Here is a 225,376-nt window from a genome sequence, read left to right on the forward strand (position 1 = left end):
TGGCGGAGGCCGTCGAGGCGGAGCTGCAGTTCGCGCGCGACCTGTGCGGGGACGGTCTGCCGGGCATGAACACCGAGTCGATGCGGCAGTACCTGGAGTGTGTCGCCGACCAGCGCCTGACGCGCCTCGGCTTCGCCCCGGTGTACGGCTCGGAGAACCCCTTCTCCTTCATGGAGCTGCAGGGGGTTCAGGAGCTGACCAACTTCTTCGAGCGGCGTCCGTCCGCGTATCAGGTGGCGGTGGAGGGCACGGTCGACCTGGACGAGGACTTCTGACAGGACATCTTCAAGAATCGGTGGATCCGGGCACGTGGGTGGTACGTCAAAGAGGGAAGGAGGCCATCCATGCGCCCGATCCGCAAGACGACCCTCGCCCTCGCGACCCTGACGCTGCTCCTCGCGGGCTGCGGCACCGAAGCCGGGAACGGGAAGGGGGGAGGTGGCGACAGAGTGTCGCCGTCCTCCCCCACGCCCACCGCGACCGGGTGCACGACCCGGGCGGAACTCGGCGCCACCGACAGCGGGGACACCGTGTGCCTCGCGGTGGGCGACACGATCCGCATCTCGCTGGACGGGACGAAGAGCCGCCCCTGGAAGCCGGTCGCCGTCGACGGCAGTGGCCTGGAGGCCACCAACAGCGGCATCGTCCTGCTGCCCGGTGACGCGAGTTCCGCGTACAAGGCGGTCTCGGCGGGACAGGTGCGACTGAGTTCACAGCGGCCCCTGTGCGCCACCGAGACCGGCCGGGTCTCGTGCAAGGGAATTCAGGAGTGGCGGGTCACCGTGGAGGTGAAGTAATGCCTCTGCGCGGCCCGGATCTGACGGTCGACCCGCTTGTCGTGCAGGACCCCGATCACCGACGGGAGCACCAGCAGGACGAGGATTCCGAGAACGGTCAGCATTCCGATCAGTCCTTGTGTCTGTGCTGAAGTCATGTCACTACTGTCGCGCCTCAGACTCCTTACCAACAGTGGCAGGACTGCCGTGAACCCTCGATTTACTGCCACTTCCGAGGCACACTGGCAGCATGCTGAAGAACGTGGCCGCAGTCGTCCTGGACGGTGTGAATCCCTTCGAGCTCGGAGTCGTCTGCGAGGTCTTCGGCACCGACCGCAGCGACGACGGACTGCCCGTGTACGACTTCGCGGTCGCCTCGGCCGAGGGCCCGACACTGACCTCACGGGCGGGCTTCGCCGTACACGTCGAACACGGCCTGGAGCGACTGGAGTCGGCCGACCTGATCGCCGTGCCGGCCTGCGCCCGCTACGAGACGCGGGACTTCCCGCCCGAGCTGCTGGAGTCCCTGCGGAACGCGGTCGACCGCGGGGCACGGGTGCTCAGCGTGTGCTCCGGCGTCTTCCTGCTCGCCGCGGCCGGCCTGCTCGACGGCCGGCGCTGCGCCGTGCACTGGCACCACGCGGAGGAGCTCGCGCTCGCGTATCCGCGGTTGACGGTCGAGCCGGACGTGCTGTACGTCGACGAGGACCCGGTGATCACCTCCGCGGGCACCGCCGCCGGTATCGACGCCTGTCTGCACATCGTGCGCAAGGAGCAGGGCCCCGAGGTCGCCAACAAGATCGCCCGGCGCATGGTCGTACCGCCGCACCGGGACGGCGGGCAGGCGCAGTACATCGAGCGGCCGCTGCCCCGGTCCAAGTGCGACACCGTCGGCGAGGTGCTCGTGTGGATGGAGCGGCACCTCGACGAGGAGGTCACCGTCGAGCAGCTCGCCGAGCGCGCGCACATGTCCCCGCGCACGTTCGCCCGCCGCTTCCAGCAGGAGACGGGTACGACCCCCTACCGCTGGATCCTGCGCCAGCGGGTGCTACTGGCCCAGCGGCTGCTGGAGGCGACGGACGAGACGGTGGACGCGATCGCCGGCCGGGCGGGGTTCGGCACCGCGGCCGCGCTGCGTCACCAGTTCCTGCGCGCGGTGGGCACCACCCCGAACGCCTACCGGCGCACCTTCCAGGGCCCGGAGGCGGCCGCCTGACCTACGTCCTCGGCATGGGTTTCAGCAACAGCCCGGCCGGCTTCAGCGTGATGCCCACCCGTGGCGTGTCGTCGGATCCGGGCACCTGCTCAAAGCGGTACTTCCGGGCCAGCGCCGCAGTGATCAGCGTCAGCTGGGCCATCGAGAAGTGGTCGCTCGGGCACTTCCGGTTACCCGTGCTGAAGGGACTCATGGCGTGTTTCGGCACGGCCTTGGCCCGCTCGGGACTCCAGCGCAGAGGATCGAACTGCCGGCTGTCGTCGTACGACTTCGGATCGCGCTGGATCGCATACGGGCTGTACACGATGTCGGCCCCGGCCGGAATGCGACAGCCACCGAGTTCCGTGTCCCGCACCGCCCGCCGCGTCAATATCCATACGGCGGGCCGTAAACGCATGACCTCGATCACCAGATAGTTCGTGTACGTGAGCGCCCGGACGTCCTCGAATGCCACGGGACGTCCGCCGGTGACCGATTCGACTTCCGCGCACACCTTGTCCGCGTGTTCCGGGTGAGCGGCAAGAGCCTGGAGCAACCACATGACCGTGGCCGCGACGGTTTCGCTGCCGGGGGTGAGTATCGCGACGACCTGGTCGTGGACCTCCTGTTCCCCGATGGGCTCGCCATTCTCGTCCTTCGCCTCCAGCAATGCCGTCAGCAAATCGTCCGGCTTTTGACCTGATGCCCTGCGCTCGGCGACGATCTCGTCGACGAGGAGATGCAAATCGGCCAGTGCTCGATTGAATTTTCGGTTGGCCGGCAGGGGCAGCCGGTACAGCGGCCCGGCGGGTATCACCATCCGCCGGTACATGCCCCGGAAGACGGTGGCGAGCGCGACGCACAGCCGTTCGGCGCGCTCGTCCATGAAGTCCCCGCGCAGCAGACAGCGGGCCGCGACGCGCACGGCGACCCGGAAGGCCTCGGAGGTGCAGTCGACGGTCTCACCGGGTCGCCAGCGCTCGGCGAGCGCATGCGCCTCCTCCTCCATGATCGGCCCGTACGCCGGGATGGCGTCGAGCCGGAAGGCGGGCTGGATGACGCGCCGCTGCCGCCGGTGCTGGGGGCCGTTCGCGGTGGCCACGCCTTCCTTGCCGACCAGTCCCTCCAGGGACTCCCACAGCGGTCCGGCGATGATGAAGTCGGGGTTGAGCGCCACGGCTCCGGTCAGTTCGGGGGTGGTGGGCGCGTACACCGTCTTGGGGCCGAGCCTGAGGCGTACGACATCGCCGTGCCGCCGGAGCCCGGACATGAAGCTCAGCGGATCGCGGACCATCCGCCAGCCGTGGCCGAGGACGGGGACGCGCCCGCCCGCGAACGGCGGCTCACGCAACTCGGGAGCCACCGTGGCTTCGGGTTTCACGGATTCGACGGTCATTTCTCACCTGCCGCTTCGTTGTTGACGTACGGGGGCGTGGACCGGTCGTCCCAGCTGTCGACCCTGTAACGGCCGGACTCGTGGTGGAACCAGTAGACGGTGCTGAACCAGTTGCGCATATTGCGGACGCAGGCCCGGACGGCGGCGCTCAGTTCCTTTCCCCGCGTGGTGCCGTCGTCGAGCCCGTCGGCGAAACGGAGGGCGTCGGCCTCGGCGACGAGGAATGCGTCCACGCATTTCTCGAGGAGCCGCCGCATTTCCCGGATCGCCTCTTCGAGAGTCAGCCCCTCGTGTGTGATGAGACTGATACCGAGATTGTGGACCTCGTCTCCCGCAATTTCCTTGGGCAGCGAACAGAGGTCGTTGTACCAGGCGGCGAATTCCTGGCTCAGCAGCGCCGCCCGCCGGTACGCCGGGGTTTTCCTTATCCCGTCCGGGAGTTCACGTCCCGCGCACGGCTCCAGCAGATCCGTCCAGATCCGGTGCGCGAAGGTGAGGCGGCGCAGTGCCAGGTATTCACCGACCGGGGGAATGATTCCCCTGGTGCGATTGCGGAATTCCCGGTCGTAGGCCTCGATCACCTCGTGGAAGTGCCCGGCGAACCTGGTGTTCCACGTCCGCGGCAGGAACGAGTACAGCCGCACCATGCTGTCGGCGAAGGCGGCGACCAGCGGATCCTCGTGGTGCAGATGATCCCGGGGGGAGTCGAGCGCCGCGTGCAACCGGAACCTCAGCCGCCGCCACGCGCGCGGACGGCGGTGGACGATGTCGCGGTCGTGCCGGTCGTCCCAGGCGAAGAACCACGCGCTGAAGTCCGCTATCGCCTGGAGGACCGCGTCGGGGGCACCGAGGTAGTACCCCGCCATGAGGTCCGTGTAGCACAGTCCGTCGGCATATTCCGCCACCTTGTCCGCCGGCATGAGCCGTTTTTCCAGAAGCCAGGTACGGGTGTTCTCCTGGAGCCTGGGCCAATACGGATGCAGTTGCCGGGGAAACGCTGCCTCGATCACCGGGAGAGAGAGCGACGGTGGAACCGCGATCGCCGTCGGCGTCGATGTGGTGCTGTGTGGGAAAGCAGGCACGGACAAACCCCTTCCAGCCGCCAGTTGACGCATGCCCCTGCCGCTGAACCGGGCGTGCGCCGTTGCGTATCCCCGCACTTCCCATTCAGCACCACAACTGACCATTCTGGGAACGCATTTGCTTCATTCACTACCCCGCGATGCCGGAATTCTCCCCATGTGCGACTCGGATCGGATCACCATGTGAGCACATCCGATCGAGCGTGCGACGCACATGCGAACGGCGCCTGTTCGGGGAGTGCTTCCTGAACAGGCGCCGTGCGGGCGGGAGTTGTGGGACGTCAGTCGTTCGCGACCACGGGGTAGCGGGGCTCGTTCTCGGCCATCTGCCGCAGCGCGTCCTTGCGTTCACGCTTGGAGAGCCGGTCGATGTAGAGGTACCCGTACAGATGGTCGGTCTCGTGCTGCAGACACCGGGCGAAGTAGCCGGTGCCACGGACCTTGACCGGGTTGCCCTTCTCGTCCTGCCCGGTGACCTCGGCGTAGTCGGGGCGGGCGAGCGGCGCGTACGCGGTGGGCACCGACAGACAGCCCTCGTTGCTGTCGTCGAGGCGGCGCGTGTCCGCGGGCAGGTCCACGAGCTTCGGGTTGCAGACGACACCCACGTGCCGCCGGCCCTCGTCGTCCTGGCAGTCGTACACGAAGACCTTCAGGTCGACGCCGATCTGGTTGGCGGCGAGGCCGACGCCCTCGGCGGTGCGCTGGCTGGCGAACATGTCCGCGACGAGCTGGTCGAGCTCCTCACCGAACTCGGTGACGTCCTTGCACTCCTTGTGCAGCACGGGGTTCCCGACGACGGTGATGGGCCGCGAGGTGCCGCGCTCACGCCAGGCGCTCTCCCGCTCCTCGGTGTCCTCGATGTCGATGACGAACCCCTCGTCGTCGACGGGGAGCACGCCCGCGTGCTGCTGATCGGTGTCCTGCTGGGCCATGACCTACGGATCGCCTTCCTGCACAAACAAAGAACAAAGAGGGTGTGACGCTGATACAGGGTACGGCGAACGGTCAGCAGACCTCCTCGAGATCCCGCCAGTCCCTGGAATCCGGACTGTCCGCGACCCAACCGTCCAACAGTCCCCGGACCAGCGAGGCCGGCGCAGCCACCCCGCACTCCCGCTCCGGCACCCACAGCTGACCGTCCGTGCGGTGCCCCAGCGGCCCGGGGTGTCCCGGTTCGCTGTGGTCATGGGGGTCCAGGTGCTCCCCGTCGCCCTCGTCCGACGGCATCCGCGACTCGGAGCACATCCGGCACAGCAACCGCACGGACGACGACCAGTCCTCGGCCGCGAACCCGGCGTCCGCCGCGAGCTGCTCCAGCGCGTCCCGATCCGCCTCGGTGGCCGCCTCCAGGAGCACCACCCAGGTGGGGACGGGTGAGGGAGCCCACAGCTCGATCTCGTCGAAGACGGGATAGGCATGGCCGGACGCCGTGGTCCGCTCGCCGTGCGGCACCCCGTCGTGCAGCACGACCTCGCCCCACCGCCGCCCGGAGGACGGCAGCGGAATGGACAGCACCTCGATCCGGGCCGGGTCGAGCCGCCGCCCCCAGACCACCTCGGCCTCCCCCTCGGGCGACAGCCGTACGGCCGCGCTGCCGAGGTCCATGCCGAGCGGCTCACCGGCCGCGGTCGCCCCACCGGGCACCCGCAGCCCGTACGCCTGCCAGGCCCGCCGCGCCAGCGACCAATCCTGGAGCGCGGTCGCGGCGATGCCGACGTTCCACCAGTCGGGCGCCCCGGTCTCCCGGTCGAGCAGCGCCACGGCCCTGAGGCCCGCGGCCCGCGCCTGCTCCCAGTCGTGCCGGAACTTGTGGAGCAGGGCGAGGTTGAACCAGGACTCCGACAGCCACGGCTCCAGGTCCGCGGCACGTGTCAGCAGCGCGCCCGCGTCCTCGTACCGGCCGTCGCCGATCAGCGTGAACGCGCGGTCCGTGGCCTGCCGCCAGGAGGCGGAGGGCCGGTGCCGTCCCTTGCCGAAGATCCTCACGATTCCCGCCTGCCAGTTCCGTCGAGTGGGCTGGCTGTGCCCCCGGACACCCTCTCTCTCGCATCCAACCACGTGTGCTTGGAAGGGCGCTCATTACCCATGGGTTACCCCGTCACGGGGGAGGTCAGACAGTCTCTCGACAGCACCCTGGCCAGCGCCTCCACGACCTCCGGAGCGTAGTCCCCCGCGGTGCCCAGGCGCAGCTCCTCGAGCGCGGTCAGTGGCCCGCCGGGTCCGGCGTCCCGCGCCATCTCCTCGTACGCGTTCACGGCTCGCACGATCCGCGCGGCCAGCGGCTGCTCACGGCAGGGGTCGGCCTGCCGCTCCACGACCACGGCGACGGCCGCGTCCACCCCCGTCTGCCGTACGACGGCCCCGCCGAGGAGCGCGATACGGCGCTGTTCGGCGAGGGGCAGGCCCGCGGTGGCGCCCGCGGGCACCGGGTCGACGAGGCTCAACTGGCCGATGTCGTGCATGAGGGCCGCGTACTCCAGGACGGTGAGCTCGGGCCGGGACAGTCCCAGGTCGCGGCCGACCTCCCGGCTGAGCGCGGCGACCCTGCGGGCGTGCCCCGCGGGCGTGTACCCGGCTATCTCGGTGGCGCGGGCGAGGGAGGCGATGGTCTGCCGATAGGTGGAACGGACGGCGGCGTAGCGGCGGACGGAGAGCTGGGTGAGCAGCAACGGCACCGAGAAGACGGGCAGCGCCCACAGTCCCGCGACGGCGACCGCGAGCGCCATCACGGCCCCGGTGGCCACGACGGCGGATCCGATGCCGAGCAGGGCCCGCAGCTCGTCCCTGAGCAGCGGGCCGAAGGGCCAGCGGGTGCGGGAGTGCGCCAGGGCGGCCGCGAGCACGGCGTCGCACAGCGCGGTGAGCGAGAGCAGGGCGAGCAGGAGCAGGGCGTACGCGGGACCGCTCCACTGCGCGAAGGTCCCCTGGTTGTAGAGGGGTTGGAAGCACACGGCGGCGAATCCGACGGTCAGGACGCGGCGGGCGAGCTGGTCGGCGGTGGGGCCCTGTCCGCGTCCGACGTGCGGCACGCTGCCGACGAGGGAGGCGGCGAGGACGACGGTGACGACCTGGGCGGCGCCGTGCTGCGTGGGCGTACCGGCGTTCTCGCCGAGCAGGGCGTAGGACAGCGCCCCTGCGGCACCGAGGGGCGCGGCCTCCCTGACATGGGGACCGCTGCGCCGGTTGAGCTCACCGACCGCGATCAGCACCCCGAACGTGAGGGCGGTACCGCGCTCCTCGAGACCGGTCCAGAGGACGAAGGCGAGCGAGCCGGTGGCGAGGAGAGCGGCGGAGGTGTGGACCAGGGTGAGGAGGGGCGGCACCCGGCAGGCCGCCTCGGGCGCGCTCCGGGCTCTCACCGGCGTACCCCCGGCCGCCCTGTGGCCGCCGGACGAGGACGCGGCACGCCGGGCTCGTCGGCCGTGACCGCCGGATGCCAGCCGTGCCGGGACAGGGCGCGGACGAGGGCCGTCACCATCTGTGGGTCGAACTGGCTGCCCGCGCACCGCTCCAGCTCCTCCAGCGCGGCGCAGACGGGCCGGGCCCGCCGGTAGGACCGGGTGGACGTCATCGCGTCGAAGGCGTCGGCCACGGCCACCACCCGCGCGGACTCCGGGATCTGCCCCCCTGTCAGTCCGTACGGGTACCCGCTCCCGTCCAGCCGCTCATGGTGGTGCAGTACGGCGGACCGGGCCTCCCCGAGGAAGGAGATGCCCCGGACCATCTCGTGCCCGTACTCGGGATGCAGCTCGATGATCCGGCGCTCCTCAGGGGTCAGCGGCCCGTCCTTCCTGAGCAGCCGCGTCGGCACCCCGAGCTTCCCGACGTCGTGCAGGATCCCGGCGAACCGCAGCACCTCGATGCGGGCGTCGTCCATGCCGAGCTCCCGCGCGATCATCATCGACGCCTGCCCGACCCGCTCGCTGTGCCCGCGCGTGTACTCGTCCTTGATGTCGACCGCCTGCACCAGGGCCCGGATGGTGGCCTGGTGGGCGGCGCGCTCCCGGTGGTACTGCGCGAACACCCACCACGACACACACATCGGCAGCAGCACGAGCAACGCGGCGACGGGACCGTAGGGACTGCGCCACAGGACGGCCATCATGAGCCCGGCCAGCCCGTGTACGGCGACGGGGGCGAGGGAGCGGAGAAACAGGCCGCGCCAGGCCCGCCGTGCGGGAATCCTCCCCCACTGCCCGAAAGGCGTGGGCGGTGCCCCCACGGCGAGCGCCAGGATTCCCCCGTCCAGCAGGCTCAGCACCAGGCAGAAGACGAGCACCGCGGCCCCGGCCGGGACCAGCACGTACGGGAAGTCGGAGGCCACGACCGCCTCCCGGCCGCCCGTCGCCCCGTGCACCCGTGCGGCCGCCCACACGCCCACCGTGAGCTGCGCGGCCCTCCAGAGGCGGCGCAGCCCACGCGGGCGCTGCTCGACCGGGGACAGCAGCGCCCCCGGCAGGGCCACGAGGGCGGCGGCCGGGGGCGGCAGCAGAAAGGCGCCGGCGAGCAGCACGGGATAGAAGGTGCCGGCGAACCGCCGGCGGGCGGCGGACTGCTCCCATCCGGCAGAGAGCGCGGCGAGCAGCGCGACCTCCCACCAGGAGGTGCGTACGGACGCCAGTGGCAACAGACAGAGCACTGCGGCTACGGCGACACAGGCGACGTACGCACGCGCGCGTGCCGGCACCGCCTCCATCTCGCCCCTCCAGCCCCAAGTCCGCACAGTCGCGAGGAGCCTAGGACGGCGGGGGGGGCGGTGTGGGCTGATCACCTGCCGATTAGCACGTTCGAGTGAACAGTGACCGGACGGCTCAGGACTCCTGCGATGTCCCCGGCGAGGCCGTCACGTCGTGCTCGGGCACGGCCTGTCCGGAGCGGATCAGGTCGAGCCGCCCCAGCACCTTGGAGCGCAGGTCGGTCGGCACGTCGTCATGGCCGCAGCACCGCTTGACGAGCTTCTTCACGGCCTCTTCGAGACCGTACTTCTCCAGGCACGGAGAGCACTCGTTGAAGTGCTGCTTGAACTTGACGCGATCGACGTCCGGCATCTCACTGTCGAGGAACTCGTAGAGATGATCGAGTACCTCACTGCAGTCCGTCTCGTGCGGCTCTCCGCAGCTCATGAGCCCGAGCCTTTCGCTTCGTTCGACTCTCCGGCACCGGCCGGGACGAGCCCGCGCTCACGGGCGTAGTCCTCGAGCATGCCGCGCAGTTGACGGCGGCCCCGGTGCAGTCGGGACATCACCGTTCCGATGGGTGTCCCCATGATGTCCGCGATCTCCTTGTACGCAAAGCCCTCTACGTCAGCGAGGTAGACGGCGATGCGGAACTCCTCGGGGATCGCCTGGAGCGCTTCCTTCACGTCCGAGTCGGGCAGGTGGTCGAGCGCCTGCGACTCGGCGGAGCGCAGACCGGTCGACATGTGCGACTCGGCGCGGGCGAGCTGCCAGTCCTCGATCTCCTCGGCCGCGGAGCGCTGGGGTTCGCGCTGCTTCTTGCGGTACGAGTTGATGAACGTGTTGGTGAGGATCCGGTACAGCCACGCCTTGAGGTTGGTGCCCTCACGGAACTGGTGGAAGGACGCGTACGCCTTGGCGTACGTCTCCTGCACCAGGTCTTCGGCGTCGGCCGGGTTGCGTGTCATACGCAGAGCGGCCGAGTACATCTGGTCGAGGAATTCGAGCGCGTCCCGCTCGAAGCGCGCAGTGCGCTCCGCAGTCGACTCCGTGCTCGCGCCCTGGCCCTCGGGCTGCTCCGCCTGGCCGTTGTCGGTCCCTGCGTCGATCCCAGTGACCGGACCCACCTCCTCAAGATTCCGGGCAGCACCGAAACCGGTGCCACCGGAATTGGAGGATAGACGACTATCCGTCCCGGCCGCCCCTCGAATAGGGGTGGTCTTGGCCGCATGCAGCACCGTCCAGTCCAGGTCAGCGCGACTGGTGCGCCTCGGGCAGAAGGTCGAACCCATGCGGCGGACATCCTCTCCTACGACGGTCTGCGCTGCTCTTCAGCGCTTCTGTCCGCCTCAACAGAGGTCCGCGGCTCAGCATTCCCGGGCTTTCACCCCAGTGACCCGAGCCACTTCACGACCGCGTCCGTGATGACTGTCACGGCCTCCTCCTGAGTGATCCGCGCCCGCTTCGGCACGACGAAGCCATGATCACCGAAGGGCACCTCGGCCAGTTCGAAGGATCCGTTCGGGAACTCCTCCGGCTTCCCGAACGGGTCGTTGCCGCCCTGGACGACCAGGGTGGGCACCCCGGATCCGAGCAGTTCCCCGGCGCGGGACTTCTCCGGCCTGCCGGGCGGGTGCAACGGGAAACTCAGGGCGAGGACGGCGGCGGGGCCCAGCTCCACGGCCGTACGGCAGGCGACCCGGGCCCCGGCACTGCGCCCGCCGGAGATCACCGGCAGGCCGGGCGTCACGAGCGAGGGCCAGACGCCCCGCCATCCCATGTCCAGCGTCTTCGGCGCGGGCGCGACCTTCTTGCCGGCCACCCGCCAGGGCTGCTCGACCAGAGCGACGCTCACGCCGTGGCCGGGGAGCATTCGGGCGAGCGCCTGGAGGTCCCGTGCCTCGATGCCGCCGCCGGCGCCATGGCTCACGGCCAGCACGAGCCGCGCCTGCCGCGCCGGGTGCCAGGTGATGCGGGCGTCCCCGGCCTCGGTGCTGATGATCTCGGTCTTCACACCAGAAGGCTAGAAGAGCGTGCCCTCTTCCGGCCCCTCCAGCTCCTTGAGCAGCTCCGGCCCGTTGTTGCGGACGTTGCTGACGGCCGTGCTCACCGGATAGGCCCGCATCAGCCCCTCGGGCGGCGGCGCGAGCAGGTTGCGCAGGTCGTCGAGGTCGGTGCGGGACGGGTCGAGCCAGGTGTCCCAGCGGTCCGGGGTCAGCATCAGCGGCATCCGGGGGTGGATGTCGACGAGGGAGCGCGGGCCGTCGGCCGGGGAGACGGCCAGGGGGCCCGTCTCCGCCTCGGTGGTGATCACGGAGCAGGTCGTCCACCAGGCCTGCGGATGGTCGTCGGGCAGGGTCTTGTCCCGCCAGAACTCGTACAGCCCGGCCATCGCGAACACCGAACGGTCGGCGGGCAGCACGAAGTAGGGCTGCTTGCGCGGCCGCTTCTTCTTCCCCTCGACCTCCAGCTCCCGCTCGCCGGACCCGGTCACCCACTCGTAGTAGCCGTCGGCCGGGATGATGCAGCGGCGGGTGGCGAAGGCCCTCTTGTACGACGGCTTCTCGTGCACGGTCTCCGCGCGCGCGTTGATCATCCGGGCAGCGCCCTCGGGGGTCTTCGACCAGCTCGGGACCAGCCCCCACTTCAACTTCCGCAGCTGCCGAACCGGTCGCGGGTCCTCGACGTCCTTGAGAGGGCGGTCGAGGACGGCGTAAACCTCCTTGGTCGGGGCCACGTTGAAGTCGGGCTCCAGAGTCTCCTCGGGCTCCCACTTCTCGATCTCAAAGATTCCTGCGAGATCCTCGGGCCCACGACTCGCTGCATACCGTCCGCACATACGTGCCACACTGCCAGACTCCGTACGAGGAGAGGGAGCCACCGGGAAACATGGACAGCACCGCATCGACCGCGCTGCCCGACCTCTGGGACCGCCTCGTCGGCCTGCAGCCCGACCCCGACCTGTGGGTGGTGCTGGCCACCATGGTGGCGGCGCTCGCCATAGTTGTCCCGCACACGCTGTGGCGGCTCTCACGCAACGCCATCACCATCGCCCACGAGGGCGGCCACGGCCTGGTGGCCCTGCTCACGGGACGTCAGCTCACCGGCATACGGCTGCACTCCGACACCAGCGGACTGACGGTCAGCCGGGGCAAGCCGCACGGGATCGGCATGATCCTCACGGCGGCGGCCGGTTACACCGCTCCCCCGCTGCTCGGCCTCGGCGGCGCCGCCCTGCTGGCCGCCGGCCGGATCACCCTGCTGCTGTGGGCGGCGACGGCCCTGCTGGTGGTGATGCTGGTGATGATCCGCAACGCGTACGGGGCGCTGACGGTGGTGCTCACGGGCGGCACCTTCGTGGTGGTGTCCTGGCTCGCCGGGCCCCAGGTGCAGGCGGCGTTCGCGTACGCGGTGGTGTGGTTCCTGCTGCTCGGCGGGGTGCGTCCGGCCTTCGAGCTCCAGGCGAAGCGGGCGCGGGGCGGCGCCGGCGACTCGGACGCGGACCAGCTCTCCCGCCTCACGAACGTCCCGGCGGGCCTGTGGCTGTTCCTGTTCCACGCGGTGTCGCTGTGCTCGCTGATCGGCGGGGGGCGCTGGCTGCTGGAGGTGTGACCAGCCGACTCAGGGATGCGGGGCTGTGAGACAAGGGGCTCCGCCGCGGGGCGCGACCAGCCACGACGGCGCTGCACCCGAAAGACGACCGCCACTAAAGTGGACCCCATGGCCTCGAACCCCGCAGACACCGCCCTCTGGCCCGCCCCCCACGCAAGCGGAGCCGTCGACGCAACGGTCCACGTACCGGGGTCCAAGTCGGTCACCAACCGAGCCCTGGTCCTCTCGGCCCTCGCCTCGGAGCCCGGCTGGCTTCGCCGCCCCCTCCGCTCCCGGGACACCCTCCTCATGGCCGCGGCCCTGCGCGACATGGGCGTCGGCATCGAAGAGGGCGTGGGCCCCGACGGCACCGGTGAGACCTGGCGCGTGCTGCCGGCAGGCCTCCGCGGCCCCGCCACGATCGATGTCGGCAACGCCGGCACGGTGATGCGCTTCCTGCCACCGGTCGCCGCGCTCGCCGACGGCCCGATCCGCTTCGACGGCGACCCGAGGTCGTACGAACGCCCCCTGAACGGTGTGATCGACGCCCTGCGCGTCCTGGGCGCCCGGATCGACGACGACGGCCGCGGCGCGCTGCCGCTCACGGTCCACGGCGGGGGCGCCCTGGACGGCGGCCCGGTCGAGATCGACGCGTCCTCGTCGTCCCAGTTCGTGTCGGCGCTCCTGCTGTCCGGTCCGCGCTTCAACCAGGGCGTCGAGGTCCGCCACGTCGGGTCCGCGCTGCCGTCGATGCCGCACATCCGGATGACCGTGGACATGCTGCGCGCGGTGGGTGCCCAGGTGGACACCCCGGAGTCGGGCGGCGAGCCGAACGTCTGGCGGGTCACGCCGGGTGCCCTGCTGGGCCGGGACCTCACCGTCGAGCCCGACCTCTCCAACGCCCAGCCGTTCCTGGCGGCGGCGCTGGTGACCGGCGGCAAGGTCGTCGTCCCCGACTGGCCGCACCGCACCACCCAGCCCGGCGACCGGCTGCGCGAGATCTTCACCGAGATGGGTGGTTCCTGCGAACTCACCGAGTACGGCCTGGTGTTCACCGGTTCGGGTGCGATCCACGGCATCGATGTCGACCTCGGCGAGGTCGGCGAGCTGACTCCCGGCATCGCGGCCGTGGCGGCCCTCGCGGACTCCCCCTCGAGCCTGCGCGGCGTGGCCCATCTGCGCCTGCACGAGACGGACCGGCTGGCCGCGCTCACCAAGGAGATCAACGAACTCGGCGGTGACGTCACCGAGACGGCCGACGGTCTGCACATCCGCCCGCGCCGGCTGCACGGCGGGATCTTCCACACCTACGAGGACCACCGCATGGCCACGGCCGGCGCGATCATCGGCCTCGCGGTCGAGGGCGTACAGATCGAGAACGTCGCGACGACGGCCAAGACCCTGCCGGACTTCCCCGCCATGTGGAGCGGGATGCTCGGGAGCGAGAAGGCGTAGGGGACTCACGCCATGCGCCGCTACGGCAAGCACACCGACGAGGACGACATCCGCAGCCGCCCGAACCGCAAGGGCAACCGTCCGCGTACGAACATCCGCCCCAAACACGAGGAAGCGGTCGAGGGCATGGTCCTCACCGTCGACCGGGGCCGTCTGACCTGTCTCGTCGACGACAGGGTCGTCATGGCGATGAAGGCCCGCGAACTGGGCCGCAAGGCCGCCGTCGTCGGAGACCGGGTGGACATCGTCGGCGACCTCTCCGGCGAGAAGGACACCCTGGCCCGCATCGTCCGCATCTCGCCGCGCACCTCGGTCCTGCGCCGCACGGCGGACGACGACGATCCGTACGAGCGCGTGGTCGTCGCCAACGCCGACCAACTCGCCATCGTCACGGCCCTCGCCGATCCGGAACCCCGCCCCCGTCTGATCGACCGCTGCCTGGTGGCTGCCTTCGACGGCGGCCTGACCCCCCTCCTGGTCCTGACGAAGTCGGACCTGGCCCAGCCCGACAAGCTGCTGGAGCTGTACGGCCACCTGGACATCCCGTACGTCGTCACCAGCCGCGAGGAGTTGGAGGGCGGCGGTGCGGCGGACGTGGTGCGCGAGCACCTCGACGGCAAGATCACGGCCTTCGTCGGTCACTCGGGCGTGGGCAAGACGACACTGGTCAACACGCTGGTCCCGGTGGAGCAGCGCCGGGTGACGGGTCATGTGAACGCGGTGACCGGCCGCGGCCGCCACACCACGACCTCGGCGCTGGCGCTTCCCCTGGCGGGCGACGCCGGCTGGGTGATCGACACCCCGGGCGTACGGTCGTTCGGCCTCCACCACGTGGACCCCTCACGCGTGATCCTCGCGTTTCCCGACCTGGTGCCGGGAACCGAGGGCTGTCCGCGCGCGTGCAGTCATGATGAGCCGGACTGCGCGCTGGACGCGTGGGTGGCCGAGGGGCACGCCGATCCGGCCCGGCTGTACTCCCTGCGGCGGCTGCTCTCTACGCGGGAGCGGACCGAAGGGGACTGACCTCAGCATTGTTTGGCTGTAAGCGAGTTCGGTAAGTGCATAATCGCACCGAGCCGGACATACGGGAGGACAGCACATGGCGTGGCTGCTGGTGGTGGTGGCCGGGTTGCTCGAGACCGGTTTCGCCGTGTGCCTGAAGCTCTCCCACGGTTTCACCCGACTGTGGCCGACGGTCGCGTTCTGCATCTTCGCCCTCGGCAGTTTCGGCCTGCTGACCCTGTCCCTGAAGAAGCTGGACGTCGGCCCCGCGTACGCGGTGTGGACCGGCATCGGCGCGGCGGGCACCGCGATCTACGGAATGATCTTCTTCGACGACCTCGTCTCGACACTGAAGATCGTCTCGATCAGCCTGGTCATCATCGGCGTGATCGGACTCCAACTCTCGGGGTCCTCGCACTAGGGCCGTTCACACCGGCTGCCGGTGCAGGGCGCTGCGCACCAGGTCCCCCACCCCGCCCTCACCCGGCGGGGCCGCCACGCAGGACATGGCGAGCCGGACGGCCAGTTCGCAGGAGCGGGCGAGCTCGGGGACGTCCGACTTGTGCACACCGGGTCCGGAGAGGACGGACACGGCACGGTCGCGCACCAGTGCCACGAAGTCGCCGGGCGACGGCAGCGCTCCGTCGGCCCGGCGCTGCGCCGGTACCGCGGAGGAGGACGGCACCGCGGAGAGTGTCGGCGAGGGCAGCCGCTCACTCCAGCAGCCGGTGAGCATGGCCCGTACCAGCGCGTTCTCGCGGGCGGAGGCGGTGGTCCACTCGGCGGTCGCGGTCAGCCGCTCCCGGGCGTCGCCGTGCGCGGTGAGCGCCCGGTCGACGCCGACGAGATACCCGTCGGCCTCTCGTCTGACCAGCCCGCGGGCCAGCCCTTCCTTGCTCCCGAACTCGTTGTACAACGTCTGCCGGGACACTCCGGCCGTCGCCGCGACGTCCACCATCCTCACGGCGGACCACGGCCGACGCGCCAACGCCGTATAAGCGGCGTCCAGCAGCGATTCCCGCGCAGCAGGCATCATCGCCTCCCAGGGAGCAAGCAGCTCTGCGCCCAGATTTGACGCGCACGGGAGCACTGTCAAGGGTTCGCGAGGACATGAAGGGGCGCGCGCGGCGGCGCCCCACAAGCGGGGGCGAGCAAAACGAGGCCCTGTCTGCACAAACCCCCGCACCGTCCACACACCGGGCCCGCTGGCCCCGTACCGACACCGACCGATACCGTTCGCCACATGCCCGAGTACCTCGACGACCTCAGTCTCGCCCACGTCCTCGCGGACGCGGCCGACGCGACCACCATGGCCCGCTTCAAGGCACTGGATCTCAAGGTCGAGACAAAGCCGGACATGACTCCGGTCAGCGAGGCGGACAAGGCGGCGGAAGAACTCATCCGCGGCCACCTCAAGCGCGCCCGTCCCCGCGACGCCATCCTCGGCGAGGAGTTCGGCATCGAGGGCACCGGACCCCGCCGCTGGGTCATCGACCCCATCGACGGCACCAAGAACTACGTACGGGGCGTTCCCGTCTGGGCCACGCTGATCTCCCTGATGGAGGCGGCGGAGGGCGGCTACCAGCCCGTCGTCGGCGTGGTCTCCGCCCCCGCCCTCGGCCGCCGCTGGTGGGCCGCCAAGGGCCACGGCGCCTACACCGGCCGCAGCCTCTCCGCCGCCTCCCGCCTGCGCGTCTCCCAGGTCGGCAAGCTCTCGGACGCCTCGTTCGCGTACTCGTCCCTCACCGGCTGGGAGGACCAGGGGCGCCTCGGCGGCTTCCTGGACCTGACCCGTGAGGTGTGGCGCACGCGCGCGTACGGCGACTTCTGGCCGTACATGATGGTCGCCGAGGGCTCGATCGACCTCTGCGCGGAGCCGGAGCTCTCCCTCTGGGACATGGCCGCGAACGCGATCGTCGTCACGGAGGCCGGCGGCACCTTCACCGGCCTCGACGGCCGCCCCGGCCCGCACAGCGGCAATGCGGCCGCTTCCAACGGCCTGCTCCACGACGAGTTCCTGGGTTACCTCAACGAGCGCTACTAGAGACCCGCTGCCAGAGACCCGCAATCGGGGACGGAGGGCGCTTCCGGGGAGCACATCTGAGCACGCGCGCCCTCAATCGGCGACGCGCGCCCTCTTGTTGACCCTCGCTTTACCTGCGACTCTGAGAGGACCCTCATTTGTGAACTTGTGAACCGGTGAACTAACACCGGCTCCCAGGAGGTGACTGCGAACCCATGCTCGTCCGCGACGCCATGAGCACGGTGGTCCTCACCATCGGCCCCGCCCACACTCTCCGCCAGGCCGCCGCCCTGATGTCCGCCCGCCGGGTGGGCGCGGCCGTGGTCCTCGATCCCGATGGCACCGGAATCGGCATACTGACCGAGCGCGACATCCTCAACTCCGTGGGCCTCGGCCAGAGCCCGGACGCGGAGCACGCCCACGCCCACACCACCACCGACGTCGTCTTCGCCGCCCCGACCTGGACCCTGGAGGAGGCGGCGCACGCGATGACCCACGGCGGCTTTCGGCACCTCATCGTCCTGGACCGCGGCGAGCCCGCGGGCATCGTCTCGGTCCGCGACATCATCCGCTGCTGGGCACCCGTCCGACAGCGTGTACCGGCCCGCTCCTGATCTGGACTCGATCCAAGTCCAGTAAGCATCCAAACTCACACCCATTCGGATTCTGGTCCCCTGCTGTTAAGCTGGGACGCATGAGCGACCTTCTGGAACGACTGCGCGGCCGCGGCTGGCGGATGACCGCGCAGCGGCGCGTCGTGGCCGAGGTCCTCGACGGCGAACACGTCCACCTGACGGCCGACGAGGTCCACGCGCGCGCCGTGGCCAAGCTGCCCGAGATCTCCCGGGCGACCGTCTACAACACGCTGGGCGAGCTGGTCAGCCTCGGCGAGGTGCTCGAGGTCGCCACCGACAAGCGCGCCAAGAGGTACGACCCGAACGCCCACCGACCGCACCACCACCTGGTCTGCGCCCAGTGCGGCGCCATCCGGGACGTCCACCCCACGGGCGACCCGCTGACCGAGCTTCCCGACTCGGAGCGCTTCGGCTTCACCGTCTCGGGCGTCGAGGTGACGTACCGGGGCGTCTGCCCGAACTGCGCGGCGGCGTAACAGCCTTCACCGAAGCACGAAGCCCCGGCATCCCTCGCGGACGCCGGGGCTGCTTCGTGCTGCCCACGGGGTTCCTGAATCTGACGGACCGTCATATCGTCGTGCGGCCACCCCCTCTCCGTACCGAACTCCGCAAGGAGCAACCGTGGGAGATCCGCACCCCGAACCCACCGCGGGAGAACCGCCGCCGCAGCCCACCCCGGGCCGTCCGCACCCCAAACTCCACGCCACCGCCCTGACCCGCACCTTCGGCCGCCCGCCCCGCCCCGTCGAAGCCCTCGGCCCGCTCGACCTCACCGTCGACCCCGGCGAGTTCGTCTGTCTGGTCGGCCCCTCGGGCTGCGGCAAGTCGACGCTGCTGCGCATCGCCGCGGGCCTGCTCCGCCCGAGCACGGGCACCCTGGAGATCCGCACGACCGCACCGCGCCCGGCCGCCATGATCTTCCAGGACTACGGCATCTACGACTGGAAGTCCGTCCGCGCCAACGTCCGCTTCGGCCTGGACATCCAGCGCGTCCCACGCCGCGAGGCGAACACCCGTGCCGACGAATGGCTGGCCCGCATGGGCCTGTCGGACTTCGCCGACGCCTACCCGGCGACTCTCTCGGGAGGCATGCGCCAGCGTGTCGCGATCGCGCGCGCCCTCGCCGTGGAGCCCGAACTGCTCCTGATGGACGAGCCGTTCGCGGCCCTGGACGCCCAGCTCCGCATGATCCTCCAGGACGAGTTGCTGGAGATCACGCAAACCCTGCGCACCACCACCCTCTTCATCACCCACAGCCTGGAGGAGGCGATCGTCCTCGGCGACCGCGTCCTGGTGATGTCCGCCCGCCCGGGCCGGCTGATCGCCGAACGCCGCCCGCCCTTCCCCCGCCCGCGCACCGGCGACATCCGCTCCGCGCCCGAATTCACGTCCCTGAAGAGCGAGTTGTGGGACCTGCTGCGCAAGGAGGCGATACCGGCATGACGACCGTGGCTCCCGACAAGGTCTCCGTACTCGTACGCCGCCCGGGCCCGGAAGAGCTGCACCCGGTACGCACCCACCGCCGCAGACGAGCCCTGGAACTGACCCTGGCGACAGCGGTCCCCCTGCTCCTGGTCCTCCTGTGGCAGCTGGCCGCCACCCAGGCCTGGCTGGACGACCGCGTCTACCCCGCTCCCTCCACGATCCTCGCCGACGGCTGGGACCGCGCGGCGGCCGGCGACCTGTGGCCGGACGTGTGGGCGACCACGAAACGCGTCCTGGCGGGCTACGCGATCGGCACGGCCACAGGCTACGCGCTGGGCCTTCTGATGGGCTCGCTGTCCCTGGTGAGGGCGGCCCTGGAACCCCTGCTGGACGCCCTGTACGTCGTCCCGAAACTGGCCCTGCTGCCCGTCTTCCTGAACATGTTCGGCCTGGGCGAGGGCCCCCAGATCGCCCTGGTGGCGGCGACGGTCTTCTTCTTCGTCTGGATCCAGACGATGTCGGCGGTGATCTCGATCCCCTCCGGCCACCGCGACGCGGGCCAGGTCTTCGGCGCCTCCCCGTGGCAGATGTTCCGCCACGTCCTGCTCCCCGCCTCCCTCCCGTCCGTCCTGGTGGGCGCCCGGATCGCGGCGGGCGTGGCGGTCCTGGTGATCGTCGCCTCGGAACAGATCGCCGCGACGAACGGCCTGGGCCACTTGATCTTCGACTCGCGTGCCCTGTTCCAGAACGACGTGATGTTCGTCGGCATCGTCTGCGTGGCCGCCCTGGGAGTCCTCTTCTCCGAACTGGTCCGCATCGCGGGCCGCCTGCTCACCCCATGGGCACCCAGGGACCGCGGAAGGGGCCAGTCGTGAAAACACGGTTCTACGGCGCACTACTGACCGCGGCCCTCCTGCTGACGTCGCCGGCCTGCACGGCGTCACATGACGCGACGAGCTCGGAATCGAAGGCGGGCGGGGGTGGGACGCGCACCGTCCGCCCGGTGGCGGGCTGCGGCGCGCACTCCTGGACGGACCCCGCCGACCTCTCCCCTACCCGCACCCCGGCCCGCTGCGAGCCCGGCACTCCCGCCCCCGCCCCTCTCCCCGAGCCCCGCAAGCTCACGATCGCGACGGGCACACTGAGCGCGGAGTATGTGGCACCACTCCAAGTGGCATTGGACAAGGGCGAGTTCAAGAAGGAGGGCCTGGAGGTCACCCTGAAGGTGCTGCCGACACCCGACTCGCTGCCCCTCCTCGCCAAGGGCGACATCGACGCGCTGTGGGCGGCCCCGGAGGCGGCGGTCATGAACGGCGTCCGGGGCGGTTTCGACATCCGCTGGGTCGCCGCGAACTTCTCGCCCGACCCGAAGTCGAAGAGCGGCCTGTGGGTACGTCTGAAGGACGGCGAGACCGGCGACCGGATGAAGATGGCCGGCCGCAGGATGGGCACGATGATCGGCAAGGGCTCGGTGATCGCGTACCCGATGGAGAAGGCCCTCGACAGGCACGGCGGCGGCCTCGACGAGATCCAGTACCAGCAGCTCGGTTCGGCCGACGTCCTCACGGCCCTGCAGAACGGCGGCGTCGACTCGGCCTGGCTCCTGGACCCGGTCTGGCGCAGGGTCGACGGTGAGCCCGGCTACGCCTTCCTCGGCGGCCAGCCGCCCGGCGAGCCCCTGGGCGGCATGCTCTACGGCCCCGGCCTGCTGAACGACGACGTGGACGCCGGGGTCGCCCTGCTGCGGGCGTACATCCGCACGGTGAACACCTACTTCGCGGGCGACTACAAGTCGGATGCGACCTTCGTCACGTACCTGGCGAAACTCCTGAAGACCGACGAGGCGATCCTCAGGTCCACCCCGTCCCTGCGCATGGACTGGGAGATCAGGTCCGGCACGACGGACAGGCTGCAGGCGGCGTACACGTCACAGGGCGTGGCGGAGGGCGAGCCGCTGCCGGAATCCAAGACGGTGAACAGAACCCTGTACGAGGAGGCGGTGGGCCACCGCCCCTGAGAAACACCGAGGGCCGAAACCCTTTCGGATTCCGGCCCTCGGCCTTCAGTAGCGGGGACAGGATTTGAACCTGCGACCTCTGGGTTATGAGCCCAGCGAGCTACCGAGCTGCTCCACCCCGCGGCGATGAATGCAACGTTACGTGAAGGAGGAGGCCAGAGGCAAATCGCTTCCAGCGCTCCCCCGCGCATCGCTACGCCGACAGCTCCTCACGCAACGCGTCCCGCAGCCGAGCCGCCCGCTCGGCCACCTCGGCCGGCCCCAAAGCCACCGCCCGGTCGGCCCACCGCTGCCCCTCGGCCAGCTCCCCCCGACGCGCGTAGACGAGGGCCAACCGCAACGCCGCCCGCCCGTGCCCCGCGTCGGCCGCCCGGGTCCACCACACGGCGGCCTCCGGGTCGCTCCCCTCCCTGGCGAGCAGCAGCCCCAGATTGAAGGCTCCGTTCCGGGACCCCGCCTCCGCGGCCTCCCGGTACCACCGGGCCGCCTCCACGACATCACCCCGGGCGGCGGCGAGCATGCCCACCCGCACCTGAGCGCGCCGGTGCCCCTGGGAGGCCGCCCGCTCGTACCACTCCTCGCACTCGCTCTTCCCCGCGTGCACCGGCTCACCGAGCGAGTGCGCGGGCACCGGCGGCCGCCGGGCGTCCAGCACGGTCGCCAGCCGGTACGCGGCCTCCGCGCTGCCGCCCCCCGCCGCACACCGCAGGTGCCGCTCGGCCTCGGCCTCGTCCCCGTCCCGCAGCCGGGCGATGCCCACCTGCAGCGCGGCCTCGGTGTGTCCGGCGGCAGCCGCCCGCTCGTACCACCGCAGAGCTACGGCCTCCTCGCCCCGCCCGGCGAACAGGATCCCGAGGTTGAACGCGGCATCCACGCTCCCGGCCTCCGCGGCCTTGGAGAACCAGGGCTCCGCCCCGGCCGTGTCCCCGCCCTGGAGCAGCAGAATGGCGAGCGCGTTGGCCGCCTCCCGGTGCCCCGCGTACGCGGCCCGCCGGTACCACTGCTCGGCCTGCGCGGTCCGCCCCTGCTCGGCGCAGAGCAGCCCCAGGTTGTACGCGCCGTTGTCGTCACCGGCGTCCATCGCCGCCCGGTACCAGCGCTCGGCGGTCTGCGACTCGCCGCGCTCGGCGTGCAGGGCGCCCAGCGCGTTGGCCGCGTTGCCGTCCCCGTCCTGGGCGGCGCGCAGCCACCACACGGCGGCGCTCTCGGTGTCACCGGCGTCCCGCAGCAGAAAACCGAGGGCGCAGGCGGCCCGCGCCTCCCCGTCCTTGGCGGACGTCAGATACCAGCGCCCGGCCTCCTTGAGCGCACCGCGCCGCTCCAGGATCGCCCCGAGGTGCAGCGCCGCCCGGCGGTGCCCCCGCGCGGCGGCCTGCCGGTACCACTGCTCGGCCTCGGCCCCGGCACCGTGGTCGTCCCCGACGTCCCCGTCGGGACCCAGCCGGCGGTCGAGCGCGCGGGCCAGCCGGTAGGCAGCCTCCCGGTGCCCCCGCTCGGCGGCGATCCGCATCCACTGCTCGGCGCCCGTGTCCGCGCGATGCTCCAGCAGGTCGGCGAGCGCGTAGGCGCCCAGCGCGTGCCCCTGCTCGGCGGACTGGCGCAGCCAGTACTCGGCGGCGGGCTCGTCGCCCCGCTCACGGTGGTGGCGTCCCAGCGCGTGCGCGGCCGCGGCGGATCCGGCGACGGCGGCGATCCGCCACCAGCCGGCGGCGTCCTCGGCGTAACCGCGCTGGTGCAGCAGGACGCCCAGGTTGTTGGCGGCGGCCCGGTCACCCGCGGCGGTGGCGGCACGCAGATGGGGCTCGGCTCCGTCGAGGTCACCGCGGCGCAGCAGGAGGGCGCCGAGGACGCTCATCGCCTCGACGTCACCGGTCTGCGCGGCAAGGCGCTGACGTGCCTCCTCGGCAGCCTCCCCGGTCTCGTCCCGGTCCATGGGCTGCGACAAGTCGCCCGTCGACTCCGAAAAATCGGCAGGCTGCACAAAACGCCCTGTCTCCAACAGAGTTGCCTTGTCCCCCATAACGTCCATCGTCGCACCACCATCAACCTGGGTACACCTGGTATACCGCAGCCATTGAGGTCACTTCAGCGTTTTGTCGACATGCCCACAGAGAGACAAGTCAAACACGGCTCCCCCAACTCCCCGAGGCGGCACGACCGTCCCCTCGGTCGGCACATGCGTTCGCACACCACGAAGGCCCGGATCCTCAAGAGGATCCGGGCCTTCGCTTTCAGTAGCGGGGACAGGATTTGAACCTGCGACCTCTGGGTTATGAGCCCAGCGAGCTACCGAGCTGCTCCACCCCGCGCCGTTGTGTTGCAACCGTATCACGGCGCGGGGTGGGCATTTGACCAGCGGTTGCTCAGCCGCTCGGACTGCTGCTCGGACTACTACTCGGACTGCTGCTGGGACTGCTCCTGGGGCTCGGGCTGCTGCTGGGCTTCGCGCTACTGCCGCCGCTCTTGTCCGCCGCGGCCTGCGCGTCCTCGGCCCGCTTGAGCGCGTCCTCCAGATCCTTCTGGGCCCGGCCGTACGCCTCCCAGTCGCCCTTCTTCAGGGCCTCCTGGCCGGCGTCGAAGGCCTTCTGGGCGTCGCCCAGCGCCTGTTGGATCGTCGGGTTGCTGGAGGTCGGCGGCGGCTTGGTGGTCCCGCCGTCGTCGTCCGGTGGCTGGGTCGTCGAACCGGCCGCTCCGAAGACCTTGTTCAGGGCTTCGTCGAGGGTGTCCTCGAAGGCGGTGTTGCCGCCGTAGGTCACCAACACCTTCCGCAGCAGCGGGTACTTCAGTCCACCACCGCGTACGTAGACCGGCTCCACATAGAGCAGTCCTCCGTCGAGCGGCACCGTCAGGAGATTGCCGTACTCCACATTGGAGTCGCCTCTGTTGAGGAGGCTGATGGTCTCGGCGATGTCCTGTTCGGAGTTGAACTGGCTCTGCACCTGTTTGGGCCCGTTGACCGTGGTGTTGGTCGGCAGTTTCAGGATTCTGATCTTGCCGTAGTCCCTGGTGCCCGCCTCGGCGTCGACCGACATGAACGCACTGAGGTTGTCCCGGCCGTTGGGCGTGAACGTCGTCGTGAGCGAGAACGCCTGTGCCGACTGGTCGGGCATCTTCATGCTCAGGTAGTACGGCGGCACCGCGTCGCCCGACTTGTTGGTCGGGTCGTCCGGCACCTGCCACACCTCGCTGCCGCTGAGGAAGGTGTCCGCGTCCTCGACGTGATAGCGCGCCAGCAGCTCACGCTGCACCTTGAACAGGTCCTGCGGGTACCGCAGATGAGCCATCAGGTCGGTGGAGATGTCCTTCCTCGGCTCCACCGTGCCCGGGAACGCCTTCATCCAGGTCTTGAGGACCGGGTCCTTGGTGTCCCACTGGTAGAGCTTGACCTCGCCGGTGTACGCGTCGACGGTCGCCTTCACCGAGTTGCGGATGTAGTTGACCTGGTTCTGCTGGGCCACCACCGCGCGCTGGTTGTTCGTCGCGGTCAGCGAGTCGGCCGTGGTGTCACCGAGGGTCGTGCGGGAGGAGTACGGGTAGCCGTTCGTCGTCGTGTACGCGTCGACGATCCACTGGATCTTGCCGTTGACCACCGCCGGATAGGCGTCGCCGTCGATGGTCAGCCAGGGGGCGACCGCCTCGACGCGCTGCTTGGGCGTGCGGTTGTACAGGATCCGCGAGCCCTCGCCGATCGCTCCGGAATAGAGGATCTGCGGCTCGCTGAACGCCACCGCGTACGCGGCCCGGTTGACCGGGTTGGAGAGGTTGACCCCGCTCTTGGCCTTGTAGCTGTAGGTCTTCTCACCGTCGTCGTCGGAGTAGTCGATCTCCTTCTGGGGACCGCCGACGATCGAGTACTCGGTGGTCTTCTCGCCGTAGTAGACGCGCTGCTGGTACGTCCCGAGGTCGCCCTTGGACGGCAGGTTGGACTCGGTGAAGACCGGGCGGCCCTCGGCGTCGGCCTCGGTGCCCTTCGCGGCGACCACGCCGTAACCGTGGGTGTAGCGGAAGTGGTCGTTGATCCAGTTGTTCTTCGGGATACCGGCGAGGTTCAGCTCGCGCAGACCGATGACCGTGTCCTGGTCTCCGGCGTTCTTGCCGTCCTTGCTGTAGCGATCGACGTCCAGGTTGGTCGGGAACGCGTAGTAGTTCCGCATCTGCTGGAGCTGCTGGAACGTCGGTGAGACCACGTTCGGGTCCACGACCCGGATGCTCGCCGTGGCGTCGACGTCGTCGCGCAACTTGGTCTTGTCGGTGGTGGTCGACTTGCCTTCGTACTCGGTGACCTGGGTGTCATCGATGCCGTACGCATCACGCGTCGCCTTGAGGTTCTTCGTGACGTACGGCGCTTCCTTGGCCTGCTCGTTCGGCTGGACCTGGAACTTCTGGACGATCGCGGGGTAGAGCCCGCCGATCAGGATCGCCGAGAGCACCATCAGACCGAAGCCGATCACGGGCAGCTGCCAGGTGCGCCGCCACAGGGTGGCGAAGAACAGCAGGGCGCAGATGACGGCGATGCAGAACAGGATCGTCTTGGCCGGCAGATAGGCGTTCGCGTCGACGTACCTGAGGCCCGTCCAGCTGTCGGTCGCCTTGAAGTCGCTGGACTTGACCGCGAGGCCGTACCGGTCGAGCCAGTAGGCGACCGCCTTCAGGGCGACGAAGACACCGAGCAGCACCGACAGGTGCCCGGTCGCGGCGGCCGTGGCCCGCGCGCCCGGGGAGGTGATCCTGAGACCGCCGTACAGGTAGTGAGTGAGCGCGGCGGCGATCACCGAGAGGATCGCCGCGGCGAAGCCGAAGCCGAGCAGGAACCGGTACCAGGGCAGGTCGAAGGTGTAGAAGGAGATGTCGAGGTGGAACTGCGGGTCCTTCTGGCCGAAGGAGACGCCGTTGACCCACATCAGCCAGGTCCGCCACTGACTGGAGGCGGAGGCGCCGGCGATCAGGCCCACCAGGGAGACGATCCCCAGCAGCAGCCACCTCTTGTAGGGCGCGATGCCCATCCGGTAGCGATCGAGGTTCTGCTGTTCCATGGACATGGCGCTCAGCGGCGGGCGCAGCCGGTGGGCCAGCCAGATGTTGAAGCCGACCGCGAGGGCCATCAGCACACCGAAGACGAAGAACAGCCCGATTTTGGTCCACAGCGTGGTGGTGAACACGGACGAGTAGTTCACCGAGCGGTACCAGAGCCAGTCCGTCCAGAAGCCCGCGAACATGGTGAACGCCATGCCGAGAACGGCAAGGACGCCCAGCGTCATGAGCAGGGTCCGGGCGCGCCGGGACGGGCGGCCCACTCTCATCCGCGGCCCCGTCGGGCCTCCGCCGCGGTCCGGCATCTGGAAAGCCAAGGTGCGCACCTCGAAGTTCGCTGTCGATCCGTCAGGCCCCCGTGTTCGCGAGCCCCTCCTGGGCCCCCGTGATCGCGGGCCCACACCTATGCAACTTACTCACCGTTTACTCGGTTCCCGATTCCGGTGACGAACGAGGCAGGATTGTGACCATGTCCAACACTCCCATGGCAGCGAGCCCGCTCACCCGGGCCGTACTCGAGATCGACGAGTACACCTCCGGCCTCGGCTGGGACCAGCCCGCTCGTCTCTTCGCCCTCGTAGACACCGCACAGCTGCGCGCTCAGGAACCCGCTCTCGCGAGCCAGCTCGGTCTGGAGGACGCGCAGGAGTCCTCGGGTCTGACCCCCATCGAGCAGGACGAGATTCCCGCGGGCAAGCCGCTCGACGAGTTCCTCGGCACCATCGCCTGGCCCGACGCGGTCGTCGGCTGCGCGCTCACCGTGGAGCGCCTGATGCTGCCGCCCTCCGCCGAGGCGTCCGTCCCGCAGGGGCTGAGCGAGGACCGGTTGGCGAAGTGGGTAGCCGAGCACCCGGCGCGCCAGGAGGTCCGTATGACGGTCGCGGTCCTGCGCGACGGCACCCGCGACTCGGCCCTGCGCCTGCGCGAGAAGGACTCCCCGACGGAGGTCCTCACGGGCCGCGACCTGGTTCCCGGCCTGGCGGAGGCCCTGTCGGCGACGTTCGCGGACTGAGGTCTTCCGGGTCGTCCAGGTCTTCCAGGTCTTCCGGTACGACGACGGGGGCGCCCTCGGTGTGAGGGGCGCCCCCGTCGTCGTGCACGCGCGTGCCGGTCAGCTCTTGGTCGTGCACTTCGGCAGGTCGGACGTCCTGCCCCCGCGGATGTCCTTGAGCGCGCCGAGGGCGTCGTCGATGGTCTTCACCTTGACCAGGGTGAGCCCGCCGGGGGTGTCCTTGGCGGCGGCCGCGCAGTTGTCGGCGGGCGTCAGGAAGTACTGGGCGCCCTTGTCGCGCGCGCCCACCGTCTTCATCTCGATGCCGCCGATCGGGCCGACCTTGCCGTCGTCGTCGATCGTCCCGGTGCCCGCGACGAACTTGCCGCCGGTCAGGCTGCCCGGGGTGAGCTTGTCGTAGATGCCGAGCGCGAACATCAGACCGGCGCTCGGGCCGCCGACGTCGGCGAGCTTGATGTCGACGGTGAACGGGAAGGTGTGGTCGGTCCCGGCGGCGATCCCGACGATGGCGCGCTTCTCGCCCTGGTCGTCGGACGCCCTGGTCGTGATCGTGATCTTCTCGGTCTTCGTCGCCGTCCGGTGCGCCTTCTCCGCGGCGGCCTGCTCCTTCGCGGGCACGATCGTGAACACGACGTCCTCGCCGGGCTTGTGCTTGGTCACCAGCTTGGCGACGTCGTCCGGCGCCTTCACCGTCGTACCGTCGACGGCCTTGATCACGTCACCGGCGTGCAGTCTGCCCTCGGCCGGGGCGTCCTTCACGACGGTGGAGACGATCACCCAGGCCTGCACCGGGACGTCCAGCTCCTTCAGGGCGGCGACCTTGGCGCTCTCCTGCGACTGGCTGAACTCCTCGGCGTTCTCCTGGGTGGACTGCTCCTCGGTCTTGCCGTCCGGATAGAGGGTGTCGTGGGGGACGACCTTGTTGTCGTGCGCGAGCCAGCCGTACACGGCCTCGACGAGGTTCATCTTGTAGTCGGCGCTGGTGACCCGGACGGTGGTCATGTTCAGGTGACCACTCGTCGGATACGTCTTGCGCCCGGAGATCTGCAGCACCGGCTCGCCGCCGTGGTCCCCGAGGGTGTTCACCGTGGGGCCCGGTGACATCTCGGCATAGGGCACTTTGATGAAGACTCCCGCGCACAGGAGCGCGATCAGCATCAGGGTGGAGGCGAGCATCGTCGCGGTGCGGCGTGGCATGGCACGACAGTACGGGACGCTCCTGTCGGACCATCGTCAGGGCGCCGTCGTCACCCGGTCGTCAGGTGCCGGAGTGCGACTTCTCCATCGCGGCGCGGAAACGGGCGTAACCGTCGAGCTCGGGGCCGTCACTGCGCATCCGCCGGGTCCGGTTGGCCCAACTGCCCCACAACCCGGCAGCGACCGCGGCCACGAACGGAATCAACAACCAGATGAGCGCCCCCATGCCGACCTCCCGACCCCGCGCTGAGCGACCGCGAAAAACTGACTGATCAGCAGATTAACCATCCGCACTGACAACGCTCACGTCAGGGGGGCGGTTACGCAACCGGAGGGGTGAAGGAAGGGTTCAGCAGGCGCCGACCCATTCCTCCGAACCGTCAGAGAAGGTCTGGTGCTTCCAGATCGGCACTTCGTGCTTGAGATCGTCGATCAGCTTCCGGCAGGCCTCGAAGGCCTCTCCCCTGTGAGGGCAGGAAACGGCGACCACGACGGCGAGATCCCCGACCCCGAGATCCCCGACCCGATGCACCGCGGCCAGGGCCCGCACCGGAAACTCGGCGACGACCTTTTCAGCGACGCGCCGCATCTCGGCCTCGGCACTCGGGTGACACGAATACCCGAGCTTGTCGACGTCGGCTCCCCCGTCGTGGTTCCTGACGGTCCCGACGAACAGGGCGGTCCCCCCGGCGGAGTCGTCCCCGACGGCCCGGAAGACCTCGTCGAGGGAGAGCGGGGCCTCACGGATCGCGATCAGCTTGATGGGGTCCTGCGCGGCCTGCTCGCCGGGATGGTCGTAAGTCGGTGCCATACCTCCATCGTGCCGCACGCCGGAGACAGCGGGGAACAGCGTGATCGTCCGGCACGCGTGCGTGGAGCTTTGGAGCGACCTACAGGCAATTCAAGCGGGGCCCAGGGGGCGCAGCCCCCTGAGGACGGGACGGGCAGGTGCGGCGGGGGCGAGGAGAACCCGGCGCCGACCCCCGCAGCCTCAGATCCGCCGCCGCGCCTTCCGGGCCCGCCGCACCACGGCCGCCGCACCCAGCAGCGCCACCGTCGCCCCCGCGGCCCCCGCAGCCGTCGCGTCCTTCCGCCCCAGCCGCCGCCCGGCGACCGTGTGCCGCCCGGCGACCTCCTCCAGCAGCTCCGCGAGCACCTCCTCGTTGGTCCACTGCGGCCGCCACCCGGCGTCATGCAGGCGGCTCCCGCTCACCACCCAGGGGTACATCGTGTACGCGAGATCCCCCGCGGGGGACGGCGTCAGCCCGATCCGGTGCAGCCGCGCCGCCGCCCCCAGGGCGACCGCCGACGGCAACTCCATCCGGCGGATCCCGCTGAGCTCCTCGATCTCCTCCTGCTCCAGCCACCCGTCGCACCCGACGGCCAGCTCGCCGTCGACCTTCTCCAGGACGGCGTACTCCAGAGCGCTGCACAGATCCTCGACATGGCAGAACTGCCAGGCGGGCCGGGACCCGGCCACGACCAGCAGCCGCGGGGACTCGAAGTACCGGGTCAGAGCGGTGTCGGTGCCTCCGCCCACCAGCACGGCAGGCCGCACGACGGTGACATTGAGCCCGGGATGCGCCCGAGGAGCCCGACGCGCGAGCCGCTCGATCTCCAGCAGATCCCCGACGCCGGTCGCCTCCGCGGTGGCCCGCAGCTCGGCGTCCTCCGAAAGGGGTAGCTCGTTGTCCGGAAGCGCCCCGTAGACCATGGCGGAGGTGCACAGCACGACCCGGTGGATGCCGGCGGCCGCCGCGGCGGTCAGCACGGTCTGCGTCCCCCGGACGTTGTACGCCGTCCGCGCGGCCGGGTCCGTCTCCAGATCGAGGTCGAGCGCCAGATGGACCACGACGTCGGCCCCGCGCAGTTTCTCCGCGATGGCCGGATCCCGCACATCCAGGATGTGCCACTGCGCCGCGGCGCACTCACCACGCCGCTCGTCCAGCGCGATGACCTGCTTGATCTCCTCCGAGGCGGCCAGCCGCTCGGCGAGCAGCGCCCCGATGCCGGACGCGGCGCCGGTGACCGCGACGACTGGCCGGCGCGCGGCGGGGTTGGTTGACTGGTTTCGCGCTGCGCGAACCTGCGGATCAGGGGAACTCACCGGGCGTCTCCAGCGGTTGTCTTCAGTAGGAACGCGAGTGACGCGTACGTACCAGGTGGCATCCATCCTGCCGCAGGCGGAGAGCCGGCGGAGCACCGAGGCCCGAACGGCCGTCGGTGTCTACGCTGGGTGGTGTTATCGGGCAGCCGCGCCGCCGGAGGCAACCGGTGGCCTTACCAGCCGAGGAATCCCGTGAGTGACACCCCATTCGGATTCGGCCTTCCGCCGGAGGAGCCGGACGACGGCGACGAGGGCAAGAAGAAGGACCAGGAGAGCGGTGGTGGTCAGGGACCGGCCAACCCGTTCGGTTTCGGCGGTCTGCCCGGAGCCGGAGGCTTTGGCGGCCCCGGTGCGGACAATCCGCTCGCAGCCATGTTCGGTTCTCTGAACCCCACCGACCTGGGCGCCGCCTTCCAGCAGCTGGGCCAGATGCTCTCGTACGAGGGCGGTCCCGTGAACTGGGACATGGCCAAGCAGATCGCCCGCCAGACGGTGTCCCAGGGCACCGCGGACGGCACCAAGGACGCGAGCATCGGCCCCGCCGAGCGCACCGCGGTCCAGGAGGCCGTACGCCTGGCGGACCTGTGGCTCGACGACGCGACCTCGCTGCCGTCCGGCGCGGGCTCCGCCGTGGCGTGGTCCCGCGCGGAGTGGGTCGAGGCGACCCTGCCCGCGTGGAAGGAGCTCGTCGACCCGGTCGCCGAGCGCGTGGGCACCGCCATGGGTGATGTCCTGCCGGAGGAGATGCAGGCCATGGCGGGCCCGCTGATCGGCATGATGCGCTCGATGGGCGGGGCCATGTTCGGCACCCAGATCGGGCAGGCCGTCGGCGTGCTCGCGGGCGAGGTCGTCGGCTCCACCGACATCGGCCTGCCGCTCGGCCCGGCCGGCAAGGCCGCGCTGCTGCCGGCGAACATCGAGGCCTTCGGCAAGGACCTCGGCGTGCCCAAGGACGAGGTGCGGCTGTATCTCGCCCTGCGCGAGGCCGCCCACCAGCGCCTCTTCGCGCACGTGCCGTGGCTGCGCTCGCACCTGTACGGCGCGGTCGACGGCTATGCGCGCGGGATCAAGGTCGACACCGCCAAGCTGGAGGACGTGGTCGGCCAGTTCGACCCGCAGAACCCCGAGCAGCTCCAGGACGCCCTTCAGCAGGGGATGTTCCAGCCGGAGGACACTCCGGAGCAGAAGGCGGCCCTGGCCCGTCTGGAGACCGCGCTGGCCCTTGTGGAGGGCTGGGTGGACGCGGTGGTCCACGCGGCCGCGAAGCCGCGTCTGTCGTCCGCCGACGCGCTGCGCGAGACCCTGCGCCGCCGCCGCGCCTCGGGCGGTCCGGCCGAGCAGACGTTCGCCACGCTGATCGGGCTGGAGCTGCGTCCGCGCCGCCTGCGGGACGCCTCCCGTCTGTGGGCCTCGCTCACCGACGCGCGCGGGGTCGACGGCCGTGACGGCCTGTGGTCCCACCCGGACATGCTGCCGACCGCGTCCGACCTGGACGACCCGGACGGCTTCGTGCACCGCGAGCAGCTGGACTTCTCCGAGCTGGACAAGATGCTCGGCGAGGCCGCGGAGAAGCCCGACCTCAAGAAGGACCTCAAGAAGAAGGACGACTCCGAGGACGACACCGAGTGAGCCTTCATGACGACGCCGTCCTGGTCCTCAAGGGATACGAGGACCAGGCGGATCTTCGCCAGGCCTACCTCGACCATCTGGCGGCTCACCCGGACGGCATGTGGAAGGCCTGCGAGAAGGGCCACATCACGGCGAGTGCCCTGGTCGTCGACCCGGAGCGCGGCCGGGCTCTGCTGACCCTCCACAAGAAGCTGGGCATGTGGCTGCAGATGGGCGGCCACTGCGAACCGGCCGACACCTCCCTGGAGGCGGCGGCCCTGCGCGAGGCGACGGAGGAGTCCGGCATCGCCGGCCTGACCCTGCTGCCGGGCGGCCCGGTGCGCCTGGACCGCCATCCGATTCCGCCGCCGTGCCACTGCCACTTCGACGTCCAGTACGCGGCGCTCGCCCCGTCCGGGGCCGTGGAGACGGTCAGCGACGAATCCCTCGACGTGCGGTGGTTCGCCTACGACGAGGTGGCGGCCGTGGCGGACGATTCGGTCGTACGACTGCTGGAAGCGACCCGCGCGAGGCTGTGAGCACATGGGTAAGGGGCGCCCGGCAATGGCGGGCGCCCCTTACGCATGGCTAGCTGTTGCTGCCTCCGAGGGAGTTGCCGCGCATGCCGAACTGGCCGAGCATCCCGCCGTTGCGCATGCCCTGCGGCGGCAGCAGTTCGCTGGGCTGGACCAGGACGTGGCCCGTGCCGCCGAAGTGCATCTCCCAGCCCTCGCCGGTGGTACCCCTGCGGCGCCACACTCCGGAGGTGGAGGTGGGCGCCTGGAGCTGGGTGCGCAGGGACGTGGACCAGGCGATGACGGCGTCGGAGTCGACGCAGACGTTCTTGTCCGGTCCCACCTCCAGCACCAGCGGCTCGCCGGAGGTCATGAGGACGACCTGCCCGGAGCCGGACAGCTCCAGGTTGTAGGCGCCCGCGGCGGCCACCTCGACGGCGCTGTCCACCGCGACGATGCCGACACCGAGGGAGCCGTCGAAGGCCAGGACGTAGGAGCTGTCGACCGTGATGCCCCTGCCGACCTCCATGATGTGCAGGTGCTGGGCGAGGTTGGCCAGATAGACGATGCCGTTGCCCTTGCAGCGCATGAGTTCGAGGCGCTCGCCGGTCATCCGCTCGACGTTGCGCCAACTGCGGTTGCGGTACTGGCTGTCGAACTCGACCTGGCCCTCGAAGGCCACCATGGCGCCCTGCCGGGCGAGAACGGCGCTGCTGCCCTGGGTGACGTCGGTCTTCAGGAGCTGCGGGTTCTGCAGGGTGTAGCGCCCGGTCGACTCGACCGGGACATGTGCGAAGAGTGTGCTGTGCATGATGTGCCTGGTGCTCCCCTCAGCCCCGGATCTTGAATCGGTCGCCGGTGTCCTCGCTCGGCTGGACGACGACGAAGCCCTGCCCCTTGAAGCCGATCTGGAAGGCCTCGCCGCTGCCGCGGCCGATGAGGGCGCTTGCCTTGATGGTGCGGCGGGCCTTCATCTCCAGGCCGGTCGTCCAGGCGACGAGGGCGTCCGGGTCGACGTACGTCTCGCGTTCGGCGCAGTCCAGGGCCATCGGGATGCCCCGGCTGACCAGGGCGACCCAGCCCGTGCCCCTGATGACGAGGTTGGTCAGGCCCGAGCCGGACAGCTTGGCGAGTCCCTTGACCGGCTCGATGGCCAGTTCCAGCGAGGCGTCGCAGGCCAGCAGCGTGGCCCCGTTGACCGACAGGGCCTCGCCGTTGAGGTGCAGGACGAGGATGTCGCCACCGTAGTCCGCTAGGTACAGGTCGCCGTCGCCGCGGGCCAGCATCAGCTTGCCGCCCTCGCCGCTGACCATCTCCTCCGCCGAGCGGCGCAGGCTCGCGGGCGCCCCGTCGAACTGCACATAACCGTCGTACGCGATCATCGAGCCGGCCTTGGCGATGAGGTCCTGCCCGGTGACCATGGTGACCTTGAGCGTCTTGGAGCTGTGCACACTCATACGGACGCCGGTCGGGGCGGCGCGGTGCGCACTCAGAGTCTGGGTGTCCATGGCCTCACACCTCGAAGGGCTGTACGACGACGAAGTTGCCGGGGGCGCCGCGGAACTGGAGGTTCACGGCCTCGGTGGTCTGCCGGGCGTACCCGGAGCGGCGCAGCCTGAGCGAGGTCGTGGTGACCGCCTGCGCACCGGCGGACCAGGCGATGACGGCGTTGCCGTCGACGTAGGTGGCCGCGCCGACGGGGAGGACGACGGGCACGCCGCGTGTCTTGACGACGACCGCTCCCGTGCCGGAGAAGAGCATGCTGAAGAAGCCCCCGCCGGGCAGTCCCGCGCCCTCGATGCGGCGGACCTCGGTCTCCAGGGTCTCGTCGAAGGCGAGCACGCCCTGGGCGCTGGTGTAGATCTGCTCGCCCTGGAGACGGATGACGAAGACACGGCTGGCCTCGTCGGCGAGGAACACCTCGCCGTTGCCCGTACAGCGCATCAGGGACATGCCCTGGCCGGTGAGCGCCCCGGTGAGCTTGCCGAGCAGGCCGGAGCCCTTGTGGGCGAAGTCGATGTCGCCCTGGTAGGCGACCATGCTGCCCTGCTTGGCGAGGATGGGGGCGTCCTTGGTGAGGGTGGCCCGCACCAGGTTCGTGTTCTGCTCGGTCCAGCGGTCGCCGACGGGGGCTTCCGCGTACTTCGTCATGACCACCCGGACGTTGGCCTCGGGCGGCACCGGGGCGAGCTGGGTGCCGCCGCCGAAGGGCTGTGCCTGGCCGGGGAAGGCCCCGGGGGCACCGGGAGGCGCGAACTGGCCGGCGACGGCGCCCGGAGGCGTGAACTGGCCCGCGGGTGCGCCGGGGGGCGCGAACTGGCCCGCCGGAGGTGCGCCGGGTGGCGTGAAGGTCTGACCCGGAGGAGTGAAGGTCTGCGGGCTCGTCGGCGCGGCGGGCGCGGGCGGGGTGGTCCCGGCGATCGGCGCAGCGGCGGGCGCGGGTGCCGCCTGAGCGGGGGCCGGCGGCGCGCCGAACGAAGGCGCCGGCGCGGCGGCCTGCGGGGGCGGAGCGAAGGCCGGCGCCTGGGGCTGGGCCGGGACGGCGGGCTGCTGGGGCGCGGCCTCGGGCTCCTCCTCGGCGACCTCGCCGCCGAAGTTCCTCAACAGCGCGTCGAGGCCGCCGTCGAAGCCCTGGCCGACCGCGGCGAACCGCCAGACGTCCTTCAGATACAGGTCGCCCAGCATCACGGCACGCTCGGTGGAGAACTCGCTGCCGTCGAAGGAGTACCGGGCCACTTCCTCGCCACCGGCGACGATGCGAAGGTAGCCGGGGGCGATCTGGGACATCTGGCCGACGCCGTCGATCGTCGCCGTGAACGACAGTTTCTGGATCTGCGACGGAATCTGATCGAGCGTGACCCGGAACGATTCCGTGTCGCCCGACTGCGCGCCCAGGAGCTGGATGGAGTCCTCGGGAGACTTCGGCTGATTGAAGAAGATGAAGTACCGGTCGTCCGACAGCCGTTCGTCGGCGTCGAGGCCGAAGCAGCTGATGTCGAAGGTCAGTCCGGGGCCGGAGATCTGCACGCCTACGTACAGATCCGTACCCGCGGTCAGGTCACTGATCTTGGCCTTGTGGCCGCGTTGGAATTCCCTGGCCATGCGTAACGACCGTCCCCCATCCCGAATACGAGTGCGTCGCGACAGGCTAACGGCAAACTCGGACACCGGTGCAGGTCGGTACAGATCCGGTACAAAAACCCGTTCGAGTCGTCGGTCACTCTCCGTCGGTGACCGGAAGATGCGGCAACCGGTCCGCGGCGACCACGCCTTCGAGATAGCCCTTGGCCCGCTCGGTACGCGGATAAGCCTCCAGCAACCGCCAGAAACGGGGCCCGTGTCCCGGCACGAGCAGATGCGCGAGCTCATGGAGCAGGACGTAGTCGACGACGTACTCCGGCATGCCCTGGAGCCGGTGCGAGAGCCGAATGCTGCCCTCGGACGGGGTGCACGAGCCCCAGCGGGTGTTCTGGTTGGTGACCCAGCGGACCGAGGCGGGCCGTGCCCGGCCGTCGAAGTACTGGGCCGAAAGGCGCTGGGCGCGCTCGGAGAGCTCCGTGTCGCCGAGGACCCGTTTGCTCTCCTGGGCGGCCAGCTTGTCGAGCATGACGCTCACCCAGCGCTGCTCCTCGGCCTCGGACATCCGGGCAGGGATGAGCACGACGGTGCGATCGCCCTCGCGGTACGCGGAGACCGTCCGGCGGCGACGGCTGCTCCTGCGCACCTCGATCGCGCTCGCCCCCGAGCCGCTCGGCGGCTGGCTCGTCGTACTGCGCTGTGGCTTTCCGGCGCTGTGCAGTGGGTCGGCGGGCACGCCCTGACGTTACCCGCTGCACACGGGTGAAGTCCCGACTCCGGGACGGTTCGGTTCCGATCGCCCGCCATGCGTCTGATTTGTACGACGAATGGCCCTCACCTGTGGACAACTTTCGGCACGTGCCGGCCGGGTCCGGGCATGCTGGCACCGCCGCCTGAGCCGCGACCGGCCGTCGTCCGGGCTCCGGCGACGGACGGGGATGTTCCACGAGGTCTACGGGGGCTGTCATGCAAGCAGTGGTTCCGCTCGAGCAAACAATGGTTCCGCAGATGAAACCCGCGCTCCGGCGCGGCTGGCGCGATCTCAACACCGTGCAGTTCGGGATGACCCCGGCGCACGCGATGACGCTGGGCCCGATGGACACGGCGACGGGCAGCTTCCTCGACCTGATCAACGGCACGCGCGGTCTCGCGCTGCTGCGGGAGGAGGGACGCCGTATGGATCTGCCCGAGGGCCAGGTCGACACGCTGGTGGGACGGCTCGCACGCGCCGGACTCGTCGACGACGCGAGGGGCGGCGGGCCGGACGCGGACGCGCTGCGGGGGAAGAAGGAGGTCCTCGACCGGCTGGCACCCGACCTGGCGTCCCTCTCGCTGACCACCTCGGAGCCGGGTGATGCGATGAGGGTCCTGGCCGCACGCCGTTCACTGCGCGTGCAGGTCAGGGGCTCCGGCCGGGTGGGTGTGGTGCTGGCCGCGCTGCTCTCGGGCGCCGGCGTCGGGGAGGTCGACGTGCGGGACGGCGGACGGGTCGAGCCCTGGGACGTCGCCCCCGGTGGGCTGTCCGCCGACTCCGTCGGCGACCGCAGGGACACGGCGGCACGCCGGGCGGTGTCCGCGGCGGCTCCGGGGCGCCCGCCCCGCGGGGGCTCCCGGGCCTCGGTCGGGGCGGACGACCCCGGTTTCTCCCTGGTGATCCTGGCCCCGCGGGACGACGTCGACGTGCACGCGCCCGCCCCGGCCACCGGCGAGCCCCTCGTCCGGTCCGGCACACCTCATCTGTACGCCGGTGTGGTCGAGGCGACAGGAGTGGTCGGCCCTCTCGTCCTGCCGGGCGAGACGGGATGCGCGGGCTGTCTGCACGAGACGCGGACCGACCGCGACCAGGCCTGGCCCCGGCTGGTCGCCCAGTGGCGTTCGGGCAGCAGGCGGCTTTCGGCGCGGCCGTGTGACCTGGCACTGGCCAGTACAGTCGCCGGACTTGCGGCCGCGCACGCGCTCGCTTTCCTGGACGGCCGCCTCCCGTCGAGCGCGGGCGCCCGCTGGGAGGTCTCGCTGCCCGGTCTGAGCTGGCACGCACGGCCGGTCTGGCCGCATCCCGCATGTCCGTGCGGGGCCGCGGAGAAAGGTAAGGGAGAACACACCTCCAAGGAGGAGGCTGCGCACGAGACAATGACGGAGCATGGGTCGTCGGAGGAGTTGTGCCGCAAGGCAACCGCGCCACGGCCTGCTGGGACCTGGAGGGCGCATGTCTGATCTTCCCCGGAAGGCGGTCACCCGGACCGCCAAGCTCGCCGCGCTCCCGCTCGGCTTCGCCGGGCGGGCCACCTGGGGACTCGGCAAGCGGATCGTGGGCGAGTCCGCGGAGATCGTCGGCCGCGAGCTGCAACAGCGCACCGCCGACCAGTTGTTCAAGGTGCTCGGGGAGCTCAAGGGCGGTGCCATGAAGTTCGGCCAGGCCCTGTCCGTCTTCGAGTCGGCGCTCCCCGAGGAGGTCGCCGGCCCCTATCGCGCGGCCCTGACGAAGCTGCAGGAGGCGGCGCCCCCGATGCCGACGCGCACCGTGCACACCGTGCTCGAGGAGCGGCTGGGCGAGGACTGGCGGGAGCTGTTCGCCGAGTTCGACGACAAGCCCTCGGCGGCGGCGTCCATCGGCCAGGTGCACCGGGCCGTGTGGCACGACGGGCGGGAGGTGGCGGTCAAGGTCCAGTACCCGGGAGCCGGCGAGGCCCTGCTGTCCGACCTGAACCAACTGGGCCGCTTCGCCCGTCTGCTGGGGCCCCTCGTCCCCGGGATCGACATCAAGCCGCTCATCGCCGAGCTGCGCGACCGGGTCTCGGAGGAACTCGACTACGGCCTGGAGGCACAGGCCCAGCAGGTCCATGCGGAGGAGTTCGCGGACGATCCGGACGTCGTGGTCCCGGCCGTGGTCCACCAAAGCGACCAGGTCCTGATCACGGAGTGGATCGACGGTGTGCCCCTGTCGGAGGTGATCTCCGACGGCACCCAGGAGCAGCGCGACCGCGCCGGACAACTCCTGGCCCGCTTCCTCTTCTCCGGCCCCGCGCGCACCGGCCTGCTGCACGCCGACCCCCACCCGGGCAACTTCCGGCTCCTGCCCGGCGGTCCTGGCGACCAGGAGGACTGGCGCCTGGGCGTCCTGGACTTCGGCACGGTGGACCGGCTTCCCGGCGGTCTGCCGGACACCATCGGCACCTCCCTGCGCATGACGCTGGACGGCGAGGCGGAAGCGGTTTACGAACTCCTGCGCGTGGAGGGCTTCGTCAAGGAGTCGATAGAGCTGGACCCCGACGCGGTGCTCGACTACCTCCTGCCGATCATCGAACCGGCCGAGGTCGACGCGTTCACCTTCAGCCGCGGCTGGATGCGCAGCCAGGCCGCCCGGATCGCCGACCCCCGCTCCCCCGCCCACCAACTGGGCAAACAGCTCAACCTCCCTCCGGCATACCTCCTGATACACCGGGTCACCCTGAGCACCATCGGCGTCCTGTGCCAGCTGGGCGCGACCGTCCGTCTGCGTGAGGAACTGGAGGAGTGGCTGCCGGGGTTCGTGCCGGAGGAGGAGCTGGACGAGGAGGGTTCCGCGGCGGAGGCGTGAACGGGTCTTCGTCACCACGCACAACGCACCGCGGGGGCCGGTCCGTTCGGACGGACCGGCCCCCGCGGGGGAGAGCTTCCGCCTCCCGGTGAGCTCGGTTCCGCTCGGCTCGGGAGGCCACCGCTTCAGGTGTGGGTCGGATTACTGCATGACGGCGATGGCGAGCGCACGGCGAGCACGCAGGGAGGCGCGCTCGGCCCGGCGCTGCATCCGGCGGGCGGTCGCCAGGCGGATCGCCCGGCGTTCCTGCTCGGCCTCATGCAGCCGGTCGTGCATATGCGCACGAGCCAGGGCTTCTGGAATGAGTTGCATCTCTCGGGTCCTGTTCTGACGCGAGTCGGACGCGTCGGTGGTGGTGAAGTCTGGGATCGCGGAGCCTGTGGGCTCGCTGGTGGACGGCTTCATCGGGGCCTGCTTCGTGGGGTCGTTCGTGAAGGGACGGTCGATCGTTCCTGCGGTGTTCATGCCGTGACCGGGTTCTTGCGCGGGCGACCACGCGGCCGCTTCCGGGCGACGACGACACCCTGGACGAACAGCTCGCCACCCCAGACGCCCCAGGGCTCACGCCGCTCCTTGGCGCCGGCGAGGCAGGCCTCCATCAGCGGGCAGGTGCGGCAGAGGGACTTGGCGTACTCGACGTCGGCCGGCGACTCGGCGAAGAAGACCTCCGGGTCGTAGGAACGGCAGGGGACGGGTACGCCGAGGTTCTCGATGGCGTCGTCGAGCGCGGTGAGCGCGGTGAGCGGAGTCAAGGCGGAGTCCTCCGTGAGGCCGGGCGGGGGGATCGTTTCGGAAGGCGGTACGGACGGGGCGTGCGCTTCGAGTTGCACGGTTCGTCTTCCTCGTCTGTTCGGTCCGGCCCTGTTGGACCGGTAGTCGCTTGGTACCGGGTTCTTTTCTTGTCCCGAGGCCCCTTCGCTCCGCTCTCCCCGTTCGGGGAAAACAGAAGGGCCGCGGATCCCGGATGGGGTTCCGCGGCCCTGAAGGCGCCGGCCTGATCGACGATCAGGCTGGATCACTCCAGGGTTCTGGCCCACGGAAGGCCCACATCAGGTGGTGCTGCGTCGTCTGCTTCCGGAATCCGGCACCGGCCGCCGCAAAGGCATAGACATGCGCCTGTGCCACTACTGCTTCCAGTGCCTTAGTCGGTCGCTCATTGCGCTCACGGACGGGAAGGACCGCGAGAGACACGGAGGACGCCGGACGCGCGGCAGGAATGCCGGACAGACCGGTGCCCAGGTTCGAAACGCCGAGCATGCACGTGGAGACGACCGAGCGATCGGTCATTTTGGCCGCGCTGATGGCCGTGCTGCTGTTGATGCTGATCACTTCAATCGCCTCCTCTCGGCGTCTCTGGGGACGGCGGCGCGAGCCGCTGTCCGACGGATATGCAAGTAGAACACGGAATCGGGGCCTCCGAGAAGGCCTCCGTCCCCGTGGCTAAGAACCTATGGGGATTGCTGGGGCATGCGCAAACTATTTTTCCGACGAGTTGGGATCAGTCCTCGTCTTCTTCTTCCGAAACCTCCTGGCCTGCACAGATGGTCAGCACATCGGCTCCGTACCGGTTGAGCTTGCGCTGGCCGACGCCCGGGATCCGCGCGAGTTCGTGCTCGTCGTCGGGCACGGCCTCGGCGATCGCCATCAGGGTCTTGTCCGTGAAGACGCAGAAGGCCGGCTGTCCGCTGCGTTGCGCCTGCACCGCGCGCCAGTCGCGCAAGCGCTCGTAGAGTCCCTCGTCCATGTCGGAGGGGCAGTCCTCGCAACGCATGAGCTTCATCTCGCCCGCGTCGGTGAGCGTGCGCCCGCACACCCGGCAGCGCGCCGGGGTGCGCTGGGTGCGTCTCGGAGCGGCGCCGACGGGGCGCGTGAAGCCGCGCTCGACACCTCCGGAACCGCCACCCGCGGTCCGCCCCGTGGTGGCGGTGGAACCGGGGCGCAGTCCGTCGAGGAAACGGCTGGGGCGGCGGTTGGGGCGGCCGCCGGGCGAGCGGGACAGCGACCAGGAGACGTGAAGGCGCTCGCGGGCGCGGGTGACACCGACATAGAGGAGCCGGCGCTCCTCCTCGATCTGTTCGTCGGTCTTCGCGTAGGTGATCGGCATCATGCCCTCGGCGACACCGACCAGGAACACGGCGTCCCACTCCAGGCCCTTGGCCGAGTGCAGGGAGGCGAGGGTGACGCCCTCGACGGTCGGGGCGTGCTGGGCACTGGCCCGCTCGTCGAGTTCGGCCACGAGGTCGTTCAGCGTGGCGCCGGCTCTCGCGGCGGCGAAGTCCTGCGCGAGGTTCACCAGGGCGGCCAGCGATTCCCAGCGCTCCCTGACGGCCCCGGAGCCGGCCGGCGGCACGGTGGTCCAGCCCTCGCCCGACAGCACGGCACGCACCTGCGAGGGCAGGTCAACGGCGTCGTCCAACCGCGAGTCGTTGCCGCCGAAGCGGGCCGCGCCCCGGAGGTTGACGATGGCCCTGCGTACCTCGGGTCGGTCGAAGAACCGCTCGGCGCCCCGCAGCTGGTAGGGCACTCCGGCGTCGGCCAGGGCCTGTTCATAGGTCTCGGACTGGGAGTTGGTGCGGAACAGGATGGCGATCTCGCTGGCCCGGACGCCCGCGTCCATGAGCTCTCGGATGCGGCGGGCGGCTCCCTCGGCCTCGGCGGGCTCGTCGGAGTACTCGGTGTAGACGGGCTCGGGGCCGGGCCGGCGCTGGGAGATCAGTTCCAGCCGGTGGTCGGCGGCGCGGCCGCGCGCCTGGGCGAGCAGGCCGTTGGCGAGATGGACGACCTGGGGGGTGGAGCGGTAGTCGCGGACCAGTTTGACCACGGTGGCGCCGGGGTGGCGGGTACGGAAGTCGAGGAGATGGTCGGGAGTTGCGCCAGTGAAGGAGTAGATCGTCTGGCTGGCGTCGCCGACGACGCACAGGCTGTCGCGGCGCCCGAGCCACAGATCCAGCAGGCGCTGCTGAAGGGGGCTGACGTCCTGGTACTCGTCGACGACGAAGTGCTGGTACTGGGAACGGACCTGTTCGGCGATGTCGTGCCGGTCCTGGAGGATGGCGACGGTCAGCAGCAGGACGTCCTCGAAGTCGATGACGGCGCGATCGCGCTTGAGGTCCTCGTAGGCGGCGTAGAGCTGTGCGATCTCGGCCGCGGCACGAGGGGTCTCGCGGCCGGCCTTCGCTGCCGCGAGGGCGTAGTCGGAGGGGACGGTCTGGGTGACCTTGGACCATTCGATCTCGCCGGTGACGTCCCTCAGCTCTCCCCGGTCGAGGCGGATGCGGCAGGCGGCGGCCGCGTCGGCGACGAGCTGGATCTTGCGGTCGACGAGCCGGGGCATGGACCCACCGACGGCTTTCGGCCAGAAGTACTGGAGCTGGCGCAGGGCCGCCGAGTGGAACGTACGCGCCTGGACGCCCGCGGCACCGAGCTGGCGCAGTCGCCCGCGCATCTCTCCGGCGGCGCGGTTGGTGAAGGTGACGGCGAGCACGCTGGAGGGCTGGAGAATTCCGGCCCGCACCCCGTAGGCGATGCGGTGGGTGATGGCCCGGGTCTTGCCGGTACCGGCGCCCGCCAGCACGCACACCGGCCCGTGCAGGGCGGTGGCCACCTCGCGCTGCTCGGGATCAAGCCCTTCGAGCACCGCGTCGGCCGAGTCCGGTGTGCGCGGGAAGAGCGTGGAGTGCGTTGCTGCTGTCACACGGCCATGCTGCCAGGTCGGCGGAGACGGGTGAGCCGGTTGTCCACAGGCAGGTAGCCGCAGTCGTACTAATGCGGCAGGCGTCACCTGGCGGGGCACCCCCGGGTCGGGAATGGCGCCACGGTCGCATACGTTCCCTCAACGGACGAGCTCTTCCCCCGAGCCACCGAAGGAGCGCGCGAGACATGCAGGGCACTGTGACGATGTACAGCACCACATGGTGCGGTTACTGCCAGCGGCTGAAGAAGCAGCTGGACCGCGAGGGCATCGCGTACACCGAGATCAACATCGAGCAGGACCCGGCGTCCGCGGCTTTCGTGGAGAAGGCGAACGGCGGGAATCAGACGGTTCCGACCGTGCTCTTCGCCGACGGCTCGACGCTGACGAACCCGTCGCTGGCGCAGGTGAAGCAGAAGGTCAGCGCGTAACACTGTGGGACATCGGCGGTTCCTGAGGCAGCTCAGGAACCGCCTTCTTGTGGTTTGTCCCACACCGCCGTGTAGCGCCACAGCAGTCGGCGCCGGTAACGGCAGCCGGGAAGAAGGCGGCGGGCAGCCCTGCGCGCCTCGCCCCAGTGCACGGTCGAGTCCTCCATGGGCATGCCGGCCGGCGCCCGCTTGCCGCCCCGTCGCCGTCCGAGGAGCAGCGACACGGGTAGGCCACAGCCGCTGATCACCCAGTCCAGCGCCGTCCTGTTGTACGCCATCCCGACGATCACCAGCCGTCCGCCGGGGGCCAGCAGCCGGACCAGGCCCTCGACCGCGTCCTCGAAGGGCGCGTGGTGCACCACGGCGACCGCGCAGACGAAGTCGTACTTGCACTCGGGCAGAGCTGTGCCGTCCAGGTAGTCCGCCTCCAGGAACGTGATGTTCCCGGAGGCGGTCGCGCGCGCCTGCCGGATCATCTCCGGTGAGCGGTCCACGCCCGTGACGGACGCGGCCTTCTCGGCCAGCTTGCGGGCGAGCAGCCCGTCACCGCACCCCACGTCCAGGACCTCGCGACAGCCGTCCGGTACGGCGTCGAGCACCAGGCGGTGGTAGTGGACGTTGTGGTTCCAGTACGGGTCGGGCATGCCCGTCCTCTCAGACGAAACTCCTCGTCGGCAGCGGCTTGCCGTACCAGAGCTCGATCAGACGGGCCGCGATCGAGATGCCGTACGGCGGGAGGACCTCTCCGGCCTCGAAGGCGGCGCCCAGTTCGTCGCGGGAGAACCAGCGGGCCTCGTGGATCTCGTCCCCGTCGACATCGATCTCGGTGGAGGTGGCACGGGCCATGAAACCGAGCATGAGGCTGGAGGGGAACGGCCAGGGCTGGCTGGCAACGTACTCGACCGGGCCGACGGTGATCCCGGCCTCCTCGAAGACCTCGCGGCGCACCGACTGCTCGATGGACTCGCCCGGCTCGACGAATCCGGCGAGGGTCGAGAAGCGGCCCTCCGGCCAGTGCACCTGGCGGCCCAGCAGGATGCGGTCCTCGTCGTCCGTGACGGCCATGATCACGGCCGGGTCGGTGCGCGGGTAGTGCTCGGCGCCGCAGGCCTGGCAGCGGCGGATGTGGCCGGCCGCGGCGATGACGGTGCGCTCGCCGCAGCGGGAGCAGAAACGGTGGGTCCGCTGCCAGTTCTCCAGACCGACCGCGTGCACCATCAGGCCCGCCTCGCGCGCGGACAGCAGCAGGCCGGCCTCGCGCAGACCGGCCGGACGCGCGGACTGGTCGATGCGGCCGGGCAGGGCGTCCTTCTGGAGGGCGAAGTAGCGGACGCCTTCCTCGTCGATGCCGAGGAAGTAGCGGTGCGCCTCGGTCAGCGGGGCCTCGAAGGACGGGGTCATGACGAGTTCGGTACGACCGTCAGCCGTCTCGTCGATCAGGACCTGACCGCCGGAAACCACGAAGCAGCGGGTTGTGGGGTGGCTCCACGCTGCCGCCAGCCAGGCCTCGTCGAGCCGGTGGTGCGCGGCGCGGTCGATGCCGCTGGGGGCGGTGAGCGAGACGGGACGGTCGGCGGTGTGGTCGGTCCAGGTGGTCACGGGTGCTTCCAACTCCCCCGGTGCAACGGATTGTTTCGGCGAACGGTTCGGCGGGACGTACGTCGGAGGGCGACCGGGTCCGGTGGGGCCTCGCGGTACGGGGCGGCCCTTTCAGGGTGCCCCGCGCGCTGCCGGGCCGGGCGGCGCGGGGCGGTCAGGGCGCGTGGCTCCAGTGCTCGGCGAGATCACCCCAAAGGTACGCGGAGGTCTCGACGCCCTTGAGCAGCAGATCGATCTCGACCTTCTCGTTCGGCGCGTGCCAGCCGTCGGAGGGGACGGAGATGCCGAGGAACAGCACGGGTGCGCCGAGGACGTCCTGGAGGTCGGCGGCGGGACCGGAGCCCCCCACGCGCGTGAAGCGGACCGAGCTCTCGAAGGCGCGGCCCAGGGCGCGGACCACGGACTGCAGCGCAGGGTGGTCGAGCGGGGTCAGGCACGGGCGCGTGGCGGGCGCGAAGGTGATCTCGTGCCGGATCCCGGCGGGCACCTGCTCGGTGGCCCAAGCGCGGACGGCCTTCTCGATGTGATCGGGATCCTGGCCCGCGACCAGACGGAACGACAGCTTCACCATGGCCGACGACGGGATGATCGTCTTGCTTCCGGGGCCCTGGTAGCCGCCGCCGATGCCGTTGACCTCGGCGGTGGGGCGGGCCCAGATCCGCTCCAGGGTGGTGTGTCCGGACTCGCCGTGGGTGGCGTGCGACGTGGCCGTGCGCAGCCACTGCTCCTCGTCGAAGGGCAGTTCGGCGAAGAGTTCACGCTCACGATCGGTCAGTTCGACGATGCCGTCGTAGAAGCCGGGGACGGTCACACGTGCGTGTTCGTCGTGCAGGGCGGCGACCAGGCGGGCGACCGCCGTGGCCGGGTTGGGCACAGCGCCGCCGAAGGCGCCCGAGTGGATGTCCTGATCGGGGCCGTACAGCCGGATCTCGCACTCGGCGAGGCCGCGCATGCCGGTGCACACGGTGGGGGTGTCCTCATCCCACATGCTGGTGTCGGAGACGATCACGGCGTCGGCGGCGAGCCGCTGGGTGTGCTCCTCGACGAGGGCGCGGAAGTGGGGTGAGCCGGACTCTTCCTCGCCCTCGATGAGGAGCTTCAGGTGCACCTCGGGGGCGGTGCGGCCGGTGGCGGCGAGGTGGGCGCGGACGCCGAGGGCGTGGAAGAGGACCTGGCCCTTGTCGTCGGCCGCCCCGCGCGCGTAGAGGCGGTTGTCGCGGACGACCGGCTCGAACGGGTCGCTGTCCCAGCCGTCCTCGCGGGCGGCGGGCTGTACGTCGTGGTGGCCGTAGACGAGGACCGTGGGCGCCGTCGGGTCCTCGGCGGGCCATTCGGCGAAGACGGCGGGCGCGCCCGGGGTCTCCCAGACCTCGGCCGTGGGGAACCCGGTCTCCTTGAGCTTGGCAGCGAGCCAGTCGGCACTGCGGCGCACATCGGGGCCGTGGTCGGGCTGTGCCGAGACGGACGGGATGCGCAGCCATTCGGCGAGGTCGTCGAGGAAGGCGGCGCGGTGCTGCTCGATGTACGTACGGACGGCGCTGACGGCACTGTCAACGGGTTGGCTCATGGTCACGAGCCTATCGGCCCGTACCGACATCCTCGGTGGGCGGTTCCTCACAGTGCGCTTGCGCGGAACCGTTCGACTGCCCTCCCGGCCCCTGGGTGAGCAGCCGTTCCAGCGCTGCCCGGCCGGGCAGGTGCTTGGGGCGTACGACGTCTCCGGTACGGACGTAGAGGAACGCGGCCGTGACCGATTCCACAGGGACGCCCTGCCGCTCGGCCCAGGCCAGCCGGTACACGGCGAGCTGGAGGGGGTCGGCGGTGCGGGTGCGGCTGGTCTTCCAGTCGACGATCTCGTACGTCGTCGTGTCCCCGTCGCCGTGTCGGTAGACGGCGTCGATACGGCCCCGGATCACGCGGCCTGCGATGGCGAGCTGGAAGGGCGTCTCGATCCGGTAGGGGGTGCGGTGGGCGTACTCGCTGCGCTCGAAGGCGTCCTTGAGGGCTTCCAGGTCACGTTCGTCGGCGATCTCGGCGTCGCTGCCGGGCAGGTTGTCCGGCTCCAGCATGGGGAGGGTCAGGGCTTCGAAGCGGGCCTCGATCCAGGCGTGGAACCGGGTGCCCTGGCGCGCGGCGGGTTGCGGGGGGCGCGGCATCGGGCGCGCGAGCTCCTGCGCGAGCCCGTCCGGGTCGCTCGCCAGACGCAGGACCTGGGTCGCGGTGAGTGACGCGGGCAGGGGCACATCGGTCACCCCTTCCCGCGCGCGCAGGAGTTCCCCGGCCAGGGCGTCGAGGTCGCGGTCCCAGGAGGCGATGGTGCGGGCTTCCTCGGGGGTGAGTCGGGGGTGCGTGGGGGTCTGCTGCTGGGTGCGTGGACGCTTGGGCGGGCGCTCGGGACCGTGGGCGCGCGCCTCGTGAGGCTCACGCTCCTCGGGATGGCTGCGCGGGCCCTCGTCGGGGCCGGGGGGCTCGTCGCCGTCCGGGGCCGTGGCCTGGTGCGGTACGGCCGCGCGGACCGTCGTCCAGGTGTCCCAGTCGGCGGGGTCCTCCGGGAGGGGCTCGCCCTCGGCGTCCACGAACTCTTCCAGGTCGGATTCTGCGAGGTCCCGCTCCGCGAAGTCCCGGTCGTCGAAGTCCGGCTCCTCGTCATCCGATGGTGGGGGCCAGTCCGGGTCGTCGTAGGTGTCCGGGTCGTGGGCGGCCGCGGGATGGCCGTCCGTGTGGGAGGCGAGGTTCTCCAGATGGGCCAGGACCGTCTCGGCGGCGGCGCGGCGGCGCGCGAGGGCGGTGTCGTCCAGGGGCAGGGGCCAGACCTGGTCGGCGCTCTGTCCGTGCAGGGCCGGGTTCACGGCGTCCTCGGCGGGTTCGTCGGCCCAGGCCTCGATCTCGCCGTAGCCGGCCGTGCAGTGGTCGGACAGGGCCTTGAGGAAGTCGGACGGGCCGCGCGGCTTCTTCTGTGTCGGTCCCCACCAGTGGCCGGAGCCGAGGAGGAGGGAGCGGGGGCGGGTGAAGGTGACGTAGCCGAGGCGCAGTTCCTCGGTGTGCTGGTGGTCCTTCATGGCCTCGTGGAAGGCCTTCATGCCGCGCGAGTCCCAGGAGTCGATGTCGGGCAGGGTGTCGGTGTCGCCACGCAGCGCGTGCGGCAGCACCTTGCCCTGGGCGGTCCACTTCTCGCGGCCCTGGGTGCTCGGGAAGGTCCCGGTGACCAGGCCGGGGACGGCGACGACATCCCACTCCAGGCCCTTGGACTTGTGCGCGGTGAGCACCTTGACGGTGTTCTCGCCGCCGGGCAGTGCGTTGTCGAGGCCCTTCTCGTACTGGGCGGCGGTGCGCAGGAAGCCGAGGAAGGCGAGGAGGGACGCCTCGTTGTCGCCGGCCGCGAACGAGGCGGCGATGTCGAGGAAGTTGGACAGGGTCTCGCGACGACGGGCGGCCAACGCGTGCGGGGACGCCGACAGTTCGACCTCCAAGCCGGTGACGGCGAGGACGCGGTGCAGGACATCCATCAGAGGGTCGGCGAGTGAGCGGCGCAGATCGCGCAGTTCGGCCGCCAGGCGGGCGAACCGCACGCGCGCGTCCGGCGAGAAGGGCAGCCCGTCGTCGTCCTCGCCGTCGCTGTAGAGGGGTGTCTCCAGGAAGGTCTCCAGGGCGTCGGCGAGCGATATCACCTCGGCCGGGTCGACCCCCTCGACGGCCTCGGCGAGCCGGCGGTCGGGGTCGTCGTCGCCGGCCACGCGCGCGTGCGACACGAGCCGCCGGGCACGCCGGCCGAGGAGGGCGAGGTCGCGCGGTCCGATGCGCCAGCGCGGTCCGGTCAGCAGGCGGACCAGGGCGGCGTTGGCACCGGGATCCTGGAGGACCTCGCAGACGGCGACCAGGTCGGCGACCTCGGGCAGGTGCAGCAGGCCCGAGAGTCCCACCACCTCGACCGGGACGTCCCGTTCGACGAGGGCGCCCTGGATCTCGGCGAAGTCGGTCGCCGTGCGGCACAGGACGGCGATCTCGCCGGGCTCCTTCCCGGTCCGTACGAGATGGGCGATCGAATCCGCGAGCCAGTCGATCTCCTCGGCGTGGGTGGGCAGGAGAGCGCAGCGCACCATGCCGTCGCGCTCGGCGCCGGGGGCAGGGCGGAGGGCCTCCACGCCCGCGTGCATGGCGCGCAGGGGCTCGGCGAGGCCGTTGGCGAGGTCGAGGAGTCGGCCGCCGCTGCGGCGGTTCTCGCTGAGCGCCTGACGCGTGGCGGGCCCGCCGTCGGGGTGGGCGAAGTGTTCGGGGAAGTCGTCGAGGTTGGCGACGGAGGCGCCGCGCCAGCCGTAGATGGCCTGGCAGGGGTCGCCGACGGCGGTGACCGGATGGCCGGTGCCGCCGCCGAACAGGCCCGCCAGCAGGACGCGCTGGGCGACCGAGGTGTCCTGGTACTCGTCGAGCAGCACCACCCTGAACTCCTCGCGCAGGATGCGGCCCACCTCCGGGGCCCCCGCGAGCCGCGCGGACAGGGCGATCTGGTCGCCGAAGTCGAGCAGGTCGCGTTCGCGTTTGGCGGCGCGGTATCGGACGACCAGGTCGGCGAGTTCACGGCGGGCGGCAGCCGTCTCGGGGACCTTGCGCAGGGCGTCGTTGGTGAGCTTGGCACCCTGCAGGGCGCGCAGCAGTTCGGCGTCGTACGCGCGCAGGCGCCCGGGGTGGACGAGGTGCTCGGCGAGTTCCGCGTCGAGGGTGAGGAGGTCGCTGACGAGGTCGGCGAAGGAGCGGGTCAGGGCCGGGTAGGGGCCGGGGGCCTCGCGCAGCACGCGCGCGGCGAGCTGGTAGCGGGTGGCGTCGGCGAGCAGCCTGGAGGTGGGTTCGAGCCCGATGCGCAGGCCGTGGTCGGTCAGCAGGCGGCCCGCGAAGGCGTGGTAGGTGGAGATCACGGGTTCGCCCGGCGGGTTGTCCGGGTCGATGGCGTCGGGGTCGGTGACACCGGCCTTGATGAGTGCCTTGCGGACGCGCTCGGCGAGTTCTCCGGCGGCCTTGTTGGTGAAGGTGAGGCCGAGGACCTGTTCGGGGGCGACCTGGCCGGTGCCGACCAGCCAGACCACGCGGGCCGCCATCACCGTCGTCTTGCCCGAGCCGGCGCCGGCCACGATCACCTGCGGGGCGGGCGGCGCGGTGATGCAGGCCGTCTGCTCCGGGGTGAACGGGATACCGAGGAGCTCCTTGAGCTGATCGGGATCGGTGATACGGGCGGGCATGTCGCAGAGGCTAGCGGCGCGCACTGACAACGGAGGACGAATCACCCCGGCGGGCCGGAAGAAGCGCAGGTCAGCATGCGTGGTGCGACTGATCACACCGGCGTGCCCAACTCACTCCACGATCTGCCGTCCTTCCGGTTGAGCGCTGCACGAGGCCCGGAAGGCGCAATGGGAGCAGTGCTGCCCCGCGTTCGGTGTGAACCGTTCGTCGAGGACCTTTCCCGCCGCCGTGGCGAGCAGATCTCCGACCCACTCCCCTTCCAGCGGTTCCTGCGCCTGCACCTTGGGGAGGGTCTCGCCGCCGTCCCGCTTGGGGGCGCCCTGGCGCAGCTGGACGAGTTCGGCGCCGCCCGGTTCCGGCCGTACGCCGTCGAAGGCCTCGTCGACGGCGCCCTCGCGGACGGCGAGCTGGTAGACGGCGAGCTGGGGGTGGTGTTCGACCTCGGCGGAACTCACCGGCTGCTTGCCCGTCTTGAAGTCGACGACATACGCGCGGCCCTCACCGTCGGCCTCCACGCGGTCCATCTGGCCGCGGATGCGCACCTCGACCTCGCCCGCCTCCAGGGTGACGTCGAAGTCGTGCTCGCTGGCCACCGGTGTGCGACCAGTGCGGTCCATGACGTGCCACTTCAGGAAGCGTTCGAGCGCCACGCGCGCGTTCTCCTTCTCCTGCGCCGACTTCCAGGGCGCGTCGAAGGCGAGCGCGTTCCACACCGAGTCGAGGCGCTCCATGAGGACGGCGAGATCGGCGGGGGTGTGCCCGGAGGCGACCTCGTCGGCGAGGACGTGCACGACGTTGCCGAAGCCCTGGGCGACCGTCGCGGGCGCGTCGGCCTTCACCTCGCGGCCCAGAAACCACTGGAGGGCGCAGGTGTTGGCGAGCTGGTCGAGGGCGCTGCCGGAGAGCACGACGGGCTGGTCGCGGTTGCGCAGCGGCACCTTGGACTCGGTCGGCTCGAACATCCCCCACCAGCGGTAGGGATGGGCGGAGGGGACGAGCGGGCGGCCGTCCTCGTCGGCGAGGGCCGCGAGCCGGGCCAGCCGGCGGGCAGCGGCCTCCCTCAGGGTGTCGGAGACGCGCGGGTCGACGGTGGTGGCGCGGAGTTCGGCGACCAGGGCGGCGACGGACAGCGGGCGGCGGGGGCGGCCCGTCACGTCCCTCGGCTCGACGCCGAGTTCGGTCAGGAAACGGGAGGGCTGGTCGCCGTCGTCCGCCGGTGCCTTCACCGCCGTGACCACGAGTCGCTCACGCGCACGCGTGGCGGCCACGTAGAACAGGCGGCGCTCCTCCGCCAGCAGGGCGCCCGGGGTGAGCGGTTCGGCGAGTCCGTCGCGGCCGATGCGGTCGGCCTCCAGGAGGGAGCCGCGGCGGCGCAGGTCCGGCCACAGACCCTCCTGCACGCCCGCGACGACGACCAGGCGCCACTCCAGTCCCTTGGAACGGTGCGCGGTCATCAGGCGGACGGCGTCGGGGCGTACGGCACGCCGGGTGAGGGTGTCTGCGGCGATGTCCTCGGCGTCGATCTCCTCCAGGAAGTTCAGAGCGCCGCGGCCTCCGGTGCGCTCCTCCGCGCGTGCAGCGGTCGCGAACAGCGCGCACACGGCATCGAGATCACGGTCGGCGTTGCGCCCCGCGGCGCCGCCGCGCCGTGCGGCCCGCTCGAGGCGTCCGGGCCACGGCGTGCCCTCCCACAGGTCCCACAGCGCCTCCTCGGCGCTGCCGCCGTTCGCGAGGCGCTCGCGGGCCTTGCCGAGCAGCGCGCCGAGCCGCTGGGCTCCGCGCGCGTACGCGGGGTCGTGCACGGCCAGACGTTCGGGCTCGGCAAGCGCCCGCGCGAGCAGCACGTCGGAGGGCGGCGGCAGCGCGTTGCCCGCGGCCCGCTCCTCGTCCCGCAGGGCACGGCCGAGGCGGCGCAGGTCGGCGGCGTCCATACCGGCGAGGGGGGAGGCGAGCAGCGTGAGGGCGGTCTCGACGTCGAGCCAAGAGGTGTCGGACGGCGGTTCGGCGGGGGGAGGCTGCGGCTCGTCAGTCGAGTCCTGCGGCTCGTCAACGGACACCGACCACGCCTCGTCAGTCGAGTCCTGCTGCGGCTCGTCGGCGGACACCGACCACGCCTCGCCGGCCGAGTCCCGGCGTGCCGCCTCGTCGGACACCGACCGCGGCTCGTCGGAAGCGTCGCCCTCCTCAAGTCGTGCGGCGCCCTCCGCCGCCTCCGCCGTGGCCACTGCCCGCAGCGCCGTCAGCAGCGGCGCCACCGCCGGTTCGTGTCGCAGGGCCAGGTCGTCGCCGTCGATGTCGAGGGGGACTCCGGCGGCGGTGAGAGCGCGCCGGACCGTCGGGATCGTGCGGGATCCCGCACGCACCAGAACCGCCATCTCGCCCCAGGGGACGCCGTCCTCCAGATGCGCCCGGCGCAGGATGTCCGCGATGTTGTCCAGTTCGGTGCCGGACGTCGGGTACGTGTACACCTCCACGCGCCCCCCGTCCCGGACCGGCGCGAGCTCGCGGTGGGCGCGGACCTTCTCCGCCGGCAGCCGGGTCAGCGGCATGCGCTGGGTCACCAGACGGGTCGCGGCCAGCAGGGCGGCTCCGGAGCGGCGGGAATTGCGCAGGACCTCGACAGGGGCCGTCCGGCCGTCCGCGCGCGGGAAGGCGTACGGGAAGTCGAGGATGCCGTTGACGTCCGCGCCACGGAACGCGTAGATCGACTGGTCGGGGTCGCCGAAGGCGACGAGGGTGCGGCCACCTCCGGCGAACGCCTGCAGCAGCCGTACCTGGGCCGGGTCGGTGTCCTGGTACTCGTCGACGAACACGGCGTCGTACTGGGCGGCAAGTCGCTCGGCGACCTCGGGGCGGCGGGCGAGGAGCACCGCGCGATGGACGAGTTCGGCGTAGTCGAGGACGCCCTGGAGGTCGAGGACGTCGAGGTACTCGGCGAGGAAGGCCGCCGCGGCCCGCCAGTCGGGGCGGCCGCTGCGGCGGGCGAAGGCGTCCAGGGCGCCTGGCCCGAGGCCCAGTTCGCGGCTCCGGGCGAGGACCGCGCGGACTTCGTCGGCGAAGCCGCGGGTGGTCAGACAGGCGCGCAGTTCGTCCGGCCAGCGCACGTGCGCGAGGCCGAGCCGCTCCAGGTCGGGCTGACCCGCCAGCAGCTCGCGTACGGCCACGTCCTGCTCGGGCCCCGACAGCAGCCGCAGCGGCTCCACGAACAGGTCACTGTCCTGGTGGGCGCGGACCAGGGCGTAACAGAACGAGTGGAAGGTGGTCGCCTGCGGCGCGCGCGCCGCTCCTATGCGCAGCGCCATGCGGTCGCGCAGCTCGACGGCCGCCTTGCGGCTGAACGTCAGCACGAGCACGCGCGCGGGGTCCCCTCCGCGGGCGATTCGTGAGGCCACCGACTCGACGAGCGTGGTGGTCTTCCCGGTGCCGGGACCTGCAAGAACGAGCAAAGGGCCGCTTGCGTGCTCAACCACGGCGCGCTGTGCGGCGTCCAGACGAGGGGGATCCACCCGGGCCGGCTGGGTACGCACCAGTCGATAAGCGCCACGGGTCCCCTGTCGCACCGGGGAGTGCGACAGACGCCTGGTGGAGGAAGAGGAGCTCACGTGGTTCGCCGGTCCTGGTGGGTGTGCTGTTGGGCGGCCCGCCGCGCGTGGAGGGCGGTGGACGGGGGGTGAGGGGGACGCGTGCAGCCGACGCTACGCCGACGCCGAGTGCGGAAGCAGGGCTTCCCCTTCTTCCCGTGCGACCCATGCGGCCCACGCGACCCGTGCGTCCCTCACCCCACGAACGTACGGCATGCCACGGACGTGCCCTGTTTCCCCCGTACGGGCCTCAGGGTGTCCCGGGGCCCGCGGGATGGCGGAAGCTGTCAGGTGTGACCCTCCGCACGATCGCCGCCGTCCCAGCGCGCCCGTCTCATGTCGAGGCGCGGCAGATGGTTCTCGGCGGCCCTGCTCGCCTCCTTCAGGGGCGTGCCCTCGGCGCGGTAGTGGCCGAGCGCCCGCAGTTCGTGCCCAGGAAGCAGGACGCCGTCCGAGCGGACGACCCGCCACCAGGGGACGGCTCCGCCGTACAGGGCCATGACCCGGCCGACCTGCCGGGGCCCGCCCTCCTCCAGCCACTCGGCAACGTCGCCGTACGTCATGACGCGCCCGGGCGGAATGCGTTCGGCGACGTCGAGGACCCGCTCGGCGTACTCCGGCAGCGTGTCCGCGTACTCCGGGTGGGCGTCCCGAGGAAGGCTCTGCTCGCTCATCCGCCCCATCCTGCCCCACCCCACCGACAATGTGACGGGCTCGCGACCGTGCGTATCCCTCGCCGAGGGACAGCGCTTCGGGCAGACTGTGCGCCCCCGCATGTGCACCCTGACGCCCCCGCGTGTCGGTGGGGCATGCCACCATCGTGCGGGCGGTGACTGGTGATACGAGATCAAGAAGAGACGATGAAGCCACAGGGTGTGCACCCGGAGGACGCCGAGAGCACCTCTGACGCTTCGTCGCGCCCCGACACCGCCGGCGCGGACGGCAAGGACACCGACGCCCGCGTCGAGGAGGTGCACGTCGACGAGGTCGAGAGCGACGAACCGCTGCTCCCCGCGCGCGTGCACCGGCCCTCCGACCTCATGCGACTGCTGGTCGGCGTGCTGGCCGTCGTCGTCCTGCTCGCGATCGCCGCGTTCGCCCACGGCACCACCTCCGGCCTCGAACAGGACATCAACAAGGGCACCGGTCAGGCGCCCGACCTGCTCATCAAGATCGCCGGTCTCGCCTCCAGCATCGCGATCCTCCTCGTCCCGGTCGCGTTCGCGATCGAGCGGCTGATCAAGCGCGACGGACTACGGATCGCCGACGGCGTGCTCGCCGCGGTCCTCGCCCACGGTGTGACGCTCGCCACCGATCTGTGGGTCGCCAAGGCCGCCCCGGGCTCGATCCAGGAGGCGCTCACCCAGCCCTCCCCCGGTGACATCCACGCCCTCACCGACCCGGTGCACGGCTATCTGGCGCCCGTCATCGCCTATATGACGGCCGTCGGCATGTCCCGCAGGCCGCGCTGGCGGGCAGTGCTGTGGATCGTGCTGATGCTCGACGCGTTCTCGATGCTCGTCACCGGCTACACCACACCGTTCTCGATCATCCTGACGGTGCTGATCGGCTGGACGGTCGCCTACGGGACGCTGTACGCGGTCGGCTCGCCCAATGTCCGGCCCACCGGGCGGACGCTGATCGCGGGCCTCAGGACCGTCGGCTTCCACCCGGTCAGCGCCGCGCGCGAGGAGGCCTCGGAGACCGCGGAGAACAGCGACCGTGGCCGGCGCTACTTCGTCACCCTGGAGGACGGCCCCCCGCTGGATGTGACGGTGGTCGACCGGGAGCAACAGGCGCAGGGCTTCTTCTACCGCGTGTGGCGCAATCTCACGCTGCGCGGCTTCGCCACCCGCAGCAGCCTCCAGTCGCTCAGGCAGGCGCTGGAGCAGGAGGCACTGCTCGCCTACGCGGCCATCGCCGCCGGCGCCAACGCGCCCAAGCTGATCGCCACCTCCGAGCTCGGCCCCGACGCCGTGATGCTGGTCTACGAGCACACCGGCGGGCGCACCCTCGAGTCGCTGGCCGAGGAGGAGATCACCGACGAACTGCTGCGCAACACCTGGCGTCAGGTGCAGGCGCTGCAGTCGCGGCGTATCGCGCACCGCAGGCTCGCGGGTGACGCGATTCTGGTGGATCGTTCCGGTGCGGTGATCCTCACCGATCTTCGTGGCGGCGAGATCGCGGCCAGCACCCTGCTGCTGCGCATGGACGTCGCCCAACTGGTGACGACCCTGGGGCTGCTGGCCGGCGCGGAGCGCGCGGTGGCCTCGGCGGTCAGCATCCTCGGCCCAGACGCCGTGGCCGACTGTCTGCCGATGCTGCAGCCCATCGCGCTGACGCGCTCCACGCGCGCGACGCTGCGCAGACTGGCCCGGGAGCGGGCCCAGCGCGAGCGTGAGGCGGTCCTGGATGCGTCCCAGCAGGCCAAGCAGGCCCGTCTGGAGGAGGCGCCGGAGAACGCACCCGTACTCGAGAAGCCCGACAAGAAGACCGTCAAGGCGGAGGCGCGGGCCGAGAAGCGGGCCATCGACGAGGCCATCGAGGAGGCGCGCGAGGAGGACCTGCTGACGCAGATCCGCCACCAGGTGCTGCTGATCAGGCCACAGGCACCGGTCGAACCGGCCCGCCTGGAGCGGGTCAAGCCGCGCACGCTGATCAGCTTCATCGCGGGTGCCATCGGCGCGTACTTCCTGCTGACGCAGCTCACCCACATCGAGTTCGGGCCGCTCGTCGCCAACGCCGAGTGGGGCTGGGTCGCGGCTGCGGTGCTCTTCTCGGCGTGCAGCTACTTCGCCGCGGCCATGGCGCTGCTGGGCTTCGTGCCCGAGCGGGTGGGGTTCCTGCGCACGGTCGCGGCCCAGGTCGCCGGTTCGTTCGTGAAGATCGTCGCTCCGGCCGCGGTCGGCGGTGTGGCACTCAACACGCGCTTCCTGCAACGCCAGGGGGTGCGGCCGGGTCTCGCGGTGGCGAGTGTCGGCGCCTCGCAGTTGTTCGGTCTCGGCTGCCACATTTTGATGCTGCTGTCCTTCGGCTACCTGACCGGTACCGAGAAGACGCCGTCGCTGTCGCCGTCCCGAACGGTCATCGCGGGTCTGCTGACGGTGGCGGTGCTCGTGCTCGTGGTCACCTCGGTGCCGTTCCTCAGGAAATTCGTCGTCACGCGCGTGAGGTCGCTGTTCGCGGGTGTCGTGCCGCGCATGCTGGACGTGCTCCAGCGGCCGCAGAAGCTGGTCACCGGCATCGGCGGCATGCTGCTGCTGACGGCCTGCTTCGTGATGTGTCTGGACGCCTCGATCCGCGCCTTCGGTCCGGAGGGGACCTCGCTCAGCATCGCCAGCGTCGCCGTCGTCTTCCTCGCCGGCAACGCGCTCGGGTCGGCGGCCCCGACACCGGGCGGTGTGGGCGCCGTGGAGGCCACGTTGACGGTCGGTCTGATCGCCGTGGGACTCCCCAAGGAGGTCGCCGCCCCGGCCGTCCTGCTGTTCCGTCTGCTGACGCTGTGGCTGCCGGTGCTGCCGGGCTGGCTGGCCTTCAACCAGCTGTCCCGGAAGGGTGCGCTGTAGTCCGTCCGCCGAGCCGAAACAGGTACCTCTTACGGCTCGCGCCCCGAGCGTCCCCCCGCGCGCGAGCGCAGGATGGGGTCATGCCGAATCCCCCTCGACTGCGCGCCGCCGCCCTGACCGCCACCGCCCTTCTGCTGACCTCCGTGCTGGCGGGCTGCGGCGACGACTCCCAGGACGAGGACCTGTCGGCCCAGAAGCTGAGCTGGAAGGACTGCCCGGCACCCTCCCAGGCCGAGGGTGGTGGTGACGCCCCTTCACCGCTGCCGGGTGACGAGAAGTGGCAGTGCACCACCCTCAAGGCCCCTCTCGACTGGACGAAGCCCAAGGGCGACACGATCGGCCTCGCCCTGATCCGGGCGAAGGCCAGTGGCCCCGAGGACAAGCGCATCGGCTCGCTCGTCTTCAACTTCGGCGGGCCCGGCGGCTCGGGCGTCACCACACTGCCCGCCTTCGGCACGGACTACGCGAAACTGCGCACCCGCTACGACCTGGTGAGCTTCGACCCTCGCGGGGTCGGCCGCAGCGCCCCGGTGGAATGCCTGAACGATCCCCAGCTCGACGTGTACTTCGAGCAGGACTGGACCCCTGACGACTCGGCCGAGCGCGCCTCGCTGCTGGACAACACCAAGGAGTTCAACGCGGCCTGCGAGGAGAACTCCAGGAAGATGCTGCCGCATGTGCGCACGACGGACGCGGCCCGCGACATGGACCTGATGCGCCAGGTCCTCGGCGACGACAAGCTGCACTACTTCGGCATCTCGTACGGCACCGAACTCGGCGGCGTCTACGCCCACCTGTTCCCGAAGCACGTGGGGCGCGCGGTCTTCGACGCGGTCGTCGACCCGACGCAGAGCAGCGAGCAGGGTTCGCTCGGACAGGCCGAAGGATTCCAGCTCGCGCTCGACAACTTCGCCGAGGACTGCACCTCGCAGCCCACGGACTGCCCCGTCGGGGACACCGCGCAGGATGTCAAGAACCGCATCGCCGAACTGCTGGCCGCCCTCGACCGCAAGCCGATCCCCGGCATCGGGCAGCGGGTGCTGACCCAGACCGCCGCGACCAACGGCATCGCGCAGGCGCTGTACTCGAAGGACTTCTGGGAGTACCTCACCGAGGGCCTGGAGCAGGCGTACGACGGCGACGGCAGCATCCTGATGCTGCTGTCCGACTCGATGAACGGTCGCAGCGAGAACGGCGAGTACAGCAACATCGCCGCGGCCAACATCTCCATCAACTGTGCCGACGACAAGCCCCGGTACACCTCCGCCGAGGTCGAGCGGAAGCTGCCCGAGTTCCGCGCCGCGTCACCGCTGTTCGGCGACTTCTTGGCCTGGTCGATGGTCAGTTGCACCGACTGGGCCGTGGCGGGCGCCGCCGACCATCCCGACGTGAGCGCCACCGGCTCGGCACCGATCCTGGTCGTGGGCAACACCGGGGACCCGGCGACCCCCTACGAGGGCGCGCGCAAGATGGTGGAGGCGCTCGGAGCGGGCGTCGGGGTCGAGCTGACGTACAAGGGACAGGGGCACGGGGCGTACGACAGCAAGAACAAGTGTGTCCAGGGCGCCGTGAACGGCTATCTCCTGAGCGGAAAGGTGCCGGCGGCCGGGACCGTCTGCTCCTAGCGCGACCGCAGCCACCCAGGACCTCCGGTGAAATCGCTGGTCAGAAGGTTATCCACAGGCCCCGACGGGTGTCTGGTGATCGGCCTACCATGGCCGGACCGGCTTTCATGGCTCGGCACGGACGGTTGGGGAGGGGGTCCGGAATGGGGCGTTTCGTACGGTGGGCGGCTGTGACCGCCGCGGCCGCACTGCTGGCGGCGGGCTGCAGCGGCGGCTCGTCCGGCGGTGGTGAAGGGGACGAGCGGTCGAGCAGCGCGAGGCCCAGCACCACAGGCGCGAAAGCGCTGCCCGCCGCGCTGACCTCGCAGAAGCTCGACTGGGAGCGCTGCAAGGCCACGGCGGACTCCTCCCCGCCCGGCAGGGACTGGCAGTGTGCGACGTTGAAGGTGCCGCTCGACTGGTCGAAGCCGGACGGCGAGACGATCGACCTCGCACTGATCCGCTCCAAGGCCCGCGGCGGCGACCGCATCGGCTCACTCCTGTTCAACTTCGGCGGCCCCGGCGCGTCGGGCGTCGCCGGAATGCCCGGGTACGCCGCCACCGTCTCCCTGCTGCGCGAGCGATACGACCTGGTGAGCTGGGATCCGCGCGGGGTCGGCGCCAGCGAAGGCGTCCGTTGCCGGAGCGACAAGGAGACCCAGGCCGCCGAGGCGGTGGACGCCACCCCGGACACCCCTGCCGAGGAACGGGCGTACCTCCGGGACGCCACCGACTTCGCCCAGGGCTGCGAGAAGGGCGTGGGCGGACTGCTGGCACACGTCTCGACCACCGACACCGCACGGGACATGGACCTGATGCGCCAGGTCCTCGGCGACACCGCGCTGCACTACTTCGGCATCTCGTACGGCACCCAGCTGGGCGGCGTCTACGCCCATCTGTTCCCCGAGAACGTGGGGCGGCTGGTGCTCGACGCGGTCGTCGATCCGACCGCCGACCTGGTGGACCACCGCAAGAACCAGGCACGGGGCTTCCAGCGCGCCCTCGACAACTACCTCGAATCCACCGGCCAGGACCCCGACCGGGGCACCCGGAAGATCGCGGACCTGCTGAAGCGGATCGACGCGGACCCGCTGGACACGTATTCCGGGCGGAAGCTGACCCAGGTGCTGGCGTTCACCGGGATGGTCTGGCCGTTGTACCGCCAGGACAGCTGGCCCTCGCTGACCAGCGCTCTCGACACGGCCGAGCAGGGGGACGGCTCCGAACTGCTGGCGCTCGCCGACGGCTACAACGAACGGGATGCCTCGGGCCGCTACGGCATGGCGACGCAGTCACAACGGGTCATATCGTGCTTGGACGACAAGCAGCGGCCCACGCTCGCGGAGACGAAGAAGCTGCTGCCCGAGTTCGAGAGGATCTCGCCCGTCTTCGGCCCCTTCCTCGGCTGGGACGCGGCCGGCTGGTGCCACGACTGGCCGGTGCCCGGGCAGTACGAGACCCCGGAGGTGAGCGCGCCCAGTGCGGCACCGGTGCTGGTGATCGGCAACACGGGCGATCCGGCGACCCCGTACGAGGGGGCCCGCAGGATGGCGGACGAGTTGGGCAAGGGCGTCGGCGTGGAGCTCACCTGGAAAGGCGAGGGACACGGGGCGTACGGGAACGGGAGCGACTGTGTGAACTCCACGGTGAACGCGTACGTGCTGAAGGGCACGGTGCCCAAGGACGGCAAGGTCTGCGGTCGGCGCCAGTAGCGGAAAGGGGCCCGGCACACCTGGTGCCGAGCCCCTTCCGGGAAGACGTGGGCCTAGTAGACCGGCTTGTCCGGCTCGATCTGGTTGACCCAGCCGATCACACCGCCGCCGACGTGCACGGCGTCGGAGAAGCCCGCGGACTTCAGGACAGCGAGGACTTCCGCACTGCGGACACCCGTCTTGCAGTGCAGGACGATCTTCTTGTCCTGCGGGAGGCCCTCCAGGGCGGTGCCCATGAGGAACTCGTTCTTCGGGATCAGCCTCGCGCCCGGGATGGAGACGATCTCGTACTCGTTGATCTCGCGGACGTCGATGATCTCGATGTTCTCGCCGTCGTCGATCCACTCCTTGAGCTGCTTCGGAGTGATCGTCGAGCCGGCGGCCGCCTCCTGGGCCTCCTCGGAGACGACGCCGCAGAAGGCCTCGTAGTCGATGAGCTCGGTGACGGTCGGGTTCTCGCCGCAGACCGCGCAGTTCGGGTCCTTGCGGACCTTGACCTGGCGGTACTGCATCTCGAGGGCGTCGTAGATCATCAGGCGGCCGACGAGCGGCTCGCCGATGCCCGTGAGGACCTTGATCGCCTCGGTGACCTGGATGGAGCCGATGGACGCGCACAGCACGCCCAGGACGCCGCCCTCGGCGCAGGAGGGGACCATGCCGGGGGGCGGGGGCTCCGGGTAGAGGCAGCGGTAGCAGGGGCCGTGCTCGGACCAGAAGACGGAGGCCTGGCCGTCGAAGCGGTAGATCGAGCCCCAGACGTACGGCTTGTTCAGCAGCACGCACGCGTCGTTGACCAGGTAGCGGGTCGCGAAGTTGTCGGTTCCGTCGACGATCAGGTCGTACTGGCTGAAGATGTCCATCACGTTGTCGGCCTCGAGCCGCTCCTCGTGAAGGATCACGTTCACGTACGGGTTGATGCCGAGGACCGAGTCGCGCGCGGACGCGGCCTTGGAGCGGCCGATGTCGGCCTGGCTGTGGATGATCTGGCGCTGCAGGTTCGACTCGTCGACCTCGTCGAACTCCACGATGCCGAGCGTGCCGACGCCCGCCGCGGCCAGGTACATCAGCGCCGGCGAGCCCAGGCCGCCGGCGCCCACACAGAGCACCTTGGCGTTCTTCAGCCGCTTCTGCCCGTCCATCCCGACATCGGGGATGATCAGGTGGCGGGAGTACCTGCGGACCTCGTCTACGGTGAGCTCGGAGGCGGGCTCGACCAGGGGTGGCAGCGACACGGGGACTCCGTTGGTCGGTCAATCACTACAGTTGTTCTCCCCGTAACACTGCCATGGGCTTCTTCATTCCGAGACACCCGTTCCGATCCGCGAGACGAGTTCGTCCCAGTAGCCGGGCATGGTCGCCCAGGGGTCGACGCGACCGCCGCGGTCCGTGCGGTCGGTGAACCAGATCGTCGAGGCGCCCTGCCAGCGCGCGATCCGCAGGGCCTCCTCGAGGTGCGGGCCCGGCACTCCGAAGACGAGGTGGCAGAAGCGGTCGGGCGGGTAGTCGGCGGTCCACTCGGCCACCTGCGACCAGCGGTAGTCGCTCCAGGGGCCGGAGAAGGTGACCAACTGGTCGGCGTTCTCGGCGTACCCGGGGTGGGGATGGGTGCCGTGGCCGAGGACGATGTGGGCATCGTCACGGATCGAGCGGAGCGCGGTGACGGTGCGGCGGACTTCGGGGAGCGCGGCGTGTTCGGTCGGGCAGTGGTCCAGGAGGAAGCCGTCGACCTGGTACCAGTCGACGTAGAGGTGTGCCTCGGGGAGCAACTCGCTGTAGGTGCGGACCCCGGAGGTGTCGAGGTGACCGAGGACGCGGACGCCCGCGTTGCGCAGCCGGCCGGCCGCTTCGAGGCAGTGCGGGTCGGGGCGGGCACCGGGTCCGTCGGCGACGTTGAGGACGGCCCAGTGCAGCGGGGTGCCGGGACGGGTGAGTTCGGCCCATTCGGCGGGGGCGACCAAGGGGTGGGCGAAGCCGGGGGCACCGAAGCCGACGCGCAGGTCGGTGCTCGGCGTGTTTGTCTTCGTGCTGGTCAGATGCGGCATGCCGCCTCCATCCAGATGTCGGCGAGGGACTCTTCGAGGTTGATCCGGGGGCGCCAGCCGAGCCGGTCGCGTGCGGTGCGCACGTCGGCCTGCTGCCAGCTGCCGCAGCCGTCGGGGTACGGATACGCGACGGGTCCCGCGTGGTCCGGTTCGGAGCGGGGATGCCCGATGGTCGCCCTCAGCGGGCCGGGAGGACCGTCGAGTTCGTGGAGGGCGCCGCCGTATCCGGCGACCCGGGCCAGGACGGCGGCGGCGTCGCGGAGGCGGACGGCACGGCCCGAGCCGATGTTGATGACGCCCTGTGCGGCGGAGAGCGAGGCCGCGTGGACGGCGCGGGCCACATCGCGGACGTCGACGAAGTCGCGCTGGGCGCCGAGGCCGGCGAGTTTCAGTTCACCGTCGCCGGACTGCATGGCGCGGCGCATGGCCTCGGCGAGACGGCCGAGCGGAGAGCCCGCGGGAGTGCCGGGGCCCGCCGGTGAGAAGACCCGCAGGACGACCGCGTCCAGGCCGGATCCGAGGACCAGTTCGGTGGCGGCGAGTTTGCTGACGCCGTACGGACCGCCGGGGCGGGGGACGGCGTCCTCGGCCGTGGAGGAGCCGGGCTGGCTGGGGCCGTACTCCGCGCCGCAGCCGATCTGCACCAGACGGGCACCGCAGCGGCTGCGCCGCAGGGCCTCGCAGACGGTGGCTACCGCGACCGTGTTGTGGCGGGTGAGTTCGCGGGCACCGCCACGGGTGGCGCCGGCGCAGTTGACGACGACGCCCGGGTGGACCGCGTCGAGGAAGCGGGTGAGGGCTCCGGGGCTGCCGGACGCGAGGTCGAAGCGGACGTCCGCGTCGTCGCCGCGGCCGAGCGCGGTGAGCTGGACGGCGGGGTCGGCGAGCAGGCGGTCGGCGACGAAGCGGCCGAGGTAGCCGTTGGCTCCGATCAGCAGGACTCTCATCGGGCTGCTCCCGGGGCCTTGGGGGCAGGTCGGGAGGTGGTCATTGCGGGTTCTCCTTCGGGAGGGGCTTGCGAGTTGCCTCCGGCGGCGGGGCCGGGGGGCCTGCGGCGGCCTGTGTGGGTTCAGCGGGGCGGTTTCGCCCACGCGGGCGGGTGGTGTCGCCTACGGCGGGTGTGTCGCTCGGGGCCGGGTCAGCACGGGTCCTCCGCCTGGGCGTGGGCCGATGCCCTCGTCAGCTTGCGGATCCCGTGGATCAGCAGGGCCAGGGCGCCGATCCCGCAGGAGAGGGTCTGGATGCCGCCCGCGCCCCAGAGGTCCACGAGGGCGTCCACCGGAGTGATCAGGAAGCCGCAGCCCGGCAGGCGGGAGGCGAAGGCCGCGGCCAGGGCCGTGGCCTGGGCAGTCGCGGCGGCGCTGAGTACTACCGCGGGGGCGTGGGTGAAGCCGTGGACGGTGAGGAGACGGGCGAGAAAGAGGAGGGCGCCCAGGGCGATGACCTGTGGGTGGGCCGAGGGTTCGTCCAGGGCGGCGCCGGACAGGGCAGAGAGGGCCGTCAGGGCGCACAGATACAGGGCGAACGTGCCGAGCAGCAGGGGGCGTACGGAGGCCGCGAAGTCCTCCAGGCCTCGGCTGACGGTCAGTTTGCGACGGGCGCGCGCCGCGAAGAGGTGGGCGGACCAGGCTGCCGGAGCGCAGGACAGGGCCAGGGCGAGGACGGGAGCCGAGGCCATGGGCCAGGGGGCGTCGGCGGCTCCGGTGGGCAGGGCATCGGGACCGCCGGTCACGGCCGCCGCGAGGAAGCCGTCGCCGAGGGCTGCGTAGGCGAGGAGCCAGTACGCCCAGGTGGAGGTGCCGGTGCTGGGTGCGCGGTCGGAGATACCGAGGGGGCCGCGGGACAAGGCCGCGCGCATGGCCAGGGAGACGGCAAGGAAGCCCACCAGGGCGGCGACCAGGCGGGACTGGCCGTCGGTGAGGCGGATGCCGGCCACCGTGGCCGCGCAGAGGGCGCCGGGGAGGAGGGTGAGCAGGGCCCAGTCGGCACGGGCCCGGGGTGTCTGCTCCACCGTGGGGGGCGGGGGCGTCTCGCCGTCCCTCGGGACGCGGGCGTACATCTCCTCGGCGAGGGAGAAGACGTCCCGGTGCCGGAAGCGGACGGCGGTGCGGTCGGTGACGCCGTGGGCCTCAAGACCCGCGGCGATCTCCAGGGGGTCGACGGCCCGTTCGCACAGCTCGCGGTGCCGGTGCATCAGGGCTTTCACCGGATCGGCAGGGGAACGGCGGGCGGGGCCGGGGGTGGTGGGCTTACGGCCGGTGGAGACCTCGGGCGCGCGGGCGGCGGGTGCCGATGGAGTGTGCGGGTCCGCGCCCTCGGAAGCCTCGGAAGTGTGCCCGCCGGGGTCTCCCGGGCACACCGGGGTGTGCGCGCCGGCATCTCCGGAGGACACGAGGGTGTGCGCCTCGGCATCTCCGGCGGGCTCAGGCGCGTGCGCGGCGACGTTTCCGGCGGCCGCGTCGGCGAGCGACCCGGTCTCACCGGTGCGCGTGTCGGCGGCGTCCGGCTCAACCCCTTCGGACCCTCCGGATGCCCTGGACGCTGCGGACGCCTCGGGCCGCGCGAACTTCTCGGATTCCTCGGATTCCTCGGATTCCTCGAACTTCTCTGACTTTTCTGACGTCTCTGGGCTCTTCGCGACTCGGAGCCCCGAAGTTCCCGGCGATCCCGGCGATCCCGATGTCCCGACGCGCCCCGTTCCTCCGTCCGCCCCGTGCACGCCCGCCTCCCGCCCGTCCCCCACGGACGTCTCCCGCGTCAGCCGCTCCTCCGACTCCGTGTCCCACGTCCCCGAGCTGCCCGGGGTGCCGGCGCGGTCGAGTCCCACGTCGCTCATCCGGACGCTCCTTCCGTGGCGGCGAAGGGCGGCGTCGCGTGAACCGGAGGTCCCGCGGCCCAGCCGGGGCCGCTTCGGGCCACGACGCGGGTGTTGAGCTCGGTCCAGTGGCCAGGGACATGGGCCTCGGCGGGGGCGGCGAACGGGAGGGGCTCGCCGATGCCGCCCAGCGCGACCCGGCGGACCGGCGTGTGCGAGACGATCTCCAGGTAAATGCCGTGAAATGCCGTGATGTTCTGCTCCACGGTGAACAGTTCGAGTGCACGGGCGCGGGCGGCAGCGCCGAGGCGCTCACGGCGCTCGGAGTCGCGCAGCAGCGTCACGCACGCCTCCGCGAGCGCCTTCGGGTTGCGTGGCGGGACGACGAGCCCCGTGCCGCCGATGACCTCCACGACCGCGCCGACGTCGGTCGACACGGTGGCCCGGCCGCAGAACATGGCCTCGACGAGGCTGATCGGGAAGCCCTCGACGACACTGGACAGGACGGTGACCGCGCCCGAGGCGTATGCGTCGGCGAGGGTGGGCACCTCGGGGCCGCCGATCTCCTCGAACGAGACGGGATTGTCGCCGACGGCGTGCAGCCCCTCCGCCTCGTCCGGGAAGAGCTGCGCGGCCAGCGCCTTGCAGTGCCCCAAGTAGGCCGCGCCCTCGGGGCCGGTGGGCGCGCCGACGATTCTCAGACGCGCCTTGGGCTCCTCCTTGCGGATCTCCGCGAAGGCGTGGAGAAGCGAGATCAGGTCCTTGGCGGGTTCGACGCGGCCCACCCAGACCAGCCTGTCCGGGTCCCCGCACTCCGCGGACTCCCCCACCTCCGTGAAGCGGGCGGCGTCCATGCCGGGGTAGACCGTGCGCAGCTTCTCGCGATCGGCGCCGCAGCGCTCCTGCCAGCGGCGGGCGTGGGTGTTGCCGGGCGTGACGACCGCGGCCCGCCGGTAGGTCTCGGTGGCCAGCCGGCCGTGGAAGGCGGCGAGCAAGGCCCGTACGGCGGGCGCGGACTCGGTGTCGGCCAGGTAGTGCGTGCGCAACCGCACGCCGTACTCGGTCACCAGCAGCGGGACGCCGCAGAAGTGGTGCGCGAGGAGACCGGGCAGGGCGGCCGGGCCGCCGGAGGCCGCGTGGCACAGGTCGACCGCGCCGAGGCCGTCGTCCTCGTACCAGTCGAGCGAGAGAGGGCGCAGGGCGCGCTCCAGGTGCGCGGCGACAGCCAGCAGATCCGGTACGCGCGCCTCGCGCGCCGTCTGCCGGGCGCCGGGTGCGCGACAGGCGCGCTCCAGGGCGCGTACGGCGGTCTCGGAGCGGAGCGCCCCCACCAGTCCGCCCTCGTCGCGGGCGAGTTCGGCGAGCCCGTACAGGGCACTGGCGAAACGGTCCGCCTCGGCAGCCGGCGACTCCCCCGAGGCGTCGCCGACCCCCCCTTCGGACAGCGCCGCCGCCAACTCGCCGTAGGACTCGGCGAAGCGCCGGCGCGCGCGCCTGCCGTAGACCACCCCGTCGTCCGGCGCGGTCCACAGTGGGGCCGTGATGACCCGGCCGACCTGCGGCGGCAGTTGGACCCAGCCCTCGTCCTCCTGGCGCTCGCTGCGACTGAGCGCGTAGATGTCGAACTCGTGCTGCTCGAGGCCGCGCACGAGCCGGTCGCACCAGAGCCTGGCGTCACCGCTCACATACGGATAGCCACCCTCCGTAAGCAGTCCTATGCGCACGAGTGCGCCCCCGATCTCCCGTGTCGAGAGCCGCCGTTGGCCCGGCGGCTCGCAGCGGGACGAACGTATGCGGACAAGGCGGTGGCGCGACGGACGGTTGTCCATCGCGCCACCAAAAGGGGTGAACGGTCGTAACTTTCCCGTGCGGATCGCGTTCGGTCGCGCTAAGAGATCATGCGGACACGGAACGTCAGGTCACGGCCACTTCCCGGCGCTCCGCCCTGCGCCGGGCCGCGATCCGCGGATCGAGCGCCGGTACGGCGGCCAGGAGCTGCTTGGTGTACGGGTCCTGGGGGGTGTCGTACACCTCGTCGGCGGGCCCGGTCTCGACGATCCGGCCGCTCCGCATCACGGCGACCCGGTCGCTGACCTGGCGTACGACGGCGAGGTCGTGCGCGACGAAGACCAGCGCGAGTCCGAGCTCCCGCTGCAACTCGCCGAGCAGAGCGACCACCTGGGCCTGGGTGGTCACGTCGAGCGCGGAGACCGGCTCGTCGCAGACGATGACGCGCGGGTCGGCCGCGAGCGCCCGCGCGATACCCACGCGCTGGCGCTGGCCGCCGCTGAACTCGTGCGGATAGCGGTCGTAGTGCGCCCCTTCGAGCCCCACGCGCTCCAGGAGTTCCGTCACGCGCCCCCGTATCCGCCTCTCGTCCCGTTCACCACGCGCGCGGAGCGGATCGGCGATCGACTCGCCCACGCTGCGGCGTGGGTTCAAGGAGGAGACGGGGTCCTGGAAGACCATCTGCACGGCCGGGTTCACGCCCGCGCGCGCGTGGCCGTCGTGACGGACCTCGCCCGCCGTCGGCTCCAGCAGCCCGACCAGCATCCGCCCCAGCGTCGTCTTGCCGCTGCCGCTCTCGCCGACGACACCGAGGGTCTCGCCGCGGTGGATGGTCAGCGAGACGTCGTCGACGGCCGCGAAGGCCTTCTTGCCGCGTCCGAACGCGCGCCTCAGGCTCTTCGCTTCGAGGACCACCTCGCCGGATGCCCGGGAGGCTGTCCGAGGCGCGTCCACGCGCGGTACCGCGGCGAGCAGTTCACGCGTGTACGCCTCCGCGGGCGCCCCGAGCACCGCACCGACCGGCCCCTGCTCGGCCGCGCGACCGTGCCGCATGACGAGCACGTCATCGACGCTCTCGGCGGCGACGCCCACGTCGTGCGTGACGAGCAGCAGGCCCATGCCGGTCTCCTGGCGCAGAGTGTGCAACAGGTCGAGGATCTGGGCCTGGACGGTCACGTCGAGCGCGGTCGTCGGCTCGTCGGCGATCAGCAGGTCGGGCTCGCAGGCCAGCGCCATGGCGATGAGGGCGCGCTGACGCATGCCGCCGCTGAACTCGTGCGGACGGGCCCGGGATCGCCGTACGGCGTCCGGAATGCCGACCCGGTCCAGCACCTCCACCGCACGCGCGCGTGCCGCTCGTCGCGACACACGCGTGTGCACGCGGTACACCTCGGCGATCTGGTCGCCGATCGCGTAGTACGGGTCCAGGGACGACAGCGGGTCCTGGAAGACCATCGCGGCCTTCGCGCCGCGCAGCCGCCGCAGGTCGTCGTCCGACGCCTGCTGTACGTCCACTCCGGCGACCTCGACCGAGCCGCCCACGCGGGCGCCCGTGCCGCGGTGCAGCCCGAGCAGGGCCGAGGCGACGGTGGACTTGCCGGAGCCGGACTCGCCGACCAGGGCGAGGGCGGCGCCGTGCTCCAGACGGAAGGAGAGGCCGTCGACGGCACGCAGCTCGCCGAAGTCGACGGTCAGGTCCGTGACATGGACGAGGCTCATGCGAGCACCACCCGTCGGTCGGCCACCGCGTACAGGACGTCCGCGACGGCGTTGGCGAGCACCACGAAGAAGCCGATGACCAGGACCATCCCGACGACGACCGGAAGGTCGACGACGGTGACGGCGTGGACCAGTTCCTGGCCGATGCCGGGCAGGCCGAACAGTGACTCGACGAGGACGGCCCCGCCCACCGCGCTGCCGAAGTCGTTGGCGTTCAGGGCGATGATCGGTGCCAGGGCCCCGCGCAGGGCGTGCCGGCCGACGATCGACCGCTCGCCGACGCCGTAGGCCCGGAAGGTGCGGATGTGGTCCTCGGCGAGCGTCTCGAGCATCGACGCACGGGTCAGCCGCGCGAAGTAGGCCGCCTCTCCGAGGGCGAGCGTGACCCAGGGCAGCAGCAGGCCCCACATCCACTGCTCGGGGTCGTCGGAGAAGGAGACGTACTCCGGGAAGGGCAGTATCTCCAGCTGCCCGCAGACCACGATCATCAGGACGAGGCCGATGACGAACACGGGTGTGGCGACTCCCGCGAGGGTGAGGCCGGTCAGCGCGCGCTCGGTGAAGCGGCCGCGGCGCCAGGCGGAGAGCACGCCGGTGCCGACGCCCAGCAGCAGCCAGAGCACCATCGCGCCGACCACCAGCGACAGGCTGATGGGCAGCTTGTTCAGGATGATCTGAGTGACTTGCTGGTCGCTCTGGTACGACAGCCCGAGGCAGGGCGCCGGGCAGTGCTCGACCGAGGTGCCTGTGGAGTAGTCGTGGCCGACGACGATGCCCTGGAGGAAGTGCCAGTAGCGCAGGTACAGCGGGTCGTCGAGCCGGAGCTGCTGGGCGACCTGGTGCACCTGTTCCGGCGAGCAGCGCGGGCCGCAGGTGATCTGGGCGACGTTGCCGGGAGTGGCGTAGAAGACCACGTAGATGATCACCGAGAGGGCGAGCAGGGTGAGTACGGCGCTCACGGTCCGGCGCAGGGCGAATCCGGTGAAGCCGCTCATGCGGAGCCCTCCTTTCCGGCCTTGGACTCCTGCTTGCGGCCCGTGCCGATGCGCAGGCGGGAGGCCGCGCGCGGGTCGAGGGCGGTGCGGACGCCGTCACCGAGGACGGTGAGCGCGAGGACGGTGAGGAACAGCGTGGCCGCGGGCAGCAGGAGGTACTGCGGGGCCGCCTGGTACCAGACGTCGGCCGAGGAGAGCATCTGTCCCCAGGACGGGGTGGGCGGCTTCACGCCGACGCCGAGGAAGGACAAGGAGGCCTCGATGCTGATGTTCGCCGGCACCATCAGTGCCGCGTAGGTGATGACGGGCGCGGCGAGACCGGGCAGCAGTTCCCGGCGGGCGATCCGCAGAGTGCCCCAGCCGCTCAGCCGGGCGGCGGCCACGTAGTCGAGTTCCTTGAGGGTGAGTGTCTGGGCGCGCGCGATCTTGCCGATCGTGCCCCAGGCGACGAAGCCGATGATGAGCGCGACCAGGACCGGCCGCGGGAAGCTGCTCGGCACGATGGCCAGCAGCGCCAACGCCATGATCATCAATGGCATGGCCACGATGATGTCGGTGATCCGGCTCAACAGTTGATCAACCCATCGGTTGCCGAGCGCGGCCGCGACACCCACGACGACACCGAGGAAGACCTGTACGGCCGTCGCGGTCAGCGCGACGCCCAGGGAGACGCGGGCGCCGTACACCAGGCGGGCGAACAGGTCGCGTCCGGTCTGCGGTTCGACGCCGAGCCAGTGGTCCGCGCTGATGCCTCCGAAGGACCCGATGGGCACACCGCCGCGCGCGGAGTCCACCAGGGAGGGGTGGTAGGTGGTGGGGTCCTGGCCCTCCAGCGCGGTGAGCAGGGGCGCCGCGAGCGCCACCAGGACGAGCAGTGCGACGACGAACGCCGCGACCATGGCGGCACGCTGCGCCCGCAGCCGCCGCCAGAACTGACGGGCCCCCGAGGCCCCCGGGACGGACGCCTCGGGAACCTCGGTGGCGACAAGTGCCTCGCTCATCGGGTTACTTGACCGCGACCTGCGAGATGTCCAGCACACCGGTCCAGTCGCTGATCACGACGTTCTTGATGTCCTTGCCGTACAGCCGCTTGTAGACCGGGTGGAACAGCGGCACGGTCAGTGCCTGCTGTCCGATCTTCTTGTCCAGTGCGCCCCACCGCTTGGCGGCAGCGTCAAGATCGGTCAACTTGTTGATCGCGTCAATCTCGTCATTGACCGACTTGTCGTTGAGCAGGCCCGTGTTGAAGTTCGCGCCGTCCCTGACGATCTGACGGCCGTCGAAGATCGGGGCGAGGAAGGGTCCGCCGGAGGGCCAGTCGGCGCCCCAGTGGGCCAGGAAGAAGCCGGGCTCGGTCTTCACGCTGTGGATCGTGTCCGAGTAGTCGTTGTCCTCCAGGCCCTGGAGCTTGACCGTGATGCCCGCCTTCTTGAGCGCGTCCTGGATCGCCGTCGCGATCTCGGGGCTGGTCTCGAAGTCCTTGGCGTTGGAGTGGGTGAGCGTGACCGTGAGCCCGTTCGGGTATCCGGCCTGCTTCAGCAGTTCCTTGGCCTTCGCCGCGTTGCCCGTCGCACCTGCCGGGAAGAGGTCGTACGGCTCGTAGCCGAAGGACTTCTGGTTCGGCAGGAAGGTGGTGGCGGACTCGGCGAGCGCACTGCCGCCGGCCGCGTTCACCACGGAGGACCGGTCGATGGCGTACGAGATCGCCTGCCGCACCTTGACGTTGTCGAACGGCTTGACCGTCGGGTTGAACGCTATGTAGTTGGTGTAGCCGAAGTGCCCGGTGCCGACGCGGGCGGCGAGCTCCTTGCCGCCCGTCACCTTGGCGAGTTCGGCCGGGCCGAGGTTGGTGTCCGTGGTGACCGCGGCGGTGTCCGCACCTTGGGACGCCGACAGCCGCTGGTTGATCACCGATGAGTCGAGCCCTGACTTGACGTCGATCCTGTCCGGGTACGCCTTGCGCTCGGCGTCCGTGGACGTGGACCAGTACGTGTTGCGCTCCAGGACGAGGTGCTCACCGTCGTTCTGGTTCGTGACGACCTTGTACGGGCCGGACGAGACGGGGTGCTCCTCGTACTTCGTGCCGGTGTCCTTGGCCTTCGGGACGGGCGTGAACTGCGTCTGCGTGGCCAGGTACGGGAACTCGCCCTCGGGCTTGTTCAGATGGAAGACGACGGTGCGGGCGTCCGGCGTCCCGATGGCCGCGAGACCCTTCTTGTCCTTGTACGGCCCCTGGTAATCCGCCGCGCCGACCAGCCAGTCCCGCAGGTAGGGGGCGCCGCCGGAGAGTTCGGGCGCGAAGGAGCGCTCGATGCCGTACTTGATGTCGGCCGAGGTGATCGCGGTGCCGTCCTCGTACTTGAGCCCTGCCTTCAGCGTGTACGTCCACACGGTCGCGTCCTTGTTGGGGCGCCCGGTGTCGGTGGCGAGGTCGGGGACGACCTCGGCACCGGCGGCGCCGTTCTCGCGGTTGCGGGTGGTGAGGGTGCGGAAGACGAGCGAGGGCACATTGCCGCCGCCGGAGGTGTAGAGGCGGGCGGGGTCGAAGTCCTGCTGCGGGTTGGAGTTCAGCACCGTGAGGGTGCCGCCCTTGTGGGGCGTGGAGTCGCCGCCGGAGCTCTTGGCATCGTTGTCCTCGGGGCCGCAGGCGGCGGCGCCCGCTGCCAGAACCAGGCTTACGGATACCGCTGCCACACGGCGCGTGGTGAGGGACGGTGGACGCATCGGAGACGACCTCTCGAAATGATGAGTCTCGAATGGCGAGACAGATTGACGAAGGGTGAGACGAGAGTGGACAGACGTCTGCCCCGGCGTCGGGTCGTCGAAAGAGCCATGACCGAGGTCACGGAGAAATGCGGGATTCGCGACGCGCGCGCCTGAGGGCGGGCGTCAGCGACAGAGAATGTCGGCCACGCAGAGCGGGGTCACACCGATGAGCGCCAGCTGGATGGCGGCGCTGCTCTCGACGGCATGACTAGACCACATGCGCAGCAATATGTACGACCGAATCAACCCATGTCAATGTGACATGGACGCCATCCGTCAACTCCCGGGGTACGGCCAGGGGTTGGCCCGGCAGTGGATACCGTCGTGGTCGAGGAACTTGGTCTGCTGCTGCATCACCGGCGCGAGCTCGCCGTTCTTGTCGCAGGTGACATGGGAGTAGCCGAGGCGGTGACCGACTTCATGGTTGATCAACATTTGACGGTAGGCATGGATCTGATCACCGTATGTGCTTGATCCCTGCGCCCATCGATACGCGTTGATCATCACGCGTTCGGTGGCGGCCGAGTCGCACGAGACGTTGTCCTCGGTGGTGTCGAGGCCGGACTTGGCGCACCAGTCGGCCGTGGTGCCGGGACTGGCGAGCGTGATCACGAAATCGGGCTTGCCCGAGTAGACGCGCTCGAAGGTCCGGGCGCCGCCGTGGGCCCAGCTGCGGTCGTCGTTGAGCGTCTTCTGCACGGCCTCGGCGAAGAGTTCGCCGTCGAGTCCCAGACCCCGCTCCACGTCCACGCGGTAGGTGTACTTCTGTCCCTTGCCGGGCGCCTTGTCGCCCCCCTGGATCGCGTCGAACTTCCCCGAGCCGTCGAGCTTGGCGCTGAGCGGGTACTTGGTGCCCATCGCCTGTTCATACGTCAGCGTCGTCACGCCGGCCGAGGAGGACGGCGTCGGCTGCCCGTCCGCGCCCGTGGCGGAGTCGCGGGCGTCCCGGGCCTGGTCGGTAGCGGACCGCGTACCCACGGCGGTGTCGCGCCCCTCGGTGACCTGTCCTGCCACGACGACGGCGAGCACGGTGACGACGGCGGCGGCCGCGATGCCGGTGAACGCCCGTCCCTTGCCGCCCTTGGCGGGCGGCGCGTCGGCCGGCGGCGCGTCGCCGGGGCGGGCGTCCTCGTCGGTGTCCGTGTCGTTGTCGGTGGCGTCGGGCCGGTCGGTGACCGAGCCGTACGGGTCGGAGGGGTGCGCGGCGGAGGGCGCGCGGGCTCCCGTGACGGGACGGTTCGCGGAAACCGGGCCGCGAGGCCCACGAGGGCCGCCGGGCGCGAAGACGTCGACCTCGTCGGTGAACGCGTCGAGGTAATCCTGTCGTGGCTCCGACCGCGATCCCGACGGGCCCTGACGCTGCCGCGGAAGAGCGGCTCCCGGTCCGGCGGCGGCGTACCCGTCCGGCCCTCGACCCCTCGACTCCCCCCAGCCGCCCCCGGATTCACGCTGCTCGGGATGGCCACCACGGGCCCGGGGGACGCCATGGGCCGGGGTGCCGTCGGGCAGCCGCGGGAACCCGTGCGGGGGCGTCCCGTCCGGGAACCGCCGCACCCCTTGGCCGGACGGACCGTCGGACACACGAGGGACCCCGCGCGCGGGCGTGCCGTCGGGCAGCCGAGGAAACCCGTGCGCGGGCGTCCCATCCGGAACCCGCGGAAACCCACGCCCAGGCGTCCCATCCGCAAGCCGAGGAACACCACGCGCAGGCGTCCCATCCGGAACCCGCGGAAACCCACGCCCAGGCGTCCCATCCGCAAGCCGAGGAACACCACGCGCAGGCGTCCCATCCGGAACCCGCGGAAACCCACGCCCAGGCGTCCCATCCGCAAGCCGAGGAACACCACGCGCAGGCGTCCCATCCGGAACCCGCGGAAACCCACGCGCAGGCGTCCCATCCGAAAGCCGGGGCAAACCATGTGCGGGCGTGCCGTCGGGAAGCCGCGGGACGCCCTGCGCAGGCATCCGATATCCCGCAGCGTCGACCCCGGGTCCAGCCCCGGGTGCCCCGCGGTCGGGCCTCCGACCTCGCGGCGCACTCTGCCGAGCAGTCTGCGGCGCAGGAGCGGGGGAAGTCGGCATCCGTCCCCGGCCGGTCGCCTCCGTGCCGAGACCCGTGACGCTCCGCGCCCTTTCGGCGCCCGCCCGGCCCGTCGCCTCGCTGCCAAGACCCTCGGCGCTCGCCCGGCCCGCATCACCCTGGTCGGAACTGTCCTTGTCGGGCCCCTTCTTGGGAGCGGGCCCGCGTCGACTGTGGCGTCCCACGCCCCGCCTCAGCTCCCCACAGTCGTGGCGTCGGCCCCGTCACCGGAAGCCGTCGCGGCATCGCCCCTGTCACCCGAGGCCCCCTCACCGGAGGCGCCCACGGAGCCGTCTCGCCTGTCAGAGCCTCCCACGGAACCGTCAGAAGTCGCCCTGTCCGCGGCGAACTCCCGGAACGCCCCCGCCACCGTCTCCGGGTACTCCATCATCGCCACGTGCCCCGCCTCCGGCAGGGTCAGCAGTCGGGAGTCACGGAAGGTTCGGGCCGCCTTCTGGGCCATGCGGAAGCCGACGAGCTGGTCACGGCCGCCGTAGACGAGGAGCGTGGGCGCGAGAACACGCTCGGCCTGGCGCCACAGCGCGTGCTGGCCGCCCAGTGTGTACGCGTTCACCAGCCCGCGCGCGGAACGCGTCATCGCGTCCCAGAAGTACGGCAGTTGCAGCCGCCGCTCCATCTCCTCCACCGCGTACCGGAAGCCCTCCGGAGTGACCCGCCCGGGGTCGCCGTAGCACAGGGCCGTGACCCCGCGGACGCGCTGCTCGGCCGTCCAGTCCTTGCTGTACCGGGTGAACAGACCGGCCACGCCGGGCACCGCCAGAAGCCCCGTGGGCACGGCGGTGCGCTGGACGCGGATCTCCGGGAGGGCCGGCGAAACGAGGGTGAGGGTACGCACCAGGTCGGGCCGCACCGCTGCCACGCGCGTGGAGACCGCGCCGCCGAGGGAGTTCCCGAAGAGGTGGACGGGACCGCGGCCGGACGCGTCGAGAAAGCGGATCACCGCGCGCGCGTGCCCGGTGATCGAGTAGTTGCCGTCGTCCGGCGGCGGGGAGTCACCGAAGCCCGGCAGATCGACGGCCTCGCCGTCGACCTCGCCCTCCAGCTGCTCCATCAGCGCCGACCAGTTCTGCGAGGAACCGCCCAGGCCATGGACGTACACCGCGGGCGGCAGCCCCTCGCGCGCGGGTGGTCTCGAACGCACCGTCAGAGTGATCCCCGGCAGCCCGACCGACCTGATCCGCTCGCCCTCACCGACCCTGACGGGCGCCACCTTCGGAAGGACGGTGGCGGGCGGCACGAAGGGCGGCTCGGTCGAAGACATGCGGCAATGTTACGAGACGATCACGCAGGGGTTCATGTGTTCGCCATCACAGCGCACGTGTACGAAGTGTGCGCGCGGCGGCCCGCACACCGCATGGCGTCCAGATCGTGTGTCTCCTAGGCTCGTACGCAGGGCACCCGAATGTGGCCCCCTGTGTACATCAGGGACGTTCTAGGAAGGGAGCCCACCATGGCCTACGACCCCACCGACCCCGAGGCCTTCACCGACCCCGAGGCCCTCACCGACTCCGAGGCCTTCGAGGAGGACGACGTCGTCGAGCGCGACGTCGAGGCCCCCGAGGCCGACGCGGCCGAGCAGCGCACCGACATCGCGCCCGACCGCGACGACCCCCTGACCGGCGTGGACCCCGACCGGGCCAACGAGGCCGACCTCGTCGAACAGGCCAGGGTCGTCTCGCTGGACGAGGACGACTACCGGTGACGACGGTCCTGCGCCGAGCGGCCGGCAAAGCACTCATCTGCGCATTCACGAGCAGAAACGGGACAGCCGCTGCCCACTAGATGCCTGTTTGAAACCTATGGGCGGTTTTCGTCACCGTCCGGTCCGTGAAATTCTGCGTTCGTACCGCGCACAGCACGGTTACCGAAAAGTACGATGGCGGCGCGGCGCACACCGCATGTGGACGACATTGGGAGGCGGCGTGACAGCCATCGAGCAGACAGAGGCGGCACGCCCGCGCGGGACGCGCCTGCCGCGCCGTGCCCGACGGAACCAGCTGCTGGGCGCCGCGCAGGAAGTCTTCGTGGCACAGGGCTACCACGCGGCCGCGATGGACGACATCGCCGAGCGCGCCGGCGTCAGCAAGCCGGTGCTCTACCAGCACTTCCCGGGCAAGCTCGACCTCTATCTCGCGCTGCTGGACCAGCACTGCGAGTCCCTGATCCTGGCGGTACGCACCGCGCTCGCGTCGACGACCGACAACAAGCAGCGCGTTCGGGCGACCATGGACGCCTATTTCGCGTACGTCGAGGACGACGGCGGTGCCTTCCGCCTGGTCTTCGAGTCGGACCTGACGAACGAGCCCGCGGTGCGCGAGCGCGTCGACAAGGTCACCGTCGAGTGCGCCGAGGCGATCTCCGAGGTCATCGCGGAGGACACCGGCCTCTCACGCGCGGAGTCCATGCTGCTCGCCTCGGGCCTCGGTGGCCTCGCCCAGGTGGTGGCCCGGTCCTGGCTGCACAGCGACCGCAGCGTCCCGCGCGACCAGGCGGTGCAGCTGCTGACGTCACTGGCGTGGCGGGGCATCGCCGGATTCCCGCTGCACGGCACGGAGAACCACTGAGAGCAGCTCCGGGACCGCCACTCGACCCGCACGCGCGCGTGCGGGTCGTTTGTTCCCGCCCGTTGTTCGCTGTTGGCGTTCTCGCGCGGAACGTGTAGGTCCCCTCACCGGGCTAATGTGTGCTGGGTACGGCGCGCAAGGTCGCGCACTTCACTGACCGTCGGAGGGACATAGCCGTGGAGGTCAAGATCGGCGTGCAGCACGCGCCCCGCGAGATCGTTCTGGAGAGCGGTCAGAGCGCCGAGGATGTCGAGCGGGCGGTGGCGGAGGCCCTGTCCGGCAAGTCTCAGCTGCTGAGTCTCGTGGACGAGCACGGCCGCAAGGTCCTCGTCCCGGCCGACCGTCTGGCGTACGTCGAGCTCGGTGAGCCGGCTCCGCGCAAGGTGGGCTTCGGCGCGCTGTAGGCAGACAGACGAAGAGGGGCCCGGCGACCGGAAGTCGCCGGGCCCTTCTTCGCGCCACGGGCAAGATTCTTTTTCTCCACGTATGGAGCACGGGGACCACCCGGAGGAGGATTGCATTCCGCAGGTCACGGGTATGACGGGCTACGACCGTGATGCGCAGTGTGGCCGTGTGGGAGGGACCCCATGATGTTGATCGAAGCGCTCGGCGCCGCTCTGCTCGGTCTCGTGCTGGCAGGGGTGGCCGTACACCGCCTTGCCCACCGCCTGCCGACCCGATCCCTGGTCCTCGCCACGGGCACCGCGGGAGCCCTCTTCGGCGCCTTCGTGACCCACACCGCGCTGGACCCGGGCAACCTCCTGCTGATCCTCCTGGGCGCGGCAGTGGTCTCGGTGGCGTCGCTGTCCCTGCTCCTGCGGCCGAACGGCAGACTGCGCCGATCAGCGACCGCGTAGGGGAACTGCGCGACCGGCCACAACGAACCCGCAGCCGCCGACAGAGCACAGCCCCCGAGCTGTCGGGCGCTAGGCCGCCAGGCCCAGCGCAGCCATCCGCTTCGTGTGCGCCTCGGTGATCCGCGAGAACATCCGCCCCACCTCGGCGAGATCGAACCCGTCGGCGACCCCGCCCACGAGCATCGTCGACAACGCGTCCCGGTCGGCGACGACCCGCTGCGACTGCGACAGCGCCTCCCCCATCAACCGCCGCGCCCACAGGGCCAGTCGGCCGCCCACCCGCGGGTCCGCGTCGATCGCCGCCCGCACCTTCTCGACGGCGAACCCGGCGTGTCCGGTGTCGTCGAGGACGGCCAGGACGAGCTCGCGCGAGTCCGTGTCGAGCCGCGCCGCGACCTCCCGGTAGAAGTCACTGGCGATCGAGTCGCCGACGTACGCCTTGACGAGCCCCTCCAGCCAGTCCGAGGGCGCCGTCTGCCGGTGGAAGCCGTCGAGTGCCGCGACGAACGGCTCCATCGCGAGCGTCGGCTCCTCGCCGATCTCCGTCAGCCGGTCGCGCAGCTTCTCGTAGTGGTGGAACTCGGCCGACGCCATCTTCGCCAGCTCCGCCTTGTCCGCCAGCGTCGGCGCCAGCTTCGCGTCCTCCGCGAGCCGCTCGAAGGCCGCCAGTTCGCCGTACGCGAGCGCGCCGAGCAGGTCGACGACCGCGGCTCGGTACTGCGGGTCGGCGGCGGCCTTCGTCCAGTCCTGGGCGGCGACACCGGTGTGCTCGACGGTGGGTTCGGCAGGGGTCTCGGAGGCGTTGTCGGGCTTGTCAGAGGTCGTCATGAAGCGCACAATAGCCCGCTCTCCGGACGGCGGAAGGCCCTGGTCAATCAGTGTGACGACGACTACGTGACCAAATCGGCCATCGCATGTGCACGATTCCGGGGTATGGTGGTAATGCGCCTGCTGGTACGACGGCACTTCATGAGTGCACCGAACCTCGACAGGCCGCACGTATGAGGATGCCCGGTCGGTGGCCCGATCGGCTCCGACCCGACAGCCCTCCTCGCCCGTACGGCACAGTGCGTACGGAGTTCGGAGGGGGACCCTCAGCGGTACGAGCGCTAGAGCGTCGGCAGTGGTCCCGTGCCATTACGGCTTAGCCCGTAAGGCAGCCGACGTCCCCAGCACGGTAGACGACCCCCTGCGCTCGCCTCGCACCGCGCACACAGAAGAGGCAGCACCCTGACTACGACCTTCCGCGATCTCGGGATTCTCACCGAGACGGCCGAGGCCCTCGAGGCCGTCGGCATCATCAACCCGTTCCCCATCCAGCAGATGACGCTCCCGGTCGCCCTCTCCGGCTCCGACGTCATCGGCCAGGCCAAGACCGGCACCGGCAAGACGCTGGGCTTCGGCCTTCCGCTCCTCGAGCGCGTCACCGTCCCCGCCGACGTCGAAGCAGGCCGCGCCAAGCCCGAGGACCTCACCGACGCCCCGCAGGCGCTCGTCGTCGTCCCCACGCGCGAGCTGTGCACCCAGGTCACCAACGACCTGCTGACCGCGGGCAAGGTACGCAACGTCCGCGTCCTCGCCATCTACGGCGGCCGCGCCTACGAGCCCCAGGTCGAGGCCCTCAAGAAGGGCGTCGACGTCGTCGTCGGCACCCCGGGCCGACTGCTGGACCTCGCGGGCCAGAAGAAGCTCAACCTCGGCCACATCAAGGCGCTCGTCCTCGACGAGGCCGACGAGATGCTCGACCTCGGCTTCCTGCCCGACGTCGAGAAGATCATCAACATGCTGCCGGCCCGCCGCCAGACGATGCTGTTCTCGGCCACCATGCCGGGCGCGGTCATCGGTCTCGCGCGCCGCTACATGTCGCAGCCCACGCACATCAACGCCACCTCGCCCGACGACGCGGGCAGGACGGTCGCGAACACCAAGCAGCACGTGTACCGCGCGCACAACATGGACAAGCCCGAGATGGTCGCGCGCATACTGCAGGCCGACGGCCGGGGACTGGTCATGGTCTTCTGCCGCACCAAGCGCACCGCGGCCGACCTGGCCGACCAGCTGCAGCAGCGCGGCTTCGCCGCCGGCGCGGTCCACGGCGACCTGGGTCAGGGCGCCCGTGAGCAGGCGCTGCGCGCCTTCCGCAACGGCAAGGTGGACGTCCTGGTCTGCACCGACGTCGCCGCCCGCGGCATCGACGTCGAGGGCGTCACGCACGTCATCAACTACCAGTCTCCCGAAGAGGAGAAGACGTACCTGCACCGCATCGGCCGTACCGGCCGCGCGGGTGCCAAGGGCATCGCGATCACCCTCGTCGACTGGGACGACATCCCGCGCTGGCAGCTGATCAACAAGGCGCTCGAGCTCAACTTCAACGATCCGCCGGAGACGTACTCCACCTCCCCGCACTTCTACGAGGAGTTGAGCATCCCCGCGGGCACCAAGGGTGTCCTGCCGCGGGCCGAGCGCACGCGCGCCGGGCTCGGGGCGGAGGAGCTGGAGGACCTGGGCGAGACGGGTGGCCGTGGCGCACGCGGTCGCGGTGACCGGGACCGGGACCGGGGTCGCGGGCGTGGGGGCCGGGACGAGTCCCGCTCCGCCGACCGCGAGCGTGCGGAGCGTACGCCGCGCCGTCGCCGTCGTACCCGTGGTGGGACCTCGCCGGACGTGGCGGCCCCCGCCGAGGCGGTCACCCCGTCGGAGACCACCGCGGTCGAGGACGCCACCGCGACCCGCACCCCGCGCCGTCGTCGCCGCACCCGCGGCGGGGCGTCCGACTCGGCGCCGGCCACGGCAGTGGCGGCGGTCGAGCCGGCCGTGTCCGAGGCCGCGGAGTCCGCCGTCACGGCGGCGGAGGGCCCGTCCCTCGACACCGAGACCCCGGCCAAGCCGCGCCGCCGCCGGACCCGCAGGTCCGCGGAGACGCCGGCCGCCGTGGAGACGGTCGTCGAGACCACGCCGGTCACGGAGGCCGCTCCGGTCACCGAGGCCGCTCCGGAGGCTCCGGCCACGAAGCCGCGCCGTACGCGCAAGACGGCGGCTGCGGCTCCGGCCGCGGAAGCCGCCGTGGACACGGCCGAAGCCACCGAGGCCAAGCCGCGCCGCACCCGCAAGGCAGCCGCCGCTCCCGCCGCCGAGACGGCGGTGGACACCGCGGAAGGCACGGCCACCAAGCCGCGCCGCACCCGCAAGACCACGACCGCGACGCCGGAGGCCACCGCCGACACGGCGGAGACCGCGGAGGTCAAGCCGCGCCGCACCCGCAAGACCGTAGCCACGGCTACGACCGCGGCCGAGTCCGCGGTGGACACGGCCGAAGCCACCGAGGCCAAGCCGCGCCGCACCCGCAAGGCAGCAGCCGCCACCCCGGCCGCAGACGCCGCCCTGGACACGGCCGAAGCCACCGAGGCCAAGCCGCGCCGCACGCGCAAGACCACGGCTGCGGCTCCGGCCGCAGAAGCCGCCGTGGACACGGCGGAGGCGACGGAAGCCAAGCCGCGCCGGCGTACCCGCAAGGTCGCCGAGCCCGCTGTGACCGCCGACATCCCGGCCCAGGCGGTTCAGGAGCCGGAGGCGGTCGAGGTGGCCAACCCGCGGCGGACGCGAAAGACGGCGAGCTCGGCGAAGGCGGCCGAGACGGCAGTGGACACCGCGGAAGGCACGGCCACCAAGCCGCGCCGCACCCGCAAGACCGCGACCGCGACGCCGGAGGCCACCGCCGACACGGCGGAGACCGCGGAGGTCAAGCCGCGCCGCACCCGCAAGACCGCGGCCACCGCCGAGGTCGTCGCGGACTCGGCCGAGGCCAAGCCCCGTCGGCGTACCACCCGCAAGGCCGCCGAGCCTGCGGTGACCGCCGACATCCCGGCCCAGGCGGACCAGGAGCCGAAGGTTGCCGCACCGCGACGCCGGACCCGCAAGACGGCCGCCGCGGAGCCCGCGGACAGCTGAGCCCGCACCGACGGCCCGGCCCCTTCACCTGGGGCCGGGCCGTCGGCGTCCCCGCACCGCACCGGCCCGTGGCAGCCGGCGCCGACCACACCCGCGCCACCGCCGCGTGGACGCGACCCGTCACGACGAACCCGCAGCCGCCCGACGACGCCCCACGGCACCGACTGCGGCGCCCCACGGCACCCCGTACGGCGCCGGCCCGTCACCCCCGCCGGATACCCTCACCCCGTGAGCACCCGAGCCGTCTTCACCCCGCCCCCCGGCGCCCGTGCCTGCCCCCTGCGCACCGCTCGCGGTGAGTTCGCGGCCGTGGGCTCGGCCGTGGCCCCCGGGGTCGCCGAGAAGGGCACCGCGCTGTTGCTGCCCGGGTTCACGGGGAGCAAGGAGGACTTCACGCTGCTCCACGAGCCGCTCACGGCGCGCGGATACCGGGTCGTGGCCGTGGACGGGCGGGGACAGTTCGAGTCGGACGGGCCCGAGACCGACGAATCCGCTTACGCACGGGGTGAGTTGGCGCGGGACGTGCTCGCCCAGGCCGCCGCCCTCGACACACCCGTGCACCTGGTCGGGCATTCCCTGGGCGGTCAGATCGCGCGCGCTGCCGTACTGCTCGACCACTCTCCCTTCCTGTCGTTCACCCTCGTCTCCTCGGGCCCCGCTCAGATCTCCGACTCCCAGCAGCAGCGGGTGAAGCTGCTGCGGGACGCGCTCGGTGTGATGACGATGACCGAGGTGTGGGACGCGATCCTGGCCATGGGACCGCCCGAGGAGGTCGGCGGCCCCGCCAAGGGCATCGGGGACGTCGAACAGCTCCGTCGCCGCTGGCTGGGCAACAAGCCCGCCCAACTCCTCGCGACGGGACGCCAGTTGTGCACCGAGCCGGACCTGGTCGGCGAACTCGCCGCGGTCCCGCTGCCGTTCCACGTCCTGTCGGGATCGCAGGACGACACCTGGCCGGTGCCCCTCCTCGACGACATGGCCGTACGACTGGGTGCCCGCCGCACGGTGATCCCGGGAGCCGAACACTCCCCCAACACCGACCAGCCCCTCCCCACGGCCCACGCCCTGGCCGATTTCTGGGACGGCGTCGGCCGTTGAGCGGTCAGTACTGCCGATATGGGTCAGCTCCGCCGAAGCTCCGCCGACGAGCGATCAGTACTGCCCCTGCAAGTGCTCCCAGAACCCGTCCCGCAGTGCCCGACGCAGATCCGCCTGCCCCCGCAGTGAGTACTGGAGAAGCCCCTCCGCCTCCACCAGCAGGTCCTGGTCCACCGAGCCCGGCAGATACGGATGGCCGGGCAGCAGCTCCTGCAGCGCCGCCCTCCCCCGCTCCGCAAGCCACTTCGCGGCGATCTGCGCGCCCACGAAACGGACGTCGTCGCGGGCGGGCCGGGTGGTTGTCGCTTCGTAGGGCACGGCCGCCCGCCGGGAGACGTACGGCTTGAAGAAGTCGAGGTCGAGGGTGCGCTGGCTGTCGACCTCCCAGAGGAGCGGTTCCGCCTGGTTGCGGCCCTCCGGTGCCTCGATGCCCCACAGGTGCACGCGGGCACCGTAGCCCTGGGCCGCCTCGACCGCCGAGACCAGATCCTCGTCTCCGCCCAGCAGTGCCGCGTCGCTGATCGCGCGGTGCCGGGCCAGGGACTCCAGGTCGGAGCGGATCAGCGAGTCGACGCCCTTCTGCTGGTTGTTGGCATTGAGGTTGCCCAACCGGACCTTCACGTCCGGGAGTTCGGCGATGGACTGCTGTTCCGAGGTGTGGATACGGCGTCTCGCGCCGTCGTACCAGTAGACCCTCAGCAGCCTGCTGTCCGCGAAGATGGTGCGGGCCCGGTCGATGAGGGCCTCGATCAGGCCCTCGGCGTCGAGGTCGACGGCGCGACGGTCCTCGGTGCCGGCGACGAGTCGTCCCGCGGCCGCGTAGAGGTATCCCGCGTCGACGAAGATCGCATGCGTCGAGGGCGTCTTCGCGACCTCGGCGAGCATGCGCGTGAGCAGCTCGTTGGTGCGGTCGATGCGGGCGCTCAGGGGCGCCAGGTCGTCGTTCATCGCCACCATTGTCCCGGCGGTCACGCTGCGAACACAACTGGTCCCAAGGAGTCTCGGAAGACTCACTTACCGGTCAGTAGTTAGCCGTTCGAAAAATTTCTTTAGCGTAGGGAATGTTTGTAACACGCACCCCGTTGACTACAGAGGTACGCAGTAATTCTCCGCAGGAGGATGACCAGACGAAGGGAGAAGCCATGCGCTTCGAAATCATGCGACTCGACGACGTCGACGGCACGCCCGTGGACAGCACTGTCGTGGACGCCGCCTCCGTCAACCGGATCGTTCAGCAGGCCGCAGCCATAGGACAGCGACTCTGGATCCGTCCGGCCGACACCTCGGCCTCATAACCGGAACAGTACAGACGCGGATCACCGCTGAAGCTTCAGAGCCCCCGCCAGGCATCGACGCCGGGCGGGGGCTCTGCGCGTACGCATGACCGCTCAGCTGCCCCGGACCACCTGGGTGATCCCGTTGATGATCTGCTGGACGGCGATCGCGGAGAGCATCATGCCCGCGAGCCGGGTGACCAGCACGACCCCGCCGTCCTTGATGACCCGGATGATCAGCAGCGAGTACCGCATCACCAGCCACAGCACGACATGGATGGCGAGGATCGCCGTCCACACCGAGACCTGCGTGGCGACGCTGTGGGCCTTCTGCACGGCGAGGATGACGGAGACGATCGCACCCGGCCCCGCCAGCAGCGGCATGCCCAGGGGGACGAGCGCCACGTTCACGTCCTTGGTCTGCTTCGGCTCGTCGGTCTTGCCGGTGAGCAGGTCGAGCGCGATCAGCAGGAGCAGCAGCCCGCCCGCGATCATCAGCGCGGGCACGGAGACATGCAGGTAGTTCAGGATCTGGTGGCCCAGGAGCCCGAAGACGGCGATGACACCGCCCGCGACACAGACGGCCTGGAAGGCCATCCGCTTCTGCACCTTGCCGGGCCGGCCGGCGGTCAGCGCGAGGAAGATCGGGGTGATCCCGGGGGGATCCATGATGACGAACAGGGTGAGGAAGAGCGAGCCGAAGACGGCGACGTCGAACATGACGGAACTGGCCTTACAGAAGTGGGTGGAACACGGAGCCGGGCACGGCCCGGCGCCGGGTGACGGGGAGCGGGGGCGAGCCTCAGATTCCGCCAGCCCCCGGGACGGGGAACGCACCCGTCGCCCGCCGCGTGATCTCCCCGTACACCTCGGGGTCCGTCGTGTACTCGCCGAGGGCGACCGTCTTGCGGCTGCCGTGGTAGTCGCTGGAGCCGGTGGTCAGCAGCCCCAGGTCCTTGGCGAGCCCGCGCAGTCGTACGCGCGTGTCCTCGTCGTGGTCCATGTGGTCGACCTCGATGCCGTCGAGTCCGGCGGCGGCCATCTCGGCGATCGCGGACTCCGGGACGGTGTGACCGCGCTTGCTCGCGCCCGGGTGGGCGAGCACGGTGACCCCGCCGGCCCCCTTGACCAGCCGGATCGCCTCGAAGGGGTCGGTCTCGTGCTTCTCCACGTAGGCCCGCCCGCCGTCGGCCAGCCAGTCGTCGGTGAAGGCGTCGTCCACGCTCCGGACGACCCCGAGCTCGACGAGCGCGGTGGCGACATGCGGCCGCCCGACGGACCCGTCACCGGCGATCCGCGCCACCTGCTCCCAGGTGACCGGCACGCCCAGTTCCTGAAGCCTGGCCACCATCCCGCGCGCCCGGGGCACCCGGTCGTCCCGCACCAGCTCCCGCTCGGCGAGCAGCGCCGGCTCCTCGGGATCGAAGAGGTAGGCCAGCATGTGCATGGACACCCCGCCGATCCGGCAGGACAGCTCGGCCCCGGTGACGAGGGTCAGTCCCACGGGCAGCGCGGCAATGGCCGCGCCGTACCCACGGGTGGTGTCGTGATCGGTGAGGGCGACGACGTCCAGCCCCGCGGCGGCGGCATTCCGCACCAGCTCGGCGGGCGTGTCGGTCCCGTCGGAGGCCGTGGAGTGGCAGTGCAGATCGATGCGCACGACGCGGACTCCAGACGCTGACGGAACAGAAGAGGACGCTCAAGGATAACCAGATCATCGAGCTCCCCTGTCACACCCGCTACAGGGGTGCGACCCCTACAGTCAGGGTTTCAGCAGTCGGGGCGACAGCGCCCCGCAGGGCACGAGCTCCACTTCCGCCCCCGCGTCCCGCAGATCCGTGAGCACCAGCTCGTCGTACATCAGCAAACCGGACTGCTCGGGCCAGACGACCGCCCACAGCCACAGCCCCAGCGCCTCTCCCGCAAACACCGCCCGGTCGTCCGGCGCCCCGGCGACATGCCACAGCGGAGTCGGCCGACCGGCGGCGAGCACCTTGGCCTGCGCCGGCTTCTCCACGCTCATGTACGGCCCCGGATCCGGCCCGTCCATGCCCGCGTAGCGTGCCCCGAGCCCGACCCCGAGTTCCTCGGCCACGAGAATCAGCTCGCCGACACCCCCGAGCGGTCCGGGTCCCGTGCAGGCCACGGCCGTGGCGCGACCGCCGCTGCGGTCGTCACCGGCGCAGGCCACGCCGGTGAACAGCCAGCCGACCGGCAGCGGCCACGGCATCCACACCGGCACCTGCGTGCGATGCACCACGACATCGAGGGCCTCGACGCTGGGCGGGATCACGGGCTGCAGCGGATGCACGGTCCCGTGCACATCGCACTGCCAGGAATCGGCGAAGAGTCCGGGAGCCCTGACCCGGCCACCACACTTCGGGCAACTGGGTTCGCCCCTCATAGGGCCCCACGGTCCTACCCTCGCTCCCTCACGTCAAGGACGATCACCCGTCCGGACGGAAGCGGTTCACCAGGACAAGTAGATGTAGCTTGCATTAATTAGCTGCTCTAACTTACTATGTGCATATACCAACCATCTCCGAGGAGTGGAGGACCGACCATGGACCCCTTCGATGCGGGAGCCGGCGGCATCCTGCGCCAGCCGAAGGCCGTGTGGGCGACGGCGGGCGCCTCCGTCGTCGCCTTCATGGGCATCGGACTCGTGGACCCGATCCTGCCGTCGATCGCCCAGGGCCTGGACGCCACGGCGAGCCAGGTCTCTCTCCTGTTCACCTCGTACTTCCTGATCACCGCGATCGCGATGCTGGTCACCGGCTTCGTCTCCAGCCGCATCGGCGGCAAGAAGACCCTGCTGCTCGGCCTCGCCCTCGTCGTGGTCTTCGCGGGGCTCGCGGGCACCTCGGGCTCGGTCCAGGAACTGGTCGGCTTCCGGGCCGGCTGGGGCCTGGGCAACGCCCTGTTCGTCTCCACGGCGCTCGCGGTCATCGTCGGCGCGGCGGCGGGCGGCAGCGCGGCGGCGATCCTGCTGTACGAGTCCGCCCTCGGCCTCGGCATGGCCTGCGGCCCGCTCCTGGGCGCGCTGCTCGGTGACGCCAGCTGGCGCTACCCGTTCTTCGGTACGGCCTTCCTGATGGCGATCGGCTTCCTGTGCATCACGGTGTTCCTGAAGGAACAGCCCAAGCCGGCCCGGAAGACCTCCCTGCTCGACCCGATCAAGGCGCTCGGCCACGGCGGGCTCGCCTCGGCCGCGGTGTCGTCCTTCTTCTACAACTACACGTTCTTCACCGTGCTGGCCTTCACGCCCTTCGTGCTCGACATGACCCCGTACAAGTCGGGTGCCGTGTTCTTCGCCTGGGGTGTGCTGCTCGCCGTCTTCTCGGTGTTCGCCGCGCCGCGCCTCCAGGAGAGGTTCGGTTCGCTCAAGGTGCTCGGCGGCTCACTCGTCCTGCTCGCGGTCGACGTGCTCGTCCTCGGCTACGGCAACCACACGGCGGCCATCGTCTGCACGATCCTGTCCGGCGCCTTCATCGGCGTGAACAACACCGTCTACACGGAGCTGGCGCTCGGCGTGTCGGACGCCCCGAGGCCCGTGGCGAGCGCGGGCTACAACTTCGTGCGCTGGTTCGCGGCGGCCGCTGCGCCCTACTTCGCGCCGAAGATCGAGGAGTGGACCGACATCCACATCCCGTTCGTGGTGGCGGCGGTGACAGCGGTGCTGGGCGCGCTCGTGGTCGTCGTACGGCGCAACGCGCTCACGCACGAGGCCGAGGAGCTGGAGCCGAGGCACGCGACCGAGGACAGTGTCGCCGTCTTCGCCAACTGACGGCTTCCGGCCACCACTTGGTGACCTTGCTCACGCGAAGGTCACTCCAGCGGGACGGACGTGCGGGACGGATCCCTCAGGTCCGTCCCGTTCGTCAGCCAGCGCTCCTGCAGAGCCTGGGCGCCGTGGACGCGTTTCCAGGCGGCCTCGTTCGGCGTCATGGGGAGCAACGGCAGGAAGTGGACCGGGTCGAGGGGCTCGTCGAGTTCCAGGTCCTCGACCAGTCCGCCCGGCTCTGCGACCAGGACCGACGTGAACGGGGCGCCGGGCCACAGGGGTTCGCCCACGTCGAGTGAGGCGCCCGGAGCCACGACCACGCCCTCGACCTGCGGGGACGCGGCGAGCACGGCGAGCGGGCGGAGCACCTTGTCGGTGTCGGCGAGCCCCGACCGTACGGACATCAGCAGTTCGGCGCGCGGGCCCTTGACCGGGTCGGCGAGCATCGCGGTGGGGTCGCCCATCGGCTGGGCGGACATGCCGAGGGTGGCGTAGCGGACGATGTCCCCGTCGGTGAAGCGGAGCACCTCGATGCGGTCCGTGCCGAGGAAAGTGACCGCCGCGCGCGCGTCCGGCTCGCCCAGCACGCTGCGCAACCGGGCCTCGACCAGAGGAAGAACATCTGCCATGCGGCGAGCATAGAACTCGTCAGTACCGGGCAAAGCAGCGCCTTGACACTTCGGTCGGCTGATAGTCTTGCCCGGTCGCCGGGGCAGCACGCAGAAGCGTCGCGCATCGAGTCCCGACGCCAGTGAGACTCCCTTACGGGAATGGATCGTCCCTTACGAGGGACCGGCCGGAGGAGGTGGGGCTGTCATGGATCGAAGTCGACCTGGTAGTACCACTCGTTCTTCCGGCCGCTGATGCAGCTCTGTGACTTTCGGCAACCGCCGCCTCTCACGTTCGCGTCTTCGTGCGGAAGAGCACTTCGTTCGTTTTGCCTGATCTGTCTGATCACCAGCAGTAGCTGAATCAGTAGCGAAGTTCGCCACCGCGATGGTGCGGTGCTCCCCGCTTTGTGGACGTGCCAAACACCCACAGCAGGACGTCCCCATTCCGGGTAGTTCCATCCCTCGCCGGCGCCCTTTGTTGCCCGTCACGAAGGAGCCTGCCATGTCGATGATCCGTGACCTGCGTGCCGCCGTACGCCCGTCGCGTCCCTCGCTGCGCAAGGACACCGGTGCGTACGACGCGACGCGCGACCCCTCGACGCCCTCCGCCGTCGTCGACTGCGCCGTCTACCGCGACGGCCGGCGCGTGGAGACCGACCGCCAGCTCAGCCCGCACGAGGCGCTGCGCCAGGTGCGCCGCGACGGCGGGTTCGTCTGGATCGGTCTGCACGAGCCGAGCGAGGCCGAATTCTCCGGTATCGCCGGTGAGTTCGGACTGCACCCGCTCGCCGTCGAGGACGCCGTGCAGGCCCACCAGCGGCCCAAGCTGGAGCGCTACGACGACTCCCTGTTCACCGTCTTCAAGACCATCCACTACGTCGAGCACGACGAGCTCACCGCCAACAGCGAGATCGTCGAGACCGGCGAGGTCATGTGCTTCACCGGCCGGGATTTCTTCATCACCGTCCGGCACGGCGGCCAGGGCTCGCTCAGGGCGCTGCGCCACCGGCTCCAGGACGACCCCGAACTGCTCGCCAAGGGTCCCTCGGCGGTGCTGCACTCGATCGCCGACCATGTCGTCGACGGCTATGTCGCGGTCGCCGACGCGGTGCAGGACGACATCGACGAGGTGGAGACCGAGGTGTTCACCCCGGGGCGCGGCGGCAAGGTCTCGCGCGGTGTCGACTCGGCGCGGATCTACCAGCTCAAGCGTGAGGTGCTGGAGTTCAAGCGGGCCGTCGCCCCGCTGCTGCGGCCCATGCAGCTGCTCAGCGAGCGGCCGATGCGGCTCGTCGACCCCGACATCCAGAAGTACTTCCGGGACGTCGCCGACCACCTCGCCCGCGTCCAGGAGCAGGTCCTCGGCTTCGACGAACTCCTCAACTCGATCCTCCAGGCCAACCTCGCGCAGGCGTCCGTCGCCCAGAACGAGGACATGCGCAAGATCACGTCCTGGGCCGCGATCATCGCCGTACCGACGATGGTGTGCGGTGTCTACGGCATGAACTTCGACTACATGCCGGAGACCCACTGGAAGCTCGGCTATCCGGTGATCATGGCGATCACCGGTGTCATCTGCCTGGGCATCCACCGCACCCTCAAGCGCAACGGCTGGCTGTGATCGTGGGTGGCGTCGGTGGATACGCTGGGCCCATGACCAGCGAGCTGCTCGACCGCGCCCTTGTGGAAGAGGCCACCAAGAAGTCCGGACTCATCTGGGTCACGGGGTCCGAAGGCCCGGCGCGCGCCCTGTGGCACGTGTGGCACGAGGGTGCGGCATGCCTGGTCGGCGACGGCACCGGGGAGCAGCCGTTGCCCGGACTGACCGACGGCGGCCCGGCCGAGGTGACCGTCCGGAGCAAGGACAAGGGCGGTCGGCTGGTCTCCTGGGCGGCGAAGGTCGTGGAACTGGCGCCCGGATCCGAGGCATGGCAGGCGGCGGTCGCCGAACTCAAGGGGAAACGGCTGAACGCCCCCGACGGCGAGGCGATGACGGACCGTTGGTCCCGCGAGTGCCGGGTACTACGGCTCGAGCCGACGGGTGTCACGGGATCGCTCCCCGACGGCGACCTGGCCGAACCGCCGCTGCCGACACCGGCGACCACGCGTGAGCCGATCCCGGCGGGGCTTCCGCGGCTGCTGATGAAACGGCGCAAACGCTAGGACCCGGCAGTCGCGTCAGGACGTCGGCAGCTGCTTGCCGTAGTCCACCGTCTCGTCCTTGCCCGGTTCGGTCAGGGAGAAGTTCTTGCCCCAGGCCGAGAAGGTCAGCGTGCCCGCGCCGCCCGCCCGGGCCAGGCGCAGGGGGTACGGCGTGCCCTCCAGGGAGACGTCCAGCGTGCCGCCGTCGCCCTTGTCACCCGTGATGCGGATCGTGCGGGTACCCGCCTGCTCATGGTGGCCGTCGGTGTCCAGGCTGCCGTGCAGCGTCAGAAGTCCGTCGAGGAGAACGTCCTTGTCCGTGAAACCGCTGAACTTCTTGTACGCCGGGTCGCCCGACGGCACCTTCACATACTTGCCGTCGAGCTTGTCGGCGGCCGCGTCCGAGTCCGAACCGTCGCCCTTGCCGTCCTCCTGGGTCCAGAAGTCCGCGTCGGCCTTCAGGTACAGCGCCTCGCCGATCCGCAGCAGCTGGAAGGTGGTCCCCTGCGCGGTGACCGATCCGGAGCCGCCGTCGGAGTTCAGGCGCATGTCGAGCTTGTATGTACGCCCGTTGGTGAGCACGTTCCCCGACAGGCGCAGCGCGTCGGCGGACTCGGCGGCCGCCCGGGTCCTGGACTGGATCTGGCCGGCGGGCAGTTTGCCGACCCCGTTGGTGCCCTCGTCGGGATCCTCGCTGCATCCTGTCAGCCCCGTTCCCGTCACGACCAGGGCGCAGATCGCGCTCACCAGTACGGCCCTGCGGGCACGGCCCTGGGGAATCGCAGTCACAGGTGGGGCTGCCTTTCTGACGAGGGTCCTTCAGCGGCGTACGGCAGCGTACCGGGGCTCCGGGCCCCGGGCGGAGCCAGACCGTCCGGACCGCTCACCAGGGCGTATCCGATCGGTACGGGCTAGCCTTAAGCCCTCCCGAGCGGGCAATCCGGACAACGAACGACGAACACAACACCCCGTACGCAGCCTCGTATGCAAAGGAAGCACAGCCATGGCAGCGGGAGCCCCCCGGATCTTCGTCTCGCATCTCGCCGGCGTCGCCGTCTTCGATCCCAACGGCGACCAGGTGGGCCGCGTGCGCGATCTGGTCGTCGTGCTGCGCGTCGGGCGCAGGCCGCCCCGCGTGCTCGGGCTGGTCGTCGAACTCTCCACCCGCCGCCGCATCTTCCTGCCCATGACCCGGGTCACGAGCATCGAGTCCGGCCAGGTCATCACCACCGGCGTGCTCAACGTCCGGCGCTTCGAGCAACGGCCCACCGAGCGCCTGGTCTTCGGCGAACTCCTCGACCGGCGCGTCACGCTCGTGGAGACGAACGAACAGGTCACCGTCCTCGACGCGTCGGTGCACCACCTGCCGGCCCGCCGGGACTGGGAGATCGACCGGGTCTTCGTGCGCAAGGGCGGCAAGGGCGGGGCGTTCCGGCGCAAGGGCGAAGCGCTGACCGTCGAGTGGTCCGCGGTCACCGGCTTCACGCTGGAGGAGCACGGACAGGGCGCCGAGAGCCTCCTCGCCACCTTCGAGCAGCTGCGCGCGGCCGACCTCGCCAACGTCCTGCACCACCTCTCCCCCAAGCGGCGCGCCGAGGTGGCCGCGGCTCTCGACGACGACCGCCTGGCCGACGTACTGGAAGAGCTCCCCGAGGACGACCAGATCGAGATCCTCGGCAAGCTGAAGGAGGAGCGGGCCGCCGACGTCCTGGAGGCCATGGACCCCGACGACGCGGCCGACCTGCTCTCCGAGCTCCCCACGGAGGAGCAGGAGCGGCTGCTGAGCCTGATGCAGCCGGGGGACGCGGCCGACATGCGCCGCCTGATGGCGTACGAGGAGCACACGGCCGGCGGTCTGATGACGACGGAACCGATCGTCCTGCGGCCGGACGCGACCGTCGCCGACGCGCTCGCCCGCGTCCGCAACGCCGACCTGTCCCCGGCCCTGGCCGCCCAGGTCTACGTGTGCCGCGCGCCCGACGAGACGCCGACCGGCAAGTACCTCGGCACGGTCCACTTCCAGCGACTGCTGCGCGACCCGCCGTACACCCTCGTCAGCTCCATGGTCGACGACGACCTTCAGGCCCTCGATCCGGACGCGACCCTGCCGGTCGTCGCCGGGTTCTTCGCGACGTACGACATGGTCGCGGCGCCCGTGGTCGACGATTCGGGCTCGCTGCTCGGCGCGGTGACCGTGGACGACGTACTGGACCACATGCTGCCGGAGGACTGGCGGGAGACGGAGTTCGACTCCGAGGAGGAGACCCGTCATGACGCCTGAGCGCGAGACCTCGACCCGAGAGCGCGGCCCGGCCGGGGCCACGGCGGCCACCCGCCCCCGCACCCGGCTCGACCAGCCGCGGGCGCCGCGCCGCCGGCTGCTGCCCGAATGGGACCCGGAGGCGTTCGGGCGGCTGTCGGAGCGGATCGCGCGCTTCCTCGGCACCGGGCGGTTCATCGTCTGGATGACGGTCGTCATCATCGCGTGGGTGCTGTGGAACATCTTCGCGCCGGGCGATCTGCGCTTCGACAACTACCCGTTCATCTTCCTCACCCTCATGCTGTCCCTCCAGGCCTCCTACGCGGCCCCGCTGATCCTGCTCGCGCAGAACCGGCAGGACGACCGGGACCGGGTCAATCTCGAACAGGACCGCAAGCAGAACGAGCGGTCGATCGCGGACACCGAGTATCTGACCCGCGAGATCGCCGCGCTCAGGATCGGCCTCGGAGAGGTGGCGACCCGCGACTGGATCCGCTCGGAGCTCCAGGACCTGATGAAGGAGCTGGAGGCACGGCAGCACGACGGGCATGTCGTATTCCCGGCAGAACGGTCGGATCGGCCGTCGGGACGTGACGCACACGACCGTTGAGAGCCGTACAGGGGTTCCTGTACGGCGCCGTACCATCGTCTGTATGGCTAGCGAAGACGCGGTGCGCGAGGCACTGGCGACGGTGAACGACCCCGAGATCAACCGGCCCATCACCGAGCTCGGGATGGTGAAGTCGGTGGAGATCGGGGCCGACGGGGCGGTCGCGGTGACCGTGTACCTGACGGTCTCCGGCTGCCCGATGCGCGAGACGATCACGCAACGCGTCACCGACGCGGTCGCGGCCGTCGAGGGCGTCACCCGCGTCGACGTCACGCTCGACGTGATGAGCGACGAACAGCGCAAGGAGCTGGCGACCGCGCTGCGCGGCGGCCAGACCGAGCGCGAGGTCCCCTTCGCGAAACCGGGGTCTTTGACGCGCGTCTACGCGGTCGCCTCCGGCAAGGGCGGTGTCGGCAAGTCCTCGGTGACGGTGAACCTGGCGGCGGCGATGGCGGCCGACGGCCTCAAGGTGGGCGTGGTCGACGCCGACATCTACGGCCACTCGGTGCCGCGCATGCTGGGCGCCGACGGCCGCCCCACCCAGGTCGAGAACATGATCATGCCGCCGTCGGCGCACGGCGTGAAGGTCATCTCGATCGGCATGTTCACGCCGGGCAACGCGCCGGTGGTGTGGCGTGGGCCCATGCTCCACCGTGCCCTCCAGCAGTTCCTGGCGGACGTGTACTGGGGCGACCTGGACGTCCTGCTCCTGGACCTTCCCCCGGGCACGGGCGACATCGCGATCTCGGTGGCCCAGCTGGTCCCGAACGCGGAGATCCTGGTGGTGACGACCCCGCAGCAGGCCGCCGCCGAGGTCGCCGAGCGCGCGGGCTCCATCGCCGTCCAGACCCACCAGAAGATCGTCGGCGTGGTCGAGAACATGTCCGGCCTGCCGTGCCCGCACTGCGGCGAGATGGTGGACGTCTTCGGCACGGGTGGCGGTCAGACGGTGGCGGACGGCCTGACCCGCACGACAGGTGCGACGGTCCCGGTCCTCGGCTCCATCCCGATCGACGTCCGCCTCCGCGAGGGCGGCGACGAGGGCAAGCCGGTCGTCCTGACGGACCCGGACTCTCCGGCGGGGGCGGCTCTGCGGGGGATCGCGGGGAAGCTCGGGGGGCGGCAGCGGGGGCTTTCGGGGTTGTCGCTGGGGATCACGCCGAAGAACAAGTTCTGAGACACACGGGACAGGAGGCATTCCAGGGGCCCGGTAAGGTCCGTGGAATGCCGAGAGTCAAAGTCAGCGTCATCGTTCCCGTCTACAACACCGGGAAGTACGTCGACGAGTGCGCCCCGTCGCTGCTCGGGCAGAGCCTGCCCGCCGACGAGTACGAGGTCGTCTACGTCGACGACGGCTCGACGGACGACACGCTGGAGCGGCTGGAGAAGATCGCCGACGGGCACCCGAACGTCCAGGTGCACACCCGGCCGAACTCGGGCTGGCCGGGCGCTCCCCGCAACCTCGGCATGCGGCACGCCAAGGGCGAGTACATCCAGTTCGTCGACCACGACGACATGCTCGGGCCCGAGGCCCTGGAGCGGCTGTACGAGCACGCCAAGCGCAATGACGCCGACGTGGTCCTCGGGAAGATGTCCAGCACGATGGTGCGTCCCCGACGGCTGTTCCGGCACACGGTGGACACCTGCACCATCGAGAACGACGAGCTCATGCAGAGCATGTCGCCGCACAAGATGTTCCGGCGCGCCTTCATCGAGGAGCACGGTCTGCTCTTCCCCGAGGGGCCCTGGATCCTGGAGGACCTGGCCTTCGTCAGCGCCGCCTATCTGAAGGCCGAGCGGATCTCGGTCCTGGCCGACTACCCCTGCTACTACTGGATGAAGCGGGACGACGGCGGCAACAACACCCAGCACCGGTTCAACCCGCGCCACGGCTTCTGGTCCAACTGCCGCACCATCGTGCGTCGGATCAAGGACGGCACACCCCCGTCCGACGACGTCGACGCGCTGCAGAACCGCCTCCTGCACCGCCTCTACCACGTCGAGATCCTCTCCCGCACCCGCGAGCCCGAGATCCTCCGCGAGGAGCCGGCCGAGCAGCGGGAGCGCTTCGAGGCGGCCCGGAGGCTGGCGGCCGAGGAGTTCCCGGCAGCCGTACGAGAAGGCCTCCCCAGCGTGTCCCGCCTCCGCGCCGAGCTCCTCGAACGCGGGGACTTCGACGGCGCCGTGACGCTCGCCGAGCGCATCCGTGAGGTCAAGGCCCGCAGCACCGTCGGCGGGCTGCGGTGGGAGGGCGGCCGGCTGGTCGCCGACGTCACCCTTGACCTGCTGCGCGGGGACGGCGAGCCGCTGGTGCTGGTCGAGCGGGACGGGAAGTGGTGGCTCGACCCGGAGCTGCTCGCCGGGGTGCCGGGGACCGAGGACGGCTGGGAGGTCCGCGATCCGTTCCGGCTGGCGTACGCCGAACTGATCGTCAAGGACCGCGACCGCGAGGACTGGTGGTACCCCGAGGGCGACCTGGACGTGCGGCTCGAGCCCTTCGGCCAGGGGCGGTCGCGGCTCATCGCGTCCGGGCGGCTGCGGCTCGATCCGGAACGACTCGCGGGCGGGCGGCCGCTGGAGCGCGGGGTGCACGACGCGTGGGCGTACGTCCAGCTGCTGGGCGTCGACCGCATGGTCCGCCTGACCGGCGACGGCACCCCGGGTGCCCCGGCCGCGGGCCCGGCGCTGACCGGCGGGCGGCTCGCGCTGCCGTACTGGACGGGCAGCGGCCAGCTCGCCCTCGACGTGGACCAGCGCCAGCGAAGGCTCGGTTCCGACACGGCCGGTGCCGCCGCGGCCAACACCGCACGCGGCGAGCGGTCGCTCCCGCTGCCGTACCTGGCGGCGACCGCGGCCAGTGGCCCGGCTCGCCTCAAGGTCACCGTGTCCGCCCTGAGCGTGGACGCCGAGGTGATCGCCGGTGACGACGGGACGACGGCACGGCTCAGGCTCCCCGCTCGCCTCCGGCTCCCGGACGGACGCCACCCGGTCGCCCTCCCGAAGTCCGACGCCCCTGTCGCCTACGCCGTCGTCCGCGACGGCGCCCTGCTGCGGCTCGAGGGCCCGGCCCACGAGTCCGGTACCGGACGCCGGTTCCTCGACGCGGTCGCCGACCACCGCCAGGTCCGGCGGGTACGGCGACGACTGGGCCGATAGGACAGGTGTGGGGCACCGCACGGGCCTGCGGTGCCCCCATACGCGCTAGGCGTACGCCGAGATGTCCTTGATCATCGCGAACCCGAGCCCGTACGCGCTCATGCCTCTCCCGTACGCCCCCACGTGCACCCCCTCGCGCGTGGAGCCCGCGAGCACCCAGCCGAACTCCGACTCCCGGTAATGGAAGGGCGTGGGCACCCCGTCCACCGGCAGGGACAGCGTGGACCAGTCGGCTCCTTCGAGGTCGTCCGCCAGGACCCAGGCCGTCTCGGTCTGCTGGTCCAGCCAGTCGTCCCGCAGGGAGTGGTCCATCTGGCCGGGCCAGGTGAAGGACAGCAGCCCCACCCCGGCCAGCCAGGCGGCGGAGGAGACGGACGTGGCCTCCAGCAGCCCCGTGCCGTCCGCGCTCCTGCGGGAGGGGTTCGCGGCGACGGTCACGACCACCGCGAACTTCTCCTTCGGCTCCGCCGTGGAACCCGCCTCGTTCTTCACCGAGGGCTCGTCGCCGTGCCCGATCGACCCGTGCTCGACGGCCCCGTCGGCCGACGTGCCGACCTGCATCAGCCAGCGCGGTCCCGTGAAGGCCTCGTCGAGGCCGTACCAGGGGAAGGGCGCCTGAAGGTAGCCGTCGACCGTGCGCCGGGCGGAGGAAACCTGCTGGCCACCCTCCGCGGCCGGCGCCTGCGCGACCGCCCCACTCGTCGTCTCCATGTGCCGGACGCCTCCTACTAGCTCTCGTCGGACCGGACCGGCCCGCCCCCCTTCGGGCGGCGTCGCTGGTTCGCGTACGGCCCGCACAACAACTCGGCAGCATAGCCACACCGCTCCGAGCTGCCGGGAAACCGCCCGGCGCGCGGGGCGCACGGGGGGTGCGTTAAGGCCGTACGAGGTGAGAGCAGGGTATGAAACGCGTCACGTACGACGGGAAAAGGCGCCCGCGAGCCGAACTGCTCGACAGGCGCCTTCCGGTGGGGCGTACGGCTCAGGTGGCGTCCGCGTCGAAGGGCGGGCGGTTGTCCTCGCCGGGCTCCTCGGGCTTCTTGGTCATGTCGATCCGGCCACCGGAGGAAGAGGACCCGGAGGAGGACGAGGACGTCGCGGTGTCCGTGCTGTGCACCGCGTCGGTGACCTCGGCCATCTCCTTCTTCAGGTCGAAGCCGTTACGGATCTCCTTGAGCCCCAGCTCGTCGTTGTCGAGCTGCTTGCGGATGAACGTCTTGGGGTTGAGGTCCTCGAACTCGAAGTCCTTGAACTCCGGGCCGAGCTCCGAGCGGATGTCCTGCTTGGCGCTCTCCGAGAACTCGCGGATCTTGCGCACGGTCCGCATGACGTCCTGGATGACCTTCGGGAGCTTGTCCGGACCGAAGACGAGCACGGCGAGGACAACGAGCGTGATCAGCTCGAGCGGTCCTATGTCATTGAACACCTGAAGCTCCTTGCGATGTCCTCGGTCCTCGGCCCTCGGTGGTCTGTGCGGGTCTTCCGTGGTCCGGGCCGGGTCCACGGTACCTGCCGTTCCCGTACGACCGGTACTGTCCCGAGGGCTCCGAGTGCGGGCGGGTGGGCGGTTTTCCGGGTTGTTTGCCTTGTGGAGCGAGCTTTGGGGGCGTGTCCGTGAGGTTTACGTCGATCGGCCCTCTGCCGGTTCTCCATCGATTCTCTTAGGCGCCGTCCGAGGATCCGAGGACCAACGAGACGTTCTTTTCCCTGCCGTCGCGCTGCAGGGTGAGCTCCAGGCGGTCTCCGGGGCGGTGGGCGCGGGTCTTCACGATGAGTTCGTCGCCGGAGTGGATACGGCGGCCGTCCACCTCGGTGATGACATCGCCCGCTTCGAGCCCGGCCCTGTCGCCCGGGCCGCCCTCGGTCACGGCGGGTCCACCGTCACTGCTCTTCGTCCCGACGCGGGCGCCGTCGCCGGTGTAGTCCATGTCGAGGGTGACGCCGATGACGGGATGGGTCGCCCTGCCCGTGTTGATCAGTTCTTCGGCGACCCGCTTGGCCTGGTTGACGGGGATCGCGAAGCCGAGACCTATCGAGCCGGCCTGTCCGGTCCCGGAACCGGATCCGTCGTCGGCGGAGCGGATGGCGGAGTTGATGCCGACGACCCGGGCCCGGGAGTCGAGAAGCGGGCCACCGGAGTTGCCGGGGTTGATGGGGGCGTCGGTCTGCAAGGCGTCGACGTACGACACGTCGGTGCCGCCCCCGCTCTCGCCGCCGGCGGTGATGGGCCGTTCCTTCGCGCTGATGATGCCGGAGGTGACGGTGCCCTCCAGGTCGAAGGGGGCGCCGATGGCGACGACCGGGTCGCCGACCTGGACGTTGTCGGAGTTGCCGAGGGTCATGGGCTTCAGCCCTCTGACATCGCGCACCTCGACGACGGCGAGGTCGTACCCGCTGTCCCGTCCCACGACGGTGGCCTTGGCAGCGTCCCCGCTGTGAAAGGTCACCGATATCTCGCCGTCGGTCCCGGCCGGCTCCACGACGTGGTTGTTGGTCAGGATGTGCCCGCGATCGTCCAGCACGAAGCCGGTACCGGTACCGGACTCCTCGGCCCCGCTCACATGCAGGGTCACGACGCTGGGCAGGGCCCGGGCGGCGATCCCGGCGACACTGTCGGGAGCCCGCCCCCTGGGCTCCTCCGCGGCCTGCGGCAACTCCACGACGTCCCCTCCCCCACCATGGCGCTCGAGATACGCCCCTACGACCCCACCGACACCCCCTGCGACGAGCGCGAGCAGGAGAGCACCGGCGAGGAGCACTCGCCTGGTTCGGCGTCGCGGGGTGTCCACGGCGGCGCCGGTTTGCTGAAGGGGGGCGGCGACGGGGGCCCAGGGGTCGTAGTTCTGCCAGGGGGTGGAGGTGTGGGGGACGGAGGGTGGGAAGGGGCTCTCGGGGGCCGGGGCGGACGAGGGCACCGGCGGAGGTGTTTTCGGCGGTGCGGGCGTGGGTGATCCGTGCGACGCGGGCAGGTCCTGGTCCATTGGCGGCCCGGAGGCGACCGTGCCCCGGGTCACGGGCGTGGTGCCGTGGGCGGGTGGCGGAGGAGGTGCGGTCGTCGGGTGCTGGACCGGCGGGGCGGGGGCCCAGGGGCCCGGTACGCCGTACGGCGGGGTGCTGGTGGAGTCGGAGACGTGCGGGGGCTCGGGACGGTCCGTGACGGGCTCGCCAGGAGCCTGGCCGACGGCGTCGACCGGCTCGGTGGGGCGGTCGTCGACGGGAGCGTCTGTCGCAGGGGCCTCCGCCGGCAGGGCAGCCGTCGGCGCCGGCCGCGCCAGTGCGCAGTCACCCTGCGCGGCGGAGGCGTCCCGCGGGGCCGTGAGTTCGTAGTCGCCCTCCGAGTTCGCCCCACCGAGCGGAGCCCTCAACTCGAAGTCACCTTCGGTCCCCCGCACACCGGCCACCGCCCCTGCAGAAGCCCCCGGCTCAGAGACGCCCCCGACCGCCGACACGTCTGTCCCCGCACCGGAAACCCGATCCCCCGAAGCACCGGGCTCGGAGTCCCCCTCAACCCCCGGCACACCGGACCCCGCCCCGCCGGCCGCATCCCGCCGAGCCCCGAGCTCGAGGGCGCCGTCGCCCCCTTGCAGCCCCTCCTCCGGAGCCCTCAGTACGAAGTCGTCGTCGGATCCTGTCGTGGCAGGTGTCGGGATGTCGCCCTCACCCGGCCCGGAAACCCCCCGTGGCCTGGGTCGGCTCCACCATTTCGCCTTCGTGGGCTTCCCCTCGTCCATGCTCTCCCCACAGCTGACCGGCCGCGGTGCGCGGCACGTCGAACTACCTGTGGATTCAACCAGGTTCAGACGCCACGGAGCAGGGCGCCGGTCAGCGGGAGGTGCTGGGGGGCGTGGGCGCGGACATCGTGTGGGGGACGGGCGCGGCGGGGAGGCCGGAGGCGGAGACGTCCGGGGTCGCGGACCAGGACGTCAGCGTGAGCGGCGGGGTGGTACTGAGCGGACGTATGAGTGGGGACATGGCGGCGGCACCGGCGAGCACGGGCGCCGTGAGGGTGTGCAGGGCCGCCTCCTTGACCTGAGCGGGGACGCCCGGCAGCAGCGGCGCGGACGCCTCGGTCGGGGAGACCGGGGTGTCGCCGAGCATCCGCTGTCCCTCTTCCTGTGCGAGCAACGGACCGACGCCACGCCGCCGTTGGTTCTCCGGCACCGCCGCTCCCGTGCCCGGCGTGCGCGCCGGAGTCACATTGCTGCCGGCCCCGCGGGCGTCGGTGTCGCCCGGCGCCCCCGTGGTGAGGCCGCCCAGCGCGATGGCGGCCAGCGACACCGCCCCGGCGGCGACGAACGCGAACCTCATGCCGCGCGAGGCCGAACGCTCGGCCTCGTGACGGCTGACGTCATGGATGCGGAAGCCCTGGCCCGCGTTGGGCGGGAGCACCGCGGCGTGCGGGCGGGCGGGGACGTAGCCGAACGCGAAGCGCTCGCCACGTCTCACGCCGAAAGCCCCGGCGGCGCCGGGTCGTCCCGACGTTCCTCCGAGTCCTCCCCCGCCGAACGGCGAGCTGTCGCCGTCCTCCGGATCACCTCCCGGCAGTCCCTGGAGACGGGCCAGGAAGCTCTCCGAGGGCGGGGGCGGGGCGGCCTCCGCGAAGACGTTCTTCAGGCGGCGCTGGGCGTCCGCCTCCGCCTTGCACTTCGGACAGGTGGCGAGATGCGCGAGAACACGCTCCCGCGTGGCATGACCGAGCTCGCCGTCCACCAGAGCGGCGAGTCGGTCTCCCAGATGCTGTTCCGCGAGGCTCCCCTCGCCGGGTTTGGGCAGTGATCCACTCACGCGGACGCGCCCCCTCCCCCCAAGGCGGGGACCCTGGCCATGAAGGAGCGGCGCTCGGCGCGGGCCTCGGGCGAACGGTGCGCGAGGGCCTTGCGCAGCTGGGACCGGCCGCGGTGGATCCGTGAGCGGACGGTGCCGAGCTTGACGCCCAGGGTCGCGGCGATCTCCTCGTACGACAGTCCTTCGATGTCGCACAGGACGACCGCGGCGCGGAACTCCGGCGCGAGGGTGTCGAGGGCCTGCTGGACGTCCGCGTCGAAGTGGGCGTCGTTGAAGACCTGCTGGGGTGAGGGCTCGCGGCTGGGCAGTCGCTCGGCCGCGTCCTCGCCGAGGGCGTCGAAGCGGATGCGCTGCTTGCGGCGGACCATGTCCAGGAAGAGGTTGGTGGTGATGCGGTGCAGCCAGCCCTCGAAGGTGCCCGGTGTGTAGGTGGACAGCGAGCGGAAGACGCGGACGAAGACCTCCTGCGTGAGGTCCTCGGCGTCGTGCTGGTTGCCGGTGAGGCGGTACGCGAGGCGGTAGACGCGGCCGCTGTGCGTGCTGACGATCTCCTCCCAGGTGGGCGGAGTCCACGCCTGCCCGTCCGCGTCGGTGGCGAAGGTCGCGGTCTGGGCGTAGTCGCCGGCGTGGCTGTGGTCAGCAGTGTTGTTCACGGATTTCGGCCTGCCCGCCGATCCGAGGAAGCGCCGCAGCACTCCCCCACGATCTCCAGGCGCGGCCGCACCTCCCCTGTCGGCTCTGGTTGTCTCCAGTGGAGCCCCTACCATAGCCACCTCGCCCGTTAGCTCCGGATAAGCGGTTTTACGAGAATTTGATCTGGGCTGATACCACTCGGTCCCCTGCGTCAGCAGTTGCTCGAGGGCCTGCTCGTCATCGTGATCCAACTGTGTCCCCCCGGGTGCGTCTCCACCCCTCTAAACGCCCGGTCCCATCTGCGGGTTCCCGGCGGCAACGGATACAGTCACGCCCAGGCAACCACGGGGCAAGGAGAGGCTCATTACCGGCAACCGGCAGACGAGCTGGGCGTTCGCCGACGCCTATGTCGCCGAGGACGAAACCCTGCGCTGGGCCCGCGACCGGGCCCGTGACGCCGGGCTGCGCTCGGTGTCGCCCGGCACGGGCGCGGCGCTGCGGTTGCTGGCCGCCTCCGTGGACGCCAAGGCCGTCGCCGAGATCGGCACCGGCACCGGGGTCTCCGGCATCCATCTGCTGCACGGCATGCGCCCGGACGGGGTGCTGACCACCGTCGACCCCGAGCCGGAGCACCAGCAGTTCGCCCGCCAGGCCTTCCGCGCCTGTGGCTTCGCCAGCAACCGGGCCCGCTTCATCCCGGGCCGCGCGCTGGACGTCCTGCCCCGCCTCGCCGACGCCGGCTACGACCTCGTCTTCTGCGACGGCGACCGGCAGGAGGTCATGGACTACCTCGCTGAATCGTTGCGCCTGCTGCGTCCGGGGGGACTGGTCGTCTTCGAGGGCGTCTTCGCCAACGGCCGCACGATGGATTCGGGACCGCAGCCCACGGAGGTGCTGCGCCTCAGGGAGCTGCTGCGGGCCGTACGCGAGAGCCAGGACCTGATGCCGTCGCTGCTGCCGGTGGGGGACGGACTGCTCTGCGCGGTCAAGCGCTGAGCAGTTGAGGGCCGTACGGCCATTCGTGGAAAAGCCCGGGCAAACTGCTGCCCCGGCACCTCATGAGATGCCGGGGCAGCCGAAAGGGTATGGTCGCTTCCGCTCAGCCGACGACCTTCTTGAGGGCGTCGCCCAGGGCGTCGGCCTCGTCAGGGGTCAGCTCGACGACGAGCCGACCGCCGCCTTCGAGCGGAACGCGCATGACGATGCCCCGCCCCTCCTTGGTCACCTCGAGCGGGCCATCGCCCGTCCGCGGCTTCATGGCCGCCATGCTCGTTCCCCTTCCTGAAACCAGCTCATCGTCAAAGCCGACAGCCCTGGGAGGGCACGCGCGTCAAAGTGGGACACGCGCCACCGGCATCGAACACATTGCTTCCAAGCCATTATCCCGCATCTCAGGACCCGATGACCAACATCAGTCGGCATCGCTTGGGCAACGCGCGCGAGCAAAACCACTCAATTCGGCGATGTGGCTGCGATACTCCGCCGCCGCGCCGATCTCGGCGGGCCGTGAGCGCTCCGGAATTCTTTGACGCAGGTCACACGTCCGCTCCGGTCCTCGGACGGCGATCTCCGCCATGCTGTCCCTCGGACATCGGATGCAGCGGACACACCGGAGGGGATACGCCATGGCCGACACCGTGCTCTACGAGGTGCACGACGGGCTCGCGACGATCACGCTGAACCGGCCGGAGGCGATGAACGCGCTGAACGTCGCCACGAAGGTCGCCCTGCGGGAGGCCGTGGAGTCGGCGGCCTCGGACGACGCCGTACGGGCCGTGCTGCTCACCGCCGCCGGGGAGCGGGCGTTCTGCGTGGGGCAGGACCTCAAGGAGCACATCGGGCTGCTGATGCAGGGGTCCGACGTCGTGATGAGCACGGTCAAGGAGCACTACAACCCCGTGGTGCGGGCACTGACGGAGATGCGGAAGCCCGTGGTCGCCGGGGTGAACGGGGTCGCGGCCGGGGCCGGCTTCGGGCTCGCGCTGGCCGCGGACTACCGGGTGGTGGCGGACACCGCCGCCTTCAACACGTCCTTCGCGGGAGTCGCGCTGACCGCGGACTCCGGGATCTCGTGGACGCTGCCGCGGGTGGTCGGGCCGGGCAGGGCCGCGGATCTGCTGCTCTTTCCTCGGACCGTCTCCGCGCAGGACGCGTATGAGCTGGGCATCGTGAACCGTCTCGTACCGTCGACCGAGCTGCCCGCGGAGGCGGAGAAGGTGGCGCGGGCGCTGGCCTCGGGGCCGACGGTGGCATACGGGGCGATCAAGGAGTCGCTCGCGTACGGGCAGTCGCACTCTCTGGCGGAGACCCTGGAGAAGGAGGACGAGCTGCAGGGGCGGGCCGGGGCGTCCGAGGACCATGCGATCGCCGTGCGGGCGTTCGTGAACAAGGAGACGCCGGAGTATCTGGGGCGGTGACCCGCCGTCGCCGGGAGGGACCCTAAGAGCGTCTCGCCACGCACGATTCCAGGTGGTCGTCGACCAGGCCGCAGGCCTGCATCAGCGCGTACGCCGTCGTCGGACCCACGAAGCGCAGGCCGCGCTTCTTCAAGGCCTTCGACAGGGCTGTCGACTCCGGGGTCACCGCCGGGACGTCCCCCAGGGTCCTGGGCATCGTGTGAGAAGCCGGCACGTGGGACCAGATCAGCTCGTCCAGCTCGCCCGGGGCCCACTCGGCCAGCACGCGCGCGTTGGCCATCGTCGCGTCGACCTTGGCGCGGTTGCGGATGATCCCCGGGTCGAGCAGCAGGCGGTCGCGGTCGGCGTCGCCGAACGCGGCCACCTTGGCGATCTCGAAGCCCGCGAAGGCGGCGCGGAAGCCCTCGCGGCGGCGCAGGATCGTGATCCAGGACAGGCCGGACTGGAAGGCTTCCAGGCTGAGGCGTTCGTAGAGGGCGTCGTCGCCGTGGACCGGGCGGCCCCACTCCTCGTCGTGGTACGTCGCGTAGTCCGGCGTGGACAGGGCCCAGGGGCAGCGCGGCGCGCCGTCCGGTCCGGCCAGGGCAGTGCCGTCGCTCACCGCTGCTCCCCGTGGCCGTGCTCCGGCTTCTCCATGGAGACGTGGGCCGCGGCCCGGGCGCCGGCCAGCGCGGACTCCAGGTCGGCGATCCGGGCGTCCCGCTCGGCGAGCTCCGCGCCGAGGCGGCTGAGCGCGTCGTCGACGTCCGCCATGCGATAGCCGCGGGCGGTCAGCGGGAAGCGCAGGCCGTCGATGTCCGCGCGGTTCACCGGTCGGTCCGGCGGCAGTGGGTCCTGGAGCCGCTCGGGGGTGACGTCCGGCAGCGGGCCGTCGCTCTCCCCGCCGCCCACCACGGCGAGCGTCACCGCGGCGACCACGACCGCGAGCGCGATGACCAGGAACAAGAACATAACCATCGCTGAGGTCCCCATGGTCCCTGCCGGCGGCCGGCCGCCGGCGTCGAATGTGTCAGGGTCCGATCGTGCCATGCGAGTCTGACAGTTAGGGTCGCAGGCGGCCGCGGACTCCGAACACGCAGACGCACGAAGTGAGGTCACAGGCGATGCTCAGGCTGGGCAGGCGTGAATTCGACGCGCACGAGCCGGTGATCATGGCGATCGTGAACCGGACCCCCGACTCCTTCTACGACCAGGGAGCCACGTTCCTCGACGAGCCCGCTCTCGCGCGCGTGGAACAGGCGGTGGCCGAAGGGGCCGCCATCATCGACGTCGGCGGGGTCAAGGCCGGGCCCGGGGAAGAGGTGTCCGCGACGGAGGAGGCGCGACGGACCGTCGGGTTCGTGGCGGAGGTGCGGCGCCGGTTCCCCGACGTGATCATCAGCGTCGACACCTGGCGGGCGTCCGTCGGGGAGGCCGTCTGCGAGGCGGGGGCGGATCTGCTCAACGACGCGTGGGGCGGGGTCGATCCGGGACTCGCCGAGGTCGCCGCGCGGTACCGGGTGGGGCTGGTGTGCACGCACGCCGGGGGCGCCGAGCCGCGTACGCGGCCGCACCGGGTGAGGTACGACGACGTCATGGCCGACATTCTGCGGGTGACCGTGGGCCTCGCCGAGCGGGCGGTGGCTCTGGGGGTGCCCCGGGAGTCCGTGGTGATCGATCCCGGGCACGACTTCGGGAAGAACACGCGGCACAGTCTCGAGGCGACCCGTCGGCTCGGGGAGATGGTCGGGACGGGGTGGCCCGTGCTGGTGTCCCTGTCCAACAAGGACTTCGTGGGCGAGACCCTGGACAAGCCGGTGAAGGAGCGGGTGGTGGGGACATTGGCCACCACCGCGGTGTCGGCGTGGCTGGGGGCGCAGGTGTACCGGGTGCACGAGGTCGCCGAGACCCGGCAGGTGCTGGACATGGTGGCGTCGATCGCGGGGCATCGGCCTCCGGCGGTCGCGCGTCGAGGGCTGGCGTAGGGGTTCTTCCCCACTTCCCCACTCACTCGTCAAAGGCCGGAGAGGCTGATCTTCCAGCCTCTCCGGCCTTTGACGAATGCACAGGGACTACCGACCCGCCTCCTTGGACACCAACGCCACCGCCTCGTCCACGTCGTCCGTCATGTGGAACAGCAGCAGGTCCTTCTCCGACGCCTTGCCCTGGGCGATCAGGGTGTTCTTGAGCCAGTCGACCAGTCCGCCCCAGTACGCGCTGCCGAAGAGCACGATCGGGAAGCGGGTGACCTTCTGGGTCTGGACCAGCGTCAACGCCTCGAACAGCTCGTCCAGGGTGCCGAGTCCGCCCGGCAGGACCACGAAACCCTGCGCGTACTTCACGAACATCATCTTGCGGACGAAGAAGTAGCGGAAGTTGAGGCCGATGTCGACGTAGGGGTTGAGGCCCTGCTCGAACGGGAGCTCGATGCCGAGGCCGACGGAGGTGCCGTTCGCCTCGCAGGCACCCTTGTTGGCCGCCTCCATGGCGCCGGGGCCGCCGCCGGTGATGACGGCGAAGCCGGCCTCCACCAGGCCCCGGCCGAGCCGCACGCCCGCCTCGTACTCCGGAGAGTCGGCAGGCGTCCGCGCCGAGCCGAACACGCTGATCGCGGGCGGGAGTTCGGCGAGCGTGCCGAAGCCCTCGATGAACTCCGACTGGATGCGCAGCACGCGCCAGGGGTCGGTGTGGACCCAGTCCGAGGGACCGCCCGCGTCCAGCAGGCGCTGGTCGGTCGTGCTCGCCGTGACCTGTCCCCGCCTGCGGAGGACAGGTCCCAGGCGCTGCTCCTCCGGCGGCTGCTTCTTGCCCTCGGGGTTCCCGGTAGCCATGTGCGCTCCCTCCGCTTGCCTGGTCTTTCCATCTCAGCGTAGATCTACGCGGGTTACGGAGGGGGGACGTCCGCGTGTCCGCCATGAAGCGCCACCGGGCGGAACCCGGCGAGATGCGTCTCCTACGACGTCAGCCATGCCGTGAGCTTCTCCTCCGCCTCCGGGATCAGCGACACCTTCACCCGCTCGTCCACCTTGTGTGCGAGCAGCGGCTGCCCGGGGCTGTAGTTCACCGCGGGCACGCCGAGCGCGCTGAAGCGGGACACGTCCGTCCAGCCGAACTTGGGGCGGGCGACGCCCCCGACCGCCGCCATGAAGGCCTGGGCGACGGGGTGGGTGAGGCCGGGGCGGGCACCGCCGGTGTGGTCGTCGACGGTGAACTCGTCGACCCCGCAGTCCGCGAAGAAGTCCCGCACGAAGGCCTCCGCCTCGGCCTCGCTGCGGTCGGGGGCGTAACGGAAGTTGACCGTCAGCGTGCAGGAGTCGGGGATGACGTTCGTGGCCACGCCGCCCTCCACCCGCACCGCGTTGAGACCCTCGTGGAACTCGAGGCCGTCCACCACCGGCTTGCGCGGCTCGTAGGCCGCCAGCTTCGCGAGGGCGGGGGCGGCCTTGTGGATCGCGTTGGAGCCCATCCACGCGCGTGCGGAGTGCGCCCGCTCCCCCTTGAACGTCAGCAGCACCCGCAGAGTTCCCTGGCAGCCGCCCTCGACCTGGTTGTCCGTCGGCTCCAGGAGGACCGCGAAGTCGCCCTCCAGCCACTCGGGGTGGGCCTCGGCCACATGTCCCAGGCCGTTGAGGTGTGCCGCGACCTCTTCGTTGTCGTAGAAGATGAAGGTGAGGTCGCGGTTGGGCTCGGTGACCGTCGCCGCGATCCGCAGCTGTACCGCGACCCCGGACTTCATGTCGCAGGTGCCGCAGCCCCACAGGTAGCCCTCGTCGTCGAGCCGGGAGGGGACGTTGCCCGCGATGGGGACCGTGTCGATGTGGCCGGCGAGGATGACGCGTTCCGGACGGCCGAGGTCGGTGCGGGCGACGACGTTGTTGCCGTGGCGGTCGACCGTCAGGTGCGGCAGGGCGCGCAGGGCGGTCTCGATCGCGTCCGCCAGGGGCTTCTCGGTGCCGCTCTCGGAGGGGAAGTCGACGAGCTGCGCGGTGAGCTGAGCTGCGTCCAGCGAAAGGTCAAGAGGGGTGTCGGCCATGCTCCCGACCCTAACGTCCCGCTGTCCGCGCCCACGGTCCACATCCGGCGCAGCCGTCTCAGTACTCTCCAGTATCTTGTCCGGATGCCAGAGCCGTTGCCCCCCACTCGCAAGCGCCGTGGCCGCCTCCTCCGCTTCGGGGCGGCCCTCGTGGTCCTGTGCGCGATCGCCGGTTACCTCGTGGTGCAGTACGTCACCGGAGGCACCGACGGGCCGAGCTGCAGAGTCGTCTCGGGCAGGGCGGGCGGGCCGTCGTACCAGTTCACGCCCGAGCAGGCGGTGAACGCGGCGACGATCACCGCCGTCGGCACCGGGCGCCGGCTGCCGGAGCGGGCCGTGGCGATCGCGCTCGCCACCGCGCTCCAGGAGTCGGGGCTGCGCAACATCCAGCACGGCGACCGTGACTCGCTCGGTCTGTTCCAGCAGCGGCCCTCACAGGGCTGGGGCACCCCGCGGGAGATCCTGGACCCGACGTACGCGGCGGGCGAGTTCTACAAGCACCTGGTCAAGGTACGGGGCTACCAGGACCTCCCGCTGACCGTCGCCGCCCAGCGCGTACAGCGCAGCGGCTATCCGGAGGCGTACGCCAAGCACGAGCCGGACGCCACCTTGCTCGCCGCCGCCCTGACCGGCACCTCCGCGGCCACCCTGACCTGTGACGGGCGCCAGGACTCCACCCAGGCCACCCAGGCCACCGCCACGGGCCCGGACGGGGTGCGGTCGGCTCTCGTACGGGACTTCGGGCGGGACGCGCTGGAGACGACCGCCGCGGAGGTGGGCGGCAAGGCCTCGCCGAGCCCGGCCCCCAGCTCGGGCGACGGGCGCACCGTGACCCTGCCCGTGCGGGGGGACACCGGCCGGGGTTCCGACCGCAGTCTCAGGGAACGCGGCTGGCAGCTCGCCCACTGGGCCGTCGCCAACTCCTCCGCGCTGCGCATCGAGCGCGTCTCGTACGCCGGGCGGCAGTGGACGGCCGGGAACACGGACAGCGAGTGGCGTACGGCGGCCGGCGACGGCGGCACGGGCTCCGTGCGCATACTGACGGCACGGTAGTTCGGAAGATCGCCTGGAAGGGTCACATCCGCCCGCTGTCGGAGCGGGTGTGCGCAGGTTTTCGTCACGTCACCCCCGTATCCGCAAAAACCCTTGAGTTCACAGGGCTGCGAGCATTCGGCGGACTTTCAGACCGGAAGCCTTTTGCCCGTTTTTATCCGCAGGTGATAATGCGACGCATTGCCAACTCTTTACGTTGGCCCTCCGCAACCTTCGTCGGCCTCGAGCGGTAATCACGGCGTCCTAGCAACGTTTCCTCCGTCGAAGGAGCAACATGTCCCTCCCCCTGACCCGCAGGATCGCCCGTGCCGCGCTGCTCGTCGCTGCGGGAGCGGCAGCCGGGGTCGGTGCGGCCGGCGCCGCCAGTGCGGCCCCCGCGCAGCCGCCGGCCACCCCGAACGTCGGTGGGCTGACCGCTCTGGATGGGGCGAACGTCGGCAACACGGTGGACGGCGCGGCGCAGAACCTGACCGGGACCGCGGCCAAGACCGGCGGTAAGACGGTCGAGAAGGCGGTGCCGTCCGCGGGCAAGGCCGTGAAGAAGGTGGCGCCGGTCGCGCAGAAGACGGCGGGCGAGGCCGCCGGTTCCGCCGGGGGCCTCCTCGGGCAGACCGCGTCCACCGCGACGAAGGGCGGCCTGCCGACCAGCGCCCTGGCCAAGGGCGGCCTGCCGACCGGCGCCCTCGCCAAGGGCGGCGTGCCGGCGGCGGGCACCCTGCCGGTGAAGGGTCTTCCGCTCGGCTAGTGGCTCGCGCATACGGCGAAGGGGCCCGGGAACGCCATCCCGGGCCCCTTCGCCGTATGCCTGCGCACCTACGCCAGGCGTTCGACCGCCGACCGCACCCGCTCGTCCGTCGCCGTCAGCGCGACGCGTACGAACGTCTCGCCGGCCTCGCCGTAGAAGTCGCCCGGGGCCACCAGGATGCCCCGCTCGGCCAGGTGGGCGACCGTCGACCAGCAGGACTCGTCCCGCGTGGCCCAGAGGTAGAGGCTGGCCTCACTGTGCTCGATACGGAAGCCGTGGGACCGCAGTGCCTCGCGCAGCAGCGTGCGGCGGGCCAGGTAGCGCTCGCGCTGTTCGTGGACGTGGGTGTCGTCGCCCAGGGCCGCCACCACCGCGGCCTGGGTCGGCGCCGGGGTCATCATGCCGCCGTGCTTGCGGATCTCCAGGAGGGGCGCCAGGACGGCCGGGTCGCCCGCCAGGAAGGCCGCGCGGTAGCCCGCGAGGTTGGACCGCTTCGACAGCGAGTGCACGGCCACCAGGCCGTCGTAGGAGCCGCCGTTGACGTCCGGGTGCAGGACCGAGACCGGGTCGGCCTCCCAGCCGAGCTCCAGGTAGCACTCGTCGGAGAAGATCAGGATGCCGTGGGACCGGGCCCAGGCGACGATCCTCGTCAGCTCCTCCTTCGACAGCACCTTGCCGGTCGGGTTCGACGGGGAGTTGAGCCACAGGAGCTTCAGGCCCGCCGGGTCCAGCTCGGTGGGGTCGTCGTAGACCTCGTGCTCGGCGCGGGCGAGGCGCGCGCCGACCTCGTACGTCGGGTAGGCCAGGCGCGGGTACGCGACCCGGTCGCCGGGGCCGAGGCCCAGCTGGGTGGGGAGCCAGGCGACGAGTTCCTTGGAGCCGACGATCGGCAGGACGTGGCGGTGGGTGACGTCGCGGGCGCCCAGGCGCCGCTCGACCCAGCCGGTGATCGCGTCACGCAGCGCCGGGGTGCCCCAGACCGTCGGGTAGCCCGGAGAGTCCGCGGCGTCGATCAGGGCCTTCTGGACGAGGTCGGGGACCGGGTCGACGGGGGTGCCGACCGACAGGTCGACGATCCCTCCGGGGTGCGCGGCCGCCGTCTTCTTGTACGGCTCCAGCTTGTCCCAGGGGAAGGTGGGAAGGCGGTCGGAGACTGCGGACACGGCTTTCGGGCTCACTTTCGGGTCGTACGGCAAACGCCTCGGCCCCGCACGGCCACGATCGGGGCGATCAGGCCGTACGGGACCGAGGCGGCACGAAGTGCGGGCCGCTGATGCGGATGACTATGCCTGCGGCGGCAGCGCGGCGATGAACGGGTGGTCCCGCTCGATCAGACCCAGCTTGCTGGCGCCGCCGGGCGAGCCGAGCTCGTCGAAGAACTCGACGTTCGCCTTGTAGTAGTCCTTCCACTCGTCCGGAGTGTCGTCCTCGTAGAAGATCGCCTCGACCGGGCAGACCGGCTCACAGGCACCACAGTCGACGCATTCGTCCGGGTGGATGTACAAGGACCGGGAGCCCTCGTAGATGCAGTCGACCGGGCACTCCTCGATGCAGGCCTTGTCCTTCACGTCGACACAAGGCTGCGCGATGACGTAGGTCACGCTGTCGTTCCTCCTCCATAGGGCGCTGGCGGGCCTCCTCAGGCTCCGCCGCCTCGCGCGCGGGAGCGCGGCGTCGTCGATGCCCGCCCCTAGTATCTCCGTTCTTGGGCATGATCCGAACAGGAGGGGTGAACTGACCTGTGGAAATCTCCGCCGCGGGGCGTCTCGTCGTCCGTATCTCCGCAGCTGACGTGGGCAAACGGGTATCCGTACGGCGCCTGGACGAAACCGGCGGGCCGCGGCAGAACTTCACCGACACGGTGGGTGTTCTCACATCATGGGACGACGGTGTGCTGATGATCACGCGCCGGGACGGCGAGAGCGTCCGCATTCCGGAATCCGCGCTGGTGGCGGGCAAGGTCGTGCCCGCCGAGCCGGCCCGTCGACGGGGCCCGGCCGCCTCGTACGAGGAACTGGCGCGGATCACCGCGCGCGGCTGGCGGCCGGTGGAGAGCGAGCGGCTCGGCGAGTGGGAGCTGCGGGCGGCCTCCGGTTTCACCCGACGCGCCAACTCCGTCCTCCCGCTCGGCGACCCCGGCATGCCGCTCGACGGGGCCCTGACCGCCGTACGCCGGTGGTACGGCGACCGTGGTCTGCCGGCGTACATCCAGACCGCGACCGGCGCCGCGGGCACCCAGGAGGCGCTGTGCGCGGAGCTGGAGGCGCGGGGGTGGACGCGGGAGGTGACGGCGGAGTTGTGGACCGGGGCGCTGGCGCCGGTCGCCGACCGGGAGACCTCGGATGTCGTGCTGTCCCGGGAGGCCGACGCGGACTGGCTGGCGCGCTATCAGCGCAAGGGGGTGAGCGAGGTGGCACTGCGGGTGCTGAAGAGCGGGCCCTCGGTGTGGTTCGCCACCGTCCCCGGTGGGGACGCGCCGGCCGCGATCGGGCGGTGTGTCGTCGACGGGCGCTGGGCCGGGTTCGCCGCGGTCGAGGTGGATCCTTCGCTACGGCGACGGGGGCTGGCCTCCACCGTGATGGCGGCGCTGGCACGGCGGGCGCTCGACGAGGGGGCGTCGGCCGCGTGGCTCCAGGTCGAGTCGGACAACGCCGGTGCGCGGGCCCTGTACGACGGCATGGGGTTCGCCGCGCACCACGCCTACCACCACTACCGCGAGCCGGACGTCTCCGGCGAGGCGCGGTAGTAGCGATCGCCGCGAAAGGGCACGAGCCAGCTATGCGTCCCCCGTTTCCGCCCCCGCCCGAACGTTCCGCCGAGCTCCGGAGGCGGTTCGCCGAAGAGGCGCGGTCCGAGCGGCCGGATCTGTCCTCGCTGTGCCTGCTCGTCGGGGCGCAGGCGGACGGGGCGCTCGACGACACCGGAATCGACGCGGCCCAGATCGAACTCGACCGGCTGGCCGGGCAGTTGCCGTTCCGGCCCGGGGGCCCGCGGTCGTGGGCGGTGTCGTTGCGGGAGCTACTGGGCGACCGCTGCGGGTTCCGGGGAACGCCGGTCGACTATCAGCGGCTGGAGTCCTCGCTGCTGCACGAGGTGCTCCGGCGGCGCAGGGGGCTGCCGATCCTGCTGTCCGTGGTGTGGATGGAGGTGGCCCGGCGGGCGGGGGCTCCGGTGTACGGGGTGGCGCTGCCGGGGCATTTCGTGGTCGGGTTCGGGCCGCCGGAGGAGCAGGTGCTGGCCGACCCGTTCGACGGCGGGCGGGTGTTGAGCGGCGGCGACGCGGAGTTGCTGGTCGCCGGGGCGACGGGGGGCTCGCTGGATCCGTCGATGCTGAGTCCGGCGGATCCGCTGGGCCTCGTACAGCGGATCCTGAACAACGTCCGGGCCTGGGCCGCCGCCAGGCCCGAACGGTCGGACGTGGCCCTGTGGGCCGTGGAGCTGTCGCTGCTGTTGCCGTCCCACTCGGCCCGACTGCGGTACGAGCGGGCCCAGTTGTTCGTCCAGCGGGGGGACTTCGTCCAGGGAGCCATCGAGTTGGACGCGTACGCCGAGGTGGTGGCGGCCGTCGACGAGCCGGCGGCAGCGCGCGTGCGGCAGCAGGCTCACGCCGCACGCGCGAGGTTGAACTAGGGCGTTACAGCCAGCCCTTCTCCCTCGCGATCCGGACTGCCTCCGCCCTGTTCCGTACCGCCAGCTTCTGGATGGCCGTGGAGAGGTAGTTGCGGACCGTGCCCTGGGACAGGTGCAGGGTCCGCGCCAACTCCGCGTTCGTGGAGCCGTCGGCCGCCGCTCGGAGGACCTCTCGCTCCCTGTCCGTCAGCGGGTTCGCGCCCTCTGCCAGCGCCGCTGCCGCCAGGGTGGGGTCGATGACCCGCTCCCCCGCCAGTACCTTGCGTACTGCCTGGGCCAGTTGGGAGGCGGGGGCGTCCTTGACGAGGAAGGCGTCGGCGCCCGATTCCATCGCGCTGCGGAGATAGCCGGGGCGGCCGAAGGTCGTGAGGATCACGAGCTTCACCGACGGGAGCTCTATGTGGAGTTGGGCCGCCGCCTCTATGCCCGTCGCGCCCGGCATCTCGATGTCCATGAGGGCCACGTCGATGTCGTGGGCGCGGGCCGCCGCCAGGACCTCGTCGCCGCGGGCCACTTGGGCGACGACCTCGATGTCGTCCTCCAGGCCGAGCAGGGCGGCCAGGGCCTCGCGGACCATCGACTGGTCCTCGGCGAGCAGGACCTTGATCGTGCGGCTCGTCATGAGGCGGATCCTACGTCGGCCGCGGGACCGGCGGGCACGCGGGCGACCAGGCGGAAGCCGTGCCGGGTGCCGGTGGCCTCCAGGGTGCCGCCGGCCTTCTCCAGTCGCTCGGTGAGACCGGTCAGACCGTTGCCCGGACCGTTGCCCGCGCCGCCCGAGCCGTCGTCCTCCACGGTGAGTTCGAACCGCGGCCCGTCGAGTGTCTGGCGGTGCAGCAGCTCCACCGTGCAGCCGCGGGCGCCGCTGTGCCGTACGACATTGGTGACCGCCTCGCGCAGCGCCCAGGCCAGGGCCGACTCGCTCTCCTCGGGGACGCCGGTGAGGTCGGGTTCGGCCGGCAGCGCGGCGGTGACTCCGGCGGCCGTCAACGCGACCTGGGCGCCCGCGAGTTCCGAGGCCAGGCGGGCGCGCCGGTAGCCGGTGACCGCCTCGCGGACGTCCACCAGGGCCTGGCGGCTGACCTGTTCGATGTCGGCGACCTGCTGGGCCGCCTTGTCGGGGTGGGCGGGGAGCATCCGGCCGGCCAGTTCGCTCTTCAGGGTGATGAGCGACAGGGAGTGGCCGAGGAGGTCGTGCAGGTCCCTGGCCAGGCGCAGGCGTTCCTCGTTGGCGGCGAGCTGGGCGACCCGCGCCCTGGCCTCCCGCAACTCGATGGTGGTACGGACGAGTTCGCGCACGCCGGTCATCGCGAAGCCACCGAGCAGCGCCGGGATGAGGAGGGCGCCGATGTAGTCCGTGCCGTCGGCGACGAGCAGGGCGAGGCTCGCCATCAGGGCGGACGCGGCCGGGATGGTCCAGCGGGCGAGCCGCAGCGGCAGGGCCGCGCCGGACGCGATCGACACGTACACGAAGAGGACGAGCCACTCGCGGCCCAGGGTGAGGACGAGCAGGGTCGACTCGGCCGAGAGGACCGCGAGGGAGACGAGGACGAAGTCCTGGGCGTTGCGGCGGCCGGTCCTGAACAGCAGGGCCAGGTACCAGGCGACGAAGCCCGCGAGGCCGAGCCAGCCGAGGACGACAGCCACGACCCCGTGGCCGCCGTGCAGGAGGTCCGAGACGGGTGCGCTCAGATAGACCAGCCAGATGCCCGTCCACAGCATCTTGACCATCATCTGCTTGCGGGTCTCGGGGCGCTGCCCGATCCCGACGCCGGTGCCGCTCACGCCTTCAACGTGTCCTTCCGGTACAGCCAGGCCGCTCCGCCCGCGAAGAGGGCGAAGGAGACGGCCAGGACGGCGATGTCCTGTGCGTGCGGGGCGCGGCTCTGTTCGATGGCCTGCCCGAGGGCAGCGTACGCGTGCGTGGGCAGCCACTCGGCGATGTCCTGGAGCCACTGCGGGAAGGTCGTCGTCGGCATCCACAGGCCGCCCAGCATCGACAGTCCGAAGTAGGTGATCATCGTGATCGGGCGGACCGCGTCGCCGGTGGCGAGATAGCCGATGGCCACGCCGAGTGCGGCGAAGACGAGGCTTCCGGCCCAGATCGCGCCGGTGAGTGCGAGCCACTGCCAGGCGTCCAGGCGTACGTCCTTCACGAGCGCGGCGACAAGGAACACGACCACGATCGAGGGCAGGCTCACCACGGCCGCGCTCGCCGTCTTCGCGAACACGTAGCCGCGCCCCGGCAGCGGGGTCAGCCTCAACTGCCGTACCCAGCCGCCCTCGCGCTCCTTGGCTATGCGCTCGCTGTTGCCCATCAGGACGGCGGTCAGGGCGCCGAAGGAGGCCATCGAGACCATCATGTAGGTCGGCAGGGTCAGGCCCGTGCCGTCGACCTTCGACGTGCTGTCGGCGTTGCCCGCGATGATCAGGAACAGCAGCGACGGGTACATCACCGAGAAGAACAGGAACTTGCGGTTGCGCAGGGCGCGGGTGAGTTCCAGCTTGATGAGGCTGTTCACTTCGACTTCGCCTCCTCGGCGGCGGTGATGGCGACGAAGGCCTGCTCCAGACCGAGCCCGGCCACTTCGAGATTGCGGGGGTAGACGCCGAGGCCGTAGAGGGCGTGGACGGTCGCGTCGGCGTCGGTGGACTGGATGCGGATCGTCTGGCCGCTGCCCGCGGCGGAGCCGCTTTTCGACACAGTGAGGGAGGTGAGGAACGGCAGCTCCCGCAGGGGCGCCTCGTCGATCGTGCCTTCCAGGTCGAAGGCGATCCTGCGGGCGCCCGCCTTGGCCTTGATCTCGGCGGCCGTGCCGTCGGCCAGCAGGCGGCCCCGGTGCAGCACCAGCACCCGGTCGGCGATGGCGTCGGCCTCTTCGAGGTAATGGGTGGCGAAGAGGACCGTACGGCCCTGGTCGGCCTGTTCGCGCATGGTGGCCCAGAAGGCCTGGCGGGTGGTGACGTCCATGCCGGTCGTGGGTTCGTCGAGAACGATCAGGTCGCTGTCGCCCGCGGTCGCGAGGGCGAAGCGGACGCGCTGGGCCTGACCGCCGGAGAGCTTGTTGACCTTGCGGTCGGCGATCTGGGCGATGCCGGCGCGGGCGAGGACGTCGTTCGCCGCGTACGGCTTGGGGTGCAGGTCGCAGGCGAGCCGTACCAGTTCGGCGACCGTGACCTCGTCCATCAGTCCGCCGCTCTGCAGCATCGCGCCCACGCGTCCGGCGACGATCGCCTCACGCGGGGTGGTGCCGAAGAGCCGGACGCTGCCGCTGTCGGGCTGCTTGAGGCCGAGCAGCAGGTCGAGGGAGGTGGACTTGCCGGCGCCGTTGGGGCCGAGCAGTGCCACGGTCTCCCCCGGCCGCAGGGTCAGGGTCAGTCCGTCCACGGCGCGTACCTCGCCGTATGCCTTGCTCACCTGGTCGAACGCGACCACCGGGGCTGTCGTTGTCATACGGCCATGGTGGCTTCGCGGGTGCGGCCGCGGGCAGTGTCGGCCGTCCGGAGTGCCGCATGACAGATGTCATGTCGGGCGGCACTCCGGTGCGGTGACGCGGGTCGGTCAGCTCGGGTCGGTGTCGATGACCACGGTGCGATCCGCCGCCGTCTTCGCGCGCAGGGCCTTGCCGAGTGCGGAGGCGACGTCCTGCGGCAGCACGTCACGCTTGCCGCTCGCGCCGTTGATCTTCACACCGACGAAGGTGGTGCCGTACGCCTCCTTGAGCGCGTCGAGATCGTACGTCTCCACGAGCTTGCCGCCGACCGCCTTGAACCCGAGGATCTTCGGCAGGGACAGCGCGCCGAACTTGATGCTGTGCGCCGCGTCGGTCTGGATGGTGACGACGTTGGACATCGCGGGCTCCGCGAACTCCTTCATCATCCGGTCGACCTCGGCGTTCGGGACCGACGGCTGCTTGGTGGTCGTCGGCAGCGTGACCGAGCCGGCGGTGCCGGTCTCCACCTGGGCGCGGTACGCGTCCTCGACCGCGGTGGTCGACCTGGCCACGTCGATGCCCTTGCCGGCCTTGCCGTAGACCGCGACGGCCTTGCCGTTCTCGAACTTGATCGTGCCGTCGGTCGCCGAGCCGGCGCCGCCCGAGGCGTCCTCCAGGGCGGCCTGGAGCTTCTCCTCGTCGACCGGCATGACCGGGTCGACGACCCGGTGGTTGCCGAAGAGGGAGCCGATGACGGAGACCGGGTTGTAGTCGCTCTTCGCGGCCGCGGCGACCGTGGCCTGATCGTCGAGCTGGAGGCCCGCCTGGTCCGGCTTGAGCGAGACGGTGTCGCCGCCGACCGACAGCTTCAGAGCCTCGTTCACCCGGTCGCCGAAGGCGTCGTCGAGCTTCTTGACGGCGTCGTCGCGGGTGCCGCCGCCGATGTCCACGCCGAGCACGGTGGTGCCCTTGGGCACGTCGGAGCGGTTCATCAGGAGGCCGGCGCCGTAGGCACCGACGCCGAGGAGGACCACGGTGCCGCCGAGCAGGGCCACCTTGCTGCGGCCCTTCTTTTTCTTCTTCTTCGGCGCGGCGGCCGGAGCTTCCTGCGACGCGGTGTCGGGCAGCTTCGGGGGCGTACGGCCGTCGGCGCCGGGCCCGAAGGGGGCGTTCTGGGCGCCGGGCGGCACGACCGGGATGCCGCTGGTGACGGTGTGCCCGGAGACGTTGTCGGGGTTGCCGAAGCCGGGGGCGCCCGGTCCGGGGGCCGGCTTCTGCGGGGTGAGGATCGCGGTGTCGTCGCTCAGACCGCCGCCGGGACCGAGGCCCGCGCCGGGGACACCGCCGGGGGCGGGGGCGCCGGGGCCACCCGGGCGACCGAGGGTGCCGGGGCCGCCCTGGCCGGCCCGACCGCCGGAGCCGCCTGGGGCACCGGGGCCGGCGAGCCCGCCGGAGATTCCGGGGCCGCCGGGAGCGCCCGGGGCACCGGGACCGCGTGTGCCGCCCGGACCGCGGGAAGCGCCAGGGCCGCCGGGGCCGCGTGCGCCACTCGGGCCGCCAGGGCCACCCTGACCGCCGAAGCCGTCGGAACCGTTGAAGGACTCGCCGCCGAAGGACTCGGCCCCGGCGAAGGGGTCCGGTCCTGCGGGCGGCACGACCGGGCCGTCGCCGGTGACCGGGCCGCCGGTCGGGCCCGCGGGGCCCTGGGGTCCACCCGGGCCGCCGAACCCGCCGCCGTAGTCGATCTGGCCGCCCTGGCCGCCGTAGTCGATCCGGCCGTTCTGCCCGCCGGGGCCGCCGCCGGAACCACCCTGCGTGCCGAAGCCGCTCTGACCGTTCGGGCTGTCCTGACCGCCGGGGCCGCCGAACCCGCCATGGCCGCTCAGAGCGTCCTGGCCGCTCTGGCCGTTCTGACCACCGAACCCGCCCTGACCGTTCAGGCCGTCATGACCACCCTGGCCGCCGTACCCGCCCTGGCCGTTCTCGCCGTTCGGGCCGCCGGAGCCGTTGCCGTTCTCCGCGAAGTACGGGAGGTCGTCGCGGCGGGGTTCGGTGCCGCGCGGGCCGGCGTTCAGGGCCTCGGTGACGTCGAAGGAGCCGGTGCCGCCGCCGTGGCCGGGAGCCACCGGACCGCCGGTGGCGCCGCCCGGGAGCCCCGCGCCGTTCGTCCCGCCGGAGCGGGAACCGCCGGGCACGCTCATGGAACCGACCACACCACCGGGCCGACCGGCCCCGTGACGCGCACCGGCACCCGAGCCCGCACCACCCGGCGCACCGGTACCGGGCACACCCGCACCCGCACCCGAACCGCCCGGCAGACCCGCCCCGTTGGTGGCATCCTCGCCCGGACCGCCCTTGGCGGGGCCGGACTTGCGGGGCGCGAACCAGTCGCTCGCCTTCTCCTCGGCGGCGGGCGGCTCGGGGTCGGCGGGCAGTTCGACGGTGCCCGTGGTCGAGGAGGGACTCGGCGTCGACGCCTGGGCGTCCTGGCCTCTGTCGCCGGAGTTCTCCGTCTCGCCGACGGGCTGACGCACGACGACCGGCGGAATGGGCCGCGATCCGGGGATGTTGATCCGGATCCGGGTCGTCAGCGTGGTCTCGGTCTTGCGTTCCTCCGGCTGCGCGGCCGAACGGCCCGCGTCCGGACCGCCGTCGGACACCTGGGGCGTCCCGTACGGCGGCGTGCCCGAGGGGTAGGCGGCTCCGCCGCGCCCGTTGGGCCCGGAGGACGGACTGTCAGTTTCACGACTCAAGGCAGGTTCTCCTGGTTGGCTCCACCGCCCGTTTCGACCTCAGTGCTTCGGGCGGCTCGGCGGCGCGCACCACCATACTGGCCACTTCTGGCCTGTATCCCACGACCGCTGAGGAAACCCACACGGGACTCGCACGCGCGCGATGCGAAGAAGTGGTACGTCACTTGCCAAGTCGGACGGGGGCGCCGCCCGGTTGCCGCCCTCGCCCAAGGGTGGCGCAGATCACAGCCACAGCCATGCCACCGAGCAGGAAGAGGTAGGAGCCGCTTCCTGCGGCGAAGACGAAGTCGCCTTCCGGACGGCTGGCGGTGAGAAAGATGACGGCGATCATCCAGCCGCCCGCGGGCGCGACGGCTCCGGCGCGGCTGTCGGCGGCGCGCGCTCCGCCGAGCAGCAGTCCGGCCTCGCCGAGCAGAGCGAGCAGCAGCCCGCCCGGGAACCAGCCGCCCTGCACCAGCGCTCCGGCGAGCCCCACGACCGCGCCGAGCACGAAAAGGCCGAGGTAGGCGGCGGCCCGTCCGGCAGAGGGGCGCTGCAGCGGCTGGGCCAGCATCGACGTACGGTCGCTCATGACGCGCCCTCGATCCCGGAGAACAGGTCGGTCTCCCTCGTCTCTCCGTGTTCCCCGCTCACCCATTGGTAGTACTCGGTGGTGAAGAGAGGCTGCGCGAGTTCGTTCGAGAGCGCGAAGTACGCCCCCGACACATCGATCTGGGTCGCGTGCGCGGCCATCGCGGCGCTTTTGGCGGCGGCGTACGCCGTGCCGTCGATCTCCGTGGTGATGCGCTCGTCGTCCACCACACCCGGTACGTCGTCGAGGACGGCGGCCTTGGCGAAGGGGAGGCCGGGCAGGTCGTCGTGGAGCCGGGCGAACGCCTGCTCGCCGACCGCCCGCGGTACGCGGTTCCAGTAGACCTTCTCGATCGTCCAGCCCGCCTCCGCGGCGAGCTCCACCGCGCGCATGGCGACCCGGTGGGCCTGGATGTGGTCGGGGTGGCCGTATCCGCCGTTCTCGTCATAGGTGACGAGGACCTGGGGACGCACCTCCAGGATCACCTCGACGAGATGGCGGGCCGCCTCGTCGACGTCGGCCCGCCAGAAGCAGTGCGGGTTGTCGTTGTCGGCGGTGCCCATCATCCCGGAGTCCTGGTACCGGCCGCGGCCGCCGAGGAAACCGAAGTCCTCGACGCCCAGTCGCTCCATGGCCGCGGCCAGCTCGCGCTCACGCTCCTGAGCGAGGCCGGCGCCGGTCAGATGCCGGAGCTCCGGCGGGATGACCTCGCCACGCTCGCCGAGGGTGCAGGTGACCAGGGTCACCCGGGCGCCCTCTGCCGCGTACCTGGCCATGGTCGCGCCGTTGTTGATCGACTCGTCGTCCGGGTGCGCGTGCACCAGGAGAAGACGCCGAGCGGGCTGTTCCGTCATGGCCCCACCCTACGAGGAGCCACCGACAGTCCCGCTCAGCCGGGTCGTCGCAGTGGGGTCAGAACTTGATACTGCCGATCATGCCCGCGATGTTGGTCGTCAGCTCGCTGATCGTCGGTGCGATCGAAGAGGCGGCGAGATAGAAGCCGAGCAGGATGCACACGACGGCGTGCCCGCCCTTCAGTCCCGACTTCTTCACCAACAAGAAGACGATGATCGCCAGCAGCACTACCGCCGAAATTGAGAGTGCCACGGCGGCTCACCTCCAAAGATCCCAAGAGCGCGGGGGGTCGGACCAGGGGGGCAGATAAATCCATACAGCAGCCAGCGGATTCATACCCACTATGCGGTAGTGATCATAACTATCCGGGCCTGCGCATCCGTCGGCGCACGGCCGCACAAGGGGGCGCATGGCCAATATGGTCGGGGCATGACGACCGAGCCTGACTCCTTCCCCCGCCGGCACGCCCGTACCCAGCGCTTCACGCTCGGCGCGCCGCGCGCGTTCACCGTGGCGCCCGACGGATCGCGTGTCGTGTTCCTGCGCTCGAACTCCGGTACGGACCGGGCCAATTCACTGTGGGTGCTCGACACGGCGGACGGCGGGGAGCGCGTCGCGGCCGACCCGCGCGCCCTCCTGGGCGGCGCCGAGGAGCACCTCTCGCCCGAGGAGCGGGCGCGCCGCGAACGCAGCCGCGAGGGCGGTGCCGGCATCGTCGGCCACGCCACCGACGCAGCCGTCGAGTTGGCCTCTTTCGCCTTGTCAGGGCGGCTTTTCACGGCCGAGCTGCGGGCCGGCACCGCACGTGAACTGCCCGTCCCCGGCCCGGTGATCGACCCGCGCCCGGCCCCCGACGGACGGCACGTCGCGTACGTCGCCCAGGGCGCCCTGAGGGTCGTGGGCGCCGAGGGCGAGGGGGACCGGGCGCTGGCCGTCCCGGAGTCGGATCACGTCACCTACGGTCTCGCGGAGTTCATCGCGGCCGAGGAGATGGGCCGGTCACGGGGCTTCTGGTGGTCGCCGCAGTCGGACCGGCTGCTGGTCGCGCGCGTGGACGACACGCCGGTGCGGCGCTGGTGGATCTCCGACCCGGCCCACCCGGACCGTGATCCACACCACGTCCCGTACCCGGCCGCGGGCACCTCCAACGCGGACGTACGGCTGTTCGTGCTGGCCCTGGACGGGGCCCGCACCGAGGTCTCCTGGGACCGGGGGCGCTATCCGTATCTGGCCCATGTGCACTGGTCAGCGGCGGGCGCCCCGCTGCTGCTCGTACAGGCGCGCGACCAGCGCAGTCAGCTGTATCTCGCGGTGGATCCGGAGTCCGGAGCGACCCGGATGGTGCACGCGGACGAAGATCCAATTTGGCTGGATCTTTTCCCCGGGGTGCCTTGTTGGAGCCCTTCGGGACAGCTCGTGCGGATCGTCGACGAGGGTGGCGCGCGGGTGCTCGCGGTAGGTGAACGCCCGCTGACGGGACCGCAGTTGCACGTCCGCGCGGTGCTGGACGTGACCGAGGACGACGTGCTGGTCTCGGCGTCGGCCGGTGCGGAGGCCGCGTCACCGGAGACCGGCGAGGTGCACGTCTACCGGGTGAACGAGCTCGGGGTGGAGCGCGTCTCGCAGGAGCCCGGCGTGCATTCGGCGGTGCGCGCCGGGGGCGTGACCGTGCTGGTGTCGGCGGCCCTCGACCGGCCGGGCGCCCGCGTGCGGGTACTGCGCGACGGCAAGGAGACGGCGACTGTCACGTCGTACGCAGAAGATCCCGGTTTGACCCCGCGCGTGACCCTCGTCGAGGGGGGCGCACGAAAGATCCCGTGCGCCGTGCTTATGCCGCAGGACTACGCCGGTGACAGCCCCCTTCCGGTTTTGCTGGACCCGTACGGGGGTCCGCACGGACAGCGGGTGGTCGCCGCGCATCATCCGCACCTGACCTCGCAGTGGTTCGCCGACCAGGGATTCGCGGTGGTCGTGGCCGACGGCCGGGGCACCCCGGGCCGCTCCCCCGCCTGGGAGAAGGCGGTCCGGGACGACCTCGCGGCGGTCGTCCTCCAGGACCAGGTGGACGCGCTCCAGGCGCTCGCCGGGGACTTCCCTCTCGACCTCTCCCGGGTCGGGATCCGCGGCTGGTCCTTCGGCGGCTACCTGGCGGCCCTCGCGGTGCTGCGCCGGCCCGACGTCTTCCACGCGGCGGTGGTCGGCGCCCCTGTCACCGATCTGCGCCTGTACGACACCCACTACCAGGAGCGCTACCTCGGCCACCCGGACGAGCAGCCGGCGGTCTACCGACGCAACTCGCTGGTCGACGACGAGGGCCTGGTCGACGCGGCCGAGCCGCACCGCCCGATGATGATCATCCACGGCCTCGCGGACGACAACGTGGTGGTCGCCCACTCCCTGCGCCTGTCCTCGGCCCTGCTGGCCGCCGGCCGCCCGCACGAGGTGCTGCCACTGTCCGGTGTGACCCACATGACCCCGCAGGAGACGGTCGCGGAGAACCTGCTGCGGCTTCAGCTGGACTTCCTGAAGCGGTCGTTGGGGATGGCGTAGGAACAGCAGCGGGCCGGGACGACATGGCGCGTCCCGGCCCGCTTACGGCACCCGCACGGCCGTACGTCGTAGAGACTGACGTGTCCGTATATCGGAACCGGGTCGGTCAAGTTGCCTCCGTGTTACTCCGGCTCCTTGGTCGTGACGACCTGCTTCTCCTCCGCGAAGTGGCACGCCGAGTCGTGTGCCGCCGGCCCGCCCGCGAACCGGAACTCCGCGGGCACCGCCAGCGCGGGGACCTCCAGCGCGCACCGCTCCTGGGCCTTCCAGCAACGGGTACGGAAGCGGCACCCGGACGGGATGTTCGTCGGGGACGGGACGTCACCCGTGAGGATGATCCGCTCCCGGCGCTCGCGGGCCTCCGGGTCGGGCAACGGCACGGCGGACAGCAGCGCCTGGGTGTAGGGGTGCGTCGGATGGTCGTAGATCTCGGCGTCCCGGCCGATCTCGACGATCCGCCCGAGGTACATCACCCCGACCCGGTCCGAGATGTGCCGGACGATCGACAGGTCGTGCGCGATGAAGAGGTACGACAGCTCGAACTCGCTCTGGAGCCGGTCGAGGAGGTTGATCACCTGGGCCTGGACGGAGACGTCGAGGGCGGAGACCGGTTCGTCGGCGACGATGACCTCCGGGCGCAGGGCCAGTCCGCGCGCGATGCCGATGCGTTGGCGCTGACCGCCGGAGAACTGGTGCGGATAGCGGTTGATGTACTCGGGGTTGAGGCCCACGACGTCCAGCAGGTCCTGGACCTTCCTGCGCCGGTCTCCCTTGGGGGCCACCTCGGGGTGGATGTCGTACGGCTCCCCGATGATGTCGCCGACCGTCATACGGGGGTTGAGCGAGGTGTACGGGTCCTGGAAGACCATCTGGATGTTGCGGCGGACCGACTTGAGCGCCTTGCCGGAGAGCTTGGTGATGTCCTCGCCCTTGTACTTGATCACCCCTGCGGTCGGCCGCTCGAGATTGACGAGCATCTTGGCCACGGTCGACTTGCCGCAGCCGGACTCCCCGACGATGCCGAGGGTCTCTCCCTTGTCGAGGGCGAAGTCCACACCGTCGACGGCCTTGACGGCACCGACGTGTTTCTTGAACAGAATGCCCCGCGTCAAGGGATAATGCTTGACCAGTCCACTCACTTCCAGGATCGGCTCAACCATTGAGGCACTCCGTCCAGAAGTGACAGGCACTCGTCCGCCTGTCGTCGACGTCGTACAGAGGCGGTACGTCCGTGCGGCAGATGTCCCGGGCCATCGGGCACCGGGGGTTGAACGCGCAACCCGGCGGGATGTGCATCAGGTTGGGCGGCAGTCCCTTGATGGCGTACAGCTCCTGCCCCTTCTGATCGAGACGGGGAATGGAGTCGAGGAGTCCGCGGGTGTAGGGGTGGGCCGGCGCCTTGTAGATGTCGTGCACGGGGGCCTGCTCGACGATCCGTCCGGCGTACATGACGGCGATCCGGTCGGCCACGTCCGCGACGACACCGAGGTCGTGGGTGATGAGGATGAGCCCCATGTTGTACTCGCGCTGGAGTTCGGCGAGCAGGTCCATCACCTGGGCCTGGACAGTGACGTCGAGCGCGGTCGTCGGTTCGTCGGCGATGATCAGCTCGGGTTCCAGGGCGAGCGCCATCGCGATCATGATGCGCTGGCGCATGCCGCCGGAGAACTGGTGCGGATAGTCCCTCACCCGCTCCTTGGCGGCCGGGATGCGCACCCGGTCCATCAGCTCGACGGCCCTGGCCCGGGCGTCCTTCTTCGACATCCCGCGGTGCACGACGAACATCTCGCCGAGCTGGTCTCCGACGCTCAGTACGGGATTCAGCGACGACAGCGCGTCCTGGAAGATCATCGCCATCCGGGCACCACGGACCTTGCGCCGCTCGTCCTCCTTCAGCTTCAGCAGGTCCTGCCCCTGGAAGAGGATCTCGCCGCCGGTGATCTTCCCTGGAGGAATGTCGAGGATCCCCATGATCGCCTGCGCGGTCACCGACTTCCCGGACCCCGACTCCCCGAGCACGGCGAGGGTCTCGCCCTCGTCCACGCCGTAGTCGACCCCGTTGACCGCCTTGGCGACCCCGTCCCTGGTCCTGAACTCCACATGCAGATCACGCACTTCGAGCAGCACGGCGACTCACCTCGGCTTCGGGTCGGGGCGTCGCGGATGGCGCCGCACAGGAAAAAACGGGGGCGGGAAGGACGTGGCGCGACGGACAACAACCTGGGCAGCCGCACCCCGCCACACCGCGACCGGACCCCGGCCCTCCCGCTCGGTGCGGTCGCAGGAGGCCACTGCCACACGCCTCGGCTCCGGGTCGAGGCGTCGCGGATGGCGCAGCGCCGGACATGAGGGGGACGAAAGGAGCGTGGCGGGACGGACGACGACTCCGGCAGCCGCACCCCGCCACACCGCGACCGGACCCCGGCCCTCCCGCTCGGTGCGGTCGCAGGAGGCCACTGCCACAGGCCTCGGCGGTGCGGCGCCGCCGGGCAGGACGACATGGTGCGGGCGGAAGGTCCGCCGGGCCGCACTGCCGCTGCTCTCACGCGCGCTCGGCACCACGTCCGCTCACCTCAGCTTCGGGTCGAGGGCGTCGCGGACCGCGTCGCCGAGCATGATGAAGGCGAGAACCGTGATCGCGAGGGCTCCGGCCGGCCAGAGGAGCATGTGGGGGGCGTTGCGGATGTAGGCGGAGGCCGCGGAGATGTCGATGCCCCAGCTGACCGTGGGGGGTTTGAGGCCCACGCCGAGGTACGACAGGGTCGCCTCCAGGGCGATGTAGGTGCCGAGCGCGATGGTCGCGACCACGATCACCGGGGCGACCGCGTTCGGCGCGATGTGGCGCAGCAGCAGGCGGGAGTTGGAGGCGCCGAGGGCCCTGGCCGCCTGTACGTAGTCATTCTGTCGGGCGGTGATCACCGAGCCGCGCGCGATGCGGGAGATCTGCGGCCAGCCCAGCAGCACCATGAACCCGATGACCGGCCACACCGTGCTGCTCGTGACGACCGACAGGAGCACCAGGCCGCCGAGGACCACCGGGATCGCGAAGAAGATGTCGGTGGTGCGGGACAGGATCGAGTCCGAGAAGCCTCCGAAGAACCCGGCGAGGCCTCCGAGGACCGACCCGAGGATCGCGACGCCCAGCGTGGCGCAGACGCCCACCGTCACCGACGTACGGGCGCCGTACACCGTGCGCGTGTAGACGTCGCAGCCCTGGCCGTCGTAGCCGAAGGGATGGCCCGGCTGGGAGCCCTCCTGTGCCTTGGAGAGGTCGCACTTGAGGGGGTTGCCCGAGGTGATGAGCGAGGGCCACAGGGAGATGACGACCAGGAAGATGATCACCAGGGCCGAGATGATGAAGACGGGGTTGCGGCGCAGGTCCCGCCAGGCGTCGGACCAGAGGGAGCGGGGTTTGTCCAGAGGGGTCGTGTCGTCGGGGCCCTTCTCCAGGGTGGTCGCCTCACTCACCGCGAGATCCATCGCACCGCCCGCTCCGGTCCCGGCGATGGCTCCCTCTTGTTCCTGGGATTCAGGCATAGCGGATCCTGGGGTCGAGGACGGCGTACAGGAGGTCGACGAGCAGGTTGGCGACCAGGAAGACCAGGACGAGGACGGTGACGAAGCCGACCACGGTCTGGGTGTTCTGGCGCAGGATGCCCTGGTAGAGCTGGTAGCCGACGCCGTGGATGTTGAAGATGCGCTCGGTGACGATCGCACCGCCCATCAGGGCGCCGATGTCGGTGCCGATGAAGGTGACCACGGGGATGAGCGAGTTGCGGAGCAGATGCCTCACGATGACCCGCTGTCTCGGCAGACCCTTGGCCACCGCCGTACGGACGTAGTCCGAGCGCCGGTTCTCCGCGATCGACGTGCGGGTCAGCCGGGTCACGTACGCCAGTGACACGGACGCGAGGACCAGGCCCGGCACGAGCAACTCGCCGAAGCCGGCCTCCGTGGACACCGAGGGTTTGATCCAGCCCCACTGGACACCGAGGAGGAGTTGGAGCAGCAGGCCGGTGACGAAGGTGGGGACGGAGATCACGACGAGGGTGAGCAGGAGGACCGAGGTGTCGACGGGCCGGCCGCGCTTGAGTCCGGTGATCACGCCCAGGGTGATGCCGATGACGATCTCGATGAGGATCGCGACGATCGTCAGCCGGATGGTCACGGGGAACGACGTCGCCATCAGCTCGGTGACCTTCTGGCCGTTGAACGCGGTGCCGAAGTCGCCGGTGAAGACGTGCCCCATGTAGGTCAGGTACTGCTGCCAGACCGGCTTGTCGAGGCCGAACTCCTTCTTGAGCTGGGCGGACGTCGCCGCGTCGCACTGCTTGTCGCCGCACAGACCCGCGATGGGGTCGCCCATCACGTCCACCATGAGGAAGATCAGCAGCGTCGACCCGATGAACACCGGGATCATCTGGAGCAGACGCCGGACGACGTACCGTCCCATGGCGGGGTCAGCCGACCTTGATCTCGTTGTAGACGGGGACGCTGAACGGGTTGAGCTTCACGTTCGAGAGCCGCTCCGAGTAGCCGGCGCTGCCGTTCTGGTACCAGAGCGGGATGGCGGCCATGTTGTCCCGTACGACCTTCTCGGCCGCCTGGAACTTCTCCACCGCCTTGGTGGTGTCGGTCTCGGCGTTGGCCTCGTTGACGAGCTTGTCGAAGTCCTTGTTGGACCACTTGCCGTCGTTGGAGGAGGCGTTGGTGTAGTAGAGCGGCTGGAGGAAGTTCTGGATGAGCGGGTAGTCCATCTGCCAGCCCGCCCGGAAGGGGCCGCTCATCTTCTTCGCGGTGATCTGGCTGCGGAAGTCGGCGAAGGTGCCGACGGGGTTGCCGACGCAGGCCTTGTCGTTGTCGAGCGCGTTGTTGATGGAGTTGCAGACGGCGTCGACCCACTGCTTGTGGGAGCCGGTGTCCGCGTTGTACGTGATCTTGATCTGACCGCCGGGGAGTCCGCCGCCCTCCTGGATGAGCTTCTTGGCCGCGGCGGGGTCGTAGTCGCAGGCGTCCCCGCACAGTCCGTCCTGGAAGCCGCCCTCCTTGCCGAGGACCGGGGAGGTCCAGTCGGTGGCGGGGGTGCGGGTCTTCTGGAAGATCGTCTCGGTGATCTGGTCGCGGTTGATCGCCCGGGAGAGGCCGGTGCGGACCTTCTCCATCCCGGCCGCGTTCCACTTCTTGTCGTAGAACGGGAAGGCGAGGGTCTGGATGATGCCGGCCGGGGTGTTGATGTAGCGGTCGCCGAGGTCGGCCTTGGCGTTCTTGAGCTGGGCGGCCGGGACGTCGTCCACCAGGTCGAGGTTGCCGGCCAGGAGGTCGGTGTAGGCGGTGTTGTTGTCGGTGTAGACCTTGAGGGTCACCCCGCCGTTCTGGGCCTTGTCCGGGCCGGGGTAGGCGTCCCACTTCTTCAGGGCCATCTGCGAGCCCTTGGTGTACGAGTCGATGGTGTACGGCCCGTTCCCGACGGGCTTCTGCAGCCAGGACGCGTGGTCGTTGAAGAACGCCTGCGGGAGCGGGGCGTAGGCGGGGTAGCCGAGGGTGTCGGGGAAGGTCGAGAACTTCTGGTTGAGCTTGACGGTGAAGGTCTGCTCGCCGGTGACCTTCAGTCCGGAGAGGGTGTCGGCGCTCTGCTTGCTGCCGTCCTCCGGGTGCGTCTTGTCGTATCCGTCGATGTAGCCGAAGAAGTAGGCGTTCTTCTGGTTGTTCTTGAGGGAGGCCCCGTAGTTCCAGGCGTCCACGAACGACTTGGCGGTGACCTTCTCGCCGTTGCTGAAGGTCCAGCCGCTCTTGACCGTGATCGTGAAGTTCTGCGAGTCGGTCGTGTCGATCTTCTCGGCGAGCATGTCCTCGGCCTTGCCGGTCTCCGGGTTGTACTTCTTCAGGCTCCGGAAGATCATGTCGAGGACCTTGCCGCCCTGCACCTCGTTGGTGTTGGCCGGCTCCAACGGGTTCTGCGGGTCGCCCCAGGAGGAGCTCAGCACCGCGCCGCCGTCACTGCTGCCGCTGCCGCTGCCGCTGTCCCCACTGCCGCAGGCCGTCGCCGCGAGGGCTACCGCCGCCGCGCATGCGGCCCATTTGGCGTGCGTGGCTCCACGCATGGAGTGCCTCCTCAAGACTGATCCGTTACCGGCCAATATCGAACCGAAAGGGTCATTCCGCACGCCTGGGTAGGCCTTTGGGGGGTGCGCGGGGGCCGAGCCGATCAGGTCAGGGGGCCGGGACGTCAGATGGCACCAGGCCAAAGTGCCCGTGAGCCGGGCTGCCGGTGGGTCAGGTTGCCGGGGAGGCCAGGGGGTCGGTGCGTCGGAGTACCAGGAGCCACGGAACCACGGCGCCCACAGACCAAGCCGCCGGGAGCCAAGTTGCCGGAGGGCCAAGTTGCCGGGGGCCAAGGGGCCGGTGAGTCAGCGTGCCGACGGCAAGGGGTCGGGTCGCCGGACTACCCAGAGCCACGGAACCACGGCGCCCACAGACCAAGCTGCCGGGAGCCAAGTTGCCGGAGGGCCAAGTTGCCGGGGGCCAAGGGGCCGGTGAGTCAGCGTGCCGACGGCAAGGGGTCGGGTCGCCGGACTACCCAGAGCCACGGAACCACGGCGCCCACAGACCAAGCTGCCGGGAGCCAAGGGGCCTAAGGGTCAGGGGGCCCGGTGAGTCAGGGGCCGCCAGGCCAGGCCTCCAGTGGGTCCAGGCGCCGCCGGACTCAGCTGCCTGTAAACAGGGGGTCGCCAGGTCCCGCCGTCGGCAGCTCGAGGCGCTGCTGGGCCCAGGCGGAGTCCTCTCCCGCGGTCGCCTTCACCGTAGGCCAGGGGGGAAACGGCGGCCGGGGGCGGAGGCGCGGTGCCTCCGCCCCCGGCCGGGGGTTCTGCAAGGGGCGTCAGTCCTTGGCCGGCGCCTCGTCCTTCACGTCCTCCAGCGCCTTCAGCGCCGGGTCCATGATCACGTCCTCGTCACGGGCATCCGTGGTCGGGTCCTCCGGGAAGTGGCAGGCCGTGAGGTGGCCGACCTTGTTGCCGGAGATCTGGACCAGCGGCGGCTCGTCCGTGGCGCACTTGTCCTGCGCCTTCCAGCACCGGGTGCGGAAGCGGCAGCCGGACGGCGGCAGGATCGGCGAGGGGACGTCGCCGGACAGGCGGATCCGCTCGCGGCTCGCACCCGTGCCGTCGATGTCGACCTCGGGCACCGCGGAGAGCAGGGCGTGCGTGTACGGGTGCCGGGGCCGGTTGTAGATCGACTCCCGGTCGCCGACCTCGACGATCTTGCCGAGGTACATGACCGCCACGCGCTGCGAGAAGTGCCGTACGACGGCCAGGTCGTGGGCGATGAACAGGAAGGCGATCCCCAGCTCGTCCTGGACCTTCTTGAGCAGGTTGACGACCTGCGCCTGGATCGACACGTCCAGCGCGGACACCGGCTCGTCCGCCACGATCAGCTTGGGCTGGAGGGCCAGCGCCCGGGCCACGCCGATGCGCTGACGCTGACCGCCGGAGAACTCGTGCGGGAAGCGGTTGTAGTGCTCGGGGTTGAGGCCGACCAGCTCGAGGAGCTCCCGGACCCGCGTCTCCAGGCCGCCCTCCGGCTGGATCCCGTTGACCTCCATCGGCGACTTGATGATCGAGCCGACGGTCTGCCGCGGGTTCAGCGAGGAGTACGGGTCCTGGAAGATCATCTGGATCTCGGACCGCACCGGCGCCAGCTGACGGCGTGAGGCGTGCGTGATGTCCTGACCGGAGTACGTGATCTTGCCGGCCGTCGGCTCCAGGAGCCGCGTGATCAGCCGGCCCGTCGTCGACTTGCCGCAGCCGGACTCGCCGACCAGGCCGACGCTCTCGCCGACGCCGACCGTCAGGTCGACCCCGTCGACGGCCTGAACGGCGCCGACTTTGCGTTTGATCGGGAAGCCGCCGTAGATCGGGAAGTGCTTGGTCAGGCCCTCGACCTTCAGGAGTTCCTCGGTCGAGGTACCGGTGGGACCCTGCTGGGCGGGGAGGGTGAGGTTGTCGCTCATGTCTCGGATCTCCCTAGCGCAGCCGGGGCTGGATCTTGTCGATGAAGATGGTCTGCTTCTGCTCGGCCGTCAGGTGGCACGCGGAGGCGCGCCCCTCGCCCAGCGGCGGGCGGGAGTCGGTGCACAGCGTGCCCGGCACCTCGTCCTTGAAGGCGCACCGCGGGTGGAACGGGCAGCCGGAGGGCGGGTTGAGCAGCGAGGGCGGCGAGCCGGGGATCGGCTCCAGCGCCTCGTTGATGTCGCCGTCCAGGCGAGGCATCGAGCTCAGCAGGCCCCAGGTGTAGGGGTGCTTCGGCGCGCCCAGGACCTCCCGGACGGAACCGCGTTCCACGGCCCGGCCCGCGTACATCACCAGCAGGTCGTCGGCCATGTTCGAGATGACGCCGAGGTCGTGCGTGATGAAGATGATCGCGGAGCCGAACTCCTGCTGGAGGTCCTTGAGCAGGTCCAGGATCTGGGCCTGCACGGTGACGTCCAGTGCGGTGGTCGGCTCGTCGGCGATCAGCAGGTCGGGGTCGCACATCAGTGCCATGGCGATCATCGCGCGCTGGCGCATACCGCCGGAGAACTGGTGCGGGTAGTCGTCGTAGCGCTGCTTGGGCTGCGGGATGCCGACCTTCTCCAGCAGCTGGACGGCACGGTCCTTGGCCTCCGACTTGGAGGCGCCCCGGTGCTTCATGAACGGCTCGGCCAGCTGCCGGCCCACCGTGTAGAACGGCGACAGGGCGGTCAGCGGGTCCTGGAAGATCATCGCCATCTTGTTGCCGCGGAGCTGCTCCAGCTCCCGCTCGGTGGCGGTGACGAGTTCCTTGCCGTCGAGGACGATCTCGCCGTCGACGGAGCTGGAGCGCGGGTTGTGCAGGCCCAGGATCGTCAGGTTGGTGACGGACTTGCCGGAGCCGGACTCGCCGACGATGCCCAGGGTCTTGCCGCGCTCGACGTCGAAGGAGAGGCCGTCGACCGCCTTGACGATGCCGTCCTCGGTGGAGAACTGCACCTTCAGATCACGCACCGAGAGGAAGCTCTCCGGACCGGTCGGGGCCGGCGCGTCCTCGGTCTTGGTCAGTGTGGTCACGGTGGTTCGTTCTTCCTAGGAGAGCCGGACGCGCGGGTCGATGTAGGCGTACGCGATGTCGGTGAGGATGTTGACGATCAGGATGAAGAAGGCACCGAACAGCATGACGCCCATGGTGAGCGGCAGGTCCTTGTGGACCGCGCCGTCCACGGCGAGACGGCCGATCCCCTGGAGCGAGAAGGTCAGCTCGGTGACCACGGCGCCGCCGAGCATCGAGCTGATGTCGATGCCGAGGACCGTGACGATCGGGATCATCGAACCGCGCCAGGCGTAGCGGAAGAAGACGTACCTGTTCGACATGCCCTTGGCGCGGGCGGTACGGACGTGCTCCTCCGCGAGCTGCTCGATCATCGAGGAGCGGGCCATACGGGTGTACTGCGCGGTGAAGATGGTGGCCATCACCAGCGTGGGCAGCAGCAAGCCGGTGAACCACTTCCAGGGGTCATCGGTGATCGGGTGGTACGCCGGGTTGTCCATCCAGCCGGTGCTGTACACGAAGATCAGCAGGACGATCGGCCCGAGCACGTAGATCTGGAACGAACTGAGCACCATGGACACACCGGTGGCGATCTTGTCGACCAGTGTTCCGCGCCGGTAGGCGGCGATCATGCCGGCGCCCACACCGACGATGACGAAGACGATCGCACCGCCCGCGGTGAGCGTGAGGGTCGTCGGGAAGCGGTCCATGATCGTCGACCAGACCATGTCGCCCGAGTAGAACGACTGTCCGAGGCAGGGCGCGCTGCAGTGCCCGGTCGGGTAGTCACGGCCGACCACGATGCCGGACATGAAGTCCCAGAACTGCTGGTGGATCGGCAGGTTGAGGCCGAGTGCCTGGCGGATGTCCTCCAGTCTCGCGGGGGAGCAGTCCTTGCCACAGGCCAGGGAGGCGTAGTCGGAGGGCGCGGCGACGAACAGGAAGAACGTGGCGGCGCCGATGAGGAACAGGGTGACCAGGGCACCGACCGTGCGCCGGATGATGAACTGAAACATGGCGGGAGGGCTGCTCTCTGCGGAGACGGTGGGAGGTTTCACGGAGGTGCGGGGGTGCGCTCCGCCTGGTGCGCACCCCCGCGTTCAGCCGTAGAGAGTTACGACTTCACGTACAGGCGGTTGATGTCGATGAGGCTGGACACCGAGCCGTAGCGGGCGCCGCCGATGCTCGACCCGGAGAGCTGGAACTGCTTGGTGTACCAGAGCGGGGCAGCCGGGACGATCTTCTCCAGCAGGTAGTGCTGGGCTTCCTTCCAGGTCTTGGCGGCCGCGGTCGGGTCCTCGGCGAGGGCCTTCTTGATCAGGCCGTCGACCGTGGCGTCCTTGACGTGGGAGTAGTTCGGCGAACCGTCGGTCACCTGAGCGCCGTCGTAGACGGGCGTGATGACCGTGCCCGGCGACGGCCAGTCCTGGCCCCAGCCCGAGATGTACATGTCGTACGGGTTGTCGAGCTTGCCGATCTGCTCGTAGTAGCTCGCCGCGTCGACCTCCTTGGAGACGACGCTGAAGCCGACCTTGGTCAGGGCGTCCTCGATGGCGACCTTGCGCTTCTGGCCGTTCTCGCTGTTGGCGTAGGCGAAGACGACCTTCTTCTCGGCCGCCGGGACGGACTTGAGGATCTCCTTGGCCTTCGCGATGTTGCCCTGCGGCGTCTTCAGACGGCCGTACGGGTCGTAGTTCGCCTCGTAGCCCGGCAGGGTCGGGGCGAAGTAGTTCGGGGCCACGTCGCCGCCGTAGGCGCCGCCCTCACCCGCGATGAGCGACTTGGAGTTGACCGCGTAGGTGATGGCCTGACGGACCTTCAGGTCCTTCATGCGGGTCAGGTTGAAGGTCAGCTGCATGACGTAGGGCTGGTAGCCCTTGACCGTGCGCTTGCTGACGGCCGCGTTGCCGATGACGTCCTGGATCTGCGTGGCCTCGACGCCGCCGGTGAGCTGGATGGCGCTCTTGTCCTCGCCCTGGTCGGCGATCAGACGCTTGGTCTGGGTGGACTCGGTGATGCCGAACTGGAAGTCGAAGCCGTTCGGGTACTGGTGACGGACGGAGTCGGTCTTGGGGTCCCAGTTCGTGTTCTTCTCGAGCACGAGCTCCTTGCCGATCTTGTACGAGGCAACCTTGTACGGACCGGTGGCGACAGGGGCCTTGTCGTACTTCTCCTTGGTGTCCGTCTTCTCCGGGACGACGGCGTAGCCGGCCATGGCCAGCGTCTGCGGCAGGTCCGGGCGGGCCTGGTCGAAGTGGAAGACGACCGTCTTGTCGTCCGGGGTGTCCAGGACCGAGGCCGGCAGGTGCTTGCCGTCGAAGCCGCCGCCCGGCAGGAGCTTGCGGTAGTCGGAGGCGTACTTGCTGCCGGCGAGCCAGGTCTGGAGGTAGGGCGGGCCGTCGAAGATGAACTTCGCGAACTGGCGCTCGACCGTGTGGCGGATGTCGGCAGACGTGATGGCGGCGCCGTTGGCGTCCTTGATGCCGTCCTTCAGCTTGAAGGTCCAGGTCTTGCCGCCGTCGGAGGACTGGCCGGAGTCGGTGGCGAGGTCGCCCACGACCGAGACGCCGCCCTTGCCGTCCTCCTTGAACTGCGTCAGGCGACGGAAGAGCAGGTTGGCGACCTGGCCGGCGTCGGAGACGTAGATCTGGCCCGGGTCCAGGTGCGAGAGGCCCGCCTCCTGGTACACGTTGATCGTGCCACCGGACTTGGCGCCGGCCACCTCCTCGGCAGGACCCGTCGAGCCCGCGGCGTCGGCGTAGGTGACCGCCTTCGACTGGACCGACGCCTCGCTCTGGTCCTTCTTCGAGTCGGTACCGGAGTCGCCGCCCTCGTTCTTGGAGCAGGCCGTGAGGGCCAGGGAACCGGCCGCGAGGGCGACGATGACGGCGCGCGCTCTGCGCGAGCTGATGGGCTTCATGAGGCGAATACCTACCTGTCGGTTGTTATCCATGAGTACTGCCTGACGCGGCTGGTAGGCCGACGCGGGGGCGGCAGTCACCCCCCACCAATGGACGAGTTACCGCCCGGACTTGGGGTCGAAAGCGTCCCGGACCGAGTCTCCGAGGAGGTTGAAGGCCAGAACGAAGATCACCAGCGCCGTGCCGGGGAAGAAGAGGAACGCCGGGTCCTGCTCGGTGTACTTGGCAGCGGCGGCGAACAGTCGTCCCCAGTCCGGAGTCGGCTCGACGAACCCGACTCCGGCGAAGGAAAGGAAGGCGATGGTGAGGATGGTGCTGGGCAGCGAGTACGTGAACTGCACCAGGATCGGCGTCACCACGTTCGGCAGGATCTCCTTGCGGACGATCCGCCAGGGGGAGGCGCCGGAGACCTTGGCGGCCTCGACGAACTCCCTCTCACGCAGGGACAGCACGGTGGAGCGGACCAGACGCGCCATACCCATCCAGCCCAGCAGCCACAGCACGATCAGCATCGCCAGTGCGCGGAAGTACGTGGGGGTATCCTCCCGCGGGTCGACGAAGAACGCGGTGACCACGGGCATGAAGGCGATGAAGAACAGCTGCTGGGGGAAGGACAGGAAGAAGTCGGTGACCCGACCGATCCAGTAGTCGGTACGACCACCGAAGTACCCGCCGATCAGACCGATGATCACGCCCGTGACCATCAGCAGGACCGTCACACCGAGTGCCATGAACAGGGACGTCCGCATGCCGTACATGAGCATGGCGAACAGGTCACGGCCGAACTGCGGCTCCACACCGAACCAGTGGTCGCCCGAGACGCCGCCGAAGTAGCCCAGGGGCAGCCCGAACTGGTCCAGGACCGGCTTGTCGGCGTAGGTCGGGTCCTGCCCGTACAGCGTGTACGGGTCGGTCCCGCTCAGCTTGACCAGCAGCGGCGCGGCCAGCGCGACCACGAAGTACAAAATCACTACCACGGCGCAGATGACACCGGTACGGTCACGCTTGAAGCGCTGCCACATCAACTGGCCGGGAGAACGACCCTCGAGCTTCTGCTCGCCCTTGACAGGCTCGGCGTCCGTCTCGAGCTCGGGGTCCAAGGCGACTGGACTGGTCATGTGTGTACTTCCCCCGGGGGGTTGGAGAGTTGAGCGCAGCACAGATACCGGCAGGTTCTGTGGTTTGGGGGAACTTTCGCCAAAGTGTTCAACGCGCGTCAAGGGCGGAAGGCATAGGGATCTCCCTACCGACCATATTTTGAGGAAAAATTGCAAAGATTGACACCTGGGCGCGCTTGACACGTGAACCGACAGACCGTCAAAACGGACATACCGCAATGGATTTCTGTTCACATGTCCGAAACACCTGGGCGCATTACCGATATCCGGACGGTCACTCATAGGTCACGGACAGGTATCGGCAGGCACGCCTGAGGCCCGGTTCCCCGAGTGTCGGAGAACCGGGCTGCCGACGGTCGCCGGCGGTGGGATCAGCCGTGCTTGGCGCGGCTCGCGGCGCGGGCGCGCTCGCGGGCGTCCAGGTTGACCTTACGGATGCGGACCGCTTCCGGAGTCACCTCGACGCACTCGTCGTCGCGGCAGAACTCCAGGGACTGCTCCAGGGAGAGCTTGCGCGGCGGGACGATCGCCTCGAACGAGTCGGCCGAGGCCGACCGCATGTTCGTGAGCTTCTTCTCCTTGGTGATGTTCACGTCCATGTCGTCGGAACGCGAGTTCTCGCCGACGATCATGCCCTCGTACACCTCGGTGCCCGGGTCGGTGAACAGCACACCGCGCTCCTGGAGGTTCGTCATCGCGAAGGCGGTGACGGCACCGGCGCGGTCGGCGACCAGCGAGCCGTTGTTACGGGTCGTCAGGGTGCCGAACCACGGCTCGTGGCCCTCGTGGATGGAGTGGGCGATACCCGTGCCACGGGTACCGGTCAGGAACTCCGTACGGAAGCCGATCAGGCCGCGGGACGGCACGACGAACTCCATACGGACCCAACCGGAGCCGTGGTTCGACATGTTGTCCATACGGCCCTTGCGGACGCCCATGAGCTGCGTGACCGCGCCCATGTGCTCCTCGGGGACGTCGATCGTCATGCGCTCGACGGGCTCGTACACCTTGCCGTCGACGATCTTGGTGACGACCTGCGGCTTGCCGATCGTCAGCTCGAAGCCCTCACGGCGCATCTGCTCGACCAGGATGGCCAGCGCGAGCTCACCACGGCCCTGGACCTCCCAGGCGTCCGGGCGCTCGGTGTCGAGCACGCGGAGGGAGACGTTGCCGATCAGCTCGCGGTCGAGACGGTCCTTGACCTGGCGGGCGGTCACCTTGCGGTCCTTCACCGCGGCCTTGGCCGAGGCACCCTTGCCGGTGCCGCCCCGGCCGACCAGCGGCGAGGTGTTCGTACCGATGGTCATCGAGATGGCCGGCTCGTCGACCGTGATGAGCGGCAGCGGGATCGGGTTCTCCGGGTCGGCGAGGGTCTCGCCGATCATGATGTCCGGGATACCGGCGACGGCACAGATGTCACCGGGGCCGGCCATCTCGGCGGGCTTGCGGGTGAGCGCCTCGGTCATCAGCAGCTCGGTGATGCGCACGTTGGACATCGTGCCGTCGCGCTTGATCCAGGTGACGGTCTGGCCCTTGCGCAGCTCGCCCTGCTCGACGCGGAGGAGCGCGATACGGCCGAGGAAGTTGTCGGCGTCCAGGTTGGTGACGTGCGCCTGGAGGGGGGCCGTCTCGTCGTACTCCGGGGCCGGGACGTGCGACAGGATCGTGGAGAAGAACGGCTCCAGGCTGTCGCTGTCCGCCGGGACCGTGCCGTTCTCCGGCTTGGTCAGCGAGGCGACACCGTCACGCGCACACGCGTAGACGATGGGGAACTCGATCTGCTCCTCGTCCGCGTCCAGGTCCAGGAAGAGGTCGTACGTCTCGTTGACGACCTCGTCGATCCGGGAGTCCGGGCGGTCGGTCTTGTTGATGCACAGGATGACCGGCAGGCGCTGCTGAAGCGCCTTGCGCAGCACGAAGCGGGTCTGCGGCAGCGGCCCCTCGGAGGCGTCGACCAGCAGGACCACCGCGTCCACCATCGACAGACCGCGCTCGACCTCGCCACCGAAGTCGGCGTGGCCCGGGGTGTCGATGATGTTGATGGTGATGACGTCGCCGCCATCCTTCGGGTGGTACTTCACGGCCGTGTTCTTGGCCAGGATCGTGATGCCCTTCTCACGCTCCAGGTCGTTCGAGTCCATCATGCGGTCGTCGAGCGACTCGGCGGCGTGCGCGGCGAAGGCACCGGCCTGCTTCAGCATGGCGTCGACAAGAGTCGTCTTGCCGTGGTCGACGTGGGCGACGATGGCGACATTGCGGATGTCGTGGCGCGTGGCCATATTGCGGCGTACTCCCAAGTGGTGAGAAGGCCCTGCTACGAACGTCCGTGTGACGCGGGCCTGCCGGGCTTGACACGCCACGGCCTCACCCCATCGTACGTTGCCTCCCGGGCGGGGGCTCGCCGGGCTCAGTCTCCGGACGGCCGGACCGAGGCTTTCCCGCCCTTCTTCAGGAAGCCCATGTCCTCGTAGACGGGCGTCTGGAAACCGAAGGCACCGGCGTTGACCACGTCCTTCTTCGCGGCGGTCAGCTGAGGCCGCTGATACAGCGGGATGGAGCCGGCGGCGGCCCAGATCCGTGAATCGGCCTTGCGGATCAGGCTGCGGCTCTTGCCCTCGTCGAGCGTGGCGACGGCCTGGTCGAAGAGCTGGTCCACCTGGTCGGTGCCGACCCGTGTGTAGTTCTGCTCGACGTTCAGCGAGCCGTCCGCGGCCGGCACCGGCTTCGCGAAGATCGGGCGGGCGTCGGTGGCGGGGAACGCGGACGTGGGCCAGGAGTACAACGCGAGGTCGTACTCCCCGGACGCGATGTGGTCCTTGAAGTAGCTCTCGTCGGAGACCTTGGAGATCTCCGTCCGGATACCGACCTTCTCCAGCATCGAGGAGATCCGCCCGGCCACCGTCCGCAGCGTCCCGGACCCGGGCCCCGACGGCAGCACGAACCGCAGCGCGAGCGCCTTGCCGTTCTTGGCCAGCAGCTTCGTCGCCGCGCCCGCCGGAGCCGCCGTGCCCTTGGGGGCGTAGGCCCCGGGAGCGCCGCCCTGCCTCAGCCCGTTGGCGTACTGCTTGGCGTCCTGAGCGAGCTGCCGCGGACCGTCCCCGACCTTGTGGTGGTCCTTGGGGTCCTTGTCGTCGCCCTTGTCGTCCTCGCCGACGACGTACGTCCCGTCTTCCTCCTTCTCGGAGTCCTGCCCGGCCTTCCTGCCCTTGGCCCCCGCGGCCTTCCCGCCCTTCTTCTTCTCCTTCTTCTCCTTCTCGACCTTGCCGCCGGCCACCCACCCGGCGTCCGTGAGAAGTGCCTGGGCCTCCTCGGTGTCCTGACCGCCGAGCGCGCCGCTGTTGTCGGCGTAGGCGTCCTGGCCGGAGAGGGCGAGGTGGCTGCCGAGGGGCACGGCGGGCAGCCCGAGCGGGGAGAGGACGACGCGGGCCAGCGCCTTGCGGTCGATCGCGCGGGCCACGGCCCGTCGGACCCGCTCGTCGGCGAGCGGGCCGGAGGCACCGTTGAGGGCGAGCTGGGTGTAGGCGGGCTCCAGGGACCTGCGGACCTCGAAGCCCTTCAGGGCCGCCTGCTCACGCTTGTAGGCGGCGACCGCCCTGCGCTCCTTCTGTTGGGCGCTGAGCTCCTCGTCGGCGGCCTCCTCGTCGTCGCTGTGGGCGACGGCCCAGGAGCGCAGCGCGTCGGCGGCGCTCAGGTTGCTGCCGGAGCCGTGCGCGGGGAGTCGGCCCGGGCCCGCGAGCGGGCTGCTGCCGGGCTTGGCTCCCGCGCGGGCGGCGAGGCCGATGCGGCCGAGGGCCTCGGAGTCGACATCGGCGAGCTCGATCTCACCGGCGGCCAGCGCGGTGGCCCGCTTGTCGCGCGGGACGGCGCGGAGCACGATCTGGTCCAGCTTGGCCGGGTGACCCCACCAGCGCGGACTGCGGGTGAGGATGACCTCGTCGTCCTTGCGGTCGACCTTCTTCAGGGTGAAGGGACCGGCGGTGACCTTGAGTTTCTTGCGGGCGGAGTCGTTGAAGGAGTCCGGGGTGCCCATGACGTCCTTCGGGTACAGCGGTGAGAACAGCGAGCGCCAGTCGGCGTACGGCCGCGCGAAGGTGACCCGGACCTCCAGGTCGTTGGCGCCGCGTTCGATCTTCTCGATGCGGTCGTAGCCGGCGTTGCGGGCGGTCCAGTACGCGGAGTCCTTGCCGGACAGGGCGCGCCACTGCGCGGCGAAGTCGGCGGCGCCGATCTCCCGGCCGTCGCTCCACACCGCCTGCTGGTTCAGCTTGTAGAGCACGACCTGCTTGGGCCCGGTCTCGACGACCTTCGCCGACTCCAGGTAGTCGGGGTGGACCTGCGGCCGCCCGTTCGCGTCGAGCCGGTACATCGACGGCAGGACCGCCTGGGCGACGGTGGTGGTGGTCGCGTCCGCGTCCGACTGGAAGGTGTTCAGGGTCTCGGGTACGGCGTCCACGGCCCAGTGCAGGGTGCCGCCGTCGGCGACCCGGTTGCGGGCGGCGGGCGCGATGTCCTGCGCGGCGAGGGGCTTGCTCTTCTTCTCCTCGGAGCTGCACCCGGAGAGCGCGGTCACCGCGAGCGCGCCCGCGGTCAGGAAGACGACCGAGCGCGTGACCGCGCCAGGCCTTCTCGGCACTCTCCCGCCGTCCGCCCGCAGGGCCGAGCAGGTGGGAGAGTGCCGAGGAGGCCTCGGTCCGACGCCGTCGTTGGACATCTCTGCTTACCTCCGGGAGCCGCGGGCGTTATGATCACTTTTGGCGGTATATGGAGCTGATCACATGTATGCGGCCACTGAAGAGGAAAGGGTTCGGCAACGGACGGCGACACGGCGACAACGACCGGGAAGCCCACCCGTGCGGCGCAATCGACGGCGCACGAGGGGCGCGCACGGAGGCTCACGATCCGCCAATCCGTGCACGTCCCTTCACACCGGCTGGTGTGACGCGCAACACTCGCAGGCGCATGACCGTTCCCGTCCAGGGCATCCCCGCCCACGGAAGTGAGGTCACGTCATGTCCGTGAACGACGAACTGGCAGCGGCGCAGCGCGCGCTCGACGAGGTGCTCAGGTACGTCAAGCGCCTTGAGCAGCAGCTGGGCAGCAGCGGTCTGGAGATGCGCCGTGTGCGGATCGACGCCGACCGGCTGCGCGAGAGCCTCGCGCTGCTGAAGGAGACCGACCCGGCGCTCGCCAAGGCGCGCCGCCCGGATCTCGTCTCCATCTCCGACACCCCGTACGACAACACCCTGTGGACGGACTCGGACGACGAGGGACTCGGCGCCCGCGACCGGCGAGCCCCCTGAACCCGACCGGAGTCAAGCGTTGGCCACTGGTACGGAACCTCCCGACACCGAATCCCATAGCGCCCGCGGCGGCGTACGCACCGGTACGCGCGCCGCGATCGACGCCCCGCACCTGCGCACCGACCGCTGGTGGCTGGCTCCGGCGGTCACCGCCGCCGGGCTGCTCGCCTTCATCGTGTACTCGACCTGGCGGGCCTTCGCCGACACGGACTACTACGCGGCCCCGTATGTCTCGCCGTTCTACTCCCCCTGTCTGGCCGAGCGCTGCGAACCCATGCGCCACGGCCCCAACTGGGAGATCTTCGGCAGCTGGTGGGGCATCTCCCCCGCGATCATCATCCTGATCTTCCCGCTCGGCTTCCGCCTGACCTGCTACTACTACCGCAAGGCCTACTACCGGGGCTTCTGGGCGTCCCCGCCGGCCTGCGCGGTGGCCGAGCCGCACAAGAAGTACACCGGCGAGACCCGCTTCCCGCTGATCCTGCAGAACATCCACCGGTACTTCTTCTACGCCGCGATCGTGGTCGCCGGGATCCTGACCTACGACACCGTGCTCTCGTTCCGCAACGAGCGGTACGAGTGGGGGCACATGGGCCTCGGCACCCTCGTCTTCCTGGTCAACATCGTGCTGATCTGGGCGTACACGATCTCGTGCCACTCCTGCCGGCACATCGTCGGCGGCAAGCTCAAGCACTTCTCCAAGCACCCCGTGCGCTACAAGGCGTGGCAGTTCGTCGGGCGGCTCAACGCCCGGCACATGCAGCTCGCCTGGGCGTCGCTGGTGAGCGTGGCGCTCGCCGACTTCTACGTGTATCTGGTCGCCTCCGGCGCTTTCGACGATCCGAGGTTTTTCTGATGTCCGTGGTCGACCGGCAGGAGTGGGACGTCGTCGTGGTGGGCGCCGGGGGTGCCGGTCTCCGCGCCGCCATCGAGGCCCGAGAGCGCGGCGCCCGTACGGCCGTGATCTGCAAGTCACTGTTCGGCAAGGCGCACACGGTGATGGCCGAGGGCGGCATCGCGGCCAGCATGGGCAACGCCAACGCGCACGACAACTGGCAGGTCCACTTCCGCGACACCATGCGCGGCGGGAAGTTCCTCAACCAGTGGCGGATGGCCGAACTGCACGCCCAGGAGGCCCCGGACCGGGTCTGGGAGCTGGAGACCTGGGGCGCCCTGTTCGACCGTACGAAGGACGGCCGGATCTCGCAGCGCAACTTCGGCGGCCATGAGTACCCGCGCCTCGCCCACGTCGGCGACCGCACGGGCCTGGAACTGATCCGCACGCTCCAGCAGAAGATCGTCTCGCTCCAGCAGGAGGACCACAAGGAGACCGGCGACTACGAGTCCCGGCTGAAGGTCTACCAGGAGTGCACGGTCACCCGGGTGCTGAAGGACGGATCACGGATCTCCGGTGTCTTCGCCTACGACCGCGAGACCGGCCGTTTCTTCGTCCTGGAAGCCCCGGCCGTCGTGATCGCGACCGGTGGCATCGGCAAGTCCTTCAAGGTGACGTCGAACTCGTGGGAGTACACGGGGGACGGGCACGCGCTGGCGCTGCTGGCCGGAGCTCCCCTGCTGAACATGGAGTTCGTGCAGTTCCACCCGACCGGCATGGTCTGGCCGCCGTCGGTGAAGGGCATCCTCGTCACCGAGTCGGTCCGCGGTGACGGCGGGGTGCTCAGGAACTCCGAGGGCAAGCGGTTCATGTTCGACTACATCCCCGACGTCTTCAAGGAGAAGTACGCCCAGTCGGAGGAGGAGGGCGACCGCTGGTACGAGGACCCGGACAACAACCGGCGCCCGCCCGAGCTGCTCCCCCGCGACGAGGTGGCCCGCGCGATCAACTCCGAGGTGAAGGCCGGCCGGGGCTCCCCGCACGGCGGGGTCTTCCTGGACGTCTCGACCCGGATGCCCGCCGAGGTCATCCGGCGGCGGCTGCCGTCCATGTACCACCAGTTCAAGGAGCTGGCCGACGTCGACATCACGGCCGAGCCGATGGAGGTCGGGCCGACCTGTCACTACGTGATGGGCGGTATCGCGGTCGAGTCGGACACGGCGGCGGCGCGCGGGGTGCCTGGGCTGTTCGCGGCCGGTGAGGTGGCCGGCGGCATGCACGGCTCGAACCGGCTCGGCGGCAACTCCCTCTCCGACCTGCTGGTGTTCGGTCGCCGGGCGGGCTGGCACGCGGCCGAGTACGCGACCGGGCTCGCGGCGGACCGTCCGCCCGTGGACGAGGTCCAGGTCGACGCGGCGGCGGCCGAGGCGCTGCGGCCGTTCTCGGCGGAGGGCGCGGAGCCCGCCGTAGGCCCTCCGGAGAACCCGTACACCCTGCACCAGGAGCTCCAGCAGGCGATGAACGACCTGGTCGGCATCATCCGCCGCGAGGGCGAGATGGAGCAGGCCCTGGAGAAGCTGGGGGATCTTCGGGTACGGGCCCGGCGGGCCGGGGTGGAGGGGCACCGGCAGTTCAACCCGGGCTGGCACCTCGCGCTGGACCTCAGGAACATGCTGCTGGTCAGCGAGTGTGTGGCGCGGGCCGCGCTGGAGCGGACCGAGTCGCGCGGCGGCCACACCCGCGAGGACCATCCGACGATGGACCGTGGGTGGCGCCGGATCAACCTGCTGTGCCAACTGACCGACCCCACGGGCGGGTTGGCGGCGACCGACCCCGTCCGGGGCCAGATCGACCTGACCCGCGAGACCACCGACCCCATCCGCGCCGACCTGCTCGCCCTCTTCGACAAGGAGGAGCTGGTCAAGTACCTCGCCGAAGAGGAGCTGTACGAATGAGCGGCTACACGGCCCACTTCAAGGTGTGGCGGGGTGATGTGAAGGGCGGGGACCTGGAGGACTTCAAGGTCGAGGTCAACGACGGCGAGGTGGTGCTGGACATCATCCACCGCCTCCAGGCCACCCAGGCGCCCGATCTCGCCGTCCGCTGGAACTGCAAGGCGGGCAAGTGCGGTTCCTGCTCCGCGGAGATCAACGGGCGGCCCCGGCTGATGTGCATGACCCGCATGTCGGTGTTCACTCCGGAGGAGACGATCACCGTCACCCCGCTGCGGGCCTTCCCCGTGGTCCGGGACCTGGTCACGAACGTCGGCTTCAACTACCAGAAGGCGCGCGAGGTCCCGGCGTTCGTGCCGCCGCCCGAGCTCGGGCCGGGCGAGTACCGGATGATGCAGGAGGACGTGGACCGCTCGCAGGAGTTCCGCAAGTGCATCGAGTGCTTCCTGTGCCAGGACACCTGCCATGTCGTCCGCGACCACGAGGAGAACAAGACGGCGTTCGCGGGCCCGCGCTTTCTGATGCGGGTGGCCGAACTGGACATGCACCCGCTGGACGCGGCCGAGGAGTCCGGCCTGGACCGCAAGAAGACGGCCCAGGACGAGCACGGTCTCGGCTACTGCAACATCACCAAGTGCTGCACGGAGGTCTGCCCCGAGGGCATCAAGATCACGGACAACGCGCTGATTCCCCTGAAGGAAAGGGCCGTCGACCGCAAGTACGACCCGCTGGTGTGGCTGGGCTCGAAGATCAGGAGGAGGTCTTCCTAGCCGGCTTCATGGCCTGCCGCTGGATGTACAGCCCCGCGGCGAACACGGCCATGCCACTCATCGCGACCGGGAAGTTGCCCATGTCAGGTCCCTGAAGCGGGCCGACGAACAGATACGTGCCGATCCCGGCCATGGCGACCAGGGTGCCGTAGCCCCACACGCGGGGCCGCAGCACCTTGGCCCGCCCGCGGCCCGGCGCGATCCACCCGGTGGTGATCGCGGCGACGGAGAGCACCGCTCCGATCGCCAGGACCAGGACCGCCAGGATCTCCAGAACGTCGTGCATACCGATCATCGTCCCATGAGCTCCAGCACCCTGACCAGGTTGGATTCGGCGATCTCCCGCATCCCGTCCGGGTTCGGGAAGTCGCCCTCGATCAGGCGGAGAGGGCCGGCGACCAGGGACACGTGCAGGGCGAGGCGGTACAGGCGCATCCGGTCCTCGTCCAGGCCGGGGGCACGCAGGACGTCGTAGTACTGCGGTCCGAAGCGGATGCGCAGGAAGATGTGCTCCCACTCGACGTCGAAGTACATGAGCCCTTCGACGTCGATGAGGGCAGGCCTGCCCTGGTCGTCCAACAGGACGTGGTCGGCGCCGAGTTCGCCGTGGACGAGGGTGTGCCGGGCGCGCGGCCGGACGGCTGCGGCGAGCCGTCGCACGGTCTCCTCGAGCTCCTCCCGTACGACGGCGATCCGTTCGTCCCGTACGGCGGCCTGCTCGATGTGGCGCAGGGCGCCCTCGGTGATGCGCCGGGCAGCCGAACCCGACGACGAGGTACCGCCGTTGTCGACGAGCCCGACCTTGCCGAAGGCCGGGCCCTGCTGTGCGTGCAGAGTCCCGAGTTCGGCGGCCAGCAGCTCCAGCGCGGCGCGACCGGCGACCGGGTCCCGCTCCAGCGCCTCCTCCAGACTGCCGCCCCGCATGTCCTCGACGACCACGGCGTCCATGGCGGTGTCGGCGTACAGGAGGCGGGGGGTGCGCACGCCGGCCGCGACCAGCCGGTCGTGGGCGGCCGTGAACACGTCGGGACCGGTGCCGGCGGAGAAGGGGTCGCGGGGGTCCGAGGGGCCGGCGTCCCAGTAGTCCTCGTCCGGCGACCAGACGTAGGCGACGACCGTCGTACCGTCGTCGAGGGCCAGCCGGTAGACGCCCTTCCTGCTGCCACCGCGGAGCCGGGTGACGCCGGTGAGGGCGCGGCCGGTCGCGGCCCGGGCGAGGGGGGCGAGGTCGTCGCGGGTGAGGTGTCTGCGGGTGGAGGTCATCCGGCAGATCGTCGCAGTGCGGTGCGCCGGACCGCAGGTGGTTTTCTAGTGGACCCAGTCCTTCTCGTACGCCGTCCAGTCCGCCTCCGTGGCCGCGAAGTCGACGTACAGCGCCACGCCGAAGTTCGCGCGGTCCGCGTCCGTGCGGGAGAGCCCGAGGCGGACGCCGCGGACGGCCGCGGGGACGGTCTCGGCGAAGGACCAGTGGGCGAAGTTGTCCTCTCGGTAGAAGGGCAGGCCCATCAGCAGGTCGGTGGACTCGGGGGTGACCTCCAAGGCCAGCGAGGTCTGCTGGGCGACATAGCCGCCGTACAGGCTCTCCAGGGGCGTGGCCGTGTCGTACGACATCACCGCGATCTGGTCGACCCGGCGCGCGACCTGACCGAAGTAGGCCTGCGACCACCACTTGGGGTGCCCGGTGAGCGTGCCCGCGACGGAGTGCAGTGCGGGGAGCGGGTCGATCTGGTGGGCGGCGACGGAGAGCGGCACGCCGCGGGCGCGGGTGACCCGGTGGAGGGCGTCGAGGAGGTCGAGATAGTCCTCGTCGCCGGAGTGCAGGGGCTCCAGGTCGAAGTGGGCGCCGTCGAACCCGGCGTCGAGGATCCGCCGGGTGGACCGCACGACAGCGGTGCGGGTGTCCTTCTCGGTGAGGCGCAGTCCGTCCGGGCTCTCGGTGGCGAGCTTGTCGCCGAGCCAGGCCTGCACCCGGATGCCGGGGGCCGCCTGGTGCACGGCGCCGATCAGCCACCGCGCCCTCGGGTACGCCGACCCGGGCAGCGTCCCGTCGTGTTCCAGGGGCCCCGCGTGGACGTACAGGTCACGGATCCCGGTGTCCCGCAGGCGCCGGGCCAGCGCGGTGACGTCGGCGTCGGTCTTGCGGCCGTCCACCCAGGCGTGACCGAGCCAGATCGCGTCCTTGCCCCGGGTGCGGGTGCCGTCCGCGGGGTCGCCGGCGTAGTTGAGGCGGAGGGCGACGGCAACGGTGAGGAGGGGAAGGAGGACGACGAGCGCGAGCGCGATCAGGCCCCGGCGGAGCCGGCGGCGTCGTCCGGGCTTCGGCGCCGGTGCCTCCCTCTCCGCCTCGCCGTTCCCGTCCCCGTCCCCGTCCCCGTCGACCTGTATGTCCCGCACCTCGGACATCCGCTCCCCCACTCCCCTCGCGTACCCCCGCCCGTCCCACCCCGCTCGCGCCCCCGCATTCCGGCCCATACGCTCCGAAACGTGACGCCATCCTTGATACGGGGCCGACCGCGGCGGGGCCGCTCGCACATATCCGCGCGGGTGGCCCATGCCCTGCTGGGCGTGGTCGCCGGGGTCCTGTGGCTGGTGTTGCCGTGGATGACGATCAACGACGACGCTCCGGTTGCAGGCGCGCGCACGAGCGCCGCCGCCCCGGCGGAGGACGAGTCCACCGGCGCCACCGACCTCGTCCTGCCGGTCGCCGCGCTCGCCGTGGTGCTCGCCCTCGCCGCCTACGGCTCCGTCCGCCGGATACGCCGCACCCGCAGCCGTACGACCCCGGCGGCCGCCGGCACGACCCACGTCGGGGCGTATCCCTCCCCCGGGACCCAGCCCCCGCTCGCCGACCTCGACGACCGCTCCCGAGACGCGCTGGTCGACGCCGACAACCACCTGCGCGCCTTCCGGGAGGAACTCCCCTTCGCCGAGGCCGTCTCCGGCCCCGATGCGGTGTCCCCCTTCGCGACGGCGGCCGAGGCGGCGGAGGCCGAACTGTCGGCCGCGTGCGCGATACGGGCGCGGTACGAGGAAGGCGTACCCGAGGAGGCAGCCGCCCTCGCCGGAGTCGTGGGCCGCTGCGAGGAGGCGGAGCGGCGGCTGACCGTCGCCGGGGAGAGCCTGCGCACCCTTCGGGCGCTGGACCGTGACCCCACCACGGCCCTGGCGTCGGCCGAGGCCCGCTTCCGAGAGCTGACCGCCCGCACGGCCGGGGCTGAGGCGACGCCCTTGGGTGACTCCGTCACCGGGTACGTCGAGCTGGCCAAGGACAGCCTGGTCACCGCCACCGTGCACCTCAATCAGACCCACCAGGCCTCTGCCTCCGGCCGGCCGGACGAAGCGGCCCCTCACCTCCGCGCGGCGGAGACCGCGATCTCCCGGGCGGACGTGCTGGTGACGGCCGTGGCCCGGCTGCGCTCGGCGCGCACCGAGGCCGCCCGGCTGATCCCGCCCGCGCTCACGGGCGCGGAGGCGGAACTGGCCCCTTTCCGCGACAGCACCGCGTACGAGGGCGAGACCTACGCCCGGCTCCTGCACGCCGACGCGGTCCTGGCCGCCGTACGCCAGGAGACGACGTCCGGACAGCCGTACGACCCGTTCGGCGTCCTGCGTCGGATCGTGCAGGCGACCGCGCCCCTGGCGACCGGCCGGTCCGGGGTGCTCGCGGTGGCGGCGCTGCTGGTCGCCCGGGAGTCGGTGGCCGCGGCGGACGGCTACGTCACCGTCCACCGCGAGGCCGTCGGTGCCGCGCCCCGCGTGCTCCTGTCGCAGGCTCGGCTCACCGACGATCTCCCGCGGGCGGACGCCCTGGCCCGCGAGGCACGTGACCTCGCCGAACAGGACGTACGCCTGCGCGGGTACCCCGCCTAGAAACAGGCTCCGGACTCAGAACAGGCTGAGCAACGCCTCCGCCGGGTCCACCATGCCGTTCTGCCCGTCGGGCAACGGCAGTTCGAACCACACCGTCTTGCCGCGCGGTGTGCGGCGGGAGCCCCAGGCCGCGCTGAGGAGGCCGACCAGTTGCAGGCCCCGGCCGCCCTCGTCGGTGTCGCGGGCGCGGCGGCGGCGCGGCTGGACGAGTCCGGAGTCCCAGACCTCGCAGACCAGGGTGCGGTCCAGCAGGAGCCGTAGCCGGATGTCACCCTCGCCGTACCGCAGGGCGTTGGTGACGAGCTCGCTGACCAGGAGTTCCGTGGTGTCGACCAGGGGTTCCAGGTCCCAGCTCAGCAGTTGGCCGCGTGCGTACTCCCGGGCCCGGCCCACACTGCGGGGTTCGCGCGGCAGGGTCCAGTCGCCGACCGAGTCGGCGGGCAGGCCCTGGACACGTGCCATCAGCAGCGCGATGTCGTCCTCGCCGTGGTGGGTGTCGAGGGTGTTGAGGACGTGGTCGCAGACGTCCTCCAGGGGGGCGGAGGGGTCGGTGAGCGCTCCTACGAAGGCCTGGAGGCCTTCGTCCAGGGGGTGATCGCGGCTTTCGACCAGTCCATCCGTGTAGAGCGCGAGCAGGGCGCCTTCGGGTAGTTCGACCTCGACCTCCTCGAAGGGCTCGCCACCGACGCCGAGCGGCATGCCGGGCGGCACGTCGAGCATCAGCGCGTCCTCGCCGGGTTCCACCAGGACGGGCGGGAGGTGCCCCGCGTTGGCGAAGGTGCAGCGGCGGGTCACCGAGTCGTAGACGGCGTAGACGCAGGTCGCCAGGTACACCTCGGACAGGTCCGCCTCACGGGGGCGGCGGGCCTGTCGGGTGGCCTGCTGGACACCGCCGGGTGCGCCGAGACCGCGGGCGATCTCGTCCAACGCGCTGAGCACCTCGGCCGGTTCGAGGTCCAGGAGGGCCAGGGTGCGCACGGCGGACCGCAGTTCGCCCATCGCCACTGCCGCCCGCAGACCACGGCCCATCACGTCTCCGACCACCAACGCCGTGCGGTGTCCCGGCAGTTCGATGACGTCGAACCAGTCACCGCCGACCTCGCTGGGCCGGTCCGCGGAGGAGTTGCCGGGCAGGTAGCGGCAGGCGATGTCCAGGCCGGAGGCGACCGGGTCGCCGGGGGGCAGCAGGGACCGCTGCAGTATCAGGGCCCTCTCGTGCTCCCGCCGGTACAGGCGCGCGTTGTCGATACAGACCGCCGCCCGCGCCGCCAGCTCCACCGCGAGATCCCGGTCCCGGTCCCCGAACGGCTCGCTGCCCTTGGTCCGGGCGAACTGCGCGAGGCCTACGACGGTGTCGTGGGCGACCATCGGCACGGCGAGCGTGGACTGCACGAGGCTGCCCTCCTCGGCCGGGATGTACTGCGGGCGCGCGGTGCGCAGGGCGTCCGCGCAGGGCGAGTTGAAGGGGTAGTGGTGGACGGCGCCGACCGAGACGGGGTCGCCGGAGCCGATGAAGGGGGCGTCGGAGACCGCGCTGGCGAAGGCGACCCGGCGGAGTTCCGCGCTGCCGTCGGCGAGGCCCGGCGGGGTCTCGTCGCCGGCGAGGAGACCCTGGTAGAGGTCGACGGTGGCCAGGTCGCAGAAGCCGGGGACGACGACGTCGAGGAGTTCGCGGGCCGTGGTCTCCAGGTCGAGGGAGTTGCCTATGCGGGCGCCGGCCTCGTTCAGCAGGGCCAGATTGCGCCGGGCCGCGGCCGCTTCGCGGGCGGCGGCGCGGCGGGCGGTGATGTCGGTTCCCAGCCAGGCGATGCCGATGGGCCGGCCCGACCCGCTGCGCACCCGGTACAGGTTGATGGACCAGTGGCGGCGCTCGTCGGACCCCGGCAGGAAACCCGTGACGTGCATGTCGGTGATGGAGTCGCCGGTCTCCAGGACCCGGCGCAGGGTCGCGGTGACCCGCTCGGCCTCGGGGCGCGGCAGATAGTCGTGGACGCCCTTGCCCCGGTGATCGTCCGGGCTGCCGCCGAAGAGGGAGGCGAAACGGTAGTTGACGCGGCGAACCCGCAGGTCGGGGTCGATCAGGATGAATCCGAAGGGAGATTGACCGAAAATCGCCTGCGAGGCGGCGAGGTCGGTCTCGATGCTGCGCAGCGTGCGTACGTCGACGACGATGCAGACGGCGGCCTTCTCGCCCTCCTCGGTCCGCGTCGGCATCACATAGACCTCGGCGAGGCCCTCCCGGCCGCACTCGCCGTCGGCCGCCGACGGGGGCACCCGGAAGGGCACCACGCCGGTCCACTCGCGGCCGTCCAGGATCTCCGCCATCTTGCGCTGGCCCTGCGCGCGCAGGTCCGCGTCGATGAAGGCCTCGATGGGGTCCATGCCGACGGCGTGCTCGGCGGGGATGCCGAAGAGCTGCTCGGCGCGCAGACTCCACTGCTCGACCAGACCGTCGGGGCCTATGGAGAAGGACGCGACCTTGATGTAGTCGTAGATCGAGCCGGGCGGGCTGCTCTGCCACATGGCGTCACCGGACGGCGGCTCGCCGGGACGGACATGCGCCACGGCATCATCCGCGGCCTCCGTCCTCGCGCCGTCCAACGGGTCCTTCGACTCCGTGGCCTTCGCTGGTATCTCGCTCACGCGAACCGTCCCCTCCAGCTCACCGCGTCCGGTACCGGTCACCGGGGGCGGCTGCCCGCAGTATCCAGCACTACGGCGCCGCACAACACGGTGTTCACGATCACAGCACGATCCCGACGGTTTTCGGTCCGGGCTGCGACAACACTTCCAGTCTTCTAACCAGCGGACACTGCGTCGAATCACGTCTGTCGACAACCGCCACCGGCCTGAACCAGTCGATGGACAGGGGTAGGGGTGCCGTACAGGCGTTCTTCACCGCGATCAGGTCCTGTTCATCCCTGCACCGCGAGCTCGAACCAGACCGTCTTGCCCGTCGCACCGGGTCGGGTGCCCCAGCGGTGGGCCGCATGGGCGACCAGTTGCAGACCGCGGCCGCTCTCGTCGTCGAGGGCGGCTACGCGTTCGCGGGGCGGGTCGGGCAGGGGATCGGAGACCTCGACCAGGAGGACGCCGTCGACGACGCCGGGGCGGACCAGGCGGACGCCGATGGGGCCGGTGGCGTGCCGGAGGGCGTTGGTCACCAGCTCACTGACCAGGAGGGCGGCGATGTCGGCGAGGCCGTCGAGATTCCAGGCGGCCAGCCGGTTCCGGACGGCCGTCCGGGCAGCGCGTACGGCGCCCGGGTCCGCCGGGAACGTCCACGCGGCGTAGTCGCCTTCGGTGTCGATCACGCCGATCACATCCCGGGCCAGCCCATGTCCACTTTCGTGGGGTTAAGGGGCACATACCCGATATCGGGGCCGCGGTACCGTGCCGAACGGCTTAACACGGGGCGCCTAAGAGCTCGAGCCCCTGAGTGTCTCCAGGGAACGAACAGCCTCTACGTCCTGATCGAGCCAGTTCACGTCCCAGATCTCGTCCGGGGCGAGCCAGCGCAGTTCGTCGTGATCCTGCAAGGGCTTGGGCTCCGGGGAAGCCGGGAAGAGTTGGGCCGTCCAGGCGTGGAGGACGTAGGGGGACTTGAGGGGCCACTCGCCGGGGATGCGCACCCCGACCTCCACCTCTACGCCCAGCTCCTCCCGGAGCTCGCGCACGAGGGCCGCCTCGGACGACTCCCCCTCCTCCACCTTGCCTCCGGGAAGCTCCCAACGGCCGGCCAAAGCAGGAGGCGCGCTGCGGCGGGCTGCGAGGAGACGGTCACCGTCGTACAGGGCGGCCGCCACCACCACGATCCGTTCCGTCATGCGCCGGAGCCTACGGGAGGCTCCTCAGTCGGCCGAACTCGCGCCGTTCTGGCTGATGCGCTCGACCCAGTAGAGCTGCTTGTGACCGCGACCGTCGAGACTGTCGGCAATCTTCTGGGCCTCGGCCCGGGTCGCGTACCTGCCCACGCGGTAGCGATTGCCGTTGTCGTCCTGTCGTATGACGAGCCATGGAAGCGTGATCGTGCCGTCGTTCATTGCGCCCCACCGCCCCTTCCCGACCTGCGTCGAGCCCCACCCGATAAGGAAACCGCACTCCGCATATGCCCGAGCCTACGCCCAACCTTTACGCAGCGAACACGCGTTTTCACAAAGAGGTACGCAACCAGCCAGGACGGACTCCTCCGGCAGGGGCGCGCAGCCGTGAACGCGCCCCCGGTGGGCGGTGATGCCTCGCGTCAGGGGCGCCTCTGGAATCGCTGTGTCGACCTGCGAGAACGGCCGAATTCGAACGGCGTTCGCCTGCGGGTCCGTTGCGCGCTCGCCCGGGGCAACTTCCCCGGGGCGCGCGCTACTTCACCGGGAGGTGGTACGCGACCTGGTAGCGGTCGGCCGGAATGACCACGTCGGCCGTCTCCACCGGGCGGCCCGAGGCGTAGTAGGTGCGGTGGACCACGAGGACGACATGGCCGGGGACACCGCCCAGGGCGAGCAGTTCCTCGGCCAGGCCGGGACGGGCGCCCACCTCCTCGGTGACGTTGTCCACGACGACGTCGATGGCGGCCATGCGCTCGACCACGCCCATGCCGCCGAGGGGGCCCTCCTCGGGGAGCATCACGGGAGTGCGGCCGGTGACCGCGAGCGGCTCCCAGGAGGTGGAGAGCATCATCGGCTCACCGGCCTCCCGGAAGACGTACGTCGTACACATCACGCGGTCGCCGGGCCGGATGTCGAGCCGCTCGGCGATGGCGACCGACGCCTCGGTCTGCGTGCTGCTGGACTCCCAGGTGCCGCGCCCCTCCCCGTCGGCCTGCTCCTGCCGGAAGGGCGTGGCGCCGGAGGCCGGGCGGTAGCCGGAGCGGGCGATACGGCGGGGCACGGGCTGCTCCCGGACGTACGTCCCGGAGCCGGAGCGGCCCTCGACCAGGCCCTCGGCCATCAGCACCTTGCGGGCCTCCAGCGCGACGGTGTCCGAGACGCCGTACTCCTCGCGGATCCTGGCCTGGGACGGCAGGCGGGTGTGCGGTGGCAGCGAACCGTCGACGATCTTCTGGCGGAGATCACCCGCGACGCGCAGGTACGCCGGCTGCTCACCGAATGTCACTGGCCGCTCCCATCAGGTTGTACAGACAGCAACAGCCTGGCAACCGTAGGTTGGACCATGCAAGCAAAGGCCAGAGAGTCACTCGATGTGATGACATGTTCCGGTGGGGGTCTTTACGCAGGCACTTTCTCCCCGCTATGGCCGCGCTCACACATTGAGTTCGCCGCCGCCCGACTCGCCGCTGCCGTCGTCGCCCTCGTCGTCGTACGTCGGCCGCTTGGTGGCGAGCCCCAGAGCCTTGCGTGCGGTGACCGTGCTGGGGCCGTCGACGTACGCGTAGCCCTTGTCGTAGTGGAGGTAGAAGGTGTCCACGTCGTCGTCCTCGGCCGCGGCGAGCGCCTTAGCCCACTCGTCGCGCGCGTCCTCCATGTCCTTCACCAGGGCCGCTACCGGCTTGTCGGCAGCGGCCGGCCAGGACTGCGCGCGCAGGGCCTTGATCTGGTGGTCGAGGCTGTCGTGGACGTCCCTCGACCAGCCCCGATACCCGGGCAGGTCGTCCTCGGGGTAGTCCTCGGGCTCCTCCCACCACACGGCGTCCATGGCGTTGAGGGACTTCAGGAGGGTGATCTGATACGTGTCGAGGGTGGTCTCGTCGGCCCGCAGCGAGCCGGTCAGGGTGGCCTTCTCGTCGGTGTTGCCGAAGATGCAGCTGACCTCGCGGTCGCCGAGGCGCCAGCTCTGCCGGGTCGGGCCGAAGTAATACACGTCGACGTCGCCGGGGAGCGCCCAGGTGTCCATGACGTAGGTGTCCTGGAGGGGGTAGCACTTGTCGTCGGCGGCGTCGGAGACCGCGCCGTCCCCCGGGAAGCCGTCGCCGCCGGTCATCTTGAACTCGCCGAACACCTCGCCGTCGTGCTCGCCCGCGCAGGGCACCTCGTCGACGTCGTAGGTGAGGCCTTCGAGGGACTCCCCCGGCGCATCGAAGCACTGGCCCGTCACGACGGAGAAGGTCGCGCCCTCGCTCGCGCCCTTCTTGAACGCCTCCCACGCGTCGGAGAGCCCACCGGTGGCGAGCACCGTCACCCACAGAGCGAGTCCGAGCGACGACAGGACCGACCCCGCGATCGCCAGGGCCTTGCCGGACTGGCCCTTCTTCTTGATCTGCACCAGCGCGATCACACCCAGCACCAGTCCCACCGCCGGGAAGCAGCACAGGACGCCGAGCACCAGGGAGGCGACGGCGAGGCCGTTGACCGACGACGGGCGGGCGTAGGGGCTGTAGCCCTGTCCCCAGGTCTGGTACGGCGGGCCATAGGGTTGCCCGTAGGGCTGTCCGTACGGCTGTTGTCCGTACGGGTGCTGCCCATACGGCTGTTGTCCCTGCGGCGGCGGCCCGTACGGGTCCGGGGCCGGGGACGGCCCCCGGGCGGGGTCGGGCTGGTGGGGCCCAGGGGGCGGGGGTATGGACACGGGTACCGTGCTCCTGGTTCAGCAGTGGCGGGGAACTGACGTACGACAGGGCGCATGGTATGCGCGGGGCGGGCGGGGGTGGAATGCCGATCACGGGTGCGACGACCCAGGCGGTGAACGGGCTGACGGCGCGGTGGGCGGGGGCGTCTTCCGGGGGGACCGTGTTCTCGGCCGCCGGTGTGTGGCCGCTGCTGGCCTTCCTGGCAGACGGGGCGCGGGGTCCGGCGCGGGCCGAGCTGGCGCGGGCGCTCGGGGTGCCCGCGGAGCAAGCGGCCGCGGCGGCGCGGGAGTTGCTCGCGGGACTGGCCGCATCGGAGGCGCTGGACTCGGCTCTCGGACTGTGGACCAGGCGGACGCTGGAGCTGCGCGAGGAGTGGGAGGCCGGGCTGCCCGCCGACGCGCTCGGGGTCCTCACCGGCGATCCCGTCCTCGATCAGCGGGAGATGGACGCCTGGGCCGCGAAGCGGACGGGTGGGCTGATCGAGCGGATGCCGGTGGAGGTGCGGGACGACACCGAGCTGGTACTGGCGAGTGCGCTGGCTCTGCGGACCACATGGCTGCGGCCCTTCGAGGTGCGTCCGCTACGGCCGTCCGCGGGCCCCTGGCAGGGCAGGACGCTGCGCGGGCTCAACCGCCGGAGCGTGCGCCTGGACCGGGTCGGCGTGGTGACCGCCCCCGAGGGCCGGGTCACCGAGGTGAAGGTGCTCGGCGACAACGGCATCGACGTCCATCTCCTGCTCGGGGACGAACACATGACGCCGGGCCAGGTAATGGCGGCGGGGGCGGCCGTGCTCGACGGCACGTGTCCTGTCCTACGCGGGTCGTTGCTGCCGCACGGGCCCGCGGGGCCGGGACTGCGGGTCGAGGAGCGGCCGTGTGCCGTCCCTCGGCAACCGACGCTGGAGGTGACGACGGCGGCGTTCGAGGTGCGGGCGCACCACGATCTGCTGGACCTGCACGGACTGTTCGGCCTCACCGCGGCTCGGGACGCGCGGCAGGGTCACTTCGCCGGCATCAGCGCCTCACCCCTGGCCGTCGGCTCCGCCCGGCAGTCCGTCCTGGCCCGCTTCGACGCGCTCGGCTTCGAGGCGGCCGCGGTGACGGCGGTCGCGGCGGCGCCGGGTGGGGCGCCGCCCACGCCCCGCCACACGTCGACCGTCGTCACGGCCACCTTCGACCGCCCCTTCGCCTTCCTCGCCGTACACCGTGAGACACGGCTGACACTGACAACGGGCTGGGTGACGGAACCGGCACCGTTCGGGTAGCCGCGCTGCGGCCCGGACGACGGGACGGGGGACGGAACCCGGCGCCGCTCCGGTGACCGTCCTGCGGTCCTGCGGTCTCGGTCGCCGAAGGTGGTGGCTCGGGTGGTCTTCTCCCCGGCGACGGAACAGGGTGACGGAACGGGCACCGCTCCGGTAGTCGTCCTGCGGCGTCGGTCGCCGAAGGCGGTCGCCCGGGCGGTCTTCCCCCAGGCGACGGGACCGGGGGCAGAACCGGCGCCGTTCGTTGGCCCCCTGTGGTCTCAGTCGTCGAAGGCTGTCGCCCGGGTGGTCTTCTCCCAGGTGGCCACGTCGTCCCGTACGGCGTCGAGGTGCTCGAGTACGGCGGTCACGGCGTCGTCGCCGAGGGGCAGCCGCAGCGGGGTCTCCTCGGCGTCGAGCGCGGCGCGGATCAGGGCCGCCGCCTTCGCGGGGTCGCCGGCCTGGGTGCCGTCGCCGCCGGAGACGACCTCGCGGGTCTCGCTCACCTTGGCGTAGACGCCGCTGTCGGCGCTGGCCCCCGCGCGGCTCGCCTCGAACAGTGAGGTGCGGAAAGCCCCCGGCTCCACGATCAGCACCTTGATGCCGAACTCCCGCACCTCGTCGGCGAGCCCCTCGGACATGCCCTCCAGCGCGAACTTCGTCCCGCTGTACGCCGAGAAGCCCGCGAAGGACATCTGCCCGCCCATGCTGCTCATCTGCACGATCGCACCCGAACGCCGCTCGCGCATGCCCGGCAGCACCGCCCTCGTGAGCGCCGCCGGTCCGAGGACATGCAGGTCGAACAGCTCGCGCAGTTCGGCGTCGGTGGTCTCCTCGAAGGCACCGACATGGGTCCGGCCGGCGTTGTTGACCAGCACGTCGATCCGCCCGTGCCGGGCCACCACATCCCGTACGACGGCCTCCGCGGCGGACATGTCGGTCACGTCCAGACGCACCGCCTCCACCTGGTCCGGGTGGGTGGCCACGAGGTCGTCCAGCGCCTCGGGCCTGCGGACCGCGCCCACCACGACATCGCCGTCGGCCAGGGCCGCCTCGGCGATCGCCCGCCCGAACCCGCTGCTCGCGCCCGTGATCAGCCAGACCTTGTTCATGACGACTCCTCTTCTCGGGTTCCCGGGTTGTTCCACGAACCAGCCTGCTGCCGAAGTCGGTTGCCCGTCCAAGACCCACGGTGATAACCGATGGCTATGACGACCGACGTGCATGTACGGGACCTGCGTTACTTCCTGGCGGTGGCCGAGGAACTGCACTTCACGCGCGCGGCCGAGCGGCTGTACGTGTCACAGCCCGCGCTGAGCAAGCAGATCCGGGCGCTGGAGCGGCAGGTGGGCGTGGAGCTGTTGCGACGGGACCCGCGGGGCGTCCTGCTCACCGAGGCGGGTCAGGCGCTGGTGCCGCACGCCCGGCAGGTGCTGGCGGCCTGGGCGGCGGCGGACGCCGCGATGGCGACGGCCCGGGCGGCGGGGCGCGGCACGCTGGTGGTGGGCATGAGCACCAGCCCCGGCCGCGGCGGTCTGCTCCCGGCGATCCGCTCCCGCTTCACGGCCGCGCATCCGGAGGCGGTAGTACGGCTGCGGCAGATGCACTGGCAGGACCCGACCGCGGGGCTGGCGGACGGTGAGACCGAGGTCGCGTTCGTCTGGCTGCCGCTGCCCGACGAGGAGCGCTACGGATGGACGGTGGTCGCCGAGGAGTCCCGTCTGATCGCCCTCCCCGACAGCCACCCGCTCGCCGCCCGCGAGGAGGTCGACTTCGCCGACCTGGCCGACGAACCGTTCCTCGCCCTGCCGCCGAGCGCGGGCCCCCTGCGCGACTTCTGGCTCGCCCTCGACGAACGGTCCGGCCGTCCGCCCCGCATCGGCGCGGAGATCGCCGGCACGGAGGAGACGTACGAGGCCCTCGTCGCGGGCCTGGGCATCTGCCTCGTGGCCGCCGGCAACGCCCCCCTGATCACCCTGGGCGGGGTGGTCACCCGCCCGGTGCGCGGGATCGGCCCGAGCAGATACGTCCTGGCCTGGCGCAAGGAGGACGGGGGACGACCGCTGGTGCGGGGGTATGTAGAGGCTTGTCGGTCGGTGGCGGGGGGCTGACGGAACCTCCCCTGAATCCGTCAGTCACACGTTGAAGCGGAACTCCACCACGTCCCCGTCCTGCATCACGTACTCCTTGCCCTCCATGCGCGCCTTGCCCTTCGCGCGGGCCTCGGCGACCGATCCCGTCTCCACCAGGTCGCCGAAGGAGATGACCTCCGCCTTGATGAAGCCCTTCTGGAAGTCGGTGTGGATGACTCCGGCGGCCTCGGGGGCGGTGGCGCCCTTCTTGATGGTCCAGGCGCGGGATTCCTTGGGGCCGGCCGTGAGGTAGGTCTGCAGGCCGAGGGTGTTGAAGCCGACGCGGGCGAGGGTGGTGAGGCCCGGCTCCTCGGCGCCGACCGACTCCAGGAGCTCCATCGCGTCCTCCTCGTCGAGCTCGGCGAGGTCCGCCTCCAGCTTGGCGTTGAGGAAGATCGCCTCGGCGGGGGCGACCAGGGCACGCTGCTCGTCCTTGAAGGACTCGTCGACCAGCTCGTCCTCGTCGACGTTGAAGACGTACAGGAAGGGCTTCGTCGTCAGCAGGTGCAGGTCGTGCAGCAGCTCCTCGTTGCCCGAGCCCTGGACGATGCCCGCGGAGAACAGCGTGTCGCCCTTCTCCAGGATCTCCTTCGCCGCCTCGACCGCCGCGACCTTCGCCACGACGTCCTTCTTGATCCGCGACTCCTTCTGGAGGCGGGGCAGGACCTTCTCGATGGTCTGGAGGTCGGCCAGGATCAGCTCGGTGTTGATCGTCTCGATGTCGTCCTTGGGCGAGACCTTGCCGTCGACGTGGACGACGTTCTCGTCCTTGAAGGCGCGGATGACCTGGCAGATCGCGTCGGACTCACGGATGTTCGCGAGGAACTTGTTGCCCAGGCCCTCACCCTCGGAGGCGCCCTTCACGATGCCCGCGATGTCCACGAAGTCCACGGTCGCCGGAAGGATCTTCTGGGAGGAGAAGATCTCGGCCAGTTTCGCCAGGCGCGGGTCCGGGACACCGACCACGCCGACGTTCGGCTCGATCGTGGCGAACGGGTAGTTGGCCGCCAGCACGTCGTTCTTGGTCAGGGCGTTGAACAGGGTCGACTTGCCGACATTCGGCAGACCGACGATTCCGATCGTGAGCGACACGTTGCGACTTCCCGTACGTGAGAGGAGACGTGAGGAGACTGGCGGCCAGGGGGCCGATCCACCAGTCTACGGCGTGCGCCGGCACGCTCCGGCTGACCTCTCGAACGCATGGCCAAGGTCTTTCCCACCGCGTGTCTGAGGAGCCATTCCACACATAAACAGACCTAGGTTGGTCCAGTGGAGCAACACAGGACCCGCCCCCCGCACAACGGAACGCGACGCCCGACGCCGGGAGCGCCGCTGCCCTCGCAGGCCCGCGGTGAGCGACGGTCGGCGCCGCCCCGCCGACCCCCGCCGCCCGTGGTCCAGACGCTGCGACGGTTCCCCAACCCCCGGCTCACCGGGCTCGGCGGCGGCCTGTTCTGCGCCGGGCTGATGTGCGCGCTCGGCTTGCTCGTCTCCCTGCTGTTCGGCTCGTCACTGACGGTGTACGGCGTGCTGTTCGTGCCGGTGAGTGTGCTGACGGCGGTCTGGATGCGCCGGGGCGATCTGCTGACCGCCCCGATCATCGTCCCGATCGCCTTCGCCGCCGGGCTCGTCCCGGTCGCCGACAGCAGCGGCGGCACCTCGGGCCGTCTGATGGGCCTGTTCACCGCGCTGGCCACGCAGGCCGGCTGGCTCTACGCCGGCACGCTGGCCGCCGGCATCATCGCGCTGGTCCGCAGGATCCGCCTGGTGCGGCGCCGCTCGCGCTGACGAGGACCGGCGGGCGGTACGAAGGGGGACAGTGGTCGACCCGCCTCCTAACCCTCCGCCGCCCGCATCGCCGCACCCACGATCCCCGCGTTGTTCTGCAACTGCGCCGGGACGATCTCCGCTTTGATGCCCTCGATGTGCGGCAGGAACTTCTGGGCCTTGCGGCTGACGCCGCCGCCGACGATGAACAGTTCCGGCGAGAAGAGCATCTCCACATGGGCGAGGTATTTCTGGACCCGGTGGGCCCAGTGCTCCCAGGTGAGCTCCTCGTCCTCCCTTGCCTTGCTGGAGGCCTTCTTCTCGGCGTCGTGGCCGTGCAGCTCCAGGTGGCCCAGCTCGGTGTTGGGGACGAGGACGCCGTCGACGAAGACCGCGCTGCCGATGCCGGTGCCGAAGGTGAGCAGAATGACGGTGCCCTTGTGGTCCCTGCCCGCGCCGAAGTTCATCTCGGCGACGCCCGCCGCGTCCGCGTCGTTGACGACGGTCACCGGGAGTCCGCCGAGCCGCTCGCTGAACAACGCGCGCGCGTCGGTGTCGATCCAGCTCTTGTCGACATTGGCCGCCGTACGGATCGTCGAGCCGCCGGTGACCACGCCCGGGAAGGTCAGACCGACCGGTCCCGTCCACCCGAAGTGGTCCACGACCTGCTTCACCCCGTCGGCCACCCCGTCGGGCGTCGCCGGTTGCGGTGTGAGCACCTTGTGGCGCTCCTGGGTGAGGTCGCCCTTGTCCAGGTCCACAGGGGCGCCCTTGATCCCGGATCCGCCGATGTCCAAGCCGAAGATCTGCATGGCCCTACGTTACGACGGACGACTGACAGTCACGCCTCCGAGGTCCCCTTACGCTCCGCGACCAGCGCCGCAGCCTCCTCGCGCAGGTCGCGGCGCAGTTCCTTCGGCAGCGAGAAGATGATGGACTCCTCGGCCGCCTTCACGAGCTCCACGTCGCCGTAGCCGCGCTGCGACAGCCACTCCAGTACTTCTTCCACGAGTACCTCCGGCACCGAGGCGCCCGAGGTCACGCCGACCGTGGTCACGCCCTCCAGCCAGGCCTCGTCGATCTCGCTCGCGTAGTCCACGAGGTAGGCCTCGCGGGAGCCGGCCAGCTTGGCGACCTCGACGAGCCGCTTGGAGTTGGAGGAGTTGCGGGAACCGACCACGATGACCAGCTCGGCCTCGGCGCCCATCTGCTTCACGGCGAGCTGACGGTTCTGCGTGGCGTAGCAGATGTCGTCGCTGGGCGGGGAGATGAGCTGCGGGAACTTCTCCTTGAGGGCGTCGACGGTCTCCATCGTCTCGTCGACGGACAGCGTGGTCTGGGAGAGCCAGACGACCTTCGACTCGTCGCGGACCTCGACCTTGGCGACGTCCGAGGGGCCGTCGACCAGCGTGATGTGGTCGGGGGCCTCTCCGGAGGTGCCGATGACCTCCTCGTGGCCCTCGTGCCCGATCAGGAGGATGTCGTAGTCCTCATTGGCGAAGCGGACGGCTTCCTTGTGGACCTTGGTGACGAGCGGGCAGGTCGCGTCGATGGTGGCGAGGTTGCCGCGCGCGGCCTCCTCGTGGACGACGGGGGCGACGCCGTGGGCCGAGAACATGACGATGTTGCCCGGCGGGACCTCCTCCGTCCGTTCGACGAAGATGGCGCCCTTCTTCTCCAGGGTCTGTACGACGTACTTGTTGTGGACGATCTCATGCCGGACGTACACCGGAGCGCCGTACTGCTCCAGGGCTTTCTCGACGGCGATCACGGCGCGGTCCACACCCGCGCAGTAGCCACGGGGGGCGGCGAGCAGGACACGGCGGCCAGGCGAAGCAGTCATGCGTCCCATCGTAAGGCCGCGTTCGCCGGCCGAAGATCTCGTGGAGCGTCGGAGGCGGCACAGGTCGTGAGCGCGGTGTGGTTGGTCGTGGGGCTGCTGGTGCCGGCGGGGCAGCGCGGGAGGTCGGAACCCGTCGCGTGGTGACGGCCCGTGACGGTGCGTTGTCGTACCGGGCCGTTACGCTCGCGGCATGGCTGTGAACTCGACTCCCGAAGCGCCCCTGCCCGTCGGCGAGGTGTCGCGCCTGATCGGCGGCTGGATCGACCGCCTCGGTGCCGTGTGGGTCGAGGGCCAGATCACCCAGCTCTCCCGGCGCCCGGGCGCGGGTGTCGTCTTCCTCACCCTGCGCGATCCGTCCTACGACATCTCGGTGAGCGTCACCTGCTTCCGCCAGGTCTTCGACGAGATCGCCGATGTCGTCAGCGAGGGCGCCCGAGTCGTCGTACTGGCGAAGCCGGAGTGGTACGCGCCGCGGGGCCAGCTCTCGCTGCGGGCCGCCGAGATAAGGCCCGTCGGGGTCGGTGAGCTGCTGGCCCGGCTGGAGCAGCTGAAGAAGTCGCTCGCCGCGGAGGGGCTGTTCGCGCCGGAGCGCAAGAAGCCGCTGCCGTTCCTGCCGCAGCTCATCGGGCTGGTCTGCGGCCGGGCCTCGGCCGCCGAGCGGGATGTCCTGGAGAACGCCCGGCACCGCTGGCCGGCCGTCCGTTTCGAGGTGCGCAACGTCCCGGTGCAGGGCGTGCACGCCGTCCCGCAGGTCGTCCAGGCGGTCAAGGAGCTCGACGCGCTGGACGACGTGGACGTGATCGTCGTGGCGCGCGGCGGGGGCAGCGTGGAGGATCTGCTGCCGTTCTCCGACGAGCAGTTGGTGCGGGCGGTCGCGTCCTGTCGTACGCCGGTGGTGTCGGCGATCGGGCACGAGCCGGACACCCCGCTGCTCGACTACGTCGCCGACCTGCGGGCCTCCACGCCCACGGACGCGGCCAAGAAGGTCGTACCGGATGTGGGTGAGGAGTACGAGCGGGTGCGGGCGCTGCGGGACCGCGCGCGGCGGTGCGTCGAGTCCTTCCTCCAGCGGGAGGAGCGGGGTCTCGCGCAGGCCCTCGCGCGGCCGTCGATAGAGGATCCGCACCGGATGATCGACGAGCGCGCCGACCAGGTGTCCTCCCTGGTCGACCGCGGCCGCCGCACTCTGGGCCATCTGCTGGACCGCGCCGACTCCGAGCTGACGCACACGCACGCGCGCGTGGTGGCCCTCTCCCCCGCCGCGACCCTCCAGCGCGGGTACGCCGTGCTCCAGAAGGCCGACGGGCACGTGGTGCGGGCGCCGGACGAGGTGACGGCGGAGGAGACCCTGCGGGCGAGGGTCGCCGAGGGTGAGTTCGTTGTCCGAGTCGATGCATAGGGTGGGCGGATGACCAGCAAGGTGGCGGAAGAGTCGCTCGGGTACGAGCAGGCACGGGACGAGCTGATCGAGGTCGTGCGGCGCCTGGAGGCGGGCGGTACGACGCTCGAGGAGTCCCTCGCGCTCTGGGAGCGGGGCGAGGAGCTGGCCAAGGTGTGCCGGCGTTGGCTGGACGGGGCGCGGGCGCGGCTGGACGCGGCACTGGCCGAGGAGGAAGAGGCCGGGACCGAGGGCGACGCCGAGTAGGAGATCCGGGTGATCTGTGAACCGGATCACCATGGCCCGGTATTTGTTGAAGGTTGAACTTCAGTCGCGTAGCGTCGAGAACGTCAACCGGTCCCCGGTCCGTTTCCGGGGGCGACGCGCCACCGGAGAAGGTTTCCCATGTCTCTCGTTCTTGACCCCGCCGCCCAGGACCTGCTCTTCCGCGAGGCCCGTACCGCGAACACCTTCACCGACGAGCCGGTGACCGACGAGCAGGTCCAGGCCATCTACGACCTGGTCAAGTACGGCCCGACCGCCTTCAATCAGAGCCCGCTGCGCATCACCCTGGTCCGCTCCGCCGAGGCCCGCGAGCGCCTGGTCCAGCACATGGCCGAGGGCAACCAGCCCAAGACCTCCACCGCCCCGCTGGTCGCGATCCTCTCCGCGGACAACGAGTTCCACGAGGAGCTGCCGGAGCTCTTCCCGCACTTCCCGCAGGCCAAGGACGTCTTCTTCAGCGAGCGCCCCGCCCGCGAGGGTGCCGCCGGGCTGAACGCCGCCCTGCAGGCCGCGTACTTCATCATCGGCGTCCGTGCCGCGGGCCTCGCCGCCGGCCCGATGACCGGTCTGGACTTCGAGGGCGTCCGCAAGGAGTTCCTGGACGACGACCACACCCCGCTGATGGTCGTCAACATCGGCAAGCCGGGCGCGGACGCCTGGTTCCCGCGCTCCCCGCGCCTGGCGTACGACGAGGTCGTCACCACCGTCTGAGACGGCTGACACGCGACGAGAGGGCCCGGCCGCCTGGCGGCCGGGCCCTCTCGCGTGGTCTCACGCCGTCTTGAGCGACTTCGCCATCTCGGCCAACTGGCCGAACGATCCCGTGCCCGCGACCACCGTCGTCGCGCCGTCGCCGGTGTGGACGAGGGCGTCGTAGCGGCCGCCGGTGTACCGCGTCCAGGTGCGGCCCGCGATCTGCTGGGTCTGCTTCGTCGCCTCGCCGCCCTGGCTCGCCTCGTCGATGAACGTCGACGGCTTCTGCGTCGACTGCTCGACCTGCACGTACTGATCACCAGGGGCCTGGAAACCCAGGTGCCAGGCGTCGAACCGGTCGCCCTGGAAACGCACCGAAGTCGCCTTCCAGCCGGCCGGCAGATCCTCGGGCGCGGCCACCGGATAGGAGGCCGCGCGGCGGGCCGTGAGCAGCTCGACGCGGTAGTCGACCGTCTTGATGTCGGGAGCGGAGTCGTCGTGCGGGATGAACACGTAGATGACCGCCGCCGCGATCCCGATCAGGCCCAGGGAGAGAATCATGTCCCGGACCGTCTTCTGCTTGCCGTTCGAACCTGCCACGCCCCCTATCGTCGCAGGTGCCCGGTCCGCTCATCCGTGGGGTCCCCTGCTCATTTTGTCGGACTGAGGATAGAGTCGACGGTCGAACCCTCATCCGGCCGTCGTCGTATCAGAAAGGTGCGCTCCGATGACCGAGCATCATCATCTGCCGTCCGAACTCGAGGTCCCCTCCGAGGCCCCCGACCGCAACCTCGCCCTGGAACTCGTCAGGGTGACCGAAGCCGCCGCGATGGCCGCGGGCCGCTGGGTGGGCCGGGGCGAGAAGAACGGCGCCGACGGCGCCGCGGTGCGCGCCATGCGGTCCCTCGTCTCCACCGTGTCGATGAACGGCGTGGTCGTCATCGGTGAGGGCGAGAAGGACGAGGCCCCGATGCTCTTCAACGGAGAGCGCGTGGGCGACGGGACCGGCCCCGAGTGCGACATCGCCGTCGACCCGATCGACGGGACCACGCTGACGGCCAAGGGCATGCCGAACGCGATCGCCGTGCTGGCCGCGGCGGACCGCGGGTCGATGTTCGACCCGTCCGCCGTGTTCTACATGGACAAACTGGTCACGGGTCCCGAGGCCGCGGACTTCGTCGACATCAACGCGCCGGTCTCCGTGAACATCCGGCGGGTCGCCAAGGCCAAGCGGTCCACTCCGGAGGACGTGACCGTGGTCATCCTCGACCGGCCCCGGCACGAAGGGATCATCAAGGAGATCCGGGAGGCGGGAGCGCGGATCAAGCTGATCTCCGACGGCGACGTGGCGGGGTCGATCTACGCGCTGCGCGAAGGCACCGGCGTCGACATGCTGCTGGGCATCGGCGGTACGCCGGAGGGGATCATCTCGGCCTGTGCCGTGAAGTGCCTCGGGGGGACGATCCAGGGCAAGCTGTGGCCGAAGGACGACGAGGAGCGGGCGCGGGCGATCGACGCCGGGCACGATCTGGACCGGGTGCTCATGACCGACGACCTGGTGTCCGGGGAGAACGTGTTCTTCGTGGCCACCGGGATCACCGACGGTGAGCTGCTGCGTGGTGTGCGGTACCGGTCGGAGACCGCGACGACCGACTCGATCGTGATGCGGTCGAAGTCGGGGACGGTGCGGCGGATCGACTCCGAACACCGGCTCAGCAAGCTGCGGGCCTACAGCGCGATCGACTTCGACCGCGCGAAGTAGCTCGCGCCCGAAGCAAGTGGGCGCCCCCGGTGCGGAGGGGGCGCCCTTTCCCTTTGCCCTTGTTGCCCTTGCTTCAGCCTGCCTGGGCTATGCGCGCCGCCCTCGCCGCCTTCTGCAGTTCCAGGTCGCGGCGGCGCCTGCGGGCCAGGACCACCCGGCGTTCCGCTGCGGTGAGGCCGCCCCAGACGCCGTAGGGCTCGGGTTGGAGCAGGGCGTGTTCGCGACACTCGACCATGACGGGACAGCGGGCGCAGACGCGCTTCGCGGCCTCCTCGCGGGAAAGCCTGGCGGCGGTGGGTTCCTTGGACGGGGCGAAGAACAGGCCGGCCTCGTCGCGCCGGCACACCGCCTCGGTGTGCCATGGAGCGTCTTGGTCCCTGTCCCGCACTGGCACCCGCTGGGCCGGAACGGCAGCGACCTGCAGGGACGAATGCGGCGGTTGCAGCACGGTCTACTCCTGACGACGGCTTCGCGAGCGAGAGACGATGCAGCAAGCCCTACCCGCTGTGCGCGCGCCTATGCACTGAGTCCCGAACCGCTGGATCGCGGGCGGTCGCGTGCGCTTCCGGGAGCCCGCCTCGGGCGGATCCGTCCGCTTCGGGTGCGCCCGGATTCACAACCGTCAACGATCCAGGTGTTTGCGCAAACTCCTGTCGACCTTGCGATCGACCGCGCGCTGAACCCGGTCGAGGATGTCCGCGACGAGCTTGCCCCGCTTCGGCTTCGCGTCGACACTGCCGAGGACGGCCCAGCCGTCGACGTAGACCACGGGCGCGTCCTGCTCGGCCGAGTCGAGCGTGTCCACCTGGAAGTCGCCGAGGACACCGACTCCCGTGCCGCGCAGCGAGATGTTCTCGGGGACGCGCACCTCGACGCTGCCGCAGAGCGAGAACGCCTTGATCACGACCTGGCGGTACTCGAAGATCGCCTCACTGAGGTCGATCTCCACGCTGCCGAAGATCGCGTAGGCGTGGATGCGGCGGCCCGCGCGCCAGCGGCCCTTGCGGACGGCGGCACTCAGGACCGCCACCACGTTGTCGTCGGGGTCGTGGGGTATCGCGTCGGTCGGGCGGTTCGGGGCCGGGGTCCAGGCCGGGGCGGCGCGACGCTCGTGGGCCGCCGGCAGGTCCCGTATGAAGACCTCCAGCTCGCCCACCGTCTTGGCGCTCAGCACCCCCTCGACCCGCTCCGCGTGCTCGTCCGCGGTGAGGCGGCCCTCGGCGAGGGCCTCGCGCAGGATGTCGGCGATACGGTCGCGGTCGGCGTCCGAGGCACGCAGGTCGGCCACCGCGGGTGCGGGGCCGGCGTGCTTCTGAAGGTCGGGCTTCTGAAGGTCCACGGCAGCAGCGTACCGAAACGCGATAGATCGCGACCAGGCCTGTGGACAACTCTTCGCGAACCAACTGAGCCTTACCTCACAAGCTCCCTTCCTTGGACAGGTTCTACGCTGGTGAGGCCCGCCAACGGAGGTGGGCGGCCGTCTTTCGAGTGAGGAATGGGCTGAGATGCCTGAGTTCGCGTATACGGATCTGCTCCCCATGGGAGAGGACACCACCCCCTACCGGCTGGTGACCTCCGAGGGTGTCTCCACCTTCGAGGCCGACGGGCGGACCTTCCTCAAGGTGGAGCCGGAGGCGCTGCGCAAGCTCGCCACGGAGGCCATCCACGACATCCAGCACTACCTGCGGCCCGCGCACCTCGCTCAGCTGCGGCGGATCATCGACGACCCCGAGGCGTCGAGCAACGACAAGTTCGTGGCGCTGGACCTGCTGAAGAACGCGAACATCGCGGCGGCGGGCGTCCTCCCGATGTGCCAGGACACCGGCACCGCGATCGTCATGGGCAAGCGCGGCCAGAACGTGCTGACGGCGGGCGGTGACGAGGCGGCGCTGTCGAAGGGCATCTACGACGCGTACCTGAACCTCAACCTGCGCTACTCGCAGATGGCCCCGCTGACCATGTGGGACGAGAAGAACACCGGTTCCAACCTCCCGGCGCAGATCGAGCTGTACGCCACGGACGGCGGCGCGTACAAGTTCCTGTTCATGGCGAAGGGCGGCGGTTCGGCCAACAAGTCGTTCCTGTACCAGGAGACGAAGGCCGTCCTGAACGAGGCCTCCATGATGAAGTTCCTGGAGGAGAAGATCCGTTCGCTGGGTACGGCCGCCTGTCCGCCGTACCACCTGGCGATCGTCGTGGGCGGTACGTCGGCCGAGTACGCGCTGAAGACCGCGAAGTACGCCTCCGCGCACTACCTGGACGAGATTCCGGCCGAGGGCTCGGAGCTCGGGCACGGTTTCCGGGACAAGGAGCTGGAGGAGAAGGTCTTCGAGCTGACGCAGAAGATCGGGATCGGGGCGCAGTTCGGCGGGAAGTACTTCTGCCACGACGTGCGTGTCGTACGGCTGCCTCGGCACGGCGCGTCCTGTCCGGTCGCCATCGCCGTATCCTGCTCGGCCGACCGCCAGGCCGTCGCGAAGATCACCGCGGAGGGCGTGTTCCTGGAGCAGCTGGAGACGGACCCGGCGCGGTTCCTGCCCGAGACGACGGACGAGCACCTGGAGTCCGACGGTGACGTCGTCAAGATCGACCTCAACCAGCCGATGGACGACATCCTCGCGGAGCTCACCAAGTACCCGGTGAAGACGCGGCTTTCGCTGACCGGTCCGCTCGTGGTCGCGCGTGACATCGCGCACGCCAAGATCAAGGAGCGTCTTGACGCGGGCGAGGAGATGCCGCAGTACCTCAAGGACCACCCGGTGTACTACGCGGGTCCGGCGAAGACGCCCGAGGGCTACGCGTCCGGTTCCTTCGGCCCGACGACGGCCGGCCGGATGGACTCCTACGTCGAGCAGTTCCAGGCGGCGGGCGGATCCAAGGTGATGCTGGCCAAGGGCAACCGCAGCAAGCAGGTCACCGACGCGTGCGACGCGCACGGCGGCTTCTACCTCGGCTCCATCGGCGGCCCGGCCGCCCGGCTCGCCCAGGACTGCATCAAGAAGGTCGAGGTCGTCGAGTACGAGGAGCTCGGCATGGAGGCGGTCTGGAAGATCGAGGTCGAGGACTTCCCGGCGTTCATCGTCGTCGACGACAAGGGCAACGACTTCTTCACCGCACGGGAACCCGAGCAGCCGACGTTCACCAGCATCCCGGTCCGGGGTCCTGGCCTGGCCTGACGGCGAAGCGCACGCTCTTGTTGAAGCCTCCGGACCCCTCGGCGGACGCCGGGGGGGTCCGTTGCTGCGTTCACCGGTTGGCGGCCAGCACGGCCCTGAGGCCCTCTTGCAGGTCTTTGACGAAATACTCGGGAACCTCCAGCGACGGGAAATGGCCCCCGCTTTCGGGCGACTCCCATCGGACGATCTGCCGGTACCGCTCCTGTGCCCAGGGGCGCGGAGACTTCTCGATGTCGCGGGGATACATGGTGATCGCCGACGGGACGTCGACCCGGAGTTCCGGGTCCAGCGAGTTGTGGCTTTCGTAGTAGATGCGGGCCGCCGATGCGCCGGTCCGCGTCAGCCAGTACAGGGTGACGTCGTCAAGAACCCTGTCCATGGAGATCGTCTCGAACGGGCTGTCCTCGGTGTCCGACCACTCGGCGAACTTGTCGAGGATCCAGGCAAGAAGCCCGACCGGTGAGTCGACGAGCGAGTAGCCGATGGTCTGCGGTCGCGTCGCCTGCTGCTTCGCGTACGCCGCGCGGTGGCGCCAGAAATCACGGGTTTCCTCGGTCCACTCGCGCTCGGCCGCCGTCAGCCCGTCCGTGGTCAACCCGGGCGGCGCCTCCGCGAACAATGTGTGGATGCCGAGAACCTGCTCCGGGAACCTGCCGCCGAGGACCGTGGTGATATTGCCTCCCCAATCGCCGCCGTGGGCCACGAACTTGCTGTAGCCGAGCCTTCCCATCAGTTCCACCCATGCGGCCGCGATCTTTTCGGTTCCCCACCCGGTGATGGCCGGCTTGTCGCTGTACCCGAAGCCCGGCAGCGACGGGACCACGACATGGAACGCCGGCGCGTCCGCGTCCTTCGGGTCTGCCAGCTCGTCCACCACATCGATGAACTCGGCAATGCTGCCCGGCCAGCCGTGCGTCAGGATCAGCGGAGTGGCATCCGTGCGCCCGGATCGGCGGTGCAGGAAGTGGATTCCCAGACCATCAATGGTCGTGCGGAACTGGCCGATTCGGTCGAGGCGCTCTTCGAACGACCGCCAGTTGTACGCGGTGCGCCAGTAGTTGACGACCTCGACGAGGTCGGCGAGCGGAACGCCCTGTTCCCATCGGCGAGGGTCGGGCGCGCCGCGCCGGACCGTCTCGGCCTCCGGTAGTCGCGCCGCGGCCAGTCGTGCGCGCAGTTCGTCGAGGTCGGCGTCGGTTGCGTGGGCTTCAAATGCCTGTACGTCGCTGGTCGGACGGGGCATGAGACCTCCTGGCCGTCGTGGAACCGTCTAAGGCGGTTCCAGCGTGACACGCCTTCCTGCCGACGAGCAACCGGCTAAGGTGGTTCCATGCGTGCCGGCCTCCCTGACTTCCGCCTCGGTACCGTGCTGGCGACCAGCTTCACGGGGACTCTGTCGGAGCGTCATGGCAACGCCGTGGAGCGCATTCCCACGCCGCAACGACTCGTCGACTGGCTGGCCCTGTACGGCCTCGCCGTGGACTCCTGCACCCCTGCCCAGCTCGACCTCGCCCGGGAACTGAGGGAGTCGATTCACGCCGCCGCGACAGCCGCCGCGATCCAGGACGCTCTCCCTGCGTCCGCTGTCCAAGTCATCAACGACCGCAGCGTCCAGGGTCGGGCCGCGGCGGTCCTGACCCCCGAGGGCGAGCGGCGATGGCAGCTCGGCTCGGCTTCCCGTGTGGAAGACGCCCTCGGCGTGATCGCCGCCGACGCGATCAGCATCATCGCGGGCGAACGAGACGGAAAACTGGCCTTGTGCGCATCACCGACCTGCCGGGCCGCCTTCTTCGACACCAGCCAGAGCCGCACCCGCAAATGGTGCGACATGAACACGTGCGGGAATCGCCAGAAGAAGGCGCGCTTCCATGCCAACCAGCGCAAAAACACCAGCTCAGCGGTCGGCTGACCGGCGGTTCAGCCAGGAGAACGACGCGATCGGCTTCGACGTCGAACCCGAGAACGGGATGCCCTTAGTCGCCCCCCGGATCCATCGCAGGAAGCCGCAGAGCACATCGAGTCGCTCCTGGCCCCGCAGCGCACGCAGATCGACATCGAGCACGGCCCGCATCGCGGCAGTCGTTTTCGCAGTAGGAATCGAGGACGTGGTCGGCCGAGGCGGAGGCCCATGCCGCCGAGGACCATGTCGCCTCGCGACTCAACGACATCGTCGAGCGACTCGACCCGCACACGTACCGCACCGACCGCCTCGAACAGACACTGCGGTCCCTCACCACCGAACTGGCCGAGCGGCTGCGTGCGGAGTCGCAGCAGGCCGACCTGCGCGCACGGGAGTTGGCCCAGCACGCCCGCCAGGTCCAGTCCCGCGCCGATGAACTGCACCGTTACCCGGCCACTCTGATCCCGCCCGCCGAGCGGCCGAGCCTGCCGGGCCAGGTCCTGCGGCAGGAATAGCCTCGGCGGTCACGGACGCTGACCACGACGGAGGTGATCGGCAGTGGCCGACGAGCAGCAGGAACAGGCGTTTCGCATCGAGCACGACTCCATGGGCGAGGTCCGTGTCCCGGTGGACGCCAGGTGGCGGGCCCAGACCCAGCGGGCCGTGGAGAACTTCCCCATCTCCGGACAGCGGATCGAACGGGCGCACATCGAGGCGCTCGCCCGGATCAAGGGAGCGGCCGCGAAGGTGAACGCGCGGCTGGGAGTGCTCGACAAGGACGTCGCGGAGGCGATCCAGGAGGCGGCCGACGAGGTGGCCCGCGGCGACTGGGACGCGCACTTCCCCGTCGACGTCTTCCAGACCGGGTCCGGCACCTCGTCCAACATGAACACCAACGAGGTCATCGCGACGCTGGCGACCGAGCGGCTCGGCCGTGACGTGCACCCCAACGACCACGTCAACGCCTCCCAGTCGTCCAACGACGTCTTCCCCTCCTCCATCCACATCGCCGCCACCGCCGCCGTCACCCGGGACCTGATCCCGGCGCTCCAGCACCTCGCCGCCGCCCTCACCCGCAAGTCCGAGGAGTTCGCCGACGTCGTGAAATCCGGGCGGACCCATCTGATGGACGCCACCCCGGTGACCTTGGGGCAGGAGTTCGGCGGGTACGCGGCACAGATCCGGTACGGCGTCGAGCGGCTCGAGGCCTCGCTGCCCCGGCTCGCCGAGCTGCCGTTGGGCGGCACCGCGGTCGGCACCGGCATCAACACCCCGCCCGGTTTCCCCGCCGCCGTCATCGAGGAGGTCGCCCGCACCACCGGGCTGCCGCTCACCGAGGCGCGGGACCACTTCGAGGCGCAGGGCGCCCGGGACGGGATCGTGGAGACCAGCGGACAGCTCAGGACCATCGCGGTCGGCCTGACGAAGATCGCGAATGATCTGCGGTGGATGTCCTCCGGGCCCAGGACCGGGCTCGCGGAGATCTCCCTGCCCGACCTCCAGCCCGGCTCGTCGATCATGCCCGGCAAGGTCAACCCCGTGATCCCGGAGGCCGTCCTCATGGTCGCCGCGCAGGTCGTCGGGAACGACGCGACCGTCGCCACCGCCGGTGCGGCCGGCAACTTCGAGCTCAACGTCATGCTGCCGGTCATCGCCAAGAACGTCCTGGAGTCGGTCCGGCTGCTCGCCAACGTGTCCCGGCTGCTGGCCGACCGGACCGTCGACGGGATCGTCGCGCACCGCGAACGCGCCCGGGAGTACGCCGAGTCCTCGCCCTCCGTGGTCACCCCGCTCAACAAGTACATCGGGTACGAGGAGGCCGCGAAGGTCGCCAAGAAGGCCCTCGCGGAGCAGAAGACGATCCGCCAGGTCGTGCTGGAGAGCGGCTATGTCGAACGCGGCGATCTCACGGCGGAGCAGCTCGACGAGGCGCTGGATGTCCTGCGGATGACACGGCCGTAACCTTTCCCCGCCCCGGGGTGAACCGTGACACGCACCGCAGCGTCGTATGCCTATGGCACCTAATATCTGTTCATGGCAGACGGTGGAGCGGTGAGAGCGGTGGAAGCGGGTACGTCGGCGCACTTCTGGGAGCCCGGGAGTCAGATCCTGTGGCGCTACCGGGAGAATGCCGGCGCGCACGTGCACATCGCCCGTCCGGTCACCGTCGTACGCGACGACGAGGACCTGCTCGCCGTGTGGCTGGCACCGGGGACCGAGTGTGTGAGGCCGGTGCTGGCCGACGGTACACCGGTGCATGCCGAGCCGTTGGAGTCGCGTTACACCAAGCCGCGTTCCGTCCAGCGGGACCGCTGGTTCGGCACCGGGGTGCTGAAGCTGGCGCTGCCGGGACTGCCGTGGTCGGTGTGGCTGTTCTGGGAGCCGGGCTGGCGGTTCAAGAACTGGTATGTGAACCTCGAGGAGCCGCTGGCGCGGTGGGCCGGGGGTGTGGACTCCGAGGACCACTTCCTGGACATCACCGTGGATCCGGACCGCAGGTGGCAGTGGCGGGACGAGGACGAGTTCGCGCAGGCCCAGCAGGACGGGCTGATGGGCCCGGACCTGGCCGAACAGGTCAGGCAGGCGGGGCGGTCCGCGGTGGAGGTGATCCGCGCCTGGGGCCCGCCGTTCTCGGACGGCTGGCCCGACTGGCGGCCCGATCCGTCCTGGACTGTGCCGCTTCTTCCGGAAGACTGGGACCGTATGCCCGCGCACTTGTCCTCATGAGACCCTTGATGCGCCCCGGGGCTGCAAACGTAGGATCGTCCTCCGCAAGAGTGCGCAGTGGCAACTACCGGGGCGGGCACTGGGCTTGACCGATCGTCACCGAGGGGCGGCAGGACGTGAGCGTGGGGTACGAGGGCAACACCGGTACGGGCCGCGCAAGGTTGACCAAAAACGCAGGAACAGCCCCTGACCACGCGGGAATTCCGTTCCTGGGACACGCATTCCGGGTATCGGGATTTCGGCGGGACCAACTGCGCGTACGGCGTGCAGCCCCGGACGGACGGATTCGACACGCGTGACGGAGCACCCGACCTCCTTCGAACGCCCCCAGCCGGGCGTCGACCCCACGGACCCCCGCGGGGCGCTCCTGCGTTCCCCGGCGCCACCGGCCGCCCAGGGTGTCGAGGCGGCGACGGCTTTACCCGTCCAGGCCCGCTCCGGTGACCCCACGTCGGACGCGGCACCCGTCGTCCAGGGCAGCAGCACGACCGGCAGGACCGGTAACCACAAGGACGTGGGCATGAATTCGGCCGGTACCGGCCCCGAGCACTCCCAGCCGGCCGCCGCCGAGCAGGACACGCATCGCCCGCGGCCCGTACCCGAAGGCGTCCCGGTCCAGCCGGGCGCCGAGGAGGACCGGTCCCAGAGCGGCGTGGGCGGCGAGGAACGCCGTGGCGGACAGGGCACGGTCCCCGGCCGGCCCACGCCCATGCGGCGGGACGGCGACCGGCTGCGCTTCGTGGGCGCGGCGACCCGCCGGATCGCGCGCGGCATCGACCTGGACGAGATCGTGATGGGTCTGTGCCGGGCGACCGTGCCGACGTTCTCGGACGCGATCCTCGTCTATCTGCGCGACCCGCTGCCCGTCGGCGACGAGCGGCCCACCGGTCCGCTCGTGCTCCGGCTGCGGCGCAGTGACCGGATTCCGCAGCAGGAGCGGGACCTGGAGGACGGCATCCTGCCGGTGCCGGTGCCGGAGAACCCGACCGAACTGGACGCCCTCGGCACCGAACTGTGCGAGGTGCAGCCCGGCAGCGCCCTCGCCGAGGTCCTGCGCGGGGTGCGCCCGGTCTTCACGGACACGCCCGCGGCCCGCGCCGCGCTGCCCGAGCTGCTCGGCGAGGGCGGCGAGTTCGCCGTACCGACGGGTCGGCGAACGATTCTGGCCCCGCTGCGCGGGCGGCGCCGGGTCATCGGTGCCGCGCTGTTCCTGCGCCGCCCCGACCGCATCCCCTTCGACCCGGACGACCTGCTCGTCGCCGCCCAGCTCGCCACGCACAGCGCGCTGGGCATCGACAAGGCCGTCCTGTACGGCCGTGAGGCGTACATCGCCGACGAGTTGCAGCGCACCATGCTGCCCGAGACGCTCCCGCGGCCGACGGGAGTACGGCTGGCGTCGCGCTATCTGCCCGCCGCCGAGACGGCCCGGGTGGGCGGTGACTGGTACGACGCGATCCCGCTGCCGGGCAGCCGCGTCGCCCTGGTCGTGGGTGACGTGATGGGCCACTCCATGACGTCCGCGGCGATCATGGGTCAGCTGCGGACCACGGCACAGACGCTGGCCGGGCTCGATCTGCCCCCGCAGGAGGTGCTGCACCACCTCGACGAGCAGGCGCAACGGCTCGGTACGGACCGTATGGCGACCTGCCTCTACGCCGTGTACGACCCGGTGTCGCACCGCATCACCATCGCCAACGCCGGTCATCCGCCACCGGTGCTGCTGCACCTGGGCGGGCGTGCCGAGGTGCTCCGGGTGCCGCCGGGCGCGCCGATCGGTGTCGGGGGCGTGGACTTCGAGGCCGTGGAGCTGGACGCGCCGGCCGGGGCGACGCTGTTGCTGTACACCGACGGGCTCGTCGAGTCCCGGCTGCGGGACGTGTGGACCGGGATAGAGCAGTTGCGGGAGAAGCTCGCCGCGACCGCCCAGCTCACCGGGCCGGATCATCCGCCGCCGCTGGAGGCGTTGTGCGACGAGGTGCTCGACATGCTCGGGCCGGGTGACCGGGACGACGACATCGCGTTGCTCGCGGCCCGCTTCGACGGGATCGCGCCCAGTGATGTGGCGTACTGGTTCCTGGAGCCGGAGGACGCGGCGCCGGGGCGGGCGCGGCGGCTCGCGCGGCGGGCGCTGTCCCGCTGGGGCATGGAGGATCTCACCGACTCCGTCGAGCTGTTGGTGAGTGAGGTCGTGACGAACGCGGTGCGGTATGCGACGCGGCCCGTCACGCTTCGGCTGTTGCGGACCGATGTGCTGCGGTGCGAGGTCGGGGACGACGTGCCGCAACTGCCGCGGCTGCGGCAGGCACGGGCCACCGATGAGGGTGGGCGAGGGTTGTACCTCGTCAACCGGCTGGCCCGGCGGTGGGGAGCGACCCGGCTCAGCACCGGCAAGGTGGTGTGGTTCGAGCTCAACAGGAGCTGAAGCACCTCTGACATGCGAGAAGGGGCGCCCGGTGGCCACCGGGCGCCCCTTCTTCTTCGCTATTGGCCGTTGTTCGGGTCGAACGGAAGATTCGGTGAGGTCGATGTCTCGACCGGAGTGCTCTGCTCGCCGGTCGGCGGAGACTGCGACGGCGACTGCGACGGGGATTGCGAGGGGGTCTCCGACGGCGTCTCCGAGGGCGTCTCCGACGGTTTCTCCGTGGTCGGGGTCGACGACGGCGTCTCGGACCGGGAGAGGGTCGGACTCGGGGTCCAGGTGGGCTGAACCGCTGCGCCCTGGTCGGTCTCCAGGTCGAACTTGGTGTTCTTGCCCGCGACGCCGAAGGTGTACGCCGCCCAGATCTCCGCCGGGAAGCCGCCGCCGTTGACGCGGTCGAGGCCGGCCGTGTTGTACAGCTTGCTCTGCTTGTGGGTCTTGTAGTCCTCACCGAACAGACCGACCGAGGTGACCAGGTCCGGGGTGTAACCGGTGAACCAGGCCGACTTGTTGTCGTCGGAGGTACCGGTCTTGCCGGCGACCTTGCGCCCGTCGCGGGCCGGGTTCTGCTCCACGGACTTCTTGGCCGTACCGTCGTCGACCACGCCTGTCAGCACCGAGGTCACCGTGTCGGCGGCCTCCCGGCTGATGACCTGCTCGCCGATCGGGTCGGGCATCTGGAACTCGGTGCCGCCCTGCTCCGCCGACTTGATGATGGTCGGCGTGACCTGCTTGCCGTGGTTGTCGAGGGTGGCGTAGACGCCGGCCATCTGGATCGGGCTCGCGCCCATGGTGCCCAGAGTGTAGGCGGGCAGCGGTTTCATCGTGCCGGTGTCCATGCCGAGCTTGGTGGCCGTCGCGAGCACCTTGTCCATGCCGACGTCGACGCCCATCTGCGCGAAGACGGAGTTGATGGACTTGTTCATCGCCGTCTGCACGGTGACCTTGCCGTAGTTCGTGTCGTCCTCGTTCTCGGGACCGAATCCGACCTTGTTGCCGTTGCCGTCCACGACCTGACGCTTGCTGGTGCCGTCGTAGATCGTGTTGGCGCCGATCGTCTTGCCTTCCTGCGTCTCGGAGTTGTTTTCCAGGGCGGCGGCGAGGATGACCGGCTTGAAGGTCGACGCGGGCTGGTAGTCGGTGCGGTTGGCGTTGCTGTAGAAGTGCTTGGTGTAGTCGGTGCCGCCGTACAGGGCGACGATCTTCCCGGTCTTGGGGTCGACGGAAGCGGCGCCGGCCTGGACGTTCCTGTCGACGGTCCGCTTCTTCGGGTCCAGTTGGCTGGTCAGCTGGGTCTTGACCGCCTTCTCCAGCTTGGCCTGCTTCTTCTTGTCGATGTTCAGGGTGAAGGTCCACCCCGAGTTCTCGACGCGGGCCTCCGCCTCGTCCTGGGTGATGTTCTCCTTGGCCATCAGCTGCTTCTCGAGCTGCTGCTTGGCGAGCTTGATGAAGTAGCCCTTCTGCCCCTCGAGGCCGGGGGCGGCCTTGGGCTCCTCGGGCTTCGGGAACGTCATCTCCGCGCGCTTGGTCTTGTCCAGCCAGCCCTGCTTGACCATGTTGTCCAGGACGTAGTTCCAGCGGGCCGTCACCAGTTCCTTGCCGGTCTTGCTGGCGACCGCCCAGTCGTACTGGCTCGGGGCCTGGAGCAGCGCGGCGAGGTACGCGCCCTGCTCGACGCTGAGCTTCTTGGCGTCGACGCGGTAGTAGTCCTGGGCGGCGGCCTGGATGCCGTAGGCGCCGCGGCCGTAGTAGCTGGTGTTGATGTAGCCCGCGAGGATCTTGTCCTTGGACGTCGTGCGGTCCACCTTCAACGAGATGACCAGTTCCTTCAGCTTGCGCGTAACGGTCTGGTCCTGGTCGAGGTAGTAGTTCTTGACGTACTGCTGGGTGATCGTCGAGCCACCCTGCTTGCCCTTGCCGGAGAGCGTGTTGAGCAGACCGCGGGCGGTGCCCCTGAGGTCGACGCCGGAGTCCGTGTAGAAGGTCTTGTTCTCCGCCGCCACGAAGGTGCGCTGGACCGGCTTGGGCACCTCCGAGAGGTCCACGATCTCGCGGTTGGTGTCGCCCTCGCGGGCCATGACCGAGCCGTCGCTGTACTTGTAGATGTTGCTCTGTTCCTGCGCTTTGGCGTTGCCCTTGGGCACCTCGATCATCATGTACATCACGATGAAGGCGCCGATGCCGAGCAGGCAGAAGCCGAGGAAGGTGCCGAGGATCTTCTTCCAGGTGAAGAGCCGGCGTATGCCGCTCTTACCCTTCTTGGTGCCCTTCTTACCGCGGGCGGCAGCCTTGCGCGCCGCGGCCCTGCCGCCCGGCGCGATGCCCTCGCCCGGCGCGATGCCCTCGCTCGGCGTCCCGGACGAGCGCGTGGGCGGCGCCGCGCGGCGGCCACCGCGCTGACGTGCTCTTCTCTCTTCCGCTCGTCCCATGGATCGACTCGCTCCGCTTCCTCATCGGCGGCCACACAGGTTCGTGGCACAGGTCAGCTCAGAAAGCTAACACCGGTCCATATGGCGCCGGACCTTCGATCGGGTCATCGGGGGGCGTGAGAATCAGCACCCGCCTCCTCGGAACCAGACCCCCGAGAGGGTGTCAAGGTTGCCGGGACAGGGTAAAGTGATATCAATTAGTTAGCATCGAGCTAGACCGAAACGGGGGGACCTCCATGTCCGCGCAAGACTCCGCACCCATCGCCGACACACCCGACATGCCCGCCCCGCGCGTGCGAGAGTTCGCCGCGCACAGCATCGGCGGCGCGCTCGCGCTGCTGCTGGGCCTGGTCGGGCTGCTGCTCGCCGTCTTCCTGTTCGCCGCGAGCGGCGAGAGCCCCGGCTTCGCCGTCGGCGGGGCCCTCGTCCTGATCGTGGCGCTCATCTCGCTGCGCGGCCTGAACACCGTCGCGCCGGGCGAGGCCCGGGTGGTCCAGCTCTTCGGGCGCTACAAGGGCACGATCCGCCAGGACGGCCTGCGCTGGGTGAACCCCTTCACCTCCCGCGCGAAGGTCTCCACCCGGGTCCGCAACCACGAGACCGCCGTCCTCAAGGTCAACGACGCCTACGGCAACCCCATCGAGCTGGCCGCGGTCGTGGTGTGGAAGGTCGAGGACACCGCACAGGCCACCTTCGAGGTGGACAACTTCGTGAAGTTCGTCGCCACCCAGACGGAGACGGCGGTGCGGCACATCGCCATCGAGTACCCCTACGACGCCCACGAGGAGGACGGACTCTCCCTGCGGGGCAACGCCGACGAGATCACCCAGAAGCTCGCCACCGAGCTGCACGCGCGCGTGGAGTCGGCCGGTGTCCAGATCATCGAATCCCGCTTCACCCACCTCGCCTACGCGCCGGAGATCGCCTCGGCGATGCTCCAGCGGCAACAGGCCGGCGCTGTCGTCGCGGCCCGGCGGCAGATCGTGGAGGGCGCGGTCGGCATGGTCGAGGAGGCGCTCGCCCGGATCACCGAGCGGGACATCGTCGAGCTGGACGAGGAGCGCAAGGCGGCGATGGTGTCCAACCTGATGGTGGTGCTGTGCGGCGACCGCGCCCCGCAGCCCGTTCTCAACACCGGGACGCTTTACCAGTGACGACACCTTCCGAGGGGGGCTCCCCCGAGCGGCGGCCTCAGCAGCGCAAGCAGGTGCTGCTGAGGCTGGACCCCCTGGTGTACGAGGCGCTGGCGCGGTGGGCCGGGGACGAGCTGCGGTCGGCGAACGCGCAGATCGAGTTCCTGCTGCGCCGGGCACTGAAGGAGACCGGCCGGCTGCCCGGCGACACCGGGCCGCTGCCGCGCCGGGGACGGCCACCCAAGGAACGGCCATCCAGAGAACGGCCGCCCGAAGACGCGTAGCAGAACCGTGACAATCGGCCCTCACCTGCGCCTCCTCACGTCCCGACCTCCTCTAAACACCCTGCGTATACATGGTGGGTATACACCGCATGTACAGTCCTTCCCATGTCCATCGGTCACACCCTCCTAGGGCTCCTGGAGTCCGGGCCCCGCCACGGTTACGACCTCAAGCGGGCCTTCGACGAGAAGTTCGGTCATGACCGGCCGCTGCACTACGGCCAGGTCTACTCGACGATGTCGCGGCTGCTGAAGAACGGGCTCGTCGAAGTCGACGGGATCGAGCCCGGCGGCGGCCCCGAGCGAAAGCGGTACGCCATCACCGACGCCGGGATCACCGACGTCCAGCGGTGGCTCGCGACGCCGGAGAAGCCCGAGCCGTATCTCCAGTCCACGCTGTACACCAAGGTCGTCCTCGCGCTGCTCACGCACCGCAACGCCGGCGACATCCTCGACAACCAGCGCGCCGAGCACCTGCGGATGATGCGCATCCTCACCGACCGCAAGCGCAAGGGTGATCTCGCCGACCAGCTGATCTGCGACCACGCCCTGTTCCATCTGGAAGCCGACCTGCGCTGGCTGGAGCTCACCGCCGCGCGTCTCGACAAGCTCGCGGAGGTGGTGGTCAAGTGACCCCGGCCGGTTCCCTGCTCGTAGCCGACGCGCTGCGCAAGACCTACGGTCCGACCGTCGCGCTCGACGGCGCCGAGTTCTCCATCCACCCCGGCGAGGTCGTCGCCGTGATGGGCCCCTCCGGGTCCGGTAAGTCGACCCTGCTGCACTGTCTCGCCGGGATCGTCACGCCCGACTCGGGCTCGATCACCTACAACGGCCGGGAGATGGCCACGATGAACGACGCCGAGCGCAGTGCGCTCCGGCGCTCCGAGTTCGGGTTCGTCTTCCAGTTCGGGCAGCTCGTCCCCGAACTGACCTGCGTGGAGAACGTGGCGCTGCCGCTGCGGCTCAACGGCACGTCCCGCAAGGAGGCCGAGAAGGCGGCGCTCGGCTGGATGGAACGCCTCGAGGTCGACGACCTGAGGAAGAAGCGGCCCGGTGAGGTGTCCGGCGGTCAGGGGCAGCGCGTGGCAGTGGCCCGCTCCCTGGTGACCAACCCGCGCGTGCTGTTCGCCGACGAGCCGACCGGAGCGCTCGACTCCCTCAACGGCGAGCGTGTCATGGACCTGCTCACCGAGGCCGCCCGGTCCACCAACGCGGCCGTCGTCCTCGTCACGCACGAGGCACGGGTGGCCGCCTACTCCGACCGCGAGATCGTCGTACGGGACGGGAAGTCCCGGGACATGGAGCGGGTCGTATGAGTCTCAGCCAGTGGTGGCGAGACCTCGCCATGGGGGTCCGGTTCGCCTTCGCGGGCGGACGCGAGGGGTGGGTCCGGGCGCTGCTGACCGCGGTCGGCGTGGGCCTGGGGGTGGCGCTGCTGCTGCTGACCACCGCGCTGCCGAGCGCCCTGGCGGTCCGGCACGACCGCGAGGACGCCCGTACGGACATCACGTTCAGCGACAAGGTCATCCCTAAGGCGGCCGACACCCTGCTGGTCGCGGCCACCGGAACCACCTTCCGGGACCTGGACGTCCGCGGCCGGGAGCTGGAGCCCGAGGGACCGAAGGCGCCACTGCCGCCGGGGGTCGGGACGTTCCCGGCGGCCGGCGAGATGGTCGTCTCCCCCGCGCTGAAGAAGCTGCTGGAGTCCGGCGACGGCAGGCTCCTGCGGGACCGGCTGCCCGAGCGGATCGTCGGCACGATCGGCGAGAGCGGGCTCATCGGTTCCCATGAACTCGCCTACTACCGGGGCGCCGAGGGGCTCGCGTCCCAGGGCAACGACGGCGGCCGGATCGAACGGATCGACCGCTTCGGGAACCCGAACCCGACCCCGGAGCGCACCGACCCGGTCATGCTCCTGCTGATCCTCGTCGTCTTCGTCGTCCTGCTGATGCCGGTCGCCGTGTTCATCACCGCGGCCGTGCGCTTCGGCGGCGAGCGGCGCGACCGGCGGCTCGCGGCCCTGCGCCTGGTGGGCTCCGACGGCCGCTCGACCCGGCGGATCGCCGCCGGCGAGGCGCTCGCGGGAGCGGTGCTGGGGCTGGTCCTGGGCACCGGGTTCTTCCTGATCGGACGCGAAGTGGCGGGCTCCGTCGAGGTGTTCGGGCTGAGCGTGTTCCCGAGCTACCTCAACCCCTCCCCCGCACTGGCCCTGCTGGTCGGTCTCGCGGTGCCCGCCGCGGCCGTCATGGTGACGCTGTTCGCCCTGCGCGGCGTGGTGATCGAGCCGCTCGGCGTGGTGCGTACGGCGAAGCCCGCACGGCGCCGGCTGTGGTGGCGGCTGCTGCTGCCGCTGGCCGGACTCGCGATGCTCTACCCGATGGTCGGACAGGGCCGCGACGAGGGCGACTTCAACCAGTACCTCGTCACCGGCGGTGTCATCCTGCTCCTGGTCGGCGTGACCGCGCTGCTGCCGTGGATCGTCGAGGCGGTCGTGGCCCGGCTGGGCGCGGGCGCACTGTCCTGGCAACTGGCCGTGCGCAGACTCCAGTTGAGCAGCGGCACGGCGGCCCGGATGGTCAACGGCATCGCGGTCGCGGTGGCCGGGGCGATCGCGCTGCAGATGCTGTTCGCGGGCGTCGAGGGCGACTACACCAAGAGCACCGGCTACGACGTCTCGCGGGCGCAGATGCAGGTGAGCGTGCCGGACGGGAAGACGCTCGCCTCGGCCGCGAAGGAACTCGCCGCGACCAAGGGCGTGTCGAAGGTGTACGCGTTCGACGAGGGGTACGTCGCCGACGGGCCCGGCGACGAGGCGCGCTGGAGCCGGGTGACCGTCGCCGACTGCGGGTCCCTGCGCGAGATCGCCGTACTGCCCTCGTGCCGCGAGGGCGACTCCTTCGTCCTGCAGGGCGGCGGGGACGACGGCGAGGAGGGGGCCCTGACCGCCGAGCCCGGCCGGAAGCTCTACTTCGAGACCGCGACCTCCGACGGCTCCGAGAAGACCAAGCAGGTCGCCTGGACCCTGCCGAAGGACGTCAGGCAGGCCCGCTCCCTCGTGGATCCGACGGGCTACCGGCGCGGCGGCCTCCTGATCACCCCGAGCGCCCTGTCCTCGACGGTCGCGCCGGGGGTGCGCGGACAGATCTATCTGCGGCTCGACGAGTCGCTGCCGGACGCACCCGAGTACGCACGCAACACGGCGGCCCGCATCAACCCGCTCGAAGAGCCGATGAACTGGGTGTCGTACGAGCGCAACGACCGCTACGACACCATCCGCACCGGCCTGTTCGTCGGCGCCGCCTGTGTCCTCGCGCTGATCGGGGCGAGCCTGCTGGTCTCCCAGCTGGAGCAGCTGCGTGAGCGCAGGAAGCTGCTGTCGGCGCTGGTCGCCTTCGGGACCCGCAGGCGCACCCTGAGCCTGTCGGTGCTGTGGCAGACGGCGATCCCGGTCACGCTCGGGCTGCTGCTGGCCTCGGTGGTGGGGCTGACGCTGGGCGCGGTCCTGCTGCGGATGACGGACACCACGATCCGGGTGGACTGGCCGAGCGTGCTGTCGATGACCGGTGTGGGTGCCGCGGTGGTCCTCGTGGTGACGGTGCTGAGCCTGCCGCCGCTGCTGAGGCTGATGCGGCCGGACGGGCTGCGGACGGAGTAACCGCCCGCAGCCGGCCGTCCACCGGGCTCTAGAGGCTGTACTCCTTCACCACCCGCCGGACCTGGGCGAACAGCATGCCGACGTTGACCGACTTGCGGCAGACCACCACGGCCACGACGTCCTGCTGTTCGCTCAGCCGCACGAACAGGTGCGTGAGGTTCTCGCTGTTGACCAGGATCTCCTGGAAGAAGTGGTTGTCACTGCTGACGCCGCGGCGCTCCTTGAAGACGTCCTCGATCATCACGACCGTACGGCCCTGGAACAGGTCGAGGGTCGCACCCGCCAGGAGGTCCAGGACCTCCGGCGGGTGGTTCTCGACGGTCTCGTACGACAGCAGCATGCCGGTGGACATGTCGACCACACCGGACGCCACACAGTCGGGGGCGTCGGTGCGAAGGGACTTGACCAGGCCCATCACCTGGTCGGAGAAACCTGAGGTCATACGCTTCGTCGCCATCCCTTCAGACTCCTTCTGGCTCTTTCTCGGTCGCCTTGTCGGTGAGGATCGAGCCGATCCGGTTCAGGGTCGGCTGGGTCGCCCGGTGCAGGTCGTCCACGTCCAGGCCCTCGTCGCCGAGCACCACCATCAGGGCGGTGTCACCGACGGCGTAGAAGGCGGCGCAGCCGTGGCTGCCGTACGTCACCGTCCGGCGCAGCGTGCCGCGGGCGGTCGCCCCGGCGGTGCGCCGGGCCAGGCCGAGGCCGGCCGCGGCCAGCGCGGCGAGGCCCTCCGGGTCGATCGAGTCGGCGGTGTCCGCGGCGATGAGCAGTCCGTCCGCGGCGGCGAGCGCGGTATCGGTGATTCCGGTGACCTGTTCGCGCAGACCACGCATTTCGAGCGCCAGGGCTTTGTGATCCATTTAATCAACTCCCCTAATTCTGTTCACATCTGATCGGCTTTTTCATTTGGGCGTTCCGTTTCGGAGCCGGAAGAAGCTGCCGGGTTTTCGGCGGGGCAGATCGGTTCGTGTCGGGGACGGGGACCGCTCCACGGGCGTGGGCGTGCGAGGCCGGAGTTCGTCGCCGTCGGGAAGGGAGCGGACCGCGATGGGCGTGGCCGGTCCGGCGCATACCAGGAGCCCCTCCTCGAGCATGCGAGCGACCTCGACCGTCACGGTGTAGACACCGCGCCCGACCCGGAAGGCGAGGTCGCGGGCCGTACTGCGGCCGTCGGCGTGCGTGAGCAACTCGCGCCGCAGGGACCCGGATCCGTGGTCCGTGCCCGAGCGCACGGGCCGTTCCCGGTCGGGGTGCACCGGGTGCGGCAGCGCGTCCAGGGCGGTGAGTCTGCGGACCGCGTCCTGCAGCAGCCGCAGGGGCGGCTCGCCCAGGGGGACCTGCGCGAACGGCTCCGCGTCGGCGCGGCGTTCGCAGTCCTCCACCCGGCCCGCTGCCATCGCGAACGCGGCGTCGTGCAGGGCCAGCGCGCACACCACACGCAACTGCGCGGCCCCCGCGTAACCGTGGGCGATGAGCGCGGTGGCCGGCCAGCGCGAACCGCCGGACTCCCGCACCAACTCGGCCCACTGCTCGCCACTGACCCGCCCGGAGCGCAGCAGCAGTGCCTCGGGTCCGGGGGCACCGGGCGACTCCACGGCGACCACCCGGCCGTCCCCGAAGTGGAAGGTGCCACCGGGTGTCCCGGTGATGCGCAGCTCTCCGGTGAAGCCGTCACGGCCGCACGCGGCCAGGGCCTGTGCCAGGTGTTCGTGGCCCGACATCACACCCCCCGCCGCCTCGCACATACGCCTGACGCGTAGCGCTGAGGAGGGAATGTGTATCAGTCAGGGCGCATATTCCGGGGGCTGGTTTCCTACCTGCCGCTAGTTGACGGAAGTTGAATTCGCGGGCTGCTCAAAGCACTGTGTTCGGCGCTCATTTGACCGAATCAGAGGCAGGTTTTTCAGGGTCCGGGGGCGGTTCCGCCGGGCCTTCCTCGTCTGTGACGACCTCGTCCTCGATCTCGGGTGGCGCCGACTGTTCCTCGGCGTACGCCTTGAGGTAGCTCACCACCGTGTTCGTCACCGCCACCAGCGGTACGGCCACCACCGCGCCGCCGATGCCGGCCACCATGCCGCCCGTCGCGACCGTGAGGACGACCGCGAGCGGATGGACGCGCACCGCGCGGCCGAGGATGAACGGCTGGAGGATGTGGCCCTCGATCTGCTGGACGGCGAGGACCACCGCGAGGGTCATCACCGCCGTGAACACTCCCTGTGTGACCAGCGCGACGAGTACCGCCAGCGCGCCGGAGGCGACCGCGCCCACGAGCGGGATGAACGAGAACAGGAAGATGAAGACGGCCAGCGGGACGGCCATGGGGACGTCGAGGAAGTAGATGCCGATGCCGATGAAGACGGCGTCGATGAGGGCCACGAGGACCGTGCCGCGGACGTAGGCGGTCAGGGTGCGCCAGGCGCGCGGTCCCGCGCCGGCCACGGCGGGCCGGGCGGCCGCGGGGACCAGTTTCAGCGTCCACGCCCAGATGCGCCGGCCGTCGTAGAGCAGGAAGAGCGTGGAGAAGAAGGTCAGCAGGATGCCGGTGAGCGCCTCCACGACAACCTGGACGCCCTCCAGGCCCGCCGACGTGATCTGGTCGGTGTTGGCGCCGACCGCCTCCCGCAGATTCTTCGCTATCTGGTTGATCTGCTTGTCGGTGACGTGGAAGGGGCTCTTCAGGAGCCAGTTGCGCAGGTCGTCGATGCCGCTCTGGATCTGGTTGGAGAGATCGTCGATGTTCTCCATGACCTGCCAGGTCACGAACCAGCCCATCAGGCCGATCACGACGAAGCCCAGGATCGCGGTGAGAGCCGTGGCGGGGCCGCGCGGGACGCCGTGCCGCATGAGACGGGCCACCGTCGGCTGGAGCAGCGCGGTGATGAGCAGGGCGACGACGAAGGCGAAGACGACGAGCTGTACGGAGCTGATGACCCGCATCAGCACCCAGACGGTGCCCGCGAGCACCAGGAGCCGCCAGCCGGCCTCGGCGGCGACCCGTACGCCCCATGGCACGGCCTGCGCCGGATCGGGGCGGGGAACCAGCACGACGGGCGCACGGGAGGCGGCGCTCGACGGCTTCCTCGGCCGGCGCTCAGGCGGCTCCACCGAGTCGGCCTCGGCCTCCTCGCGGGCCACCTCCGCGCGGCGCTCGTCCAACCGCTCACCCATATCGGTCAGTCGGGTACCGATCCGACCGAGCCACCCTGGCACTCGCGACATGATCCGTCCTCTTCCCCCGTCTCTCCTCACCACTCCCCCCTGGAGTCGTCCGGTCCGACCGTACATGGCTGAAGCCCCTCCCCCTAGGACGGGGAGGGGCTTCGCGAGGTTGAGAGCAGGGCGCGCTCAGTACCAGTTGTTGGCCTGCCAGAACGACCAGGCCTCGCAGGGGCTGCCGTACCGGCTGTCCATGTAGTTGAGGCCCCACTTGATCTGGGTGGCCGGGTTGGTCTGCCAGTCGGAGCCGACCGACGACATCTTGGAGCCCGGCAGGGCCTGGAAGAGACCGTAGGCACCGGAGGAGGCGTTGACGGCCCGGTAGTTCCAGCTGGACTCGTGGTCCACGATGTTGCTGAAGCACTGGAACTGCCCGCTCGGCACCATCGAGGCAGCCATCGACTGGATCTGCGCGACGGTGTACGAGCTCTGGACCGGGAAGCTGGAGGAGCTCCTGCTGGCCTTTTCCTTGGCCTCGGCGCGCTCCTTGGCTTCCTTGGCCGCCTTCTCGGCGGCCTCCTTCTTCTCGATCGCGGACTTGGCGGCGGCCTTGCGCGCCGACTCCTCCGCGACCTTCTTGGCGCTCGCGTCCGCTGCGATGGCCTGGGTGTCGGCCTGCTGCGTGAGGGACGCGGTCTGCACCTGAGCCTGCTCACCCGCGGGGATGTCCGCCAGGAGCGTCGTGCCGGCTGCCGTCGCCTCGGCGTCGTTCGGCTGCGCGACACTGCCGGAGGCAACTCCGACAACGCTTCCGACAGCGGTGACCGCGGTGGCGGAGGCCACTGCGAATCCCCGGACCGAAATCGGGCTCACACGGTTTCCTTCCAGCATCGTCCGCTTCGGTGACCCTGGCGGACGCAATCGTGCCCCTAGACACTGGCCTCCCAACAAAAGGGGTCACGGGAGGCACGGGCCCGGTGGGCAACTCCCTCGCGGGGAGCGCCGCATGGTGCACGGGCGGCATACGACGACGCTGTGGAGTTGGTGGTGTTGCTGTGGTGCCGTACCGCTGGGGGTACAGGTGTGTCGTATGCGGGGCCTGACAGGAAGGAGACTCTGCCGTAACCGGACGCCGGGTGGCAATTCTGAGTTGCGTGTGAAAGCTCACATCCCGTTTGGGCCCTGGGATTTCGAGAAACAGCGCCACGCGAAGGCGCCGCCCGGCTAGGCTCTTGGCCTTTCCGGACGGCGCCAACTGGCAGGTACTACCTCAGATTTGGCCGTCTTCGAGCATTTCGGTCACAAGGGCCGCGATCTGGGACCTCTCGGACCTCGTCAGCGTGACGTGGGCGAAGAGGGGGTGCCCCTTCAGCTTCTCCACCACGGCGACCACACCGTCGTAGCGACCGACCCTCAGATTGTCCCGCTGGGCCACGTCATGGGTCAGAACGACCCGTGAATTCGCGCCGATTCGGGACAGAACGGTGAGAAGTACGTTCCGTTCCAGGGACTGCGCCTCGTCCACGATCACGAACGCGTCGTGGAGCGAGCGGCCGCGGATGTGGGTGAGCGGCAGAACCTCGAGCATGCCGCGTGCGGTGACCTCCTCGATGACCTCGCGGCTGGTGACCGCGGACAGCGTGTCGAAGACCGCCTGCGCCCAGGGGCTCATCTTCTCGGACTCGGAGCCCGGCAGATAGCCCAGTTCCTGCCCGCCGACCGCGTAGAGCGGACGGAAGACCATGACCTTCTTGTGCTGGCGGCGCTCCAGGACCGCCTCCAGGCCCGCGCACAGCGCGAGCGCCGACTTGCCGGTGCCGGCCCGGCCGCCCATGGACACGATCCCGATGTCGGGGTCGAGGAGGATGTCCAGTGCGATGCGCTGCTCCGCACTCCTCCCCTTGATGCCGAACGCCTCCCGGTCGCCCCGCACCAGACGGACGTTTCCGTCGGGCGAGACCCGGCCGAGGGCCTTGCCTCGCTCCGAGTGGATCGTCAGCCCGGTGTGCACGGGGACGTCGGCGGCCTCGGGAACGTAGACATGCCCCTCCTCGAAGAGGATGTCCACCTGCTCACCCGGCAGGGTCAGCTCGGACATTCCGGTCCAGCCGGAATTCTCCGTGATGGCGAGCTCGGCGCGGTACTCCTCGGCGAGGAGTCCGACCGAGGACGCCTTGATCCTGAGCGGGAGGTCCTTCGACACGACGGTGACGTCGAATCCCTCGGCCTGCAGGTTGCGGGCGACCGCGAGGATGCGGGAGTCGTTGTCACCAAGGCGGTATCCGGACGGCAGCACGCTGGGGTCCGAGTGGTTGAGCTCGACACGGACGGTCCCGCCGAGTTCCCCGATCGGGATGGGGGCGTCGAGGCGGCCGAACCGGACCCGGAACTCGTCGAGCAGCCGCAGGGCCTGCCGGGCGAAGTAGCCGAGTTCGGGATGGTGCCTCTTGGCCTCCAGCTCCGTGACCACGACGATGGGGAGCACGACCTCGTGCTCGTCGAAGCGGTTCAGGGCGTTCGGGTCGGCCAGCAGGACGCTGGTGTCGAGAACATAGGTGCGCCGGTCAGGCATGCGGCGCTTTGTGCTGGTCACCACGGAAGGACGTACCCCCTCGGATGAGGTCGGGGAGCGACGGAGTGGAGCTGGACCGGTCGTCGGCCCGTTTGCACGGACCGGGAACCGGCCCTCCACTGCTTCTTCCGTGCTGAGACCGCACGGTCGAGCTGGTGCAAGGGGCCTCCCGGGCGGACGGCCCCGTGCCGTCCGCTGAGATCCGACACCCGTGGTTCGGGCATCGACCTGACTGGCTTATGCCCTCGAACGAGCGATGCCATGCCAGCTCATGTGACGACGCCCTGGTGAACTCCTGGGGATCTGGGGGTATCGCCCTGAAAACGCGACACTTCCGCCCCGAACGGGGTACCCGGAAAGGTTGGTCAGCCGCCGTAGCGGCGGTGGCGCGCCGCGTAGTCGCGCAGTGCGCGCAGGAAGTCGACCTTGCGGAAGGCCGGCCAGAAGACCTCGCAGAAGTAGTACTCCGAGTGAGCGGTCTGCCACAGCATGAAGCCGGACAGCCGCTGCTCGCCGCTGGTACGGATCACGAGGTCGGGATCGGGCTGGTCGCCGGTGTAGAGATGGCGGCCGATCATGTCGATGTCGACGGCCTCGGCGAGCTCCTCCATCGGGGTGCCCTTGTCGTGCGCGTCCAGCAGCATCGACCGGACGGCGTCGGCGATCTCCTGGCGGCCGCCGTAGCCGATGGCGACGTTGACGAGTATTCCGTCGACGTGGGCCGTGGACTCCTCCGCCTCCTTCAGCGCCGTCTGCATCGGGGAGGGCAGCAGGTCGGGCGTGCCGACGTGGTGGACCCGCCAGCGGCCGTCGGCGGCGAGGGTGCGGACGACGTCCTCGATGATGCCGAGGAGCGGGCCGAGCTCCTCCGGCGGGCGGTTGAAGTTGTCCGTCGACAGCAGCCAGAGGGTGACGACCTCGACGTCCGTCTCGGTACACCAGCCGAGGAACTCCTCGATCTTCTCCGCCCCGGCGCGGTGGCCGTCGACGGGGGTGGAACCGGCTGCCTTCGCCCAGCGCCGACTGCCGTCCACGATGACACCGATGTGCTTCGGCACCTGGGCGTGGTCCAGGTGGCCTTCCACCCGGCGTGCGTAGAGCCTGACGAGCAGGCCGCGCAGCTTGTCGCGCAGGTTCACGTGATTGTCAGCCCCTTTGACGGATGGCGGTCCCCGCGGCTAGAGCCTACCGGGAAGTGCCGGACGCCCGGCGTCCGGGGGGCCATCTGTCCGTGTGCTCCTGCGTGTTGCGGGGGCCGGTGGCGTGGGCGCGGCGGAGCCGTGAAGGCCTTCGGGTAGGCAGCCCCTGCGTCGGCGGGAAGAAGCGTCCTGGTCCGCGCGAGAAAAAAACGGGCCGGTCCGTGGGGGGGATACGGACCGGCCCGAGGGGGGGGTTCCACCATAACCCTTCGTGAGGGATGGTGGGTGCATCGGCGTGCCACAACTACTCTCCGGAGTCGGGCGGCGACGGCGCGGTGGCCGGTCGAAGGCCTGCTCATGGGGGTTTCGTGGCCGAATCACGGCGGAATCATGGAGACGTGGGGCATCGCCCAAGCGGGTGACTCCGGGTCGGAACGTTTCTTTGACGCCGGAAAGTGGGCGCGGCACCGCGCAGCCCCCTCCTCTGCGCGGTGCCACCGCGCAGCTTTGCTGGCGCGAATTGCCTCGCCTTGAATTTACGTCAAGCGCGACCCGGATGCGAGCCACCTGGGATAACGATGTGGAAACCCCGTGAAGACCATGGATATGTGGGGTAGATCGACACGCGATGCGCCAGTTGTCCGATTTGCAGCTGTGCCGAGGCCATCCGCCGACAGGAACGTCAGGCGCGTGGCCTACGAGCCTCCAGGAGATGGCGGCTGCTGTGGGCGACGAAGGGGCCCTCGGACTCGATCCGCTCGTGCAGGGACCGAAGTCGGGGCTCGTACTCGGCCACGGTGAAGCCGGGGACCATCCACACCACCTTGCGCAGGAAGTGGACGACGGCGGCGATGTCGTGGAACTCGATCCGCAGCCGCTCGGCACGCAGGTCGACGACCTCCAGTCCGGCGGCCTCGGCGGCGGCGCGGTCGCGGTCGGGGTGGCGGTCCGAGCTCTGCGCCTCCGGCTGCGGGCCGAGGAAGTGCTCGACGAGTTCGAAGACGCTGCGCGGGCCGACGTGCTGGGCGAAGTACGTGCCGCCCGGCTGCAGTACGCGCACGATCTCCGCCCACTGCGGGTTGACCGGGTGACGGCTGCTGACCAGGTCGAAGGTGTCGTCGGCGAAGGGCAGCGGCGCGTCCTCCGGTGCGGCGACGACCACGATGCCGCGCGGACGCAGCAGGGCGGTGGCCTTGGTGACGTTCGGCGGCCAGCCCTCGGTGGCCGCGGCGAGCAGCGGTGTCTTGACCCCTTGTCCGAGGGCGAAGTCCAGGACCTCGCCGCCACCCGTCTGGATGTCGAGCGAGGCGGTGGCACCGGCCAGGCGGTCACCGAGGGAGCGGGCGAACCCCCACGAGGGCCGCGCCTCGGTGGCCCGCCCCTCGAACCACGAGAAGTCCCAGCCCTCGGTGGGCACGGCCGCGCCCTCGGCGACGAGGTCCTCGAACGTGCGGGTGCGGTGGGAGGTCATGGGGTGATCGTCGCAGGATGACACGGGCGGGCGCCGCTCATTTTTTTCGCCGGCAGGTCAGGGCACCAGCGGCCGGACGTCCTGCGCGGCGAACCGTACGAAACCCTCCGGGTCGGGTTCGTCGGCCGTCGGCTGCAGGACGACCGTGTCCGCGCCGGCCGCGGCAAGTCGCTGGACGGCCCTGGCGACCGCCCCCGCGTCCCCGGCGACGCCGAGGTCGGGGACGTCCGCGACGCCGTCGTCGGTGAGTTCGGCGCGCAGCCGGGCGGCCGCGTCGGGCCCGGTGGTGGTGAGGAGGTAGACGACGATCCGGTGCCGATCCGTCCGCCCTGCCTTCTGCCGTCCCTCGTCGATGAGCAGACGGGCCCGGCGGACACCCTCGGGCGGGGTGCCGGCGGTGAGCACCGTGCCGTCGGCGGCCTCGCCCGCGACGCGCAGGGTGCGCGGGCCGGTGGCCCCGGTGAGCACCTCGACGGGCCCCTCGGGCGGCCAGTCGAGGGCGACGTCGTCCAGCGAGACGTACCGCCCCCGGGTGCTGACGCGCTCGCCTCCCAACAGGGCTCGCAGCGCGACGAGGTGCTCGCGCAGCAGGGTGAGCGGCGACTCCGCCCGGGCTCCCACCTGCCCCATCCAGTCCTGCACACCATGGCCGATACCGAGGACCGCCCGCCCCGGGAACATCCGGTGCAGGGTGGCCGCCTCCATCGCCGTGATGGCGACGTTCCGCAGCGGCACGGGGAGCAGGCCGACGCCGATCCGCACCCGCTCGGTCCACGCGAGAGCGGCAGCGGCAGCGGAGATCCCGCCCTCCCGGAAGCAGTCCTCCCACAGCCAGAGCTCTTCGAGCCCCGTCTCGTCCGCGAGCCGGGCGAGGGCCCGGAGCCGCTCGGGAGGGAGTTGGGGACGGAACACCGCGCCGAGTTCGGTCATGCCGCCCTTCCTACCCGGGGCGGAGGGACCGGACAACTTCTTTACGTTCCTTACGGCGTCGGCTCGTACCGCAGCAGTACGACGCCGTTCCCGAAGGTGTGCGACTCGACGAGCCGGAGGGCGGTCAGCGTGTCGGTGTGCGGGAAGAGGGGCTTGCCCCGGCCGACGAGAACAGGGTGGACGTAGATCCGCAGCTCGTCGACGAGGCCGTACCGCAGAAAGGTCTCCCCCAAGCCGGCCCCGCCCAGCGCGAGATCACCGCCCGGCTGCTCCTTCAGCGCCCGGACCTCTGCCGGCACGACCTCACGGACGAGGGTGGAGTTCCAGTCGACGTTCGTGAGGGTCCGGGAGTAGACGACCTTGGGGAGGTCCCGCCAGATCGGGGCGAACTCCCTGACGGACGCGGGGGCGTCGGGGTCGGCGTCGGCGGTGGGCCAGTAGTCGGCCATGAGCTCGTAGACGACGCGGCCGTGGAGCAGTCCGCCCATGCTCCCGACCGTGGCGTTCATGTGCGTGTGCAGTTCGTCGTCGACACGGTGCCAGCTGATGTCCCGGTCGGGGCCCTCGATGTAGCCGTCGAGGGACATGGACATCATCAGGACGATTTTGCGCATCGGACACCTGACCTGGGCAGAAGGGGGAGGATCGAATCCCACGGTACGGGGACCGACACGGATGGCGTGGGAACTCCACGGCTTGGAGGTGGCTCCGGGATGGGGCGTTGGCAGGACGGCCGCGGGAGGCTGATCGTGCACGGGGACCGGGGGGAGCTCGCCGTGCCGCTGGAAATCGCCTCCTCCTACCGGGCCCGGACGAAGGGCCTGCTGGGACGGGACTCCGTCGACGGGACCCTGCTCCTCTCCCCCGCGGGCAGTGTGCACACCTTCCGGATGCGGTTCCCCATCGACGTCGCCTACCTCGACCGCCGACTCCGCGTCATCGCCGTGCGCACGATGAAGCCGGGGCGCCTGGGGCGGCCGCGGCTGCGTTCCCGGCATGTGCTGGAGGCGGAGGCCGGGGTGATGGAGGGGTGGGGGTTGCGGGTGGGGGTGCGGGTGGAGGTCGCTCTCGGGTAGGCCGAGGAGACCACGGCAGCCACGACGCCCACGGCAAGAACGGCAAGAACGGCAAGTGGCTATAAATCTTCTTTTTCAGGACACTTCGGTAGATCTTTTGCCATCTGGCCGAATTTCACATTGACGCTCTGTTGGCCCGGGAGTTGAGTCCTCCCTGAGCGGGACGCCTCGCGTCCATAGACGCTCGGCAGCGGGGGCCGCCATGGACGACACAGAGATCCTCGTCGTGGGTCGGGCCCGTGGCGCGGGCGCGGTGGAGAGCCGCCTGGCGGTGGTGGCCCGAGTCCCTCCCTGGATCACGGTGTTCCGCGTGAGCGCGGAGGACGTGGCGGGCGTGGCGGGCGTGGCGGAACACCTTCGGGAACTGTCCGGCGACGGCTGTCTCGCCCTCGCCCGTTCACCGCACGGAGAGATCACGAGCATGGGTGACGAGACCGTCGTGCGCCAGATCGACGAGCACGCGCTCCTGTTCATCGAGGCCTGGAAGTCGGGGCCCAGGAAGTCACCGAGACAGGGCGAGGGACGGAACTGGGGCGACCCGGAGTTCCGGCCGCCCGACCAGCCGAACGGAGTGTGAGATGGCCGGCGACAACAGCGTCACGGAACGTGCAGTGCTCGCAGCGGACGCGAACCAGCGGGGGGCCGCCCCGTCGTGGCCCGGGGTGGGGCACACGATCCACCGGTACGGACGAGTCAGTGTGGTCGCCTCACCGGCCGGACCCGCCGCGTCACCGCCGGGCCCGGAGCCGGGCGACACGGACGGCCTGAGCGAGGTGGAGCGGCTGGGACTCGCCGCGCTGCACCTGCGTGAGTCCGCCGGATACCAGGTGGCGAAGAGCCGCCGGCCGCGGCACGCGGAGGCCTGGGACATGCCCGACTGCACCACGATCGTGCCCACGCCGACGGCCCCACCCGCGGCCGGACGCGAGGGCGCCGCCGCTCCCGCGCCCACCAGCTCCTACCTGGAGGGGACGGTCGCCGTCGGCATCGTGATCGTGCAGGGACCGACCCCCGAACTCCAGTTCTCCAACGACGAGATACTCAAGGTCGTCGCGGAGGTCCAGAACGGGCTGAGCTTCTACGCCACGGCCAACCCCATCGCAGGGATCAGCTTCTCCTACGACATCCAGGACGTGGCCGTGACGGTCGCCGCGAACCCGAACGCCCCCGACCTGGAGGCGCTCTGGCGCGACCCGGCGATGGCCGCGATCGGCTACAGCGCGGACTTCGCCGGGGTCGGCGCGTACGTCGAGGACCTGCGCAACCGCTTCGGCACGCGCTGGACCTACTGCGGGTTCTTCACCAAGTACCCGCTCAGCCACTTCGCCTACGCGAGCATCGGCGGCCCCCGGCTGGTGATGCAGTACGACAACGACGGCTGGGGTCCCGACAACATCGACCGGGTCTTCGCCCACGAGACGGGACACATCTTCGGCTGCCCCGACGAGTACGCCACCAGCAAGTGCGACTGCGGAGGTTCGTGGGGCAGGTACGGGCTGGCCAACGGCAACTGCGAGAACTGCGCGGGAGGCGGAGGCGTGGCCTGCCTGATGAAGGCCAACACCTTCGAGCTCTGCGAGTTCACCCCGTCGCACCTGGGCTGGGCGCCACAGTTGCTGGTCCGCAACTACGGTTACGTCGCGGGTGGCTGGCGGGTGGACAAGCACCCTCGGTACCTCGCCGACCTCACCGGGGACAAGCGGCTCGACATCGTCGGCTTCGGCGACGCGGGCGCGTTCGTGTCGCTGGGCCACTCGGACGGCCGCTTCGAGACGCCAAGGCTGACCGTGAACAACTTCGGCTATGTGGCGGGCGGTTGGCGGGTGGACAAGCACCCCCGCTTCCTGGCCGACGTCACCGGCGACGGCAAGGCGGACATCGTCGGCTTCGGCGACGCGGGCGTCTGGGTGGCCCTCTCCAACGGCGACGGCACCTTCCAACCCATGACCCTCGCCATCAACAACTTCGGCTACGTCGCAGGCGGCTGGCGCGTCGACCAACACCCCCGCTTCCTCGCCGACGTCACCGGCGACGGCAAAGCCGACATCATCGGCTTCGGCAACGACGGCGTCTGGGTGGCCCTCTCCAACGGCGACGGCACCTTCCAACCCATGACCCTCGCCATCAACAACTTCGGCTACGTCGCAGGCGGCTGGCGGGTGGACAAGCACCCCCGCTTCCTGGCCGACGTCACCGGCGACGGCAGGGCGGACATCGTCGGCTTCGGCGACGCGGGCGTCTGGATCGCCCTCTCCAACGGCGACGGCACCTTCCAACCCATGACCCTCGCCATCAACAACTTCGGCTACGTCGCAGGCGGCTGGCGCGTCGACCAACACCCCCGCTTCCTCGCCGACGTCACCGGCGACGGCAAAGCCGACATCATCGGCTTCGGCAACGCGGGTGCCTGGGTGGCCGTTTCCAAGGGCGACGGCACGTTCCAGGCCATGAACCTGGCCATCGACAACTTCGGCTACAACGCCGGGAGCTGGCGCGTGGACAGGCATCCGCGGCTCCTCGCGGACACCACGGGCGACGGGCGCGCGGACGTCGTGGGCTTCGGCGACGCCGGGGTCTGGGTCTCCCGAGCGCTCGGCGGAGGACAGTTCGACGCGCCCGGGCGGGTGATCGCGAACTTCGGCTACAACGCCGGGAGCTGGCGGGTCGACCAGCACCCGCGCCTCGTCGCCGACATCACCGGCGACGCACGCGCGGACATCCTCGGCTTCGGCGACGCGGGGGTGTGGGTCAACCGCACCTGAGGGGGGCCGACCGGACCTATTGAGGCCGGATTCCCGGACACGTCGGGCACAACGTGAGGGTGAACTCCGGGAGAAGTCCCGGAGTTCACCCCGGATGCGGGGTTTCGTGGATGGGCGGCCCTTCGAAGGGTCCGCTGCCCTCAGGAAGCGGTGGTCACCCGGGTGTACTGCGCGTCCGTCGCGGAGCGGGGGGACGCCTACCCCGGACCTTCCGAGCCACCAGAGGAGTTGGCGCTCCCTCGGCAAGGCTCACGCCGGGACAGTGCTTCCGTGAGCCCGGCCGGAGTCGACTGTTTTCCAGAGGCGGCGGGCAGGCCTGCCGCATGGCGACGTCAGATGACAACGAACACCGGCGAGACGCGGACGCCCGGCTGTGGGCGCACCACCTCCACACCGACACCATGGTCTTCCAGCGCGGCAACCTGTTCCTCGTCGCGCAGTCTCTCCTGGCGGTGGCCTACAGCACCACCGCCGCCTCGGGCACCACTCACGCGGCAGCACGTGTCCTGGCCGGCTTCGGGCTCGCTCTCACCGCGGTCTGGGCATACGTGGGACACCGCTATCACCGCTACAACCGGGCCATCCAACGACGTACCGCCGAGCGCCTGTCGGACTACGCGGAAACCTATAGAGCCAGCCGCATCTCCGGTCCCAGCGCGATGCCGTTGATCGCCTACGCGCTTCCGATCCTCGCCGCCGTCATGTGGATCGTTCTGCTCATCGTCACCTAGAGGGTGTTCTCACAGCGGCAGGCCGTGGAGGACGTCCGTCACGCGGGTGGGGTCGGGGGGTCCCAGATGGCCCGCGTTCGGGAAGTCGTGGACCGTGAAGCGGTTGTGCGGGGTGAGTTCGTCGGCCTCCGCGATCATGCGGTCCTGGAGTTGCGTGGCCACGGTCCTGTCCTTGCCGAAGCGCAGATAGGTGCGCGGGAGGCGGCCCCAGGTGGTCGCTCGGCCCGCCGCCCGGTCCGCGTACGCCGTCATCGACTCATCGGTCTGCATTCCCTCCAGCACCCGCAGAAACTGCGCGTCCGTGTGGTCCGCGCAGATCATCTCCTTGAAGGCCGCCAGTTCACGGCGGTCGGAGGTACGCCAGTTGAGGCGCAGCACCCCCAGTTTCTCCGGGTCGCCGACCTGGTGCAGCGGGTTGAGGGCGTGTTGCCCCTCCGGGGAGGACGCGCAGTCCATCAGGGACGGCATGGTGCGGCTCGGGCAGAAGGCGGCCATGTAGCAGATGTGCGAGAGGAGTTCGGGTACGGCGTCGGCGACCCGGCTCACCGAGAGGCCTCCCATGCTGTGGCCCACGAGGACGACGGGGCCGCCAAGGCGGGCGGCGCGGCGGACCGCGCCGGTGACGCGGCGCTCGAAGTCGTCGAGGGTGAGTGCGGCGACGGGCGAGGGCTCGGTCGCGAGGGCGCGTAGATCCTGTGCCTGGTAGGCCTTCGGGATGAACTTCTCGGTGCCGTGCAGGGGTTGGTCCACGGCGACGACCCGGTGCCCGCGCAGTGCGAGCTCCCTGCCGATCGCCGTCCAGAACGCGGCCGCGCTGTGCGTGCCGTGGACGAGGACGTACGTCCGTACACCGTCGGCGGTGCCGGTCGCGTGCGCGGTTCCCGCACCTGTACCCGTGGCGAGTGCGGCGGCACCCGCCGCACCGGCGAGGCCCCGTAAGGCCCGGCGCCGCGAAGGTCCGTCGGGATGAGGGTTCTTGTTGTGAGTCATACCGATGAGGCTAGGAATCCCCTCGGTGTCAGACGATGGCCCTGCACACCCGGTCGAGGGTGTACTTGCCGACACCGACGGCCCGTTTGAGTAGCCGTGGTCATGCACGGGCTCCCGCTCGGGTTGCCGCGAGTCCGGGCCCGGCATGTGCTGGAGGCGGAGGCCGGGGCGATGGAGGGGTTTCGGGTAGGCGGAGAGACCACCCCGAGGTCAACGAGGCCTTCGGCGTCCCATACCGCGACGGGAGCGGCAAGGGCCACGACGTCCTCGGCGTCCGCGCCTGGAATCGGAGCATCCTCATGGACGGTGACCGCCGCCCGCTCAAGGAGTTCCCGGACTGGGAAGCCGAGCACGGCCGCCTGGCCGCCGGTGACATCACGTCCACCTCCAGCGACGCCGAACTCGACCGCTGGGCCGACCGCGAAGAGGAGAGCGCCGCACGACAGGGGTGGCGCCTGCTGGGAGCACGGGAGGCCGCCGCCGCTCACCGGGAGCAGCTGCGCGACCGAGGCTGGGACCGGCTGACGGTCGTAGACGCCGACATCGCCGAGTTGGAGAACGCGACGGACGCCGTGGACAAGAATCTGGAGACGACCCGCCAGGAGTGCCTGCATCTGGTCACGGCCGCGCGTGTCCGGGACTGCCGTTAACAGCCCCGGACACTGGATCATCGTCCCATCCGAAGCCCCGCCTCGTGCGGGGCTTCGGCCGTTGACTGGATCGTTCCCCGAGCCGGGAACAACGCGGCAGTTGCCGAAAACTCGTCCCAGCGTGCCGTCCTCGAATACTCGGCAGGGGTGCGGTTCAGTCGCTTCCCGGCTCGTACGACTCGGGCACGTAGTCGTCGAACGACGGCTCGTCGGGCGCATCAAGCTGGGCGTACAGTCGCGCTCGCGTCGTCGGCCATCGGCACTCTCCCGTAGCCGGTCAGTTCGGGGGCACCTCGAGGAATCGCAGCACAGCGAGGACGCGTCGGTGGTCGGCGTCGGCGGCGGGCAGGCCGAGTTTGGCGAAGATGTTGTTGATGTGCTTGGCGACCGCGCTGTCGCTGACCACCAGCGCCTCGGCGATCCCCGCGTTGGATCGTCCCTCGGCCATCAGCGCCAGCACCTCCCGTTCCCGCGGCGTCAGCCGCTCCAGGGGGTCGCTGTGGCGGCGCAGCAACAACTGGGCGACGACCTCGGGATCCAGCGCCGTACCGCCGTCCGCGACACGCCGTACCGCGGCGATGAACTCCTCGACGTCGGCGACGCGTTGCTTGAGCAGGTAGCCGACGCCGCTGGTGTGAGCGGTCAGCAGATCGGCCGCGTACCGCTCCTCCACGTACTGCGAGAGCAGAACCACCGCCGTCCGCGGCCACTGGTGGCGAATCACCAGCGCGGCGTGTACCCCCTCGTCGGTGAAACGGGGCGGCATCCGGACGTCGACCAGGGCGAGTTCGGGCCGGTGCTGCTCGACCGCGGTCAACAGGGCGTCCGCGTCACCCACGTCGGCCGCGATCTCGAAGCCCGCCATCTCGAGCACCTTGACGAGCCCCACGCGCAGCAGCACCGAGTCCTCGGCGATCACAGCTCGCACGGCAGCTCCGCAGTGAGGGTGGTCGGGCCCCCGGCGGGGCTGCTGACGCGGAACGACCCGTCGACGGAGCCGACGCGTTTGGCCAGTCCGCCCAGCCCGCTGCCGGCTGAGGCGTCGGCGCCGCCGATCCCGTCGTCGGTGACGTTCACACGTAGCACCTTCCCGATCCGTTCGACGGTCACCTCCACGCGCGTGGCACGGGCGTGCTTGGTCACGTTGGTCAGCGCCTCGGAGACCACGAAATAGGCGACCGACTCCACGATGGGCGCTGCTCGCTCTCCGATGTCGACGCGCAGGCGTACCGGCAAAGGTACCCGGGCAGCCAGGCCGGACAACGCCGCGTCCAGCCCGCGGTCTTCGAGGACCGCGGGGTGCAACCCGCGCACGAGGTCGTTGAGTTCGGCGATTGCCGCCTTCGCCTCCCGGTGCGCCTCGTCGATGGCGGTGCGGGCATCATCCGGCAGGTCGATGAGGGTTGCCCTGGCCAGTCCCAGATTGACCGCGAGGGAGACCAGGCGCTGCTGGGTGCCGTCGTGCAGGTCGCGTTCGATGCGGCGGCGCTCGCTGTCGACGGCTTCGATCAGGTCGGTGCGGCTTTCAGCCAGGTGCTCGACACGCTGCCGAAGCCGCTCGTTCCGGCTCGACCCCAGCAGCGCCGACGCGAGCCGGGTCTCGGTCCGGGCCGTCGCCCCGGCCAGCCAGGGCGCGCTGCACAGCAGCACGACGCCGACGACGGTGTAGAAGAACGCCATCAGGCGTTCCTCCCCCGGCAGCGCCCAGGCCCACCCGCAGGCGGTGGCGCCCGATACCGCCACGGCCCACGCCGCGAGCACCAGCAGTTCCAGCGCCGCCAGCAACGGCCCGAGCAGGAGGTGGTACACGACCTGCCGCCAGGTCTGGGCCGAGGACAGCCACCGCAGGGCACGCCTAGGCCACCATCGTTCCGGCGTCGGCGTCAGCCGGGGGACGTCCACACCGAGTAACACTCGATATCGGTGTCGTTGAACAAAGGTGAGCGCCGGAACGCCGACGACGAACAGCGCGAACGGTATCGGGACCACGGCCCACGCGTTCGCCTTCACGACGATGGTCACGCCCCAGACCCACTGCGACGCCAGGGCAAGGTGCAGCGGAATCCCGGCCGCCAGGAAGCCGGTGTCCCGTCGCGCTCGAAGTAATGCGCGTCGCAGCGTCCGGGAACTCCTCATGACTGGACGGTAGATCGCCAGGTGACGGACATGCCATGCACCGTGCATCCGGATCGATGGTGAAGCCAGTACCACCCCCAAGTCGGACCTTCGCGTTACCGACGCGCGCACCCGCCGCAGCAAAGCTTGTCCATGTAAGGCACACAAGCCCGCATCCGGGAGGAGACGCAGCCCCATGGCCCTCGTCGATTCGGCAGCCTGCGGCGCTGCGGACGCGCTGCCCGCCGCCATCGCGGACGTGCTCTTCTTGTCGCGCCCCGCTGTGCTGCGAGAGCAAGGCACCATCGTCAGGAGGCGGTGGCCCGGCATGGCGTTGATCGGGTGCGGCCTCGCGCTGCTGCCCTGGCTGCTGGTGCTGGCGGCCGCGCTGCCCACCGCACCCAGCGTCCCGCACTGGTCGGCCGCGTGGGTGGGGCTGGATGCGCTGGAGGCCCTGGGCCTCACCGCCACCGGAGCACTGCTGCTGCGCCGGGATCCTCGGCACCCGCTCACCGCGGCGGCAACCGCCGCGCTGCTGATCGTCGACGCCTGGTTCGACATCGTCACCTCTGCCCGCGGAGCCGAACTCGCCGCAGCGATCGCGATGGCCGCCGTCGCGGAACTACCGATGGCGGCCTTGTGCGTCGTACTGGCCACCGCTTCCTGCCGCCCCGGCTTCCCCTGCCACGATCGTCCGCCCCACCATCGCCGACCCGATGTCACTGCGGGTGCTGCCGCCACGCCCCCGCCCACACCTCTGGAGGAGACCACGATGACCGAGCAACCCCCGGCACCGGCAAAACGCCCCCAGCCCGCCGAGCGCCCGGAAGGCGGGGGCGAGAACGCCATCGTGGACCTGTTCGTCGAACGGCTCGGGGACCGGATCGACGACCGCGTCGCCGCGTCGTTCGACGAGTTGTGCGCCGAACGGCTCGCGGAGCCCGGCCCTCTTCAGCGAGCTGTGGTCCGCGACCGAAGGGCGGAGCTCAGGGTCCTGTTGCTCTCACTGATCCTCGGCACCGTCGCAACAACCTTCACTCCCGGCGGGACCACCGCACTGCTCATCTCCTGGGCCGGACTGGTGGTCCTCAACCTCGCCTACCTCTTCCGCCCACGCTGACACCCGACTCGGTCCGTCCCGCGGCGGTCCCCCTCATGGGTGACGATGAGCATGGTGACCCACTCCACGAGCGCATGTGGCAGGTCGAGTGCGGCAGGATAGATGACCAACGAGGCCCCTGAGCAGCGTGGTTGAGACGTCAGACATCTCGATCAACTGCCCGGGGGCCTCGCTCGTTGCGCTTCACGGACCCGTCACCCGATCGGTGGCCCGCTCGAAGAAGCTCAGTGAATCTCTCCGTAGATCTGCCACTTCCCCTTGGCGTCGCTGGTGGTCAGGTCCTCCTCGGTGGCCTGCCGGGCCTGCCCCGTCTGGTCCCGGGACTCGGCGGCCGACTGCTGGGAGAGATCCGGCGTCCAACTCCCCTTCGCCGACGCCCCGACCTGGCCCCACGACATCCCCTCCGCGTCCTCGCCGGATACGGCCGGATCGCCGTAGCGGCCACGACGTAGTCCTTGGTGACGCCGACCGCGTACTCCTCGGCCTCGTGGTAGTAACCGGCCGACAGGTCGAGCTCCTCCGCGATCTCATTGCCCTCGTCGACCAGCGCCTTCACCCCCCACTCCCAGTGCTCCGCGAAAGTGGCGAAGGCCTCCCCTTGACCACCAGGAGGTAGTGGCCACAGCGGTGACGACATGCTCGGCGTGGGCGCGCTGGGTGTGCATCGCGTCGGCGGTGACGATGACGCCACGCAGGTCGATTCGGGCCAGCAGCGGGGCGAAGGCGGGTATCTCGTTGCTCTTCGCGGTGATCTGGCGCTGGGCGATCACGGTCTGGCAGGCGTGGAGCGCGGCGGCGAGCAGGTGCACGGCGCCGATGTCGGTGCGGGAGCCGCGCACGGTCTTGCCATCGACAGCCAGGCCGATCAGCCTGTCGCCCGGTTCGTCGACCGGGTCGGCGGTGTACCGGGCGAGCCAAGCGCCCACCGCGTCGTCCAGGGCGTCGCCGTCCAGGCGGGCCAGGAGCCGTCCCAGCGTGGAGGCGTTCGGTGTGCCGGCAGTCGGGCCGAGCCGTTCACGCAGGTCGCAGTCGGTATCCGTGGCGAAGCGGGCAATGGCGGCCAGGGACGCGGCTCCGCCGAGGACGGCGACCAGGCACAGCGCGAGCAGGGAGCCCAGACGGTAGCGGCGGCCTCGGACCCGGCGGGGATCGGGTATCCGGTCCAGCACGTCCACCAGGCAGGTGAGCTGCGGCAGTTCTGGATCCGGGCAGGTGGAGTCGATGTCTGCGCAGTGGCGCCGCAGGACACCGATCAGGGAAGACGACACGCGAACGCGACCCCTATTCATGATCAAAGGCTTCTACAGCCTTGATCATCAGGAGTCGTGTTCACTGCTTCCAGTCGGGCCATTCAGTCACTGCTCGATCTGGCGGGGTGAACCGCTCACCACGTCACCTGCGAGCGCATCCGTCCTGGCTGCTCACGCCGCGGTGAACCGTTCGGCGGCATCCCAGAGTTCGCCTTCACGCCATGGATCGTAGGACTCCTCCGACGAGCGGTCCACACGGCTGCGGTCGACGTAAGCGCCGGTCGGCGCCTGGGGCGTGCCGAGGACGACGTCAGCGAGGTAGCGGCCCGCGGCGTTGCGGCTAGTGGCGAACGGGGTGAGGGTCATCACCGGCAGGATGCGCCGCATCGCGAACCGGGAGACGGGGTCGGCATTGCGGGCGAGGCCGGTGCCGGGGACGAATCCCGGGTTGTAGGCGACGGCGTCGATCCCGGCCGGAAGACGGCGCGCGTACTCGTGCACGAGGTAGATGGCCGCCAGCTTGCTCGTCGAGTACGCAGTGCGCCCGGCGACCACGGTGTCCGGGTTGGGGAAGGCGCCGGTGCGGGCGAGGACGTCCGGGGACTTCCAGGCCGGGCCGGGCACCATGCCCATGTTGTGCTTGAAGTCGCCGAAGTGGGTGTCGCTGGCGGTGATCACGATCCGGGCGGGAGCGGCGAAGCGGTCCTGGAGCAGGCGGACGAACAGGTGGTTGGCGAGCACGTTGACCGTGAAGGTGGACTCGAACCCGTCGGGTGTCTCGGTGAGCGCGTTCGTGTACTGCATGCCCGCGTTGCCCACGAAGCCGCGCAGCGGCGGGAGGTCACCGCGATCGAGCCGGTCACGGATCTCGGTGGCGGCCGAACGGACGCTGTCCAGCGAGCCGAGGTCCGCTGAGACGTGCGAGACCGTGTGCCCGCCCCTAGCGAGTTCCGCAGCGAGCTGTGCGCCGGAGGATCCACGGGCGACGACGAGGAGGTGCACGTCCGGCGACCGACGCAGGATCTGCCCGGCGGCGACACGGCCGATCCCGCGGCTCACACCCGTCATCACGATGGTGTGCTTCATCGAAGGCTCCTTCACTGCTTCGCCGATGGCGTCCGGCCCGGGCACACGTCCACGTTCGCCGCTCGCGCCACCGCCAACCAGTGCCGTCCCCGTCACTAGGACTGGCAGTACCCATGCTCGTCCTGGGCCGCGCGGCGAGAATGACCTCATGGCTTCCTCCCGCTCCGCTTTCGGCGCCCTCGTGCGCGCCTGGCGAGACCGTCTCGCTCCGGCAGACGCCGGCTTCGCCGTGACGGACGGCCGTCGTGCCCCGGGACTGCGCCGCGAGGAGCTCGCGCAACTGGCCGGGCTTTCCGTCGACTACGTCCTCCGCTTGGAACAGGGACGCGCGAAGAACCCCTCCGCCCAGGTCGTCGGCGCCCTCGCACGGGCCCTTCAGCTCTCCCGCGTCGAGCGCGACCAGCTGTACCGAAGCGCCGGGCTCCTGCCGCCGCAGGACGGGACGGTCAGCACCCACGTGCCCGCGGGCATCCAACGGCTCGCCGCGCGTCTGGGCGACGTCCCGATCGGCGTGTTCAGCGCAGACTGGACCCTGGTGTGGTGGAACACCATGTGGAGCGCCGTGTTCGGCGACGCCTCCGTCGTCCCGCCCGTCGAACGGAACCTCGCCCGTGCGCTCTTCGGCAACGGCGTTGCACACGCCTCGATGCTGCCCGTCCAATCCGAGCGCGGACCAGACGTCTTCGAGGCGTCGATCGTCGCCGACCTCAAGGACGCGGTGTCTCGCTATCCCAGGGACGCCCAGCTCGATCGTCTCGTGCACGAACTGCGAGGCGTGTCCGATGCCTTCGCTCGCCACTGGGCCACGCAGGCGACCGCTGCCCAACACACCAGCGACCGCAAGACGATCCGACATCCGAAGATCGGTGACATCCAGCTCGACTGCGACGTCCTCATCGTCCCCGGCGCCGACCTGCGCATGGTCACATACACGGCAGCGACCGGAAGCAGCGACGCGGGGAATCTGGACCTTCTTCGCGTCGCAGGTGGCCATAGCGCCATCGCGCTCCCCTGACCGGCGACTGCTGGGAGGCTGCACCAAGTCGACCGGGGCGAACCTCACCGCTGCCGCCAACCACTATCGGTCACGTCCCACGCGAACGCTCGACCTGCTTCATCTCGCAGCCTGAGAACGCATCAGCCCTGCCTTGAGTGCATCCACGAAGGCGACGAAAGCGCCGGCCGGGAAGACGAGCGGCGTCCTGGCCGGAGTCTTGGAGTCACGTATCGCTACCCGAGTGACATCGTCTGCGACTTCCACGCAGGAGTTGCCGTCACCCGGGCCCGAATAGGACGACTTCCGCCAGTTGCCGGGTGTGCTCATGGGATGCCTCACAGCTCTTTCGCCAGCTTGTGGATGAGTTCACGCGAACCGTCGGGTTCGAGCGACGCGGCTTCCACCTTACGGAAGAGTGTTCGAAAGGCGCCAAGTTGGGCCTCGGAGTCAAGGAAAGCCGTGCTGTGGGGCGCATCGCGCGCGACGGTGTCCAGCTTGGATACAGCGCCTCCCGCATACACCATTGCGCTCGCGGCGCCGGCAAAGCACTCCAGCGCAAAGGGGATGACCCGTACCGTGACGTGGTCGGCTTCGGAGAGTTCGGCAAGGCGGAAGAGTTGATCTCGCGAAGCAGCGCGATTGCTGACGTTGATGCGCAGTGCGGCCTCGTGGATGACCGCTTCGTACGGAGTCCTCTCCAGTATCACTTTGCGCTGCATCCGGTGACGGACACGCAGCTCAAGTTCTTCCTGAGGTAGCTCAGGCACTCGATACGCGAAGACCGTGGCGTGGTGTTCCACGTGGGCGGACTCGATCAGCAGCCATCTGCTTTCACCGCGGCCGGGAGAAGCGCCTTCATAAGAGCGGTCAGTTTGGCGCGAACTCCCTGAATGTCCTCGGCACCCGGAACGGTGATCTCTACCGTATAGCTTCGGGGCTTCCCATCATCCGAAAGAGAATGGGCACATTCCGCCACACCGAGGGCGTTCCCATCATCGAGTAGTGCAAATTTCCCTGACGCATCGAACGTGACATTTCTGTCACCGGCGACGATTTTGACGATCTCCTGCAACGTGTCACTGTCGATTCGGCGAGTAAATTCCACTTTGATTTCCCCCGTACCGTCAACATAATATTGACAATACGAGTAGACCAGGGAGCTGTCCACGCCGTTCCCGCTCTTTCTGAGTTTGTTACCGGGCGGGAAGAATGGCTTTAGCAGAGCTCGCTCAACAGGGACTCCGCAAAATGCCTTCGGGTAGTCATACTCCACACGTTGTTCAGAACTGCAGCCGGACAACAGCATGACAGCCGTAAGAAGCATCCACGCAGCCACTCGTACGTGCTTACAGCTATCCATGGCGCGCGGCCTCCCACGTGGCTCCGGCAGCGTGGCTCTGGCCGGCTTCCCCGGCTACGGCCTTCTTGACGTCGCGTACGGTATCGGCATTGTGGTCGCCACGCTGCGCTGCCTGCTCGACGGCGACCTGCGCGGACCGCTGGGCGGCTTCGCTGCCGTTGCTGAACTCCACACCAGCTTCGTACTGGGCCTTTGTGGTGGTGTCCTGTCGGATGCTGTCCATCACGCTGGACTGAATGTCCTCGATGGCCCAGCCTGCGACATCTCCAACGACAGGGGTCTTGATAGCGCCGGTAGCCAGGCCCAGGCCACGACCGACCCACTTACTGGCCGTCTCGGCCGATTCATTGAAGTCCGCGTCTTTGGCTCGCTGGGTTTCGAAGATCGCCTCCGCGCGAGCCTCGCTCATGATTCCCGCGACAGTAGCCCCTGGACGGACGGCGGACGCTGCGCGCTCGGAGATGGGCACCTCGGATTGGCTATCGGCGTTCATGGCCCGGTCGACTTCGGCAGTGGTGTACGCCTGTTGCGATGCGGTGATTGCCGCGTAGGCATCAGGATCCTGTCCAACCTGGGAGAGAAACGCCTCGGTGTGGGCACGGTCAAGCTGTGCGGCAGACCCGAAGACGGGGAGATCGTCCTGCGTGGAGATTGTGCGCTGGACGTCACTCATGTATTCGGCGGCAATATTGCCCAGACTGTCACGAGCGGCCTCATAGGGAGCGCCATCCTTGCCGTTGAGGAGTTCGGGACCTTCCTCGCCACCGAACTTGTCCACGACCTGACGGGTCAGGGCGGCCTGATCGGCCGTGTGCGGGACAGCGTCAGCGTTGGGGTCGCCGTCCCAAGGCCGTCCCGTAGCTCCCGCTTCGAGAGCATGCCCCAGCGCGTCCGGGAAGTCGTTCATGGACTTCTTCGCGGCGTCCGGGTCGTGCCCGGTGATGTCGGGGAAGGACTCGTAGTCCTTGTTGACCAGGTAGTCCAGGTAGCTGTTCGAGCCGTCGATGTTGGCAAGCTCGCCCTTGCGGGTGCCGTCCTCGGCGTACTTCTCCATAGGTGGCGTGAAGTAGTCGGTGGCCGCCTGCGGGCTGTGCCCCAACGCCTCCAGGACGCTGTTCATCGGGTCGTAGCCCGCGCCGTTCTTGCCCGAGGGGTTGAAGCCGTACTCCGGGTCTCCGAAGTCGGACTTCGTTCCGGCGAAGAAGTACGGGTCCTTGGCGTGGAGTTGGGTGACGTGCTCCGCGATGGGGGTGAGGAAGGAGGAGTCGTAGTCGCCGTAGCGGAGGATGCCGCCGAGGAGCTGGTAGCCGTAGGGGCCCTCACGCATGCTGTCCGGGTACAAGGCGATGTGCTGGGTGCCGAGTTTGCGCAGGTCGGCGGTCCACTGCTCGTCGAGGTGCGGGGTCTTGCCCGGGTTCGTGGCGGTGGCCAGGTTGTTGCCCATGTTGCGCTGAAGCTGCTGGAGCAACGCCTTGCGTCCGTCACTCGCGTCGGCGGTCTGCAAGGCGAGCTGGCCGTAGAGCTGGAGGGTGCCCTTCTGGCCGAGCTGCTTGTAGAAGGTGGTGGAGAACTCCGCGTCGCCCTGGTTGGTCTTCAGCAGGTGGTTGAGCTCGGTGAGTTCCGTGTCGGTGAGCTTGTCGCCCTTCTTCATCAGCTCGGCCGCGTGAGTGGCGTCGGCAGAGTCCAAGGACATGACGACCTTGGAGTTGAAGTTGTCCGTGTAGCCGCCGAGGTCGCGGCGCAGGGCCCAGCAGGCGGTCTCGTCGGCGTCGGCGGCCTGTTGGAGGACGGCTTCGATACGGCGGGCGAAGGCGTCGCAGGCCTGCTGCTGTTTGCGGATGAGGGCCTGGCCGTCGGGGTCGTGGTGCGCCCAGGTCTGCTGGTTGGCGTCGTTGCGCGGGGTGACGACGCCGGTGACGCTGACGTGCAACTCCTGCTTCGGGGCCTCCACCTCGGCGAGGTGGCTGAGGTCGTCCTTGGCCTTCCTCAAAGCGCCATGGAGTGAGGCGAGCACACCGGCGATGCCCTCCGCCTCCTTCCGGGCGTCCGCGAACTCCTGGTGCGCATCTCGTACGTCGTTGCCGGCCTTGCCCGCCGTCAGCGCGGGCTGGTGCCAGCCTGCCTGCTTGAACGGCGCCGCGACCTCGTCGCCGTACGCCGTGTGCAGACCCTTGAACTTGGTGGCCGTCTCCCGCCAGCGGTCGGCGGCCGCCTTGAGGTTGCTGAGATTGAGGTGGTACAGCTGCTCATACGTCGGCATGGCTGCGGTGGGTCCCCGTGGTGTGGTGATCGCGGTGGGCGGTGGCTGGTTCGTGTCAGGTTCAGCCGAAGGGTGACGGCTTGCCGGACAGGGAGCGCATGGTCTGCGTGTTCGCCGTCTCCGTGCTCTGGTAGAGCAGGCCCGAACCGCCGCACTGGCGGGAGAGGCCGTCGCACTTTGACGCGAGTGCCGAGACCTGGCTCGCCCAGGTCTCCGCCAGGCCGCTCAGTGCTCCGCCGAGCCCGCCGTCCCAGTTGCCGCTGCCGAAGTCCTTGGATGCCGAGCGGGTTTCATCCACCGGGTGGGCGCCGGTGGTTCGCGTGCGTCCCGCCAATTCCTGCGCGCCGGTGCCCGCACGGTTTAGTGCCGCCGGATCCTCGATGTCCGTGCCGCCCGACATTCCGTATCCCCCATGTTCGCTTTCGCCCCGACGGTCCGGAGCTTTCGATCTGTTACGCGAATCAGTCAGTGATGCGCACGCAAAAAATATCACCGTGGCGGGCTGCGTCTTCGGGCCTTCGGCCGGATCCCGACCTTGAAGCCACAGACAGGGAGGACCTGTGGAGCCATTGCTCTCGCATACGTCCACGAGGCCGCATGGATCGGTTTCCAACAGCAAGGTAGAGCTCCGCCGGGACGTAACCGCCGATGCGGTCCGGGCGGCCTTCGGCGAGATCTACCAGTACCTGAGCGGGGATCGACGCCAAACTCGCCGACCCTGCTGACGACATGCTCTCCGAGCCGGCCGCCCGGGTGCGGGCCGGTGACCTCACCCACCACGACGCCACCATGCTGGTGTCCTGCTCCTCGGCGCCGGGCACGAGACCAGCGCCAACATGCTCGCCCTGGGCATCCTCGCGTTCCTGGAACACCCGACCAGCTCGCCGTCGTCCGGGACACCGACGATCCGAAGGTCCTGGCGTCCGCCGCCGACGAGATGCTGCGCTATCTGACGGTCGTCCACAACGGCCAGCGCCGACTCGCCCTGGAGGACCTGGAGATCGGCGGCCGGTCCATCCGGGCCGGCGAAGGCGTCGTCATGCCGGGCGCCACCGGCAACTGGCAGGCCGACGTCTTCCCCGAGCCCGAACGGCTCGACGTCCGCCGCGACGCCCGTCGCCACATGGCCTTCGGTTTCGGCATCCACCAGTGCCTGGGCCAGCCCCTGGCCCGTCTGGAGCTCCAGGTCGTCTACCACACCCTCTTCCGCCGCAGCCCCACCATGCGCCGGGCCACCGACCTCGACACGATCCCGTTCAAGGACGACGGCATCGTCTACGGCGTCTACGAGTTGCCGGTGACCTGGTAGGGCCGGTCGGTCAGTTCCCCCCGCGGGGGAAGGAGACCTCGACTCGGCGGTTCTTCTTGCGGCCCGACTCCGTCGCGTTGGAGGCGATCGGGTAGTCCTCGGAGTAGCCGCGGACCTCGTAGGTGATGCCCGAGTCCTTCAACTCCTGGTCGAGGACGTCCTGTACGGCGTTGGCGCGCTGCCGGGAGAGGGTGCGGCCGTGGGCGTAACTGCCGAGGTTGTCGGTGAAGCCGAAGACACGGATCCGGGTGGCGTTCTGGTTCTTGATCTCCGCCGCGATCGCGGAGATACGGGCCTTCGCCTCGCCGTTCAGCTTCGCGCTGTCCTTGCCGAACAGGACCTCTGCCTGGAGCGCGAACTTCACGTCCGCGTTGGTGTCCTCCCTGCGCTCGTCACCGCTCTGGTCCTCGACGACCTGCTTGATGTCCAGGACCTTCGGTTCGGCGAGGGTGGCGCCTTCCGGGAGCTTCAGATCCGGGTCGTTGGGGTCCACCTCGACGGGTGCGGTGGCGGAGGGTTCGGTGCCCGGGGGCACGCTGGGGCCGTCGTCGGCCTGGGCCGGGGTGAGGGTCAGGGCCGCCATGAGCGAGGCGACGGTGATGGCCAGGGCCAGGCGGGGTGGGGTTCGGGTGGCGGTCATGGTGGGCGTCATCCGGAGATCTGGATGGGGGCGGAGGCGAAGGTGGGGAGTTGGAAGGTGACGTCGGCGGTGCTGGTCGGGGGGGCCGGGAACTGGACGAAGACGGCCAGGGATTCGCCGGGTTGCAGCGATGAGAAGCCGGTCGTCGTCAGTGGTCGGCCGTCCGTGTCGCGCAGCACGTAGTAGCGCTTCTTCGACGTGGCGTCCACCAGCGTCGCGCCCCCGAGTGACATGCCGTGCCGGAGGATCTCCGTCTCGTCTCCGCGCACCGCGGGGGGAATGGTGATGCGCTTGGAGCCGTCGTTCTTCAGGTTGCCGTTCACCGTGACGAATCCGCCGGCGTCACGAGTGGCCGAGGTGATCTGGAGCAGCAGCCCGCTTGACCCCTTCAACTCCGCCATCGGCTCGTCCGACTGGCCTTCCTGTGTGCTCGGGTCGGAGCCGCCCGTGCGGGACGCCGACGCCGACGTCTCCGGCTTCTTGTCGTCATCCCCTCCACCGCTGCAACCGGCCACGCCGACGGCCAGTCCGGCCGCGATCGTCAGCGCGACCATCCCCCTGCGGGCCCTCGCCGTGAACCGAATGCTCATCAGTCCGCTTCCTTCGTCATTCGTCGTTTCCTTGTGCCAGATGGACGTCGAAGAGGTCTTCTGGTTTTGGCAGGTCTGTGAGGTCGTCCGGGTCCAGGGTCCACTCGACGTTGTCCTCGCAGGTGAGTTTCGGCAGCACGTCCGCGCCTTCGCCAGGCAGCTTGAACTTGCAGATCGGTTCGATGACCGCCGTGGCGGTTTCGGTCGACTGCTTGCCCTCGACTCCGGGGACAATGGAATCACCGACGGTCTTGTTGGTCGTCGCCTCGACCTTGTAGCCCGGGGGCGTCCCCGGCAGTATCGCGCAGCCGACCGTGGCGTCATTCTGCGCGGCCAGTTGGTCAGCCCGCTCGCACCCGTTGAAGTCAACTCCCACGCCGTCGAAGATGTCCTGCCACTTGGTGGGATCGAGGATGTTCTCCACCCACTTGTCGGTGATCTCGTCCCGGGTGTCCAGGGCCGCTGCCAGCGCCGCCGCGTCGGCCGCCGTCTGCGCGCCGTTCCGATTCGCTGCGGCCTGGCCGACCGCGAGGTAGGCGAACGCGAGAAAGAGCAGGCCCGCCACCACCATGATGTAGATGGGGAAAGCCTGCCCTGCGTCGTCGTGTCTACGAGACCCGGTCAGCCGCTGATGACTTCGTTGACCTTGTCCACGATCGCGGTGTAGATCGTGTTGCCGATGTCCGTCCCCGTGATCGCCAGCACGATCGCCACCACCACCGCGATGATGCCCAGGTACTCGACCGCGGTCTGACCCTTGTCGTCGTTGAACCGGTTGCTCATTGCGGGCCCCTTCGGCGTCGTCGCTGTCGACAACCGGAACGTAGACCTGCGGATACCGATCGGCGCAGGGCCCCTGGGCCCAAATCCGGGCCCAACCTCGCAGCGACACGGCTCACCCCACCCCTCGGCCCGAACTCCGCGCCGTGCCCAGCCACTTCGCGGCGGCCTCGGAGCGGCTCGTGCTGTGGAGCTTGGCGAAGATGCGGTTGATGTGGTTCTTGACCGTCTTCTCGCTGATGAAGCAGGCGGCGGCGATCTGCTGGTTGTTCATGCCGGATGCGATGAGGTTCATGATCTCCGCCTCCCTCGCGCTGAGTTGGAAACGCGACCGGTCCGACGACGACTGTCCCACAGATGATTGCAGTTGCGAAAGCCCTTTGAGGGGAAACGGCGTTGCTGACACCGGAAGATGAGGATCTACGTGTGCATTCGCATCGCGTAGCTGGGTCAGCAGGGCGCCCGCCGCCGTGGGCGTGAGGTGGGTGCGGCCCTGGACGGTGTCCCTGACGGCCAGGACGAGCTGGTCCGCCGTGAACTCGCCGTGGACGAGGTAGCCGTCGGCTCCCCTGCGCAGCGCCTCCTGGACGGTCTCCGGTTCTCCGCTGTACGTCAGCATCAGCACCGGGGCGATCGGCACGAGGTACGGCAGCGCCGAGATCCCGTCGACGCCCGGCATCCGGACGTCCAGGAGGATCACGTCCGGGTGGTGCCGGCTCGCGGCCTCGTACGCCTCGCGGCCGTCCGCCGCCTCCGCCACGACCGTGATGTCCTCGCGGCCCGTCAGGAGGGCGGTGAGGCCGGCTCGGACCACCGGGTTGTCGTCGGCGACGACGATCCGGACGGGCGTGGGCGGGGCCGTCGGGAACAGCGCGATCGGTGGGGTGGGGTGCTGGGGGTCGTCCGGCATGTCGCGGCCTCCTCTCGGGGTGGGGCGGGGGGTCATCGGTCCGCCCGCGGGAGTGACAAGGGCAGTTCCAGGAGTACTTCCGTGCCCTTCGCGTCCGCGCCCTCGCCGATGTGGATACGGGCGCCCACCGACTCGGCGCGTTCCACCATGCCGACCAGGCCGAAGTGGCCGGAGCGGCGGAGTGCGTCGAGGGTGGTGTCCGGGGGGAGGCCGCGGCCGTCGTCCTGGACGCTGATGCTGAGCAGTTCGTGGTCGGGGTCCACGTCCGCGGTGACGTCGATGCGCGTGGCATCGGCGTGCCGGTGGGCGTTCTCCATCGCCTCCTCGGTGATGGTGAGGAGTTGGCGGGCCACGGGGTGCGGGACGGCGAGTGCGGGGTGGGGCTGGGTGGGGGCCCGGTAGGTCGCCTGGAGGGTCGTACGGGCGCTGAAGTTCCTGGTGCGGGTGGCCAGTTCCTCGAGTACGTCCGTGGCGGGGGCCTGGTCCCGGCGCAGGTCTGTCAGGAGTTCGCGGGACTCCGTCGCCGCTCTGCGGGCTGCTCGGGCCACCAGCCCGGCCTGTCGTTCGAGCAGGGCCGGGTCCGGGGCGGGGGCGGCCGCCGATGTCGCCAGGCCTTCCGCGGCCAGGGCCACGCCGTGGAGGGTCTTCGCCACCGAGTCGTGCATCTCCCGTGCCAGGCGGGCCCGTTCCTCGCTGATCGCCTCCGCCACCGCCAGGCGGGCCTTCATCGCGGTGAGGGCCTGGGTCGCCGTGCCGAAGCGGAGCAGGAGGTTGCGCAGGGTGGAGCCGACCGCGCCCGTGATCACGCAGAAGCCCGGGAGGAGAAGGACGTCGGCGGGAGTCGTGTTCGGGTGCGGGAGGGCTGTCTGGGCCAGGAGCAGGATCAGGGACTGCAGGGACGCGAAGACCGCGGCGCCTCGCCAGCTGTAGGCGATACCGGCGAGGAGCGGGGTGCAGACGCTGACGTAGGCGAGCGTGGTGTCAGGGCCCGCGGAGATCAGGAGGAGGCTGGCGAAGAGGGTGTCCGCGGCGAGGAGGCTGGGGTGGCGCAGGAGGAGGGGGCCGAAGCGTTCCCAGTCCCTGAAGAGGGCGTACGACACCATGAAGGTGACGACGACCGCCGCGCCGACCAGGCGGGTGCCGAGGCCGGGGTTGGCGTTGAGGAGGGCGGCGGGGGCGGCGAGGGCGATCATGGCCAGCCGGAAGCCGAAGACCTGGCGGCACATGGCCTGAAGGGCGTTGACCTGGAGGTCCAGCGCGGGTACGTCGGAGGGCCCCACCCGGCCTTCGGCGGGGTGGGTGTTCCTGCGCGCACCCGTCGTCGACATCGCCCGCCCCCTACTTCCCCGTGATCGTGCCGAAGTCGGTGCCCGAGCCGAGCAGCAGGCCCGCGGCCAGCAGAAGCATGGTGGCCGGGACCATGAAGGTGGTGATCATCATGGTGGCCTTGGGGACCGCGCGGGCGGCCTTGCGGCGGGCGTTCTGGGCGTCCGTACGGCGCATGTCCTTGGCCAGGGAGACCAGGGTGTCCACGATGGGCGCGCCCAGTTCCTCGCCCTGCTGCAACGCCGTCACGAACATCGCGACCTGTTCGGAGTCGTTGCGGCGGCGCAGCTCCGCGAAGGCCTGGCGGCGGCTCATGCCCAGGTCCATCTGGCGGAGCGTGATGCGCAGTTCGTCGGCCCAGGGGCCCTCGTACTTGGAGGCCACGCGGTCCAGTGCCTGGCGGAAGCCCAGGCCCGCGCTCACCACCACCGCCAGCACGTCCAGGAAGTCGGGGAGCGTGCGCTCGATGACGTCCTTCCTGACCCGGATCGCCGACCAGATGCCGACCTCCGTCCAGAACGCCCCGAAGGCCAGCAGGAGCAGGGCCACCAGGATCTGGCCGCGCAGCAGGAACACCAGGAAACCCAGGCCGCCGAGGAAGCCGTAGACCGCCCTGCGGGCCGCGTAGCGGTGGATGGTCAGGCCGCCGGGGTTGCCCGCGAGGTCGATCTTGCGGCGGTACTTGGCGACCTGCTTGGGGCCCATCAGTCGCAGGACGGCGGGGGCGTAACGCATGCCCATGCGGTCGATCAGGGAGTCCACCGCGCCGGTGCGGGTCGATCCGACCTCCAGTGCCAGCACCAGGTCGCTCGGCAGCTTCGCCTCCGCCCGGTACATACGGATGCCGGCGAAGACGCCCCACACGCTCACGGCCATCAACAGGGCCAGTCCGAAACCGATCATGGCCACCCCCTCAGACGTCGATCCGGGACAGGCGGCGGATGAGGACGAATCCCACCCCGTACAGGGCGAACGCGATGATCACCGCCGCCTGGCCGAGTGGTGAACCCGTCATGCGTTCCAGCGCGCCGTCCTTGACGCCGTTCATCAGGAACAGCGAGCCGATGCCGAGGACCGGGACCGCGTACGACGTCATGTTCACCTGGGAGAGCTGGGTGCGGACCTCGCGCCGGGTCTCCTTGCGCTCCTCCAGCGTCTCGGTCAGGTTCCGCAAGGCGCTGACCACTTGGCCGCCCGCCCGGCTCGACAGCACCAGGGTCGTCACCAGGACCACCAGCTCCCGGGACGGCAGTCGCTTCGCCATCTCGTCCAGCGCGTCCTCCATCGACACGCCCACCGCCAACTGGTTCGCCACCTTCGCCAGTTCCTCTCCCGCCGGTGCCTCCAGCTCCTCCGCCGCCATGCCGATCGCGGTGCGCAGGGCGAGGCCCGCGTGGGTGGCGTTGGCCAGGATGCGGGCCAGTTCGGGGAGCTGGTTGATGAACTTCTCGATGCGCTTCTGCCGCTGCCAGTTGAGGAACTGCACCGCCGCCCAGACACCCGCGAGGCCCGCCAGCGGGCCGAAGAAGGGCGCCAGGGTCGCCTGGCCGATCAGCCACAGGCCTCCGACGAGCCCGATCATCGCGGCGAAGAACTCGCCGGGCGTCACGTCCAGCCCGGTCGCCGCAAGCCTCAGTTCCAGCTGCCTGCCGAGCCGGGTGCGGCGCAGCCGGCGGTCCAGGTCGCGGAAGTGCCGGCGGCGGCCGGTGTACGGCACCTGGCTCGCGGCCGACAGCCGGTCGACCAGCGCCGCCCGCTGGGCCCGTCCCCTGGCGTAGAAGTGGACGCCCACGACGGCGAGCACGCAGGTCACCAGGGTGGCGCCGATGGTGAGCGGGACTAGGGTCTGGAGGTCCATGGGGGTGGGTCCTACCTGGCTTCTCGGATGGCCAACTGGTTCGCGGACTGGGCCACGCCGAAGGCCTGGGGCGTGGGCTGGCTCGCCATGTAGAGGCGGTCGACGGCACGGCGCGGAAGCGGGAAGTACGCGAACCGGCCGTAGATCCGGCCGTCCGCCGCCATGGGCTGGGCGTCGAAGCGGGCCACCGTGGCCAGCCGGTACGGCTCGCTGCCGTGGCTGTCGAGCAGGGCGATCTCGGTGATCCGGCGGGCGCCGTCGGCGAACCGGGTCAGCTGGATGATCACGTCGACCGCACTGTTGATCTGGTCGTGCAGCGCCTCGAAGGGGACCTCCACCTCCGACATCGAGGCCAGGGTCTTCAGCCGCATCAGCGCGTCCTCCGCGCTGTTGGCGTGGACCGTGGCGAGGGAGCCGTCGTGGCCCGTCGACATCGCCTGGAGCATGTCGAGGGACTCGCCGCCGCGGACCTCGCCGACCACGATCCGGTCGGGGCGCATGCGCAGCGAGTTGCGGACCAGGTCGCGGATGGTGACCCGGCCCTGGCCCTCCACGTTCGGCGGGCGCGACTCCAGCCGGACCACGTGCCGTTGCTGGAGCTGGAGTTCGGCCGAGTCCTCGATGGTGATGATCCGGTCGCCCTCCGGGATGAGCCCGGACAACGCGTTGAGCAGGGTCGTCTTTCCCGTGCCCGTGGCGCCCGACACGATGATGTTGAAGCGCGCCTGCACCAGGCCGGCCAGCAGGTACAGCATGTTCTCGTCGAGCGAGTCGAAGCCGACCAGTTCCTGGAGCGTGTAGGAGCGCGGGAAACGGCGGATCGTGAGGATGGCGCCGGTCAGGGAGAGGGGCGGGATGATGACGTTCACGCGCTCGCCGGACGGCAGGCGCGCGTCGACCATCGGGTTGGTCTCGTCGACCCGCCGGTTGACCGTGGAGACGATGCGCTCGATGGTCTGCATCAGCTGGTCGTGGGAGGGGAAGCGCAGCGGCAACTGCTCGACACGGCCGCCGCGTTCGACGAAGATCGAGTCCGGGCCGTTCACCATGATCTCGGTGATGGAGGCGTCTTCGAGCAGCGGCTCCAGGATGCCGAGACCCAGGGCCTCGTCGACCACCCGCCGGATCAGCTGCGAGCGTTCGACCGTCGACAGGACCGGCCCCTCACGGCTGATGATGTGCCCGAGCACCCGCTCGAGACGCGCCCGGCGCTCGGCAGCCGCCAGCGCACTCATCTCCGCGAGGTCGATCTCCTCCAGGAGCTTGGCACGGTAGGAGGAGACGAGGTGGCCGTCCTCGCCCCGGCTGCCGTTCTCCTCGGGGGTGTTGATGCGGGACCGCAGACTCATGAGGTACCTCGTTCAGTGGTCGAGCGGCATGGTGGCGGTCTTGACGGCGGGATCGAAGTCCCAGCCCGGGACGATCGACGGGATCTGGACGGTGGCGGTGACGGTGACCGAGTCGCCGCCCCCGCCCTCGGCGCAGTCGACGGACAGCCAGTCGCTGATCGCGTTCACACAGCCCTCCTGCGCGCTCATGTCCAGCGAGGCGGCCCGCGCCCCGGCCCTGGCCGCCGTACCGGCCTGCTGGGCGGTGTAGGCGATGAGCCCGATCTGAACGCCCGCCATGGCGACGAGGATCAGGATCGGGATGAAGCCGAGGTACTCGAGGGCCACCTGGCCGCGGTCGCGCGTGCTCTTGCGGGAGTACGACATCTCAGTGCTTGTCCTCCTCCACGGCGCCCGCGTGTCCGTCGACCTGGAAGGGGAAGGCGATCGAGCCCGGGAAGAGGACGGGGACGTCCAGGTGGACATCGGCCGTGACATAGCCGCCGCCGGTGGCGCAGTCCACCTGGCCGGTCCAGGCGCCGGGCAGCTTGTCCAGTCCCGCCTGCTCGCACGCGGCCTCCCGCTCCCCCGGCGGCGCCGCCGTCGCGGCCCGTACCGCCTCGTCCGCAGCATTCCCCGCGAGCGTGTACGTGTATCCCAGCAGCACGAACTGCCACAGCAGCACGAGCGTGATCAGGATCAGCGGGGTCATCCCGAGGAACTCGATGGTGACCTGTCCCTCGTCCCGCCGCCCGCTCACCTCCCGATCTCCCTGCGCCGCCGGAAGGTCAGCGCGCCGCGGTCCCGGCCGCCGTTGCGATGGGAGTTCGCCTCCGAGCCCTTGACCAGGCCCAGTTCACCGGCGAGCGTCCACAGGGCCTGCTTCACCGTGCCCTTGGCGTCGAGTTCGTGGACCCGGCCCGCGTCCACCGCGCCCTGGAGCTCCTTGAAGTTCGCCGGGATCACGGTCGCCGCGACGCCCGTACCGGTGATCTTCTGGATGAGCGCGGGCTGGATCTCCGTACTGCGGCTGTGCCGGTTGACGACGACGGTGGTCTCCTCGGCCTTGCGGACCTGGAGGCGGTCCCACATGCGCACGGCACGCTTGGCGCCGCGTACGGCGACCACGTCGGGCGTGGTGACCAGCAGGGCCGTGTCGGCCATCTCCACGACCGCCGCTCCGGCTCCGCTGAGCTGGGCCCCGCAGTCGACCACCACGATCTCGTAGCGGGAGCGCAGGGCGCTCACGATCTGGCGGGCGGCGCGCTCGGTGACCTCCTCGCCGCGTTCGCCCTCGCCGGGGGCGAGCAGCAGCGCGAGGCCCGTGTCGTGGGGGAAGACGGCGTCGGCGAGGACGCGCGGGGAGATGTCGGTGATGGTGGCGAGGTCGGCGACCGAGCGGCGGAACTGGACGTCCAGATAGGAGGCGACGTCGCCGGTCTGGAGGTCCATGTCGAGCAGGGCGGTGGTGCGGCCGGAGGCCTGGGCGGCGAGGGCGAGCTGGATGGCGGTCGTGGTGGCGCCGACGCCGCCCTTGGCGCCGCTGACCGTGACGACGGTGCCGCCGACGCCGGTGAACACGTCGGTGGCGGCGCCCAGGTGCCGTCGTACGCCCACCGACCACTGGGCGACCGCGTGCACCCGGGTGGCGAGCTCCTCGTAGCCGAGCGGGAGGGAGATCAGGCCGCGGGCGCCGTAGTCCATGGCGGCCTGGAAGAGGCCGGGGCTGACGTCGGAGGTGACGAGGATGACGCCGACGGCCGGGAAGCGCAGGGCGACCTCACGGATCAGCTCCAGGGCCGGGACGGGCCCGATCCGCTCGTGCACCACGACGACCTCGGGCAGTTCGTCGATGGACTCGGACGCCAGGCGTGCGAGGGTGTCGATGAGCTGGGTGGAGTCGGTCACCGGCACGACCGGCTCGGCGTCCGGGAGCTGGCTGAGCAGCGTGGTGAGGGAGCGGACCGCGTCCGCGTCGCCGACTGCCGGAAGGATCCTCGTGGGCATGGCGGCCTCTCACTTGTCCTTCGCGAGTTCGTACGTGCGCTCCTGCTCGGGCACGGTCCCGGTCTCGCCCGGCGCGACCAGGGCGAGCCGGACCCGCTTGGCGAACGACTCGGCGTACGTGATGCGCTGGGCGTCGAGGGCGGAGAGGGCGAAGGTGATGGGGCGGGCCTCGGTGGCGGCGCGGGTGCGTTCGTCGGCGTCGGGCTGGAGCGAGGTGAGGTCGCCGACGTCCAGGACGCGCGCGTTCGTCACGATGATCTTCGACAGGTCGGGGTCACCCTCCCGCTGTCCCTCGAAGGTGGCGTACACGTTGACCGCGGAGCCCGGCGTGATCTTGCCGGCGACGCCGGTCGCCGCATCGATCATGATGGCGACCTCCTGCTGCCCGGGCTGCAGCGCGGGCTGGTCGACGATCATGTCGCTCTGCAGCAGCGAGCCCTTCTTCAGGGTCGTCACGGCGATCTTGTCGCGGACGGCGGCGAGATCGGTGACGGCGTTGGCCGACAGCCAGCGCTTGGGCATCTCGGTCTTCTCGAACTGCGCCGCGGTGAGCCGGGTGTAGGGCTCGATGTCCTTCTTGACCTCGTACGCCGTGACCTCGGGGCCGACCTTGGACTTCACGTCGTCGATGACGGAGAGCACGCCGGCGAAGGCCGCGAGGGCGCCCAGGACCGACAGGAGCAGGAGTATCACGCCGCGGCGCTGACGGGAGTTCATGAACCGTACAACCTCGTTGGGGGGCTCGGTCGAGCGGAATCGGGGACGGGGGCGAGCCGGTACGGCTCACCCGGCGGGCAGTTGGTGCTGGCGCTGCTGTTGCTGCTGTAGTCGCTGCTGAGGAACGGGCGTCACGGGTGCGGTGGCCGAACAGAACACGCAGCGGTCACCGATGACGTCGATACCGCACCAGTGACAGATGTTCTGCCGTACCGAGGTGACCAGTTGGTAAAGGACGGACAGGTCGGGCAGGAAGCTGCAGAACTCGATCAGCTTGCCGGTGCCCCACCACTCGGCGGACTCGGCGGGCAGCGGGCTCTCGCGCAGCCCCTGGATCCGCCAGGACTTGGCCAGCGCCCCGGAGACCCACTCGGACTGGAGCTGACCGCGGGCGACCAGCATTGAGGTGGCGAACTCCGGACCGGCGAGCGTGGCGTCCGGGACGATCCTCACGAGCTGCGGCTGGGGGTGGGCGAGCACGGCGAACTGACTGCCCGGCACCCAGGACTTGGCGTGCGACTTGAGGCCGACGGGGACCCGGTCGAGCTTGGCCACCGAGCCGAGGAGCGCGCCCGCGTGGAGGTAGTGGGTGAGCAGCCGGCCGGCCGAGGCGAGGACGCCCGGACTGAGGTCGCAGGAGGCGAGCTGTCTCAACTGCCGGGCGAGGACGGCGATTCCGAGAGGGGGCAGTTCGGGCTGGAACAGGGCGATCCGGTCGCTCTCCAGGAGGGATCGCACGGTGCGCAGCCGCTGGTCCACCTCCGGGGGCACTGCATGGGAGTACACGACGATCACATGGCCGTGCTGGTCGATCAGCGTCTGGAGGGCGGCGAGCGAGTGGTCGAGCGGCTGCCGGCCGAGGCCGTCGAGCACGACGGCGGGCAGAGTCCGCTCGTCCTGCGCCGGCAGCGCCATGTCGGCACCGGTCACGGCGATGGCAGTTGGCACGCGCAGCTCCCCGTATCCCATGCCCGTGGGTCCGACGGATCACTCCGGCGCACCCGGTCGACTTCACTGCGTGACTACCTGAGCACTGTAACCACGGCTCCATGGCCGGAGAACAGCGATTCTGTGACTTCCTGGCCTGCGCGAGGGATCAAAAGCGGGCGATTACTGCCCAGATGGGGCGCACTTGCCACGTGCGCGGGCCAGAGAAAGGCCGGTTGCGTACCCATCCCCGACAGCATCCTTGACAGCGAGATTGGTCTGGACCAACTCTCTTGTCATGCCCATACTCAACAGAAGAGCGGCGCGGTTCTGGACCGCGGCCCTCAGCACGGCCCTCTCCCTGGCCGTCGCGGGCCCCGCCTCCGCCGCGGACGTCAACAACGCAAAGAACGCCGGCTTCGAGTCCGGCCTGACCAACTGGACCTGTTCGGCGAGCAGCGGTACGACCGTCTCCTCCCCCGTGCACGGCGGCTCGGCCGCGCTGAAGGCGACGCCCGCCGGGCAGGACAACGCCAAGTGCGTCCAGTCGGTGGCCGTGAAGCCGAACGCCACGTACACGCTGAGCGCCTGGGTGCAGGGCGGCTACACCTACCTGGGCGCGACCGGCACCGGCACGACGGACGTGTCGACCTGGACCCCTGACACCGCGTCCTGGAAGCAGCTGACGACCACCTTCACGACGGGCGCCTCGACGACCTCGGTGACGGTGTACACGCACGGCTGGTACGGGCAGGCCGCATACCTGGCGGACGACGTGTCGGTGTACGGCCCGGACGGAGGCGGCGGGGGCGATCCCACCCCTACGGTCCCGGCGGCACCGGCCGGACTGGCGGTCTCCGGCACGTCCTCGTCGTCCGTCTCCCTGTCCTGGAACGCGGTGTCGGGCGCGACGGGCTACAACGTCCACCGGAACGGTACGAAGATCACGGCGGTGACGGGGACGTCGGCGACCGTGACCGGACTGGCCGCGTCGACCTCGTACAGCTTCCAGGTCACGGCCGTGAACTCGGCGGGTGAGTCCGTGAAGTCGGGCGCGGTGACGGGGACGACGACCGCTTCCCCGGGCGACGGGGGCAGCGCGCTGCCGAAGCACGCGGTCACCGGGTACTGGCAGAACTTCAACAACGGGGCGACGGTCCAGAAGCTGTCGGCCGTGCAGTCGCAGTACGACATCATCGCGGTCGCCTTTGCGGACGCCACGACCACTCCGGGCGCCGTGACCTTCAGCCTGGACTCGGCCGGGCTCGGCGGGTACACGGTCGACCAGTTCAAGGCGGACATCAAGGCGAAGCAGGCGGCCGGGAAGAAGGTCGTCGTCTCCGTGGGCGGCCAGAACGGCACGGTCTC

210 protein-coding genes, 2 tRNA genes and 3 pseudogenes (2 of these 215 running past the window's edge) are annotated in these 225,376 nt (G+C 70.3%); 76 read left to right on the forward strand and 139 right to left on the reverse strand.

Going from position 1 to position 225,376, the window contains the following annotated elements:
• Both OG841_RS16275 and OG841_RS16280 read left to right on the forward strand, forming a co-directional pair.
• Nucleotides 1-275 carry the 3' portion of a ribonucleotide-diphosphate reductase subunit beta gene (locus OG841_RS16275; protein WP_328640826.1) on the forward strand. The gene continues 736 nt to the left of window position 1, outside the view, so the window shows 275 of its 1,011 coding nt (coding positions 737-1,011); the start codon falls outside the window, past its left edge; its stop codon occupies nt 273-275.
• Between the two features lie 69 nt (nt 276-344).
• Nucleotides 345-797 (forward strand): hypothetical protein, encoded by a 453-nt coding sequence (locus OG841_RS16280; protein WP_328640825.1) that lies wholly within the window; start codon nt 345-347, stop codon nt 795-797.
• Here the strand turns inward: OG841_RS16280 and OG841_RS16285 are convergent.
• Complete coding sequence (locus OG841_RS16285; RefSeq protein ID WP_328640824.1) at nt 764-934, reverse strand: hypothetical protein; 171 nt, start codon at nt 932-934, stop codon at nt 764-766. The genes OG841_RS16280 and OG841_RS16285 overlap by 34 nt on opposite strands.
• Before the next feature lie 92 nt (nt 935-1,026).
• Between OG841_RS16285 and OG841_RS16290 the strand changes: the two genes are divergently transcribed.
• A complete protein-coding gene (locus OG841_RS16290; protein ID WP_328640823.1) occupies nt 1,027-1,992 on the forward strand; it encodes a GlxA family transcriptional regulator in 966 nt (321 codons plus the stop codon).
• Nucleotide 1,993: 1 nt separating this feature from the next.
• Here OG841_RS16290 and OG841_RS16295 read toward each other — a convergent pair whose 3' ends face one another.
• The 10 genes from OG841_RS16295 to OG841_RS16340 form a co-directional block, all read right to left on the reverse strand.
• Nucleotides 1,994-3,367 carry a bifunctional albaflavenone monooxygenase/terpene synthase gene (locus OG841_RS16295; protein ID WP_371565866.1) on the reverse strand — a complete coding sequence of 458 codons (1,374 nt, stop codon included), beginning with the start codon at nt 3,365-3,367 and terminating at the stop codon, nt 1,994-1,996.
• Nucleotides 3,364-4,482, reverse strand: coding sequence for an epi-isozizaene synthase (gene cyc1, locus OG841_RS16300; RefSeq protein WP_371565868.1), 1,119 nt, complete (start codon nt 4,480-4,482; stop codon nt 3,364-3,366). Before cyc1 ends, OG841_RS16295 begins: the two co-directional genes overlap by 4 nt.
• A 248-nt stretch (nt 4,483-4,730) precedes the next feature.
• Nucleotides 4,731-5,381, reverse strand: a complete 651-nt coding sequence (gene def, locus OG841_RS16305) for a peptide deformylase (RefSeq protein WP_328640820.1) — start codon at nt 5,379-5,381, stop codon at nt 4,731-4,733.
• A gap of 73 nt (nt 5,382-5,454) precedes the next feature.
• Nucleotides 5,455-6,435 carry a tetratricopeptide repeat protein gene (locus OG841_RS16310; protein ID WP_069765903.1) on the reverse strand — a complete coding sequence of 327 codons (981 nt, stop codon included), beginning with the start codon at nt 6,433-6,435 and terminating at the stop codon, nt 5,455-5,457.
• 104 nt (nt 6,436-6,539) lie between these two features.
• Nucleotides 6,540-7,808, reverse strand: a complete 1,269-nt coding sequence (locus OG841_RS16315; RefSeq protein ID WP_328640819.1) for an HD-GYP domain-containing protein — start codon at nt 7,806-7,808, stop codon at nt 6,540-6,542.
• Nucleotides 7,805-9,145: an HD-GYP domain-containing protein gene (locus OG841_RS16320; RefSeq protein ID WP_328640818.1), complete on the reverse strand. Its 1,341-nt coding sequence runs from the start codon at nt 9,143-9,145 to the stop codon at nt 7,805-7,807. The genes OG841_RS16315 and OG841_RS16320 overlap by 4 nt, the downstream gene beginning before the upstream one ends.
• Before the next feature lie 115 nt (nt 9,146-9,260).
• Nucleotides 9,261-9,572 carry a mycothiol system anti-sigma-R factor gene (rsrA, locus tag OG841_RS16325; protein WP_328640817.1) on the reverse strand — a complete coding sequence of 104 codons (312 nt, stop codon included), beginning with the start codon at nt 9,570-9,572 and terminating at the stop codon, nt 9,261-9,263.
• Nucleotides 9,569-10,252: an RNA polymerase sigma factor SigR gene (sigR, locus tag OG841_RS16330; RefSeq protein ID WP_007384596.1), complete on the reverse strand. Its 684-nt coding sequence runs from the start codon at nt 10,250-10,252 to the stop codon at nt 9,569-9,571. Before sigR ends, rsrA begins: the two co-directional genes overlap by 4 nt.
• A gap of 257 nt (nt 10,253-10,509) precedes the next feature.
• On the reverse strand, nt 10,510-11,139 hold the full coding sequence (locus OG841_RS16335; RefSeq protein ID WP_328640816.1) for an alpha/beta hydrolase family protein: 630 nt from the start codon (nt 11,137-11,139) through the stop codon (nt 10,510-10,512).
• A gap of 9 nt (nt 11,140-11,148) precedes the next feature.
• Nucleotides 11,149-11,964 (reverse strand): SOS response-associated peptidase, encoded by an 816-nt coding sequence (locus tag OG841_RS16340; RefSeq protein ID WP_328640815.1) that lies wholly within the window; start codon nt 11,962-11,964, stop codon nt 11,149-11,151.
• 50 nt (nt 11,965-12,014) lie between these two features.
• Here OG841_RS16340 and OG841_RS16345 point away from each other — a divergent pair, with 50 nt between their 5' ends.
• The 4 genes from OG841_RS16345 to OG841_RS16360 all read left to right on the forward strand — a co-directional run bounded on the left by OG841_RS16345 (nt 12,015) and on the right by OG841_RS16360 (nt 15,594).
• On the forward strand, nt 12,015-12,737 hold the full coding sequence (locus OG841_RS16345) for a M50 family metallopeptidase (RefSeq protein ID WP_266522155.1): 723 nt from the start codon (nt 12,015-12,017) through the stop codon (nt 12,735-12,737).
• A gap of 108 nt (nt 12,738-12,845) precedes the next feature.
• Nucleotides 12,846-14,171, forward strand: a complete 1,326-nt coding sequence (aroA, locus tag OG841_RS16350; RefSeq protein ID WP_328640814.1) for a 3-phosphoshikimate 1-carboxyvinyltransferase — start codon at nt 12,846-12,848, stop codon at nt 14,169-14,171.
• Between the two features lie 12 nt (nt 14,172-14,183).
• Complete coding sequence (rsgA, locus tag OG841_RS16355) at nt 14,184-15,194, forward strand: ribosome small subunit-dependent GTPase A (RefSeq protein ID WP_328640813.1); 1,011 nt, start codon at nt 14,184-14,186, stop codon at nt 15,192-15,194.
• Nucleotides 15,195-15,270: 76 nt separating this feature from the next.
• Nucleotides 15,271-15,594 (forward strand): DMT family transporter, encoded by a 324-nt coding sequence (locus tag OG841_RS16360; RefSeq protein ID WP_057612223.1) that lies wholly within the window; start codon nt 15,271-15,273, stop codon nt 15,592-15,594.
• A gap of 6 nt (nt 15,595-15,600) precedes the next feature.
• On the opposite strand, the gene OG841_RS16365 is transcribed toward OG841_RS16360, so the two are convergent.
• A complete protein-coding gene (locus tag OG841_RS16365) occupies nt 15,601-16,209 on the reverse strand; it encodes a TetR/AcrR family transcriptional regulator (protein WP_371565871.1) in 609 nt (202 codons plus the stop codon).
• Between the two features lie 207 nt (nt 16,210-16,416).
• Here OG841_RS16365 and hisN point away from each other — a divergent pair, with 207 nt between their 5' ends.
• The 6 genes from hisN to OG841_RS16395 all read left to right on the forward strand — a co-directional run bounded on the left by hisN (nt 16,417) and on the right by OG841_RS16395 (nt 21,273).
• On the forward strand, nt 16,417-17,217 hold the full coding sequence (gene hisN, locus OG841_RS16370; protein ID WP_328640811.1) for a histidinol-phosphatase: 801 nt from the start codon (nt 16,417-16,419) through the stop codon (nt 17,215-17,217).
• Nucleotides 17,218-17,411: 194 nt separating this feature from the next.
• On the forward strand, nt 17,412-17,810 hold the full coding sequence (locus OG841_RS16375; RefSeq protein ID WP_328640810.1) for a CBS domain-containing protein: 399 nt from the start codon (nt 17,412-17,414) through the stop codon (nt 17,808-17,810).
• A gap of 80 nt (nt 17,811-17,890) precedes the next feature.
• Complete coding sequence (locus tag OG841_RS16380; RefSeq protein WP_007384586.1) at nt 17,891-18,307, forward strand: Fur family transcriptional regulator; 417 nt, start codon at nt 17,891-17,893, stop codon at nt 18,305-18,307.
• A 145-nt stretch (nt 18,308-18,452) separates the two neighbouring features.
• Entirely contained in the window at nt 18,453-19,274 is an 822-nt protein-coding gene (locus OG841_RS16385) for an ABC transporter ATP-binding protein (protein WP_328640809.1), read from the forward strand.
• On the forward strand, nt 19,271-20,131 hold the full coding sequence (locus OG841_RS16390; protein ID WP_371565875.1) for an ABC transporter permease: 861 nt from the start codon (nt 19,271-19,273) through the stop codon (nt 20,129-20,131). Before OG841_RS16385 ends, OG841_RS16390 begins: the two co-directional genes overlap by 4 nt.
• On the forward strand, nt 20,128-21,273 hold the full coding sequence (locus OG841_RS16395) for an ABC transporter substrate-binding protein (RefSeq protein WP_371565876.1): 1,146 nt from the start codon (nt 20,128-20,130) through the stop codon (nt 21,271-21,273). The genes OG841_RS16390 and OG841_RS16395 overlap by 4 nt, the downstream gene beginning before the upstream one ends.
• Nucleotides 21,274-21,322: 49 nt before the next feature.
• On the opposite strand, the gene OG841_RS16400 is transcribed toward OG841_RS16395, so the two are convergent.
• From OG841_RS16400 to OG841_RS16415, 4 genes are all read right to left on the reverse strand, one after another.
• Nucleotides 21,323-21,396 (reverse strand) — tRNA-Met (locus OG841_RS16400).
• A gap of 70 nt (nt 21,397-21,466) precedes the next feature.
• Nucleotides 21,467-23,302 (reverse strand): tetratricopeptide repeat protein, encoded by a 1,836-nt coding sequence (locus tag OG841_RS16405; RefSeq protein WP_328640806.1) that lies wholly within the window; start codon nt 23,300-23,302, stop codon nt 21,467-21,469.
• 206 nt (nt 23,303-23,508) lie between these two features.
• Nucleotides 23,509-23,582, reverse strand: a tRNA-Met gene (locus OG841_RS16410).
• 54 nt (nt 23,583-23,636) lie between these two features.
• A complete protein-coding gene (locus OG841_RS16415) occupies nt 23,637-26,609 on the reverse strand; it encodes a UPF0182 family membrane protein (RefSeq protein ID WP_371570713.1) in 2,973 nt (990 codons plus the stop codon).
• A gap of 164 nt (nt 26,610-26,773) precedes the next feature.
• On the opposite strand from OG841_RS16415, the gene OG841_RS16420 reads away from it, so the two are divergent.
• Nucleotides 26,774-27,316, forward strand: coding sequence for a PPA1309 family protein (locus OG841_RS16420; protein ID WP_328640805.1), 543 nt, complete (start codon nt 26,774-26,776; stop codon nt 27,314-27,316).
• A 99-nt stretch (nt 27,317-27,415) separates the two neighbouring features.
• Here OG841_RS16420 and OG841_RS16425 read toward each other — a convergent pair whose 3' ends face one another.
• The 4 genes from OG841_RS16425 to OG841_RS16440 form a co-directional block, all read right to left on the reverse strand.
• Nucleotides 27,416-28,513 carry a YlbL family protein gene (locus tag OG841_RS16425; RefSeq protein WP_365118773.1) on the reverse strand — a complete coding sequence of 366 codons (1,098 nt, stop codon included), beginning with the start codon at nt 28,511-28,513 and terminating at the stop codon, nt 27,416-27,418.
• Between the two features lie 61 nt (nt 28,514-28,574).
• Nucleotides 28,575-28,739 carry a hypothetical protein gene (locus OG841_RS16430; RefSeq protein WP_266522128.1) on the reverse strand — a complete coding sequence of 55 codons (165 nt, stop codon included), beginning with the start codon at nt 28,737-28,739 and terminating at the stop codon, nt 28,575-28,577.
• A 123-nt stretch (nt 28,740-28,862) separates the two neighbouring features.
• On the reverse strand, nt 28,863-29,324 hold the full coding sequence (locus OG841_RS16435) for a molybdenum cofactor biosynthesis protein MoaE (protein WP_328640803.1): 462 nt from the start codon (nt 29,322-29,324) through the stop codon (nt 28,863-28,865).
• A gap of 180 nt (nt 29,325-29,504) precedes the next feature.
• Nucleotides 29,505-30,620 (reverse strand): SDR family oxidoreductase, encoded by a 1,116-nt coding sequence (locus OG841_RS16440; protein WP_365118776.1) that lies wholly within the window; start codon nt 30,618-30,620, stop codon nt 29,505-29,507.
• Nucleotides 30,621-30,812: 192 nt separating this feature from the next.
• Here OG841_RS16440 and OG841_RS16445 point away from each other — a divergent pair, with 192 nt between their 5' ends.
• Both OG841_RS16445 and OG841_RS16450 read left to right on the forward strand, forming a co-directional pair.
• Entirely contained in the window at nt 30,813-32,249 is a 1,437-nt protein-coding gene (locus OG841_RS16445) for a zinc-dependent metalloprotease (protein WP_328640801.1), read from the forward strand.
• Nucleotides 32,246-32,767 (forward strand): NUDIX hydrolase, encoded by a 522-nt coding sequence (locus OG841_RS16450; protein WP_365118778.1) that lies wholly within the window; start codon nt 32,246-32,248, stop codon nt 32,765-32,767. The genes OG841_RS16445 and OG841_RS16450 overlap by 4 nt, the downstream gene beginning before the upstream one ends.
• A gap of 49 nt (nt 32,768-32,816) precedes the next feature.
• Here OG841_RS16450 and OG841_RS16455 read toward each other — a convergent pair whose 3' ends face one another.
• The 4 genes from OG841_RS16455 to OG841_RS16470 form a co-directional block, all read right to left on the reverse strand.
• Nucleotides 32,817-33,554: an AIM24 family protein gene (locus OG841_RS16455; protein WP_059204535.1), complete on the reverse strand. Its 738-nt coding sequence runs from the start codon at nt 33,552-33,554 to the stop codon at nt 32,817-32,819.
• A 19-nt stretch (nt 33,555-33,573) separates the two neighbouring features.
• Entirely contained in the window at nt 33,574-34,251 is a 678-nt protein-coding gene (locus OG841_RS16460) for an AIM24 family protein (protein ID WP_328640799.1), read from the reverse strand.
• Between the two features lie 4 nt (nt 34,252-34,255).
• Nucleotides 34,256-35,845 (reverse strand): TerD family protein, encoded by a 1,590-nt coding sequence (locus OG841_RS16465; protein ID WP_371565881.1) that lies wholly within the window; start codon nt 35,843-35,845, stop codon nt 34,256-34,258.
• Between the two features lie 115 nt (nt 35,846-35,960).
• Nucleotides 35,961-36,557, reverse strand: a complete 597-nt coding sequence (locus OG841_RS16470) for a M48 metallopeptidase family protein (protein WP_328640797.1) — start codon at nt 36,555-36,557, stop codon at nt 35,961-35,963.
• 260 nt (nt 36,558-36,817) lie between these two features.
• Between OG841_RS16470 and OG841_RS16475 the strand changes: the two genes are divergently transcribed.
• A complete protein-coding gene (locus tag OG841_RS16475) occupies nt 36,818-38,035 on the forward strand; it encodes a TOMM precursor leader peptide-binding protein (protein WP_365118782.1) in 1,218 nt (405 codons plus the stop codon).
• Nucleotides 38,028-39,398, forward strand: a complete 1,371-nt coding sequence (locus tag OG841_RS16480) for an ABC1 kinase family protein (protein WP_328640795.1) — start codon at nt 38,028-38,030, stop codon at nt 39,396-39,398. The genes OG841_RS16475 and OG841_RS16480 overlap by 8 nt, the downstream gene beginning before the upstream one ends.
• 141 nt (nt 39,399-39,539) lie before the next feature.
• Here the strand turns inward: OG841_RS16480 and OG841_RS16485 are convergent, their stop codons facing one another.
• From OG841_RS16485 to OG841_RS16500, 4 genes are all read right to left on the reverse strand, one after another.
• Nucleotides 39,540-39,863 carry a hypothetical protein gene (locus OG841_RS16485; protein WP_328640794.1) on the reverse strand — a complete coding sequence of 108 codons (324 nt, stop codon included), beginning with the start codon at nt 39,861-39,863 and terminating at the stop codon, nt 39,540-39,542.
• Nucleotides 39,860-40,228 carry a WhiB family transcriptional regulator gene (locus OG841_RS16490; RefSeq protein ID WP_030784068.1) on the reverse strand — a complete coding sequence of 123 codons (369 nt, stop codon included), beginning with the start codon at nt 40,226-40,228 and terminating at the stop codon, nt 39,860-39,862. The genes OG841_RS16485 and OG841_RS16490 overlap by 4 nt, the downstream gene beginning before the upstream one ends.
• A gap of 175 nt (nt 40,229-40,403) precedes the next feature.
• Nucleotides 40,404-40,727 carry a hypothetical protein gene (locus OG841_RS16495; RefSeq protein WP_328640793.1) on the reverse strand — a complete coding sequence of 108 codons (324 nt, stop codon included), beginning with the start codon at nt 40,725-40,727 and terminating at the stop codon, nt 40,404-40,406.
• A gap of 169 nt (nt 40,728-40,896) precedes the next feature.
• Nucleotides 40,897-43,092 carry an ATP-dependent DNA helicase UvrD2 gene (locus tag OG841_RS16500; RefSeq protein WP_328640792.1) on the reverse strand — a complete coding sequence of 732 codons (2,196 nt, stop codon included), beginning with the start codon at nt 43,090-43,092 and terminating at the stop codon, nt 40,897-40,899.
• A gap of 185 nt (nt 43,093-43,277) precedes the next feature.
• On the opposite strand from OG841_RS16500, the gene OG841_RS16505 reads away from it, so the two are divergent.
• Nucleotides 43,278-43,520: a mycoredoxin gene (locus OG841_RS16505; RefSeq protein WP_266522103.1), complete on the forward strand. Its 243-nt coding sequence runs from the start codon at nt 43,278-43,280 to the stop codon at nt 43,518-43,520.
• A gap of 32 nt (nt 43,521-43,552) precedes the next feature.
• Here OG841_RS16505 and OG841_RS16510 read toward each other — a convergent pair whose 3' ends face one another.
• The 6 genes from OG841_RS16510 to OG841_RS16535 all read right to left on the reverse strand — a co-directional run bounded on the left by OG841_RS16510 (nt 43,553) and on the right by OG841_RS16535 (nt 54,606).
• Nucleotides 43,553-44,164: a class I SAM-dependent methyltransferase gene (locus OG841_RS16510; protein ID WP_371565884.1), complete on the reverse strand. Its 612-nt coding sequence runs from the start codon at nt 44,162-44,164 to the stop codon at nt 43,553-43,555.
• A 10-nt stretch (nt 44,165-44,174) separates the two neighbouring features.
• On the reverse strand, nt 44,175-45,119 hold the full coding sequence (nudC, locus tag OG841_RS16515; protein ID WP_328640790.1) for an NAD(+) diphosphatase: 945 nt from the start codon (nt 45,117-45,119) through the stop codon (nt 44,175-44,177).
• Nucleotides 45,120-45,273: 154 nt separating this feature from the next.
• Nucleotides 45,274-46,686, reverse strand: coding sequence for a dipeptidase (locus OG841_RS16520; RefSeq protein WP_328640789.1), 1,413 nt, complete (start codon nt 46,684-46,686; stop codon nt 45,274-45,276).
• A gap of 10 nt (nt 46,687-46,696) precedes the next feature.
• Nucleotides 46,697-50,350 carry a UvrD-helicase domain-containing protein gene (locus tag OG841_RS16525; RefSeq protein WP_371565885.1) on the reverse strand — a complete coding sequence of 1,218 codons (3,654 nt, stop codon included), beginning with the start codon at nt 50,348-50,350 and terminating at the stop codon, nt 46,697-46,699.
• Nucleotides 50,351-50,461: 111 nt separating this feature from the next.
• Complete coding sequence (locus tag OG841_RS16530; protein WP_371565886.1) at nt 50,462-53,953, reverse strand: ATP-dependent helicase; 3,492 nt, start codon at nt 53,951-53,953, stop codon at nt 50,462-50,464.
• A gap of 266 nt (nt 53,954-54,219) precedes the next feature.
• Nucleotides 54,220-54,606, reverse strand: a complete 387-nt coding sequence (locus tag OG841_RS16535; protein ID WP_280862679.1) for an MGMT family protein — start codon at nt 54,604-54,606, stop codon at nt 54,220-54,222.
• A gap of 186 nt (nt 54,607-54,792) precedes the next feature.
• On the opposite strand from OG841_RS16535, the gene OG841_RS16540 reads away from it, so the two are divergent.
• The 3 genes from OG841_RS16540 to OG841_RS16550 all read left to right on the forward strand — a co-directional run bounded on the left by OG841_RS16540 (nt 54,793) and on the right by OG841_RS16550 (nt 60,814).
• Entirely contained in the window at nt 54,793-57,498 is a 2,706-nt protein-coding gene (locus OG841_RS16540; protein ID WP_328640786.1) for a lysylphosphatidylglycerol synthase domain-containing protein, read from the forward strand.
• An 80-nt stretch (nt 57,499-57,578) separates the two neighbouring features.
• Nucleotides 57,579-59,123, forward strand: a complete 1,545-nt coding sequence (locus OG841_RS16545) for an alpha/beta hydrolase (protein WP_328640785.1) — start codon at nt 57,579-57,581, stop codon at nt 59,121-59,123.
• Nucleotides 59,124-59,266: 143 nt separating this feature from the next.
• Complete coding sequence (locus OG841_RS16550) at nt 59,267-60,814, forward strand: alpha/beta hydrolase (protein WP_371565889.1); 1,548 nt, start codon at nt 59,267-59,269, stop codon at nt 60,812-60,814.
• 53 nt (nt 60,815-60,867) lie between these two features.
• Here OG841_RS16550 and moeZ read toward each other — a convergent pair whose 3' ends face one another.
• From moeZ to OG841_RS16610, 12 genes are all read right to left on the reverse strand, one after another.
• Nucleotides 60,868-62,046, reverse strand: coding sequence for an adenylyltransferase/sulfurtransferase MoeZ (gene moeZ / locus OG841_RS16555; RefSeq protein WP_266559788.1), 1,179 nt, complete (start codon nt 62,044-62,046; stop codon nt 60,868-60,870).
• A gap of 63 nt (nt 62,047-62,109) precedes the next feature.
• The gene (locus OG841_RS16560) at nt 62,110-62,856 is read right to left on the reverse strand and encodes a spherulation-specific family 4 protein (RefSeq protein WP_371565890.1); all 747 of its coding nucleotides are present in this window, start codon (nt 62,854-62,856) and stop codon (nt 62,110-62,112) included.
• A complete protein-coding gene (locus OG841_RS16565; protein WP_328640781.1) occupies nt 62,844-63,803 on the reverse strand; it encodes an NAD-dependent epimerase/dehydratase family protein in 960 nt (319 codons plus the stop codon). The genes OG841_RS16560 and OG841_RS16565 overlap by 13 nt, the downstream gene beginning before the upstream one ends.
• A gap of 191 nt (nt 63,804-63,994) precedes the next feature.
• Nucleotides 63,995-65,215 carry a hypothetical protein gene (locus OG841_RS16570; RefSeq protein ID WP_371570716.1) on the reverse strand — a complete coding sequence of 407 codons (1,221 nt, stop codon included), beginning with the start codon at nt 65,213-65,215 and terminating at the stop codon, nt 63,995-63,997.
• A gap of 473 nt (nt 65,216-65,688) precedes the next feature.
• A complete protein-coding gene (locus OG841_RS16575) occupies nt 65,689-67,395 on the reverse strand; it encodes a DUF3492 domain-containing protein (RefSeq protein WP_328640780.1) in 1,707 nt (568 codons plus the stop codon).
• A 190-nt stretch (nt 67,396-67,585) separates the two neighbouring features.
• Nucleotides 67,586-69,178 carry a dipeptide ABC transporter ATP-binding protein gene (locus tag OG841_RS16580; protein ID WP_371565892.1) on the reverse strand — a complete coding sequence of 531 codons (1,593 nt, stop codon included), beginning with the start codon at nt 69,176-69,178 and terminating at the stop codon, nt 67,586-67,588.
• The gene (locus OG841_RS16585) at nt 69,175-70,173 is read right to left on the reverse strand and encodes an ABC transporter permease (protein ID WP_371565894.1); all 999 of its coding nucleotides are present in this window, start codon (nt 70,171-70,173) and stop codon (nt 69,175-69,177) included. Before OG841_RS16585 ends, OG841_RS16580 begins: the two co-directional genes overlap by 4 nt.
• On the reverse strand, nt 70,170-71,174 hold the full coding sequence (locus OG841_RS16590) for an ABC transporter permease (RefSeq protein ID WP_328640777.1): 1,005 nt from the start codon (nt 71,172-71,174) through the stop codon (nt 70,170-70,172). Before OG841_RS16590 ends, OG841_RS16585 begins: the two co-directional genes overlap by 4 nt.
• A gap of 4 nt (nt 71,175-71,178) precedes the next feature.
• Nucleotides 71,179-72,897 (reverse strand): ABC transporter substrate-binding protein, encoded by a 1,719-nt coding sequence (locus tag OG841_RS16595; RefSeq protein WP_371565896.1) that lies wholly within the window; start codon nt 72,895-72,897, stop codon nt 71,179-71,181.
• Between the two features lie 165 nt (nt 72,898-73,062).
• Complete coding sequence (locus OG841_RS16600) at nt 73,063-73,158, reverse strand: Ms4533A family Cys-rich leader peptide (protein ID WP_311714713.1); 96 nt, start codon at nt 73,156-73,158, stop codon at nt 73,063-73,065.
• A gap of 57 nt (nt 73,159-73,215) precedes the next feature.
• Nucleotides 73,216-74,556, reverse strand: coding sequence for a DUF3152 domain-containing protein (locus OG841_RS16605; protein WP_371570719.1), 1,341 nt, complete (start codon nt 74,554-74,556; stop codon nt 73,216-73,218).
• Nucleotides 74,557-75,212: 656 nt separating this feature from the next.
• Complete coding sequence (locus OG841_RS16610; RefSeq protein ID WP_328640774.1) at nt 75,213-76,301, reverse strand: alpha/beta hydrolase; 1,089 nt, start codon at nt 76,299-76,301, stop codon at nt 75,213-75,215.
• A 189-nt stretch (nt 76,302-76,490) separates the two neighbouring features.
• Here OG841_RS16610 and OG841_RS16615 point away from each other — a divergent pair, with 189 nt between their 5' ends.
• The 4 genes from OG841_RS16615 (at nt 76,491) to OG841_RS16630 (ending at nt 78,461) form a co-directional block, all read left to right on the forward strand.
• Nucleotides 76,491-76,742, forward strand: a complete 252-nt coding sequence (locus tag OG841_RS16615; RefSeq protein WP_371565898.1) for a hypothetical protein — start codon at nt 76,491-76,493, stop codon at nt 76,740-76,742.
• Nucleotides 76,743-76,962: 220 nt separating this feature from the next.
• Entirely contained in the window at nt 76,963-77,604 is a 642-nt protein-coding gene (locus OG841_RS16620; RefSeq protein WP_057610072.1) for a TetR/AcrR family transcriptional regulator, read from the forward strand.
• Between the two features lie 176 nt (nt 77,605-77,780).
• Complete coding sequence (locus tag OG841_RS16625) at nt 77,781-78,008, forward strand: DUF3107 domain-containing protein (protein WP_266559804.1); 228 nt, start codon at nt 77,781-77,783, stop codon at nt 78,006-78,008.
• Nucleotides 78,009-78,194: 186 nt separating this feature from the next.
• Nucleotides 78,195-78,461, forward strand: coding sequence for a hypothetical protein (locus OG841_RS16630; RefSeq protein WP_328643652.1), 267 nt, complete (start codon nt 78,195-78,197; stop codon nt 78,459-78,461).
• A gap of 69 nt (nt 78,462-78,530) precedes the next feature.
• Here OG841_RS16630 and OG841_RS16635 read toward each other — a convergent pair whose 3' ends face one another.
• Entirely contained in the window at nt 78,531-79,298 is a 768-nt protein-coding gene (locus OG841_RS16635) for a ferritin-like fold-containing protein (protein ID WP_053852936.1), read from the reverse strand.
• A gap of 486 nt (nt 79,299-79,784) precedes the next feature.
• Between OG841_RS16635 and OG841_RS16640 the strand changes: the two genes are divergently transcribed.
• Together OG841_RS16640 and OG841_RS16645 are read left to right on the forward strand one after the other, a co-directional pair.
• On the forward strand, nt 79,785-82,409 hold the full coding sequence (locus OG841_RS16640; protein ID WP_328640772.1) for a DEAD/DEAH box helicase: 2,625 nt from the start codon (nt 79,785-79,787) through the stop codon (nt 82,407-82,409).
• 228 nt (nt 82,410-82,637) lie between these two features.
• Nucleotides 82,638-83,507 carry an alpha/beta fold hydrolase gene (locus OG841_RS16645; protein ID WP_328640771.1) on the forward strand — a complete coding sequence of 290 codons (870 nt, stop codon included), beginning with the start codon at nt 82,638-82,640 and terminating at the stop codon, nt 83,505-83,507.
• A gap of 54 nt (nt 83,508-83,561) precedes the next feature.
• On the opposite strand, the gene OG841_RS16650 is transcribed toward OG841_RS16645, so the two are convergent.
• Nucleotides 83,562-84,455: an NYN domain-containing protein gene (locus OG841_RS16650; protein WP_328640770.1), complete on the reverse strand. Its 894-nt coding sequence runs from the start codon at nt 84,453-84,455 to the stop codon at nt 83,562-83,564.
• Nucleotides 84,456-84,649: 194 nt separating this feature from the next.
• Here OG841_RS16650 and OG841_RS16655 point away from each other — a divergent pair, with 194 nt between their 5' ends.
• Nucleotides 84,650-84,802 (forward strand): hypothetical protein, encoded by a 153-nt coding sequence (locus OG841_RS16655; protein ID WP_007384531.1) that lies wholly within the window; start codon nt 84,650-84,652, stop codon nt 84,800-84,802.
• A gap of 93 nt (nt 84,803-84,895) precedes the next feature.
• On the opposite strand, the gene OG841_RS16660 is transcribed toward OG841_RS16655, so the two are convergent.
• From OG841_RS16660 to OG841_RS16670, 3 genes are all read right to left on the reverse strand, one after another.
• Nucleotides 84,896-85,501: a MarC family protein gene (locus OG841_RS16660; RefSeq protein WP_328640769.1), complete on the reverse strand. Its 606-nt coding sequence runs from the start codon at nt 85,499-85,501 to the stop codon at nt 84,896-84,898.
• A gap of 82 nt (nt 85,502-85,583) precedes the next feature.
• On the reverse strand, nt 85,584-86,441 hold the full coding sequence (locus OG841_RS16665) for a PHP domain-containing protein (protein WP_371565903.1): 858 nt from the start codon (nt 86,439-86,441) through the stop codon (nt 85,584-85,586).
• 102 nt (nt 86,442-86,543) lie between these two features.
• Entirely contained in the window at nt 86,544-87,185 is a 642-nt protein-coding gene (locus OG841_RS16670; protein WP_328640767.1) for a DUF6758 family protein, read from the reverse strand.
• A gap of 159 nt (nt 87,186-87,344) precedes the next feature.
• On the opposite strand from OG841_RS16670, the gene OG841_RS16675 reads away from it, so the two are divergent.
• Nucleotides 87,345-88,568: an MFS transporter gene (locus OG841_RS16675; protein ID WP_371565906.1), complete on the forward strand. Its 1,224-nt coding sequence runs from the start codon at nt 87,345-87,347 to the stop codon at nt 88,566-88,568.
• A gap of 41 nt (nt 88,569-88,609) precedes the next feature.
• Here the strand turns inward: OG841_RS16675 and OG841_RS16680 are convergent, their stop codons facing one another.
• Nucleotides 88,610-89,194, reverse strand: coding sequence for a suppressor of fused domain protein (locus OG841_RS16680; protein ID WP_328640765.1), 585 nt, complete (start codon nt 89,192-89,194; stop codon nt 88,610-88,612).
• A 484-nt stretch (nt 89,195-89,678) separates the two neighbouring features.
• Between OG841_RS16680 and OG841_RS16685 the strand changes: the two genes are divergently transcribed.
• Both OG841_RS16685 and OG841_RS16690 read left to right on the forward strand, forming a co-directional pair.
• Nucleotides 89,679-90,797: a magnesium and cobalt transport protein CorA gene (locus OG841_RS16685; protein ID WP_328640764.1), complete on the forward strand. Its 1,119-nt coding sequence runs from the start codon at nt 89,679-89,681 to the stop codon at nt 90,795-90,797.
• Between the two features lie 32 nt (nt 90,798-90,829).
• Nucleotides 90,830-91,339 carry a hypothetical protein gene (locus tag OG841_RS16690; protein ID WP_328640763.1) on the forward strand — a complete coding sequence of 170 codons (510 nt, stop codon included), beginning with the start codon at nt 90,830-90,832 and terminating at the stop codon, nt 91,337-91,339.
• Nucleotides 91,340-91,354: 15 nt separating this feature from the next.
• Here OG841_RS16690 and OG841_RS16695 read toward each other — a convergent pair whose 3' ends face one another.
• The gene (locus OG841_RS16695; RefSeq protein WP_365118807.1) at nt 91,355-92,107 is read right to left on the reverse strand and encodes a hypothetical protein; all 753 of its coding nucleotides are present in this window, start codon (nt 92,105-92,107) and stop codon (nt 91,355-91,357) included.
• A gap of 214 nt (nt 92,108-92,321) precedes the next feature.
• Here OG841_RS16695 and OG841_RS16700 point away from each other — a divergent pair, with 214 nt between their 5' ends.
• Genes OG841_RS16700 through OG841_RS16715 form a run of 4 tightly spaced genes read left to right on the forward strand, consistent with a single transcriptional unit; the run spans nt 92,322 to nt 97,344 of the window.
• On the forward strand, nt 92,322-93,599 hold the full coding sequence (locus OG841_RS16700) for a magnesium transporter MgtE N-terminal domain-containing protein (RefSeq protein ID WP_328640761.1): 1,278 nt from the start codon (nt 92,322-92,324) through the stop codon (nt 93,597-93,599).
• Nucleotides 93,589-94,188: a DUF1003 domain-containing protein gene (locus tag OG841_RS16705; protein WP_328640760.1), complete on the forward strand. Its 600-nt coding sequence runs from the start codon at nt 93,589-93,591 to the stop codon at nt 94,186-94,188. The genes OG841_RS16700 and OG841_RS16705 overlap by 11 nt, the downstream gene beginning before the upstream one ends.
• Before the next feature lie 43 nt (nt 94,189-94,231).
• Nucleotides 94,232-95,365, forward strand: a complete 1,134-nt coding sequence (locus tag OG841_RS16710) for an Mrp/NBP35 family ATP-binding protein (protein WP_266522038.1) — start codon at nt 94,232-94,234, stop codon at nt 95,363-95,365.
• Between the two features lie 47 nt (nt 95,366-95,412).
• Entirely contained in the window at nt 95,413-97,344 is a 1,932-nt protein-coding gene (locus OG841_RS16715; RefSeq protein WP_328640759.1) for a glycosyltransferase family 2 protein, read from the forward strand.
• Between the two features lie 45 nt (nt 97,345-97,389).
• On the opposite strand, the gene OG841_RS16720 is transcribed toward OG841_RS16715, so the two are convergent.
• The 5 genes from OG841_RS16720 to sigE form a co-directional block, all read right to left on the reverse strand.
• Nucleotides 97,390-98,055: a hypothetical protein gene (locus OG841_RS16720; RefSeq protein ID WP_266559831.1), complete on the reverse strand. Its 666-nt coding sequence runs from the start codon at nt 98,053-98,055 to the stop codon at nt 97,390-97,392.
• A 271-nt stretch (nt 98,056-98,326) separates the two neighbouring features.
• A complete protein-coding gene (locus tag OG841_RS16725) occupies nt 98,327-98,770 on the reverse strand; it encodes a sec-independent translocase (protein WP_365118811.1) in 444 nt (147 codons plus the stop codon).
• Nucleotides 98,771-99,005: 235 nt separating this feature from the next.
• Entirely contained in the window at nt 99,006-100,736 is a 1,731-nt protein-coding gene (locus OG841_RS16730; RefSeq protein ID WP_442759699.1) for a trypsin-like peptidase domain-containing protein, read from the reverse strand.
• Nucleotides 100,737-101,166: 430 nt separating this feature from the next.
• The gene (locus OG841_RS16735) at nt 101,167-102,129 is read right to left on the reverse strand and encodes an anti-sigma factor family protein (protein ID WP_328640756.1); all 963 of its coding nucleotides are present in this window, start codon (nt 102,127-102,129) and stop codon (nt 101,167-101,169) included.
• On the reverse strand, nt 102,126-102,824 hold the full coding sequence (sigE, locus tag OG841_RS16740) for an RNA polymerase sigma factor SigE (RefSeq protein WP_057610053.1): 699 nt from the start codon (nt 102,822-102,824) through the stop codon (nt 102,126-102,128). Before sigE ends, OG841_RS16735 begins: the two co-directional genes overlap by 4 nt.
• 235 nt (nt 102,825-103,059) lie before the next feature.
• Here sigE and OG841_RS16745 point away from each other — a divergent pair, with 235 nt between their 5' ends.
• Nucleotides 103,060-103,758 carry an O-methyltransferase gene (locus tag OG841_RS16745; protein ID WP_079072143.1) on the forward strand — a complete coding sequence of 233 codons (699 nt, stop codon included), beginning with the start codon at nt 103,060-103,062 and terminating at the stop codon, nt 103,756-103,758.
• A 103-nt stretch (nt 103,759-103,861) separates the two neighbouring features.
• Here the strand turns inward: OG841_RS16745 and OG841_RS16750 are convergent, their stop codons facing one another.
• Complete coding sequence (locus tag OG841_RS16750; protein WP_003966491.1) at nt 103,862-104,029, reverse strand: DUF3117 domain-containing protein; 168 nt, start codon at nt 104,027-104,029, stop codon at nt 103,862-103,864.
• Nucleotides 104,030-104,387: 358 nt separating this feature from the next.
• On the opposite strand from OG841_RS16750, the gene OG841_RS16755 reads away from it, so the two are divergent.
• Nucleotides 104,388-105,179, forward strand: a complete 792-nt coding sequence (locus OG841_RS16755; RefSeq protein ID WP_371565913.1) for an enoyl-CoA hydratase/isomerase family protein — start codon at nt 104,388-104,390, stop codon at nt 105,177-105,179.
• A 22-nt stretch (nt 105,180-105,201) separates the two neighbouring features.
• Here OG841_RS16755 and OG841_RS16760 read toward each other — a convergent pair whose 3' ends face one another.
• Both OG841_RS16760 and OG841_RS16765 read right to left on the reverse strand, forming a co-directional pair.
• Nucleotides 105,202-105,780, reverse strand: a complete 579-nt coding sequence (locus OG841_RS16760; protein ID WP_371565915.1) for a DNA-3-methyladenine glycosylase I — start codon at nt 105,778-105,780, stop codon at nt 105,202-105,204.
• Nucleotides 105,777-106,130: a DivIVA domain-containing protein gene (locus OG841_RS16765; RefSeq protein ID WP_328643651.1), complete on the reverse strand. Its 354-nt coding sequence runs from the start codon at nt 106,128-106,130 to the stop codon at nt 105,777-105,779. Before OG841_RS16765 ends, OG841_RS16760 begins: the two co-directional genes overlap by 4 nt.
• Nucleotides 106,131-106,282: 152 nt before the next feature.
• Between OG841_RS16765 and folP the strand changes: the two genes are divergently transcribed.
• Nucleotides 106,283-107,143, forward strand: coding sequence for a dihydropteroate synthase (gene folP, locus OG841_RS16770; RefSeq protein ID WP_371565917.1), 861 nt, complete (start codon nt 106,283-106,285; stop codon nt 107,141-107,143).
• An 87-nt stretch (nt 107,144-107,230) separates the two neighbouring features.
• On the opposite strand, the gene OG841_RS16775 is transcribed toward folP, so the two are convergent.
• Nucleotides 107,231-107,989 carry a TIGR00730 family Rossman fold protein gene (locus OG841_RS16775; protein WP_328640752.1) on the reverse strand — a complete coding sequence of 253 codons (759 nt, stop codon included), beginning with the start codon at nt 107,987-107,989 and terminating at the stop codon, nt 107,231-107,233.
• Nucleotides 107,990-108,111: 122 nt separating this feature from the next.
• Nucleotides 108,112-109,191, reverse strand: a complete 1,080-nt coding sequence (gene dapE, locus OG841_RS16780; RefSeq protein WP_328640751.1) for a succinyl-diaminopimelate desuccinylase — start codon at nt 109,189-109,191, stop codon at nt 108,112-108,114.
• Nucleotides 109,192-109,275: 84 nt separating this feature from the next.
• On the opposite strand from dapE, the gene OG841_RS16785 reads away from it, so the two are divergent.
• Together OG841_RS16785 and OG841_RS16790 are read left to right on the forward strand one after the other, a co-directional pair.
• Nucleotides 109,276-110,244 carry a heavy metal transporter gene (locus tag OG841_RS16785; protein ID WP_371565919.1) on the forward strand — a complete coding sequence of 323 codons (969 nt, stop codon included), beginning with the start codon at nt 109,276-109,278 and terminating at the stop codon, nt 110,242-110,244.
• A gap of 274 nt (nt 110,245-110,518) precedes the next feature.
• Complete coding sequence (locus tag OG841_RS16790) at nt 110,519-110,989, forward strand: ATP-binding protein (RefSeq protein ID WP_328640749.1); 471 nt, start codon at nt 110,519-110,521, stop codon at nt 110,987-110,989.
• A 68-nt stretch (nt 110,990-111,057) separates the two neighbouring features.
• On the opposite strand, the gene OG841_RS16795 is transcribed toward OG841_RS16790, so the two are convergent.
• Nucleotides 111,058-112,152: a bifunctional succinyldiaminopimelate transaminase/glutamate-prephenate aminotransferase gene (locus OG841_RS16795; RefSeq protein WP_328640748.1), complete on the reverse strand. Its 1,095-nt coding sequence runs from the start codon at nt 112,150-112,152 to the stop codon at nt 111,058-111,060.
• A 120-nt stretch (nt 112,153-112,272) separates the two neighbouring features.
• The gene (fdxA, locus tag OG841_RS16800) at nt 112,273-112,590 is read right to left on the reverse strand and encodes a ferredoxin (protein ID WP_007384503.1); all 318 of its coding nucleotides are present in this window, start codon (nt 112,588-112,590) and stop codon (nt 112,273-112,275) included.
• 140 nt (nt 112,591-112,730) lie between these two features.
• On the opposite strand from fdxA, the gene OG841_RS16805 reads away from it, so the two are divergent.
• Both OG841_RS16805 and OG841_RS16810 read left to right on the forward strand, forming a co-directional pair.
• Entirely contained in the window at nt 112,731-113,735 is a 1,005-nt protein-coding gene (locus OG841_RS16805; RefSeq protein ID WP_328640747.1) for a GNAT family N-acetyltransferase, read from the forward strand.
• A gap of 32 nt (nt 113,736-113,767) precedes the next feature.
• Entirely contained in the window at nt 113,768-114,619 is an 852-nt protein-coding gene (locus OG841_RS16810) for a transglutaminase family protein (protein ID WP_371565922.1), read from the forward strand.
• 4 nt (nt 114,620-114,623) lie between these two features.
• On the opposite strand, the gene OG841_RS16815 is transcribed toward OG841_RS16810, so the two are convergent.
• The 8 genes from OG841_RS16815 to OG841_RS16850 form a co-directional block, all read right to left on the reverse strand.
• Entirely contained in the window at nt 114,624-115,241 is a 618-nt protein-coding gene (locus OG841_RS16815) for a response regulator transcription factor (RefSeq protein ID WP_328640745.1), read from the reverse strand.
• Nucleotides 115,238-116,404 carry a sensor histidine kinase gene (locus OG841_RS16820; RefSeq protein ID WP_328640744.1) on the reverse strand — a complete coding sequence of 389 codons (1,167 nt, stop codon included), beginning with the start codon at nt 116,402-116,404 and terminating at the stop codon, nt 115,238-115,240. Before OG841_RS16820 ends, OG841_RS16815 begins: the two co-directional genes overlap by 4 nt.
• Nucleotides 116,401-117,141, reverse strand: a complete 741-nt coding sequence (locus tag OG841_RS16825; RefSeq protein ID WP_365118827.1) for an ABC transporter permease — start codon at nt 117,139-117,141, stop codon at nt 116,401-116,403. The genes OG841_RS16820 and OG841_RS16825 overlap by 4 nt, the downstream gene beginning before the upstream one ends.
• Nucleotides 117,138-118,073: an ABC transporter ATP-binding protein gene (locus tag OG841_RS16830; protein WP_328640742.1), complete on the reverse strand. Its 936-nt coding sequence runs from the start codon at nt 118,071-118,073 to the stop codon at nt 117,138-117,140. The genes OG841_RS16825 and OG841_RS16830 overlap by 4 nt, the downstream gene beginning before the upstream one ends.
• A gap of 108 nt (nt 118,074-118,181) precedes the next feature.
• The gene (locus OG841_RS16835) at nt 118,182-120,806 is read right to left on the reverse strand and encodes a hypothetical protein (RefSeq protein WP_328640741.1); all 2,625 of its coding nucleotides are present in this window, start codon (nt 120,804-120,806) and stop codon (nt 118,182-118,184) included.
• 160 nt (nt 120,807-120,966) lie between these two features.
• A complete protein-coding gene (locus tag OG841_RS16840) occupies nt 120,967-121,377 on the reverse strand; it encodes a DUF6113 family protein (RefSeq protein ID WP_328640740.1) in 411 nt (136 codons plus the stop codon).
• Nucleotides 121,374-122,231, reverse strand: coding sequence for an N-acetyl-1-D-myo-inositol-2-amino-2-deoxy-alpha-D-glucopyranoside deacetylase (gene mshB, locus OG841_RS16845; protein ID WP_328640739.1), 858 nt, complete (start codon nt 122,229-122,231; stop codon nt 121,374-121,376). Before mshB ends, OG841_RS16840 begins: the two co-directional genes overlap by 4 nt.
• 58 nt (nt 122,232-122,289) lie before the next feature.
• On the reverse strand, nt 122,290-122,484 hold the full coding sequence (locus OG841_RS16850; protein WP_007384493.1) for a hypothetical protein: 195 nt from the start codon (nt 122,482-122,484) through the stop codon (nt 122,290-122,292).
• 177 nt (nt 122,485-122,661) lie between these two features.
• On the opposite strand from OG841_RS16850, the gene OG841_RS16855 reads away from it, so the two are divergent.
• Nucleotides 122,662-124,782, forward strand: a complete 2,121-nt coding sequence (locus OG841_RS16855) for a S9 family peptidase (protein WP_328640729.1) — start codon at nt 122,662-122,664, stop codon at nt 124,780-124,782.
• A gap of 122 nt (nt 124,783-124,904) precedes the next feature.
• Here the strand turns inward: OG841_RS16855 and OG841_RS16860 are convergent, their stop codons facing one another.
• The 12 genes from OG841_RS16860 to OG841_RS16915 form a co-directional block, all read right to left on the reverse strand.
• Nucleotides 124,905-125,942: an ABC transporter ATP-binding protein gene (locus tag OG841_RS16860; RefSeq protein WP_328640728.1), complete on the reverse strand. Its 1,038-nt coding sequence runs from the start codon at nt 125,940-125,942 to the stop codon at nt 124,905-124,907.
• Complete coding sequence (locus tag OG841_RS16865) at nt 125,935-126,909, reverse strand: ABC transporter ATP-binding protein (protein ID WP_328640727.1); 975 nt, start codon at nt 126,907-126,909, stop codon at nt 125,935-125,937. The genes OG841_RS16860 and OG841_RS16865 overlap by 8 nt, the downstream gene beginning before the upstream one ends.
• A gap of 441 nt (nt 126,910-127,350) precedes the next feature.
• Entirely contained in the window at nt 127,351-128,319 is a 969-nt protein-coding gene (locus OG841_RS16870; protein ID WP_057610030.1) for an ABC transporter permease, read from the reverse strand.
• Complete coding sequence (locus OG841_RS16875) at nt 128,312-129,235, reverse strand: ABC transporter permease (RefSeq protein ID WP_328640726.1); 924 nt, start codon at nt 129,233-129,235, stop codon at nt 128,312-128,314. Before OG841_RS16875 ends, OG841_RS16870 begins: the two co-directional genes overlap by 8 nt.
• 7 nt (nt 129,236-129,242) lie before the next feature.
• Complete coding sequence (locus tag OG841_RS16880) at nt 129,243-130,883, reverse strand: peptide ABC transporter substrate-binding protein (protein ID WP_328640725.1); 1,641 nt, start codon at nt 130,881-130,883, stop codon at nt 129,243-129,245.
• A gap of 776 nt (nt 130,884-131,659) precedes the next feature.
• Nucleotides 131,660-132,790 carry an ABC transporter ATP-binding protein gene (locus tag OG841_RS16885; protein ID WP_328640724.1) on the reverse strand — a complete coding sequence of 377 codons (1,131 nt, stop codon included), beginning with the start codon at nt 132,788-132,790 and terminating at the stop codon, nt 131,660-131,662.
• A gap of 13 nt (nt 132,791-132,803) precedes the next feature.
• Nucleotides 132,804-133,865, reverse strand: coding sequence for an ABC transporter ATP-binding protein (locus OG841_RS16890; RefSeq protein WP_328640723.1), 1,062 nt, complete (start codon nt 133,863-133,865; stop codon nt 132,804-132,806).
• 15 nt (nt 133,866-133,880) lie between these two features.
• The gene (locus OG841_RS16895; protein WP_328640722.1) at nt 133,881-134,858 is read right to left on the reverse strand and encodes an ABC transporter permease; all 978 of its coding nucleotides are present in this window, start codon (nt 134,856-134,858) and stop codon (nt 133,881-133,883) included.
• Between the two features lie 98 nt (nt 134,859-134,956).
• Nucleotides 134,957-136,762, reverse strand: a complete 1,806-nt coding sequence (locus OG841_RS16900) for an ABC transporter substrate-binding protein (RefSeq protein ID WP_328640721.1) — start codon at nt 136,760-136,762, stop codon at nt 134,957-134,959.
• A 99-nt stretch (nt 136,763-136,861) separates the two neighbouring features.
• Nucleotides 136,862-137,881: an ABC transporter permease gene (locus tag OG841_RS16905; RefSeq protein WP_328640720.1), complete on the reverse strand. Its 1,020-nt coding sequence runs from the start codon at nt 137,879-137,881 to the stop codon at nt 136,862-136,864.
• Between the two features lie 371 nt (nt 137,882-138,252).
• Nucleotides 138,253-140,160, reverse strand: coding sequence for a translational GTPase TypA (typA, locus tag OG841_RS16910; protein ID WP_059204600.1), 1,908 nt, complete (start codon nt 140,158-140,160; stop codon nt 138,253-138,255).
• Nucleotides 140,161-140,288: 128 nt separating this feature from the next.
• Entirely contained in the window at nt 140,289-142,592 is a 2,304-nt protein-coding gene (locus OG841_RS16915; RefSeq protein WP_371565930.1) for an ABC transporter family substrate-binding protein, read from the reverse strand.
• A 298-nt stretch (nt 142,593-142,890) separates the two neighbouring features.
• Here OG841_RS16915 and OG841_RS16920 point away from each other — a divergent pair, with 298 nt between their 5' ends.
• Genes OG841_RS16920 through OG841_RS16935 form a run of 4 tightly spaced genes read left to right on the forward strand, consistent with a single transcriptional unit; the run spans nt 142,891 to nt 146,738 of the window.
• Nucleotides 142,891-143,181, forward strand: coding sequence for a hypothetical protein (locus OG841_RS16920; protein WP_266559898.1), 291 nt, complete (start codon nt 142,891-142,893; stop codon nt 143,179-143,181).
• Nucleotides 143,182-143,200: 19 nt separating this feature from the next.
• A complete protein-coding gene (locus OG841_RS16925; RefSeq protein ID WP_328640718.1) occupies nt 143,201-144,037 on the forward strand; it encodes a hypothetical protein in 837 nt (278 codons plus the stop codon).
• Nucleotides 144,037-145,971 (forward strand): fumarate reductase/succinate dehydrogenase flavoprotein subunit, encoded by a 1,935-nt coding sequence (locus OG841_RS16930; protein ID WP_371565933.1) that lies wholly within the window; start codon nt 144,037-144,039, stop codon nt 145,969-145,971. The genes OG841_RS16925 and OG841_RS16930 overlap by 1 nt, the downstream gene beginning before the upstream one ends.
• Complete coding sequence (locus tag OG841_RS16935; RefSeq protein ID WP_307078489.1) at nt 145,968-146,738, forward strand: succinate dehydrogenase/fumarate reductase iron-sulfur subunit; 771 nt, start codon at nt 145,968-145,970, stop codon at nt 146,736-146,738. The genes OG841_RS16930 and OG841_RS16935 overlap by 4 nt, the downstream gene beginning before the upstream one ends.
• On the opposite strand, the gene OG841_RS16940 is transcribed toward OG841_RS16935, so the two are convergent.
• From OG841_RS16940 to OG841_RS16950, 3 genes are read right to left on the reverse strand one after another with little or no spacing between them, the layout of a single operon-like run.
• A complete protein-coding gene (locus OG841_RS16940; RefSeq protein ID WP_371565935.1) occupies nt 146,719-147,024 on the reverse strand; it encodes a hypothetical protein in 306 nt (101 codons plus the stop codon). The two genes, OG841_RS16935 and OG841_RS16940, sit on opposite strands and share 20 nt — an antisense overlap.
• 5 nt (nt 147,025-147,029) lie before the next feature.
• On the reverse strand, nt 147,030-148,001 hold the full coding sequence (locus OG841_RS16945) for a phosphotransferase family protein (protein ID WP_371565936.1): 972 nt from the start codon (nt 147,999-148,001) through the stop codon (nt 147,030-147,032).
• Between the two features lie 45 nt (nt 148,002-148,046).
• Nucleotides 148,047-149,141: a hypothetical protein gene (locus OG841_RS16950; protein ID WP_371565937.1), complete on the reverse strand. Its 1,095-nt coding sequence runs from the start codon at nt 149,139-149,141 to the stop codon at nt 148,047-148,049.
• A gap of 81 nt (nt 149,142-149,222) precedes the next feature.
• Between OG841_RS16950 and OG841_RS16955 the strand changes: the two genes are divergently transcribed.
• Complete coding sequence (locus OG841_RS16955) at nt 149,223-150,608, forward strand: hypothetical protein (protein ID WP_371565938.1); 1,386 nt, start codon at nt 149,223-149,225, stop codon at nt 150,606-150,608.
• A 15-nt stretch (nt 150,609-150,623) separates the two neighbouring features.
• Here the strand turns inward: OG841_RS16955 and OG841_RS16960 are convergent, their stop codons facing one another.
• The 6 genes from OG841_RS16960 to OG841_RS16985 form a co-directional block, all read right to left on the reverse strand.
• Entirely contained in the window at nt 150,624-153,251 is a 2,628-nt protein-coding gene (locus OG841_RS16960; RefSeq protein WP_328640712.1) for a SpoIIE family protein phosphatase, read from the reverse strand.
• Nucleotides 153,252-153,523: 272 nt separating this feature from the next.
• On the reverse strand, nt 153,524-153,931 hold the full coding sequence (locus tag OG841_RS16965; protein ID WP_328640711.1) for an ATP-binding protein: 408 nt from the start codon (nt 153,929-153,931) through the stop codon (nt 153,524-153,526).
• A gap of 96 nt (nt 153,932-154,027) precedes the next feature.
• Nucleotides 154,028-154,435: a (deoxy)nucleoside triphosphate pyrophosphohydrolase gene (locus OG841_RS16970; RefSeq protein ID WP_328640710.1), complete on the reverse strand. Its 408-nt coding sequence runs from the start codon at nt 154,433-154,435 to the stop codon at nt 154,028-154,030.
• 24 nt (nt 154,436-154,459) lie between these two features.
• Entirely contained in the window at nt 154,460-154,651 is a 192-nt protein-coding gene (locus OG841_RS16975) for an SPOR domain-containing protein (protein WP_328640709.1), read from the reverse strand.
• A 313-nt stretch (nt 154,652-154,964) separates the two neighbouring features.
• Nucleotides 154,965-155,717, reverse strand: a complete 753-nt coding sequence (locus OG841_RS16980) for a GntR family transcriptional regulator (RefSeq protein ID WP_328640708.1) — start codon at nt 155,715-155,717, stop codon at nt 154,965-154,967.
• Between the two features lie 147 nt (nt 155,718-155,864).
• Nucleotides 155,865-157,127, reverse strand: a complete 1,263-nt coding sequence (locus OG841_RS16985) for a DUF4190 domain-containing protein (RefSeq protein ID WP_328640707.1) — start codon at nt 157,125-157,127, stop codon at nt 155,865-155,867.
• 83 nt (nt 157,128-157,210) lie between these two features.
• Here OG841_RS16985 and OG841_RS16990 point away from each other — a divergent pair, with 83 nt between their 5' ends.
• Nucleotides 157,211-158,392: a serpin family protein gene (locus OG841_RS16990; RefSeq protein WP_365118846.1), complete on the forward strand. Its 1,182-nt coding sequence runs from the start codon at nt 157,211-157,213 to the stop codon at nt 158,390-158,392.
• Between the two features lie 260 nt (nt 158,393-158,652).
• Here OG841_RS16990 and OG841_RS16995 read toward each other — a convergent pair whose 3' ends face one another.
• Entirely contained in the window at nt 158,653-159,483 is an 831-nt protein-coding gene (locus tag OG841_RS16995) for an oxidoreductase (protein ID WP_328640705.1), read from the reverse strand.
• Between the two features lie 90 nt (nt 159,484-159,573).
• On the opposite strand from OG841_RS16995, the gene OG841_RS17000 reads away from it, so the two are divergent.
• Nucleotides 159,574-160,482, forward strand: a complete 909-nt coding sequence (locus OG841_RS17000; RefSeq protein ID WP_365118848.1) for a LysR family transcriptional regulator — start codon at nt 159,574-159,576, stop codon at nt 160,480-160,482.
• Nucleotides 160,483-160,506: 24 nt separating this feature from the next.
• Here OG841_RS17000 and ychF read toward each other — a convergent pair whose 3' ends face one another.
• Complete coding sequence (gene ychF / locus OG841_RS17005) at nt 160,507-161,595, reverse strand: redox-regulated ATPase YchF (RefSeq protein ID WP_328640704.1); 1,089 nt, start codon at nt 161,593-161,595, stop codon at nt 160,507-160,509.
• A 177-nt stretch (nt 161,596-161,772) separates the two neighbouring features.
• Between ychF and OG841_RS17010 the strand changes: the two genes are divergently transcribed.
• Nucleotides 161,773-162,291 carry a DUF6542 domain-containing protein gene (locus OG841_RS17010; RefSeq protein WP_328640703.1) on the forward strand — a complete coding sequence of 173 codons (519 nt, stop codon included), beginning with the start codon at nt 161,773-161,775 and terminating at the stop codon, nt 162,289-162,291.
• A 47-nt stretch (nt 162,292-162,338) separates the two neighbouring features.
• Here OG841_RS17010 and ppgK read toward each other — a convergent pair whose 3' ends face one another.
• Both ppgK and OG841_RS17020 read right to left on the reverse strand, forming a co-directional pair.
• Nucleotides 162,339-163,082 (reverse strand): polyphosphate--glucose phosphotransferase, encoded by a 744-nt coding sequence (gene ppgK / locus OG841_RS17015; protein WP_328640702.1) that lies wholly within the window; start codon nt 163,080-163,082, stop codon nt 162,339-162,341.
• A 29-nt stretch (nt 163,083-163,111) separates the two neighbouring features.
• Nucleotides 163,112-164,122: a 4-hydroxy-3-methylbut-2-enyl diphosphate reductase gene (locus OG841_RS17020; protein WP_328640701.1), complete on the reverse strand. Its 1,011-nt coding sequence runs from the start codon at nt 164,120-164,122 to the stop codon at nt 163,112-163,114.
• Between the two features lie 181 nt (nt 164,123-164,303).
• Here OG841_RS17020 and xseA point away from each other — a divergent pair, with 181 nt between their 5' ends.
• The 3 genes from xseA (at nt 164,304) to OG841_RS17035 (ending at nt 166,487) form a co-directional block, all read left to right on the forward strand.
• Nucleotides 164,304-165,512: an exodeoxyribonuclease VII large subunit gene (gene xseA / locus OG841_RS17025; protein WP_328640700.1), complete on the forward strand. Its 1,209-nt coding sequence runs from the start codon at nt 164,304-164,306 to the stop codon at nt 165,510-165,512.
• 9 nt (nt 165,513-165,521) lie between these two features.
• Nucleotides 165,522-165,758 carry an exodeoxyribonuclease VII small subunit gene (locus tag OG841_RS17030; RefSeq protein ID WP_328640699.1) on the forward strand — a complete coding sequence of 79 codons (237 nt, stop codon included), beginning with the start codon at nt 165,522-165,524 and terminating at the stop codon, nt 165,756-165,758.
• A 138-nt stretch (nt 165,759-165,896) separates the two neighbouring features.
• Nucleotides 165,897-166,487: a malonic semialdehyde reductase gene (locus OG841_RS17035; protein WP_365118852.1), complete on the forward strand. Its 591-nt coding sequence runs from the start codon at nt 165,897-165,899 to the stop codon at nt 166,485-166,487.
• 60 nt (nt 166,488-166,547) lie between these two features.
• Here the strand turns inward: OG841_RS17035 and OG841_RS17040 are convergent, their stop codons facing one another.
• Nucleotides 166,548-167,069 carry a DUF4245 domain-containing protein gene (locus OG841_RS17040; protein WP_328640697.1) on the reverse strand — a complete coding sequence of 174 codons (522 nt, stop codon included), beginning with the start codon at nt 167,067-167,069 and terminating at the stop codon, nt 166,548-166,550.
• A gap of 127 nt (nt 167,070-167,196) precedes the next feature.
• Between OG841_RS17040 and glpX the strand changes: the two genes are divergently transcribed.
• Entirely contained in the window at nt 167,197-168,231 is a 1,035-nt protein-coding gene (gene glpX, locus OG841_RS17045; RefSeq protein WP_037719931.1) for a class II fructose-bisphosphatase, read from the forward strand.
• 73 nt (nt 168,232-168,304) lie between these two features.
• Here glpX and OG841_RS17050 read toward each other — a convergent pair whose 3' ends face one another.
• Together OG841_RS17050 and OG841_RS17055 are read right to left on the reverse strand one after the other, a co-directional pair.
• Nucleotides 168,305-168,679 carry a WhiB family transcriptional regulator gene (locus tag OG841_RS17050; RefSeq protein WP_079072149.1) on the reverse strand — a complete coding sequence of 125 codons (375 nt, stop codon included), beginning with the start codon at nt 168,677-168,679 and terminating at the stop codon, nt 168,305-168,307.
• Between the two features lie 174 nt (nt 168,680-168,853).
• Complete coding sequence (locus OG841_RS17055; protein ID WP_328640696.1) at nt 168,854-169,570, reverse strand: DUF1707 SHOCT-like domain-containing protein; 717 nt, start codon at nt 169,568-169,570, stop codon at nt 168,854-168,856.
• Nucleotides 169,571-169,736: 166 nt separating this feature from the next.
• Here OG841_RS17055 and OG841_RS17060 point away from each other — a divergent pair, with 166 nt between their 5' ends.
• The gene (locus tag OG841_RS17060) at nt 169,737-171,407 is read left to right on the forward strand and encodes a fumarate hydratase (protein WP_266560072.1); all 1,671 of its coding nucleotides are present in this window, start codon (nt 169,737-169,739) and stop codon (nt 171,405-171,407) included.
• 70 nt (nt 171,408-171,477) lie between these two features.
• On the opposite strand, the gene OG841_RS17065 is transcribed toward OG841_RS17060, so the two are convergent.
• Nucleotides 171,478-172,650: an epoxide hydrolase family protein gene (locus tag OG841_RS17065; RefSeq protein WP_328640695.1), complete on the reverse strand. Its 1,173-nt coding sequence runs from the start codon at nt 172,648-172,650 to the stop codon at nt 171,478-171,480.
• An 87-nt stretch (nt 172,651-172,737) separates the two neighbouring features.
• On the opposite strand from OG841_RS17065, the gene OG841_RS17070 reads away from it, so the two are divergent.
• The 4 genes from OG841_RS17070 to OG841_RS17085 all read left to right on the forward strand — a co-directional run bounded on the left by OG841_RS17070 (nt 172,738) and on the right by OG841_RS17085 (nt 178,456).
• Entirely contained in the window at nt 172,738-173,316 is a 579-nt protein-coding gene (locus OG841_RS17070) for a CGNR zinc finger domain-containing protein (RefSeq protein WP_328640694.1), read from the forward strand.
• A 549-nt stretch (nt 173,317-173,865) separates the two neighbouring features.
• The gene (locus OG841_RS17075) at nt 173,866-175,269 is read left to right on the forward strand and encodes a class II fumarate hydratase (RefSeq protein WP_328640693.1); all 1,404 of its coding nucleotides are present in this window, start codon (nt 173,866-173,868) and stop codon (nt 175,267-175,269) included.
• Nucleotides 175,270-175,341: 72 nt separating this feature from the next.
• Nucleotides 175,342-176,034, forward strand: coding sequence for a cytidylyl-2-hydroxypropylphosphonate hydrolase (gene fomD, locus OG841_RS17080; RefSeq protein ID WP_328640692.1), 693 nt, complete (start codon nt 175,342-175,344; stop codon nt 176,032-176,034).
• Between the two features lie 295 nt (nt 176,035-176,329).
• A complete protein-coding gene (locus OG841_RS17085; RefSeq protein ID WP_328640691.1) occupies nt 176,330-178,456 on the forward strand; it encodes a SpoIIE family protein phosphatase in 2,127 nt (708 codons plus the stop codon).
• A 59-nt stretch (nt 178,457-178,515) separates the two neighbouring features.
• On the opposite strand, the gene OG841_RS17090 is transcribed toward OG841_RS17085, so the two are convergent.
• A complete protein-coding gene (locus tag OG841_RS17090) occupies nt 178,516-180,882 on the reverse strand; it encodes a transglycosylase domain-containing protein (protein ID WP_328640690.1) in 2,367 nt (788 codons plus the stop codon).
• A 236-nt stretch (nt 180,883-181,118) separates the two neighbouring features.
• On the opposite strand from OG841_RS17090, the gene OG841_RS17095 reads away from it, so the two are divergent.
• From OG841_RS17095 to OG841_RS17115, 5 genes are all read left to right on the forward strand, one after another.
• Complete coding sequence (locus OG841_RS17095; RefSeq protein WP_328640689.1) at nt 181,119-182,036, forward strand: SPFH domain-containing protein; 918 nt, start codon at nt 181,119-181,121, stop codon at nt 182,034-182,036.
• Entirely contained in the window at nt 181,982-182,299 is a 318-nt protein-coding gene (locus tag OG841_RS17100; RefSeq protein WP_328640688.1) for a hypothetical protein, read from the forward strand. The genes OG841_RS17095 and OG841_RS17100 overlap by 55 nt, the downstream gene beginning before the upstream one ends.
• 105 nt (nt 182,300-182,404) lie before the next feature.
• Nucleotides 182,405-182,929 carry a PadR family transcriptional regulator gene (locus OG841_RS17105; protein WP_059204631.1) on the forward strand — a complete coding sequence of 175 codons (525 nt, stop codon included), beginning with the start codon at nt 182,405-182,407 and terminating at the stop codon, nt 182,927-182,929.
• Nucleotides 182,926-183,612, forward strand: a complete 687-nt coding sequence (locus OG841_RS17110) for an ABC transporter ATP-binding protein (protein WP_311718975.1) — start codon at nt 182,926-182,928, stop codon at nt 183,610-183,612. Before OG841_RS17105 ends, OG841_RS17110 begins: the two co-directional genes overlap by 4 nt.
• Complete coding sequence (locus OG841_RS17115) at nt 183,609-185,951, forward strand: ABC transporter permease (RefSeq protein WP_328640687.1); 2,343 nt, start codon at nt 183,609-183,611, stop codon at nt 185,949-185,951. The genes OG841_RS17110 and OG841_RS17115 overlap by 4 nt, the downstream gene beginning before the upstream one ends.
• Nucleotides 185,952-185,979: 28 nt before the next feature.
• Here the strand turns inward: OG841_RS17115 and OG841_RS17120 are convergent, their stop codons facing one another.
• The 10 genes from OG841_RS17120 to OG841_RS17165 all read right to left on the reverse strand — a co-directional run bounded on the left by OG841_RS17120 (nt 185,980) and on the right by OG841_RS17165 (nt 195,833).
• A complete protein-coding gene (locus OG841_RS17120) occupies nt 185,980-186,408 on the reverse strand; it encodes a hypothetical protein (RefSeq protein WP_057609978.1) in 429 nt (142 codons plus the stop codon).
• Between the two features lie 4 nt (nt 186,409-186,412).
• A complete protein-coding gene (locus OG841_RS17125) occupies nt 186,413-186,811 on the reverse strand; it encodes a roadblock/LC7 domain-containing protein (RefSeq protein WP_328640686.1) in 399 nt (132 codons plus the stop codon).
• Between the two features lie 42 nt (nt 186,812-186,853).
• Complete coding sequence (locus OG841_RS17130; protein ID WP_328640685.1) at nt 186,854-187,672, reverse strand: MarR family transcriptional regulator; 819 nt, start codon at nt 187,670-187,672, stop codon at nt 186,854-186,856.
• Nucleotides 187,673-187,826: 154 nt separating this feature from the next.
• Complete coding sequence (locus tag OG841_RS17135; protein ID WP_328640684.1) at nt 187,827-189,170, reverse strand: AI-2E family transporter; 1,344 nt, start codon at nt 189,168-189,170, stop codon at nt 187,827-187,829.
• A 126-nt stretch (nt 189,171-189,296) separates the two neighbouring features.
• A complete protein-coding gene (locus tag OG841_RS17140) occupies nt 189,297-189,980 on the reverse strand; it encodes a transglycosylase SLT domain-containing protein (RefSeq protein ID WP_328640683.1) in 684 nt (227 codons plus the stop codon).
• 397 nt (nt 189,981-190,377) lie between these two features.
• On the reverse strand, nt 190,378-191,703 hold the full coding sequence (locus tag OG841_RS17145) for a PhoH family protein (protein ID WP_266560106.1): 1,326 nt from the start codon (nt 191,701-191,703) through the stop codon (nt 190,378-190,380).
• A 341-nt stretch (nt 191,704-192,044) separates the two neighbouring features.
• Entirely contained in the window at nt 192,045-192,818 is a 774-nt protein-coding gene (locus tag OG841_RS17150) for an isoprenyl transferase (RefSeq protein ID WP_328640682.1), read from the reverse strand.
• Between the two features lie 682 nt (nt 192,819-193,500).
• Nucleotides 193,501-194,289 (reverse strand): methyltransferase domain-containing protein, encoded by a 789-nt coding sequence (locus OG841_RS17155; RefSeq protein ID WP_371565959.1) that lies wholly within the window; start codon nt 194,287-194,289, stop codon nt 193,501-193,503.
• Between the two features lie 57 nt (nt 194,290-194,346).
• Nucleotides 194,347-195,219, reverse strand: a complete 873-nt coding sequence (locus OG841_RS17160; RefSeq protein WP_328640680.1) for an LLM class flavin-dependent oxidoreductase — start codon at nt 195,217-195,219, stop codon at nt 194,347-194,349.
• Nucleotides 195,220-195,269: 50 nt separating this feature from the next.
• Complete coding sequence (locus tag OG841_RS17165; RefSeq protein WP_328640679.1) at nt 195,270-195,833, reverse strand: dihydrofolate reductase family protein; 564 nt, start codon at nt 195,831-195,833, stop codon at nt 195,270-195,272.
• A gap of 99 nt (nt 195,834-195,932) precedes the next feature.
• On the opposite strand from OG841_RS17165, the gene OG841_RS17170 reads away from it, so the two are divergent.
• The 4 genes from OG841_RS17170 to OG841_RS17185 all read left to right on the forward strand — a co-directional run bounded on the left by OG841_RS17170 (nt 195,933) and on the right by OG841_RS17185 (nt 199,788).
• The gene (locus tag OG841_RS17170) at nt 195,933-196,295 is read left to right on the forward strand and encodes a DUF192 domain-containing protein (protein WP_328640678.1); all 363 of its coding nucleotides are present in this window, start codon (nt 195,933-195,935) and stop codon (nt 196,293-196,295) included.
• Between the two features lie 202 nt (nt 196,296-196,497).
• Nucleotides 196,498-196,872 (forward strand): hypothetical protein, encoded by a 375-nt coding sequence (locus OG841_RS17175; RefSeq protein ID WP_328640677.1) that lies wholly within the window; start codon nt 196,498-196,500, stop codon nt 196,870-196,872.
• 1 nt (nt 196,873) lies between these two features.
• Nucleotides 196,874-199,057 (forward strand): hypothetical protein, encoded by a 2,184-nt coding sequence (locus OG841_RS17180; protein WP_371565962.1) that lies wholly within the window; start codon nt 196,874-196,876, stop codon nt 199,055-199,057.
• A 323-nt stretch (nt 199,058-199,380) separates the two neighbouring features.
• Complete coding sequence (locus tag OG841_RS17185) at nt 199,381-199,788, forward strand: hypothetical protein (protein WP_328640675.1); 408 nt, start codon at nt 199,381-199,383, stop codon at nt 199,786-199,788.
• A gap of 9 nt (nt 199,789-199,797) precedes the next feature.
• Here OG841_RS17185 and OG841_RS17190 read toward each other — a convergent pair whose 3' ends face one another.
• Nucleotides 199,798-200,778, reverse strand: coding sequence for an alpha/beta hydrolase (locus OG841_RS17190; protein WP_328640674.1), 981 nt, complete (start codon nt 200,776-200,778; stop codon nt 199,798-199,800).
• A 117-nt stretch (nt 200,779-200,895) separates the two neighbouring features.
• Between OG841_RS17190 and OG841_RS17195 the strand changes: the two are divergent.
• Nucleotides 200,896-200,971: pseudogene (locus OG841_RS17195) on the forward strand (DUF192 domain-containing protein); the annotation flags it as partial.
• A 106-nt stretch (nt 200,972-201,077) separates the two neighbouring features.
• Nucleotides 201,078-201,428: a hypothetical protein gene (locus OG841_RS17200; RefSeq protein ID WP_328640673.1), complete on the forward strand. Its 351-nt coding sequence runs from the start codon at nt 201,078-201,080 to the stop codon at nt 201,426-201,428.
• A 277-nt stretch (nt 201,429-201,705) separates the two neighbouring features.
• Here the strand turns inward: OG841_RS17200 and OG841_RS17205 are convergent, their stop codons facing one another.
• Complete coding sequence (locus OG841_RS17205) at nt 201,706-202,356, reverse strand: response regulator transcription factor (RefSeq protein ID WP_328640672.1); 651 nt, start codon at nt 202,354-202,356, stop codon at nt 201,706-201,708.
• Nucleotides 202,344-203,564: a sensor histidine kinase gene (locus tag OG841_RS17210; protein WP_371570723.1), complete on the reverse strand. Its 1,221-nt coding sequence runs from the start codon at nt 203,562-203,564 to the stop codon at nt 202,344-202,346. Before OG841_RS17210 ends, OG841_RS17205 begins: the two co-directional genes overlap by 13 nt.
• Nucleotides 203,565-203,739: 175 nt before the next feature.
• On the opposite strand from OG841_RS17210, the gene OG841_RS17215 reads away from it, so the two are divergent.
• Nucleotides 203,740-204,663 (forward strand): hypothetical protein, encoded by a 924-nt coding sequence (locus OG841_RS17215; protein ID WP_371565965.1) that lies wholly within the window; start codon nt 203,740-203,742, stop codon nt 204,661-204,663.
• 20 nt (nt 204,664-204,683) lie between these two features.
• Here the strand turns inward: OG841_RS17215 and OG841_RS17220 are convergent.
• The 4 genes and pseudogenes from OG841_RS17220 to OG841_RS17235 form a co-directional block, all read right to left on the reverse strand.
• Nucleotides 204,684-204,773: pseudogene (locus OG841_RS17220) on the reverse strand (IS5/IS1182 family transposase); the annotation flags it as partial.
• A gap of 114 nt (nt 204,774-204,887) precedes the next feature.
• The gene (locus OG841_RS17225; RefSeq protein ID WP_328640670.1) at nt 204,888-205,061 is read right to left on the reverse strand and encodes a hypothetical protein; all 174 of its coding nucleotides are present in this window, start codon (nt 205,059-205,061) and stop codon (nt 204,888-204,890) included.
• A gap of 129 nt (nt 205,062-205,190) precedes the next feature.
• A complete protein-coding gene (locus tag OG841_RS17230) occupies nt 205,191-205,931 on the reverse strand; it encodes an ISAs1 family transposase (RefSeq protein WP_371565967.1) in 741 nt (246 codons plus the stop codon).
• Between the two features lie 153 nt (nt 205,932-206,084).
• Nucleotides 206,085-206,999 carry an SDR family NAD(P)-dependent oxidoreductase gene (locus tag OG841_RS17235; RefSeq protein ID WP_371565969.1) on the reverse strand — a complete coding sequence of 305 codons (915 nt, stop codon included), beginning with the start codon at nt 206,997-206,999 and terminating at the stop codon, nt 206,085-206,087.
• Between the two features lie 148 nt (nt 207,000-207,147).
• Between OG841_RS17235 and OG841_RS17240 the strand changes: the two genes are divergently transcribed.
• Nucleotides 207,148-208,014 carry a helix-turn-helix transcriptional regulator gene (locus OG841_RS17240; protein WP_328640667.1) on the forward strand — a complete coding sequence of 289 codons (867 nt, stop codon included), beginning with the start codon at nt 207,148-207,150 and terminating at the stop codon, nt 208,012-208,014.
• 99 nt (nt 208,015-208,113) lie between these two features.
• On the opposite strand, the gene OG841_RS17245 is transcribed toward OG841_RS17240, so the two are convergent.
• From OG841_RS17245 to OG841_RS17265, 5 genes and pseudogenes are all read right to left on the reverse strand, one after another.
• Complete coding sequence (locus OG841_RS17245; protein ID WP_365118874.1) at nt 208,114-208,323, reverse strand: DUF397 domain-containing protein; 210 nt, start codon at nt 208,321-208,323, stop codon at nt 208,114-208,116.
• Between the two features lie 8 nt (nt 208,324-208,331).
• Nucleotides 208,332-208,775: pseudogene (locus OG841_RS17250) on the reverse strand (Scr1 family TA system antitoxin-like transcriptional regulator); the annotation flags it as partial.
• Nucleotides 208,776-208,810: 35 nt separating this feature from the next.
• Nucleotides 208,811-209,164, reverse strand: a complete 354-nt coding sequence (locus tag OG841_RS17255) for a hypothetical protein (RefSeq protein WP_365118876.1) — start codon at nt 209,162-209,164, stop codon at nt 208,811-208,813.
• 184 nt (nt 209,165-209,348) lie between these two features.
• Nucleotides 209,349-211,616, reverse strand: coding sequence for a hypothetical protein (locus OG841_RS17260; protein WP_371565972.1), 2,268 nt, complete (start codon nt 211,614-211,616; stop codon nt 209,349-209,351).
• A 61-nt stretch (nt 211,617-211,677) separates the two neighbouring features.
• On the reverse strand, nt 211,678-212,016 hold the full coding sequence (locus tag OG841_RS17265) for a hypothetical protein (RefSeq protein WP_328640662.1): 339 nt from the start codon (nt 212,014-212,016) through the stop codon (nt 211,678-211,680).
• A 537-nt stretch (nt 212,017-212,553) separates the two neighbouring features.
• On the opposite strand from OG841_RS17265, the gene OG841_RS17270 reads away from it, so the two are divergent.
• Complete coding sequence (locus OG841_RS17270) at nt 212,554-212,925, forward strand: cytochrome P450 (protein ID WP_371565975.1); 372 nt, start codon at nt 212,554-212,556, stop codon at nt 212,923-212,925.
• Between the two features lie 10 nt (nt 212,926-212,935).
• Here the strand turns inward: OG841_RS17270 and OG841_RS17275 are convergent, their stop codons facing one another.
• From OG841_RS17275 to OG841_RS17340, 14 genes are all read right to left on the reverse strand, one after another.
• On the reverse strand, nt 212,936-213,565 hold the full coding sequence (locus tag OG841_RS17275) for an OmpA family protein (protein WP_365118880.1): 630 nt from the start codon (nt 213,563-213,565) through the stop codon (nt 212,936-212,938).
• An 8-nt stretch (nt 213,566-213,573) separates the two neighbouring features.
• The gene (locus tag OG841_RS17280) at nt 213,574-214,155 is read right to left on the reverse strand and encodes a hypothetical protein (protein WP_371565977.1); all 582 of its coding nucleotides are present in this window, start codon (nt 214,153-214,155) and stop codon (nt 213,574-213,576) included.
• Between the two features lie 16 nt (nt 214,156-214,171).
• Entirely contained in the window at nt 214,172-214,780 is a 609-nt protein-coding gene (locus OG841_RS17285; RefSeq protein ID WP_371570726.1) for a pilus assembly protein TadG-related protein, read from the reverse strand.
• On the reverse strand, nt 214,777-214,938 hold the full coding sequence (locus OG841_RS17290) for a Flp family type IVb pilin (RefSeq protein WP_167368204.1): 162 nt from the start codon (nt 214,936-214,938) through the stop codon (nt 214,777-214,779). The genes OG841_RS17285 and OG841_RS17290 overlap by 4 nt, the downstream gene beginning before the upstream one ends.
• Before the next feature lie 112 nt (nt 214,939-215,050).
• The gene (locus OG841_RS17295) at nt 215,051-215,845 is read right to left on the reverse strand and encodes a response regulator (protein WP_371565979.1); all 795 of its coding nucleotides are present in this window, start codon (nt 215,843-215,845) and stop codon (nt 215,051-215,053) included.
• Nucleotides 215,846-215,877: 32 nt separating this feature from the next.
• A complete protein-coding gene (locus tag OG841_RS17300; RefSeq protein ID WP_371565981.1) occupies nt 215,878-217,173 on the reverse strand; it encodes a sensor histidine kinase in 1,296 nt (431 codons plus the stop codon).
• 10 nt (nt 217,174-217,183) lie between these two features.
• Nucleotides 217,184-218,074 carry a DUF5936 domain-containing protein gene (locus tag OG841_RS17305; RefSeq protein ID WP_328640659.1) on the reverse strand — a complete coding sequence of 297 codons (891 nt, stop codon included), beginning with the start codon at nt 218,072-218,074 and terminating at the stop codon, nt 217,184-217,186.
• 10 nt (nt 218,075-218,084) lie between these two features.
• Nucleotides 218,085-219,029, reverse strand: coding sequence for a type II secretion system F family protein (locus OG841_RS17310; protein WP_328640658.1), 945 nt, complete (start codon nt 219,027-219,029; stop codon nt 218,085-218,087).
• Nucleotides 219,030-219,040: 11 nt separating this feature from the next.
• The gene (locus OG841_RS17315; protein WP_328640657.1) at nt 219,041-220,378 is read right to left on the reverse strand and encodes a CpaF family protein; all 1,338 of its coding nucleotides are present in this window, start codon (nt 220,376-220,378) and stop codon (nt 219,041-219,043) included.
• A 12-nt stretch (nt 220,379-220,390) separates the two neighbouring features.
• Nucleotides 220,391-220,744, reverse strand: a complete 354-nt coding sequence (locus OG841_RS17320) for a TadE/TadG family type IV pilus assembly protein (protein ID WP_057609953.1) — start codon at nt 220,742-220,744, stop codon at nt 220,391-220,393.
• 1 nt (nt 220,745) lies between these two features.
• The gene (locus OG841_RS17325) at nt 220,746-221,069 is read right to left on the reverse strand and encodes a pilus assembly protein (RefSeq protein WP_328643644.1); all 324 of its coding nucleotides are present in this window, start codon (nt 221,067-221,069) and stop codon (nt 220,746-220,748) included.
• A gap of 44 nt (nt 221,070-221,113) precedes the next feature.
• Nucleotides 221,114-222,364, reverse strand: a complete 1,251-nt coding sequence (locus OG841_RS17330) for an AAA family ATPase (protein ID WP_328640656.1) — start codon at nt 222,362-222,364, stop codon at nt 221,114-221,116.
• 9 nt (nt 222,365-222,373) lie between these two features.
• Nucleotides 222,374-223,081, reverse strand: a complete 708-nt coding sequence (gene cpaB / locus OG841_RS17335) for a Flp pilus assembly protein CpaB (RefSeq protein WP_328640655.1) — start codon at nt 223,079-223,081, stop codon at nt 222,374-222,376.
• Nucleotides 223,082-223,147: 66 nt separating this feature from the next.
• The gene (locus OG841_RS17340; RefSeq protein ID WP_371565985.1) at nt 223,148-224,050 is read right to left on the reverse strand and encodes a hypothetical protein; all 903 of its coding nucleotides are present in this window, start codon (nt 224,048-224,050) and stop codon (nt 223,148-223,150) included.
• Nucleotides 224,051-224,306: 256 nt separating this feature from the next.
• On the opposite strand from OG841_RS17340, the gene OG841_RS17345 reads away from it, so the two are divergent.
• Nucleotides 224,307-225,376: the 5' portion of a chitinase gene (locus OG841_RS17345; RefSeq protein WP_371565986.1), read on the forward strand. It continues 619 nt past the right edge of the window; only the first 1,070 of its 1,689 coding nucleotides appear in the window; its start codon is at nt 224,307-224,309; the stop codon falls past the right edge of the window.

Origin of the sequence: Streptomyces canus, from assembly GCF_041435015.1 — a bacterium.
Classification (GTDB): domain Bacteria; phylum Actinomycetota; class Actinomycetes; order Streptomycetales; family Streptomycetaceae; genus Streptomyces; species Streptomyces canus_G.

Excerpts from the sequence above, each read along its gene's own strand:
- OG841_RS16320 (WP_328640818.1), bottom strand. The coding sequence starts at position 9,145 with ATGGAGGCGGTGCCGGCACGCGCGCGTGCGTACGTCGCCTGTGTCGCC.
- OG841_RS16365 (WP_371565871.1), bottom strand. The coding sequence starts at position 16,209 with ATGATGCCTGCTGCGCGGGAATCGCTGCTGGACGCCGCTTATACGGCG.
- def (WP_328640820.1), bottom strand. The coding sequence starts at position 5,381 with ATGGCCCAGCAGGACACCGATCAGCAGCACGCGGGCGTGCTCCCCGTC.
- OG841_RS16510 (WP_371565884.1), bottom strand. The coding sequence starts at position 44,164 with ATGCCCGACCCGTACTGGAACCACAACGTCCACTACCACCGCCTGGTG.
- OG841_RS16525 (WP_371565885.1), bottom strand. The coding sequence starts at position 50,350 with ATGCCCGCCCGTATCACCGATCCCGATCAGCTCAAGGAGCTCCTCGGT.
- OG841_RS17095 (WP_328640689.1), top strand. The coding sequence starts at position 181,119 with ATGTCCGCGCAAGACTCCGCACCCATCGCCGACACACCCGACATGCCC.
- OG841_RS16420 (WP_328640805.1), top strand. The coding sequence starts at position 26,774 with ATGTCCAACACTCCCATGGCAGCGAGCCCGCTCACCCGGGCCGTACTC.
- OG841_RS16520 (WP_328640789.1), bottom strand. The coding sequence starts at position 46,686 with ATGAGCCAACCCGTTGACAGTGCCGTCAGCGCCGTCCGTACGTACATC.
- OG841_RS16860 (WP_328640728.1), bottom strand. The coding sequence starts at position 125,942 with ATGGTTGAGCCGATCCTGGAAGTGAGTGGACTGGTCAAGCATTATCCC.
- OG841_RS17155 (WP_371565959.1), bottom strand. The coding sequence starts at position 194,289 with ATGACCTCCCACCGCACCCGCACGTTCGAGGACCTCGTCGCCGAGGGC.
- OG841_RS16840 (WP_328640740.1), bottom strand. The coding sequence starts at position 121,377 with ATGAGCGACCGTACGTCGATGCTGGCCCAGCCGCTGCAGCGCCCCTCT.
- OG841_RS16855 (WP_328640729.1), top strand. The coding sequence starts at position 122,662 with ATGACGACCGAGCCTGACTCCTTCCCCCGCCGGCACGCCCGTACCCAG.
- OG841_RS16755 (WP_371565913.1), top strand. The coding sequence starts at position 104,388 with ATGGCCGACACCGTGCTCTACGAGGTGCACGACGGGCTCGCGACGATC.
- OG841_RS16995 (WP_328640705.1), bottom strand. The coding sequence starts at position 159,483 with ATGAACAAGGTCTGGCTGATCACGGGCGCGAGCAGCGGGTTCGGGCGG.
- OG841_RS16950 (WP_371565937.1), bottom strand. The coding sequence starts at position 149,141 with ATGTCCGAGGTGCGGGACATACAGGTCGACGGGGACGGGGACGGGGAC.
- OG841_RS16360 (WP_057612223.1), top strand. The coding sequence starts at position 15,271 with ATGGCGTGGCTGCTGGTGGTGGTGGCCGGGTTGCTCGAGACCGGTTTC.
- OG841_RS17275 (WP_365118880.1), bottom strand. The coding sequence starts at position 213,565 with ATGACCGCCACCCGAACCCCACCCCGCCTGGCCCTGGCCATCACCGTC.
- OG841_RS16390 (WP_371565875.1), top strand. The coding sequence starts at position 19,271 with ATGACGACCGTGGCTCCCGACAAGGTCTCCGTACTCGTACGCCGCCCG.
- OG841_RS16535 (WP_280862679.1), bottom strand. The coding sequence starts at position 54,606 with ATGAGCGAGCAGAGCCTTCCTCGGGACGCCCACCCGGAGTACGCGGAC.
- folP (WP_371565917.1), top strand. The coding sequence starts at position 106,283 with ATGCTCAGGCTGGGCAGGCGTGAATTCGACGCGCACGAGCCGGTGATC.
- OG841_RS16560 (WP_371565890.1), bottom strand. The coding sequence starts at position 62,856 with ATGCCGCATCTGACCAGCACGAAGACAAACACGCCGAGCACCGACCTG.
- OG841_RS16375 (WP_328640810.1), top strand. The coding sequence starts at position 17,412 with ATGCTCGTCCGCGACGCCATGAGCACGGTGGTCCTCACCATCGGCCCC.
- OG841_RS16720 (WP_266559831.1), bottom strand. The coding sequence starts at position 98,055 with ATGGAGACGACGAGTGGGGCGGTCGCGCAGGCGCCGGCCGCGGAGGGT.
- mshB (WP_328640739.1), bottom strand. The coding sequence starts at position 122,231 with ATGACGGAACAGCCCGCTCGGCGTCTTCTCCTGGTGCACGCGCACCCG.
- OG841_RS17325 (WP_328643644.1), bottom strand. The coding sequence starts at position 221,069 with ATGACCCCGCTGATCCTGATCACGCTCGTGCTGCTGTGGCAGTTCGTG.
- OG841_RS17305 (WP_328640659.1), bottom strand. The coding sequence starts at position 218,074 with ATGATCGGTTTCGGACTGGCCCTGTTGATGGCCGTGAGCGTGTGGGGC.
- OG841_RS16630 (WP_328643652.1), top strand. The coding sequence starts at position 78,195 with ATGTTGATCGAAGCGCTCGGCGCCGCTCTGCTCGGTCTCGTGCTGGCA.
- OG841_RS16655 (WP_007384531.1), top strand. The coding sequence starts at position 84,650 with ATGCGCTTCGAAATCATGCGACTCGACGACGTCGACGGCACGCCCGTG.
- OG841_RS16885 (WP_328640724.1), bottom strand. The coding sequence starts at position 132,790 with ATGAGCGACAACCTCACCCTCCCCGCCCAGCAGGGTCCCACCGGTACC.
- OG841_RS17340 (WP_371565985.1), bottom strand. The coding sequence starts at position 224,050 with ATGGGATACGGGGAGCTGCGCGTGCCAACTGCCATCGCCGTGACCGGT.
- OG841_RS17300 (WP_371565981.1), bottom strand. The coding sequence starts at position 217,173 with ATGTCGACGACGGGTGCGCGCAGGAACACCCACCCCGCCGAAGGCCGG.
- OG841_RS17180 (WP_371565962.1), top strand. The coding sequence starts at position 196,874 with ATGGCCGGCGACAACAGCGTCACGGAACGTGCAGTGCTCGCAGCGGAC.
- typA (WP_059204600.1), bottom strand. The coding sequence starts at position 140,160 with ATGGCCACGCGCCACGACATCCGCAATGTCGCCATCGTCGCCCACGTC.
- OG841_RS16480 (WP_328640795.1), top strand. The coding sequence starts at position 38,028 with ATGTCTGATCTTCCCCGGAAGGCGGTCACCCGGACCGCCAAGCTCGCC.
- cpaB (WP_328640655.1), bottom strand. The coding sequence starts at position 223,081 with ATGAACTCCCGTCAGCGCCGCGGCGTGATACTCCTGCTCCTGTCGGTC.
- OG841_RS16475 (WP_365118782.1), top strand. The coding sequence starts at position 36,818 with ATGGTTCCGCAGATGAAACCCGCGCTCCGGCGCGGCTGGCGCGATCTC.
- OG841_RS16550 (WP_371565889.1), top strand. The coding sequence starts at position 59,267 with ATGGGGCGTTTCGTACGGTGGGCGGCTGTGACCGCCGCGGCCGCACTG.
- OG841_RS16600 (WP_311714713.1), bottom strand. The coding sequence starts at position 73,158 with ATGTGGTCTAGTCATGCCGTCGAGAGCAGCGCCGCCATCCAGCTGGCG.
- OG841_RS17130 (WP_328640685.1), bottom strand. The coding sequence starts at position 187,672 with ATGTCGGGCCACGAACACCTGGCACAGGCCCTGGCCGCGTGCGGCCGT.
- OG841_RS16900 (WP_328640721.1), bottom strand. The coding sequence starts at position 136,762 with ATGAAGCCCATCAGCTCGCGCAGAGCGCGCGCCGTCATCGTCGCCCTC.
- OG841_RS16340 (WP_328640815.1), bottom strand. The coding sequence starts at position 11,964 with ATGTGCGGACGGTATGCAGCGAGTCGTGGGCCCGAGGATCTCGCAGGA.
- OG841_RS16415 (WP_371570713.1), bottom strand. The coding sequence starts at position 26,609 with ATGCCGGACCGCGGCGGAGGCCCGACGGGGCCGCGGATGAGAGTGGGC.
- OG841_RS17295 (WP_371565979.1), bottom strand. The coding sequence starts at position 215,845 with ATGCCGGACGACCCCCAGCACCCCACCCCACCGATCGCGCTGTTCCCG.
- fomD (WP_328640692.1), top strand. The coding sequence starts at position 175,342 with ATGGCAGACGGTGGAGCGGTGAGAGCGGTGGAAGCGGGTACGTCGGCG.
- OG841_RS16775 (WP_328640752.1), bottom strand. The coding sequence starts at position 107,989 with ATGGCTACCGGGAACCCCGAGGGCAAGAAGCAGCCGCCGGAGGAGCAG.
- OG841_RS17125 (WP_328640686.1), bottom strand. The coding sequence starts at position 186,811 with ATGGATCACAAAGCCCTGGCGCTCGAAATGCGTGGTCTGCGCGAACAG.
- OG841_RS16685 (WP_328640764.1), top strand. The coding sequence starts at position 89,679 with ATGTCGATGATCCGTGACCTGCGTGCCGCCGTACGCCCGTCGCGTCCC.
- OG841_RS16990 (WP_365118846.1), top strand. The coding sequence starts at position 157,211 with ATGCCGATCACGGGTGCGACGACCCAGGCGGTGAACGGGCTGACGGCG.
- OG841_RS16465 (WP_371565881.1), bottom strand. The coding sequence starts at position 35,845 with ATGGCCAGGGAATTCCAACGCGGCCACAAGGCCAAGATCAGTGACCTG.
- OG841_RS17245 (WP_365118874.1), bottom strand. The coding sequence starts at position 208,323 with ATGAGCACACCCGGCAACTGGCGGAAGTCGTCCTATTCGGGCCCGGGT.
- aroA (WP_328640814.1), top strand. The coding sequence starts at position 12,846 with ATGGCCTCGAACCCCGCAGACACCGCCCTCTGGCCCGCCCCCCACGCA.
- OG841_RS16595 (WP_371565896.1), bottom strand. The coding sequence starts at position 72,897 with ATGCGTCCACCGTCCCTCACCACGCGCCGTGTGGCAGCGGTATCCGTA.
- OG841_RS16920 (WP_266559898.1), top strand. The coding sequence starts at position 142,891 with ATGTCCGTGAACGACGAACTGGCAGCGGCGCAGCGCGCGCTCGACGAG.
- OG841_RS16660 (WP_328640769.1), bottom strand. The coding sequence starts at position 85,501 with ATGTTCGACGTCGCCGTCTTCGGCTCGCTCTTCCTCACCCTGTTCGTC.
- OG841_RS17065 (WP_328640695.1), bottom strand. The coding sequence starts at position 172,650 with ATGCCCCGTCCGACCAGCGACGTACAGGCATTTGAAGCCCACGCAACC.
- OG841_RS16810 (WP_371565922.1), top strand. The coding sequence starts at position 113,768 with ATGCGTCCCCCGTTTCCGCCCCCGCCCGAACGTTCCGCCGAGCTCCGG.
- OG841_RS17210 (WP_371570723.1), bottom strand. The coding sequence starts at position 203,564 with ATGAGGAGTTCCCGGACGCTGCGACGCGCATTACTTCGAGCGCGACGG.
- OG841_RS16680 (WP_328640765.1), bottom strand. The coding sequence starts at position 89,194 with ATGGCAGATGTTCTTCCTCTGGTCGAGGCCCGGTTGCGCAGCGTGCTG.
- OG841_RS17135 (WP_328640684.1), bottom strand. The coding sequence starts at position 189,170 with ATGTCGCGAGTGCCAGGGTGGCTCGGTCGGATCGGTACCCGACTGACC.
- OG841_RS17240 (WP_328640667.1), top strand. The coding sequence starts at position 207,148 with ATGGCTTCCTCCCGCTCCGCTTTCGGCGCCCTCGTGCGCGCCTGGCGA.
- OG841_RS17270 (WP_371565975.1), top strand. The coding sequence starts at position 212,554 with ATGCTGCGCTATCTGACGGTCGTCCACAACGGCCAGCGCCGACTCGCC.
- OG841_RS16710 (WP_266522038.1), top strand. The coding sequence starts at position 94,232 with ATGGCTAGCGAAGACGCGGTGCGCGAGGCACTGGCGACGGTGAACGAC.
- OG841_RS17090 (WP_328640690.1), bottom strand. The coding sequence starts at position 180,882 with ATGGGACGAGCGGAAGAGAGAAGAGCACGTCAGCGCGGTGGCCGCCGC.
- OG841_RS16870 (WP_057610030.1), bottom strand. The coding sequence starts at position 128,319 with ATGCCTGAATCCCAGGAACAAGAGGGAGCCATCGCCGGGACCGGAGCG.
- OG841_RS16580 (WP_371565892.1), bottom strand. The coding sequence starts at position 69,178 with ATGAGCCTCGTCCATGTCACGGACCTGACCGTCGACTTCGGCGAGCTG.
- OG841_RS17185 (WP_328640675.1), top strand. The coding sequence starts at position 199,381 with ATGGCGACGTCAGATGACAACGAACACCGGCGAGACGCGGACGCCCGG.
- OG841_RS17190 (WP_328640674.1), bottom strand. The coding sequence starts at position 200,778 with ATGACTCACAACAAGAACCCTCATCCCGACGGACCTTCGCGGCGCCGG.
- OG841_RS16290 (WP_328640823.1), top strand. The coding sequence starts at position 1,027 with ATGCTGAAGAACGTGGCCGCAGTCGTCCTGGACGGTGTGAATCCCTTC.
- OG841_RS16485 (WP_328640794.1), bottom strand. The coding sequence starts at position 39,863 with ATGAACACCGCAGGAACGATCGACCGTCCCTTCACGAACGACCCCACG.
- rsgA (WP_328640813.1), top strand. The coding sequence starts at position 14,184 with ATGCGCCGCTACGGCAAGCACACCGACGAGGACGACATCCGCAGCCGC.
- OG841_RS17320 (WP_057609953.1), bottom strand. The coding sequence starts at position 220,744 with ATGTCGTACTCCCGCAAGAGCACGCGCGACCGCGGCCAGGTGGCCCTC.
- OG841_RS17020 (WP_328640701.1), bottom strand. The coding sequence starts at position 164,122 with ATGGGACGCATGACTGCTTCGCCTGGCCGCCGTGTCCTGCTCGCCGCC.
- xseA (WP_328640700.1), top strand. The coding sequence starts at position 164,304 with ATGGCTGTGAACTCGACTCCCGAAGCGCCCCTGCCCGTCGGCGAGGTG.
- OG841_RS16975 (WP_328640709.1), bottom strand. The coding sequence starts at position 154,651 with ATGAACGACGGCACGATCACGCTTCCATGGCTCGTCATACGACAGGAC.
- OG841_RS17235 (WP_371565969.1), bottom strand. The coding sequence starts at position 206,999 with ATGAAGCACACCATCGTGATGACGGGTGTGAGCCGCGGGATCGGCCGT.
- OG841_RS16285 (WP_328640824.1), bottom strand. The coding sequence starts at position 934 with ATGACTTCAGCACAGACACAAGGACTGATCGGAATGCTGACCGTTCTC.
- OG841_RS16930 (WP_371565933.1), top strand. The coding sequence starts at position 144,037 with ATGTCCGTGGTCGACCGGCAGGAGTGGGACGTCGTCGTGGTGGGCGCC.
- OG841_RS16750 (WP_003966491.1), bottom strand. The coding sequence starts at position 104,029 with ATGGCGGCCATGAAGCCGCGGACGGGCGATGGCCCGCTCGAGGTGACC.
- OG841_RS16405 (WP_328640806.1), bottom strand. The coding sequence starts at position 23,302 with ATGGACGTTATGGGGGACAAGGCAACTCTGTTGGAGACAGGGCGTTTT.
- OG841_RS16700 (WP_328640761.1), top strand. The coding sequence starts at position 92,322 with ATGGCAGCGGGAGCCCCCCGGATCTTCGTCTCGCATCTCGCCGGCGTC.
- glpX (WP_037719931.1), top strand. The coding sequence starts at position 167,197 with ATGACCGAGCATCATCATCTGCCGTCCGAACTCGAGGTCCCCTCCGAG.
- OG841_RS16940 (WP_371565935.1), bottom strand. The coding sequence starts at position 147,024 with ATGCACGACGTTCTGGAGATCCTGGCGGTCCTGGTCCTGGCGATCGGA.
- OG841_RS17200 (WP_328640673.1), top strand. The coding sequence starts at position 201,078 with ATGGACGGTGACCGCCGCCCGCTCAAGGAGTTCCCGGACTGGGAAGCC.
- OG841_RS16280 (WP_328640825.1), top strand. The coding sequence starts at position 345 with ATGCGCCCGATCCGCAAGACGACCCTCGCCCTCGCGACCCTGACGCTG.
- OG841_RS16670 (WP_328640767.1), bottom strand. The coding sequence starts at position 87,185 with ATGAGGGGCGAACCCAGTTGCCCGAAGTGTGGTGGCCGGGTCAGGGCT.
- OG841_RS16905 (WP_328640720.1), bottom strand. The coding sequence starts at position 137,881 with ATGACCAGTCCAGTCGCCTTGGACCCCGAGCTCGAGACGGACGCCGAG.
- OG841_RS16935 (WP_307078489.1), top strand. The coding sequence starts at position 145,968 with ATGAGCGGCTACACGGCCCACTTCAAGGTGTGGCGGGGTGATGTGAAG.
- OG841_RS16970 (WP_328640710.1), bottom strand. The coding sequence starts at position 154,435 with ATGACGGAACGGATCGTGGTGGTGGCGGCCGCCCTGTACGACGGTGAC.
- OG841_RS17225 (WP_328640670.1), bottom strand. The coding sequence starts at position 205,061 with ATGTCGTGGGGCCAGGTCGGGGCGTCGGCGAAGGGGAGTTGGACGCCG.
- OG841_RS16640 (WP_328640772.1), top strand. The coding sequence starts at position 79,785 with ATGACGCTCCCGGTCGCCCTCTCCGGCTCCGACGTCATCGGCCAGGCC.
- rsrA (WP_328640817.1), bottom strand. The coding sequence starts at position 9,572 with ATGAGCTGCGGAGAGCCGCACGAGACGGACTGCAGTGAGGTACTCGAT.
- OG841_RS16295 (WP_371565866.1), bottom strand. The coding sequence starts at position 3,367 with ATGACCGTCGAATCCGTGAAACCCGAAGCCACGGTGGCTCCCGAGTTG.
- OG841_RS16435 (WP_328640803.1), bottom strand. The coding sequence starts at position 29,324 with ATGGCACCGACTTACGACCATCCCGGCGAGCAGGCCGCGCAGGACCCC.
- OG841_RS16705 (WP_328640760.1), top strand. The coding sequence starts at position 93,589 with ATGACGCCTGAGCGCGAGACCTCGACCCGAGAGCGCGGCCCGGCCGGG.
- OG841_RS16615 (WP_371565898.1), top strand. The coding sequence starts at position 76,491 with ATGGCCTACGACCCCACCGACCCCGAGGCCTTCACCGACCCCGAGGCC.
- OG841_RS17160 (WP_328640680.1), bottom strand. The coding sequence starts at position 195,219 with ATGACCGAACTCGGCGCGGTGTTCCGTCCCCAACTCCCTCCCGAGCGG.
- OG841_RS16690 (WP_328640763.1), top strand. The coding sequence starts at position 90,830 with ATGACCAGCGAGCTGCTCGACCGCGCCCTTGTGGAAGAGGCCACCAAG.
- OG841_RS16505 (WP_266522103.1), top strand. The coding sequence starts at position 43,278 with ATGCAGGGCACTGTGACGATGTACAGCACCACATGGTGCGGTTACTGC.
- OG841_RS16815 (WP_328640745.1), bottom strand. The coding sequence starts at position 115,241 with ATGACGAGCCGCACGATCAAGGTCCTGCTCGCCGAGGACCAGTCGATG.
- OG841_RS16380 (WP_007384586.1), top strand. The coding sequence starts at position 17,891 with ATGAGCGACCTTCTGGAACGACTGCGCGGCCGCGGCTGGCGGATGACC.
- OG841_RS17260 (WP_371565972.1), bottom strand. The coding sequence starts at position 211,616 with ATGCCGACGTATGAGCAGCTGTACCACCTCAATCTCAGCAACCTCAAG.
- OG841_RS17290 (WP_167368204.1), bottom strand. The coding sequence starts at position 214,938 with ATGAGCAACCGGTTCAACGACGACAAGGGTCAGACCGCGGTCGAGTAC.
- OG841_RS17070 (WP_328640694.1), top strand. The coding sequence starts at position 172,738 with ATGCGTGCCGGCCTCCCTGACTTCCGCCTCGGTACCGTGCTGGCGACC.
- OG841_RS16540 (WP_328640786.1), top strand. The coding sequence starts at position 54,793 with ATGAAGCCACAGGGTGTGCACCCGGAGGACGCCGAGAGCACCTCTGAC.
- OG841_RS16945 (WP_371565936.1), bottom strand. The coding sequence starts at position 148,001 with ATGACCTCCACCCGCAGACACCTCACCCGCGACGACCTCGCCCCCCTC.
- OG841_RS16895 (WP_328640722.1), bottom strand. The coding sequence starts at position 134,858 with ATGTTTCAGTTCATCATCCGGCGCACGGTCGGTGCCCTGGTCACCCTG.
- OG841_RS16875 (WP_328640726.1), bottom strand. The coding sequence starts at position 129,235 with ATGGGACGGTACGTCGTCCGGCGTCTGCTCCAGATGATCCCGGTGTTC.
- ppgK (WP_328640702.1), bottom strand. The coding sequence starts at position 163,082 with ATGCAGATCTTCGGCTTGGACATCGGCGGATCCGGGATCAAGGGCGCC.
- OG841_RS17105 (WP_059204631.1), top strand. The coding sequence starts at position 182,405 with ATGTCCATCGGTCACACCCTCCTAGGGCTCCTGGAGTCCGGGCCCCGC.
- OG841_RS16715 (WP_328640759.1), top strand. The coding sequence starts at position 95,413 with ATGCCGAGAGTCAAAGTCAGCGTCATCGTTCCCGTCTACAACACCGGG.
- OG841_RS16565 (WP_328640781.1), bottom strand. The coding sequence starts at position 63,803 with ATGAGAGTCCTGCTGATCGGAGCCAACGGCTACCTCGGCCGCTTCGTC.
- OG841_RS16425 (WP_365118773.1), bottom strand. The coding sequence starts at position 28,513 with ATGCCACGCCGCACCGCGACGATGCTCGCCTCCACCCTGATGCTGATC.
- OG841_RS16675 (WP_371565906.1), top strand. The coding sequence starts at position 87,345 with ATGGACCCCTTCGATGCGGGAGCCGGCGGCATCCTGCGCCAGCCGAAG.
- OG841_RS17165 (WP_328640679.1), bottom strand. The coding sequence starts at position 195,833 with ATGCGCAAAATCGTCCTGATGATGTCCATGTCCCTCGACGGCTACATC.
- hisN (WP_328640811.1), top strand. The coding sequence starts at position 16,417 with ATGCCCGAGTACCTCGACGACCTCAGTCTCGCCCACGTCCTCGCGGAC.
- OG841_RS16545 (WP_328640785.1), top strand. The coding sequence starts at position 57,579 with ATGCCGAATCCCCCTCGACTGCGCGCCGCCGCCCTGACCGCCACCGCC.
- OG841_RS17280 (WP_371565977.1), bottom strand. The coding sequence starts at position 214,155 with ATGAGCATTCGGTTCACGGCGAGGGCCCGCAGGGGGATGGTCGCGCTG.
- OG841_RS17265 (WP_328640662.1), bottom strand. The coding sequence starts at position 212,016 with ATGTCGGGCGGCACGGACATCGAGGATCCGGCGGCACTAAACCGTGCG.
- OG841_RS16830 (WP_328640742.1), bottom strand. The coding sequence starts at position 118,073 with ATGACAACGACAGCCCCGGTGGTCGCGTTCGACCAGGTGAGCAAGGCA.
- OG841_RS16460 (WP_328640799.1), bottom strand. The coding sequence starts at position 34,251 with ATGGACACCCAGACTCTGAGTGCGCACCGCGCCGCCCCGACCGGCGTC.
- dapE (WP_328640751.1), bottom strand. The coding sequence starts at position 109,191 with ATGGCCGACACCCCTCTTGACCTTTCGCTGGACGCAGCTCAGCTCACC.
- OG841_RS16590 (WP_328640777.1), bottom strand. The coding sequence starts at position 71,174 with ATGAGCGAGGCACTTGTCGCCACCGAGGTTCCCGAGGCGTCCGTCCCG.
- OG841_RS17330 (WP_328640656.1), bottom strand. The coding sequence starts at position 222,364 with ATGCCCACGAGGATCCTTCCGGCAGTCGGCGACGCGGACGCGGTCCGC.
- OG841_RS16455 (WP_059204535.1), bottom strand. The coding sequence starts at position 33,554 with ATGCACAGCACACTCTTCGCACATGTCCCGGTCGAGTCGACCGGGCGC.
- cyc1 (WP_371565868.1), bottom strand. The coding sequence starts at position 4,482 with ATGCGTCAACTGGCGGCTGGAAGGGGTTTGTCCGTGCCTGCTTTCCCA.
- OG841_RS17310 (WP_328640658.1), bottom strand. The coding sequence starts at position 219,029 with ATGGACCTCCAGACCCTAGTCCCGCTCACCATCGGCGCCACCCTGGTG.
- OG841_RS17000 (WP_365118848.1), top strand. The coding sequence starts at position 159,574 with ATGGCTATGACGACCGACGTGCATGTACGGGACCTGCGTTACTTCCTG.
- OG841_RS17120 (WP_057609978.1), bottom strand. The coding sequence starts at position 186,408 with ATGGCGACGAAGCGTATGACCTCAGGTTTCTCCGACCAGGTGATGGGC.
- OG841_RS17315 (WP_328640657.1), bottom strand. The coding sequence starts at position 220,378 with ATGAGTCTGCGGTCCCGCATCAACACCCCCGAGGAGAACGGCAGCCGG.
- OG841_RS17035 (WP_365118852.1), top strand. The coding sequence starts at position 165,897 with ATGTCTCTCGTTCTTGACCCCGCCGCCCAGGACCTGCTCTTCCGCGAG.
- OG841_RS16430 (WP_266522128.1), bottom strand. The coding sequence starts at position 28,739 with ATGGGGGCGCTCATCTGGTTGTTGATTCCGTTCGTGGCCGCGGTCGCT.
- OG841_RS16650 (WP_328640770.1), bottom strand. The coding sequence starts at position 84,455 with ATGAACGACGACCTGGCGCCCCTGAGCGCCCGCATCGACCGCACCAAC.
- OG841_RS16585 (WP_371565894.1), bottom strand. The coding sequence starts at position 70,173 with ATGAGCGGCTTCACCGGATTCGCCCTGCGCCGGACCGTGAGCGCCGTA.
- OG841_RS17175 (WP_328640677.1), top strand. The coding sequence starts at position 196,498 with ATGGACGACACAGAGATCCTCGTCGTGGGTCGGGCCCGTGGCGCGGGC.
- OG841_RS16880 (WP_328640725.1), bottom strand. The coding sequence starts at position 130,883 with ATGCGTGGAGCCACGCACGCCAAATGGGCCGCATGCGCGGCGGCGGTA.
- OG841_RS17060 (WP_266560072.1), top strand. The coding sequence starts at position 169,737 with ATGCCTGAGTTCGCGTATACGGATCTGCTCCCCATGGGAGAGGACACC.
- OG841_RS17170 (WP_328640678.1), top strand. The coding sequence starts at position 195,933 with ATGGGGCGTTGGCAGGACGGCCGCGGGAGGCTGATCGTGCACGGGGAC.
- OG841_RS17030 (WP_328640699.1), top strand. The coding sequence starts at position 165,522 with ATGACCAGCAAGGTGGCGGAAGAGTCGCTCGGGTACGAGCAGGCACGG.
- OG841_RS16345 (WP_266522155.1), top strand. The coding sequence starts at position 12,015 with ATGGACAGCACCGCATCGACCGCGCTGCCCGACCTCTGGGACCGCCTC.
- OG841_RS16790 (WP_328640749.1), top strand. The coding sequence starts at position 110,519 with ATGTCCCTCCCCCTGACCCGCAGGATCGCCCGTGCCGCGCTGCTCGTC.
- OG841_RS16915 (WP_371565930.1), bottom strand. The coding sequence starts at position 142,592 with ATGTCCAACGACGGCGTCGGACCGAGGCCTCCTCGGCACTCTCCCACC.
- OG841_RS17215 (WP_371565965.1), top strand. The coding sequence starts at position 203,740 with ATGGCCCTCGTCGATTCGGCAGCCTGCGGCGCTGCGGACGCGCTGCCC.
- OG841_RS16785 (WP_371565919.1), top strand. The coding sequence starts at position 109,276 with ATGCCAGAGCCGTTGCCCCCCACTCGCAAGCGCCGTGGCCGCCTCCTC.
- OG841_RS16765 (WP_328643651.1), bottom strand. The coding sequence starts at position 106,130 with ATGTTCTTGTTCCTGGTCATCGCGCTCGCGGTCGTGGTCGCCGCGGTG.
- OG841_RS16610 (WP_328640774.1), bottom strand. The coding sequence starts at position 76,301 with ATGTCTTCGACCGAGCCGCCCTTCGTGCCGCCCGCCACCGTCCTTCCG.
- OG841_RS17115 (WP_328640687.1), top strand. The coding sequence starts at position 183,609 with ATGAGTCTCAGCCAGTGGTGGCGAGACCTCGCCATGGGGGTCCGGTTC.